The organism is Blastococcus brunescens, assembly GCF_035320885.1.
Taxonomy (GTDB): Bacteria; Actinomycetota; Actinomycetes; order Mycobacteriales; family Geodermatophilaceae; genus Blastococcus_B; species Blastococcus_B brunescens.
The window spans coordinates 3,929,964-4,145,663 of the sequence record NZ_CP141261.1 but is presented as its reverse complement, the minus strand read 5'-3'; the positions used below and the strand labels follow the sequence as shown (position 1 = coordinate 4,145,663).

The 215,700-nt window shown below is 73.3% G+C and carries 256 protein-coding genes, 5 tRNA genes, 39 pseudogenes and 1 riboswitch (2 of these 301 running past the window's edge); of the genes and pseudogenes, 168 read left to right on the top strand and 132 right to left on the bottom strand.

The window, feature by feature from the left end:
• From U6N30_RS27880 to U6N30_RS27870, 3 genes are all read left to right on the top strand, one after another.
• Window positions 1–295, top strand: partial view of a hypothetical protein gene (locus tag U6N30_RS27880; protein WP_324274825.1) — the 3' portion only. Its footprint begins 11 nt before the window's first position; 295 of the gene's 306 nt are visible here — the last part of the coding sequence; its start codon lies off the left edge, out of view; it ends in the stop codon at window positions 293–295.
• Window positions 296–716: 421 nt separating this feature from the next.
• Window positions 717–1,589: a C40 family peptidase gene (locus tag U6N30_RS27875; RefSeq protein ID WP_324274824.1), complete on the top strand. Its 873-nt coding sequence runs from the start codon at window positions 717–719 to the stop codon at window positions 1,587–1,589.
• Window positions 1,590–1,699: 110 nt separating this feature from the next.
• Window positions 1,700–3,103: an APC family permease gene (locus U6N30_RS27870; protein ID WP_324278503.1), complete on the top strand. Its 1,404-nt coding sequence runs from the start codon at window positions 1,700–1,702 to the stop codon at window positions 3,101–3,103.
• On the opposite strand, the gene U6N30_RS27865 is transcribed toward U6N30_RS27870, so the two are convergent.
• Window positions 3,094–3,672, bottom strand: a complete 579-nt coding sequence (locus U6N30_RS27865) for a YdeI/OmpD-associated family protein (protein WP_324274823.1) — start codon at window positions 3,670–3,672, stop codon at window positions 3,094–3,096. The genes U6N30_RS27870 and U6N30_RS27865 overlap by 10 nt on opposite strands.
• 98 nt (window positions 3,673–3,770) lie before the next feature.
• On the opposite strand from U6N30_RS27865, the gene U6N30_RS27860 reads away from it, so the two are divergent.
• The 7 genes from U6N30_RS27860 to U6N30_RS27830 all read left to right on the top strand — a co-directional run bounded on the left by U6N30_RS27860 (window position 3,771) and on the right by U6N30_RS27830 (window position 8,132).
• On the top strand, window positions 3,771–4,301 hold the full coding sequence (locus tag U6N30_RS27860; RefSeq protein ID WP_324274822.1) for a histidine phosphatase family protein: 531 nt from the start codon (window positions 3,771–3,773) through the stop codon (window positions 4,299–4,301).
• Complete coding sequence (locus U6N30_RS27855) at window positions 4,298–4,507, top strand: hypothetical protein (protein ID WP_324274821.1); 210 nt, start codon at window positions 4,298–4,300, stop codon at window positions 4,505–4,507. The genes U6N30_RS27860 and U6N30_RS27855 overlap by 4 nt, the downstream gene beginning before the upstream one ends.
• The gene (locus U6N30_RS27850; protein ID WP_324274820.1) at window positions 4,491–5,591 is read left to right on the top strand and encodes an NAD(P)H-hydrate dehydratase; all 1,101 of its coding nucleotides are present in this window, start codon (window positions 4,491–4,493) and stop codon (window positions 5,589–5,591) included. The genes U6N30_RS27855 and U6N30_RS27850 overlap by 17 nt, the downstream gene beginning before the upstream one ends.
• Complete coding sequence (gene gdhA, locus U6N30_RS27845; protein WP_324278502.1) at window positions 5,474–6,790, top strand: NADP-specific glutamate dehydrogenase; 1,317 nt, start codon at window positions 5,474–5,476, stop codon at window positions 6,788–6,790. The genes U6N30_RS27850 and gdhA overlap by 118 nt, the downstream gene beginning before the upstream one ends.
• An 86-nt stretch (window positions 6,791–6,876) precedes the next feature.
• The gene (locus U6N30_RS27840; protein ID WP_324274819.1) at window positions 6,877–7,281 is read left to right on the top strand and encodes a hypothetical protein; all 405 of its coding nucleotides are present in this window, start codon (window positions 6,877–6,879) and stop codon (window positions 7,279–7,281) included.
• The gene (locus tag U6N30_RS27835; protein WP_324274818.1) at window positions 7,282–7,479 is read left to right on the top strand and encodes a helix-turn-helix transcriptional regulator; all 198 of its coding nucleotides are present in this window, start codon (window positions 7,282–7,284) and stop codon (window positions 7,477–7,479) included. It abuts the gene before it with no gap.
• A 53-nt stretch (window positions 7,480–7,532) separates the two neighbouring features.
• Window positions 7,533–8,132, top strand: a complete 600-nt coding sequence (locus U6N30_RS27830) for a gamma carbonic anhydrase family protein (protein WP_324274817.1) — start codon at window positions 7,533–7,535, stop codon at window positions 8,130–8,132.
• Between the two features lie 59 nt (window positions 8,133–8,191).
• Here U6N30_RS27830 and U6N30_RS27825 read toward each other — a convergent pair whose 3' ends face one another.
• From U6N30_RS27825 to U6N30_RS27795, 7 genes and pseudogenes are all read right to left on the bottom strand, one after another.
• Window positions 8,192–8,998: an aminotransferase class V-fold PLP-dependent enzyme gene (locus U6N30_RS27825; RefSeq protein WP_324274816.1), complete on the bottom strand. Its 807-nt coding sequence runs from the start codon at window positions 8,996–8,998 to the stop codon at window positions 8,192–8,194.
• A gap of 74 nt (window positions 8,999–9,072) precedes the next feature.
• Window positions 9,073–9,393 (bottom strand): annotated as a pseudogene (locus tag U6N30_RS27820) (aminotransferase class V-fold PLP-dependent enzyme); the annotation flags it as partial.
• 84 nt (window positions 9,394–9,477) lie between these two features.
• Entirely contained in the window at window positions 9,478–9,894 is a 417-nt protein-coding gene (locus U6N30_RS27815; RefSeq protein WP_324274815.1) for a homoserine O-acetyltransferase family protein, read from the bottom strand.
• Window positions 9,870–10,457, bottom strand: a complete 588-nt coding sequence (locus U6N30_RS27810; RefSeq protein ID WP_324274814.1) for a homoserine O-acetyltransferase family protein — start codon at window positions 10,455–10,457, stop codon at window positions 9,870–9,872. Before U6N30_RS27810 ends, U6N30_RS27815 begins: the two co-directional genes overlap by 25 nt.
• A 92-nt stretch (window positions 10,458–10,549) precedes the next feature.
• A complete protein-coding gene (locus U6N30_RS27805; protein ID WP_324274813.1) occupies window positions 10,550–11,842 on the bottom strand; it encodes a bifunctional o-acetylhomoserine/o-acetylserine sulfhydrylase in 1,293 nt (430 codons plus the stop codon).
• 44 nt (window positions 11,843–11,886) lie between these two features.
• Window positions 11,887–12,001: riboswitch (SAM riboswitch) on the bottom strand.
• A 53-nt stretch (window positions 12,002–12,054) separates the two neighbouring features.
• Entirely contained in the window at window positions 12,055–13,113 is a 1,059-nt protein-coding gene (locus U6N30_RS27800) for a threonine aldolase family protein (RefSeq protein WP_324274812.1), read from the bottom strand.
• A gap of 156 nt (window positions 13,114–13,269) precedes the next feature.
• A complete protein-coding gene (locus U6N30_RS27795) occupies window positions 13,270–13,479 on the bottom strand; it encodes a hypothetical protein (protein WP_324274811.1) in 210 nt (69 codons plus the stop codon).
• Here U6N30_RS27795 and U6N30_RS34740 point away from each other — a divergent pair.
• Together U6N30_RS34740 and U6N30_RS27780 are read left to right on the top strand one after the other, a co-directional pair.
• Window positions 13,433–13,857: pseudogene (locus U6N30_RS34740) on the top strand (alcohol dehydrogenase catalytic domain-containing protein); the annotation flags it as partial. The gene U6N30_RS27795 and the pseudogene U6N30_RS34740 sit on opposite strands and share 47 nt — an antisense overlap.
• Before the next feature lie 164 nt (window positions 13,858–14,021).
• Window positions 14,022–14,540, top strand: coding sequence for a zinc-binding dehydrogenase (locus U6N30_RS27780; protein WP_324274810.1), 519 nt, complete (start codon window positions 14,022–14,024; stop codon window positions 14,538–14,540).
• Between the two features lie 4 nt (window positions 14,541–14,544).
• Here the strand turns inward: U6N30_RS27780 and U6N30_RS27775 are convergent, their stop codons facing one another.
• The 3 genes from U6N30_RS27775 to U6N30_RS27765 all read right to left on the bottom strand — a co-directional run bounded on the left by U6N30_RS27775 (window position 14,545) and on the right by U6N30_RS27765 (window position 16,402).
• A complete protein-coding gene (locus tag U6N30_RS27775) occupies window positions 14,545–15,036 on the bottom strand; it encodes an Rv3103c transmembrane domain-containing protein (protein ID WP_324274809.1) in 492 nt (163 codons plus the stop codon).
• Between the two features lie 153 nt (window positions 15,037–15,189).
• Window positions 15,190–16,077 carry a mechanosensitive ion channel family protein gene (locus U6N30_RS27770; RefSeq protein WP_324274808.1) on the bottom strand — a complete coding sequence of 296 codons (888 nt, stop codon included), beginning with the start codon at window positions 16,075–16,077 and terminating at the stop codon, window positions 15,190–15,192.
• A 67-nt stretch (window positions 16,078–16,144) separates the two neighbouring features.
• Window positions 16,145–16,402: a thioesterase family protein gene (locus U6N30_RS27765; protein ID WP_324274807.1), complete on the bottom strand. Its 258-nt coding sequence runs from the start codon at window positions 16,400–16,402 to the stop codon at window positions 16,145–16,147.
• Between the two features lie 113 nt (window positions 16,403–16,515).
• Here U6N30_RS27765 and U6N30_RS27760 point away from each other — a divergent pair, with 113 nt between their 5' ends.
• Window positions 16,516–16,761, top strand: a complete 246-nt coding sequence (locus U6N30_RS27760) for a hypothetical protein (RefSeq protein WP_324274806.1) — start codon at window positions 16,516–16,518, stop codon at window positions 16,759–16,761.
• On the opposite strand, the pseudogene U6N30_RS27755 reads toward U6N30_RS27760, so the two are convergent.
• A pseudogene (locus U6N30_RS27755) lies at window positions 16,677–16,934 on the bottom strand (acyl-CoA thioesterase domain-containing protein); the annotation flags it as partial. The gene U6N30_RS27760 and the pseudogene U6N30_RS27755 sit on opposite strands and share 85 nt — an antisense overlap.
• 577 nt (window positions 16,935–17,511) lie before the next feature.
• On the opposite strand from U6N30_RS27755, the gene U6N30_RS27750 reads away from it, so the two are divergent.
• The 4 genes and pseudogenes from U6N30_RS27750 (at window position 17,512) to U6N30_RS27735 (ending at window position 20,950) form a co-directional block, all read left to right on the top strand.
• The gene (locus U6N30_RS27750) at window positions 17,512–17,937 is read left to right on the top strand and encodes an STAS domain-containing protein (protein WP_324274805.1); all 426 of its coding nucleotides are present in this window, start codon (window positions 17,512–17,514) and stop codon (window positions 17,935–17,937) included.
• Window positions 17,938–18,078: 141 nt separating this feature from the next.
• A pseudogene (locus tag U6N30_RS27745) lies at window positions 18,079–19,650 on the top strand (BCCT family transporter); the annotation flags it as partial.
• A 149-nt stretch (window positions 19,651–19,799) separates the two neighbouring features.
• A complete protein-coding gene (locus tag U6N30_RS27740) occupies window positions 19,800–19,949 on the top strand; it encodes a hypothetical protein (protein ID WP_324274804.1) in 150 nt (49 codons plus the stop codon).
• Window positions 19,950–19,984: 35 nt separating this feature from the next.
• Window positions 19,985–20,950: an EamA family transporter gene (locus tag U6N30_RS27735; protein ID WP_324274803.1), complete on the top strand. Its 966-nt coding sequence runs from the start codon at window positions 19,985–19,987 to the stop codon at window positions 20,948–20,950.
• A 19-nt stretch (window positions 20,951–20,969) separates the two neighbouring features.
• Here U6N30_RS27735 and U6N30_RS27730 read toward each other — a convergent pair whose 3' ends face one another.
• The 3 genes and pseudogenes from U6N30_RS27730 to U6N30_RS27720 all read right to left on the bottom strand — a co-directional run.
• On the bottom strand, window positions 20,970–22,013 hold the full coding sequence (locus U6N30_RS27730; protein WP_324274802.1) for an ABC transporter substrate-binding protein: 1,044 nt from the start codon (window positions 22,011–22,013) through the stop codon (window positions 20,970–20,972).
• Between the two features lie 62 nt (window positions 22,014–22,075).
• Window positions 22,076–22,408 (bottom strand): ABC transporter ATP-binding protein, encoded by a 333-nt coding sequence (locus tag U6N30_RS27725; protein WP_324278622.1) that lies wholly within the window; start codon window positions 22,406–22,408, stop codon window positions 22,076–22,078.
• 256 nt (window positions 22,409–22,664) lie between these two features.
• Window positions 22,665–22,760: pseudogene (locus U6N30_RS27720) on the bottom strand (ATP-binding cassette domain-containing protein); the annotation flags it as partial.
• A gap of 51 nt (window positions 22,761–22,811) precedes the next feature.
• Here U6N30_RS27720 and U6N30_RS27715 point away from each other — a divergent pair.
• Window positions 22,812–22,955, top strand: coding sequence for a hypothetical protein (locus U6N30_RS27715; RefSeq protein ID WP_324278621.1), 144 nt, complete (start codon window positions 22,812–22,814; stop codon window positions 22,953–22,955).
• Here U6N30_RS27715 and U6N30_RS27710 read toward each other — a convergent pair.
• Together U6N30_RS27710 and U6N30_RS27705 are read right to left on the bottom strand one after the other, a co-directional pair.
• A pseudogene (locus U6N30_RS27710) lies at window positions 22,948–23,845 on the bottom strand (FecCD family ABC transporter permease). The gene U6N30_RS27715 and the pseudogene U6N30_RS27710 sit on opposite strands and share 8 nt — an antisense overlap.
• 182 nt (window positions 23,846–24,027) lie before the next feature.
• Window positions 24,028–25,092 (bottom strand): FecCD family ABC transporter permease, encoded by a 1,065-nt coding sequence (locus U6N30_RS27705; RefSeq protein WP_324274801.1) that lies wholly within the window; start codon window positions 25,090–25,092, stop codon window positions 24,028–24,030.
• A 262-nt stretch (window positions 25,093–25,354) separates the two neighbouring features.
• Here U6N30_RS27705 and U6N30_RS27700 point away from each other — a divergent pair, with 262 nt between their 5' ends.
• Window positions 25,355–25,759 (top strand): PAS domain-containing protein, encoded by a 405-nt coding sequence (locus tag U6N30_RS27700; protein WP_324274800.1) that lies wholly within the window; start codon window positions 25,355–25,357, stop codon window positions 25,757–25,759.
• A complete protein-coding gene (locus U6N30_RS27695) occupies window positions 25,675–26,178 on the top strand; it encodes a GGDEF domain-containing protein (protein WP_324274799.1) in 504 nt (167 codons plus the stop codon). Before U6N30_RS27700 ends, U6N30_RS27695 begins: the two co-directional genes overlap by 85 nt.
• Window positions 26,179–26,282: 104 nt before the next feature.
• On the opposite strand, the gene U6N30_RS27690 is transcribed toward U6N30_RS27695, so the two are convergent.
• A complete protein-coding gene (locus U6N30_RS27690) occupies window positions 26,283–26,498 on the bottom strand; it encodes a mycothiol-dependent nitroreductase Rv2466c family protein (protein ID WP_422677990.1) in 216 nt (71 codons plus the stop codon).
• On the bottom strand, window positions 26,426–26,998 hold the full coding sequence (locus tag U6N30_RS27685; RefSeq protein WP_324274797.1) for a mycothiol-dependent nitroreductase Rv2466c family protein: 573 nt from the start codon (window positions 26,996–26,998) through the stop codon (window positions 26,426–26,428). The genes U6N30_RS27690 and U6N30_RS27685 overlap by 73 nt, the downstream gene beginning before the upstream one ends.
• Window positions 26,999–27,049: 51 nt before the next feature.
• Here U6N30_RS27685 and U6N30_RS27680 point away from each other — a divergent pair, with 51 nt between their 5' ends.
• Window positions 27,050–27,202: a hypothetical protein gene (locus U6N30_RS27680; RefSeq protein ID WP_324274796.1), complete on the top strand. Its 153-nt coding sequence runs from the start codon at window positions 27,050–27,052 to the stop codon at window positions 27,200–27,202.
• Between the two features lie 156 nt (window positions 27,203–27,358).
• On the opposite strand, the gene U6N30_RS27675 is transcribed toward U6N30_RS27680, so the two are convergent.
• A complete protein-coding gene (locus U6N30_RS27675; protein WP_324274795.1) occupies window positions 27,359–27,946 on the bottom strand; it encodes a glutathione peroxidase in 588 nt (195 codons plus the stop codon).
• Window positions 27,943–28,316: pseudogene (locus U6N30_RS27670) on the bottom strand (DUF2237 family protein). The gene U6N30_RS27675 and the pseudogene U6N30_RS27670 overlap by 4 nt, the downstream one beginning before the upstream one ends.
• A gap of 95 nt (window positions 28,317–28,411) precedes the next feature.
• On the opposite strand from U6N30_RS27670, the gene U6N30_RS27665 reads away from it, so the two are divergent.
• The 4 genes and pseudogenes from U6N30_RS27665 (at window position 28,412) to U6N30_RS27650 (ending at window position 31,809) form a co-directional block, all read left to right on the top strand.
• Window positions 28,412–29,293 carry an AMP-binding protein gene (locus U6N30_RS27665; protein WP_324274794.1) on the top strand — a complete coding sequence of 294 codons (882 nt, stop codon included), beginning with the start codon at window positions 28,412–28,414 and terminating at the stop codon, window positions 29,291–29,293.
• Window positions 29,209–30,138 carry an AMP-binding protein gene (locus tag U6N30_RS27660; RefSeq protein WP_422678154.1) on the top strand — a complete coding sequence of 310 codons (930 nt, stop codon included), beginning with the start codon at window positions 29,209–29,211 and terminating at the stop codon, window positions 30,136–30,138. The genes U6N30_RS27665 and U6N30_RS27660 overlap by 85 nt, the downstream gene beginning before the upstream one ends.
• 88 nt (window positions 30,139–30,226) lie before the next feature.
• The gene (locus U6N30_RS27655; protein WP_324274792.1) at window positions 30,227–30,391 is read left to right on the top strand and encodes a hypothetical protein; all 165 of its coding nucleotides are present in this window, start codon (window positions 30,227–30,229) and stop codon (window positions 30,389–30,391) included.
• Between the two features lie 258 nt (window positions 30,392–30,649).
• Window positions 30,650–31,809 (top strand): annotated as a pseudogene (locus tag U6N30_RS27650) (acyl-CoA dehydrogenase family protein).
• A gap of 212 nt (window positions 31,810–32,021) precedes the next feature.
• Here U6N30_RS27650 and U6N30_RS27645 read toward each other — a convergent pair.
• From U6N30_RS27645 to U6N30_RS27625, 5 genes and pseudogenes are all read right to left on the bottom strand, one after another.
• On the bottom strand, window positions 32,022–32,585 hold the full coding sequence (locus U6N30_RS27645; protein ID WP_324278501.1) for an MFS transporter: 564 nt from the start codon (window positions 32,583–32,585) through the stop codon (window positions 32,022–32,024).
• Complete coding sequence (locus tag U6N30_RS27640) at window positions 32,582–33,265, bottom strand: MFS transporter (protein WP_324274791.1); 684 nt, start codon at window positions 33,263–33,265, stop codon at window positions 32,582–32,584. Before U6N30_RS27640 ends, U6N30_RS27645 begins: the two co-directional genes overlap by 4 nt.
• Before the next feature lie 125 nt (window positions 33,266–33,390).
• A complete protein-coding gene (locus U6N30_RS27635) occupies window positions 33,391–33,675 on the bottom strand; it encodes an alpha-glucosidase C-terminal domain-containing protein (RefSeq protein WP_324274790.1) in 285 nt (94 codons plus the stop codon).
• A gap of 3 nt (window positions 33,676–33,678) precedes the next feature.
• Window positions 33,679–35,099: pseudogene (locus U6N30_RS27630) on the bottom strand (alpha-glucosidase); the annotation flags it as partial.
• The gene (locus U6N30_RS27625; RefSeq protein ID WP_324274788.1) at window positions 35,099–35,245 is read right to left on the bottom strand and encodes a VOC family protein; all 147 of its coding nucleotides are present in this window, start codon (window positions 35,243–35,245) and stop codon (window positions 35,099–35,101) included. The gene U6N30_RS27625 and the pseudogene U6N30_RS27630, both read right to left, overlap by 1 nt.
• A gap of 370 nt (window positions 35,246–35,615) precedes the next feature.
• On the opposite strand from U6N30_RS27625, the gene U6N30_RS27620 reads away from it, so the two are divergent.
• Both U6N30_RS27620 and U6N30_RS27615 read left to right on the top strand, forming a co-directional pair.
• Entirely contained in the window at window positions 35,616–35,993 is a 378-nt protein-coding gene (locus U6N30_RS27620) for an FKBP-type peptidyl-prolyl cis-trans isomerase (protein ID WP_324274787.1), read from the top strand.
• A 38-nt stretch (window positions 35,994–36,031) separates the two neighbouring features.
• The gene (locus U6N30_RS27615; RefSeq protein ID WP_324274786.1) at window positions 36,032–36,724 is read left to right on the top strand and encodes a DsbA family oxidoreductase; all 693 of its coding nucleotides are present in this window, start codon (window positions 36,032–36,034) and stop codon (window positions 36,722–36,724) included.
• 212 nt (window positions 36,725–36,936) lie between these two features.
• Here U6N30_RS27615 and U6N30_RS27610 read toward each other — a convergent pair whose 3' ends face one another.
• Genes U6N30_RS27610 through U6N30_RS27600 form a run of 3 tightly spaced genes read right to left on the bottom strand, consistent with a single transcriptional unit; the run spans window position 36,937 to window position 38,345 of the window.
• Window positions 36,937–37,809, bottom strand: coding sequence for a nitronate monooxygenase (locus U6N30_RS27610; protein WP_324274785.1), 873 nt, complete (start codon window positions 37,807–37,809; stop codon window positions 36,937–36,939).
• Between the two features lie 14 nt (window positions 37,810–37,823).
• Window positions 37,824–38,066 (bottom strand): acyl carrier protein, encoded by a 243-nt coding sequence (locus tag U6N30_RS27605; RefSeq protein ID WP_324274784.1) that lies wholly within the window; start codon window positions 38,064–38,066, stop codon window positions 37,824–37,826.
• Window positions 38,067–38,105: 39 nt separating this feature from the next.
• Window positions 38,106–38,345, bottom strand: coding sequence for a hypothetical protein (locus tag U6N30_RS27600; RefSeq protein WP_324274783.1), 240 nt, complete (start codon window positions 38,343–38,345; stop codon window positions 38,106–38,108).
• Window positions 38,346–38,402: 57 nt separating this feature from the next.
• Between U6N30_RS27600 and U6N30_RS27595 the strand changes: the two genes are divergently transcribed.
• The 3 genes from U6N30_RS27595 to U6N30_RS27585 are packed head-to-tail and all read left to right on the top strand — an operon-like array spanning window position 38,403 to window position 39,276.
• Complete coding sequence (locus U6N30_RS27595; RefSeq protein ID WP_324278620.1) at window positions 38,403–38,540, top strand: hypothetical protein; 138 nt, start codon at window positions 38,403–38,405, stop codon at window positions 38,538–38,540.
• A complete protein-coding gene (locus U6N30_RS27590; protein WP_324278500.1) occupies window positions 38,489–38,749 on the top strand; it encodes an ArsR/SmtB family transcription factor in 261 nt (86 codons plus the stop codon). The genes U6N30_RS27595 and U6N30_RS27590 overlap by 52 nt, the downstream gene beginning before the upstream one ends.
• Entirely contained in the window at window positions 38,746–39,276 is a 531-nt protein-coding gene (locus tag U6N30_RS27585) for an SRPBCC family protein (RefSeq protein WP_324274782.1), read from the top strand. Before U6N30_RS27590 ends, U6N30_RS27585 begins: the two co-directional genes overlap by 4 nt.
• A gap of 537 nt (window positions 39,277–39,813) precedes the next feature.
• On the opposite strand, the gene U6N30_RS27580 is transcribed toward U6N30_RS27585, so the two are convergent.
• Entirely contained in the window at window positions 39,814–40,917 is a 1,104-nt protein-coding gene (locus U6N30_RS27580; RefSeq protein ID WP_324274781.1) for an oxidoreductase, read from the bottom strand.
• A 225-nt stretch (window positions 40,918–41,142) separates the two neighbouring features.
• On the opposite strand from U6N30_RS27580, the pseudogene U6N30_RS27575 reads away from it, so the two are divergent.
• From U6N30_RS27575 to U6N30_RS27530, 10 genes and pseudogenes are all read left to right on the top strand, one after another.
• Window positions 41,143–42,956, top strand: a pseudogene (locus U6N30_RS27575) (phosphoenolpyruvate carboxykinase (GTP)).
• A gap of 316 nt (window positions 42,957–43,272) precedes the next feature.
• Window positions 43,273–43,866, top strand: coding sequence for an MFS transporter (locus tag U6N30_RS27570; protein ID WP_324274780.1), 594 nt, complete (start codon window positions 43,273–43,275; stop codon window positions 43,864–43,866).
• 52 nt (window positions 43,867–43,918) lie between these two features.
• Window positions 43,919–44,485, top strand: a complete 567-nt coding sequence (locus tag U6N30_RS27565) for an MFS transporter (RefSeq protein WP_324274779.1) — start codon at window positions 43,919–43,921, stop codon at window positions 44,483–44,485.
• 315 nt (window positions 44,486–44,800) lie between these two features.
• Entirely contained in the window at window positions 44,801–45,148 is a 348-nt protein-coding gene (locus U6N30_RS27560) for an acVLRF1 family peptidyl-tRNA hydrolase (RefSeq protein ID WP_324274778.1), read from the top strand.
• Window positions 45,149–45,327: 179 nt separating this feature from the next.
• Window positions 45,328–45,633 carry a hypothetical protein gene (locus U6N30_RS27555; RefSeq protein WP_324274777.1) on the top strand — a complete coding sequence of 102 codons (306 nt, stop codon included), beginning with the start codon at window positions 45,328–45,330 and terminating at the stop codon, window positions 45,631–45,633.
• A 762-nt stretch (window positions 45,634–46,395) separates the two neighbouring features.
• Window positions 46,396–46,668 carry a hypothetical protein gene (locus U6N30_RS27550; protein WP_324274776.1) on the top strand — a complete coding sequence of 91 codons (273 nt, stop codon included), beginning with the start codon at window positions 46,396–46,398 and terminating at the stop codon, window positions 46,666–46,668.
• Window positions 46,614–46,928, top strand: a complete 315-nt coding sequence (locus tag U6N30_RS27545; protein WP_324274775.1) for a hypothetical protein — start codon at window positions 46,614–46,616, stop codon at window positions 46,926–46,928. The genes U6N30_RS27550 and U6N30_RS27545 overlap by 55 nt, the downstream gene beginning before the upstream one ends.
• A gap of 249 nt (window positions 46,929–47,177) precedes the next feature.
• Window positions 47,178–47,954: an ATP-binding domain-containing protein gene (locus U6N30_RS27540; protein WP_324274774.1), complete on the top strand. Its 777-nt coding sequence runs from the start codon at window positions 47,178–47,180 to the stop codon at window positions 47,952–47,954.
• Between the two features lie 118 nt (window positions 47,955–48,072).
• Window positions 48,073–49,029: a transglycosylase domain-containing protein gene (locus tag U6N30_RS27535; RefSeq protein ID WP_324274773.1), complete on the top strand. Its 957-nt coding sequence runs from the start codon at window positions 48,073–48,075 to the stop codon at window positions 49,027–49,029.
• A complete protein-coding gene (locus tag U6N30_RS27530) occupies window positions 48,966–50,459 on the top strand; it encodes a penicillin-binding transpeptidase domain-containing protein (RefSeq protein ID WP_324274772.1) in 1,494 nt (497 codons plus the stop codon). Before U6N30_RS27535 ends, U6N30_RS27530 begins: the two co-directional genes overlap by 64 nt.
• Here U6N30_RS27530 and U6N30_RS27525 read toward each other — a convergent pair.
• From U6N30_RS27525 to U6N30_RS27500, 6 genes are read right to left on the bottom strand one after another with little or no spacing between them, the layout of a single operon-like run.
• Entirely contained in the window at window positions 50,445–51,236 is a 792-nt protein-coding gene (locus U6N30_RS27525; RefSeq protein WP_324274771.1) for a YhjD/YihY/BrkB family envelope integrity protein, read from the bottom strand. The genes U6N30_RS27530 and U6N30_RS27525 overlap by 15 nt on opposite strands.
• Before the next feature lie 50 nt (window positions 51,237–51,286).
• Complete coding sequence (locus U6N30_RS27520; RefSeq protein ID WP_324274770.1) at window positions 51,287–51,481, bottom strand: hypothetical protein; 195 nt, start codon at window positions 51,479–51,481, stop codon at window positions 51,287–51,289.
• A 60-nt stretch (window positions 51,482–51,541) separates the two neighbouring features.
• Window positions 51,542–52,318: an FAD-dependent oxidoreductase gene (locus U6N30_RS27515; protein ID WP_324274769.1), complete on the bottom strand. Its 777-nt coding sequence runs from the start codon at window positions 52,316–52,318 to the stop codon at window positions 51,542–51,544.
• Window positions 52,300–52,443 (bottom strand): hypothetical protein, encoded by a 144-nt coding sequence (locus U6N30_RS27510; protein WP_324274768.1) that lies wholly within the window; start codon window positions 52,441–52,443, stop codon window positions 52,300–52,302. The genes U6N30_RS27515 and U6N30_RS27510 overlap by 19 nt, the downstream gene beginning before the upstream one ends.
• A 47-nt stretch (window positions 52,444–52,490) precedes the next feature.
• A complete protein-coding gene (locus U6N30_RS27505) occupies window positions 52,491–52,712 on the bottom strand; it encodes a hypothetical protein (protein ID WP_324274767.1) in 222 nt (73 codons plus the stop codon).
• Window positions 52,709–52,939, bottom strand: a complete 231-nt coding sequence (locus U6N30_RS27500; RefSeq protein ID WP_324274766.1) for an NAD(P)-binding protein — start codon at window positions 52,937–52,939, stop codon at window positions 52,709–52,711. Before U6N30_RS27500 ends, U6N30_RS27505 begins: the two co-directional genes overlap by 4 nt.
• On the opposite strand from U6N30_RS27500, the pseudogene U6N30_RS27495 reads away from it, so the two are divergent.
• A pseudogene (locus tag U6N30_RS27495) lies at window positions 52,938–54,417 on the top strand (C40 family peptidase). The gene U6N30_RS27500 and the pseudogene U6N30_RS27495 overlap by 2 nt on opposite strands.
• On the opposite strand, the gene U6N30_RS27490 reads toward U6N30_RS27495, so the two are convergent.
• Window positions 54,317–54,667 carry a hypothetical protein gene (locus U6N30_RS27490; RefSeq protein ID WP_324278619.1) on the bottom strand — a complete coding sequence of 117 codons (351 nt, stop codon included), beginning with the start codon at window positions 54,665–54,667 and terminating at the stop codon, window positions 54,317–54,319. The pseudogene U6N30_RS27495 and the gene U6N30_RS27490 sit on opposite strands and share 101 nt — an antisense overlap.
• 178 nt (window positions 54,668–54,845) lie before the next feature.
• On the opposite strand from U6N30_RS27490, the gene U6N30_RS27485 reads away from it, so the two are divergent.
• From U6N30_RS27485 to U6N30_RS34735, 4 genes and pseudogenes are all read left to right on the top strand, one after another.
• Window positions 54,846–55,277, top strand: a complete 432-nt coding sequence (locus U6N30_RS27485) for a hypothetical protein (RefSeq protein ID WP_324274765.1) — start codon at window positions 54,846–54,848, stop codon at window positions 55,275–55,277.
• Window positions 55,278–55,298: 21 nt separating this feature from the next.
• Window positions 55,299–55,622: a DUF3817 domain-containing protein gene (locus tag U6N30_RS27480; RefSeq protein WP_324274764.1), complete on the top strand. Its 324-nt coding sequence runs from the start codon at window positions 55,299–55,301 to the stop codon at window positions 55,620–55,622.
• A gap of 37 nt (window positions 55,623–55,659) precedes the next feature.
• Window positions 55,660–56,127, top strand: a complete 468-nt coding sequence (locus U6N30_RS27475) for a serine hydrolase domain-containing protein (protein ID WP_324274763.1) — start codon at window positions 55,660–55,662, stop codon at window positions 56,125–56,127.
• Window positions 56,128–56,140: 13 nt separating this feature from the next.
• Window positions 56,141–56,803: pseudogene (locus U6N30_RS34735) on the top strand (serine hydrolase domain-containing protein); the annotation flags it as partial.
• Window positions 56,804–57,039: 236 nt separating this feature from the next.
• Here U6N30_RS34735 and U6N30_RS34730 read toward each other — a convergent pair.
• Together U6N30_RS34730 and U6N30_RS27465 are read right to left on the bottom strand one after the other, a co-directional pair.
• Entirely contained in the window at window positions 57,040–57,345 is a 306-nt protein-coding gene (locus tag U6N30_RS34730; RefSeq protein ID WP_422677989.1) for a pyridoxamine 5'-phosphate oxidase family protein, read from the bottom strand.
• Between the two features lie 156 nt (window positions 57,346–57,501).
• Window positions 57,502–57,816 carry a hypothetical protein gene (locus tag U6N30_RS27465; RefSeq protein ID WP_324274761.1) on the bottom strand — a complete coding sequence of 105 codons (315 nt, stop codon included), beginning with the start codon at window positions 57,814–57,816 and terminating at the stop codon, window positions 57,502–57,504.
• A gap of 358 nt (window positions 57,817–58,174) precedes the next feature.
• Here U6N30_RS27465 and U6N30_RS27460 point away from each other — a divergent pair, with 358 nt between their 5' ends.
• Entirely contained in the window at window positions 58,175–58,510 is a 336-nt protein-coding gene (locus U6N30_RS27460; RefSeq protein ID WP_324274760.1) for a hypothetical protein, read from the top strand.
• Between the two features lie 13 nt (window positions 58,511–58,523).
• Here U6N30_RS27460 and U6N30_RS27455 read toward each other — a convergent pair whose 3' ends face one another.
• The gene (locus tag U6N30_RS27455; RefSeq protein ID WP_324278618.1) at window positions 58,524–58,823 is read right to left on the bottom strand and encodes a hypothetical protein; all 300 of its coding nucleotides are present in this window, start codon (window positions 58,821–58,823) and stop codon (window positions 58,524–58,526) included.
• On the opposite strand from U6N30_RS27455, the pseudogene U6N30_RS27450 reads away from it, so the two are divergent.
• A pseudogene (locus U6N30_RS27450) lies at window positions 58,748–59,089 on the top strand (DUF3253 domain-containing protein); the annotation flags it as partial. The gene U6N30_RS27455 and the pseudogene U6N30_RS27450 overlap by 76 nt on opposite strands.
• On the opposite strand, the gene U6N30_RS27445 reads toward U6N30_RS27450, so the two are convergent.
• Window positions 59,028–59,576 carry an Lrp/AsnC family transcriptional regulator gene (locus tag U6N30_RS27445; protein ID WP_324278499.1) on the bottom strand — a complete coding sequence of 183 codons (549 nt, stop codon included), beginning with the start codon at window positions 59,574–59,576 and terminating at the stop codon, window positions 59,028–59,030. The pseudogene U6N30_RS27450 and the gene U6N30_RS27445 sit on opposite strands and share 62 nt — an antisense overlap.
• Before the next feature lie 362 nt (window positions 59,577–59,938).
• Here U6N30_RS27445 and U6N30_RS27440 point away from each other — a divergent pair.
• The 6 genes and pseudogenes from U6N30_RS27440 to U6N30_RS27410 all read left to right on the top strand — a co-directional run.
• A pseudogene (locus tag U6N30_RS27440) lies at window positions 59,939–60,976 on the top strand (thiamine pyrophosphate-dependent dehydrogenase E1 component subunit alpha); the annotation flags it as partial.
• Window positions 60,977–61,076: 100 nt separating this feature from the next.
• Entirely contained in the window at window positions 61,077–62,057 is a 981-nt protein-coding gene (locus U6N30_RS27435; protein ID WP_324274759.1) for an alpha-ketoacid dehydrogenase subunit beta, read from the top strand.
• 2 nt (window positions 62,058–62,059) lie between these two features.
• Entirely contained in the window at window positions 62,060–62,983 is a 924-nt protein-coding gene (locus U6N30_RS27430; protein ID WP_324278498.1) for a biotin/lipoyl-containing protein, read from the top strand.
• Window positions 62,926–63,972 (top strand): 2-oxo acid dehydrogenase subunit E2, encoded by a 1,047-nt coding sequence (locus U6N30_RS34725; protein WP_422678152.1) that lies wholly within the window; start codon window positions 62,926–62,928, stop codon window positions 63,970–63,972. Before U6N30_RS27430 ends, U6N30_RS34725 begins: the two co-directional genes overlap by 58 nt.
• Window positions 63,969–65,135 (top strand): AGE family epimerase/isomerase, encoded by a 1,167-nt coding sequence (locus tag U6N30_RS27415; protein WP_324274758.1) that lies wholly within the window; start codon window positions 63,969–63,971, stop codon window positions 65,133–65,135. The genes U6N30_RS34725 and U6N30_RS27415 overlap by 4 nt, the downstream gene beginning before the upstream one ends.
• 78 nt (window positions 65,136–65,213) lie before the next feature.
• Window positions 65,214–65,675 carry an SRPBCC family protein gene (locus U6N30_RS27410; RefSeq protein ID WP_324274757.1) on the top strand — a complete coding sequence of 154 codons (462 nt, stop codon included), beginning with the start codon at window positions 65,214–65,216 and terminating at the stop codon, window positions 65,673–65,675.
• Between the two features lie 143 nt (window positions 65,676–65,818).
• On the opposite strand, the gene U6N30_RS27405 is transcribed toward U6N30_RS27410, so the two are convergent.
• The 8 genes and pseudogenes from U6N30_RS27405 to U6N30_RS27375 form a co-directional block, all read right to left on the bottom strand.
• On the bottom strand, window positions 65,819–66,079 hold the full coding sequence (locus U6N30_RS27405; RefSeq protein ID WP_324274756.1) for an HPr family phosphocarrier protein: 261 nt from the start codon (window positions 66,077–66,079) through the stop codon (window positions 65,819–65,821).
• A 62-nt stretch (window positions 66,080–66,141) separates the two neighbouring features.
• Complete coding sequence (locus U6N30_RS27400) at window positions 66,142–66,417, bottom strand: hypothetical protein (protein ID WP_324274755.1); 276 nt, start codon at window positions 66,415–66,417, stop codon at window positions 66,142–66,144.
• A complete protein-coding gene (locus U6N30_RS27395) occupies window positions 66,414–67,655 on the bottom strand; it encodes a PTS fructose transporter subunit IIC (protein ID WP_324274754.1) in 1,242 nt (413 codons plus the stop codon). The genes U6N30_RS27400 and U6N30_RS27395 overlap by 4 nt, the downstream gene beginning before the upstream one ends.
• Before the next feature lie 209 nt (window positions 67,656–67,864).
• Window positions 67,865–68,242, bottom strand: a pseudogene (locus U6N30_RS27390) (PTS sugar transporter subunit IIA); the annotation flags it as partial.
• Between the two features lie 19 nt (window positions 68,243–68,261).
• Entirely contained in the window at window positions 68,262–68,564 is a 303-nt protein-coding gene (locus U6N30_RS34720) for a PfkB family carbohydrate kinase (protein WP_422677988.1), read from the bottom strand.
• The gene (locus U6N30_RS34715; RefSeq protein WP_422677987.1) at window positions 68,542–69,285 is read right to left on the bottom strand and encodes a 1-phosphofructokinase family hexose kinase; all 744 of its coding nucleotides are present in this window, start codon (window positions 69,283–69,285) and stop codon (window positions 68,542–68,544) included. Before U6N30_RS34715 ends, U6N30_RS34720 begins: the two co-directional genes overlap by 23 nt.
• 40 nt (window positions 69,286–69,325) lie before the next feature.
• Window positions 69,326–69,667: a sugar phosphate isomerase family gene (locus tag U6N30_RS27380; protein ID WP_324278496.1), complete on the bottom strand. Its 342-nt coding sequence runs from the start codon at window positions 69,665–69,667 to the stop codon at window positions 69,326–69,328.
• A gap of 192 nt (window positions 69,668–69,859) precedes the next feature.
• The gene (locus tag U6N30_RS27375) at window positions 69,860–70,048 is read right to left on the bottom strand and encodes a DeoR family transcriptional regulator (protein ID WP_324274753.1); all 189 of its coding nucleotides are present in this window, start codon (window positions 70,046–70,048) and stop codon (window positions 69,860–69,862) included.
• Between the two features lie 167 nt (window positions 70,049–70,215).
• Here U6N30_RS27375 and U6N30_RS27370 point away from each other — a divergent pair, with 167 nt between their 5' ends.
• Together U6N30_RS27370 and U6N30_RS27365 are read left to right on the top strand one after the other, a co-directional pair.
• Window positions 70,216–71,934 (top strand): putative PEP-binding protein, encoded by a 1,719-nt coding sequence (locus U6N30_RS27370; protein WP_324274752.1) that lies wholly within the window; start codon window positions 70,216–70,218, stop codon window positions 71,932–71,934.
• Window positions 71,935–72,044: 110 nt separating this feature from the next.
• Complete coding sequence (locus tag U6N30_RS27365) at window positions 72,045–72,176, top strand: hypothetical protein (RefSeq protein WP_324274751.1); 132 nt, start codon at window positions 72,045–72,047, stop codon at window positions 72,174–72,176.
• A 133-nt stretch (window positions 72,177–72,309) separates the two neighbouring features.
• On the opposite strand, the gene U6N30_RS27360 is transcribed toward U6N30_RS27365, so the two are convergent.
• Entirely contained in the window at window positions 72,310–72,795 is a 486-nt protein-coding gene (locus U6N30_RS27360; protein ID WP_324274750.1) for a DUF4396 domain-containing protein, read from the bottom strand.
• Window positions 72,796–73,076: 281 nt separating this feature from the next.
• Between U6N30_RS27360 and U6N30_RS27355 the strand changes: the two genes are divergently transcribed.
• Window positions 73,077–73,304 (top strand): hypothetical protein, encoded by a 228-nt coding sequence (locus tag U6N30_RS27355; protein WP_324274749.1) that lies wholly within the window; start codon window positions 73,077–73,079, stop codon window positions 73,302–73,304.
• On the opposite strand, the gene U6N30_RS27350 is transcribed toward U6N30_RS27355, so the two are convergent.
• A complete protein-coding gene (locus U6N30_RS27350; protein WP_324274748.1) occupies window positions 73,285–73,479 on the bottom strand; it encodes a hypothetical protein in 195 nt (64 codons plus the stop codon). The two genes, U6N30_RS27355 and U6N30_RS27350, sit on opposite strands and share 20 nt — an antisense overlap.
• Window positions 73,480–73,626: 147 nt before the next feature.
• On the opposite strand from U6N30_RS27350, the gene U6N30_RS27345 reads away from it, so the two are divergent.
• Window positions 73,627–75,141, top strand: coding sequence for a sensor domain-containing diguanylate cyclase (locus U6N30_RS27345; protein WP_324274747.1), 1,515 nt, complete (start codon window positions 73,627–73,629; stop codon window positions 75,139–75,141).
• A 9-nt stretch (window positions 75,142–75,150) separates the two neighbouring features.
• On the opposite strand, the gene U6N30_RS27340 is transcribed toward U6N30_RS27345, so the two are convergent.
• Window positions 75,151–75,600 carry a tyrosine-protein phosphatase gene (locus U6N30_RS27340; RefSeq protein ID WP_324274746.1) on the bottom strand — a complete coding sequence of 150 codons (450 nt, stop codon included), beginning with the start codon at window positions 75,598–75,600 and terminating at the stop codon, window positions 75,151–75,153.
• Window positions 75,601–75,823: 223 nt separating this feature from the next.
• Window positions 75,824–76,078 (bottom strand): annotated as a pseudogene (locus tag U6N30_RS27335) (tyrosine-protein phosphatase); the annotation flags it as partial.
• Window positions 76,079–76,152: 74 nt separating this feature from the next.
• On the opposite strand from U6N30_RS27335, the pseudogene U6N30_RS27330 reads away from it, so the two are divergent.
• The 9 genes and pseudogenes from U6N30_RS27330 to U6N30_RS27290 all read left to right on the top strand — a co-directional run.
• Window positions 76,153–77,369 (top strand): annotated as a pseudogene (locus U6N30_RS27330) (substrate-binding domain-containing protein).
• 73 nt (window positions 77,370–77,442) lie between these two features.
• Window positions 77,443–77,640, top strand: a pseudogene (locus U6N30_RS34710) (ATP-binding cassette domain-containing protein); the annotation flags it as partial.
• A 26-nt stretch (window positions 77,641–77,666) separates the two neighbouring features.
• Window positions 77,667–77,948, top strand: a pseudogene (locus U6N30_RS27320) (ATP-binding cassette domain-containing protein); the annotation flags it as partial.
• Between the two features lie 6 nt (window positions 77,949–77,954).
• Window positions 77,955–78,185, top strand: coding sequence for an ABC transporter ATP-binding protein C-terminal domain-containing protein (locus U6N30_RS27315; RefSeq protein ID WP_324278495.1), 231 nt, complete (start codon window positions 77,955–77,957; stop codon window positions 78,183–78,185).
• A 20-nt stretch (window positions 78,186–78,205) separates the two neighbouring features.
• Window positions 78,206–78,664: an ATP-binding cassette domain-containing protein gene (locus tag U6N30_RS27310; RefSeq protein WP_324274743.1), complete on the top strand. Its 459-nt coding sequence runs from the start codon at window positions 78,206–78,208 to the stop codon at window positions 78,662–78,664.
• Window positions 78,616–78,996 carry an ATP-binding cassette domain-containing protein gene (locus U6N30_RS27305; RefSeq protein WP_324274742.1) on the top strand — a complete coding sequence of 127 codons (381 nt, stop codon included), beginning with the start codon at window positions 78,616–78,618 and terminating at the stop codon, window positions 78,994–78,996. Before U6N30_RS27310 ends, U6N30_RS27305 begins: the two co-directional genes overlap by 49 nt.
• Window positions 78,993–79,874, top strand: a complete 882-nt coding sequence (locus U6N30_RS27300; protein ID WP_324274741.1) for a branched-chain amino acid ABC transporter permease — start codon at window positions 78,993–78,995, stop codon at window positions 79,872–79,874. Before U6N30_RS27305 ends, U6N30_RS27300 begins: the two co-directional genes overlap by 4 nt.
• An 11-nt stretch (window positions 79,875–79,885) precedes the next feature.
• Entirely contained in the window at window positions 79,886–80,218 is a 333-nt protein-coding gene (locus U6N30_RS27295) for an ABC transporter permease subunit (RefSeq protein ID WP_324274740.1), read from the top strand.
• Between the two features lie 157 nt (window positions 80,219–80,375).
• A pseudogene (locus U6N30_RS27290) lies at window positions 80,376–80,723 on the top strand (branched-chain amino acid ABC transporter permease); the annotation flags it as partial.
• A gap of 387 nt (window positions 80,724–81,110) precedes the next feature.
• On the opposite strand, the gene U6N30_RS27285 reads toward U6N30_RS27290, so the two are convergent.
• From U6N30_RS27285 to U6N30_RS27265, 5 genes and pseudogenes are all read right to left on the bottom strand, one after another.
• Window positions 81,111–81,977, bottom strand: a complete 867-nt coding sequence (locus tag U6N30_RS27285) for a 3-methyladenine DNA glycosylase (protein WP_324274738.1) — start codon at window positions 81,975–81,977, stop codon at window positions 81,111–81,113.
• Between the two features lie 69 nt (window positions 81,978–82,046).
• Window positions 82,047–82,727 carry a PucR family transcriptional regulator gene (locus tag U6N30_RS27280; RefSeq protein WP_324278494.1) on the bottom strand — a complete coding sequence of 227 codons (681 nt, stop codon included), beginning with the start codon at window positions 82,725–82,727 and terminating at the stop codon, window positions 82,047–82,049.
• A 334-nt stretch (window positions 82,728–83,061) separates the two neighbouring features.
• A pseudogene (locus tag U6N30_RS27275) lies at window positions 83,062–83,511 on the bottom strand (GAF domain-containing protein); the annotation flags it as partial.
• Window positions 83,400–83,993, bottom strand: a complete 594-nt coding sequence (locus U6N30_RS27270) for a hypothetical protein (protein ID WP_324274737.1) — start codon at window positions 83,991–83,993, stop codon at window positions 83,400–83,402. The pseudogene U6N30_RS27275 and the gene U6N30_RS27270, both read right to left, overlap by 112 nt.
• A 26-nt stretch (window positions 83,994–84,019) precedes the next feature.
• Complete coding sequence (locus tag U6N30_RS27265) at window positions 84,020–84,775, bottom strand: 3-hydroxybutyrate dehydrogenase (protein ID WP_324274736.1); 756 nt, start codon at window positions 84,773–84,775, stop codon at window positions 84,020–84,022.
• Here U6N30_RS27265 and U6N30_RS34705 point away from each other — a divergent pair.
• Window positions 84,696–85,801 (top strand): annotated as a pseudogene (locus U6N30_RS34705) (SDR family NAD(P)-dependent oxidoreductase). The gene U6N30_RS27265 and the pseudogene U6N30_RS34705 overlap by 80 nt on opposite strands.
• 80 nt (window positions 85,802–85,881) lie before the next feature.
• Here U6N30_RS34705 and U6N30_RS27250 read toward each other — a convergent pair.
• The 11 genes from U6N30_RS27250 to U6N30_RS27200 form a co-directional block, all read right to left on the bottom strand.
• A complete protein-coding gene (locus U6N30_RS27250; RefSeq protein WP_324274733.1) occupies window positions 85,882–86,052 on the bottom strand; it encodes a hypothetical protein in 171 nt (56 codons plus the stop codon).
• A 40-nt stretch (window positions 86,053–86,092) separates the two neighbouring features.
• Complete coding sequence (locus U6N30_RS27245) at window positions 86,093–86,308, bottom strand: hypothetical protein (RefSeq protein WP_324274732.1); 216 nt, start codon at window positions 86,306–86,308, stop codon at window positions 86,093–86,095.
• 110 nt (window positions 86,309–86,418) lie between these two features.
• Complete coding sequence (locus U6N30_RS27240) at window positions 86,419–86,736, bottom strand: acyl-CoA dehydrogenase C-terminal domain-containing protein (RefSeq protein ID WP_324274731.1); 318 nt, start codon at window positions 86,734–86,736, stop codon at window positions 86,419–86,421.
• Complete coding sequence (locus tag U6N30_RS27235; protein ID WP_324274730.1) at window positions 86,709–88,262, bottom strand: acyl-CoA dehydrogenase family protein; 1,554 nt, start codon at window positions 88,260–88,262, stop codon at window positions 86,709–86,711. The genes U6N30_RS27240 and U6N30_RS27235 overlap by 28 nt, the downstream gene beginning before the upstream one ends.
• 214 nt (window positions 88,263–88,476) lie before the next feature.
• Window positions 88,477–88,797, bottom strand: coding sequence for a LapA family protein (locus U6N30_RS27230; protein ID WP_324274729.1), 321 nt, complete (start codon window positions 88,795–88,797; stop codon window positions 88,477–88,479).
• Window positions 88,798–88,866: 69 nt separating this feature from the next.
• The gene (locus tag U6N30_RS27225; RefSeq protein WP_324274728.1) at window positions 88,867–89,037 is read right to left on the bottom strand and encodes a hypothetical protein; all 171 of its coding nucleotides are present in this window, start codon (window positions 89,035–89,037) and stop codon (window positions 88,867–88,869) included.
• 139 nt (window positions 89,038–89,176) lie between these two features.
• The gene (locus U6N30_RS27220; RefSeq protein WP_324274727.1) at window positions 89,177–89,602 is read right to left on the bottom strand and encodes a hypothetical protein; all 426 of its coding nucleotides are present in this window, start codon (window positions 89,600–89,602) and stop codon (window positions 89,177–89,179) included.
• A gap of 4 nt (window positions 89,603–89,606) precedes the next feature.
• A complete protein-coding gene (locus tag U6N30_RS27215) occupies window positions 89,607–90,296 on the bottom strand; it encodes a TetR/AcrR family transcriptional regulator (protein WP_324274726.1) in 690 nt (229 codons plus the stop codon).
• Window positions 90,297–90,515: 219 nt separating this feature from the next.
• Complete coding sequence (locus U6N30_RS27210; RefSeq protein WP_324274725.1) at window positions 90,516–90,728, bottom strand: hypothetical protein; 213 nt, start codon at window positions 90,726–90,728, stop codon at window positions 90,516–90,518.
• A gap of 36 nt (window positions 90,729–90,764) precedes the next feature.
• Entirely contained in the window at window positions 90,765–91,298 is a 534-nt protein-coding gene (locus tag U6N30_RS27205) for an LLM class flavin-dependent oxidoreductase (protein ID WP_324278493.1), read from the bottom strand.
• Window positions 91,274–91,780 carry an LLM class flavin-dependent oxidoreductase gene (locus U6N30_RS27200; protein WP_324274724.1) on the bottom strand — a complete coding sequence of 169 codons (507 nt, stop codon included), beginning with the start codon at window positions 91,778–91,780 and terminating at the stop codon, window positions 91,274–91,276. The genes U6N30_RS27205 and U6N30_RS27200 overlap by 25 nt, the downstream gene beginning before the upstream one ends.
• Window positions 91,781–91,847: 67 nt before the next feature.
• Between U6N30_RS27200 and U6N30_RS27195 the strand changes: the two genes are divergently transcribed.
• The 13 genes and pseudogenes from U6N30_RS27195 (at window position 91,848) to U6N30_RS27135 (ending at window position 101,641) form a co-directional block, all read left to right on the top strand.
• Entirely contained in the window at window positions 91,848–92,552 is a 705-nt protein-coding gene (locus U6N30_RS27195; RefSeq protein ID WP_324274723.1) for a TetR/AcrR family transcriptional regulator, read from the top strand.
• A 74-nt stretch (window positions 92,553–92,626) separates the two neighbouring features.
• Entirely contained in the window at window positions 92,627–93,424 is a 798-nt protein-coding gene (locus tag U6N30_RS27190) for a TIGR03084 family metal-binding protein (RefSeq protein ID WP_324274722.1), read from the top strand.
• 65 nt (window positions 93,425–93,489) lie between these two features.
• Window positions 93,490–94,625: pseudogene (locus tag U6N30_RS27185) on the top strand (acyclic terpene utilization AtuA family protein); the annotation flags it as partial.
• A 30-nt stretch (window positions 94,626–94,655) separates the two neighbouring features.
• On the top strand, window positions 94,656–95,219 hold the full coding sequence (locus U6N30_RS34700; RefSeq protein WP_422678151.1) for an AtuA-related protein: 564 nt from the start codon (window positions 94,656–94,658) through the stop codon (window positions 95,217–95,219).
• A gap of 59 nt (window positions 95,220–95,278) precedes the next feature.
• Window positions 95,279–96,547: pseudogene (locus U6N30_RS27175) on the top strand (acyl-CoA carboxylase subunit beta); the annotation flags it as partial.
• Between the two features lie 289 nt (window positions 96,548–96,836).
• A pseudogene (locus U6N30_RS27170) lies at window positions 96,837–97,706 on the top strand (ATP-binding protein); the annotation flags it as partial.
• 62 nt (window positions 97,707–97,768) lie between these two features.
• The gene (locus U6N30_RS27165; RefSeq protein WP_324274720.1) at window positions 97,769–98,584 is read left to right on the top strand and encodes a biotin carboxylase domain-containing protein; all 816 of its coding nucleotides are present in this window, start codon (window positions 97,769–97,771) and stop codon (window positions 98,582–98,584) included.
• An 8-nt stretch (window positions 98,585–98,592) separates the two neighbouring features.
• On the top strand, window positions 98,593–98,775 hold the full coding sequence (locus tag U6N30_RS27160) for an acyl-CoA carboxylase biotin carboxyl carrier protein subunit (protein WP_324274719.1): 183 nt from the start codon (window positions 98,593–98,595) through the stop codon (window positions 98,773–98,775).
• Window positions 98,776–98,865: 90 nt separating this feature from the next.
• Window positions 98,866–99,666 carry an acyl-CoA dehydrogenase family protein gene (locus U6N30_RS27155; protein WP_324274718.1) on the top strand — a complete coding sequence of 267 codons (801 nt, stop codon included), beginning with the start codon at window positions 98,866–98,868 and terminating at the stop codon, window positions 99,664–99,666.
• Complete coding sequence (locus U6N30_RS27150; RefSeq protein ID WP_324274717.1) at window positions 99,638–100,027, top strand: acyl-CoA dehydrogenase family protein; 390 nt, start codon at window positions 99,638–99,640, stop codon at window positions 100,025–100,027. The genes U6N30_RS27155 and U6N30_RS27150 overlap by 29 nt, the downstream gene beginning before the upstream one ends.
• Window positions 100,028–100,065: 38 nt before the next feature.
• Entirely contained in the window at window positions 100,066–100,359 is a 294-nt protein-coding gene (locus tag U6N30_RS27145; protein ID WP_324274716.1) for an AMP-binding protein, read from the top strand.
• Window positions 100,308–101,155 (top strand): annotated as a pseudogene (locus U6N30_RS27140) (AMP-binding protein); the annotation flags it as partial. The gene U6N30_RS27145 and the pseudogene U6N30_RS27140, both read left to right, overlap by 52 nt.
• A gap of 45 nt (window positions 101,156–101,200) precedes the next feature.
• Entirely contained in the window at window positions 101,201–101,641 is a 441-nt protein-coding gene (locus U6N30_RS27135; RefSeq protein WP_422678150.1) for an AMP-binding enzyme, read from the top strand.
• A 277-nt stretch (window positions 101,642–101,918) separates the two neighbouring features.
• Here U6N30_RS27135 and U6N30_RS27130 read toward each other — a convergent pair whose 3' ends face one another.
• From U6N30_RS27130 to U6N30_RS27120, 3 genes are read right to left on the bottom strand one after another with little or no spacing between them, the layout of a single operon-like run.
• The gene (locus U6N30_RS27130) at window positions 101,919–102,134 is read right to left on the bottom strand and encodes a PfkB family carbohydrate kinase (RefSeq protein WP_324274713.1); all 216 of its coding nucleotides are present in this window, start codon (window positions 102,132–102,134) and stop codon (window positions 101,919–101,921) included.
• Window positions 102,131–102,841, bottom strand: coding sequence for a ribokinase (locus U6N30_RS27125; RefSeq protein ID WP_324274712.1), 711 nt, complete (start codon window positions 102,839–102,841; stop codon window positions 102,131–102,133). The genes U6N30_RS27130 and U6N30_RS27125 overlap by 4 nt, the downstream gene beginning before the upstream one ends.
• A gap of 49 nt (window positions 102,842–102,890) precedes the next feature.
• Window positions 102,891–103,373: a DUF6328 family protein gene (locus tag U6N30_RS27120; RefSeq protein ID WP_324274711.1), complete on the bottom strand. Its 483-nt coding sequence runs from the start codon at window positions 103,371–103,373 to the stop codon at window positions 102,891–102,893.
• 48 nt (window positions 103,374–103,421) lie between these two features.
• Here U6N30_RS27120 and U6N30_RS27115 point away from each other — a divergent pair, with 48 nt between their 5' ends.
• From U6N30_RS27115 to U6N30_RS27100, 4 genes are all read left to right on the top strand, one after another.
• On the top strand, window positions 103,422–103,766 hold the full coding sequence (locus U6N30_RS27115) for a DUF3140 domain-containing protein (protein WP_324274710.1): 345 nt from the start codon (window positions 103,422–103,424) through the stop codon (window positions 103,764–103,766).
• 145 nt (window positions 103,767–103,911) lie between these two features.
• Window positions 103,912–104,508, top strand: coding sequence for a class I SAM-dependent methyltransferase (locus tag U6N30_RS27110; RefSeq protein WP_324274709.1), 597 nt, complete (start codon window positions 103,912–103,914; stop codon window positions 104,506–104,508).
• Window positions 104,509–104,601: 93 nt separating this feature from the next.
• A complete protein-coding gene (locus U6N30_RS27105) occupies window positions 104,602–105,564 on the top strand; it encodes a type III polyketide synthase (protein WP_324274708.1) in 963 nt (320 codons plus the stop codon).
• A 223-nt stretch (window positions 105,565–105,787) separates the two neighbouring features.
• Window positions 105,788–106,303, top strand: coding sequence for a response regulator transcription factor (locus tag U6N30_RS27100; RefSeq protein ID WP_324274707.1), 516 nt, complete (start codon window positions 105,788–105,790; stop codon window positions 106,301–106,303).
• Between the two features lie 30 nt (window positions 106,304–106,333).
• On the opposite strand, the gene U6N30_RS27095 is transcribed toward U6N30_RS27100, so the two are convergent.
• The 4 genes and pseudogenes from U6N30_RS27095 to U6N30_RS34695 all read right to left on the bottom strand — a co-directional run.
• A complete protein-coding gene (locus U6N30_RS27095; protein ID WP_324274706.1) occupies window positions 106,334–107,632 on the bottom strand; it encodes a GAF domain-containing sensor histidine kinase in 1,299 nt (432 codons plus the stop codon).
• Complete coding sequence (locus U6N30_RS27090; RefSeq protein WP_324274705.1) at window positions 107,569–108,018, bottom strand: hypothetical protein; 450 nt, start codon at window positions 108,016–108,018, stop codon at window positions 107,569–107,571. The genes U6N30_RS27095 and U6N30_RS27090 overlap by 64 nt, the downstream gene beginning before the upstream one ends.
• A gap of 84 nt (window positions 108,019–108,102) precedes the next feature.
• Window positions 108,103–108,342: a hypothetical protein gene (locus U6N30_RS27085; protein ID WP_324274704.1), complete on the bottom strand. Its 240-nt coding sequence runs from the start codon at window positions 108,340–108,342 to the stop codon at window positions 108,103–108,105.
• Window positions 108,343–108,371: 29 nt separating this feature from the next.
• Window positions 108,372–108,635, bottom strand: a pseudogene (locus U6N30_RS34695) (universal stress protein); the annotation flags it as partial.
• A gap of 257 nt (window positions 108,636–108,892) precedes the next feature.
• Between U6N30_RS34695 and U6N30_RS34690 the strand changes: the two are divergent.
• Both U6N30_RS34690 and U6N30_RS27070 read left to right on the top strand, forming a co-directional pair.
• Window positions 108,893–109,966 (top strand): annotated as a pseudogene (locus tag U6N30_RS34690) (diguanylate cyclase domain-containing protein); the annotation flags it as partial.
• A 101-nt stretch (window positions 109,967–110,067) separates the two neighbouring features.
• Window positions 110,068–110,936, top strand: a pseudogene (locus tag U6N30_RS27070) (putative bifunctional diguanylate cyclase/phosphodiesterase).
• A 185-nt stretch (window positions 110,937–111,121) separates the two neighbouring features.
• Here the strand turns inward: U6N30_RS27070 and U6N30_RS27065 are convergent.
• A tRNA-Gly gene (locus tag U6N30_RS27065) sits at window positions 111,122–111,195 on the bottom strand.
• A 187-nt stretch (window positions 111,196–111,382) separates the two neighbouring features.
• On the opposite strand from U6N30_RS27065, the gene U6N30_RS27060 reads away from it, so the two are divergent.
• Both U6N30_RS27060 and U6N30_RS27055 read left to right on the top strand, forming a co-directional pair.
• Window positions 111,383–111,535, top strand: a complete 153-nt coding sequence (locus tag U6N30_RS27060; protein ID WP_324274701.1) for a hypothetical protein — start codon at window positions 111,383–111,385, stop codon at window positions 111,533–111,535.
• Window positions 111,536–111,555: 20 nt separating this feature from the next.
• Complete coding sequence (locus U6N30_RS27055; protein WP_324274700.1) at window positions 111,556–112,521, top strand: PASTA domain-containing protein; 966 nt, start codon at window positions 111,556–111,558, stop codon at window positions 112,519–112,521.
• A gap of 777 nt (window positions 112,522–113,298) precedes the next feature.
• Here U6N30_RS27055 and U6N30_RS34685 read toward each other — a convergent pair.
• From U6N30_RS34685 to U6N30_RS27045, 3 genes and pseudogenes are all read right to left on the bottom strand, one after another.
• A complete protein-coding gene (locus tag U6N30_RS34685; protein WP_422678149.1) occupies window positions 113,299–113,706 on the bottom strand; it encodes an IPT/TIG domain-containing protein in 408 nt (135 codons plus the stop codon).
• Between the two features lie 964 nt (window positions 113,707–114,670).
• Window positions 114,671–115,498 (bottom strand): annotated as a pseudogene (locus U6N30_RS34680) (S8 family serine peptidase); the annotation flags it as partial.
• The gene (locus U6N30_RS27045) at window positions 115,495–115,920 is read right to left on the bottom strand and encodes a hypothetical protein (protein ID WP_324274698.1); all 426 of its coding nucleotides are present in this window, start codon (window positions 115,918–115,920) and stop codon (window positions 115,495–115,497) included. The gene U6N30_RS27045 and the pseudogene U6N30_RS34680, both read right to left, overlap by 4 nt.
• A 170-nt stretch (window positions 115,921–116,090) precedes the next feature.
• Between U6N30_RS27045 and dcd the strand changes: the two genes are divergently transcribed.
• Window positions 116,091–116,678 (top strand): dCTP deaminase, encoded by a 588-nt coding sequence (gene dcd, locus U6N30_RS27040; protein ID WP_324274697.1) that lies wholly within the window; start codon window positions 116,091–116,093, stop codon window positions 116,676–116,678.
• Here the strand turns inward: dcd and U6N30_RS27035 are convergent.
• From U6N30_RS27035 to U6N30_RS27015, 5 genes are all read right to left on the bottom strand, one after another.
• A complete protein-coding gene (locus U6N30_RS27035) occupies window positions 116,647–117,507 on the bottom strand; it encodes an MFS transporter (protein WP_324278490.1) in 861 nt (286 codons plus the stop codon). The two genes, dcd and U6N30_RS27035, sit on opposite strands and share 32 nt — an antisense overlap.
• Window positions 117,396–117,902, bottom strand: a complete 507-nt coding sequence (locus tag U6N30_RS27030) for an MFS transporter (RefSeq protein ID WP_324274696.1) — start codon at window positions 117,900–117,902, stop codon at window positions 117,396–117,398. The genes U6N30_RS27035 and U6N30_RS27030 overlap by 112 nt, the downstream gene beginning before the upstream one ends.
• A 219-nt stretch (window positions 117,903–118,121) precedes the next feature.
• Window positions 118,122–118,265: a hypothetical protein gene (locus U6N30_RS27025; RefSeq protein WP_324274695.1), complete on the bottom strand. Its 144-nt coding sequence runs from the start codon at window positions 118,263–118,265 to the stop codon at window positions 118,122–118,124.
• Window positions 118,229–119,065, bottom strand: coding sequence for a (Fe-S)-binding protein (locus U6N30_RS27020; protein WP_324274694.1), 837 nt, complete (start codon window positions 119,063–119,065; stop codon window positions 118,229–118,231). The genes U6N30_RS27025 and U6N30_RS27020 overlap by 37 nt, the downstream gene beginning before the upstream one ends.
• Before the next feature lie 64 nt (window positions 119,066–119,129).
• A complete protein-coding gene (locus U6N30_RS27015) occupies window positions 119,130–120,413 on the bottom strand; it encodes a (Fe-S)-binding protein (protein WP_324274693.1) in 1,284 nt (427 codons plus the stop codon).
• A gap of 333 nt (window positions 120,414–120,746) precedes the next feature.
• On the opposite strand from U6N30_RS27015, the gene U6N30_RS27010 reads away from it, so the two are divergent.
• The 3 genes from U6N30_RS27010 to U6N30_RS27000 are packed head-to-tail and all read left to right on the top strand — an operon-like array spanning window position 120,747 to window position 122,109.
• Entirely contained in the window at window positions 120,747–121,079 is a 333-nt protein-coding gene (locus U6N30_RS27010) for a PadR family transcriptional regulator (protein ID WP_324274692.1), read from the top strand.
• Window positions 121,076–121,798, top strand: coding sequence for an HAAS signaling domain-containing protein (locus U6N30_RS27005; protein ID WP_324274691.1), 723 nt, complete (start codon window positions 121,076–121,078; stop codon window positions 121,796–121,798). Before U6N30_RS27010 ends, U6N30_RS27005 begins: the two co-directional genes overlap by 4 nt.
• A complete protein-coding gene (locus U6N30_RS27000) occupies window positions 121,795–122,109 on the top strand; it encodes a hypothetical protein (RefSeq protein WP_324274690.1) in 315 nt (104 codons plus the stop codon). The genes U6N30_RS27005 and U6N30_RS27000 overlap by 4 nt, the downstream gene beginning before the upstream one ends.
• A 67-nt stretch (window positions 122,110–122,176) precedes the next feature.
• On the opposite strand, the gene U6N30_RS26995 is transcribed toward U6N30_RS27000, so the two are convergent.
• Together U6N30_RS26995 and U6N30_RS26990 are read right to left on the bottom strand one after the other, a co-directional pair.
• A complete protein-coding gene (locus tag U6N30_RS26995) occupies window positions 122,177–123,022 on the bottom strand; it encodes a hypothetical protein (RefSeq protein ID WP_324274689.1) in 846 nt (281 codons plus the stop codon).
• Window positions 122,983–123,168, bottom strand: coding sequence for a type IV toxin-antitoxin system AbiEi family antitoxin domain-containing protein (locus U6N30_RS26990; protein ID WP_324274688.1), 186 nt, complete (start codon window positions 123,166–123,168; stop codon window positions 122,983–122,985). The genes U6N30_RS26995 and U6N30_RS26990 overlap by 40 nt, the downstream gene beginning before the upstream one ends.
• A gap of 294 nt (window positions 123,169–123,462) precedes the next feature.
• On the opposite strand from U6N30_RS26990, the gene dnaK reads away from it, so the two are divergent.
• The 9 genes from dnaK to U6N30_RS26950 all read left to right on the top strand — a co-directional run bounded on the left by dnaK (window position 123,463) and on the right by U6N30_RS26950 (window position 130,594).
• Window positions 123,463–125,517: a molecular chaperone DnaK gene (dnaK, locus tag U6N30_RS26985; RefSeq protein ID WP_479690562.1), complete on the top strand. Its 2,055-nt coding sequence runs from the start codon at window positions 123,463–123,465 to the stop codon at window positions 125,515–125,517.
• Window positions 125,432–126,196 carry a nucleotide exchange factor GrpE gene (gene grpE / locus U6N30_RS26980; protein WP_324274687.1) on the top strand — a complete coding sequence of 255 codons (765 nt, stop codon included), beginning with the start codon at window positions 125,432–125,434 and terminating at the stop codon, window positions 126,194–126,196. Before dnaK ends, grpE begins: the two co-directional genes overlap by 86 nt.
• A complete protein-coding gene (locus U6N30_RS26975; protein WP_324274686.1) occupies window positions 126,193–126,705 on the top strand; it encodes a DnaJ domain-containing protein in 513 nt (170 codons plus the stop codon). The genes grpE and U6N30_RS26975 overlap by 4 nt, the downstream gene beginning before the upstream one ends.
• Before the next feature lie 189 nt (window positions 126,706–126,894).
• On the top strand, window positions 126,895–127,401 hold the full coding sequence (locus U6N30_RS26970; RefSeq protein ID WP_324274685.1) for a DnaJ C-terminal domain-containing protein: 507 nt from the start codon (window positions 126,895–126,897) through the stop codon (window positions 127,399–127,401).
• Window positions 127,398–127,622, top strand: a complete 225-nt coding sequence (locus U6N30_RS35855) for a MerR family DNA-binding transcriptional regulator (RefSeq protein WP_479690561.1) — start codon at window positions 127,398–127,400, stop codon at window positions 127,620–127,622. The genes U6N30_RS26970 and U6N30_RS35855 overlap by 4 nt, the downstream gene beginning before the upstream one ends.
• Window positions 127,574–127,834 (top strand): MerR family transcriptional regulator, encoded by a 261-nt coding sequence (locus U6N30_RS26965; RefSeq protein WP_479690560.1) that lies wholly within the window; start codon window positions 127,574–127,576, stop codon window positions 127,832–127,834. Before U6N30_RS35855 ends, U6N30_RS26965 begins: the two co-directional genes overlap by 49 nt.
• 199 nt (window positions 127,835–128,033) lie before the next feature.
• The gene (locus U6N30_RS26960; RefSeq protein ID WP_324278489.1) at window positions 128,034–128,333 is read left to right on the top strand and encodes a MarR family winged helix-turn-helix transcriptional regulator; all 300 of its coding nucleotides are present in this window, start codon (window positions 128,034–128,036) and stop codon (window positions 128,331–128,333) included.
• 121 nt (window positions 128,334–128,454) lie between these two features.
• Complete coding sequence (locus U6N30_RS26955) at window positions 128,455–128,937, top strand: MarR family winged helix-turn-helix transcriptional regulator (RefSeq protein WP_324274684.1); 483 nt, start codon at window positions 128,455–128,457, stop codon at window positions 128,935–128,937.
• Between the two features lie 43 nt (window positions 128,938–128,980).
• Window positions 128,981–130,594 (top strand): DHA2 family efflux MFS transporter permease subunit, encoded by a 1,614-nt coding sequence (locus U6N30_RS26950; protein WP_324274683.1) that lies wholly within the window; start codon window positions 128,981–128,983, stop codon window positions 130,592–130,594.
• Between the two features lie 75 nt (window positions 130,595–130,669).
• Here the strand turns inward: U6N30_RS26950 and U6N30_RS26945 are convergent, their stop codons facing one another.
• On the bottom strand, window positions 130,670–131,110 hold the full coding sequence (locus U6N30_RS26945) for an OsmC family protein (RefSeq protein WP_324274682.1): 441 nt from the start codon (window positions 131,108–131,110) through the stop codon (window positions 130,670–130,672).
• A gap of 96 nt (window positions 131,111–131,206) precedes the next feature.
• The gene (locus tag U6N30_RS26940; RefSeq protein ID WP_324274681.1) at window positions 131,207–131,638 is read right to left on the bottom strand and encodes a MarR family winged helix-turn-helix transcriptional regulator; all 432 of its coding nucleotides are present in this window, start codon (window positions 131,636–131,638) and stop codon (window positions 131,207–131,209) included.
• A gap of 227 nt (window positions 131,639–131,865) precedes the next feature.
• On the opposite strand from U6N30_RS26940, the gene clpB reads away from it, so the two are divergent.
• From clpB to pyrE, 5 genes are all read left to right on the top strand, one after another.
• Window positions 131,866–134,457 (top strand): ATP-dependent chaperone ClpB, encoded by a 2,592-nt coding sequence (gene clpB / locus U6N30_RS26935; RefSeq protein WP_324274680.1) that lies wholly within the window; start codon window positions 131,866–131,868, stop codon window positions 134,455–134,457.
• 175 nt (window positions 134,458–134,632) lie between these two features.
• Window positions 134,633–135,067 (top strand): hypothetical protein, encoded by a 435-nt coding sequence (locus U6N30_RS26930; RefSeq protein ID WP_324274679.1) that lies wholly within the window; start codon window positions 134,633–134,635, stop codon window positions 135,065–135,067.
• Window positions 135,068–135,444: 377 nt separating this feature from the next.
• A complete protein-coding gene (locus tag U6N30_RS26925) occupies window positions 135,445–135,891 on the top strand; it encodes a hypothetical protein (RefSeq protein WP_324274678.1) in 447 nt (148 codons plus the stop codon).
• A gap of 197 nt (window positions 135,892–136,088) precedes the next feature.
• The gene (locus tag U6N30_RS26920) at window positions 136,089–138,548 is read left to right on the top strand and encodes a molybdopterin-dependent oxidoreductase (protein ID WP_324274677.1); all 2,460 of its coding nucleotides are present in this window, start codon (window positions 136,089–136,091) and stop codon (window positions 138,546–138,548) included.
• A 208-nt stretch (window positions 138,549–138,756) separates the two neighbouring features.
• Window positions 138,757–139,248, top strand: coding sequence for an orotate phosphoribosyltransferase (gene pyrE, locus U6N30_RS26915; protein ID WP_324274676.1), 492 nt, complete (start codon window positions 138,757–138,759; stop codon window positions 139,246–139,248).
• 46 nt (window positions 139,249–139,294) lie between these two features.
• Here pyrE and U6N30_RS26910 read toward each other — a convergent pair whose 3' ends face one another.
• On the bottom strand, window positions 139,295–140,347 hold the full coding sequence (locus U6N30_RS26910; RefSeq protein WP_324274675.1) for an IS110 family RNA-guided transposase: 1,053 nt from the start codon (window positions 140,345–140,347) through the stop codon (window positions 139,295–139,297).
• Window positions 140,348–140,780: 433 nt separating this feature from the next.
• On the opposite strand from U6N30_RS26910, the pseudogene U6N30_RS34675 reads away from it, so the two are divergent.
• The 9 genes and pseudogenes from U6N30_RS34675 (at window position 140,781) to U6N30_RS26860 (ending at window position 145,973) form a co-directional block, all read left to right on the top strand.
• Window positions 140,781–141,403: pseudogene (locus tag U6N30_RS34675) on the top strand (FAD-binding oxidoreductase).
• On the top strand, window positions 141,388–142,128 hold the full coding sequence (locus U6N30_RS26895; RefSeq protein WP_324278487.1) for an FAD-linked oxidase C-terminal domain-containing protein: 741 nt from the start codon (window positions 141,388–141,390) through the stop codon (window positions 142,126–142,128). Before U6N30_RS34675 ends, U6N30_RS26895 begins: the two are co-directional and overlap by 16 nt.
• A 12-nt stretch (window positions 142,129–142,140) precedes the next feature.
• Window positions 142,141–142,365 carry an FAD-dependent oxidoreductase gene (locus U6N30_RS26890; protein WP_324274673.1) on the top strand — a complete coding sequence of 75 codons (225 nt, stop codon included), beginning with the start codon at window positions 142,141–142,143 and terminating at the stop codon, window positions 142,363–142,365.
• A complete protein-coding gene (locus U6N30_RS26885) occupies window positions 142,362–143,486 on the top strand; it encodes an FAD-dependent oxidoreductase (protein ID WP_324274672.1) in 1,125 nt (374 codons plus the stop codon). Before U6N30_RS26890 ends, U6N30_RS26885 begins: the two co-directional genes overlap by 4 nt.
• 45 nt (window positions 143,487–143,531) lie before the next feature.
• Window positions 143,532–143,912 (top strand): pentapeptide repeat-containing protein, encoded by a 381-nt coding sequence (locus U6N30_RS26880; protein WP_324274671.1) that lies wholly within the window; start codon window positions 143,532–143,534, stop codon window positions 143,910–143,912.
• Window positions 143,909–144,160, top strand: coding sequence for a pentapeptide repeat-containing protein (locus tag U6N30_RS26875; RefSeq protein WP_324274670.1), 252 nt, complete (start codon window positions 143,909–143,911; stop codon window positions 144,158–144,160). Before U6N30_RS26880 ends, U6N30_RS26875 begins: the two co-directional genes overlap by 4 nt.
• 70 nt (window positions 144,161–144,230) lie before the next feature.
• Window positions 144,231–145,262, top strand: a complete 1,032-nt coding sequence (gene fbaA / locus U6N30_RS26870) for a class II fructose-bisphosphate aldolase (RefSeq protein WP_324274669.1) — start codon at window positions 144,231–144,233, stop codon at window positions 145,260–145,262.
• 2 nt (window positions 145,263–145,264) lie between these two features.
• Window positions 145,265–145,732 (top strand): DUF3151 domain-containing protein, encoded by a 468-nt coding sequence (locus tag U6N30_RS26865; RefSeq protein WP_324274668.1) that lies wholly within the window; start codon window positions 145,265–145,267, stop codon window positions 145,730–145,732.
• 97 nt (window positions 145,733–145,829) lie between these two features.
• Window positions 145,830–145,973: a GPGG-motif small membrane protein gene (locus tag U6N30_RS26860; RefSeq protein ID WP_324274667.1), complete on the top strand. Its 144-nt coding sequence runs from the start codon at window positions 145,830–145,832 to the stop codon at window positions 145,971–145,973.
• Window positions 145,974–146,006: 33 nt separating this feature from the next.
• Here U6N30_RS26860 and U6N30_RS26855 read toward each other — a convergent pair whose 3' ends face one another.
• The 5 genes and pseudogenes from U6N30_RS26855 to U6N30_RS26835 form a co-directional block, all read right to left on the bottom strand.
• Window positions 146,007–146,522: a sugar ABC transporter ATP-binding protein gene (locus U6N30_RS26855; RefSeq protein ID WP_324278486.1), complete on the bottom strand. Its 516-nt coding sequence runs from the start codon at window positions 146,520–146,522 to the stop codon at window positions 146,007–146,009.
• Window positions 146,523–146,676: 154 nt separating this feature from the next.
• Window positions 146,677–146,727 (bottom strand): annotated as a pseudogene (locus tag U6N30_RS26850) (hypothetical protein); the annotation flags it as partial.
• A 98-nt stretch (window positions 146,728–146,825) separates the two neighbouring features.
• Entirely contained in the window at window positions 146,826–147,407 is a 582-nt protein-coding gene (locus tag U6N30_RS26845; RefSeq protein ID WP_324274666.1) for an ABC transporter permease, read from the bottom strand.
• Complete coding sequence (locus tag U6N30_RS26840; RefSeq protein WP_324274665.1) at window positions 147,404–147,889, bottom strand: ABC transporter permease subunit; 486 nt, start codon at window positions 147,887–147,889, stop codon at window positions 147,404–147,406. Before U6N30_RS26840 ends, U6N30_RS26845 begins: the two co-directional genes overlap by 4 nt.
• A gap of 175 nt (window positions 147,890–148,064) precedes the next feature.
• Window positions 148,065–148,544, bottom strand: coding sequence for a hypothetical protein (locus tag U6N30_RS26835; protein WP_324274664.1), 480 nt, complete (start codon window positions 148,542–148,544; stop codon window positions 148,065–148,067).
• Between the two features lie 224 nt (window positions 148,545–148,768).
• On the opposite strand from U6N30_RS26835, the gene U6N30_RS26830 reads away from it, so the two are divergent.
• Window positions 148,769–150,058, top strand: a complete 1,290-nt coding sequence (locus U6N30_RS26830; protein WP_324274663.1) for an adenylosuccinate synthase — start codon at window positions 148,769–148,771, stop codon at window positions 150,056–150,058.
• On the opposite strand, the gene U6N30_RS26825 is transcribed toward U6N30_RS26830, so the two are convergent.
• On the bottom strand, window positions 150,039–151,178 hold the full coding sequence (locus tag U6N30_RS26825) for a glycerophosphodiester phosphodiesterase family protein (RefSeq protein WP_324274662.1): 1,140 nt from the start codon (window positions 151,176–151,178) through the stop codon (window positions 150,039–150,041). The genes U6N30_RS26830 and U6N30_RS26825 overlap by 20 nt on opposite strands.
• A gap of 293 nt (window positions 151,179–151,471) precedes the next feature.
• On the opposite strand from U6N30_RS26825, the gene purD reads away from it, so the two are divergent.
• The gene (gene purD / locus U6N30_RS26820) at window positions 151,472–153,595 is read left to right on the top strand and encodes a phosphoribosylamine--glycine ligase (protein ID WP_324274661.1); all 2,124 of its coding nucleotides are present in this window, start codon (window positions 151,472–151,474) and stop codon (window positions 153,593–153,595) included.
• On the opposite strand, the gene U6N30_RS26815 is transcribed toward purD, so the two are convergent.
• Window positions 153,502–155,154 carry an AI-2E family transporter gene (locus tag U6N30_RS26815; protein ID WP_324274660.1) on the bottom strand — a complete coding sequence of 551 codons (1,653 nt, stop codon included), beginning with the start codon at window positions 155,152–155,154 and terminating at the stop codon, window positions 153,502–153,504. The genes purD and U6N30_RS26815 overlap by 94 nt on opposite strands.
• A 117-nt stretch (window positions 155,155–155,271) precedes the next feature.
• On the opposite strand from U6N30_RS26815, the gene purB reads away from it, so the two are divergent.
• From purB to U6N30_RS26775, 8 genes and pseudogenes are all read left to right on the top strand, one after another.
• Complete coding sequence (gene purB, locus U6N30_RS26810; protein WP_324274659.1) at window positions 155,272–156,579, top strand: adenylosuccinate lyase; 1,308 nt, start codon at window positions 155,272–155,274, stop codon at window positions 156,577–156,579.
• Window positions 156,576–157,436: a phosphoribosylaminoimidazolesuccinocarboxamide synthase gene (locus U6N30_RS26805; protein WP_324274658.1), complete on the top strand. Its 861-nt coding sequence runs from the start codon at window positions 156,576–156,578 to the stop codon at window positions 157,434–157,436. Before purB ends, U6N30_RS26805 begins: the two co-directional genes overlap by 4 nt.
• Before the next feature lie 691 nt (window positions 157,437–158,127).
• Complete coding sequence (locus U6N30_RS26800; protein ID WP_324274657.1) at window positions 158,128–158,427, top strand: endonuclease domain-containing protein; 300 nt, start codon at window positions 158,128–158,130, stop codon at window positions 158,425–158,427.
• A gap of 137 nt (window positions 158,428–158,564) precedes the next feature.
• Window positions 158,565–158,804 carry a phosphoribosylformylglycinamidine synthase subunit PurS gene (purS, locus tag U6N30_RS26795; protein WP_179708536.1) on the top strand — a complete coding sequence of 80 codons (240 nt, stop codon included), beginning with the start codon at window positions 158,565–158,567 and terminating at the stop codon, window positions 158,802–158,804.
• Between the two features lie 11 nt (window positions 158,805–158,815).
• The gene (gene purQ, locus U6N30_RS26790) at window positions 158,816–159,487 is read left to right on the top strand and encodes a phosphoribosylformylglycinamidine synthase subunit PurQ (protein ID WP_324274656.1); all 672 of its coding nucleotides are present in this window, start codon (window positions 158,816–158,818) and stop codon (window positions 159,485–159,487) included.
• On the top strand, window positions 159,484–160,479 hold the full coding sequence (locus tag U6N30_RS26785) for an AIR synthase related protein (protein WP_324274655.1): 996 nt from the start codon (window positions 159,484–159,486) through the stop codon (window positions 160,477–160,479). The genes purQ and U6N30_RS26785 overlap by 4 nt, the downstream gene beginning before the upstream one ends.
• A 17-nt stretch (window positions 160,480–160,496) precedes the next feature.
• Window positions 160,497–161,828, top strand: a complete 1,332-nt coding sequence (locus U6N30_RS26780; RefSeq protein WP_324274654.1) for an AIR synthase-related protein — start codon at window positions 160,497–160,499, stop codon at window positions 161,826–161,828.
• Window positions 161,828–162,184: pseudogene (locus U6N30_RS26775) on the top strand (sterol carrier family protein); the annotation flags it as partial. The gene U6N30_RS26780 and the pseudogene U6N30_RS26775, both read left to right, overlap by 1 nt.
• Window positions 162,185–162,260: 76 nt before the next feature.
• Here U6N30_RS26775 and U6N30_RS34670 read toward each other — a convergent pair.
• Both U6N30_RS34670 and U6N30_RS26770 read right to left on the bottom strand, forming a co-directional pair.
• Window positions 162,261–162,326, bottom strand: a complete 66-nt coding sequence (locus U6N30_RS34670; RefSeq protein WP_422678148.1) for an MFS transporter small subunit — start codon at window positions 162,324–162,326, stop codon at window positions 162,261–162,263.
• 76 nt (window positions 162,327–162,402) lie between these two features.
• Window positions 162,403–163,818: an OFA family MFS transporter gene (locus U6N30_RS26770; RefSeq protein WP_324274652.1), complete on the bottom strand. Its 1,416-nt coding sequence runs from the start codon at window positions 163,816–163,818 to the stop codon at window positions 162,403–162,405.
• 203 nt (window positions 163,819–164,021) lie between these two features.
• On the opposite strand from U6N30_RS26770, the gene U6N30_RS34665 reads away from it, so the two are divergent.
• The 3 genes from U6N30_RS34665 to U6N30_RS26760 all read left to right on the top strand — a co-directional run bounded on the left by U6N30_RS34665 (window position 164,022) and on the right by U6N30_RS26760 (window position 165,881).
• A complete protein-coding gene (locus U6N30_RS34665; RefSeq protein WP_422677985.1) occupies window positions 164,022–164,249 on the top strand; it encodes an alcohol dehydrogenase catalytic domain-containing protein in 228 nt (75 codons plus the stop codon).
• Window positions 164,225–165,109, top strand: coding sequence for an S-(hydroxymethyl)mycothiol dehydrogenase (locus U6N30_RS26765; protein WP_422677984.1), 885 nt, complete (start codon window positions 164,225–164,227; stop codon window positions 165,107–165,109). The genes U6N30_RS34665 and U6N30_RS26765 overlap by 25 nt, the downstream gene beginning before the upstream one ends.
• Before the next feature lie 157 nt (window positions 165,110–165,266).
• On the top strand, window positions 165,267–165,881 hold the full coding sequence (locus tag U6N30_RS26760) for an MBL fold metallo-hydrolase (protein ID WP_324274651.1): 615 nt from the start codon (window positions 165,267–165,269) through the stop codon (window positions 165,879–165,881).
• 30 nt (window positions 165,882–165,911) lie between these two features.
• Here the strand turns inward: U6N30_RS26760 and U6N30_RS26755 are convergent, their stop codons facing one another.
• Complete coding sequence (locus tag U6N30_RS26755) at window positions 165,912–166,124, bottom strand: hypothetical protein (protein ID WP_324274650.1); 213 nt, start codon at window positions 166,122–166,124, stop codon at window positions 165,912–165,914.
• A gap of 207 nt (window positions 166,125–166,331) precedes the next feature.
• Here U6N30_RS26755 and U6N30_RS26750 point away from each other — a divergent pair.
• The 4 genes and pseudogenes from U6N30_RS26750 to U6N30_RS26735 all read left to right on the top strand — a co-directional run.
• Window positions 166,332–166,940 (top strand): annotated as a pseudogene (locus U6N30_RS26750) (amidophosphoribosyltransferase); the annotation flags it as partial.
• Window positions 166,941–167,164: 224 nt separating this feature from the next.
• Window positions 167,165–167,917: an amidophosphoribosyltransferase gene (locus U6N30_RS26745; RefSeq protein ID WP_324274649.1), complete on the top strand. Its 753-nt coding sequence runs from the start codon at window positions 167,165–167,167 to the stop codon at window positions 167,915–167,917.
• Complete coding sequence (purM, locus tag U6N30_RS26740; protein ID WP_324274648.1) at window positions 167,914–168,534, top strand: phosphoribosylformylglycinamidine cyclo-ligase; 621 nt, start codon at window positions 167,914–167,916, stop codon at window positions 168,532–168,534. The genes U6N30_RS26745 and purM overlap by 4 nt, the downstream gene beginning before the upstream one ends.
• A 106-nt stretch (window positions 168,535–168,640) precedes the next feature.
• Window positions 168,641–168,985, top strand: a complete 345-nt coding sequence (locus tag U6N30_RS26735; protein ID WP_324274647.1) for an AIR synthase-related protein — start codon at window positions 168,641–168,643, stop codon at window positions 168,983–168,985.
• Between the two features lie 100 nt (window positions 168,986–169,085).
• On the opposite strand, the gene U6N30_RS26730 is transcribed toward U6N30_RS26735, so the two are convergent.
• The 3 genes from U6N30_RS26730 to U6N30_RS26720 form a co-directional block, all read right to left on the bottom strand.
• The gene (locus U6N30_RS26730) at window positions 169,086–169,310 is read right to left on the bottom strand and encodes a DUF3073 domain-containing protein (RefSeq protein WP_324274646.1); all 225 of its coding nucleotides are present in this window, start codon (window positions 169,308–169,310) and stop codon (window positions 169,086–169,088) included.
• A 95-nt stretch (window positions 169,311–169,405) separates the two neighbouring features.
• A complete protein-coding gene (locus tag U6N30_RS26725) occupies window positions 169,406–169,975 on the bottom strand; it encodes a Rossmann-fold NAD(P)-binding domain-containing protein (protein ID WP_324274645.1) in 570 nt (189 codons plus the stop codon).
• Window positions 169,976–169,980: 5 nt separating this feature from the next.
• The gene (locus U6N30_RS26720; RefSeq protein ID WP_324274644.1) at window positions 169,981–170,625 is read right to left on the bottom strand and encodes a Glu/Leu/Phe/Val dehydrogenase dimerization domain-containing protein; all 645 of its coding nucleotides are present in this window, start codon (window positions 170,623–170,625) and stop codon (window positions 169,981–169,983) included.
• 143 nt (window positions 170,626–170,768) lie between these two features.
• On the opposite strand from U6N30_RS26720, the gene U6N30_RS26715 reads away from it, so the two are divergent.
• From U6N30_RS26715 to U6N30_RS26685, 7 genes are all read left to right on the top strand, one after another.
• Window positions 170,769–171,746 carry a sugar ABC transporter substrate-binding protein gene (locus tag U6N30_RS26715; RefSeq protein ID WP_324274643.1) on the top strand — a complete coding sequence of 326 codons (978 nt, stop codon included), beginning with the start codon at window positions 170,769–170,771 and terminating at the stop codon, window positions 171,744–171,746.
• Window positions 171,747–171,825: 79 nt separating this feature from the next.
• On the top strand, window positions 171,826–172,815 hold the full coding sequence (locus tag U6N30_RS26710) for an ABC transporter permease (RefSeq protein ID WP_324274642.1): 990 nt from the start codon (window positions 171,826–171,828) through the stop codon (window positions 172,813–172,815).
• Window positions 172,812–173,297: an ATP-binding cassette domain-containing protein gene (locus U6N30_RS26705; RefSeq protein ID WP_324274641.1), complete on the top strand. Its 486-nt coding sequence runs from the start codon at window positions 172,812–172,814 to the stop codon at window positions 173,295–173,297. Before U6N30_RS26710 ends, U6N30_RS26705 begins: the two co-directional genes overlap by 4 nt.
• A complete protein-coding gene (locus tag U6N30_RS26700) occupies window positions 173,275–173,448 on the top strand; it encodes an ATP-binding cassette domain-containing protein (protein ID WP_324274640.1) in 174 nt (57 codons plus the stop codon). The genes U6N30_RS26705 and U6N30_RS26700 overlap by 23 nt, the downstream gene beginning before the upstream one ends.
• Complete coding sequence (locus U6N30_RS26695) at window positions 173,442–173,627, top strand: hypothetical protein (protein ID WP_324274639.1); 186 nt, start codon at window positions 173,442–173,444, stop codon at window positions 173,625–173,627. Before U6N30_RS26700 ends, U6N30_RS26695 begins: the two co-directional genes overlap by 7 nt.
• A 152-nt stretch (window positions 173,628–173,779) precedes the next feature.
• On the top strand, window positions 173,780–174,799 hold the full coding sequence (locus U6N30_RS26690; protein WP_324274638.1) for a coiled-coil domain-containing protein: 1,020 nt from the start codon (window positions 173,780–173,782) through the stop codon (window positions 174,797–174,799).
• Between the two features lie 4 nt (window positions 174,800–174,803).
• The gene (locus U6N30_RS26685; protein WP_324278485.1) at window positions 174,804–175,175 is read left to right on the top strand and encodes a M23 family metallopeptidase; all 372 of its coding nucleotides are present in this window, start codon (window positions 174,804–174,806) and stop codon (window positions 175,173–175,175) included.
• 47 nt (window positions 175,176–175,222) lie between these two features.
• On the opposite strand, the gene U6N30_RS26680 is transcribed toward U6N30_RS26685, so the two are convergent.
• Complete coding sequence (locus tag U6N30_RS26680) at window positions 175,223–175,375, bottom strand: hypothetical protein (protein WP_324274637.1); 153 nt, start codon at window positions 175,373–175,375, stop codon at window positions 175,223–175,225.
• A gap of 84 nt (window positions 175,376–175,459) precedes the next feature.
• Between U6N30_RS26680 and U6N30_RS26675 the strand changes: the two genes are divergently transcribed.
• The 6 genes and pseudogenes from U6N30_RS26675 (at window position 175,460) to U6N30_RS26650 (ending at window position 179,481) form a co-directional block, all read left to right on the top strand.
• On the top strand, window positions 175,460–175,744 hold the full coding sequence (locus U6N30_RS26675) for a hypothetical protein (RefSeq protein WP_324274636.1): 285 nt from the start codon (window positions 175,460–175,462) through the stop codon (window positions 175,742–175,744).
• 126 nt (window positions 175,745–175,870) lie between these two features.
• Window positions 175,871–176,155: pseudogene (locus tag U6N30_RS26670) on the top strand (MBL fold metallo-hydrolase); the annotation flags it as partial.
• 235 nt (window positions 176,156–176,390) lie between these two features.
• On the top strand, window positions 176,391–176,684 hold the full coding sequence (locus U6N30_RS26665; RefSeq protein WP_324278484.1) for a hypothetical protein: 294 nt from the start codon (window positions 176,391–176,393) through the stop codon (window positions 176,682–176,684).
• Window positions 176,681–178,012 carry a class I adenylate-forming enzyme family protein gene (locus tag U6N30_RS26660; RefSeq protein ID WP_324278483.1) on the top strand — a complete coding sequence of 444 codons (1,332 nt, stop codon included), beginning with the start codon at window positions 176,681–176,683 and terminating at the stop codon, window positions 178,010–178,012. Before U6N30_RS26665 ends, U6N30_RS26660 begins: the two co-directional genes overlap by 4 nt.
• A pseudogene (locus tag U6N30_RS26655) lies at window positions 178,005–178,103 on the top strand (NAD(P)-binding protein); the annotation flags it as partial. The gene U6N30_RS26660 and the pseudogene U6N30_RS26655, both read left to right, overlap by 8 nt.
• 244 nt (window positions 178,104–178,347) lie before the next feature.
• A complete protein-coding gene (locus U6N30_RS26650) occupies window positions 178,348–179,481 on the top strand; it encodes a GMC family oxidoreductase (RefSeq protein ID WP_324278482.1) in 1,134 nt (377 codons plus the stop codon).
• A gap of 353 nt (window positions 179,482–179,834) precedes the next feature.
• Here U6N30_RS26650 and U6N30_RS26645 read toward each other — a convergent pair.
• The 3 genes and pseudogenes from U6N30_RS26645 to U6N30_RS26635 all read right to left on the bottom strand — a co-directional run.
• A pseudogene (locus tag U6N30_RS26645) lies at window positions 179,835–180,623 on the bottom strand (penicillin-binding transpeptidase domain-containing protein); the annotation flags it as partial.
• Between the two features lie 179 nt (window positions 180,624–180,802).
• Window positions 180,803–181,666, bottom strand: coding sequence for a transglycosylase domain-containing protein (locus U6N30_RS26640; protein WP_324274635.1), 864 nt, complete (start codon window positions 181,664–181,666; stop codon window positions 180,803–180,805).
• A gap of 209 nt (window positions 181,667–181,875) precedes the next feature.
• Window positions 181,876–182,088, bottom strand: coding sequence for a hypothetical protein (locus tag U6N30_RS26635; RefSeq protein WP_324274634.1), 213 nt, complete (start codon window positions 182,086–182,088; stop codon window positions 181,876–181,878).
• 394 nt (window positions 182,089–182,482) lie between these two features.
• Here U6N30_RS26635 and U6N30_RS26630 point away from each other — a divergent pair, with 394 nt between their 5' ends.
• A complete protein-coding gene (locus tag U6N30_RS26630) occupies window positions 182,483–183,016 on the top strand; it encodes a phosphodiesterase (protein ID WP_324274633.1) in 534 nt (177 codons plus the stop codon).
• On the opposite strand, the gene U6N30_RS26625 is transcribed toward U6N30_RS26630, so the two are convergent.
• The 3 genes from U6N30_RS26625 to U6N30_RS26615 are packed head-to-tail and all read right to left on the bottom strand — an operon-like array spanning window position 183,013 to window position 185,593.
• Window positions 183,013–183,618, bottom strand: a complete 606-nt coding sequence (locus tag U6N30_RS26625; protein ID WP_324274632.1) for a hypothetical protein — start codon at window positions 183,616–183,618, stop codon at window positions 183,013–183,015. The genes U6N30_RS26630 and U6N30_RS26625 overlap by 4 nt on opposite strands.
• Window positions 183,603–184,787, bottom strand: a complete 1,185-nt coding sequence (locus tag U6N30_RS26620) for an ATP-binding protein (RefSeq protein ID WP_324274631.1) — start codon at window positions 184,785–184,787, stop codon at window positions 183,603–183,605. Before U6N30_RS26620 ends, U6N30_RS26625 begins: the two co-directional genes overlap by 16 nt.
• Entirely contained in the window at window positions 184,703–185,593 is an 891-nt protein-coding gene (locus U6N30_RS26615; RefSeq protein WP_324274630.1) for a DUF4062 domain-containing protein, read from the bottom strand. Before U6N30_RS26615 ends, U6N30_RS26620 begins: the two co-directional genes overlap by 85 nt.
• Before the next feature lie 295 nt (window positions 185,594–185,888).
• Between U6N30_RS26615 and U6N30_RS26610 the strand changes: the two genes are divergently transcribed.
• From U6N30_RS26610 to U6N30_RS26595, 4 genes are all read left to right on the top strand, one after another.
• Window positions 185,889–186,620: a hypothetical protein gene (locus U6N30_RS26610; RefSeq protein ID WP_324274629.1), complete on the top strand. Its 732-nt coding sequence runs from the start codon at window positions 185,889–185,891 to the stop codon at window positions 186,618–186,620.
• 152 nt (window positions 186,621–186,772) lie between these two features.
• Window positions 186,773–188,314 carry an NAD(P)/FAD-dependent oxidoreductase gene (locus U6N30_RS26605; RefSeq protein WP_324274628.1) on the top strand — a complete coding sequence of 514 codons (1,542 nt, stop codon included), beginning with the start codon at window positions 186,773–186,775 and terminating at the stop codon, window positions 188,312–188,314.
• A gap of 223 nt (window positions 188,315–188,537) precedes the next feature.
• Window positions 188,538–188,879, top strand: a complete 342-nt coding sequence (locus tag U6N30_RS26600) for a hypothetical protein (RefSeq protein ID WP_324274627.1) — start codon at window positions 188,538–188,540, stop codon at window positions 188,877–188,879.
• On the top strand, window positions 188,825–189,583 hold the full coding sequence (locus U6N30_RS26595) for a hypothetical protein (RefSeq protein ID WP_324274626.1): 759 nt from the start codon (window positions 188,825–188,827) through the stop codon (window positions 189,581–189,583). The genes U6N30_RS26600 and U6N30_RS26595 overlap by 55 nt, the downstream gene beginning before the upstream one ends.
• 50 nt (window positions 189,584–189,633) lie before the next feature.
• Here the strand turns inward: U6N30_RS26595 and U6N30_RS26590 are convergent.
• The 3 genes from U6N30_RS26590 to U6N30_RS26580 all read right to left on the bottom strand — a co-directional run bounded on the left by U6N30_RS26590 (window position 189,634) and on the right by U6N30_RS26580 (window position 189,929).
• Window positions 189,634–189,707: transfer RNA gene (locus U6N30_RS26590), tRNA-Phe, on the bottom strand.
• Window positions 189,708–189,728: 21 nt separating this feature from the next.
• Window positions 189,729–189,802, bottom strand: a tRNA-Asp gene (locus U6N30_RS26585).
• A gap of 55 nt (window positions 189,803–189,857) precedes the next feature.
• Window positions 189,858–189,929 (bottom strand) — tRNA-Glu (locus U6N30_RS26580).
• An 85-nt stretch (window positions 189,930–190,014) separates the two neighbouring features.
• Here U6N30_RS26580 and U6N30_RS26575 point away from each other — a divergent pair.
• Window positions 190,015–190,656: an AMIN-like domain-containing (lipo)protein gene (locus U6N30_RS26575; protein WP_324274625.1), complete on the top strand. Its 642-nt coding sequence runs from the start codon at window positions 190,015–190,017 to the stop codon at window positions 190,654–190,656.
• 10 nt (window positions 190,657–190,666) lie between these two features.
• Here U6N30_RS26575 and U6N30_RS26570 read toward each other — a convergent pair whose 3' ends face one another.
• The 3 genes from U6N30_RS26570 to U6N30_RS26560 all read right to left on the bottom strand — a co-directional run bounded on the left by U6N30_RS26570 (window position 190,667) and on the right by U6N30_RS26560 (window position 193,115).
• On the bottom strand, window positions 190,667–192,358 hold the full coding sequence (locus U6N30_RS26570) for a metallophosphoesterase family protein (RefSeq protein ID WP_324274624.1): 1,692 nt from the start codon (window positions 192,356–192,358) through the stop codon (window positions 190,667–190,669).
• A 230-nt stretch (window positions 192,359–192,588) separates the two neighbouring features.
• Window positions 192,589–192,870, bottom strand: a complete 282-nt coding sequence (locus U6N30_RS26565) for a GtrA domain-containing protein (RefSeq protein WP_324274623.1) — start codon at window positions 192,868–192,870, stop codon at window positions 192,589–192,591.
• Window positions 192,828–193,115, bottom strand: a complete 288-nt coding sequence (locus U6N30_RS26560) for a hypothetical protein (RefSeq protein WP_324274622.1) — start codon at window positions 193,113–193,115, stop codon at window positions 192,828–192,830. The genes U6N30_RS26565 and U6N30_RS26560 overlap by 43 nt, the downstream gene beginning before the upstream one ends.
• Before the next feature lie 174 nt (window positions 193,116–193,289).
• Between U6N30_RS26560 and U6N30_RS26555 the strand changes: the two are divergent.
• The 4 genes and pseudogenes from U6N30_RS26555 to U6N30_RS26540 all read left to right on the top strand — a co-directional run.
• Window positions 193,290–193,718: pseudogene (locus U6N30_RS26555) on the top strand (DUF2231 domain-containing protein); the annotation flags it as partial.
• Window positions 193,618–194,169 carry a Rieske (2Fe-2S) protein gene (locus U6N30_RS26550; RefSeq protein WP_324278481.1) on the top strand — a complete coding sequence of 184 codons (552 nt, stop codon included), beginning with the start codon at window positions 193,618–193,620 and terminating at the stop codon, window positions 194,167–194,169. The pseudogene U6N30_RS26555 and the gene U6N30_RS26550, both read left to right, overlap by 101 nt.
• Window positions 194,170–194,412: 243 nt before the next feature.
• A complete protein-coding gene (locus U6N30_RS26545; protein ID WP_324274621.1) occupies window positions 194,413–194,634 on the top strand; it encodes a hypothetical protein in 222 nt (73 codons plus the stop codon).
• Window positions 194,598–194,933, top strand: a complete 336-nt coding sequence (locus tag U6N30_RS26540; protein WP_324274620.1) for a hypothetical protein — start codon at window positions 194,598–194,600, stop codon at window positions 194,931–194,933. Before U6N30_RS26545 ends, U6N30_RS26540 begins: the two co-directional genes overlap by 37 nt.
• Window positions 194,934–195,432: 499 nt before the next feature.
• On the opposite strand, the gene U6N30_RS26535 is transcribed toward U6N30_RS26540, so the two are convergent.
• Window positions 195,433–196,314 (bottom strand): LysR family transcriptional regulator ArgP, encoded by an 882-nt coding sequence (locus U6N30_RS26535; RefSeq protein ID WP_324274619.1) that lies wholly within the window; start codon window positions 196,312–196,314, stop codon window positions 195,433–195,435.
• Between the two features lie 72 nt (window positions 196,315–196,386).
• On the opposite strand from U6N30_RS26535, the gene U6N30_RS26530 reads away from it, so the two are divergent.
• Both U6N30_RS26530 and U6N30_RS26525 read left to right on the top strand, forming a co-directional pair.
• On the top strand, window positions 196,387–197,019 hold the full coding sequence (locus tag U6N30_RS26530; RefSeq protein ID WP_324274618.1) for a LysE/ArgO family amino acid transporter: 633 nt from the start codon (window positions 196,387–196,389) through the stop codon (window positions 197,017–197,019).
• 50 nt (window positions 197,020–197,069) lie between these two features.
• Window positions 197,070–197,142: transfer RNA gene (locus U6N30_RS26525), tRNA-Lys, on the top strand.
• Between the two features lie 44 nt (window positions 197,143–197,186).
• Here U6N30_RS26525 and U6N30_RS26520 read toward each other — a convergent pair.
• A complete protein-coding gene (locus U6N30_RS26520; protein ID WP_324274617.1) occupies window positions 197,187–198,440 on the bottom strand; it encodes a hypothetical protein in 1,254 nt (417 codons plus the stop codon).
• A gap of 501 nt (window positions 198,441–198,941) precedes the next feature.
• Here U6N30_RS26520 and U6N30_RS26515 point away from each other — a divergent pair.
• From U6N30_RS26515 to U6N30_RS26505, 3 genes are read left to right on the top strand one after another with little or no spacing between them, the layout of a single operon-like run.
• Entirely contained in the window at window positions 198,942–199,853 is a 912-nt protein-coding gene (locus U6N30_RS26515; protein ID WP_324274616.1) for a helicase domain-containing protein, read from the top strand.
• A complete protein-coding gene (locus U6N30_RS26510; RefSeq protein ID WP_324274615.1) occupies window positions 199,841–200,413 on the top strand; it encodes a helicase domain-containing protein in 573 nt (190 codons plus the stop codon). Before U6N30_RS26515 ends, U6N30_RS26510 begins: the two co-directional genes overlap by 13 nt.
• Window positions 200,389–201,120 (top strand): helicase domain-containing protein, encoded by a 732-nt coding sequence (locus U6N30_RS26505; protein ID WP_324274614.1) that lies wholly within the window; start codon window positions 200,389–200,391, stop codon window positions 201,118–201,120. The genes U6N30_RS26510 and U6N30_RS26505 overlap by 25 nt, the downstream gene beginning before the upstream one ends.
• A gap of 18 nt (window positions 201,121–201,138) precedes the next feature.
• Here the strand turns inward: U6N30_RS26505 and U6N30_RS26500 are convergent, their stop codons facing one another.
• From U6N30_RS26500 to U6N30_RS26475, 6 genes are all read right to left on the bottom strand, one after another.
• On the bottom strand, window positions 201,139–202,284 hold the full coding sequence (locus tag U6N30_RS26500) for an ATP-binding cassette domain-containing protein (RefSeq protein WP_324278480.1): 1,146 nt from the start codon (window positions 202,282–202,284) through the stop codon (window positions 201,139–201,141).
• Between the two features lie 86 nt (window positions 202,285–202,370).
• On the bottom strand, window positions 202,371–203,063 hold the full coding sequence (locus tag U6N30_RS26495) for a hypothetical protein (protein ID WP_324274613.1): 693 nt from the start codon (window positions 203,061–203,063) through the stop codon (window positions 202,371–202,373).
• The gene (locus U6N30_RS26490; RefSeq protein ID WP_324274612.1) at window positions 203,060–203,530 is read right to left on the bottom strand and encodes a P-loop NTPase family protein; all 471 of its coding nucleotides are present in this window, start codon (window positions 203,528–203,530) and stop codon (window positions 203,060–203,062) included. Before U6N30_RS26490 ends, U6N30_RS26495 begins: the two co-directional genes overlap by 4 nt.
• A 37-nt stretch (window positions 203,531–203,567) precedes the next feature.
• Window positions 203,568–203,795: a hypothetical protein gene (locus U6N30_RS26485; protein ID WP_324274611.1), complete on the bottom strand. Its 228-nt coding sequence runs from the start codon at window positions 203,793–203,795 to the stop codon at window positions 203,568–203,570.
• Between the two features lie 3 nt (window positions 203,796–203,798).
• Complete coding sequence (locus U6N30_RS26480; RefSeq protein WP_324274610.1) at window positions 203,799–204,209, bottom strand: VOC family protein; 411 nt, start codon at window positions 204,207–204,209, stop codon at window positions 203,799–203,801.
• A gap of 75 nt (window positions 204,210–204,284) precedes the next feature.
• The gene (locus U6N30_RS26475; RefSeq protein ID WP_324274609.1) at window positions 204,285–204,680 is read right to left on the bottom strand and encodes a helix-turn-helix transcriptional regulator; all 396 of its coding nucleotides are present in this window, start codon (window positions 204,678–204,680) and stop codon (window positions 204,285–204,287) included.
• Between the two features lie 120 nt (window positions 204,681–204,800).
• Here U6N30_RS26475 and U6N30_RS26470 point away from each other — a divergent pair, with 120 nt between their 5' ends.
• From U6N30_RS26470 to U6N30_RS26450, 5 genes are all read left to right on the top strand, one after another.
• Window positions 204,801–205,295 carry a DUF2975 domain-containing protein gene (locus U6N30_RS26470; protein ID WP_324274608.1) on the top strand — a complete coding sequence of 165 codons (495 nt, stop codon included), beginning with the start codon at window positions 204,801–204,803 and terminating at the stop codon, window positions 205,293–205,295.
• Window positions 205,295–205,522, top strand: coding sequence for a helix-turn-helix domain-containing protein (locus U6N30_RS26465; protein ID WP_324274607.1), 228 nt, complete (start codon window positions 205,295–205,297; stop codon window positions 205,520–205,522). The genes U6N30_RS26470 and U6N30_RS26465 overlap by 1 nt, the downstream gene beginning before the upstream one ends.
• Window positions 205,519–205,779 (top strand): FAD-dependent oxidoreductase, encoded by a 261-nt coding sequence (locus tag U6N30_RS26460; protein WP_324274606.1) that lies wholly within the window; start codon window positions 205,519–205,521, stop codon window positions 205,777–205,779. The genes U6N30_RS26465 and U6N30_RS26460 overlap by 4 nt, the downstream gene beginning before the upstream one ends.
• A complete protein-coding gene (locus U6N30_RS26455) occupies window positions 205,776–206,696 on the top strand; it encodes an NAD(P)/FAD-dependent oxidoreductase (RefSeq protein ID WP_324274605.1) in 921 nt (306 codons plus the stop codon). The genes U6N30_RS26460 and U6N30_RS26455 overlap by 4 nt, the downstream gene beginning before the upstream one ends.
• 346 nt (window positions 206,697–207,042) lie before the next feature.
• Window positions 207,043–207,606, top strand: a complete 564-nt coding sequence (locus U6N30_RS26450) for a hypothetical protein (protein WP_324274604.1) — start codon at window positions 207,043–207,045, stop codon at window positions 207,604–207,606.
• A 6-nt stretch (window positions 207,607–207,612) separates the two neighbouring features.
• Here the strand turns inward: U6N30_RS26450 and U6N30_RS26445 are convergent, their stop codons facing one another.
• A complete protein-coding gene (locus U6N30_RS26445) occupies window positions 207,613–207,747 on the bottom strand; it encodes a hypothetical protein (RefSeq protein ID WP_324274603.1) in 135 nt (44 codons plus the stop codon).
• A gap of 162 nt (window positions 207,748–207,909) precedes the next feature.
• Between U6N30_RS26445 and U6N30_RS26440 the strand changes: the two genes are divergently transcribed.
• The 3 genes and pseudogenes from U6N30_RS26440 to U6N30_RS26425 all read left to right on the top strand — a co-directional run bounded on the left by U6N30_RS26440 (window position 207,910) and on the right by U6N30_RS26425 (window position 210,252).
• The gene (locus tag U6N30_RS26440) at window positions 207,910–208,233 is read left to right on the top strand and encodes a hypothetical protein (RefSeq protein WP_324274602.1); all 324 of its coding nucleotides are present in this window, start codon (window positions 207,910–207,912) and stop codon (window positions 208,231–208,233) included.
• Between the two features lie 120 nt (window positions 208,234–208,353).
• Window positions 208,354–209,720 (top strand): annotated as a pseudogene (locus U6N30_RS34660) (BCCT family transporter).
• 133 nt (window positions 209,721–209,853) lie between these two features.
• Window positions 209,854–210,252, top strand: coding sequence for a hypothetical protein (locus tag U6N30_RS26425; RefSeq protein ID WP_324274600.1), 399 nt, complete (start codon window positions 209,854–209,856; stop codon window positions 210,250–210,252).
• 7 nt (window positions 210,253–210,259) lie between these two features.
• Here the strand turns inward: U6N30_RS26425 and phaZ are convergent, their stop codons facing one another.
• From phaZ to U6N30_RS26390, 7 genes are all read right to left on the bottom strand, one after another.
• Window positions 210,260–211,021 (bottom strand): poly(3-hydroxyalkanoate) depolymerase, encoded by a 762-nt coding sequence (gene phaZ, locus U6N30_RS26420; RefSeq protein WP_324274599.1) that lies wholly within the window; start codon window positions 211,019–211,021, stop codon window positions 210,260–210,262.
• Window positions 210,970–211,551 (bottom strand): hypothetical protein, encoded by a 582-nt coding sequence (locus U6N30_RS26415; RefSeq protein WP_324274598.1) that lies wholly within the window; start codon window positions 211,549–211,551, stop codon window positions 210,970–210,972. Before U6N30_RS26415 ends, phaZ begins: the two co-directional genes overlap by 52 nt.
• On the bottom strand, window positions 211,548–212,651 hold the full coding sequence (locus U6N30_RS26410; RefSeq protein WP_324274597.1) for a PHA/PHB synthase family protein: 1,104 nt from the start codon (window positions 212,649–212,651) through the stop codon (window positions 211,548–211,550). Before U6N30_RS26410 ends, U6N30_RS26415 begins: the two co-directional genes overlap by 4 nt.
• Window positions 212,648–212,851 carry a hypothetical protein gene (locus tag U6N30_RS26405; protein WP_324274596.1) on the bottom strand — a complete coding sequence of 68 codons (204 nt, stop codon included), beginning with the start codon at window positions 212,849–212,851 and terminating at the stop codon, window positions 212,648–212,650. Before U6N30_RS26405 ends, U6N30_RS26410 begins: the two co-directional genes overlap by 4 nt.
• A gap of 135 nt (window positions 212,852–212,986) precedes the next feature.
• On the bottom strand, window positions 212,987–214,090 hold the full coding sequence (locus U6N30_RS26400; protein ID WP_324274595.1) for a lysylphosphatidylglycerol synthase transmembrane domain-containing protein: 1,104 nt from the start codon (window positions 214,088–214,090) through the stop codon (window positions 212,987–212,989).
• Window positions 214,087–215,694 carry a BUD32 family EKC/KEOPS complex subunit gene (locus U6N30_RS26395; protein ID WP_324274594.1) on the bottom strand — a complete coding sequence of 536 codons (1,608 nt, stop codon included), beginning with the start codon at window positions 215,692–215,694 and terminating at the stop codon, window positions 214,087–214,089. The genes U6N30_RS26400 and U6N30_RS26395 overlap by 4 nt, the downstream gene beginning before the upstream one ends.
• Window positions 215,661–215,700: the 3' portion of a phosphatase PAP2 family protein gene (locus U6N30_RS26390; RefSeq protein WP_324274593.1), read on the bottom strand. 398 nt of this gene lie beyond the right edge of the window; only the last 40 of its 438 coding nucleotides appear in the window; its start codon lies off the right edge, out of view; the stop codon is at window positions 215,661–215,663. Before U6N30_RS26390 ends, U6N30_RS26395 begins: the two co-directional genes overlap by 34 nt.

The window sequence follows — 215,700 nt, the reverse complement described above, 5'->3', positions numbered from 1 at the left end:
TCGCAAGCCGTCCGTCTTCCAGGTGGGCAAGGTCCGGGACGACGGCCGCACGGTCGTCATCTCCGGCTGGGGTCTGGGCCTGTGCGCCGCAGGCTGCGCCTGCCACCGCCACCCCGTCGCCGGGCACCTCGCCATCGAGGAGGACCAGGCCGGCGGGAAGCTGGGTCTGGCCAGCTACGCCGAGGACGAGTGCGAGTGCTGCGAGGCGTGGACCGCCGAGGAGCTCGGCGCGATCCTCCGCGACCTCGATACCGTCGCCGGCCTGCAGGCGGCCCAGGAGCCTCTCGCCGGCTGAGGAACAACTTCTGCCCGCCGGCGTCGGCGGGCGACGATGTGCGCCCAGGGCACATTCCCACCACGGGAATGCGCCCTGGGCGCACATCCATGTGGGGACCTGCCGATCGGATGTCGCGGGTGGTCCGCGTGTGGCGGCCGTGACGGGCGTGGCGCGACCACGACATGTGACCAGCGCGCCTCCCACTACTTGTCGACACCGAGTCCTTAACGTCCGTCTCGACGCGCATGGAAAGCGGCCCCTTCCCCGGGCCCGGCGCAAACCGACGGAGGCCGACGGTGCAGTCCACCCGCACGACGACCCGGCGCCGCTCACGCGCCGTTCTCGCTCTGGGGACCGCACTCGTCGCCGCGGCCACGGGGTCCTCGCACCGGCGCCGGCGGCTGCCGACCCGACGACGGCCGCCCAGGCGCAGACCCTGATGCGGGAGACCGCTCAGCAGCTCACCGTGATCGACGAGCAGCTGCACGAGGCCGAGCTGATCGTGGCCACCCAGCAGCAGGCCGCCGACGCCGCTGCCGCACAGGCCGCCGCTGCCCAGCAGGCGCTGGACGTCTTCGCGCCGCAGATCCGGGCGATCGCGCAGAGCGGGTTCACCGGGAAGACCCAGTCGCGGGTGGCGGCGTTCCTCACCAGCGCCTCCGCCGAGGAGCTCGTCCAGCAGATGACGACGCTGGACATGATCGCCGCGCACACCAACACCGTCGTCACCGAGGCGTCGCTCGCGCAGAAGGCCGCGCTCGACGCGCAGGCCGCCGCCGACCAGGCCGCTGCCACCGCCCGGGCCGGGCTCGAGCAGCTGGCGGCCCAGAAGGCCGAGGCCGAGCAGAAGGCCGCTGCCTACCGGGCCGACTTCGACCGCCTGTCGGCCGCCGAGCAGGCCGCGCTCGCCACCGCGGTGGCCGGCCGCTCCCTGGGGGTCCCGCGGGACCTGCCGATGCCCCCGGGCGCCGCCGGTGAGGCCATCCGCGTCGCCCTCGCCCAGGTGGGCGACCGCTACGTGAGCGGCGCCACCGGCCCCGACGCGTTCGACTGCTCCGGGCTCACGACCTACGCCTACGCGGCGGCCGGTGTCTCGCTGCCCCGCTCCAGCCGGGCGCAGTCGCAGATCGGCACCAAGGTGTCCCGAGCGGAGCTGCAGCCCGGCGACCTGGTCTTCTACTACACGCCGATCAGCCACGTGGCCCTGTACATCGGCAACGGCATGATCGTGCACGCCCGCACCCATGGTGTGCCGCTCTCGGTCACCAGCGTCGACCAGCGCGACTTCCGCTTCGGCGTCCGCCTGGGTTGACGCTCGGGGCCGCCGTCCGCGGCCTGGCACGATCCGGACGTGACCGTCCGACCTGGTGCTCCCCGGAGCCGACGCTCCGCCCTGACGCCGTCGGGTTCCTCGACGGGTTGGTGATCGGGCTCGCGGCCACCTCGCCGGCGTACTCGCTGGCCGCCGTCCTCGGCCCCGTCGTCGCCCTCGTCGGCGTGCACGCCCCCGGCGTGCTGCTGGCGTCGTTCGTGCCCATGCTGCTCATCGCCGGTGCCTTCGCGGCCCTCAACCGCGTCGACCCCGACTGCGGGACGACGTTCTCGTGGGTCACCCGTGCGCTGGGCCCCGGGACCGGCTGGATCGGCGGCTGGGCGATCACGATGACCGGCGTCCTCGTGCTGGGCTCGCTGTCGGAGGTGGGTGTCCGCTTCACGCTGCTGGCCGTAGGTCTGGACGGCTGGACGGAGTCGGTCCCCGTGGTCATGGGGCTCACCGTCGCCCTGATCGTGCTCATGGCGTGGATCTGCGTGCGGGGCACCGAGGTGTCGGCGCGCCTGCAGAACGGCCTCATCCTCGCCCAGACGGCGGCCCTCGCGGTGTTCGCCGTCGTCGCGCTGGCCCGTGGCCTCGGCGGCGACAGCCCCTTCGGTGCGCTCACCCCGGCCTGGTCGTGGCTGGACCCCTTCGGCGCCGGCGGAGCGGCCCTGACCAGCGGCCTGCTGCTCGGGGTATTCGCCTACTGGGGCTGGGAGTCGGCGGTGAACCTCACCGAGGAGACGACGAACCCGCGGACGGCGCCCGGGCGCGCGGCCGTGCTGAGCACGGTGGTCCTCCTGCTCACCTACCTCGGCGTGGCCGTCGCGGTGGTCTCCTTCGCCGGCACCGGCTTCCTGGCCGCCAACGCCGACGAGGAGGAGGCGGTCTTCGCGCTGCTGTCGACGGAGACCCTCGGCGGCTGGGACTGGGTGGTGCTGCTCGCCGTCGCCACCTCGGCCATCGCCTCGACGCAGACGACGATCATCCCGGCGTCGCGCACCGGCCTGTCGATGGCCCGGCGGGGTGCCCTGCCCCGGCGGTTCGCCTCGATCTCGCCCATCCATCGCACGCCCGACGTCTCCACGTGGTGGGTCGCGGCGGTGGGGGTCGGCTGGTACGTCGTCGTGGGCCTGATCAGCGAGAACGCCCTCTACGACTCGATCACCGGGCTGTCGCTGCTCATCGCGCTGTACTACGCGCTCACCGGCCTGGCCTGCGCCGTGTACTTCCGCCGCAGGTTGCTGGGCAGCGTCCGGGACCTGCTCCTGCTCGGGGTCGGACCGATCGTCGGCGCGGCGCTGCTCACCTGGCTGCTCGTGCTGTCGGTGCGCGACCTGGCCGACGCCGGCAACTCCTACACCGGCCAGGCGTGGCTGGGCGTCGGGCCGCCGCTGGTGATCGGCGTCGGGGTCATGGCCGCCGGCCTCGGCCTCATGCTGTGGTGGCGCCGGCGGGACACCGCCTTCTGGGCGGAGCGACCCTCGGTCGCGCCCCGACCTCAGTGGTAGGTGCGGCCTTCGCGCAGCATGTCGACGGCGGTGGCGATCCGCTTCGCGCGCGTGGCAGGGGTGGCTGCCGTGTGGACGCGGTGGAGGACGGCGTAGCGGTTCTGGCCGTCGAGCGCGTCGAACGCGGCGCGGGCCGCCGGCTCGGCGTCCAGCGCCGCCGCCAGGTCGTCGGGCACGGTGATGGTGGCCGGGCCGGCGTAGGCGCGCTCCCACCGGCCGTCGGCCTTCGCCGCCTCGACCACGGCCAGGCCGGCCGGACGCATCCGCCCCTCCACGATCAGGCGCTCCACGGTCGCCACGTTCTTCAGCGACCAGACGCTCTTCGGCCGCCGGGGCGTGATCCGCTGGATGTAGAACCGGTCGTCGAGCCGGTTGGCGCGGCCGTCGATCCAGCCGAAGCACAGCAGCACCTCGACCATCTGCTCCCAGTTCACCGAGGGCACGCCCGAGCCCTTCTTCGCGATCTTCACGTAGAGGCCGGGTGCGGTCGTGTGCTCGGCCTCGAGCCACGCCTCGAGGGCGGTCTGGTCGGGGAACGCGAGCACCGGGAGGTCGGTCGGCAGCGTCACGGGCTCATCCTGCCGTGGGGTACCGACGGTTTCGGGGCCCGCCGGCCCGGCTACCGGCGTCCCGGGAGCCGCAGGGCGCGGCGCGGACGGGGGTGGCGGTGAGCGACGCGGGACCGGGCCCGTCGGTGCTGTGGCTCGTGCGGCACGGCGAGAGCATGGGCAACCTGGCCGACGCGCAGGCGCAGGAGGCGGGGGCCGGCCGGCTGGAGCTCGACGTCCGCGACCCCGACGTCGAGCTGTCCGACACCGGCCGGGCGCAGGCCGGGGCCCTCGGGACGTGGCTGGCCGCGCTGCCGGAGGACGAGCGCCCGACGGCGGTGCTCAGCTCCCCGTTCGCCCGGGCGCTGACCACCGCGCAGCTGGCCACGGCCGATCTCGGCATCCGGGTCCGCACCGACGAGCGGCTGCGCGAGCGCGACTTCGGCATGTTCGACCGGATGACCGGCGCCGGCATCCGCGAGCAGTTCCCGGACGAGGCGGCGCGTCGGGACATGCTCGGCAAGTTCTACTACCGGCCGCCCGGCGGCGAGGCTGGGCGGACGTCGCGCTGCGCATCCGCAGCCTGCTGGCCACCGAGGGTCTGCGGCACGACTGCGAGCGCCTGGTCGTCGTCGCCCACCAGGCGGTGATCATGGTGTTCCGCTACGTGCTGGAGGAGCTGACCGAGCAGGAGCTGCTCGCCGTCGACAAGGAGGAGCAGGTCGCCAACGCGTCGCTGACCCGGTACGAGCGAGACGGGTCGGGCAGCTTCCGGCTCGTCGCCTTCAACGAGGTGGACCACCTGGTCGCCGAGTCCGAGGCCGTCACCGAGGAGCCCGATGCCGCACCGCAGTGAGCCGACGCTGGTCACCCCGGCGGTGCTGCGGGACTGGCCGCTCCCCGAGCCGGCCGGCGGCAAGAACGCCCGCGGCTCGATCCTGGTGATCGGCGGCAGCACCGAGACGCTCGGGGCCGTGCTGCTCGCCGCCGAGGGTGCGATGCGCGCCGGCGCCGGGAAGCTGCAGGTGGCCACGGTGGCCTCTCTGGCGCCGTTCGCCGCGCAGGCCCTGCCGGAGGCGCTGGTCCGGGCCCTGCCCGAGACCGACGACGGTGCGGTCAGCGCCGCGGCCGCCGACACCGTCCGCGACCTGGCCGAGAGCGCCGCCGCGGTCCTGGTCGGCCCGGGCATGGCCGACAAGGAGGCCACCCAGGCGTTCGGCGAGCGGCTGCTGCCCCACCTGTCCGGACCGCTCGTCCTCGACGCCCTCGGACTGGCCTGCATCACCGCCGACGACTCCTGCCTGCACCACCTGGACGGCCGGGTCGTGCTCACGCCGAACCCGACCGAGCTCGGCTACGCCCTGCACGCCTCCGACGAGGAGGTCGACGGGGACCCGGGCGGGTGCGCCCTGGCGCTCGCCGAGCGTTCGCGCGCGGTCGTCGGCCTGGGCGGGGCCACATCGTGGGTGGCCGCACCCGACGGGCGCCTCTGGCAGGACGAGAGCGGCAACGCCGGTCTCGGGGTCTCCGGCTCGGGCGACGTGCGCGCCGGCATCACCGCCGGGCTGCTCGCCCGGGGCGCCGACCCGGCCCAGGCCGCGATGTGGGCGGCCTACCTGCACGGGCGCGCGGGGAGCGGCTGGCGTCGGCCGTCGGCCCGCAGGGCTTCCTCGCCCGGGAGCTGCCCGGGCAGGTACCGGGGGCCCTGGCGGAGGTCGTGCCCTGAGCCGTCGAGCGTCGCGCGTACGTTGACGTCCCACCGACGATCAGTAGGACGGGAGGAACGCGGATGCATGTCGACGTCCCTGCGAAGGTGGAGGAGATCTACGCGGAGGTGCTGCGGCGCAACCCCGGTGAGCGAGAGTTCCACCAGGCCGTCCACGAGGTGCTCGAGTCCCTCGCCGTCGTCCTGGGCCGGCACAGCGAGTACGCCGAGATGAAGACGATCGAACGCATCTGCGAGCCCGAGCGGCAGATCATCTTCCGGGTGCCGTGGCAGGACGACTCCGGCGAGGTGCAGATCAACCGCGGCTTCCGGGTGGAGTTCAACTCCGCGCTCGGCCCCTACAAGGGCGGCCTGCGGTTCCACCCCTCGGTGAACCTGGGCATCGTCAAGTTCCTCGGCTTCGAGCAGATCTTCAAGAACGCGCTCACCGGGATGCCGATCGGCGGTGGCAAGGGCGGCTCGGACTTCGATCCCAAGGGCCGGTCGGACGCCGAGGTCATGCGCTTCTGCCAGTCGTTCATGACCGAGCTCTACCGGCACATCGGCGAGTACACCGACGTCCCCGCCGGTGACATCGGCGTGGGTGCCCGCGAGATCGGCTACCTCTTCGGCCAGTACAAGCGGATCACCAACCGGTACGAGTCAGGCGTGCTGACCGGCAAGGGCCTGGGCTGGGGCGGGGCCCTCGTGCGCACCGAGGCCACCGGTTACGGCGCCGCGTTCTTCGCCGAGGCGATGATGGAGGCGCGCGGGGAGTCCTTCGACGGCACCCGGGTCGTCATCAGCGGCTCGGGCAACGTCGCCGTCCACGGCATCGAGAAGGTGCACCAGCTCGGCGGCACCGCGGTGGCCTGCTCGGACTCCTCCGGCTACGTGGTCGACGAGAAGGGCATCGACCTCGAGGTGCTCAAGCAGGTCAAGGAGGTCGAGCGGGGCCGGATCGCCGACTACGCCGACCGCGTCGGCTCCGCGTCCTTCGTCGCCGGCGGCAGCATCTGGGACGTGCCGTGCGACGTCGCGATGCCCAGCGCGACGCAGAACGAGCTGGACGGCGAGGCCGCGCAGGTGCTGGCCCGCAACGGCTGCCGCTACGTGGTGGAGGGCGCGAACATGCCCGCGACTCCCGAGGCCGTCGACGCCTTCCGTGCCGCGGGGATCGTCTTCGCGCCCGGCAAGGCGGCCAACGCCGGCGGCGTGGCCACCTCCGCACTCGAGATGCAGCAGAACGCTTCCCGGGACCGGTGGACGTTCGAGCACAGCGAGGCCAAGCTGGCCGAGATCATGCGCGGCATCCACGCGCGGTGCCACGAGACCGCCGAGGAGTACGGGTCCCCCGGCGACCTGGTCTTGGGCGCCAACGTGGCCGGCTTCCTCGAGGTCGCTGAAGCGGTGCACGCGCACGGACTCATCTGAGGCGCCATTGTCAAGGGTGCTTGACATCGCGCGTTCCGGAGTGGTGAGGTGCCGGTGTCAAGCTTCCTTGTCACCTAGGAGTCCTCGTGGTGCTTCGTCACCTGGCGGCGGCCTCGACCGCGCTGGTGCTCGCGGCCGCCATCGGCGTCCTGGCGGGCACCTTCGGCGACGACCAGTTCTGGCTGCGCGCGGTGGTGTTCGGCGGCTGCACGCTCGCGCCCGCCTACGGGCTGGGGTGGCTGGTCTTCCTCTCCGGGCACACGGGCCCCGACCCGGTCGCCCGCCCGGAGGAGACCGTCGAGCACGACTGGTTCCAGCGCAGTGCTGCCGGCGCCTTCCTCGACCTGGTCGTCGTCGCGGGCCTGGGCGCGACCGCACTCGCGGTCACCGGTCTGCGCATCGATGCGCTCGACGTCCTGACGGCTCTGATCGTGCTCGCCTTCGCCGACGTCGCCGCGCGCTTCACGGTGCTGCGCCGACGAGACGCCTGAGTGCGCAACGACCTGGCTGCGCGGCGGCAGGGGCGGGGCTGGTCACAGGGCCGGTTGGCCGACGAACTGGGCGTTTCCCGGCAGACCGTCATCTCGCTCGAGAAGGGCCGGTTCGATCCCAGCCTCCCGCTGGCGTTCCGGATCGCCGCCTTGTTCGACTGCCGGATCGAGGACGTGTTCACACCGGACGGGATCTGACCGCTCTCCGAGCCGCTGCGTGCGGTAAGCAGGACCTGTCACGAGATCGGCTCGTGGACCAGCAGGAGGACGGCGTGGCCGACAACTACATCGCGGAACTGCCCTTCGGCGCCCCGAAGATCGACGACGACGCCTTCGTGGCGCCGACCGCGGTCGTCGTGGGTGCCGTGACCCTCGGGCCCCGCGCCAGCATCTGGTATGGCGCCGTCGCCCGCGCCGACCACGAGACCATCGAGATCGGCGAGGGTTCCAACGTGCAGGACGGCTGCACGCTGCACTCCGACCCCGGGTTCCCGCTCGTGGTCGGGCGGAACGTGACCGTCGGCCACAACGTGGTCCTGCACGGCGCCCGGATCGACGACGAGGTGCTCGTGGGCATGGGCAGCGTCGTCATGAACGGTGCGCACATCGGCTCGGGCTCGATCGTGGCCGCCGGTGCCGTCGTCACCCAGGGCAAGCAGTTCCCGCCCTGGTCGGTGATCGCCGGCGTACCGGCGAAGGTGGTGCGCGAGGCCAACGACGACGACCTGCTGCACATCCGCGGCAACGCGGCGGCCTACTACGAGCGGCTGCCCGAGGCGCGCAAGGTGCGCCCGGTCGTCCGGCGCCCCCTGCCGCCGGCCGGCATGGTGCCCGGCGACGCGCTCGCCTGAGCGGACCGCCTGCCTCCACCGCTCGCTCGCGGCGCCGCCCTGCAGGGCGGCCGCTGGCGTCAGGTCGCCAACCACTCCCGCAGGCCGGTGACGAGCCGGTCGACGTCGTCGGCGTCGGTGTAGGGCGCAAGCCCGACCCGCAGGCCGCCGGTGTCGCCGAGGTCGAGCCAGCGGCTGGCCTCGATCGCGTAGAAGGAGCCGGCCGGGGCGTTGACGCCGCGCCCGGCCAGGAAGCGGTAGGCGTCGGCGGCGTCCCGTCCGTCGAAGGTGAGCAGCAGCGTGGGGGTCCGGTGCGCGGCCCGGGACCACAGGCGGACGCCGGGCAGCGCCGCCAGCTCGGCCTCGAGGTGCTCCCGCAGCCCGTCCTCGTACTCCTCGAGGGCGGTCATGGCCGCCACCAGCCGCTCGCGCCGCGTCCCGCCCGTGGGTGAGAGGTCCGCCAGGAAGTCGATCGCCGCCGTCGTCCCGGCCATGAGCTCGTAGGGCAGGGTGCCCAGCTCGAAGCGCTCGGGGACGTCGTCGGACGAGGGCAGGAGCTTGCCCGGGCGCAGCGTCTCCAGCAGGGCCGGGGCGGCGGCGAGGACCCCGCAGTGCGGGCCGAGGAACTTGTAGGGCGAGCAGGTGTAGAGGTCCGCACCGAGGGCGCCGACGTCCACCGGCGCGTGCGCGGTCAGGTGGACGCCGTCGACGGCGAGCAGCGCGCCGGCGGCGTGCACCCGCTCGGCGATCCCGGCCACCGGTGGGCGGGTGCCGATGAGGTTCGACGCCCCGGTGACGGCGACCAGCGCGGTGCGGTCGGTGAGCACCTCGGCGACGTCGTCGATGGTGAGCTCGCCGGTCGCCGGGTCGAACGGCGCCCAGCGCACCGTCGCCCCGGCCCCTCGGCCGCGATCACCCAGGGCCGCACGTTGGCGTCGTGGTCGAGCCGGGAGACGACGACCTCGTCGCCGGGTCCCCAGCCCGCGGCCAGCGCCCGGGCCGCGGCGAAGGTGAGCTCCGTGGCGCTGCGGCCGAACACGATGCCCCGCGGATCGGCGCCGAGGAGATCGGCCAGCGCGGCGCGGGCGCCCACGACGATCTCGTCGGCGTTCCGCTCCGCCGCGGTGACCTGGCCGCGGTTGGCGATCGGCGAGGTGAGGGTGTCGGCGACCGCGCGGGCGACCGGCTCGGGGACCTGCGTCCCGCCGGGACCGTCGAAGTGGGCGGTGCCGGCCCTCAGCGCGGGGAACTGCGCGCGTACCGCGGCGACGTCGTAGGTCATGCGCCCGACGCTATCGAGTGCGCCGAGTGCGACGAACTCGTGGCCATCAGCCGCTGAGCACCACGAGTTCGTCGCACTCGTCGGTCATCCGGCGAGCAAGTCGCGGAGGAGCTTGCCGACGGCGGCGGTCTCGATGAGGAACCCGTCGTGCCCGTACGGCGAGGAGATCACCTGCAGCGGGACGCCGAGACCGTCGGCCACCTGCTGCTGCAGCCCGATCGGATAGAGCCGGTCGCTGTCCACGCCCGCGACCACCGAGCGCGCGGTCACCCGGGACAGGGCCGCCGCCACGCCGCCCCGCCCCCGGCCGACGTCCCAGCTGTTCATCGCCTCGGTGAGCAGCACGTAGCTCCCGGCGTCGAAACGGCGGCTCAGCTTGTCCGCGTGGTGGTCCAGGTACGAGGCGACGGCAAACCGGCCGTCCGCCTGCACCGCCGTGCCGAAGCGCTCCTCCAGCTCGAGGGCGCTGCGGTAGGTCAGGTGGGCGATGCGACGGGCCACCCCAGACCGTCGACCGGCGGATCGGCGTGGTCGTAGTCGCCGCCGGCCCAGCGCGGATCGGCGCGGACGGCGGCCTGCTGGGTGGTCTGGGTGCCGATCTGGTCGGCGGTGGCCACCGCGCCCGACGCCAGGAAGAACAGCGTGGCCACCCGGTCGGGCATCGCCACCGCCCACTCCAGGGCCCGCATGCCGCCCATCGAGCCGCCGACCACGCAGCCCCAGCGGTCGACGCCGAGCGCGTCGGCCAGGGCCGCCTCCACCCGCACCTGGTCGCCGACGGTCACCTCGGGGAAGCGGGAGCCCCAGCGCACGCCGTCGGGGTCGAGGGACGACGGTCCCGTCGTCCCCTGGCAGCCGCCCAGCACGTTGGCGCAGACGACGAAGTGCCGGTCGGTGTCCAGCGGTGCACCGGGCCCGATCAGCCCCTGCCACCAGCCGGGGGTGGGGTGCCCCGGGGCGGTCATCCCGACGACGTGGCTGTCACCGGTCAGCGCGTGCTCGACGAGCACGGCGTTCGAGCCGTCCGGCGCGAGCGTCCCCCACGTCTCGTAGGCGACGCGCACCGCGGGAGCTCGCCGCCGCGCTCGGGAGCGAACGCGGGCAGGTCGAGGAAGACCCGGTCGCCGACCGGATCCCCTCGACCCACCCGCCCACGTCAGGCGGTCTTCGCGGCGCGGAAACCGGCCTCGAGGTCGGCGAGGATGTCCTCGATGCCCTCCAGGCCGACGGCCAGGCGCACGAGGCCCGGCGTCACGCCGGTGGTCAGCTGCTCCTCGGCGGTCAGCTGGGAGTGCGTCGTCGAGGCCGGGTGGATGACCAGGCTGCGGACGTCGCCGATGTTGGCCACGTGGCTGTGCAGCTCCAGCGCCTCGACGAACCTCTGCCCGGCGTCGCGACCGCCGTGCAGCTCGAACGTCAGCACGGCACCGGCGCCCTTCGGGGCGTACCTCTGCTGGGCCGCGTGCCACGGCGAGCTCGGCAGACCGGGGTAGTTCACCCGGTCCACCTCGTCGTGGGCCTCCAGGAACTCGGCCACCGTCAGCGTGTTCTGGATGTGCCGCTCCATGCGCAGCGACAGCGTCTCGATGCCCTGGACGACGAGGAACGCGTTGAACGGCGAGATGGCCGGGCCGAGGTCGCGCAGCAGCTGCACCCGGGCCTTGAGCGCGTAGGCCGGCGCGCCGAGATCGGCGTAGACCACCCCGTTGTAGGTCGGGTCGGGCGTGGTGAAGCCGGGGAACCTGCCACCGGTCCAGTCGAACGACCCGCCGTCCACGATCAGGCCGGCGATCGCCGTGCCGTGCCCGCCGAGGTACTTGGTTGCCGAGTGGACGACGACGTCGGCGCCGGACTCGAAGGGCCGGATGAGGAACGGCGTGGCGATCGTGTTGTCCACGATCAGTGGGACGCCGTTGCGGTGCGCGACCGCGGCGACCTTCTCGATGTCGAGGATGTCGCCCTTCGGGTTGCCGATGGTCTCGCCGAAGAAGGCCTTGGTGTTGTCCCGCACCAGCGACTGCCAGTTGTCCGGGTCGTCCGGGTTCTCCACGAAGGAGACCGTGACGCCGAGCTTGGGCAGCGAGTGGTGCAGCAGGTTGTACGTGCCGCCGTACAGCGAGGCCGAGGCGACGACGTGGTCACCGGCCTCGGCGATGTTGAGGATCGCCAGCGTGGTCGCGGACTGCCCGCTCGCCACGGCCAGCGCGGCGACACCACCCTCGAGGGAGGCCACGCGCTGCTCCAGCGCGTCCTGCGTCGGGTTCATGATCCGCGTGTAGATGTTGCCCATCTCGGCCAGCGCGAAGAGGTCTGCGGCGTGCTGGCTGTCGCGGAACTGGTAGGCCGTGGTCGCGTAGATCGGCAGCGCGCGGGCGCCGGTCGTGGGGTCGGGGCTCGTGCCGGCGTGGATCTGCCGGGTCTCGAAGCTCCAGCTCTGCGGGTCGGTCATGCGCCGTCTCCTGTCGCTCGCGGGAGATCCCGCGGCGCGCAGGAGCTCCGTCCTTGCCGGGCGACGGTCGTCGTCCGGCCGGCTCTTCCCTGGAGCACCTCAGACGGAGTTGAGGTTGCCGGGCAGCCAGCCAGGTGCTTGTCGCTGCCTCTCGTGAGCCGTCTGCGATGGTAGGCCGCCGCGGCCCTGACCTGCACGCGGGCCCCCGCCGGTCAGCCGGCGAGCGTCGCGATCGCGTTCCGGATCTCCGGCACGGTCAGCGCCATGGTGGCGTCGCCGACCGCGAGCTCGACCCGCCGCACGGCCGGGTCGCCCGTCGTCATCGACCGCTCCCAGGTCCACAGCCCGTCCTGGGCGAGTGCGTGGGCGGCCGCCCGGAAGTCGTCGGCACCGGTGCGCAGCAGCAGGTGCAGCATCGGCGTCTGCGGCGGGTCGGGGACGACGGTGACCCCGGGTAGGTCCCGGACCGCCGTGGCGATCTCGCGGGCCCGCTCCAGGTAGCCAGGCATCAGTGGCAGCCGCCGGCGCAGGCAGCTCAGCGCCGACGCCGCGCCGGGCCACAGGCCGAACAGCGTGCCGCCCATCCGCTGCCGCCACTCCCGGACCTCGCCGACGACGTCGGCCGGGCCGGCCAGGCAGCACCCGGGAAGGGCGCCCAGGCCCTTGTAGAAGCTGACGTAGGTGGTGTCGAACAGCGCCGCGACCTCGGCCGGGGCGCGGCCGTACCCCACGGCCGCCTCCCACAGGCGCGCGCCGTCCAGGTGCGCGGCGGCGCCGCGGTCCCGCGCCCAGGCGACCTGGGCGACCAGGTCGTCCCAGGGCGGCAGCTGCCCGCCGAGGTCGCGCTGGGGCAGCTCGACCACCAGCGCCGCCGGGAACTCGGCGACGGCGTCCAGGTCGGCGCGCAGCAGCAGCCGGTGCTGGTCGCCCACCGGGCGGCCGACCACACCGTGCAGCCGTTCCAGCGCCTGGCCCTCGTGCCGGGTGAGGTGGCTCTGGGGGTGGAGGACGACGGTGCGCCGGCCCCGGCGGTCGGCGTGCACGCGGAGGGCCGACTGCTGCGCCATGACCCCGCTGGGCAGGTGGACCGCCGCCGGTTGCCCGAGCAGCGCCGCCACCTCCGCCTCGAGCTCGGCCACGACCCCGCCGTCGCCGTAGCGGTCGGTCACGGTGTCGGGCGGGATGGTCGCGAGCAGCTCGGCCGCGCTCTGCGGGCCGTGCCAGGTGAGGGCGCGGTCGCAGGCCCGGCGGAGGGCGTCGAGGTCGTCCACGTGGTCAGTCCGATGTCTCACGTGAAACAACCGGCCCAGCCGGTGGCATCGCGAACCAGAGCGCCTGGGCCCGGGCGCACACCTCGCCGTCGGGGCCGATCAGCGCCGACGCCGCCGTGGTCCGGCGCCCCTCCCGGCCGATGACCCAGGAGAGGATCACATGGTCGGTGTCCAGCCGGACGGGGAGTCCTGTCGGACGGTGATCGTCCCGAGCAGGTGCGGCGAGGGGTCCAGCGGGATCGGGCGACGCAGCCGCACGCTCACCGCAGGGGAGTCGACCAGGGGCGCCAGCCGGCCGGCCAGGTAGCCGCCGTTGGCGGTGCCCGGCGGGCCGCAGAAGCGCCCGGCGACGGCGAGGGTCTCCATCGGGCCGATCGTAGGCACCGGGCAGGCTGGGCCCGTGCGCGCGCTGCTCTTCGAGTCCTTCGGTGGTCCGCTGTCGGTGCGGGAGGTGCCGGCGCCGGCACCCGCTCCCCACGGTGTGGTCGTCCGGGTGGCCGCCAGCGGCATCTGCCGCAGCGACTGGCACGCCTGGCAGGGCCACGACGCCGGCGTCGTCCTGCCGCACGTACCCGGGCACGAGCTCGCCGGCACCGTCGAGGCGGTCGGCGAGGGGTCCGCCGGTGGCGGGTCGGCGACCGGGTCACCGTGCCCTTCGTCAACGCCTGCGGCCGCTGCGCCCAGTGCGCGGCCGGCGACCAGCAGGTGTGCGCCCGGCAGACGCAGCCCGGCTTCACCCACTGGGGCTCGCTGGCCGAGTTCGTCGCCCTGGACGCCGCCGACGTCAACCTGGTCGCCGTCCCCGACGACCTCGACCTGACCACCGCGGCAGCCCTGGGGTGCCGCTACGCCACCTCCTTCCGCGCAGTCGTGCAGGTCGGGAAGGTGCGAGCGGGGAGTGGGTCGCGGTGCACGGCTGCGGCGGCGTCGGGCTCTCGGCCGTGCAGATCGCGGTCGCCGTCGGTGCGCGCGTCGTCGCGATCGACACCTCCTCCGGCGCGCTCGGCCTCGCCCTGGAGCTGGGCGCCGAGCACGCGGTCGACGGCGCCACCGACGTCCCGGCGGCGGTCGCCGGGCTGACCGGCGGCGGCGCCCACCTGTCCCTCGATGCGCTCGGTGCCCCGCTCACCTGCGCGAACTCGATCCGCAGCCTGCGCCCACGCGGCCGGCACGTGCAGGTGGGCCTGCTGCCGCCGGAGTCAGGGCGGGCCGAGGTGCCGATGGAGCGGGTCATCGCCCTGGAGCTGCAGGTGCTGGGCAGCCATGGCATGGCCGCCCACGCCTATCCGGAGCTCCTGGAGCTCATCGCGGTGGGTCGGCTCGACCCGGGGCGGCTGGTCACCCGCGAGCTGACGCTCGGCGAGGCCGGCGCGGCCATCGGGGAGGTCGGCCGCTCCCCGGGCATCGCCGTCGTCACCTCGTTCTGAGCGGTCAGCCGGGCGCGGTGCCCGTCCCCGTCCCTGTGCCCGTCCCGGTCCCCGTCTCCTCGTCGGGCTCCGAGGTCGCCGGGGTGTCCGGCTCCGACGTCTCCTCCGGCGTCGTCCCTCCGGGAGTGCCGGTGGGGGTGCGTGTGGGGGCGGTCGTCGAGCCCGTCGTGGGCGCGGTACGCGTGGTCGGTGCCGGCTCGGTGGTCTCCGGGGCCGTCGTCTCCGGGACGTCGGTGGTCTCCGCGGGCTGCTCCGTGCTGCTCCCGGGCGTCGTCGTCCGGCCCGGCGCATCGGGGCGGATGTTGAGGTACAGCGTCCCGATGGCCAGGAACAGCAGGCTCAGGACGACGGTCGACGTGCGGGCGCGACCGAGGTGCGCGGGGATCCCCGACCGGTACCACGGCGAGCCGGGCCGGTCGGTGGTCGTGTCCGCGCTGACCTCGGGCTGCTGCACCGTCGGCTGCTCGGCCGTGGGCTGCCGGTCGGGATCGGTCACCTGTCCTCCTCGCTGGCGCTCGTCGGCCACGTGCCCAGAGGTGCTCTGCTTCTCGGCGACCTCGCGAGCTCGGTCACTGGTCGTCCTCCTCGCTGGCGCTCGTCGGCCACGTGCCCAGAGGTGCTCTGCTTCTCGGCGACCTCGCGAGCTCGGTCACTGGTCGTCCTCCTGCGCGCGGTCGCCGTCGGCCGCGAGGGTGGGCGCCGTCGACACCTTCATGCCCTGCTGGCGGAAGGCCTGCACGACGCGCGCGCGCAGGTCACGCCCGACCTCGAACTGCTTGCCGGGCAGCGTGCGCGCCACCATCCGGACGTTCACCTGCTCCAGGTCGAGGCTCTCCACGCCCATCACGCTGGGCGGGTCGAGCAGCAGTGGCCGCAGCCCCGGGTCGCGGAACGCCTCGCGGCCCACCTCGCGCAGCACCTCGTTGGCCCGGTTGACGTCGACGCTGGTCGGGATGGGGACGTCGACGACCGCGCGTGCCCAGTCGCGGGACAGGTTGATGACCTTGACGATCTGCCCGTTGGGCACGGTGACCACCTCGCCGTCGGCGGAGCGCACCCGGGTGATCCGCAGCGTCACGTCCTCCACGGTGCCCGTGGCGGGATCCATCCCACCCAGGACCTGGATGGCGACGACGTCTCCGAAGCCGTACTGCCGCTCGGTGATGATGAAGAACCCGGCCAGCACGTCACCGACGATCCGCTGCGCGCCGAACCCGAGCCCGACGCCCAGCACGGTGGCGGGCGCCACCAGGCCGGTGATGGGCACGCCGAGCCGGTCGAGCACGAAGAACACCGCGATCGAGTAGATGAGGACGACGGCGGCCCAGGTGAGCACCTGGGTGAGCGAGTGCCGGTGCTTGGCGGCCTCGGTCCGGACCAGCGCGTCGCCGCCGGTGTACCGGGCGTCGATCCGGTCGGTGATCCGGCTCCCGGCCCACGACACGAGCCGGGCCAGGAGCACCGAGCCGAGGATGATGAGCACGACCTCGAGACCGCGGCCGGACAGCCAGTCCCGCAGCTCGATCAGTGCATCCATGCCGCTCCCGTCGGTCGATCCGTCGTCGTTCCCACTGTGGTCGGTCGGTCAGCTCCCCGCCACACCGTCAGCGCGGCTCCACGAACAGTGACTGCGCGGACCGGCCGATGGCCCCGTCGGCGTCGAAGAGGACCGCGGTGCACTGTGCCGCGCCGCTTCCGCCCAGGGTCGTGACGGCGTCCATGCCGAGCCACTCGCCTCGAGGGGCCCGGTGCAGGGAGACCAGCAGGTCGACGTTGGCGAAGGTGGCGGTGGTCCAGTCCAGGACCGCGGAGATCCCGCTCGCCGCGTCGGTCATCACCAGCAGGTGCTGCAGCGGCGTCATCGGTTCCCCGGCGACCAGGTCGCAGCGGGGGCGGTCCACGCCGAGGCCGGGCCGGGGAGTTGAAGCTGCCGGTGGGGAAGCGCCACTCGAGCGCGCGGTGGTAGGCGACGTCGGTGGTGAAGAAGGCCGCCTGCTCGCTGCGGCTCTCCTCCGGCCCGGCCGCGGCCGGGTGCGGCGCCTGCGTCGTGGGGGCGGCGCCGTCGGACCGGCTCCGCATGCGCCAGGCCGACAACCGCATCAGCGGTCGCTCGTCGCCGGCGGTCAGCACCGTCTCGACCAGCTCGATCCGGCGTCCGGGGCGGAGGACCGACGACCGCAGCCGCACCGGCCCGACCGGCACCGGCGCGAAGATGTCGTAGGCCATCCGGACGGTCTGGCCGCCCTCGATGGCGCTCGCCCGCTCGGCCTCCCGCAGCAGCAGCGCCGCCGGCGGGCCGGCGTGCTGCAGCCCGGTGTCCCACGGGCCGATGGTCAGCGCGGTGGCCAGGTAGCCGTCGTCCGTGGGCTCGTAGAGGGCAGCGGGCAGCTCCATGCCCAGCAGTCTGGCCTGCCCTCGGGCATCGCTCCGCCGGGCCGTCCAGGCCGCGGCGGCCGTCCACGCGGCGCAGACCGCGGTGGCCCCCACCACGGCCGCCGGAGGTCCTCCGGCGTCGCGAGCAGCAGCACCGACCGCGACCACCAGGGCCGCACCGGCCAGGTGGACCGACCGCAGCAGCGTGCCCGCACGGTCCGGGCCCAGGGACGACGACGAAGACGGCGAGCGCCGCTCCGAGGAGGGCGAGGCAGAGGAGGGCCAGCAGGCCCGACGTCACCCCGTACCGCGCGGGCAGCGCGACCGTGCCGAGCCCTCCGGCCACGGAGCCGGCCGGCCCGTCCGATTCGGATGCGCTCACCCCGGCCAGGGAACCGGAGCCCCTGGCGATCTGCTCGACGGCGACCCTTCGACGTCGTCCGGAGGCGGAGCGTCACGGCGCCGCCGCGTGCCCGGCTCGCCGCCCGACCGATCTGCGCGGCGGGCCAGGACCGTCAGGAGCCCTGCGTACGGTGCGGACGTCGACGGCGGTGCCGTCGGTGGGGCTGGGGGAGCAGGGCATGGTTCGGGCGCACGAGTGGGACGTCTCGCGACGGTTGGCGAGGGCGCCCGGGGACGGCGCCCGTGGTGGGTCACCCATCCGGCACCGGCTCCGGCCCCGCTCCGCCTGGAGTGGGAGTCGACCGGCGCCCGCGCCGTCCTGGCGGTGAGCGGAGATCTCGACGCCGTCCCCACGGAGGAGGTCCTCGTCGCGCGACGGGCGCTCACCGGATGTTCCGTGCTCCAGGTCGACCTGGCCGGCGTCCCGTCGATCGGCTCGGGCGGGCTCTCGGTCCTGCTGGGGGTGCGCCGCTGGTGCCTGCAGCGCGGGATCGAGCTGCGCATCCAGGGCGCGCAGCCCTCGGTCTGGCGGGTGTTCCAGCTCACCGGGCTCGACCTGGTGTTCGCCCCGGAGGTCGAGCCGACGCTGCCTCCGGCCGTGCAGGAGCTCACATTGTTCTGAAACCCTCTTCCGGGTGGCTGCGGGTTTCGGCGGTCGCGGAGGGGTCACGGTGATTCGCGCCCGGGGGCGACGTGGAGCAGGGTGGTGTCTGCCGCCCGCACTCCGTGGGCCCCTGCACCTGCTCGTCGACCGTGAACGGAGATGCGTCGCCCGCCGACGCCACAGGACTGTGACGACTACACCGACCGACCCAGCCGCCCCCACGGGCGACCCTGCCCTCTCCCGCCGACGCCGGCGGTCGCATCCGGCCCTCGCCGAACCCCCGCGTCCGCCGCCGACGACGAGCGCGGTCTGGACACCGTCGTCTTCGGGGTATCGGGGGTGCTCGCGCTGACCTTCGTCGGGTGGGGCTTCTTCTCGCCCGCCGGCCTGGGCGACGCCAGCAGCTCCGCACTCACCTGGATCGAGCGGAACCTGGGCTGGTTCTTCGTGCTGCTGGCGTCCGCCGTCGTCGTCTACATCCTGTGGTTGGCGGCCAGCAAGTACGGACGGATCCCGCTGGGCCGCGACGGCGAGCCGCCGGAGTTCCGCACGATCAGCTGGGTCGCGATGATGTTCAGCGCCGGGATGGGCATCGGCCTGATGTTCTTCGGGGTCGCCGAGCCGCTGGCGCACTACGTGTCACCGCCGCCGGGGACGGTGGCCGGGGAGACCGACGAGGCCGTCACCACGGCGATGGCCACCACGCTGTTCCACTGGACCCTGCACCCGTGGGCGCTCTACGCCCTGGTCGGCCTCGCGGTCGCCTACGGCACCTACCGCCGGGGCCGTTCCCAGCTGCTGTCCTCGGCGTTCACGCCGCTGCTCGGGCGGAAGGCGACCGACGGGCCGGCCGGCAAGGTCATCGACGTCCTCGCCATCTTCGCCACGCTGTTCGGCACCGCGGCCTCGCTCGGCCTCGGTGCGCTGCAGATCGGCAGCGGGCTGGAGATCATCGGCTGGGTGGGTGAGGCAGGCAACGCCGTCGTGGTCGCCGTACTCGCCGTGCTGACCGCGGCGTTCGTGGCCTCGGCCTTCTCCGGGATCGCCCGGGGCATCCAGTGGCTGTCCAACATCAACGTGGTGCTCGCGTTCGTCCTGGCGTTCTTCGTCTTCCTCGTCGGCCCGACCGTGCTGATCCTCAACCTGGTACCCACTGCGCTGGGCGCCTACTTCGGCGACCTGGCCGACATGGCGGCCCGCACCGAGGCCGTCGGCGGCGACGCGATGGCCACCTGGTTGTCGGGGTGGACGGTCTTCTACTGGGCGTGGTGGATCTCCTGGACGCCGTTCGTCGGTGTGTTCATCGCCCGGATCAGCCGCGGCCGCACGATCCGCGAGTTCGTGACCGGCGTGCTGCTCGTCCCGAGCGTGGTCACGCTGTTCTGGTTCGCCGTCTTCGGCGGCTCCGCGCTGTCGGCGCAGCAGGACGGGACCGACCTGGCCGGGGCCGCCAGCGAGGAGGCCCAGCTGTTCGGGCTGCTCGAGACGCTGCCCTGGACCGGTGTCATGACGGTCATCGTGATGCTGCTCGTGGCCATCTTCTTCGTGACCGGGGCGGACTCCGCCTCGATCGTCATGGCGTCGCTGTCCGAACGGGGCAACCGGGAGCCGTCGTCGAAGATCGTCATCTTCTGGGGCGTGCTGACCGGTGGGGTCGCGGCGGTGATGTTGCTCTCCGGGGGCGACGTCGGCCTGCAGGGCCTGCGGAACCTCACGATCATCGGCGCTCTGCCGTTCGCGATCGTGATCGCCGGTCTGGCGGTGTCACTCACCAAGGACATCCGGCACGACCCGATCATGCTCCGCCGCACGGCCGCGCTGGACGCCGTCCGGCAGGCCGTCGTGGACGGGATCAGCCGGCACGGGGACGACTTTTCCTCGTGGTGGAGCCGACCAACGGCTCGGCCGCGTCCCCCGGGGAGGCCGCGCGCCCGGGGACCGCCGACGGCACGGCGGGTGCCGAGGACGTCGGCTCGCCGATCCCGTCGCGCGGCGTGGACCCGGCGGCCGACGAGCGACCGCCCCGGTAGGTGTCTAGGGGCGCGACGGGGACTACATTCCCGTCGTGCCCCGCACCGCCCGCCCCGCCCTCGGCTACGGCCTCACGCTCGCCGCAGCCGGGTTCTTCGCCGTCAACGGCACCGTCTCGGCGCTCGCGCTGGAGGCCGGCATCTCGGCTCCGCGGCTGACCGCGCTGCGCTGCACCGGGGCCGCCGTGGGCCTGCTCGCCGTCCTGCTGGTCATCTCTCCTGGGCGGCTGCGGGTGGGACGCCGGGAGATCCCGCTGCTGGCCGTGCTCGGCGTCATCGGGATCGCCATGACGCAGTACCTGTTCTACGTGGCGATCGGCCGCCTGCCGGTGGGCATCGCGCTGGTGTTCGAGTTCACCGGGACGGTGCTCATCGCGCTCTACGTCTGGCTGGTCCGGCGGGAGAAGGTGCGCAGCCGCGTGTGGCTGGCGCTGCTGCTGTCGCTCTCCGGGCTCGCGCTGGTGACCGAGATCTGGACCGGCGGCGGCTCGCTGGACGCGGTGGGCGTCGCGGCCGGGCTCGGGGCCGCCGTGGCGCTGGCGACCTACTACCTGATCGGGGAGCGCGGCACGGTCACCCGCGACCCGGTGACCCTGACCTGCTGGGCGTTCGTCGCCGCCGCGGTCTTCTGGGCGGTGGCCGCGCCGTGGTGGCAGTTCGACGCCGGGGTGCTCGGCCGCACCGTGCCGGTCTCGATCGGCTCGCTGGAGCTGCCGTTGTGGGTGCTGGTCGCCTGGATCGCCGTGATGGGCGCGATCGTGCCGTTCTGGCTGTCGATCGCCGCGCTGCGCCACCTGCCGCCCACGGCGGCCGGGCTGGTGGCCACCGCCGAGCCGGTGCTCGCCTCGGTCGTCGCGTGGCTGTGGGTGGAGCAGGTGCTCTCCGGCTGGCAGATCATCGGCGGTGCCGTCGTCCTCACCGGCATCCTGCTCGCGCAGACCGCCCGCACCGCTCCCGCGCCGGCGCCGATGGGCGAGACCCCCGCCGCCCTGTCGAGCTAGCGGGGGCCTCGCGCGGCGGCTATCCGGTGACCCTCTGCGCCTCCGACAGGTAGCCGGACAGCTCCTCCATGTAGGCCGCCTGTGCGACGTAGTCGGGCCCGATGTACTTCCACGGGTAGAGCTGCGCCGCCTCGATGGCCGGCAGCAGCGCCGCGGTGGGCTGTGCGGCGATCTCCTCGGGCGTCATGCTGAACCGCAGGGAGTAGAGCAGCACGTCGCTGGGGTGGTTCGGCACCTCTTCCCAGCCCACCGAGTTCCAGAAGTAGCCGTCGCCGCCCGGGTCGACGAAGTTCACGCCGAGTTCCTGGTAGAGCGCCAGCTGCGGGTCGTCGGAGGCCTTGGCCATCCACCACCCGTCGGCCTCGGTCGCGAACACCGGCAGCACGCTGACGCCGGACGACGCGGTCTCGGTGAGCTCCTCCGACGCGGTCTCGAAGTCCGCGCGCGCATCGGCGACCGTCCCGCTCCCGGTGTCGACGCCGAGCGCATCTGCGAGCTCGACCACCCGCTCGATCACGTCGGCGGCGGAGCCGCGGTAGGCGATGGTGATGATCGGCGCGATCTCGGCGACCTGCTCCTGCTGCGCCTGGTCGGTGAAGCCGTAGCCGGCGGTGTCCGCAGGGATCTCGCCGGAGGAGTCGACCGGGTAGATCGTGGTGACGATGACGTCGGGGTCGGCGGCAGCGAGCGCCTCGAGGTCGATCTCGCCGTAGGAGGAGCCGACGATCGCGACGTCGGACAGGTCCCGGCCCTCGAACGCGACGTCGTCCTCGGCGGAGGTCTGGCCGAACGTGGCGACCGGCTCGAGGCCGTAGTTCCAGAGCGAGGCGGCCAGGTCGTTGAGGCCGGCGATCCGGGTCGGTGCCTCGGGAAGTTCCACGGTGGTGCCCAGGTCGTCGGTGAAAGACCATCCGCCCTCGGCGGGCTCGGAGCCGGTGGTGTCGGTGCTCTCCTCGCCGCAGGCGCTGACGGCGACCGTCATGCCCAGGGCGAGGAGGCCGCCGAGGAGGCGGCGAGACGTGCGGCGCAACGGAACTCCCTCGGGAAGGGGATGCATGATCATCCCGGCCGTGAGAAAGGTTAGCCTGCCCTAAGTCCAGCGTTGTCGCCGGGTCGGCCCATCGGTCAGCGCAGCCGGCGGACCGGGACGACCATCGGCGTCCCGGTGACCGGGTCGGGGAGAACCCGCGCCTCGAGGTCGAACACGCTGGCGAGCAGCTGCTCGGTGAGCACCTCGGCGGGCGTCCCCTCCGCCACCAGGACGCCGTCCTTCATGGCGACCAGCCGCTTCGCGTAGCGGGCGGCCAGGTTCAGGTCGTGCAGCACGACGGCGACGGTGCGACCGCGCTCGGCGTGCAGCCGTCCCACGAGCTCGAGGACGTCGATCTGGTGGGAGAGGTCGAGGTAGGTCGTCGGCTCGTCGAGCAGCAGCAGGTCGGTGCCCTGGGCCAGGGCCATCGAGATCCACGCGCGCTGGCGCTGGCCCCGGACAGCTCGTCGACCGGCCGTTCGGCGAGGTCGGCCATGTCGGTCCAGGTGAGCGACTCCGCGACCACGGCCTCGTCGTCCCGGGACCACTGGCGCAGCCAGGTCTGGTGCGGATGGCGGCCGCGCGCCACCAGGTCGGCGACGGTGAGCCCTCGGGGGCGATGGGCGATTGCGGGAGCAGGCCGAGCACCTTCGCGACCTCCCGGGTCGGCGTCCTCGCGATCGCCTGGCCGTCGAGCACGACCTGGCCGCCGGCCGGCCGCAGGAGCCGGCCCAGCGCCCGGAGCAGCGTGGACTTCCCGCAGCCGTTCGGCCCGACGATCGCGGTGAACGAGCCCTCGGTGAGCTGCAGGTCCAGGTCGCGGACGACGACGTGGTCGTCGTAGGCGAGGGTGACGCGGTCGGCGGCGAGACGGACCCGTCCCTCCGGGGAGCCCGCCGGCGCCGGTTCCCCGTGCGCGACGTGGTTCCCGGTGAGCACGTGGTCGAGGGTCACAGCGGTGTCGTCCTCACGTGAACTGCCGCCTTCCGCGGACGAGGAGCCAGAGCAGGTACGGGGCGCCGAGGACGGCGGTGAGGATGCCGACAGGCAGCGCCTCGGGCAGCACGGTGCGCGTCACCAGGTCCGCGCCGACCACCAGGACGGCGCCGAGCAGGCCCGAGGCCAGCAGTGGCGGCCGCGACCCGCCGGCCAGGCGGACGGCGATCTGCGGGACCACCAGCGCGACGAAGGTGATCGGCCCCGCGGCCGACACGGCGAAGGCGACGCAGCCGATGGCGATGAGCACGACGGCCGCCTGGGCCGTCTGCAGCCGCACGCCGAGCCCGCGAGCGGTGTCGTCGCCGAACTGGAGGACGCCGAGGGCGCGGCTTGCGGCCAGCGCCAGGGGAGGAGCACGACCAGCGCCACCGCGAGCGGCAGGGCGGCGTCCCAGGTGCGGCCGTTGAGCGAGCCGGTGATCCAGACGTAGGCCGCCGCGGCGTCGTAGATCTCGGCGTTGGTGAGCAGCCAGTCGACGAGAGCGGTGCTCACCGACCAGAGCGCGATGCCGATGAGCACCAGCCGGTAGCCGTCGATGCCGGCCCGCCAGGTGAGCAGGAACAGCAGGAACCCGACCGACAGGGCGCCGAGCAGCGCGGCCAGGGGGATGCCGAGATCGGTCAGCGCGCCACCGAAGGCCCCGGCGGAGCTGAGCACGATGGCGCTGACCGCGCCGACGGACGCCCCCATGGTGATGCCCAGGGTGTCGGGGAGGCGAGCGGATTGCGGGCGAAGGTCTGGAACAGCGCGCCGGCGACCCCGAGGGCCAGGCCGACCAGCACGCCCACCGCGATCCGGGGCGCCCGCAGCTCCAGGATGATGAAGTCCTGCGGGCCCGCACCCAGCCCGACCAGGGTGCGGAGCACGTCCGGCACGCTGATCGGGAAGTCGCCGCGGCCCAGGCTGACCGCCGACAGCACCACGAGGACGACGAACGCCGCCAGCGGCACGACCAGCTGCCGCCAGCGCACGATCCCCGAGGCGCCGCCGATCCGGACGACGGTGCCCGTCCTGGGCGCGGGAACCGGCGGGTCGATCGCGGGGGCGCTCACAGCCCGACCGTCTTCCGCCGGCGCACGAGGGCGATGAAGAACGGGGCGCCGATCAGCGCCAGCACGATCCCGACCTGCAGCTCGCCGGGGCGGGCGACGACGCGGCCGATCACGTCCGCGGCCAACAGCAGGACGGCGCCGGCCAGGGCCGAACAGGGAACCAGCCAGCGGTGATCGGGGCCGGTGACCGCACGGACGGCGTGCGGCACGACGAGCCCGACGAAGGCGATCGGGCCGCAGGCGGCGGTCGCCGCGCCCGCCAGCAGGGTGATCGAGGCCAGCCCCACCGCACGGGCGAGCCAGATGCGCTGCCCCAGCCCGCGGGCGACGTCCTCGCCGAGGCCGAGCAGGTTGAGCGCGGGCGCGTTGACCACGGCGAGGAGCAGGCCGAGCACGATGAACGGGGCGACCTGCCACGCCACGTCGGCGTCCCGCCCGGCCAGCGCGCCCACCACCCAGAAGCGGAAGGAGTCCAGCGTCTGCTGGTCGCTGACCAGCACCGCGCGGACCAGGCCGTACATCAGCGCCGACAGCGCGGCGCCGGCCAGCGCCAGGGTGATCGGGGTGGCACCGCCGCGGCCGGCCGAGCCGATCGCGTAGACGAGCACCGTGCCGGTCAGCGCCCCGAGGAAGGCGAACCAGACGTAGCCCGAGGGCGTGCTGATGCCGAGCACCGCGATGGAGAGGACGACGGCGAGGCTCGCACCGGCCGTCACCCCGAGCAGGCCCGGGTCGCCGAGCGGGTTGCGGGTGTGGCCCTGCATGAGCGCGCCGGCCACGCCCAGCGCCATGCCGACCAGCAGGCCGAGGACGGTGCGCGGCACCCGCAGCTGCCGGACGATCACCGCTTCCTCACTGGTGAGGCCGCCGTCGAACAGCGCCCGCCAGACCTCGCCCAGCCCGATGGCGCGGGTGCCGACCGCCACGCTGACCAGGCACGCGGCGACGGTCAGGGCGAGGAGGAGGAGCAGGCCGAGCCAGCGGCGTGACCGCCCGTTCCGTCGCGTGCCGGTGGAGCCCGACGCGGTGCCCCGTACGGGGGCAGCGGTCGCGGCGGTCACGTGCGGCTCCCGGGGACGGCGGGCGAGAAAGGAAGGCTTACCTTACCTGCCGGCCGGAACCGGGCGGGTGGCCGAGCCGTTGCCCGGGGACGCGACGCGCAGGCTCCGCCGGACTGACCCCGTGGGGGAGGTGGATCTGCCGGGCGATCAGGTGCGTACGGGGTCGAACCGATGGGAACGGTGTCCAGACACGCCCCCGGAACATCCGGCCGGTGTCCGCCGAGGTCCTGTCCGACAGGCCGCGCAGTGCAGGGAGGCAGGGGTGTCCGCTCAGCCCGGGTCCGACCTGTTCTCCGCGCAGCGGCTGTCGCACGCCCTCGTCGACGCGACCGATTCCCTGATCTGCGTGGTGGACGGCGACGGCCGCATCCTGCTCGCCAACGCCGCGCTGGAGCGCTTCACCGGACGGGCGGCCGCCGACCTGGTCGACCGGTTCCTGTGGGACGTGGTGGTCATCCCGGAGGAGGTGCACCACGCCCGCGCCGCGGTCGCCGACGCGATGGCCGGCGGGGACCTGATCCCCGGGAGGTCGACTGGCTGGCCGCTGGCGGTGCCCGGCGGCGCGTGGCGCTGCACAAGAGCGTGCTCGCCGACGAGACGGGTCGGCGCTACGCAGTCGCCTTCGTCGGGTCCGACGTCACCGAGCGGCGCCGGCGCGAGGAGCTGAGCCACCTGCAGGCCAGCACGGACCCGCTGACCGGCGTGGCCAACCGGCGCGTGGTGTTCGAGGTCCTGCAGGAGCACCTGGCCGCGGCGAGGGGTCGTGGGTGCGGCCTGCTCTTCTGCGACGTCGACCGGTTCAAGCAGGTCAACGACGAGCACGGGCACGCCGCGGGTGACCAGCTGCTGGTGGCGCTGGCCGGGCGGCTCGGGGAACTGGCCGGACCCGGCGACGTGGTGGCCAGGCTCGGCGGCGACGAGTTCGTGCTGCTCAGCCCCGGGTCGGATCAGGATTCGCTGACCTCCCTGGCCGAGCGTCTGGATGCGTGCATGCGCGCGCCGGTGCAGACGTCCGCCGGTGCGTTGGCCCTCCGGGTCAGCGTCGGCAGTGCCCTCGGCCGGCCGGGGAGGACCCCGACGACGTGATGGCGCGCGCCGACCGGGCCATGTACGGCTCGAAGACCGTCCGGCGCCGCAACCGGCCCCGGTCGTCGCACGGGTCGGTCCGCGTCCCCAGCTGATCGCCGGCGTCAGCGCTTCTGCCGTCGGCTCCCGCCGTGCCAGTCCTCCGCGAGGCCGGCCTCTCCCGGGCGGACCCCGAGCGCCGGCAGCTGCGGGCGCTCGCGCAGGCTCCGCTTCAGCTCGGCGAACCCGGGGAAACCGGCCAGGGCGATCACGTGTTCCCAGAGCTCCACGGCCTCGTCGTCGTCGGGCAGCCGGCTGATGACCGGCCCGAAGAAGGCCACCCCTCCGGTGGCCGGAAGTGCAGGATCGGCGTCCCGACGTCCTTGCCGGTCAGCGCGAGCGCCTCGTCGGTCTCTGCCCGCAGCTCCGCGTCCAGCGTCTCGTCGTCGAGCGCCTCGACGAGGCCTGCCGGCAGACCGACCTCGGCCAGCGCGGGTGCCAGGAAGTCCCGGGTGCTCCGGTCGCCGGCACCCGGTGCTGCGTCGACCTCGAAGATCCGCCGGCCGAGCGCCTCGTACAGCGGCCCCACCGCGCCGTGGCCGTGCTCGGCGCGTACCCGCGCGGCCACCCGCAGCAGCCGGAGCCCGTCGGTGTGGCCGGCCTCGTACTCGGGTGGGAAGTGGGCGTCGTAGTCGATGTGCGCGTTGAGCAGGCGCAGCGAGATGAACCGCCACTCGACGGCGTACTCGCGCCGCGCCGCGACCGTGCGGACCCACTTGCTGGTCATCCACGCGAACGGGCACACCGGGTCGAAGTAGAAGTTCAGATCGGCATCGGTCACCGACCGAACGTAATACCCCGGCGGAGGAGCGGCAGTGCCGATGAGGACGAGGTGGTGCGCGCGGTGCGGGGTCCGTTGCTGGTGATCTTCTGGCTGGTCGTCCTGGCGGGCGCGGTGCTGTGGCAGTGGGCGCCCGCGCTCGGGGATGGTCGCTCGGAGGCCTGCCTCGCACGTCCCGCCCCGCGGGTGTCGGGATCGATCTGAGCTGGCACGTCGAGCCCGAGCAGTCGTGGTGGCCGCTGGGCGTGACCTGCCGGTGGACGAACGCCGCGACCGGGGAGGGGCCGATCGTGGACGGCCCGGGCGGTGGCCCGACGGTGGTCGCCGGAGTTGCGCTGGCCGGGCTCGGCGGCGTCGTCCTCAGCTGGGCAGGACCGACTCGATCGCGGCGCGGACCTCGGGGGCGTCCGGCTGGGTCCGCGGACGGAAGCGGCCCACCACCTCGCCCTGGCCACTGATGATCCACTTCTCGAAGTTCCAGGAGACGTCGCCGTCCGTGCCGTCGACGTCCGGGACCGACGTGAGCTGCTGGAAGAGCGGGTGGGCGCCGGGTCCGTTGACCTCGACCTTCTCCGTCATCGGGAACGTGACGCCGTACGTGGCGGAGCAGAACTCGGCGATCTCCTCGGCGGTGCCCGGCTCCTGGCCCATGAACTGGTTGCACGGCACCCCGACGACGGTGAAGCCGCGGGCGGCGTACTCCTCGTGCAGGGCCTCCAGACCGGCGTACTGCGGCGTGAGGCCGCACCGGCTGGCCACGTTGACCACCAGGGCAGGCCCGCCGCCGGTCAGCTCGCGCAAGGTCGTCGGCTCGCCCTGGAGCGTGGTCACCGGCAGGTCGAGGAGCGACTGGTGGCCCCCGTGCAGGGCCCGCCGCGAGCTTGCGAGGGGTGGGGGCAGGGGGTCCTTCTCCATGACTGCCGTCAGCGTCGTCCGCCGGGCGTTCATTCCAGGCCGCTGATGTCGTCGGGGACGTCGACGGCGTGCTGGCGCAGCGCCTCCATCGGCACGATCTCCAGCGCCCGGGCGTGGGTGGCGGCCAGGACGACGCCGGCAGCCGCGCCCGCCTGGTAGGCCTGCAGCCACCGGACGGCCACGACGCACCACCGGTCGCCGGGCTTCAGGCCCGGGAACCCGTACTCGGGCCGGGGGTGGACAGGTCGTTGCCGAGCTCGCGCTGCATCCGGAGGAAGCCGGCGGAGACGACGGCGCAGACGGTGTGCGAGCCGAGGTCCTCCGGCCCGGTGCTGCAGCAGCCGTCCCGGTAGAAGCCGGTCAGCGGCTCCGTGCCGCACGGCTCCAGCGGTCCACCCAGCACGTTGCGCTCGTCGGGCTCCACGGTCCTCCTCGGCGGTCGTCGGTGCGCAGTGCGAGTACATGGTGGGCGCGCGGTCAGGATGGCATGGTCGGGACGTGGCCGACGTCCCCGCGGAACTCTGGAAGCCGACGCCCGAGAGCATGCGGGCGACCCGCATGGCCGCCTTCGCCCGCTGGGTGGAGGAACGGCGGGGGCTCTCGTTCGGCGACCCGACCGACTACGACGCCCTCTGGCGCTGGTCGGTCGAGCACCTCGACCAGTTCTGGGGCGACCTCGCCGAGTGGACCGGCGTACTGCCCGGCGTCCCCGACGACCGGGTGCTGACCGACCGGAGCATGCCCGGGGCGGTCTGGTTCCCCGGGACGACGGTCAACTACGCCGAGCAGGCGCTGCGGCACCCGGCCGACGACGCGCCCGCGCTCATCGCGGTCGCGGAGGACGCCGAGCCGGTCGAGATCCCGTGGGCGTCGCTGCGCGCCCAGGTCGGGGCGTTCGCGGCCACGCTGCGGCGGCTCGGGGTGCAGCGGGGCGACCGCGTCGTCGGGTACCTGCCGAACGTGCCCGAGGCGGTGGTCGCCTTCCTCGGGGCGGCGTCGGTCGGTGCGGTGTGGTCCTCCTGCGCGCCCGACTTCGGCACCCGCGCCGTCCTCGACCGGTTCGCCCAGATCGAGCCGGTCGTCCTCGTCGCCGTCGACGGCTATCGGTGGGGCGGCAAGGCCCACGACCGTCGGGACGTCGTCGCCGAGCTGCGGGCCGGGTTGCCCACCGTGCGCACGACCGTCGCCGTCCCGCGGCTGCTCCCGGACGAGGTGCCCGACGCCGCGCTCCCGTGGGCCGACGCCGTGGCGGATGCGCAGGAGCCGGTGTTCGAGCCGCTGCCCTTCGACGCCCCCTGTGGATCCTCTACTCGTCCGGGACGACGGGGCTGCCCAAGGGCATCGTGCACGGGCACGGCGGCGTGGTGCTGGAGCAGCTGAAGTCCAGCCGGCTGCACTCCGGCGTCGGCCCCGGGGACCGCTTCTACTGGTACACCTCCACCGCCTGGATGATGTGGAACGTCGTGGTGTCGGCACTGCTGTCCGGCGCCACCGCGGTGCTGCACGACGGCGCGCCGGCCTACCCGACGGTCGACGCCCAGTTCGCGCTCGCCGCCCGGCTGGGCGTCACCCACCTCGGCACCAGCCCCGGGTACCTGGCCGCCTGCCAGAAGGCCGGCGTCCGGCCCCGGGACGACCACGACCTCTCCGCGCTCCGGGTGCTCGGGTGCACCGGCTCGCCGCTGCCCGCCGCCTCCTACCTCTGGGTCTACGACGCGGTCGGGAGCGACCTGCAGCTGACCTCCGCGTCGGGCGGGACGGACGTCGCCACCGGGTTCATCGGCAGCTCACCGCTGCTGCCGGTCACCGCCGGGGAGCTGCAGCGGCCGATGCTCGGCGTCGCCGTGGCCTCCTGGGACGAGGAGGGGCGACCGGTGACCGGGGAACTCGGCGAGCTGGTGGTGACCGAGCCGATGCCCTCGATGCCCCTGCACTTCTGGAACGACCCCGACGGCGCGCGCTTCCGCGCCGCCTACTTCGAGCCGTGGCCCGGCGTGTGGCGGCACGGCGACTGGCTGGAGATCACCGAGCGCGGCACCTGCGTCATCACCGGCCGCTCGGACTCGACGCTCAACCGCGGCGGGGTCCGGATGGGGACGGCCGACATCTACGCGGCCGTGGAGTCGGTCCCCGCCGTCGCAGACTGCGTCGTCCTGGGCGTGGAGCTGCGCGACGGCGGCTACTGGATGCCGCTGTTCGTGCAGCTCGTGCCGGGGAGGAGCTGACCGACGAGCTCGAGGCGGAACTGAAGGCCGCGATCCGGCAGCAGGCGTCACCGCGGCACGTGCCCGACGAGATCATCGCCGTCCCGGGGTGCCGCACACCCGCACCGGCAAGCGGCTGGAGGTCCCGCTGAAGAAGCTGTTCCAGGGTGTCGACCCGGCCAAGGCGGTCAATCCCGGCGCCGTCGACGACGCCTCTTTGGTCGACCACTACGTCCAGCTGGCGCAGCAGCGCGGCTCCGGCCGCACCGGCTGACGTGGGGCCGCGGCACGACGCGGCTGCAGGTCGGGTGACCCGGCTCGACGGTGAGCCCGCTCACCTCACGGGTGACGACGGCGTGCGGCGGGCACCCCAGCCGCCAAGGTGCACGTGATGATCGCCTGACCGAGGAGGCCGACAGTGACGTCGACCGATAGCGCCACCGAGACCTGGCAGCCCGAGCCGCCGGTGCTGCTGCCGCCGTGGCACACCCCGGAGCGGGAGGAGCTGCAGCTGCAGGCCCGTCGGTTCGCCATGGACGAGGTGCTGCCGGTCGCGAACGAGCTCGACCCGCAGAAGGGCGAGATCCCGGCGTCCCTGCTGACCCGGCTCGCCGAGCTGGGCTACTTCGGCATCACCGTGCCGGCGGAGCAGGGCGGGCTGGGCCTGGGCGTCTTCGAGTACTGCATGGTCAGCGAGGAGCTGGCCCGGGCGTGGATGTCGACGGCCAGCATCCTGGCCCGCTCACAGGGCCTGGGGACGGCGGTGCGCGACGCCGACCGCCGGCACGAGCTGCAGGAGCGCAGCGCCCGCGGCGACTGGATCGGCGCCATCGCGCTGTCGGAGCCCGACGCGGGCTCCGACCTGGCGGGCGTGCAGACCCGCGCGGTGCTGGACGGCGACGAGTGGGTGGTCACCGGGCGCAAGCGCTGGTGCGGCAACGCGAAGGCTGCGGACTTCATCCAGGTGCTCGTCCGCGAGCGCGACCCGGAGGAGGGCGAGTCGCGCTCGGCCGGCCTGCTCAACCTGCTGCTGGAGAAGAAGCGCGGTGAGTTCCCCGAGGGCCTGTCGGGCTCCCCGATCGACAAGATCGGCTACCACGGCTTCCTGACCTGGGACCTCGCCTTCGACGGCGTCCGCATCCCGGAGGACAACGTCATCGACGAGGCCCGCGCCGCCCGCGAGGAGAGCGAGGAGGAGGGCCTCGACACAGCCGCCGCGCAGCAGGCCGGGTTCGCCGAGGCGCAGAAGTTCCTCAACACCGCGCGCGTGCACACTGCCGCCCGCGCCGTCGGACTGGCCCGCGCCGCGCTGGAGGACTCGATCCTCTACCTGCAGGAGCGCGAGCAGTTCGGCCACCCGATCGGCGACTTCCAGGCGCTGCGGTTCGCCGTCGCCGAGATGGCCGCGCAGATCGAGCAGTCCCGCGCCTTCTACCGGCAGGTCGCCCACCTTCTCGACCTCGGCCTCCCGTGCACAAGGAGGCGTCGATGGTGAAGCTCGAGGCCACCGAGATGTCGATCCGGGTGACCAACCAGGCCATGCAGCTGCACGGCGGCAACGGCTACACCACCGAGCGGCAGGTCGAGCGTCACTGGCGCGACGCGCGGCTGACCACGATCTTCGAGGGCACCAGCGAGATCCAGAAGCGGATCATCAGCGACCGCCTGCTCCCGCGGAGCCCGCTCAGCTGAGCGACCGTGCGCTGGTCGGGGTCCTGGACCCGTCGAGGCCCCGATCAGCGCACAGTCCGGCGTCACGCGGAGAGGCGGGTGGGCATCAGCATGCGGCACCGTCGTAGAACCGGAGGGCGCTCACCGTGAGCCCGGACTCCCGGGCCGTCTCACCGATACCCCGCACGCCTTCCTCCACCCGGCCGACCGTCGGGCCTCGACCAGGTCGAGGGTCAAGCATTCGCCGCGAGCGCCTCCTCGTCGGCGTGGGCGATGTGCGCGAGCTCCCGCCAGATGAGCGCCAGGATGACGGCCGAGCCGACGAAGGCGAACCAGAACGGGCCGGTGATCCCCCAGATCCGGGCGATGACGCCGCCCAGCGCCTGGCCCGCCACGATCCCGCCGAAGACGCCGATCGAGTACAGGCTGCCGACCCGCCCCTGCAGCTGGGCGGGCACCGCCCGCATCCGCACCGTGCGGGACGTCGTCCCCCAGACGAACGCGTGGGCACCGAAGACGAACATGATCGTCATCGCCACCCAGGGCGTCGTGGTGAGGGCGAGACCGAGGTGGGTGAGGGTCTCGATGACCAGCCCGACCCGCATGATCGCCGCCAGGCTGGCGCGCCGCTCCAGCCAGTCGTAGCCGGCTGTGCCGGCGATCCCGCCGAGCGCACCCACGGTGGTGAGCAGCCCGAACCCGATCGGGCCGAGGCCGAGGTGGTCGGTCGCGTACAGGACCAGGACCGACCAGGCCGCCCCGTAGGTGACGTTGAAGGTCACGATGGTCAGCGTCAGCGTCCGGACGGCGGGGTTGCCCCACGTCCACCGGAAGCCCTCGGCGATGTCGCGGCCGACGTGGCGCGGCCCTCGGGCGCGGGCAGCGGGGGCACGACCATCCGCGAGATCAAAAGCGCCGCGAGCAGCACGCACAGGGTCTGGACGACGAACGGCCAGGCCATGCCCAGCGCGAACAGCGCGGCGCCGACCGCCGGGCCGACGAGCTGGTTCATCGTGATGCCGGCGGTCATCATCCGGGCGTTGCCGATGCCGAGGTCCGCCCGTGGCACGACCATCGGCAACAGCGTCGCGCTCGTGGTGTCGGCGAAGACCTCGGCGGTCCCCAGCAGGAACATCGCGGCCAGGACGACGGGGATGTTCACCGCACCGGTGACCAGTGCGGCGACCAGCACCACGAGCACGAACGCGCGAACCAGGTCGACCACGACCACCACGAGGCGGCGGTCGACCCGGTCGGCGAGGACGCCGGCGTGCAGGCCGAACAGCAGCCACGGCAGCCGCTGGAGCAGGCCGGCGAGCGCGACGAGGAGCGGGTCCGAGGTCTGCGACGCGACCAGCAGCGGCCCGGCGGCCAGCGCGATGCCGTCGCCCAGGTTCCCGGCCCACGCCGAGCCGACCAGCCAGCGGAACGGCGTCCCCATGCGGGCCGGGAGCACTGCGTCGACGATCCGGCCCACGAGGAGGAGAGCTTAGGCGGCGCCGGGCCGCAAGGCCGACACCATTACCGGTCCGGCGCCCGGCGCCCGGACCTCGTCGCTGCCTGGCCGGGACGCACTCGCGGTCCAGCGCCCGCCGGCGCAGATCAGGACACGCTGAGCACGCGGGCTTCCCACGGGCGCAGGAGCTCGGGGTCCTCGTCGGCCAGGTTGCCGAGCAGCAGCCGCCCGTTCGCCGCCTCCGGCAGCAGCTCGACCAGCGGGTACGGCGTCGCGCTCACGTTGCAGACGACCAGCAGGACCTCGCCGTCGAGGGTGCGGGTGAACGCGTAGACGTCGTCGTGCTCGGGCAGCAGCATCGCGAAGTCCCCGAGCGCGACGACCGGGTTCTCGTGCCGTAGCGCGATCAGCCGGCGGTAGTGGGCGAGCACCGACGTCGGGTCGTCGCGCTGGGCCTCGGCGTTCCAGCGGTCGTGGTCGGGGTTGGCCGGCAGCCAGGGCGTCCCGCTGGTGAACCCGGCGTGCGGCGACGCGTCCCACTGCACGGGGTGCGTGCGTTGTCCCGGCTCATCCGCCGCATCGCCGCCAGCACCTGCGCCGGGTCCTCGCCGGCCACCATCGCCGTCCCGAAGTGGTTGACCGATTCCACGTCGCGGAAGTCGTCGACGCCGGCGAACGGGTAGTTCGCCATCCCGAGCTCCTGGCCCTGGTAGACGTACGGCGTCCCGCGGTGCAGGTGCAGCAGCGTGGCCAGGCAGGTGGCGGAGTCACGCCGGTACCGGGGCGAGTCGTCGCCGAAACGGGAGACGGCCCGCGGCTGGTCGTGGTTGTCCCAGTAGAGGGAGTTCCAGCCGACCTCGGCGAGCCCGGCCTGCCACCGGCCGAACGAGGCCTTGAGGTCGCGCATGAGCAGCGGGACGGGCCGCCACTTGCTGCCCTCGTGGTCGAGGTTCACGTGCTCGAACTGGAAGACCATGTCCACCTCGGCGCGTGCCGGATCGGTGAACAGGCGAGCCTGCTCGACCGTCACCCCCGGCATCTCCCCGACCGTCAGGAACGCCCCGTCCCGCCCGGCGAAGACCTCGCGGTGCATCTCCTGCAGGAACTCGTGGATGCGCGGGCCGCAGATGAACGACGCCGAGCCGTCGCCCAGCGACGTCCCGGGGATCGGCGGGCCGTCGTGCAGGTGGCCGTCCTCGGCGGCGTCCTTGCTGATCATGTTGATGACGTCCATGCGGAAGCCGTCGACCCCGCGGTCGAGCCACCACCGCATCATCGCGTGCACGGCCTGCCGGACCTCGGGGTTCTCCCAGTTGAGGTCGGGCTGCTTCCGGTCGAACAGGTGCAGGTAGTACTCGCCGCTGGCCTCGTCGAAGGTCCAGGTGGGCCCGGAGAAGGCCGCCTGCCAGTTCGTCGGCTCCGCGCCCGGGTCGCCGCCGGCGAAGCCGCCCCGCGGCGGACGCCACCAGTACCAGTCGCGCTTCGGGGAGTCCGGCGACGAACGTGACTCGACGAACCAGTCGTGCTCGTCGCTGGTGTGGTTGACGACCAGGTCCATCAGCAGCTTCATGCCGCGCGCGTGCAGGGCGGCGATCAGCTCGTCCAGCTGCCCGAGCGTGCCGAACAGCGGGTCGATGGCTTGGTAGTCGCTGATGTCGTAGCCGTTGTCGGCCTGCGGGGAGGCGTAGATGGGCGAGAGCCACAGGACGTCGACGCCGAGGTCGGCCAGGTGATCGATCCGCCGGAGGACCCCGCCGAGGTCACCGATCCCGTCACCGTCGGAGTCCTGGAACGAGCGGGGGTACACCTGGTAGACGACGGCGCTGGTCCACCACGGAGCGTGCTCGGGCGTCATCAGCCGGGGAACGTGTGGTGGACGGCCTCGACGTTGTTGCCGTCGCGGTCGCGCACGAACACCGCGTAGTAGCCGGGGTGGTACTCCGGCCAGACCCGCGGCTCGTGCAGGACCTCGGTCCCGGCGTCCTTCGCCGCCCCGAACACGGTGTCGACCGCGTCGCGGGACGGTGCGGTGATCGCCAGGTGGACGGGGCGGACGCCGGTGTCGACGGCGTGTCCGAGCCACAGCCGGGGAAGTTGTCGGGCCCGCAGAGGCCGACGACCGCGCCGCCGCCCGGACCGTCGTAGCGCATGAGCTCACGGACCCCGCACGAGGCGAACACCCGCGTGTAGAAGTCCGCCGCGGAGCCGACGTCCGTGCACTGCAGTGCCAGGTGATCGAGCATGCCCAGGACGCTATCGCCGGGGAGGTGCACCGGGCATCCGGGCGAGGATCGACTCGCACGGGTCCGGCCGCCCGCTGCTTGGATGGGGGCCGGTGCCGGGACAGTCTCGGCGCAGGAGGGAGCACCCCGTGGCTGAGTTGACCCGACCGGACGTCGAGCCGCCGACCGGGCCGGCCCCGGCGGACCTCGTGATCGAGGACATCACCGTCGGCGACGGACCCGAGGCGACCGCCGGCAGCCTGGTGAGTGCGCACTACGTGGGCGTCACGCACGACGGCGGCGAGCAGTTCGACGCCTCCTGGGACCGGGGCGACCCGCTGGAGTTCCGGCTGGGCGTCGGCATGGTCATCCAGGGCTGGGACGAAGGCATCGCCGGCATGAAGGTCGGCGGCCGCCGCCGGCTGACCATCCCCGCGCACAAGGCCTACGGCGATCGCGGCGCGGGCGGCGTCATCAAGCCCGGCGCCACCCTCGTCTTCGTCGTCGACCTGATGGGCGTGCGCTGACCCGGAATCGTTGAACGGACAACGACGTTGGGCCCGGCATGCAGGTAGAGGTCTGGTCCGACGTCGTGTGTCCCTGGTGCTACATCGGCAAGCGCCGCCTGGAGAGCGCCCTCGAGCAGTTCCCGCACCGGGACCAGGTCGAGGTCGTGTGGCGGTCCTTCCAGCTCGACCCCTCGGTTCCCGAGGGCGAGACGCACCCGACGCTGCCGGCCCTGGCCGCCAAGTACGGCACCGATGTCGAGTCGATGCGCGCGAACATGGCCCGCGTCGAGCAGGTCGCCGCCGACGAGGGCCTGGAGTACCACCTGGCCGACGCCGTCAGCGGCAACACCCTGCCGGCGCACGAGCTGCTGCACCTGGCGGCCGAGCACGGCAAGCGCAACGCGCTCAAGGAGCGCCTGCTGCACGCCTACTTCGTCGAGGGCCGGCCGGTCTTCGACGTCGACTCGCTGGTCCCGTTCGCGGTCGAGGTCGGGCTGGACGAGACCGAGGTCCGCGCGGCGCTGACCGACCGCCGCTACCTGGCGGCGGTGCGACAGGACGGCGCGACGGCCCAGGCGCTCGGCGCGACCGGCGTCCCCTTCTTCGTCGTCGACCGGAAGTTCGGTGCCGCCGGCGCGCAGCCCGCCGAGCTGCTCCTGCAGATCCTGGAGCGGGCCTGGGCCGAGGCCAACCCGCTGGTCACGGTGCCGCCCGCCGACGGGTGCACGGACGACAGCTGCGCGGTCTGAAGGACCCCTGGAAGGACCCCGTCCTCCTCACCTCTCGCACGCTCACGGCGAGCCTCTGGACGTGGCCACCTGCCCTCGCAGGCTCGGGGCGGTGCCCTGGACGATGCCGACCAGGCGGAGGATTCAGTCCAACAGCTTCGGGACCCGCCGCAGGAGCCGCTCGGCGTCGGCGTCCAGGTCGCGGACGACATCGGTCGCCGACCGCTCGGCGGTCACGAGCGCGACCGATTCCCCGGCGTAGAGCGGCGCCTGCTCCAGGTCGTCGCTCCGCCGGGCCTCGACGACGCGTCGCGAGGCCTCGGCGTCCTGCCGGAGCTCCTCCTCGCGGCCGTGCCACGTACGGCTGAACTCGTTGGCCAGCGCACGGCCGGGCCAGCGCTCGGGCCAGGCGAGGCCCTGGGCGACGTCGAACGCCCGGGTGAGGACGGTGTCCTCGCCGTGGGCAGCGCGCACCCGCGCCCGGGCGGCAGGGGAGTTGAGCCCTCGGGGCACGACAGCAGCGGAGTGCCGATCCAGACGCCGGCCGCCCCGGCGACCAGGGCGGCGGCCATCCCGCGCCCGGTGGCGATGCCGCCGGCCGCGACGACCGGCCGGTCGGTGAGCGTCAGGACCTCCTGCAGCAGCGGGAGGGTCGCGCGCTGCCCGGTGTGCCCACCAGCCTCCGAGCCCTGGGCCACGAGCACGTCGACGCCGGCGTCCACGGCGCGGTGCACGTCGTCGGCAGTGTTCACCTGGGCCGCCACCGCGATCCCGGCGTCGTGCAGCGGCCCCACGTAGGGGCCGGGATCGCCGAACGACACCGAGACGAGGCCGGGCTGGGCGGCGACCGTCGCCTCGAGCAGGTCCGGCCGGTCGTCCAGGACCCAGGCCATGAGCCCGACGCCGAACGGCAGCAGGTCGGCGGCCGGGATCGCGCACTGCTCGGTCACGAACGCCGCGGGGTGCGAGCCGCTCACGCCGATCATCCCGAGACCGCCGGCGCGTGAGACGGCAGCGGCCAGCGCGCCGCCGGAGACGCCGGCCATCGGCGCACCGATGACCGGCGTCGTCAGGTCGAACCAGCGGGTCAGCGGGGTCCTGATCACCGACCCATCCTGCTCTACTGCGCGGCCGGGCCGCCCTGCTCGGTCCCCTGCAGCCGGCCCAGGAACTCGTGACAGCGCTTCGCCCGTGCGGAGTCCTGCTCCATCACCTCCCGGAAGAAGCTCGCGACGTCGTCCAGGCCGGCGTTCTCGGCGTCGCGGACGTACTGGCCGTAGTCGTGCCCGGCCTTCAGCGAGTGGTACTGGACGGAGATGAGGTCGTAGTAGACGTCCTCGAAGCCGGTCTCGCCCGTGGCCATCGGTCCTCCTCGTTCCGAAGCGGTGTGGACCTCGCCGCCCTACCCGCGACGGACCGATCCGTCACATGATTCAGGGCTCGGAGAGCGCGCCCCGGTGACGTCGCCGCCGCCGGCCTCGTCGGGGAGGTTCTGGCTGGTCGCGAGCTCGTCCTCACCCGCGGCCTCGGGATCGTCCGCGGCGGAGGCGAGGTCGTCGCCCTGGCCGTGCGCGCCGGGGTCGGCCTGCAGGGTGCGCGGGTCGTTGAGTGGATCGGGGACGTCGGGATCGGTGACGGTCATGGCCGTCGCATGCCCCGGGCGTCCACGCGCGGAAACCTCTGGCGCAACGCGTAACTGATGTGTTACGCATGCCCCGTGGAGGCGCTCGCGGCACTGGCCGACCCGGTCCGGCGCGAGCTCGTGGGCCTGCTCGCGCAGGGGAGCTGGCCGCCGGAGAGCTCGCCGACCGGTTCCCCGTCAGCCGCCCGGCGGTGAGCCGGCATCTGCGGGTGCTCCGCGAGGCGGGGCTGGTGACCGCGCGTGCCGAGGGCAAACGGCGGCTGTACGCGCTCGACCTGCGACCCCTGCGCGAGATCGACGAGTGGCTGGAGCCCTACCGCGACCTGTGGGCCCGGCGGCTGGACGCACTGGACACCGAGATCGCCCGCGGACGGCGGGCACGACGGACAGGAGACGGCGCATGACCACCCCGGAGACGAGCACGGATCCCGACACCCGGCGCGGTGTGGTGACCCGACGGGAGGACGGACGGCAGCGGCTGGAGTTCCGGCGGTCCTGGCCGGATCCGATCGAGGACGTGTGGGCGGCCCTGACCGAGCCGGACCGCCTGGTCCGCTGGATCGGGGTGTACGACGGCGCCCGGGGCCCCGGGGGCACCGGGACCTTCGTCATGACGCACGAGGAGGGTGAGCACGTCGGCGAGCCGATGACGATCCTCGAGTGCGACCCGCCGCGGCGGCTGGTCGTGGAGTGGACGCAGCAGGAGACCGAGGACTGGCGGGTAGATCTCGACCTGTGGAGCGAGGGCGGGCGCACCCATCTGAGCTTCGTCCAGGTCTTCCCCGCCGATGCCGACGTCGCCGACTTCGCGATGGGCTGGCACTGGTACCTGGCCAAGTTCGGCGCGGAGCTGGGCGACGCGCCTCCGCCGGACCACTGGGACGCCTTCTACGCCGAGGTCGGGCCGTCCTACGGGCGCACGCCGTCCTGACCGGACGTCAGGGCCGGCTGAGCAGCGCCATCGCCACCGTGCCGCCGAAGCCGGCCGCCACGATCGGCGTCTCCACCGGGTCGAAGCCGGCGGGGTCAGCCGGAGCCGGCAGAGGCGCTCGGAGAGATAGCCGGCGATCATCCCGGTCCCGAGCAGCCGGAGCACCTGCCGTGCCCGGTCGTCCGCCGGGTCGCGCAGCAGGCGCGCGATGCCCCAGGCCTGGGAGGCGAGCATGTACGAGGGCGCGCTGATCGCCGACCCGAACCACCACGAGTCGCGGCCGACGTGCTGGGGGCTGCCGGTCATGAAAGGGATGTCGTAGTGGTGTCGCCGGCGGAGGGCGACCACCTGGCCGGCCAGGCCGGCGGCGAGCTGGATCGAGGCGGCGCGGACGAGCGCCCGACGGTTCGGCGTCACGGCAGCGAAGGCTAGTTCCTCAGGCCCCCGTTCAGGGTCCCGCCCTGAGCTTGCGAAGGGTGGGGGAACGGGGGTCCTTCGTCTGGACCGGGTCCGGACCGTTCCACGGACCGAGGCTGCTCAGCAGCCGCTCGCGCGAGGCGAGCCGGGGACCGGCCTGCACCGGGAAGACGTCGTGGTTCCCGGTGAGCTCGAGCGCCGCCCGCGCGGCGAAGTTCGGGTCGTCCTGCGCCTCGCGCGCGACGGCCACCAGGTCGGCGAGACCCTGCTCGACGACCGCCTCGGCCTGCCGGGCGTCGACGATGAGCCCCACGGCCATGGTGGCGATGTCCGCCTCCGCGCGGATCCGGGCCGCGTGCGGGACCTGGTAGCCGTAGCCGATGGGATGGTGCCATCCGCCGCCGAGACCGCCGCCGGAGGTGTCGACGACGTCCACCCCCGCGCCTTGAGCTCGCGGGCGAAGGCGACGGTGTCCTCCAGCGTCACGCCGTCGCGGGACCCGTCGACCGACGAGACGCGCACGAAGAGCGGCCGGTCGTCCGGCCAGGCCGCGCGCACCGCCTCGACCACCTCCAGCGGGAACCGCATGCGACCGTCGCGCGACCCGCCGTAGGCGTCCGCGCGGCGGTTGGTCAGCGGGGAGAGGAACTGGTTGAGCAGGTAGCCGTGGGCGGCGTGCACCTCGACGACGTCGAAGCCCGCGTCCAGCGAGCGCCGGGCGGCGGCCACGAAGGCGTTCCGCACGTCGCCCAGCTCCTCGACGGTCAGCGCGTGCGGGATCGGCCAGCCGGGCCCGACCGGGACCGCGCTGGCCGAGACGGTGGGCCACGGCTCCTCGCCGGGCTGCGCGTTCTCCGGCGTCACCGGGCCCTCGCCGTCCCAGGGGCGCTTGCTGGAGGCCTTCGCGCCGGCGTGCGCCAGCTGGATGCCCGCCTTCGACCCGTGGGCGTGCAGGAAGTCGACCACCCGGGCCATGCCGGGGACGTGCTCGTCGGACCACAGCCCGGTGTCGCCGTGGCTGATCCGGCCCTCCGGGGTGACCCCGGTGGCCTCGACGACGACGAGCCCGAAGCCGCCGAGCGCGAAGCGGCCCAGGTGGGCGAGGTGGTAGTCGCCGACGAAGCCGTCGGTCACGGAGTACTGGCACATCGGGGCGACGACGAGCCGGTTGGGCAGCGTGACGCCGCGGAGAGCGAGGGGCGAGAGGAGGGCTGGGGTGCTCACGGCCGGGGCCAACGCGTCCATGTCCCCGGCTCTTCCGCGGGGCCACCAGGGTCTTCCGACCTGAATACCAGACGTCCTAGACGTAACATCTCTCACGATTACAGACGTCTAGAACGTCGGTAACCTGACCCGACCCGGATTCGTTGCAGCCGTGCAGCGGCCGGGTCGCACTCGCACCATCGCCGGTGCAGTACTCCGCCCCGGCTCCCCAGAGGATGGAGACGCATGACTTCCGTGGCCACCCCCGGTCTCGACAACGCCCCCACGACCCATGCCCGCCTCCTGGCCTGGGTGCGGGAGATGGCCGAGCTGACGACGCCGGACGAGGTGGTCTGGGTGGACGGCAGCGACGAGGAGTGGGAGCGGCTCACCGGGAAGCTGGTCGACGCCGGGACGTTCCGTCGCCTGGCCGCCAAGCCGAACTCCTTCTGGTGCGCGTCGGACCCCAGCGACGTGGCCCGGGTCGAGGACCGCACCTACATCTGCTCGGTCGACGAGGCCGACGCCGGTCCCACCAACAACTGGATGGACCCGGCCGAGATGAAATCGGTCATGACCGAGCTGTACCGCGGGTGCATGCGCGGCCGCACCATGTACGTCATCCCGTTCTGCATGGGCCCGGTCGAGGCCGAGAACCCGATGTTCGGCGTCGAGCTCACCGATTCCGAGTACGTCGTCGTCTCCATGCGCGTGATGGCGCGCATCGGGAGCCACATCCTCGACGCCATGGGCGAGGACCGGCCCTTCGTGCCGGCCATGCACTCCCTCGGCGCCCCGCTCGACGAGGGCCAGCAGGACGTTCCCTGGCCCTGCAGCGACACCAAGTACATCGTGCACTTCCCCGAGGAGCGGGCCATCTGGTCCTACGGGTCTGGCTACGGCGGCAACGCCCTGCTCGGCAAGAAGTGCTACTCGCTGCGCATCGCCTCGGTGATGGCGCGCGACGAGGGCTGGCTCGCCGAGCACATGCTGATCCTCAAGCTGACCAGCCCGCAGCAGAAGACGTACTACGTCGCCGCGGCGTTCCCCTCGGCCTGCGGCAAGACGAACCTGGCGATGCTGGAGCCCACCATCCCGGGCTGGAAGGTCGAGACCCTGGGCGACGACATCGCCTGGATGCGCTTCGGTGAGGACGGCCGGCTCTACGCCCTCAACCCCGAGTTCGGCCTGTTCGGCGTCGCGCCCGGCACCGGCTGGGACACCAACCCGAACGCCATGCGCACGATCGAGAAGGGCAACTCGGTCTTCACCAACGTGGCCCTCACCGACGACGGCGACATCTGGTGGGAGGGCATGACCGACGAGCCGCCGGCCCACCTCACCGACTGGAAGGGCCGGGACTGGACGCCGGAGAGCGACGAGCCCTCCAGCCACCCGAACAGCCGCTTCTGCACCCCGATCACGCAGTGCCCGATCCTGGCGCCGGAGTACGACGACCCGAAGGGCGTGCCGATCTCGGCGATCCTCTTCGGCGGCCGCCGCAAGACCACGATCCCGCTGGTCAGCGAGGCCCGGGACTGGAACCACGGCGTGTTCATGGGCGCGACGCTCTCCTCGGAGACCACCGCCGCCGCGACCGGAGCGGTCGGCGTCGTCCGGCGCGACCCGTTCGCGATGCTGCCGTTCATCGGCTACAACGCCGGCGACTACTTCTCCCACTGGGTCGACACCGGCAAGCAGCACGACTCGACCAAGCTGCCCCGGATCTTCTACGTGAACTGGTTCCGTCGCGACGAGGACGGCGGCTTCCTGTGGCCGGGCTTCGGCGAGAACAGCCGCGTGCTCAAGTGGGTCGTCGAGCGGCTCGAGGGGACGGCGGCCGCCGTCGAGACCCCCGTCGGCCACGTGCCCACCGTCGACTCCTCGACGTCTCCGGTCTCGACATGACGCCGGAGCAGGTCGAGGCGGCCCTCGCGGTCAAGCCCGAGGAGTGGCGCGAGGAGATCCCGCAGATCACCGAGTGGTTCGAGAAGTTCGGCGACAAGCTGCCCAGCACCATGTGGGACGAGCTGGAGATCCTCACGAGCCGCCTGGCGTGAGCCGGTAGACGGGGCCCGGACCGCAGCGTCGCGGTCCGGGCCCTTCGCCGTCCCGCCCCGTCCCTGGCCCTGGCCCTGGCCCCCAGGATGATCAGGTGACCTGATCGTTCTGTGTCCTCCCTCAGCACCGGTGCTGAGGGAGGACCCCAGATGCTCAGGACACCTGATCGACATGGGAGGGGGCCCGGTGGCTTCGGGGCGGGACGGCGAGGTGTCGGTTAGCGTGGCGGCACCGCACTGACGGCCGGCTCCAGGGCCCCACCGCGAGCTCGCGAGGGGTGGGTGGGCGGCGGTCCTTACTGGAGGCTCCCCGCTCGTGGCGAATCCCTACCTGCAGGTGCTCCGGACGGCGCACGCCCTGCCGATGGTGCTCGCCGCGTTCATCGGGCGGCTTCCGCTGTCGATGGTCGGTCTGGGCAGCGTCCTGCTCATCGCCGACGAGACCGGCTCGTACGGCCTGGGTGGCGCGGTGGCCGCGACCGGCGCGGTCACCACGGCCGTCGCCGGCCCGCTGCTGGGGCGCTGGGCCGACGACCACGGCCAGCGCACGGTCCTCCTGCCCGTGCTGGCCGTCTTCATCGTGGCCGGCTGCGGCTTCCTCACCGCGGTGAAGGGCGACTGGCCGGTCTGGACGGTCTTCGCCACCGCCGGGCTCGCGGGAGCGTGCATCCCGCCCGTGTCCTCGATGATCCGGGTGCGCTGGACCCACCTGCTGCGCGGCAGCCACCGGCTCCCGACGGCGCTGGCGATGGAGTCCGTCGTCGACGAGTTCGTCTTCATCGTCGGTCCGGTGCTCGTCACGTTCCTGTCGACGACCGGCCACGCGACCAGCGGCGTCGTCACCGCGTTCACCCTGGCCGCCATCGGCAGCCTGCTGTTCGCCGCCCAGCGCCGGACCGAGCCCCCGTGACTCCGCACGAGCACCGCAACGGCCCTCCGCGATCCGCACGCGCGGGCTGCGGGTGCTGTTCGTGGTCGGTGCCGCCGTGGGTGCCGTCCTCGGCGCGCTGGAGATCGCGCTGGTCGCCTTCGCCGACCAGGAGGGCGCCAAGTCCCTGTCCGGTGTTCTCATCGCCGGCCTCGCGGTCGGGTCGATGGCCAGCGGCATCGGCTGGGGCACCGTGCACTGGCGGATGCCGCTGCGGCTCCGGCTGGTGGGGGCGTCCGCGCTCCTGACCGTCTGCAGCCTCCCGCTGCTCGTGGTCACCGACGTGTGGGTGATGGTGCCGTTCGTCGTCCTCGCAGGGGTCGCGATCTCGCCGTCGCTGATCAGCTCGTTCACCCTCGCCGAGCTGCTCGTCCCGCGGGCGGCGGTGACGGAGGCCTTCACCTGGATCGGGACCGCCCTCGGTCTGGGCGTGGCCGTCGGCGCCTCGGTCTCCGGCAAGCTCGTGGACGTCTACGGGGCGAACACCGCGTTCTCCGTCGCGACGGTCGCCGCCGCGGTCGCCACGGTCGTGGTCGCGATGTTCCAGAAGCTGCTGCACGTCCCGGCGGAGCACGCCTCGATTCCCGCCCTCGTCCGCTGACCCGAGCCCGGCCCGCCGCCGGCGGGGGCCGCATCCTCGGGATCGCGCCGGTTCGCCTCGGCCGCTGGCTGGACGGCGTCGCCGACCGGCACGGCAGCTTCTCCGACGTCGTCCTCGAGGGGCGGCCCTGCAGATCACCTGCGCCGACACCACCACCGTCGTCCTGCGGGCCCCGTTCCCCTGGGAGCCGGGGCCGGCGCTGCTCAGCGCGTTCACGGCCGCGGCCCGGCAGCCGCACCGCGCGGCCGTGCTGCTGGTGCGCCGTGGCCGCTGGGCCGTGGGGTCTTCGACGGAGCCGACCTGGTCGTCTCCAAGGTGGACGCCCGCCAGGTCCAGGGCCGGACGGCGGCCGGGGGCTGGTCCCAGCAGCGGTTCGCCCGCCGGCGCGGCCACCAGACCGACGCCGTCGTCGCGCATGCGGTCGAGACGGCGGTCCGCGTCCTGCTGCCCCACGCGGCGTCCGTCGAGGCGCTGTTCACCGGCGGCGACAAGGGGCTCGTCGACGACGTGCTCGCCGATCAGCGGCTGCGTCCTCTGGCCGCGCTCCGGCGCGAACCGGCCCTCGACGTCGGGGAGCCGACGAAGGCCGTACTGCTCGAGACCCCCGCGCAGTTCCGCGCCGTCCAGGTGCACATCATCGAGCCGGACGTGCGCACCACCTGACCGCGGTCAACCCGCCGCCGGGACCGGCCGGGAGATCGACTCCGGGAACAGCGGGAACCGGCTCGTGACGCCCAGCCGCGCCAGGTCGGCCTGATCGGGGGCGGACGCGGCGGAGGGGCGATGCCCACGCCGACCCCGTCCCCCTCGTTCCTGGGGAACGTCACGGTGACGACGCCGGGGTGCTCCTCCAGCAACCGCTGCGCCTCGGCCCGGAGGTCCCCGGGGCGGAAGCTGGTCGGTTCCACGCGGATGTCGAAGGGGGCGCCGGCGAACTCGTCGACGACCGCCAGGACGTCGGCCGGCGGCGTCCCGAACCAGCGGACGACGACCACGGCGCGGTCCCGGGCATCGAGTCCGCCGAAGTCCGGCGACTCCCCGGCGAGGGCGTGCAGTCGTTCGTTGAGCGCGCCCAGCTCGTACGGGGCCGGCTCGACGCCGAGTTCCTCCGGCGCGAGCGCGCCGTCGGGCAGCAGGCCGTCCGGTAGCGGGCCCGGCGCGGGCGGCATCGGCTGCAGCGACACCGAGGGGGCGCGTCCGGCGGCGCCGCGGAGGACCGCTCCGCGCAGCCGGTCACGACGAGGACGACGCCGGCCAGCGGGAGCAGCACCAGGCGCCTCCGGGTCACCCGCACAGGCTGCTGCCTGCGTCGCGTGCTGCCAAGGGTCGAGACCGAACCGATACCGGCGGGTGCCGGAGGAGTTCGGCGGGTGCGTGGGCGGAGCCCGTGACTGCGGCCGAGCAGGGGCGTAGCGTCCTCCGACCGTGTCTCCTCCCGCTGACCCCGAGACCGTCGACCCTGTGCTGACCGCCGAGCGCGCCCACCTCGCGCGCGCCGCCGCGTGCCTCACGCAGATGCGCACCGCCGCCTCCGCCGTCGTCGATGCCGGGGTCGACGCCTGGGCGTCGGAGCGGCTCGGCGCGGCCCGGGCGGAGCGGCTGGCCGCGCTGGCCGCGGACCCCGGCGTCCCGCCCTTCTTCGGCCGGACCGACCGCACCGGGGAGACGTTCCACATCGGCCGTCGGCACGTCCGGGACGCCACCGGCGATCCCGTCGTCATCGACTGGCGGGCACCGATGAGCCGGCCGTTCTACCAGGCCACCGCCGCCGATCCCCAGGGCGTGACCCGGCGCCGCCGGTACGGCTTCTCGGGCGGCGAGCTCACCGGCTACGAGGACGAGGTCCTGGTCGCGGGGAGGAAGGCGGAACGTTCCTCCGGGAGGAGATCGAACGGCCCCGCAGCGGGCCGATGCGCGACATCGTCGCCACCATCCAGCCCGACCAGGACGACGTCGTGCGCGCGCCGCTCGCCGACTCCATCTGCGTCCAGGGGCGCCGGGCACGGGCAAGACGGCGGTCGGCCTGCACCGCGCCGCCTACCTGCTCTACACGCACGGTGGCCAGCTGGCCCGGACCGGCGTTCTCGTCGTCGGACCGAACCGGGCGTTCCTGCGCTACATCGAGCAGGTGCTCCCCACCCTGGGCGAGGTCGACGTCGACCAGACGACGGTCGCCGATCTGACCGCCCGCGTCCCGGTGCGCGCCGACGACCTGCCCGGGGCCGCCGTCCTCAAGGGCGACGCCCGGATGGCGGCCGTGCTCCGCCGGGCGCTGTGGGGGAGATCCGCAAGCCCGCCGACTCGATCCAGGTGCCGCTGTCCGGGCGCAGGTACCGCGTGCCGGTCGAGCGCCTCAAGCGTTACGTGGACGACCTCCGCCGACGGGCCCGCACCGACGACGACCAGCAGCTCCTGCACTACGCGGCCGGCCGGGAGCGGCTGATGACGCTGCTCGCGGAGGACGCCCGGCGCCAGAAGGAGGAGGCCGGCGGCAGCCTGACCGACGCCGAGACCCGCCGCGCCGCGCGCAGCGCCGAGGTGCGCGCATTCTGCGACCAGGTGTGGCCCGCCCGCGATGCGGTCGGGGTGCTCTGCGAACTCTGGAGCGACGCCGACCGGCTGGCCCGTGCGGCCAGGGGCGTCCTGGACGACGACGAGCAGGCCCTGCTGCACTGGCCGGTTCCCCCGGTCGGTGCGCACGGCCCCGTGGACCGCCGCCGACGCCGTCCTGGCCGACGAACTGGCCGGCCTGCTCGAACGCACGTCCGGGTACGGCCACGTGGTCGTGGACGAGGCGCAGGACCTCTCGCCCATGCAGTGCCGTGCCGTCGCCCGCAGGCTGGCCGCGGGCTCCCTCACGGTGCTGGGCGACCTCGCGCAGGCCACCAGCCCCTGGTCGCCGTCGGACTGGCGGGAGACGCTGACCGGTCTGGGTCGCCCGGACGCCGTCGTCCGGCCGCTGACCCGTGGCTACCGGGTGCCCGGGGAGGTCCTGGACTTCGCCAACCGGCTGCTGCCGCTCATCGCGCCCGATCTGCCGGCCGCGACGGCTCTCCGCGCCGAGCCGGGGTCGCTGCGGGTCCGCTCCGTGGCTGCCCTCGCCGGGGCCCTCGTCGAGGTCGTCGACGAGCTGAGCGCCGTTCCGGGGTCGATCGGGATCGTCTGCCCGGACGCCGACGTCGCCGACCTCGCCGCCGTCCTCGAGGCGGCGGGCGTGCCCTCCGCGGTGCTGACCGACGACGGGGCAGAGGCCGCGCGGATCGCGGTCGTCCCCGCCGCGCTGGCCAAGGGGCTGGAGTTCGACGCGGTCGTGGTGGTGGACCCGGCGGCGATCGCGGCCGCCGAGCCGCGCGGGCTGCACCGGCTCTACGTCGTCCTCACCCGGGCGGTCAGCACCCTCGTCGTCCTGCACCGCGGAGACCTTCCGGCGCCCCTCGGGGCGCCACCTGCGGACCACCCGCCGCGCTGACCTCGGGCTTCCCATCTGCCCATCGCGTTGCGTCACGGCCCAGCTACGCACGGCGCGGAGTGTTGTGGGACGCACCGTTCTCTGTTGGGGTGGGCCAGCATCGACAGGGAGGAGGGCCATGAAGCAGGGCGCCGGCACGGTGCGCACCCTGGGCGTCCTGGCCCTCAGCATCGTCCTCGCCGGGACCCTGCTCGCCGGGCTCCTGCTGCCCTGGGTGGGCGGTCCGGCGATCGCTGCCCAGGAGTCGACCAGCCTGCTGGGCGACCCGCCGGAGGAGCTGACCGATCTGCCGCCGCCGGGGAACACGGTGGTGCTGGCCGCCGACGGCGAGCTGATCACGTCGTTCTACCGCGAGAACCGGGCTCCGGTCCCCTCCGACCAGATCGCCGAGGTGATGCGGCAGGCGATCGTCGCGATCGAGGACGCCCGTTTCTACGAGCACGGCGGCGTCGACGTCCAGGGCACCCTGCGCGCGCTGGTGAAGAACATCGCGGCCGGTGAGGTCATGGAGGGCGGCTCGACGCTCACCCAGCAGTTGGTCAAGCAGACGCTGCTCCAGTCGACCGACGACCCGGCCGCGCGGGAGGCGGCGATCGAGGAGAGCGTGGGCCGCAAGCTCCGCGAGGCGCGACTGGCCCTCGACCTCGAGGACCGGTACAGCAAGGACGAGCTGCTCACCCGCTACCTCAACATCGTCTACTTCGGGCAGAACGCCTACGGGGTGCAGCCGGCCGCCCGGGCGTACTTCGGCGTGGACGCGTCGGCGCTGACCCTGCCCCAGGCGGCGCTCCTGGCCGGACTGGTGCAGAGCCCGTCCGACGACGACCCGCTGATCAACCCCGAGGGCGCCACGATCCGCCGCAACCAGGTGCTGCGTCGGATGGCCGACCAGGGCTACATCACCCCGGCCCAGGAGGCGGAAGCCGCCCTCTCGCCCCTCGGGTTGGCGCCCGGCCCCGCCCGCGCCGCGGCTGCGTGGAGGCCAGCGTCGGACCCTACGTCTGCGACTTCGTGCAGCAGTACCTGGTCCAGACCCTCGGGATCAGCCAGCACGAGCTGGAGACCGGAGGGCTGACGATCCGGACGACGCTGGAGCCCGAGCTGCAGCGCGCCGGTGACGCGGCCGTGCTGAACACCCTGCCGCTGGACGATCCCCGGGTGGCCACGTTCAACGCGGTGCAGCCCGGCACCGGTCACCTGCTCGCGCTGAGCATGAACCGGACCTTCGGCTACGACGTCGACGACCCGACCCAGGAGTCCTACAACCTCAACGTGGCGCCGAGCCGGGGCGCCGGGTCCACGTACAAGGTGTTCGTGGCCGCCGCCGCGCTGGCCCGCGGGTTCTCCGACTCCTTCACGCTCACCGCGCCGAGCCCCTACCGGTCCCGGGTCTACAAGGAGGCCGGCGGCCCCTACGAGGTCGAGAACGCCGGCCGGTACCGCGCCACGCTCGACCTGACGACCGCCCTGTACCAGTCGTCGAACACCTACTTCGTGGCGCTCGAGGACGCCCTCGGGAGCGTCGAGGAGCCGGTGCGGATGGCCGAGCGGATGGGGCTGTACCAGTTCGGGCAGGCCGACCTCGCCCAGGAGGTCATCGACGAGAACCGGGGTCGTTCACCCTGGGTCCCGACGAGACGAGCCCCTCGGGCTGGCCAGCGCGTACTCGACGCTGGCCGCGAACGGCACGCAGTGCGACGTCCTGCCGGTGACCGAGATCCTGGACCGCGACGGGAAGCCGCTCGTCGGCGACGACGGCCGGCCGGTGCTGACGGCCGACAACTGCACCCCGAGGCCATCCCGCCCGGCGTCGCGACCACGCTCAACCAGATGCTGCGCAAGGACGTCGAGCCGGGCAACCCGGGGCAGACGGCGCCGGCCGCCTACGTCCGCGGCCACCAGATCGCCGGCAAGACCGGGACGGCGCAGGGCAACGTGTCGGTGAGCTTCGTGGGCTACACCCCGGAGATCGCCGCGAGCGTCATGGTCTTCGACCCCAAGCGGAACCGGGACGTCGGGGGTTCGGCGGCGGCAAGGGCGCGACCATCTGGCGGGACGCGATGGCGCCGATCCTGCAGGCGCGGGGCAGCAGCGACTTCCCGCCGGCGGACCCGAAGGTGGTCAACGGCAACACCAAGCCGGTGCCCGGCTGCCGTTCGGCGGCAGACTGCGTCCGCGTGCTGGCGGCGGCCGGCTTCCAGAGCACGACGGTGCGGGTCGACAGCGACGAGCCGGCCGGCACGTTCCTCGGCACCAGCCCGGCCCGAGGGGGCGCGCCGTGCCAGGAGAGGTGGTCACGATCCGGGTCAGCAACGGAGCGGACTACGTCGAGCCGGCCCCGGAACCGGCACCGGAACCGGAACCGGAGGTCCCGGCACCTCCGGTTCCCCGGACCTGCCGGAGCCGCCACCGCCGGAGCCCCCACCGGCCGAGCCGCCGGTCGGCCCGGCGACCCCGCCCTGGGCCGAGGACCTGCCCGACTGGGTGCCGCTACCGCGCGACTGACCTGCGCGCGAGCAGCTCGTCCAGTGACTGCGTCGCCAGCCAGCCGCCGATCACCACCAGGTGCAGCAGGAACAGCCACAGCCCGAGCGCGACTACCCCGCCGACGACGTCGAGGCCGCCGAAGGGCGCGCCCAGGTCCAGCGGCAGGGCGAGGAAGAGCACGAAGCCCTGCAGGAACCCGGAGACGCAGGCCGCGGTGAACAGGGCCCCGGCCGCGAGCGCCGACCAGCGCACCCGCCCGCCGGCGACGACGCGGAAACCCCAGGCCAGAGGCACGGTGAGGGCGCCGAGGACACCGTAGAAACCGACGGCGATCCGGCCGAGCGTGGGCCCCACGCCACCGCTCTCTGCCAGGTCGGCCATGACCGGCACGGTCAGCAGCAGCGGGTAGAGCAGCAGCGGGGTCACGAGGACCACCGGCACCGCTGCCAGCCGGCCCTTCCAGCCGGTGAGGCCCTCGCGGACGCCGCCGAACCGCAGCAGGGCGCGGCGCAGGCCCTCGCCGTAGAAGGACATGGGGAGCAGCGCCAGCACCCCGCTCAGCAGGGACAGCTCGACCCCGGCGGAGACCAGCCGCTGGACGGCGTCCGGTGCGCCCAGATCGCCCGGCAGCAGCTCGGCCAGCCGCCCACCGAGCTCCGTCACCCGCTCCGGCGTCGTCAGCCAGGCCGTGAGCGCGAAGGCGAGGACCAGGACCGGGACGACGGCGATGCCCGCGTAGAAGGTGAGGCCGGCGGCGATCAGGGCGAGGTCCCGGCCCTCCAGCCGCCGCCGCACGCCGGCCAGGAGTTCGGCGGCGGCCCGGCGCGATCCGGCACGCCGCGCGCTCAGCGCAGGTCCAGCAGGTGCCTGGCCGCGGCGTATCCGCCCAGCCCGCTGACCGCCCCGCCGCGGACGGTCCCACCCGAGGACGCCGCGACGATCCTCGGGTGCCCGGTCGCGACGCCCCAGGTGCCGACCTCGTCCGCGGTCGCGGCGACCGGCCAGGAGAGGTCGCCGTGGAAGATGTGCCCGCCGGGCATCGCGAGGACTCCTCCACGTCGAGGGGTGAGGCCGCCTGCAGGCACAGCTCATCTGCGGCGTCACGGGCGAGGCAGTCCAGCAGCGGCTCCTCGAGGTGCGCGTCGAGCTGGGCCACCACGCGGCGCACCGCCTCCCGGCGCGTGCCCACGGGGTCGGCACGGAAGAGCTCGGCCGGCGTGTGCAGGCCGAACAGCGTCAGCGTGTGGATCCCGGTGGCCCGCTCGACCGGCCCGAGGACGGACGGGTCGCTCAGCGAGTGGCAGTAGACCTCGAACGGGATGACGTCGGGGAGCCCGCCGGCCGCGGCCTGCGCGTAGGCGGCGTCGATCTGGCCGGCCCCTCGTCGACGTGGAAGGTGCCGGCGAACGCGGCCGCCGGATCCGTGCCCGACCGCAGCCGGGGAGGCGCGCCAGCACCATGTTGACCTTCAGCTGGGAGCCGGAGGGGCGGGGGCCCGGGTCGCTGCCGATGAGCTCGGCGAGGACGCTCGGCGCGGCCCCGCAGACCACGTGGCCCGCGTCCACGGCCCGCGTCCCGCCGTCGCCGTCGGTCCAGTGCACGGTCACCCCGGCGGCGGTCGCGTCCACCGCGGTGACGGTGGCGCGGGGAACGATCTCCGCCCCGCCCCGGCGGGCGGCGGCCGCCATGGCGCCGCTGACCGCGCCCATGCCGCCCACCGGCACCCGCCAGCGGCCCGTGCCGTTGCCGACCAGGTGGTACAGGAAGCAGCGGCCGGCCGGTCCGTCGGCGTCGTGCACGTCGGCGAACGTCCCGATCAGCCCGTCGGTCAGCGCGATCCCCCGCACGACGTCGTCGGTCAGGTGGTCGGCGACCACGTCGGCGAGGGCCGTTCCCGGAGGTGGTGCCACAGTTCCGGGTCGCGGAGCCGTGCGGCCAGCTCGTCGGAGGAGAGGAGCGGCTCGGTGAGCGTGGGCGCCAGGTCTTCGGCCAGCGTCGCCAACCGGCCGTAGAACCGTTGCCAGCCGGCGAACTCGGCGTCGGACCCGGTCAGCTGACGGAACGAGGTCGCGGTGGCCGGCCCTCGTCGCGCTCGACCAGCAGGCCCGTGGAGCCACCGTCCCGCCGCGCCGTGGTGTAGGAGGCGACCGCCCGGTCGGCCAGGCGGACGTCGAGGCCGAGGTCGTCGACGATCCGGTCGGGCAGCAGGCTGACCAGGTAGGAGTACGCGGACAGCCGGACGTCGACGCCGTCGAAGACCTGCCGGCTCACCGCCGCGCCGCCGACCTGGGGAGGCGTTCCAGCACCAGGACCGACCGCCCGGCCCGTGCGAGATAGGCCGCGGCCACGAGGCCGTTGTGCCCCCACCGACCACCACGACGTCGTACCGGCTGCGCGTCACCGACGGACGGTACCGAGCCGCCGCTCGCCTCGTCGTGGCACGGTCGCCCGGAGGACCCGGCGAGGAGCAGTGCCACCAGGGGCCGCTCCAGATCCATGGGCCGGGTATCGGCCGCTCGGCACGTTCCGGAACCGATCCGTACGGACCGAGTCCGGCCGGGAAACCGGCACGCGCCCGTGGCCCGCGGGACAGGTGCGGCGCCTGGTGCGGAAACCGGTGGATCGCCATGCCCGGTGAAGCGGAACGGCAAACAAAAAACATCTTTGTCATTGTCACGAGCCGGTCACGGCCGTTACGTTCTGTGTGTCCACCGGGGCGGGCAGTCACTGAACGCGCCACGACCGGACGCCGTCGCGACGGGCCCGCCACAGGGTCCGGACCGGTCAGACGACCCGGCGGGCAGCCACCGAGAACCGACGAAACGGAGAGCGCCGCATCATGGCGTCCCCCTCGGCCGTGCGAACCGCACGGCACCCCGCCGCTCCGCACCGGCCCGCCGTGCCCCCGTCCGCACGGGCGCTCTCGCCCTCCTCGCCGTCGTCGGCTCGCTCCTCGTGACCGTGCCGGCGCAGGCCGCGCCGACCACTTCCGCCCAGGCCGCGCAGCTCGTCGCCGCGCGTGGGCACGAACTCGAGGTCATCACCGAGCAGTTCAACGACGCGCGGGTGGCGCTCGAGACGCAGCAGGAGACCGCCAAGGCTGCCGCTGCCGCGATGGAGCAGGCCACGGCCGAGCTCGCGGTCGCCCAGCAGTCGGTCCGAGGCCTGGCCCGCACGGCCTACACCGGCGAGGGGCTGGGATCGGTCCAGGCACTGCTGACCAGTGAGTCCGCGGACGCCTTCGTCGACCGCATGACCACGCTCCAGTTGGTCGCCGGGCACCAGGGCGAGATCCTCCAGCGCGCCGCCGCGGCGAACGTCGCCGCCGCCCAGGCGCAGGCCACCGCCCTGGAGGCCGCGACCCAGGCCCAGGCGCAATACGACGCGGTGGCCGCGCAGCAGGCCGCGCTCCAGGCGGAGGTCGACAGCTACCAGGCCGCGTTCTCCCAGCTCAGCGCACAGGAGCAGCAGGCCGCCATCGCCTCCCACGGCGACGACCGGGCCAGCCGCTCCGAGGACCGGGTGGCCCCGGCGCCGAGCGCTCCTGTCGTGGCCAACAGCAACGCCGCGCAGATCGCCATCGACACCGCCATGGCCCAGCGTGGCAAGCCCTACGTCTGGGCGGCGGGTGGCCCGAACTCCTACGACTGCTCGGGACTGACCGCCTACGCCTTCCGGGCCGCGGGCATCAGCCTCCCCACTCCAGCCGCGCGCAGTCGCGGATGGGGCAGGCGGTCCCCGCGACCAGCTCCAGCCCGGCGACCTGGTCTTCTTCTACAACCCGGTCAGCCACGTGGGCATCTACATCGGCAACGGGCAGATGGTGCACGCGCCGACCTCCGGCGACGTGGTCAAGGTCGCCCCCTCATGGGCGGCTACAGCGGCGCCCGGCGCATCGCCGCCTGATCCACCCGCTGGAGCAGCCCCCACACGAAGAGCGCCCGCGCCCCCGGCACGTGGATCTCCCAGCAGGTGACGACGCCCGGATCGACGCTCACCGCGCCCGGGAGCCCGACGACGTCGTCCAGCACGTGCTTCCAGACGAGGAGTGCGCCCTCCGCCGCGGGAGGGACGGGGTCCTTCGGCTGATAGCGGGTGTGCCCGGCGTGCGCCTCGGCGCGGCTGGCGCCCAGCCGGGGCAGCGCGGCGGCCACCAGATCGGGCCGGACGTCGGCCATCCTGCGCAGCAGGACCAGGCAGAACTCCCGCCGCGCCAGTCCCCGCACGGTCCCGACCCTGTCACCATGCCCGCCCCTGCGAGGATCGTGGGGTGCTGATCAGCCCGGCCACCGCCGCAGGCATCGCGGACGGTTCGGTCACGCTGGCCTTCCGGCGGTGGGACCGGCCGCGCATGCGGCCCGGGAGCACCCAGCGCACGGGTGCGGGGTGATCCGGATCGACACCGTGGAAGAGATCGATCCCGGCACCCTGGACGAGGACGACGCCCGGCGGGCCGGCATCCGGTCGCTGGCGGAGCTCCAGAGGCTGGTCGACCGCCGGGACGGCGCGCACGTCTACCGGATGACGGTGTCCCTCGCGGGAGCCGATCCGAGGGTGGCTCTGCGTGCGCAGTCCGAGCTGTCCGCGGAGGACCGGCGGGCGGTCGACGAACGGCTGGACCGCTGGGACGCCGCACGGAGCGCGCCCTGGACGAGGCAGGTGCTGCGCCTCATCGCCGAGCACCCGGGTGTCCGGGCACCAGATCTCGCGGCGTCTCTCGGGCGCGAGACGCTGCCGTTCAAGCGCGACGTCCGGAAGCTGAAGGAGCTGGGGCTCACCGTCAGCCTTCCCGTGGGGTACGAGATCTCACACCGTGGGCGCGCGTACCTGGGGTGAGACCTCGGGGAGGATCGGAGCGTGAACCCGAGCACCGTCGCCACCGCGTTCCGCGTCGTCGCCGTCGCCGAGGCCCTCTCCTGGATCGGTCTGCTCATCGGCATGTTCGTGAAGTACGTGCCCGAGACCACCGAGCTGGGCGTGCAGATCTTCGGCCCGATCCACGGCGCGATCTTCGTGGCCTACGTCGTCGTCGCGCTGGTGGCAGCCCGGGTCCTCCGCTGGTCGGCCGGGACGACGCTGCTGGCGCTGGTCGCCTCGATCCCGCCGCTGATGACGATCTGGTTCGAGCGCCGGGCCTCCCGGTCCGGGCAGCTGACCCCGGTCGAGGCCGCCGCCGCCTGACCTGCGCTCAGCCGCCGGGGGTCGCTACGGTCCCGTCATGCCCGAGCCAGTCCTCCCGGCCACCGCCCGCGTCCTGCTGGCACGCACCGCCCGAGCGCAGCGGGAGGGCCGGGCGCCGAGCCTGGTCGCCGGCGTCGTCCGGGACGGCGGGCTGGCGTGGTCGGCCGGCCGCGGCGACGTGCCCGAGCCGCACACCGACGTCCAGTACCGCCTCGGCTCGATCAGCAAGACCGTCACCGCCGTCGTGGTGATGCGGCTGCGCGACGAGGGACGGCTCGGCCTCGACGACCCCTCGACCGGCACCTCCCGGGCACGCCGTTCGGCGACCGCACCGTCGGCCAGCTCCTCTCGCACCTCGCCGGGGCGTCGGCCGAGAGCCCGGGGGCTGGTGGGAGCGCACGCCGGGCGGCGCGCTGGCCGACCTCGGCCTGGGTGCGACCGACGTCGTCCTCGGCGCCGCGCGCCGCTTCCACTACTCCAACGTCGGGTACGGCGTCCTCGGTGAGCTGGTCGCCCGGATGCGAGGGGCGTCGTGGGAGGACGCCGTCACCGCCGAGGTCCTGGCCCCGCTCGGCATGGTCCGCACCACGCCCCGGCCGGCCGCGCCCGCTGCCGAAGGCACCGCCGTGCACCCGTGGGCCGACGTCGTCCTTCCCGAACCGGAGCATCACGCGGGCGTCATGGCCGCCGCCGGCCAGCTGTGGGCAACTCTCGACGACCTGGCCCGGTTCGCCGCCTTCCTCGTCGGCGACACCGGCGACGTCCTGGACTCCGCCACGCTCGAGGAGATGACCGAGCCGGCCGGTGTGGACTCCTCGGCGACGGGGTGGTCGGCCTACGGGCTGGGACTGCAGGTGCTGCGGATCGACGGCCGCACCCTCGTCGGCCATGGCGGGTCCATGCCGGGCTTCCTCGCCGGGGTCTTCGTCGACCGCGAGGAGCGGACCGGCGGGGTGTCGCTCGCCAACACGACCGCCGGGCTCGACGCGGTGGTCTTCGGACTGCTGGCGGACCTGCGGACGGCGGAGCCGCGGATCGTCGAGCCCTGGCGGCCGTCGCCGTCTCCGGTGTCGCTCGACCTGCTCGGCGTCTGGTTCTGGGGTCCCGCTCCGTACGTGCTGCGGGCGTGTGGCGGCGGGACGCTGCACCTGGGGCCGCTGCCCGGCCGCACCGGCCGGGCCAGCCGGTTCGCCGCCCGGGACGGCGGCACCTGGATCGGCCTGGACGGCTACTTCGCCGGGAGACCCTGCGCATCGCCCCCGACCACCTGGACCTGGGCACCTTCGTCTTCACCCGCACGCCCTACGACCCGGAGGCGCCGGTGCCCGGCGGGGTGGACGAGCGCGGCTGGCGGTAGGCGCGGGCGCTGCTCAGGCCGGCGGGTGGAGGCCGGCGGCGTACGAGGGGCCGGGTCCTCCTACTGCTCGATCTCGACCACCATCGCCAGCACCGGTCGGTGTCCCTCCACGACCATCCGGTCGAGCAGCCCGGTGGCGGTGGTCAGCCGGGCCCGCCCGTTGATCCGCAGCGTGCCGGTCCGCCCGGGCAACAGGACGATCAGCCCCACGTGCGAATCGGCCAGGACGTTGCGGTAGCCGTCGGCCCGCCGGTTGCCGGCCCGTTCGGGGACGGCGATCGTGCGGTCGTCGAGGCCGAGCGTGAACCCGGGGGAATCGCCCTTCGGGGAGACGTCGCAGCTGCCGTCGGCCGCGCCGGTCGACACCAGGCAGAACGGCGAGGCGGCCAGCCGGTCCCGGTCGAACTCGTGCAGGGGCGTCCCGTTCCTTGGTCAGCGCCGCCCGTGCGGGCTCACCGAGCAGCTCCCGGAGCTCGGCCTCCGTCGTGATCTCGTCCCCGGCGCGCAGTCTGCGTCTCCCCGTCAGGGGCGGTCGAAGGCGTCCATCGTGGTCTTCACGACGACGCCGTACGCCAGGTGCGGAACCAGGTCGCTGATCCAGTCGGTGGCCGACCAGGTGCGCGGGTCCGTGACGCCCAGGACGGTCATGGGACCGTTCGCGGCGACCAGCACGCCCAGGGTCGTCAACGCCGTGCCCACCGGCTTGGAGGAGCGGTACCCGGAGGCCCGGGCGAGGCCGCCGAGCACGCCGACGCCCACCCCGGCGACCAGGCCCAGCAGCGGGCCCAGGCCCTGGGTGCGGTTCTCCCGCGTCTCGCCGTCCCCGGGGATCTGCACGTGGGCGGTCCGCGCCAGCCGTTCGACGGTGTCCTCGGGCGTGGAGCTCGTCCCACGCCCCGGACGGCCATGTCGAGGTAGGTGACGGCGTTGAGCGCGGTGCTGCCCGCGGCGCCGGCCGCCGCCCCGCGCAGGAGCCAGCCCGCCGTGCTGATGCCCCGCTTGCCCTTGCCGATCGTCCCGATCGGGGTCCGCTTCGCCATGGGTCGTGGCCTACCCGAGGCGGCCTCCGGCACACCGCTTCACGCCGGCTCGCCCCCGGAGGGCGGCCGGCCGCCGGGTCACGACGTGGACCTGCGCCTCGACCGGTCGTCGAGCGCGGCAGCGATCGCCGACAGCACCGCGAGCCGTGCGGCGCGTGCCGCATCGCCGGTCACGGGCGGCGACGTCGGACGGCCCGGCGCGCCAGCAGGCCGGCGGCGCCCAGGAGCAAGACGGCGCCGAGGACGGCGAAGAGCGGCCCCGGGGAGCCGTCACCGGCTGGGCGTCCATGTCGTCCTGCTGGATGGCCGGAGTCGTGGTGGCGCCTGCCGCCGACGGCGGGCTCGGCGTCGACAGCCCGCGGAGTTCGGTCTCGAGTACGGGCGTGAGCGGCACGCTGCCGTCGCAGAGGAGCGAGGCGTACTGGTCGTCGGCCAGCGTGGCGAACCGCGTCCCGCCGAGGTCGGTGGATCGCGTGGCGAAGACGACGTAGGGCCCGTCGCCGGTCAGCTCGAGTCCGCAGGTGGCCCCGGACGCAGGGAGAGCACCTCCTGCGACGTCTGTGCGGTGCCCTTGAACACCGTGTCGACGGCGAACACGTGCAGCGCCGGGTCGGCGCTGCTGACGACCGTGCCCACGGGCTCCTCCCGGGAGACCAGGTGGGCGGTGAAGACGGCGTCGGCCCGCTCGAAGTACTGCTGCGTCGTCTGCGGAACGCAGCTGCAGGCCGATGCCGGAGCCGCGACGACCGAGCCGAGGGCCACGAACAGGCAGCTCAGCAGCAGGGTCGCAGCGGTCCGGCGCACGGTGCCGATCATCCTCCGAACCGGTGCCGGAGCCCAGGGCGCGCTGGCGCGGCCCGCTCGCGAGGCACAGGCTGAGGTGCGTGGACGACGTCGACGCCCGGCTGCAGAGCGCGATCACGGAGCTGCTCGACCAGCGCTGCCCCGAGGCGTCGATCTGCCCCTCCGAGGCGGCCCGCGCGGTCGACCCGGAGGCCTGGCGCGACCTCATGCCCGCCGCCCGCGCGGCAGCCGGCCGGCTGGCGGGGGCCGGCACGGTCGAGGTGACCCAGGGCGGGGCGGTCGTCGACGTGAGCACGGCGCGCGGCCCCGTCCGGGTGCGCCGCCCGCGCTGACGACGGCGCCCCGGGGTGGGCCATGCGAACTCGTGGTGATCAGCTGCTGATGGCCACGAGCTCGCAGGACTCGATCGCCGAGGTCAGTCGCCGGCGGCCCCGCCGGCCGCCCGCTCCAGCAGCGGGCTGACGCGGTGCTCGACGAAGCGGCGCAGGGCCAGGGCGGTGTCGGTGCGCTGCACCCCGGGATGGCCAGCACCTGCTCGGTGATCCGCCAGAGGTCATCGGCGTCCCGGGCCACCACCTCCACCAGCAGGTCGGCCACGCCCGACAGGCCGGTGACCTCGACGACCTCGGGGATGTGTTCGAGCGCCGCGCTGACGTCGGCGAGACTGCGCTGCACCACCTGCACGGTGACGTAGGCGCTGAGCCGGTAGCCGAGGGCCTCCGGCCGCACCCGTCGGTCCAGCGGGGCGAGCATGCCGTTGCTCTCCAGGCGCGCCAGCCGGGCCTGCACGGTGTTGCGGGCCAGCCCCAGCCGCTGGGACAGAGCCATCACGCTCGCGCGGGGTCCTCGCCCAGCGCCAGCAGCAACCGGGCGTCGGTGGCGTCCACATCGGCCATGCTGCTCAGTCTGACATGCATGGACGTCCTCATACTGCGAGTTGTGCGCAACCAGAATGGGGGACCTTGCGCAGATCGTTCCCGGGGTGGTCTTGTCCTCGCACCGGGGGACGTGCCACCATGTGTGAGTGGCGCCACACCCCGGCGCCCCCGACACGTCCACCGACCGCAGTCCGCCGGAGACCCCGGTAGCCGCGGGAGACGGCGAGGAGTAGTCCCGTGACAGCGTTGCGCCAGGCCACCGAGGTGGTCGATCCCGTCCCCGGGGCGTCGGCACCCCATCTCCCGCAGCAGCCGGACCTGATCCAGCTGCTCACCCCCGAGGGCGAGCGGGTCCAGCACCCCGACTACTCCCTCGACATCTCCGACGAGGAGCTGCGCGGCCTCTACCGCGACCTCGCCCTGGTCCGCCGCTGGGACGTCGAGGCGACGGCGCTGCAGCGCCAGGGCGAGCTCGGTATCTGGGCCTCGCTGCTCGGGCAGGAGGCCGCCCAGGTCGGTGCCGGCCGCGCGCTCCGGGACGGCGACATGGCCTTCCCGACCTACCGCGAGCACGGTGTCGCCTGGACGCGGGACGTGGACCCGTTGCACGTGATGAGCCTGTTCCGCGGCGTCGACAACGGCGGCTGGAACCCCGTCGAGCGCGGCTTCAACCTGTACACGATCGTCATCGGCGCGCAGTGCCTGCACGCGACCGGATACGCCATGGGTGTGCAGCGCGACGGTGCCGAGAGCGCGGTCCTGGCCTTCCTCGGCGACGGCGCGACCAGCCAGGGCGAGGTCAACGAGGCGATGATCTTCGCCGCGAGCTTCTCCGCCCCGGTCGTCTTCTTCTGCCAGAACAACCAGTACGCGATCAGCGTGCCGCTCGAGCGCCAGACGCGGATCCCGCTCTACCAGCGCGCGGCCGGCTTCGGCTTCCCCGGCGTGCGCGTCGACGGCAACGACGTCCTCGCCGTCCTCGCCGTCACCCGGGCCGCCCTGCAGGCCGCCCGCGAGGGGCAGGGCCCGACCTTCATCGAGGCGTTCACCTACCGGATGGGCGCGCACACGACCTCCGACGACCCGAGCCGCTACCGGCTGGCCAGCGAGCTCGAGGAGTGGAAGCTGCGCGACCCGATCGCCCGGCTCAAGGCCCACCTCTCGCGCAGCGGTATCGCCGACGCGGACTACTTCGCCGCCGTCGACGCCGAGGGCGACGAGCTGGCGGCGCGCATCCGCAGCGGGACGAACGACATGCCCGACCCGGCGCCGAGCTCCATGTTCGAGCACGTCTACGCCGAGCAGACCCCGCCGCTGGCGGCCCAGCAGGCCGAGTTCGAGGCGTACCACGCGAGCTTCGAGGGGGCGAGCACTGATGGCCGGTCAGACCCTCACCATCGGCAAGGCCCTCAACCTGGGTCTGCGCCGGGCCATGGAGGACGACGCCAAGGTCGTCCTCATGGGCGAGGACATCGGCAAGCTCGGCGGGGTCTTCCGGATCACCGACGGCCTGCAGAAGGACTTCGGCGAGGACCGCGTCGTCGACACCCCGCTGGCCGAGGCCGGCATCCTCGGCACCGCCGTCGGCCTGGCCATGCGCGGCTACCGGCCGGTCTGCGAGATCCAGTTCGACGGGTTCGTCTTCCCCGCCTACAACCAGATCGTCACCCAGGTCGCCAAGATCCACGCCCGCTCCAAGGGCACGCTGGCGATGCCCATCGTGATCCGGATCCCGATGGGCGGCGGCATCGGCGCGGTCGAGCACCACAGCGAGAGCCCCGAGGCCTACTTCGCGCACACGCCCGGGCTCAAGGTCGTGGCCGTGAGCAACCCGGTCGACGCGTACTGGGGCATCCAGCAGGCCATCGCCCATCCCGACCCGATCGTCTTCCTCGAGCCCAAGCGGCGGTACTGGGAGAAGGCCGAGGTCGATCCCGACGCGACGCCGGAGCCGCTGTTCGGCTCCCGGGTCGTCCGTGGCGGGGACGACGTCACCGTCCTGGCGTACGGCCCGATGGTGAAGACCGCGCTCCAGGCGGCGCAGGCCGCCGAGGAGGAGGGGCGCTCGCTGGAGGTCGTCGACCTGCGGACGGTCTCGCCGCTGGACCTGGAACCGGTGTTCGAGTCGGTCCGGCGCACCGGCCGCTGCGTCGTCGTGCACGAGGCGGCCGTGACCCTCGGCCTCGGAGCGGAGATCGCCGCGCGCGTCACCGAGACCTGCTTCCACTCGCTGGAGGCGCCGGTGCTGCGGGTCGGCGGCTACGACACCCCGTACCCGCCGTCGAAGCTCGAGGAGGAGTACCTGCCCGACCTGGACCGGGTGCTCGACGCCGTCGACCGTTCCATGGGGTTCTGAGCATGGCGACCAGACAGTTCAAGCTGCCCGACGTCGGCGAGGGGCTCACCGAGGGCGAGATCCTGCAGTGGCTCGTCGCCGTCGGCGACTCGGTCAGCGTCAACCAGCCGCTGTGCGAGGTGGAGACTGCCAAGGCCGCCGTGGAGCTGCCCTCGCCCTTCGCCGGAACGGTCACCGAGCTCTTGTTCGAGGCCGGCACGATGGTCGACGTCGGGACGCCCATCATCACGATCGACACCGGCGGTGACGGCGGTGACGGCGGTGACGGCGGGGCCGGGGATGCCGCGCCCGCGCCCGCTCCGGCCGGGGACGCCGAACCGGCCGCCGGGCTGATCGGTGGCTCGGCGCCGGGCGGACGCACGGCGGTGCTGGTCGGCTACGGGCCCCGCACCACCGAGGCCCGTCGTCGCCCGCGCCGTACCGACGCTCCTGCTGCCGACCCCGGTGCCACGGACGCCCCGCTTCCCGGCGGCGACTACGGCTCGGGCGGGAGCTCCCATCCGCCACTGCTCGCCACCGCTCCGGACGCCGCGTCCAAGCCGGTCCGCCACGGTGGGCTGGAGGTCGGCCGGCAGGCGGAGGCGCACGCGTTGCGCGGCGAGGCCGCCGCCTCCGGCGGTGCCGCTCCCGGTCGCGGCCGGCAGCGACCACTGGCGAAGCCTCCGGTGCGCAAGTACGCGAAGGACCTCGGCGTCGACCTGACCACCGTCACCGGTACGGGGAGGGCGGCGTCATCACCCGCGCGGACGTCGACGCCGCAGCCGCCGTCTCACCGCTCGCAGACATGGCCGTCTCCGCCGACGGTCGGGGTCGGGGTGGGGAGCAGCGCATCCCGATCAAGGGCGTCCGCAAGCACACGGCGGCGGCCATGGTGGCCAGTGCGTTCACCGCACCGCACGTCACGGAGTTCCTCACCGTCGACGTGACGCGGACGATGAAGCTGCGCGACCGGCTCGCCCGGCGGCCGGAGCTGGCCGGCGTCAAGGTCAGCCCGCTGCTGTTCGTGGCCAAGGCGCTGCTGCTCGCCGTCCGCCGGCACCCGATGGTGAACAGCTCCTGGGACGAGGCGGCGCAGGAGATCGTGGTCAAGGACTACGTGAACCTGGGTATCGCGGCGGCCACCCCGCGCGGTCTCGTCGTCCCGAACGTCAAGGACGCCGACCGGCTCACCCTGCCGGAGCTGGCGCAGGCGCTGGCCGACCTGACCGCCACGGCCCGCGAGGGCCGGACCGCACCGGCGGACATGAGCGGCGGCACGATCACGATCACCAACGTGGGCGTCTTCGGCGTCGACACCGGGACGCCGATCCTCAACCCGGGGAATCGGCGATCCTCGCCTTCGGTGCGGTGCGGCCCATGCCGTGGGTGCACAAGGGAAGATCGTGCCCCGCCAGGTCACGCAGCTCGCGCTCTCCTTCGACCACCGGATCGTCGACGGCGAGCTGGGGTCGCGCTTCCTGGCCGACATCGGTGCGCTGCTGCACGATCCGGGGGCGGCGCTGGCGTTCTGAGCCGTGCTCCTCTGCACGGCCCGGCGGAAGGGGTGCCCATGGACCGGCGTCCGACGTCCCTCGTCCTGCTCCTGCTGTTCGTGCTGTGCAGTGGCATCGCGATCGTGGTGAGCGGCAGCCGGCCCGGGCTCGAGCAGGGGATCGCACCGGCGCTGGCCCAGTTCGTCGGCTACGGGTTCGCGCTGGTGGCGGGGTTGCTCCTCGTCTCCTCGGCGGACGAGAGGAGCGGCCGCCGGGTCGGCGGCGTGGTGCTCGGGGCGCTCGCCGTCCTGGTCCTGCTCGACCTCCTCGCCGCCGACGGGCCGAACATCGGGGCAGGGTTCGTGCAGCTGGTCGGCCTGGTGGTGATGATGGTCGCGACCATCCGGCTCGCCCTCGCGGTCGCCGCGGAGCGCAGCCGGTGACCGATCTGGACGGCGTGCTGGCCTTCGCGGCCCGGTCACGGCTGGCCGGGGGCGGCTTCGGCTACCTCGGCGCTGACGGGCGGGTGCTGCCCGGCCGGCCGGTCGAGACCTGGATCGTCTCGCGGATGACGCACGTCTTCGGGCTGGCCTCGCTGCTGGGCCGGCCGGCGGCCGACGAGCTGGCCGCGCACGGTGTCGCGGCGCTCACCGACGGGCCGCTGCACGACCGCCAGCACGGCGGCTGGCGGTCGAGCACCGGGGACGACGCCAAGACCGCCTACGTCCACGCGTTCGTCGTCCTGGCCGCCGCGACCGCGACGTCGGCCGGCGTCCCGGGCGGCCGGGCGCTGCTCGAGGACGCCCTCGACGTCTGGCAGACCCGCTTCTGGGGCGACGACGAGGGTCTGGCCGTCGAGGAGTGGGACGCCGCGTGGCGGCGGCTGGACGGCTACCGCGGCGTGAACGCCAACATGCACGGGGTCGAGGCGGTGCTCGCTGCCGCCGACGCGCTCGACGACCCCGGAACGGCCGAGCGGCTGCGCGGCCAGGCGCTCCGGGCGACCGAGCGGGTCGTCCACGGCTGGGCCCGGGAGCGGGACTGGCGGCTGCCCGAGCACTTCACGGACCGGTGGGAGCCGCTGCCGGAGTACAACCGGGAACTGCCGGCCGATCCGTTCCGCCCCTACGGCATCACCGTCGGGCACCAGTTCGAGTGGGCCCGCCTCGCCCTGCACCTGCGGTCCGTGACGCCCGATGCCCCATCGTGGCTGCTCGACGACGCCCTCGCCCTGTTCGATGCCGCGGCGACCCGGGGCTGGGCGGCCGACGGCGAGGACGGTTTCCCGTACACGCTCGACTGGTCCGACCGCCCCGTCGTCGGCGCACGCATGCACTGGGTGCTGTGCGAGGCCGTGGCGGCGGCCTCCGTGCTGGTGCGGGTGACCGGCGAGCCGCGCTTCCAGGAGCTGGCCCGCCGGTGGCGGGAGCACGGCGAGCGCCGCTTCGCGGACCCGGCCACGGGCAGCTGGCACCACGAGCTGACCCCGTCCGGCCAGGTCGCCTCGGGCACCTGGGCGGGCCAGCCGGACGCGTACCACCTGGCCCAGATGCTGCTGCTGGACGGCCGCCCGGTGCGCGGCAGCGTGGCGGCCGCCCTGTCCTGACCTGCTCGTTCAGGTGTCGGGCAGCGCCCAACGGGGTAGGCGGTGCGCGATCGAGTTCGCGACACAGAGGAGCAGACCGTGGCCAGCGTGCAGGAGTCCGTCGACGTCGACGTACCCATCCGGGTCGCCTACGACCAGTGGACGCAGTTCGAGTCGTTCCCCCAGTTCATGGGTGGGGTGGAGCGGATCACCCAGCTCGACGACACCCACACCCACTGGGTCACCAGCATCGACGGCGTGAAGCGTGAGTTCGACGCCGAGATCACCGAGCAGCACCCCGAGGAGCGCGTCGCCTGGACCAGCACCAGCGGCGAGGCGAAGCACGCCGGGGTGGTCACCTTCCACCGGCTGGACGACGCCAAGACCCGCGTGATGATCCAGATCGACTGGGAGCCCGAGGGCCTGGTCGAGAAGGCCGGCGCGGCGCTCGGCTTCGATGACCGGCAGATCAAGGCCGATGCGAAGAAGTTCAAGGAGTTCATCGAGAGCCAGGGGACCGAGACCGGCGCCTGGCGCGGGGACGTCGAGCGCCCCAGCTGAACACCTACGCCCCAGTTGATCATCGGCTGCGTGGCCGCGACACGGTAGAGCACGCCGACGCGGCGGACACGTGGACGATGATCAACACTGCAGCGGTGCCGGACGAACGGCGCCCGTCCCGCACGAGGGGACGGGCGCCGTCGTCATTCCGCGTCGAGGTCCTGGGCGACCAGGCCGGCGATCCGGTCCACCGCGGCCTGGTCCTCGCTGGTCACCACGACGTCCATGCCCTGCTTCGCGCCGAGCGTCATGATCATCAGCGGGGAGCCGGCGTCGACCGGCGCGCCTCCGACCGTGGCCAGGGTGACTGGGACGCCGGCCTTGCCGACCGCCTCGGCGATCAGTGCTGCGGGGCGGGCGTGCAGGCCCACCCGGGACCCGACGGATACGGTCTGACTGGGCATGGTTCCTCTTCTCGCTGCTGGGACGGGGGACGGGTCGGAGATGATGAGCGGGAGAGCGCCGCTCACGCGCGGGCCGGCACGTGGCCGGGGGTGTGGGCGTGCTCGAGGTCGACGGCGTCCTCGGGGGCGTCGTCGGCGTCGCTGCGGCCGATGCTCTTGGCGATGGTGACCGCGAGGCCGCCCACGACGGCGCCGATGGCGATCGCCAGCAGCCACAGCAGGACGTTGCTGATCGCGAAGAACACGAACACCCCGCCGTGCGGAGCCCGCGCCTCGATGTCGAGGACGGCCACGATCGCACCGGTGGTTGCGCCGCCGAGCATCATCGACGGGATCACGCGGACCGGGTCGGCGGCGGCGAAGGGGATGGCTCCCTCGGAGATGAACGAGAGGCCGAGCAGCCAGGCCGCCTTGCCGTTCTCCGCTCCGCGGGCGTGTAGAGCCTCGACCGGACCGCGGTGCTGAGCGCCATGGCCAGCGGCGGCACCATCCCGGCGGCCATCACGGTCGCCATGATCACGAAGGAGCCACTGGTCTCCGAGGCCAGCCCTGCGGTGGCGAAGAGGTAGGCCGCCTTGTTGACCGGTCCACCCAGGTCGAAGCACATCATCAGGCCGAGGATGATCCCGAGCAGGATGGCGGAGGACCCGCTGAGGCCGTTGAGCCAGTCGCCCAGGCCCTCGAGCGCTGCGGCCAGCGGGCGGCCGAGCAGCATCACCATGATCCCGCTGGAGACCAGCGTGGCCAGCAGCGGGATGATCACCACCGGCTGCAGCCCGCGGACGCCGGCCGGGAGCCGCCAGCGGCTGATCCACAGGGCGACCAGGCCGGCGAGGATGCCACCCACGAGGCCGCCGAGGAAGCCGGCCCCCACGGTCAGCGACACCGCGCCGACGACGAAGCCGGGCGCGATCCCCGGGCGGTCGGCGATGGCGTAGGCGATGTACCCGGCGAGGGCGGGGACCAGGAAGCCGAACGCCGCCTGCCCGAGGACCGTGCAGACCGCACCCAGGTAGCCGAGGATCCCGAAGCGGAGCTCCTCGGTGCTCTCGCCCACCGGGAGGTCGAACAGCGAGTTGTTCAACACCCAGCTCAGCGCGTAGCTCTGCCCCTCGACGTCCGGGTTGCCGGTGACGATCTGATAGCCGCCGAGCGCGAAGCCCAGGGCGATGAGCAGTCCGCCGGCCGCGACGAACGGGATCATGTAGCTGACACCGGTGAGCAGCCAGCGACGGATCTCGGTGGCGGTGCCCGGCCGTCCCGCGGCGCCGGACGACGCGGCGGCGGTGGCCGCGGTACCGGGCACCCGCCGGGCGTCGGGGTCATCGGCGGCGGCCAGGGCCTCGCGGATCATGACGTCGGGCTCGTTGATCGCCCGCTTCGTGCCGCTCTGGACCAGGGGCTTGCCGGCGAACCGGCTCTGGTCCCGCACGCCCACGTCGACGGCGAAGATCGCGGCGTCGGCGGCCCGGATGACCGCCGGGTCGAGCGGGGTGGACCCCGAGGAACCCTGCGTCTCGACGTGGACGTCCACCCCGGCGGCCTTGCCCGCGGCGGCCAGCTTGTCGGCGGCCATGTACGTGTGCGCGATGCCCGTCGGGCAGGCGCTGACGACCACGATGCTCTTCCGGGCGGCCGGCTCCGCGGCCGCCGCCGGGGCCGGCGCAGCAGCGGGAGCCGCGGCGGTCGCCCCGGCAGGTGCGGCCGCGGGTGCGGGGAGACGACCTCCTCGACCAGCGCGACGATCTCCTCGTCCGAGGCCGCCGACCGCAACGAGGCCACGAACTCCGGCCTCACCAGCGCCCGGGCCAGCGCGGTCAGCAGGGTGAGGTGGTCGGCGTCGCCGTGGGCGGGGGCGGCGATGAGGAAGGCGAGGTCCGCCGGGCCGTCCGGAGCCCCGAAGTCGACCGCCGGTTCCAGGCGGGCGAAGGCGAGCGACGCCTCGGTGACGGCCTCCGAGCGGCAGTGCGGGATGGCGATGCCGCCGGGCAGGCCGGTCGCCGCCTGCGCCTCGCGGGCCAGGACGTCGGCCTGCAGCGCGTCGGCGTCGATGGCCCGGCCGGCGGCGGCGACGAGTTCGGCCAGCCGGCGGACGACCGCGGCCTTGTCGGCCCCGAGGTCGGCGTCGAGCGCGACCAGGTCCGGAGTGATCAGTGCGGGCATGGGTCCTCTCCCGGAGGAGTCAGAGGGCGTCCCGGCCGGCGGCCGGGACGGGGGTGGTGGGAACGGAGCTGCCGGGGAGCCCGGCGATGACCCGGACGGCGGGACCGTCCACCTGGGCCGGGGTGGGGACGGCGGATCCGGGCAGCGACGCGCTCGCCGCTCCGTAGGCGACCGCGGTGCGCAGCCGTTCGGCGGGCGCCGCGTCCGCGAGCGAGGCGAGGACGTACCCGGCGAGGCTGCAGTCCCCGGCGCCGACCGTGCTGCGGACGGCGACCTCCGGCGGCCGGGCCGACCAGAGCTCACCGGCGACCGTGGAGAGCACCGCGCCGTCGCCCCCAGCGTGAGGAGCACCTCCGGGATCCCGCGGTCGTGCAGGGACCGCACCGCCGCGAGCAACGCGTCCGGGTCCCGCAGCAGGTCGTCCTCGGACACCCCGGCCAGCTGGGCCAGCTCCTCGGCGTTGGGCTTGAGCAGGTCGGGTGCCGCGTCGGGCCCCGCGGCCAGCAGCGCGAGCAACGGCGCCTCGCTGGTGTCGACGGCGATGCGTGCCCCGGTGTCGCGCAGCGAGCGGACCAGGCCGGCGTACCAGTCGGCCGGGGTCGACGGGGGAGGGAGCCGGAGAGCACCACCCACTGCGCAGTGGCCGCGTGCCCGTGCAGCACGCCGGTCAGCGCCGTCCGGGTCGCGTCGGTCAGCGGGGCGCCGGGCTCGTTGAGCTTCGTGGTGGTGCCGGCGGGATCGACCAGCGTGTAGTTCGTGCGCACCGGTGCCTGGACCGGCACGGTGGCCAGCTCGAGGCCGAGTCCGCGCAGCGCCGTGACGATCGGGTCCGATGCCGCCGCCGGGAGGATCGACACCACGTCGCCGCCGGCGGCAGCGACCGCCCGGGCCACGTTGACGCCCTTGCCGCCGGGCTCGGTGCTGCTGCCGGCCAGCCGCACGATGCCGCCCTCGGTGAGCGACGCCGGCAGGTCCAGCGTGCGGTCAAGGCTCGGGTTCGCGGTGAGGGTCACCACCCGCCCGGCCTTCCGCGGCGCGGTCATGCGATCACGACCTCGACGCCGGCCTTCTCCAGCTCGGCGATCACCTCGGGATCGGCTCCTCGTCGGTGACCAGGACGTCGACGTCCTCGATCGCGGCGAAGCGGACCAGGTGCTCGCGGCCCAGCTTGCTGCTGTCGGCCAGGACCACCACGCGCTGCCCGGCGCGCACCATCGCCCGCTTGACCGATGCCTCGGCGTCGTCGGGTGTGGTGAAGCCGTGGTCGGGGGCGATCCCGTTGGCGCCCAGGAAGGCGACGTCGACGCGGAGCTCGGCCAGGGCCCGGACCGTCGCCTCACCGACTGCGCACTGGGTGACGCCCCGGACCCGCCCGCCGAGCACGTGCAGCAGCACGCCGCCGGTGACCGAGAGCCGGGAGGCGATCGGTACCGAGGAGGTGACGGCGAGCAGCCGGCGGTCGGGGGAGGAGCTCGGCGAGGGCGGCCGTCGTCGTGCCGCCGTCCAGGACGATGCTTCCCTCCGCGCCGGGCAGCAGGCCCAGCGCCGCCGCGGCGATCGCCCGCTTCTGCTCGCTGTGCGAGCGGTACCGCTCGCCGAGCCCGGGCTCGACGAGGGTCAGCGCCCCGCGGGCACGGCCCCGCCGTGCACCCGGCGCAGCATCCCGGCCCGCTCGAGGACGGCGAGGTCGCGGCGGACGGTCTCGGTCGTGACGCCGAACTCCTCCGCCAGGGCCGTGACGGCGAGCCGGCCGCGATCGGCCACCAGCGCTGCGATCGCCTGCTGGCGTTCCTCGGGGTAGAGCACGACTGTCCTCCGACCGGTCCGCTGGAGTGTCCGAATATGTTGCTTTGACGTTGTGCTTGTGTTGTTTTACGTCTGTTCCGTTGACAAGTCAACAGCAGTTCGTGACTCTGGTCACCGCGAGCCCCGGCGGCTCCGCTTCTCCGCCCCACTCCGCAGCGAGGTCCCTCATGTCGAGCACCGTCTCCCCGCCCGCGCCTGTCGAGCCCGCCGTCCTCACCGGCACGCCCGTGGTCCCGGGAGCCGCCGTCGGACCGGTGGTGCGGCCCTCCGGCACGATCCGCCTGCCGGCCGACGACGGCGTCGAGGTCCCCGAGGCCGACCGGGACGTGGAGGCGGCGAGGTACGGCGCGGCCGCCGAGGTGGTGGCCGGGCGACTGTCCGCCCGCGCCGCGGCAGCGACGGGCGTGAGTGCCGAAGTGCTCAGCACCACCGCCGGGATCGCGGTGGACCGGGCGCTGCGCACCGCGGCCGAGCAGCGGATCGCGGCGGGTGCGCCGGCGGCGGTCGCGGCGATGGCGGCCGCGCAGCAGTTCATGGACATGTTCGCGGCGCTCGGCGGCCTCATGGCCGAGCGGGTGCCGGACGTGCGCGACGTCCGCGACCGGATCGTCGCGGAGCTCACGGGCCAGGGAGAACCGGGCATCCCCGCGCCCGACGTGCCCTCGGTCCTGCTCGCCGACGACCTCGCGCCGGCCGACACGGCCGGGCTGGACCCCACCCGGATCCTCGGCCTGGCCACCCGGCTGGGCGGGACGACGAGCCACACCGCGATCATCGCCCGCCAGCTCGGCCTGCCCTGCGTCGTCGGCGTCGGCGGCCTCGACGGCGTCCCCGCCGGGGCCAGGGTGCTGATCGACGGCGAGCAGGGGACGGTGACCGTGGAGCCGGACCCCGAGGAGGCGCGGGCGCGGGTCGACGCCGCGCGGCTGGCCGCCCGTGCGCTGGCCGGCTACCGCGGCCCCGGCCGCACCCGGGACGGGCACGTCGTCCAGGTGCTCGCGAACGTCCAGGACGGGGCCGGCGCCCGCGCGGCCGTCGACGCCCACGCGGAGGGTGTCGGGCTCTTCCGTACCGAGCTCGCCTTCCTGGGGCGGGCCGAGGAGCCGTCGGTCGAGGAGCAGGCGACCGGCTACGCCGATGTCCTGGCGGCGTTCCCGGGCCGGAAGGTCGTCGTCCGGACGCTGGACGCCGGGTCGGACAAGCCGCTGGCCTTCGCCACGCCGCCGGACGAGGCGAACCCGGCGCTCGGGGTCCGTGGCCTGCGGGTGGCCCGCCGGGACCCGGGGCTGCTCGAGCGCCAGCTCGACGCCGTCGCGGAGGCGGCCGAGCGGACGGCGTCCACGCCGTGGGTGATGGCACCGATGGTGGCCACCGTTCCGGAGGCCGCCGGCTTCGCGGCCGCCGTGCGCGCCCGCGGACTGGTGCCCGGTGTGATGATCGAGGTGCCCTCGGCTGCGCTGCACGCCGAGCGGCTGCTGGCGCACGTGGACTTCTTGTCGATCGGCACCAACGACCTGTCGCAGTACGCGCTCGCCGCCGACCGGCTCTCCGCCGAGCTCGCCGAGCTCACCGACCCGTGGCAGCCGGCACTCCTCGAACTCGTCGCACTGACCGCTGCCGCCGGCCGCCGTGCCGGGAAGCCGGTGGGCGTGTGCGGAGAGGCGGCCGCGGATCCGCTGCTGGGCTGCGTCCTCGTCGGGCTGGGCATCAGCTCGCTGTCCTGTGCCACGTCCGCCGTGGCGGGGTCGGCGCCCGGCTGTCGACCGTGGACCTCTCCTCGTGCGAGCGCGCGGCGGAGGCGGCGCTGGCCACCGATGACCCGCAGGCGGCCCGTGCGGCTGCCCGGGGAGCGCTTTCCAGGTGACGACTCTCACCCCAAATGGTGAGAGAACTTCGGCCAGGCTTCAGTTCTACCTCTGATTCGTCGGAATACAGTGATGTCAGCCTGCATTGCTAAGGGTGTAGGCGATCCACTCCGATGAAAGAGGCACCAGAGATGAGCAGCGTGACGACCCGGTGGCAGCAGCGTCGGCAGGCCGCGCGCACCCGCCGGGCACTGAGCCAGGCGCTGGCCCGCACGAGCAGCCCGGCGATGCGCGACGAGCTCCTCACCCTCGCCAACCGCTGACCCGACGGCGGCTCCGGCCGCCTCCCGTGGCGCGGCCGTGCGGCCCGGTCCGGCGCGACCCCGACCTCCCTCGGAGGCCGGGGTCGTCTGCTGTCCGGGCCCGGTGACCGGCGATCGCCGGCCGGACGACTCATCAGTGCAGGGCGTGGACGACCGCGTGCCCCTTCCCGCGGCTCATCAGTGCCCGGTTGATGGGGAGCGTGACGACGAACGCCACGGCGAGCGCTCCCGCCAGTGATGCCCAGAAGACGACGCCGCCGATGCCGGCCTCCATCGCTCCGGGGACGGTCAGCATCACCGCGTTGTCGACGAGCTCCATGACGGCGATCGATACGGTGTCGGCGGCCAGGGCGACCCGCACGGCGGCGCGGAACGGCAGCCCGGCCCGCAGGACACCCCGCATGGTCAGGGCGTAGCCGAACAGGAACGCCAGGGCCACCGCGAGAGCCACCGTGGCCGCGTCGTGCCACCCGAGCGAGGTGCCGATGATCATGCCGAGCACCTCGCCGATCGCGCAGCCCGTGAGGCAGTGAAAGGTGGCCTGTCGGGCGGCCGCCCAGGAAACCCGTCGCAGTGTGCTGTCATGCTGGTGCGGTGCGTGTGCGGATCCGGTCTGCATGGGGATCTCCTCGGACTGGTCTTACCCCCGGGGGTATGTGGCCTCCGGTGTACTCCGCTGCGCCCGGCGATGCAAGGGCCCGGAACGTCGGAGGCGTGCCGGAGCCTCCCCGTGCGCCGCGACGCCGCCGTCCCCCAAGGGGTCATCGTGCTCAGGTTCTGCCCCGCTCCTGCCGTACCTCCATGCGTGCATCTCGCAGGGACGGCGACCAGCGCCGGCGCGCCCGCCGCACGGCGGAGCGCCCCGGCGCCATCGGCGACCCAACCGGTCGGGGACTCGCGATGACCGCGCCGGTCGCCGAGCCGCGCGAGACCTCGGGCGCGACCACCGGTGGCCTGCTGCGCTACATCCGCACCACCGCCGGTCCAGCCGCCGTCGACGAGCTGCTGGAACGCTCCGGCGTCCCGTACACGGCCGAACAGCTCGAGGACCAGTCGCTCTGGTGGAGCTACGAGACGCGCATCCGGCTGTTCGCGGCCGCCACGGACGTCATCGGTGACCCCACCTGATGTTCAAGGTGGGCGCGGCCGCGCTGCACAGCGGCCTGGCCAACTCGATGGTCATCCTGCTGCGCGCGATGGGCACCCCGCGCCAGGTCTTCCGGCAGCTGCCGCGCGCCGTCGCGAAGTTCAGCACCACGTCGACCATGGAGATCCTCGAGGCGACGGGGACGGCCGCGAGCATCCGCTACACCCTGCACGAGGGCTACGAGCACTCCCGGCTGGACTGCATCTATGCCCAGGGACTGATCAGCACCGTGCCGACCATCTTCGGTCTGCCTGCGGCTCGCATCGAGCACGGCGAGTGCGAGTCCGAGGATATCCGGCATGCGTGTACGAGTTCAGCTGGGACCGGCGCATCCGCCGGCCGCGCCGGCGCGAGAGCGAGCGGTCGGCCGACCTGGAACTGCGGGCCCTCCGGGGCCAGCTGGCCAGCCTGCAATCGGCCGGCACCGACCTCGTCGCCAGCGATGACGTGGACAGTGCGCTGCACCGGATCGTCACCCGCGCCGCCGAGGCCGTGCTCGCCCCGGCGTACCTCCTGGCGGTCACCGCGCCGGGCAGGGAAGAGCCGCTGGTGCACAGCGCCGGCGTGCCCGAGGCCGAGGTGCGGGGCCTGGCAGCGAACCTTCTGGCCGGCGGTGACCTCGGCCAGGGCGCCGTCGTCGTCGACGTGGCCTCGGCGCGTCGCTCGCACGGTCGGCTGGCTGCCCTCTACGGCACCAACTACGGCGCCATGGGCGACGAGGCCTCCATGCTCGCCGCCTACGCCGGCCACGCGGCGGCGGCCCTCGACCTGATCATCGCGCTGGAGGAGGCGCGTCTGGAGGCCACCCGGGCCGGAGCCCTGCTGGAGCTGGCGCACGAACTCGCCGCCGCCACCGACGCCGCGGCGGTGACCGACGTCGTCGCCGCGGCGCTACCGCGCATCGTCGGCTGCACCCGCTCGAGCATCCTGCTGTGGGACCCGGGCGCCGGCGTGCTCCGCGCGTCGGCCTCGTTCGGCATGACCGACGAGCAGAGTGCTCTGCTGCACGGCGCCGAACTTCGCCCCGAGGACACCCCCGAGCTGGTCGGCATCCTGACCGACCGGACGCCGCTCATCATCGACGACTCGACCAGCAGCCCGGCCCTCCGGTCGCTGCTGAAGGCCATCAGCAGCACCGACGTCGTCGCCGTCCCGCTGCTCGCCGGCAGCACGTTCCTCGGGGTGGCGACCGCCGGCTGGCAGGCCGGCGAGGCGCCGCCGTCCCTCGACGGCGATGTGCTGGTGCGCCTGCGCGGTGTCGGCGACCAGGCGTCGACCGCGCTGCAGAAGGCACGGCTGCTCGAGACGGTGAGCCACCAGGCCACGCACGACGCCCTCACCGGCCTGCCGAACCGGGTGCTGTTCCTCGACCGGCTGGCGACCGAGCTGCCCGGTGCCCGGCACGGAGCGCAGCTCGGCGTCCTCTTCTGCGACCTGGACCGCTTCAAGGAGGTCAACGACTCGCTGGGGCACGCGGCCGGCGACGAGCTGCTCCGTCAGGTCTCCGCACGGCTGCGCTCGGCGGTGCGCCCCGTCGACACCGTCGGCCGGCTCAGCGGGGACGAGTTCGCGATCATCCTGCCCGGTCTCGCGCACCCCGAGGACGCCCACGGGCTCGCTGCGCGGGTGTCGGCGTGCTTCGCCGAGCCGTTCCGTCTCGAGGGCGTCGACGTCACGGTGGGCACCAGCGTGGGCGTGGCGGTGCACGGCGACGGCCGGGAGCGCACGGCCGAGCAGCTGCTGCGCGAGGCGGACGCCGCGATGTACCTGCAGAAGCAGCGCAGCTCGCCCGGCGCACGCACCTCCCGCCCCGGATAGGGGCGGCCCTCAGGTTCGCAGGCGGGCGCGCAGCGCGGCCTGCTCGTCGGCGCCGAAACCGTGCGCGTCCAGCCAGCCGAGCGGGCCGCCGTGCCGCTCGTCGAGCAGCGTCAGCACCCGGTCCATCGTCTCCGCCCGAGGCGTGTGGACGGCGACGTCCCGGCGCTCCATGTCCTCGGCGTAGGTCGGTGACGCGGCGAGCTTGGCCACCAGGGCGTCGATGATCTCGGCGGTCATGGCGTAGTCGGCCACGATCTCCTCGTGCGGCACGCCCGCGACCGCCAGGGCCAACGCGCAGACGACACCGGTGCGGTCCTTGCCCGCGGCGCAGTGCACGACCGAGGCGCCGGACGCCGTGCTGATCGCGCGCAGTGCACCGACCACGTTGTCCGCCCGGTGCGAGAGGTAGCCCAGGTAGGAGCGCACGGCCGGGGACTCGCCCTCGTCGTGCTCGGCCACCTGCCGGGGAGCAGCGACTCCATCCAGCCGGCCGGCAGGTCGAGCTCGGCGGGATCCTCCTCGACCGCGAAGACGTCGGTGTGGTGCCCGCGCTCGGGCAGCAGGCTGAAGTGCCGGTGCCCCACCTGCGGGACGTCGCGCAGCGGACCACGCCCTCGAGCAGGATCTCCGCCGTCGTGCGCAGGTCGATCACCTGGCGAAGACCGATCCCGTCGACCAGGCGCCGGATGTCGTCCGGGCTGAGGGTCTGCAGGTTGTCGCTGCGCAGGATCCGGCCCGGCAGCGTGCGGCCGCCGTCCGTCGTGGGCAGCCCGCCCAGGTCGCGGGTGTTGGTGGTGCCGTCGAGCCGCACCCAGCGGCCGGTGCGGATGGAGGTCACCCGACGACGGTACGGCGTGGCTCGGCGGAGGAGTCGACGACGGTGCGAGATGGTGGTGGACGCCACTGGAACGCCGCAGGGTGTGGGGCAACCCCACATGGGCGCCTGATCCGCGTCTCCATACGCTGTGGTCCAGCCCACTTGTGCACCCGCGCACACCGGAGGAGACCGCCATGTCCCGCACCCGTTCCAGGTCCGTCACGCTCGCCGTGGCGACAACCGGCGTCCTCGCTCTGAGCGCAGCCTGTGGCAGCCCGGGCGCCCCCGCCGGGAACGGCGGCGGGAGCGGCGGAGGCGACGAGGGGGCGCCGGTGCAGGTCGGCCTGGTCACGTCCATCTCCGGGCCGCTGGCCGCCTACGGCGAGCAGTACCTCCAGGGCTTCGAGGCCTGCCTGGACTACGCGACCGACGGGTCCGGGGAAGTCGGCGGGCGGCCCATCGAGATCATCGAGCGCGACGACGCAGGAGACCCGGCCAAGGCCGTCGCCGAGGTCACCGACCTGATCGGCCAGGGCGTTCAGATCATCGCCGGCTCGGCATCGTCCGGCGTCGCCACCCAGGTGGCGCCGCTGGCCGAGCAGAACGACATCCTCTTCATCTCCGGACCGGCCGCCACCGACGCCCTGACCGGCATCAACGGCAACACCTTCAGGTCCGGCCGGCAGACCTACCAGGACGTCCGGACGGCACAGTCGTTCATCGGCGAGGCCACGGGCAAGACCGTGCTCGTCTTCGCGCAGGACAGTGCCTTCGGCCAGGCCAACGTCGCGGCGGTGACCGCGGTGCTCGGCGACGAGGCCGGGGCCACGGTGACCCCGCTGCTGGTGCCGGCCGGCGCGACCGACCTCACGCCGTTCGCCGCCCAGGCGCGCGATGCCGGGGCCGACCTGACCTTCGTGGCCTGGGCTGGCGAGACCGCCCCCGCCATGTGGCAGGCCATGGGACAGCAGGGTGTCTTCGACGCGACCAGCGTCGTCACCGGACTGGACCTGCGGGCCTCCTACCCGACCTACGGCGAGCAGGCCGCCCAGCTCAACTTCCTCTCGCACTTCTTCGCCGAGGCGGTCGACAACGAGGTCAGCCAGGCGATGGCCGAGCGCGTCGAGGAGGCGGGGGCGTCGTCGACATCTTCACCCCCGATGGCTGCAACGCCGCCCAGATGATCGTGCGCGCCGTCGAGGAGGGCGGGGACGACGTCGCCGGGATGATCAGCGCGCTCGAGGGATGGACGTTCGACGGCGCCAAGGGCGAGATCACCATCCGCGAGGAGGACCACGCCATGCTGCAGCCGATGTTCCAGGCCACCCTCGAGCAGCAGGGCGAGGAGTTCGTCCCGGTCCTGGTCGACACGCTCGACCCGGAGGAGACCGCTCCGCCGGTCGCCTCCTGAGCAGGGACGAGGACTCGCACGTGGCCACCAGGACCACCCGGCACCGGCCGCCCGCCCCGCTGCGGGCGCGCCGGTGCTGCGGGTCGAGAAGCTGACCTGCGCGATCGGTGGGGCGGTCATCGTCGACGACGTCGGCTTCGACGTCGCCCCCGGTGAGTTCGTCGCCGTCATCGGGCCCAACGGCGCAGGGAAGACGTCGCTGTTCAACCTGCTGTCCGGGCTGCTGCCGGTGACCAGCGGCACCGTCACGCTGGCCGGTACCGACATCACCCGGGAGAGCCCTCGGCACGGGCCCGCCGGGGCCTCGGCCGGACCTTCCAGGCGTCGTCGGTGTTCGTGGGGCTCACCGTCCGGGAGAACGTCCGGCTGGCCGCCCAGGCCAAGCTGGGCGGCAGCATGCGGCCCTGGCAGCGGGTCCGGCCCGGCGACGCCGCGCACGAGGTGGCCGGGCGCTCCCTGGAGCGGGTGGGCCTGGCCGCCCGCGGTGAGGACCTCGCCGGTGCGCTCTCGCACGGCGACAAGCGCAAGCTCGAGCTGGCCATCCTGCTGGCCACCGATCCCGCCGTCGTCCTGCTGGACGAGCCGATGGCCGGCGTCAGCATCGAGGACGTCGCCGGGCTGACGGAGGTCATCGCCTCGGTGCACCGCGAGGAGGGCAAGACGGTGCTGATGGTGGAGCACCACATGGACGTGCTGCTCGGCCTCGCCGACCGCGTCGCCGTCATGCACCACGGCAAGCTCCTGGCGCTCGACACCCCGGCGAAGGTGACCAGCGACCCCGCCGTGCAGCAGGCCTACCTGGGGGAGCAGCTGTGACGGAGACCCCGCTCCTGCGGATGAGCGACGTGCACGTGCGGCTGTCGGGCAGCCACATCCTCCAGGGCGTGGACCTCAGCGTCCGGCGCGGCGGTGTGACGGCGCTCCTGGGCCGCAACGGCGCGGGCAAGACCACGACGGTCAAGGCGATCCTGGGCCTCGTCCCCGCAACCGGCGTCGTCGAGTTCACCGGCGACGACGGCCGGACCGAGCGGCTCTCGGGCCGGCGGACCCACGAGATCGTGCGCCGCGGGATCGGCTACGCGCCGGAGGACCGGGAGGTCTTCGCCGGCCTGACCGTCGCCGAGAACCTGACCCTCGCCGAGCGCCGCGACGCAGCCCACCACCAGGAGCGGGTCTTCGAGCTGTTCCCCGAGCTGAAGCAGCGGAGCAAGCAGCTCGCCGGGACCCTTCGGGCGGCCAGCAGCAGATGGTCGCGATCGCGCGACTGCTGCTCAACGACAACCAGCTGCTGCTGATCGACGAGCCGACCAAGGGCCTGGCGCCGCTGCTCGTGGCCGAGGTGGCCGACGTGCTGGCCCGCGCGGCCGAGGAGGTGACGATCCTGCTCGTCGAGCAGAACCTGACCGTCGTCCAGCGGATGGCGCACGACGCGGTCGTCGTCGACCAGGGCCGGGTGGCGTGGACCGGGTCCGCGGCCGGGCTGCTGGCCGACGCCGATCGCACCCGCGAGCTGCTCGGCGTCGCCTCGAGCGGAGGTGCGCACGCAGTGGGCGAGCGTGCGAGCCCACCGGAGACGGAGCGACCTGTCGGCATGCGGGCGACGAGCGCCAGCGAGGAGCAGGTATGACGACCGTCGTGCTCCTGACCGTCACCGGGCTGGGTCTGGCGGCCCTGTACTTCCTCGTCGCGTCGGGCCTCTCGCTGATCTTCGGCCTCATGGGCGTGCTGAACTTCGCCCACGGCGCCTTCCTCACCATCGGGGCCTACGGCACCTGGTGGGCGGCCGAGAACCTGCCGGGGGCGGGTTCGACCGGATGGGGCTTCGTCCTGGCCGTCGTCTTCGGCGTCGCCGTCGGCGCGCTGGTGGCGGCCCTGATCGAGCTGTCGCTCATCCGTCCGCTCTACGAGCGGCACATCGAGCAGGTGCTGGTCACCGTGGGCCTCAGCCTGGCACTGGTCGCGCTGGTGCGGGCCATCTGGGGGCCGACCCCGGCCGTTCCCGCGGCCGGAGTGGGCCCAGCGGACGACGTCGGTCCTGGGCGCCAACGTGCCCAACGACCGCTTCCTGCTGATCGCCGCCGCGGTCGTGGTGCTGGTCGCCGTGCTGGCCTTCCTGAGGTTCACCCGCGTCGGCCTCATCATCCGTGCCGGCGTCGAGAACCGATCGATGGTGACCGCGCTGGGGATCGACGTCCGGAAGGCCTTCACGCTGGTGTTCGCGATCGGTGGGGCGTTCGCCGCGCTGGCCGGGGCGCTGGGGGCATCTACCTCGGGTCGATCTCGCCCGGGCAGGGCACGTCGCTGCTGATCTTCGCCTTCATCGTGGTCGTGATCGGCGGGATGAGCTCGATCACCGGCACGGCAGCGGCTGCGGTGCTGGTCGGGCTGGTGCAGCAGTTCGCGAACTACTACGCCGCGAGCGGGGTGGGTGACCTGTCGGTGGTGCTGCTGCTGGCGGTGGTCCTGCTGGCCCGTCCCAGCGGTCTGACGGCGAGGTTGGCGTGAGAGGCAGCGGCATGAACCGGATGGGTGTGCGGTGGCTGACGCCGCTGGTCGTGCTGGTGGTCCTGGCGCTGTTGCCCTACTCCACGCTGCGGATCCCGGGTCTCTTCGACGGGGTCCTCAACAGCCCGGGCACGCTGCAGTTGCTGGCGCTGTGCCTGGTCTTCGGCGGGGTCGCGCTCTCCTTCGACCTGCTGTTCGGCTTCACCGGGCTGCTCTCGTTCGGACACGCGCTGTACTTCGCCGCCGGGACCTACGTCGCCAACCTGGCCCTGACCGAACTCGGCTGGGGCCTGGGGGCGGCGATCGCCCTCACCACCGTGGTGGGCGTCCTCCTCCCCTGCTGATCGGCGGCGTCGCCCTGCGGGTGTCCGGCATCGCCTTCTCGATGGTCACGCTGGCCACCGCTCAGGTCGGGTCGATCATCGTGCTGCAGGACCCGGGCGGTCTGACCGGCGGCGAGGAGGGCCTGGCGGTCGACCGTGACCCCTCCCCGACGCACTCATCGGGGTCTTCAACACGGTCAACAAGTACTGGCTGGCGCTGGCCTACCTCGTCCTCGTCTACCTGGTCGTCGCCTGGGTCACCAGCTCGCGGGCCGGGCGCGTCTGGCAGGCGATCCGCGAGAACGAGCGCCGGGTCGAGGTGCTCGGTCTGCGGCCCTACCGCTTCAAGCTGCTGGTCTTCGTGCTGGCGGGTCTCCTGGCCACGCTGGGCGGCATCGTCCACCTGCTGCTGCTCGGTGGCTCCACGCCACGGGTGACGACCGCCGACTTCACCATCGGCCTGCTGGTCATGGTGGTGCTCGGCGGCGCGGGCAGCCGGTGGGGCGCGGTGCTGGGCGGCGTGCTCTACACCTACCTGGACAGCCGGCTGACCGACCTCGCGAGCTCGCCCGCCGTGCAGGACCTGCCGGCCTGGCTGCGGATCCCGCTGTCGGAGCCGCTGTTCCTGCTGGGCACGCTGTTCGTGCTCGTCGTCCTCTTCGTGCCCGGCGGCATCGCGGGACTCGTGGCCCAGCTGCGGGAGCGCCGAGCGGGCCGGCGCCCGAGAGGGGACGACGGCCCGCAGCCGGGACGGGTGGTGGAGCAGCTGCGCGACCAGGTCACCGCGGGCACCGGCGGGGCGGGCCTCGAGACGGCGTCTGAGCTCCTGCCTGACGCACTCGACCTCGCGGTATCGCCGTCGTCCTCACCGTGTACCACGAGGACCGGCACCACACCGCGAGGTCGACCCGTCTCAGCGGAGCAGTGCGTCGCAGACGTCGAGGAGGCGCTGCCGGAGGACGGCGCCCCGCTCGGCGAACCCGCGCTGCGCGGCGACGTACTCGGCCTTTCCCTCGGGGGTCTCGATGGCGACCGGTGCGTACCCGTGCGCGGCGAGGTCGTACGGCGAGGCCTGCATGTCCAGCTCCCGGATCTCGACGGCCAACTCGAAGCAGTCGGCGACCAGCTCTCCCGGGGTCGCCGGGCTCAGCTTGTAGGCCCACTTGTAGAGGTCCATGCCGGCGTGCAGGCAGCCCGGCTGCTCGAGCTCCGGCTGGCTCTCGCGGGTGGGCTGCAGGAGGTTGCGGCCGACCGCCGGTGGCGTGAAGAAGCGGAACGCGTCGAAGTGCGTGCACCGGATCGGGTGCGCCTCCACGACCTCGTCCGTCCCGGCCTGCCCGAGCCGAAGAGGGACCGCGTGCCGGGTGCCGGTGTCCCGGTAGACCATCGCCCACTCGTGCAGGCCGAAGCAGCGGGTGGACGCCGGGCGGGACGCCGTGGCGGCCAGCAGCCGACGCACGAAGCGGACGGTGTCGCCGCGGTCGGCGGCGAAGGTCGCTACCTCGAGGCGCACGGTCGCGCCGTCCGCCGCGTACCAGCGCCAGTCGGCGTGCGGTGCCGGCGCGGCCAGTGCGACGCCCGGTCCGGGGTGCCAGCGGCGCAGCCGCCCCGGCGTCTCGGAGTAGTACGTGAACAGGAAGTCGAGTACCGGGTGCGCCTCACCCCGGCGGCGGCGTTCGAGGTGCGGCGCCGTCCACCGGTCGATCCTCGCCGCGTGCGCGGCCGTGCGAGCCGTCCACTCCTCCCGCGTCAGCACGGTCGGGGTCAGGACGGATCGCACCGGCCCAGGGTAGGAGGCCCGCTCCAGGGCACCGTCCGGAGCGTGCGGAGGGGTGGGAGGCGACCTTCTTCAGACCGCTGACGTGCCGGTGAGCCGGTGCAGCCGGAGCGCGAGCTGCACCTCGAGGGCGCGCTCCGGCGAGGACCATTCCTTGCCCAGGAGCCGGCTCACGCGGTCGAGGCGCTGGGTGACGGTGTTGACGTGCAGCCGCAGGGTCTCGGCAGCCCGCGCGGGAGAGCTCCCCGCGTCGAAGAACGCCTGCAGCGTGCCCGCGAGATCGGTGCCTCGCTTGGCGTCGTACTCGAGCACCGGCGCGAGGGTCGCCTGCACGAACCCGCGGACGTCACGGCCGTCGCCGACCAGCAGGCCGAAGAAGCCCAGTTCCTCCGCGCTCGCCGCCTCACCGGATCGGCCGAGGGCGACGAGCGTCGCGACACAGCGTGCGGCCTCCGCGTGCGCCGGCGCCACGGCCGATGGACCGCGGGCCGGTCCGGCGCCACCGACGGTCACGGTCCCGGCCCCGGCGCTGCCCAGCTCCCGGCGGACGGCCGATGCCGCGGTCCCCGCGTCCACGTCGGGCAGGCAGAGGACGACGGCGCCGTCGTGCGTTCCGGCCAGCCCGCCCTTCGTCGCCGCCAGGTGCGTGGCCGCAGCCAGCGCCCGCGCCCGGCATCGCTCCTCGACGCGGGCCACGACGACGGTGTGCGGCCGGTCCAGGTCCGCCCCCAGCCGACGGGCGCGTTCCCGCACCCCGTCGGGGTCGCGCACGGTGGCCCCGAGCAGCTCCTCCAGGAGTTCCCGCGTACGCGGTTCTCGGCCTCGCCGGCCGTCCGGCGGATGAGCAGGAGCAGGGCGGTCACGAGGGCCGCGCGCTCGAGGATGCGCTGGTCGGCCTCCGACAGCTCGTCGGCACGGTGCAGCACGAGCCCACCGAGCAGCTCGCTGTCCACCGTCACCGCCGCGGTCCACCAGCTTCCGTCGCGCACGGTGCGGCCGGTGGAGCGGGCGAGGGTGAGGGCCCCGGCGGGGTCCGGCGGCAGCTCGGCGTCGGCCTCGTCGTCGGAGCTCCGGTCCTCCGCGGGAGTCACCCGCCCCCTTCGTCGAGGACGGTGATGGTGCCGCCCAGCGCCTCGGTCACGGCGGCCGCGACGTCCTCGACGCCCCCGCCCCGCAGGACGACGTCGATGAACCGGTCGTGGGCGCCGGCCGCCCGCTCGACCGACGCGGTGTAGGCGCGCAGCTCCCGGCTGGCCGAGGACAGCTCGTCCAGCGCGGCCCGCGTCTCCTCGAGCAACCGGGCGTTGTCGAGGGCGATGGCCGCGTGTGCCGCGAGCGATCCCAGCAGCGACACCTCCGAGCGGTCGAACGTGCGCTCGGCCCGGTCCGCGGCGAACAGCACCCCGATGACCTGGGAGCCGCGGATCAGCGGTACCCCGAGGATCGCGACGAGCCCTCGTCGTGGACGCCGTCGTTGATCTCGTCGGTGTGCCGGAAGCGGGCGTCGGTGAAATAGCTCGCCGTCGCGTACGGCGCCGCCGTCTGGGCCACCAGGCCGCCGAGTCCGGCACCCATCGGCAGGCGCAGCGCCTGGAAGCGGGCGGAGACGGAGCCGTCGGTCACCCGCATGTAGGTGTCGCCGGCTGCGAGGTCGTTCAGCGTCAGGTACGAGACGTCCGTGCCCAGCAGCTGGCGGGCCCGCCGCACGATCGCCGTGAGGACGGAGTCCACGCCGCGCAGTGCGGCGAGGTCGCTGGCGGTGTCGAAGAGGGCCGACAGCTCCGACTCACGACGACGGCGCGCGGCGAAGGCCTCGCGCACCTCCAGCGCCAGCAGCTTCACGCGTTCGAGCTCGGCGAGCTCGTCGCCGTCGGCACCGGCAGCGCGCGCCCGGACCACCGGCCGCTCGTACTCGATCGCCGCCGCGTCCTCCAGCAGCAGCTCGAAGTACTCGGCGGCCCGCGCCGCCGCCGGGCGTGGTCCGTCGCCGGGAGCGGGAACGGCGGGGGACCGGGTCACGACCGGCATTCTCGCCGGTCGCGCACTCAATGGGCGCTCCACCCGCCGTCCATCACCAGAGAGGTGCCGGTCACCGAGGCCGCGGACGGCGAGCACAGCCAGGCCACCGCGTCGGCCACCTCGGCCGGTTCGATCAGCCGCTTCACCGCTGCGGGGGCCAGCATGATCTGTTCCACGACCTGGTCCTCCGACAGCCCGTGCGCCTTGGCCTGGTCGGCGATCTGCCCCTCCACCAGCGGCGTCCGCACGTAGGCCGGGTTCACGCAGTTCGAGGTGACGCCCCTCCCGGCGCCCTCCAGTGCGATCACCTTCGACAGGCCCTCCAGTCCGTGCTTGGCCGCGACGTAGGCGGACTTGTACGGAGACGCGCGGAGACCGTGGACCGAGCTGATGTTCACCACGCGTCCCCAACCCCGCGCGTACATGTGCGGCAGGGCCCCGCGGGCCAGCCGGAACGGGGCCTCGAGCATCAGTCGCAGGATGGCGGAGAACCGGTCGACGGGGAACTCGTGCACCGGGGCCACGTGCTGGAGACCGGCGTTGTTCACCAGGATGTCCACCGCGAGGTCGAGGGCGTCGGCAGCCTCGAGGTCGGAGAGGTCCACGGCAACGGCCGTGCCACCGACCTGGGCGGCCACCGTCTTCGCCGCCTCCGCGTCGCGGTCGGCGACGACCACGTCGGCCCCGTCCCCGGCGAGACGGATGGCACAGGCGCGTCCGATGCCCGACGCCCCGCCCGTGACGAGTGCGCGACGTCCGAGCAGGGGACCGTTGACCGCCATGGTGGGGACGCTAGGCCGCCACTGCGCCGCACCACACGGCGCATGCGCACACAGCTGGCGTGGATGTGATGGTGTGCGAGCACACGGTCGAGCCCCGACGGGTGCCCGCAGGAGGGGTGGGCGCCCGCGGGGGACATGGCGGCCTCCCACATGGGGCCGTCCCGCTCGCGTCGTCGCCGGGAAGCCGGGGCTCCTGCTGGGAGACTCGGCCGACCGGCGACGACGACCTGCGGAGGCTCCGACGATGCGTGTGACCGATCCCGACCGGCGCAACCTGCTCGAGGGCAAGGTGGCGCTGATCACCGGCGGCGGCGGCAGCCTCGGCCGGGCGGCGGCGCGGCTCTTCCTGAAGGAGGGCGCCCGCGTCGTGCTCTCCGACCGCGATGCCGACGCCCTGAAGGTGGCCACGGGCGCGCTCGACGACGTGAACGTGTCCACCGTCGTCGGCGACGCCACCAGCGAGGACGACGTCGCTGCGGGCGTCGACGCGGTGGTCGAGCGGCACGGACGGCTCGACGTCGTCGTCGCCAACGCCGGCACGCCCGCGACCGCCGCACCGATCACCGAGTTCGCCGTCGAGGAGTTCGACCGGACCTTCGCCGTCCACGTGCGCGGGGTCTTCCTCGCCTGCAAGCACGCCCTGCGGGCCATGGAGGACGGCGGCAGCATCGTGATCGTCAGTAGCGTCGCCGGGCTGCGGGCCGACCCGGGGTCAGCGCCTACGTGTCGGCCAAGCACGCGCAGGTGGGTCTGATGCGCTCGGTGGCCAAGGAGGCCGCGGCCCGCCGGATCCGGGTGAACACCATCCATCCCGGGCCGGTCGCCAACGACTTCCAGGCCGGGATCGAGGCGCGGCTGACGCCGGTGCTGGGCCAGGACGCCACCCGGTTCTTCGACGAGCGGATCCCGCTGGGCCGGCATGCCCGCCCGGAGGAGATCGCGACGTCGGTGCTCTACCTGGCCTCGCACCAGAGCAGCTTCACCACCGGCAGCACCCTCGTCGTCGACGGCGGGATGAGTACGTAGGTCCGCACGACGTGGTGGGACGGCCCTCCTGCAGGCGCCCGTCGCGAGCGTGCGAGCGGCGGGGGCAGGAGAGTCCTTTCTCAGTCGGGCGTGTTGCCCGGCCGGACGATGCCGTCGTCCTGCTGGGCGTCGTCGTCGGTCGTGAGGGTTGCCTCCGACTCGGGACCCTCCTGCTGCGCGCCGCCGGGGCCGACGTCGCCGTCGGTGGTCTCGGGCGATTCGCCGTAGCCGGTCGGATCTGACTCGCTCATGGGGCTCCTCGGGGTCGCTGATCGGCTGACGTCGGGCGTCTCATGCCCCGCCCGGCGGGTCCGCACGCTCGGCGCGTGCGACGTCGCTGTCGGCCTTCGCGGGCAGGTCGTCATCCTGGGCGGTGTCCCGCTCGATCGCCTCCTCCGCGGTGAGCGGCACGTCGGCGAACGAATCGTCGGTGGAGCTGTTGTCTCCGGTGCCAGAGGCGGTCGGGATGTCCTGCTGGATCCGGTCACTGCCGGCCGGGTCGGTCATGGCTGGTCCTCCTGTCAGGCGGGTGCCCCTCCCGTGCCCCGCTCGACGATTCCGCGAACGCGAACCGGCCGCCTCCCTCGTGGGAGACGGCCGGTTCATGTGCGCGCGGCTCAGAAGGCGGCTTCGTCGATCTCCATCAGCGCGTTGTCGGTGTTCTCGACGATGGTCCGCTCCGAGGTCAGGCGCGGCAGCACCTGGGTGCAGAAGAAGCGGGTCGCGGCGAGCTTGCCCTCGTAGAAGTGCCGGTCCGCACTCCCGACCTCACCGGCCAGGGCCGCGAGCGCGACCTCGGACTGGCGGACCAGCAGCCAGCCCGTGATGAGGTCACCCGCGGCCAGCAGCAGCCGGGAGGTGCTCTGCGCGACCTTGTACAGCGAGGTCATGTCCTCCTGGGCCGCGGTCAGGTGGCCGAACATCGCGGTGAGCATGCCCTGGACGTCCGACAGTGCGGTGCCCAGCAGCCCCGCTCCTCCTTGAGCCGCCCGTTGCCGACCTCGCCGTCGACCGTGGCCTGGATCTGCTCGGCCAGCCAGGTCAGCGCGACCCCGCCGTCCTTGACGATCTTCCGGAAGAAGAAGTCCTGCCCCTGGATCGCCGTGGTGCCCTCGTAGAGGGTGTCGATCTTGGAGTCGCGGATGTACTGCTCGATCGGGTAGTCCTGCAGGAAGCCCGAGCCGCCCAGGGTCTGCAGCGACTCGGCGGTCAGCAGCTGGGTGGCCCGCTCCGAGCCGAAGCCCTTCACGATGGGCAGCAGCAGGTCGTTGATCCGCCCGGCCAGCTTCGCGCGCTCGCCGTCGCCCTCACCCGCGGCCTCGGCCTCGGTGATCTGGTCGCGGAAGCTCGCCGCGTACAGGTACAGCGCGCGCATGCCCTCGGCGTAGGACTTCTGCAGCATCAGCGAGCGGCGCACGTCCGGGTGATGGGTGATGGTCACGCGCGGGGCGTCCTTCGACGTCGCGGTGAGGTCGGCGCCCTGGACGCGGGTCTTCGCGTAGTCCAGGGCCACCTGGTAGCCGGCGGACAGCGTGGCGATGGCCTTGGCGCCCACGAACATGCGGGCGTGCTCGATGACCTTGAACATCTGCGCGATGCCGTCGTGCACCTCGCCGACGAGCCAGCCCTGGGCGGGCACCGGACCGTCGCCGAACGTGACCTCGCAGGTCGTGGAGACCTTGAGGCCCATCTTCTTCTCGACGTTGGTCACGTAGGCGCCGTTGCGCTCGCCCAGCGCGCCGGTCTCGAGGTCGACGTGGAACTTGGGGACGACGAACAGCGACAGCCCCTTGGTGCCGGCCTTCGCACCTTCGGGGCGGGCCAGGACCAGGTGGATGATGTTGTCGCTGAGGTCGTGCTCGGCGGAGGTGATGAACCGCTTCACGCCGGTGATGTGCCAGGAGCCGTCGGCCTGCTGCACCGCCTTGGTGGTGCCGGCGCCGACGTCGGAGCCCGCGTCGGGCTCGGTGAGGACCATCGTCGCGCCCCACTGGTGCTCGAGCATGAGCTCGGCCAGGCGCTTCTGATCCGGTGTCCCCAGCTCGTCCAGGATCGCCGCGAACGCCGCACCCGAGCCGTACATGAAGACGGCGGGGTTGGCGCCCAGGATCATCTCGAAGGCGGCCCAGGTGAGCACGTGAGGGGCGCCGAACCCGCCGAGGTGCTCGGGCAGGTCGAGGCGGTACCACTCGCCGTCCTCGACGGCCTTGACCGACTTCTTGAACGACTCCGGCAGCGACACGGAATGGGTTGCCGGGTCGAACACCGGCGGGTTGCGGTCGGCGTCGACGAAGGAGGCGGCGACCGGGCCCTCGGCCAGCTTGCGGACCTCGGCCAGGACACCCCGCGCGGTCCCGGCGTCCATCTGCTCGAACGGCCCGGTGCCGAACCGGTCCTTGGTGTCAAGGAACTCGAAGAGGTTGAACTCGAGGTCCCGGAGGTTGGCGGTGTAATGCGTCATCGAGCTGGCTCCCGTGCTCCGTGCGGTGGCTGGCGAAGACCTACTCGCCAGTAACAAACGGTATTACCCACCGGTAGCAACGGCAAGACCCAGGCCCGACAACATGCCGGGAGTGTCGATCTCCCTCCTGCGGGTCAGCGCTTCCTGCGCCGACCCCGGACGGTCATCACCGCGTCCAGCAGCCCGACGATCGCCCCGCCCAGGACGGCCGCGATCAGCAGGGCCACGACGAGGGAGCCCGCACGTCGGCAAAGACCAGGCTGATCTCGACGGTCTGGGTGTTGAAGACGACGAACAGCACCAGGATGACGGTCACGAAGATCAGCAGGGCCAGCGCCAGGGTGCGCCCGATGGCCCGGCCGGCGTGCCGGGCCGGGCGGTCGCCGCCGGAGGTGCCTGCGGGGCCGGAGGCGGGGGCCGGGCCGTCGGGCCCCGTGCCGCTCATCGGCGGAGGGGTCGGGCGCTCGCCGAGGGGCGCTCTGGTCGTCGGGTCGGATCCGGGGGTGGCGGCGGGGCGCGGCTCGGGGGTGCTCACGGGTCGAGTCTCCTGCTCAGAGCCCCTCCGCGCAGCCCGTCCCGTCGTCCCGTCGGCGTCGATCCGGTCTCAGTTCGCGTCCGGCTCGGTCTCCGCGGGCGGGTAGCTCGGGCCGGCGATCCCACCGGCCGGTCCCGGCTCGCCGCCCTGGGAGTCCGGGTCCGCCGGCGGCGCCGTGTCGCTGCCGAGCGGCTGAGCCTCCCGGTCCGGGGCGGCGGTGTTCTCGTCCGGCATGCTCATCGTCACAGTGTCGCCCGCCGTGCCACCCGCCGCTCAGGCGGCACCCGATGATCAGGTTCCCTGATCAATCCGGGTCCTTCCGCACCGTCGACTGCGAGGGAGGACCCCTGACGGTCAGGGACCCTGATCATCGGCTCGCTCAGTCGGCGAGGGCGGGGCCGGCCTCGTGGCGGGGGTGGCCGCCGGTCCGCTCGCGCTGCTTCATCCGGGCTTCGTACACGTGGCGGTCGCCGCCGGCCAGCTCGTTCCTGGCGCGCTCGTCGAGCGCCCGGAACGCCGTCCAGTAGTTGGCGTCGTAGTCCTCGACGATCTGGAAGGTCCACCGGTCCGCGACGACGTTGCGACCGACCAGGTCCCGGTCGAGGTCGTCGGCGAGGGTGGTCTGCCCGGCCTCCCGCAGCAGTGCGACGGCGTCCTGGAGCAGCAGGTCCGCCTTGCCGGTCAGCTGGTGGAAGCCGTACAGGAGGCCCCGGGCCTGGTCGACCGTCTCGAGCGCCTCGGAGAGCTTGCCGAGGCCCTCGACGGTGGTGTCGTCGAGGTCGGGCCGGGTGCGGTCGTTCGTCACCCGCTCATCGTGCGGGGCGGCGCCGAGGACCGCTCGTCAGTGGACGGTCAGAGCTGGCTCTGCGCGATGCCGATGAGGCGTTCGGCCAGCTGGCGGCCGTGGGAGGCGGGGCCGTCGGGCCCGAGCAGCCCCCGGAGAGGTACATGCCGTCGATGATCAGGTGCAGCTGCGCGGCGAGGGCTTCGCCGTTGCCCGGCGCCACCTGATCCGCGAGCCGCTCGAGGCGGCTGTACAGCTCGAACTTGTAATCGGCGGCGGCGCTGCGGGCAGGGTGCTGCGGATCGTCGTACTCACTGCTCACGTTGTTGAACGGGCAGCCGCGGAAGCCGGTGCGGGTGACGTCGCGCTCCACCGCGTCCACGACCGAGAGGAGGGCCGCCCGCGGGTCGCCCTCCAGGCGGACCAGCTCGGCATCGATGAAGGCCAGGACGGTGGCGGCCTTCCGGGAGAGGTACGCCCCGACCAGGTCGTCCTTGCTCTTGAAGAGCCGGTAGACCGTCATCTTGCCCAGGCCGGTCTCGCGGACGAGCTCGTCCATGCCGACGCTGCGGGAGCTGCGGCCGGCGAACAGCCGTTCGGCGGTGTCCAGGACGATCGCCTGACGCTCGGCCCGGCTCCGGCGGACGGGAGCGCAGGCGAGGGCGTCCGTGGCCAGGTAGGCGTCGTCGGCGGCGAGGAGCGGGGCGGCGGTCACCCGGCGATGGTGCACCAGATCCGTGACGGAGCAGTTCACGGCACGCCGACGGAAGTAGCTCTGGGTGACCAGTGGCTTGCGAGATGCCCGGGGCGCCGGGGAGTCCTGGGGCCGATGTGGCGACGCAGCGTCACGGTCGCGGCAGGACGGCGCTGGAGCGGCCACCCGTCAGGGGCCCGCGCCGAGCACGCGAGGCGTGCGGGGAAGGGTGGTCCCTCGTCAGTTCCGGCGGATGCGGCGAGGGTTGGCCAGCATGCGGGCGACGCTCACGGCCGCCGGCTCCGGGGTGTGCGATTCCTCGGTCTGGGCCTCGGTGGGGTCGTCGGACACTCGTACCTCGCGCTGTGTGGCCTCCATGTGCCCCAGCGTGCCCTCCGCGCGCGGCCGGGGAAACGCCCCGAAGGCGTGATCTCCCCGCACGGGCTGAGACATCGATCACCTCCGCGCAGGTCGGAGGCGTGCGGGCCGTCAGCGGAAGGCCGCCACCAGCGGATCCCAGAGAGCCAGCGGCGCGGGATAAGAGGCGTACACGCTGAAGCGGTCGACCACCCCGTCGAACCGCCGGCGGACGGCGGCCGGCACCTCGTCCGGTTCTGCGACCACGGCGAAGGTCGCCAGGACGTCGTCGTCGACGAGGTCGCGCATCGCCGTCCACTTGTCCTCGCGGCGGGTCACCGACAGGGCGTGCAGCTCGTCGGCGAGGGCGTCCCAGCCGTGCAGCTCGAGCACCGGACGGTAGGCCGGCGTGCTCCCGTAGAACGCGATCGTGGCCTTCACCGCGGCCGCGGCGTCGGCGCGCTCCTGGTCGGTCCGGCCCGAGACGACCAGGCCGGGGAGGGTCACGGTGACCTGGTCCCGGGTCCGGCCGGCCGCCGCCAGACCTTCCGCGAGTGCCGGCAGCGTGCGCTCGCGCAGGTACCGCTCGGTGGTGAAGCCGTGCACCAGGAGCCCGTCGGCGACCTCGCCGACGAGCTTCGTCATCGCCGGTCCCACTGCGGCCAGGTAGACGGGGGCGGTCCCCAGGCGTGCGGGTCGGGCGCGAACATCGGCGTCATGAGCGTGTGCCGGTAGTGCTGGCCCTGGAAGCGCAGCGGCGTCCCGTCCTGCCAGGCCGACCAGATCGCCCGCAGGGCAGCGACGTACTCCCGCATCCGCGCGACCGGAGGGCTCCACGGCATGGAGAACCGCCGCTCCACGTGCGCCTTGATCTGGGTGCCGAGCCCGAGGACGAACCGGCCGCGGGTGTAGCGCTGCAGGTCGTAGGCCGTCGTCGCCAGCGTCATCGGTGAGCGGGCGAAGGCGACGGCGATCGCGGTGCCCACCTGGATGCGCTCGGTGGCCTGCCCGGCCGACAGCAGGGGAAGGAACGGGTCGTGGTCGACCTCGGAGGCCCACACCCCGGCGTAGCCCCGTGCCTCCAGGTCGCGGGCGGTGGCCGGGATGTCGTCGATCCCGGTGGAGAGCAGCGCGGCGTCGAGGAGCACGGCCGGCAGCCTGCCGTACCGGGGTGGACGCTGGCCAGAGGGAGCCGACCGTCCGTACGGTCACGACGTGGTCGCCACTCCGTTCGCGTCCGGTGGATCCGAGGGACCGCGCCGGGACAGCCGGCGTGCCGACATCCTCGACGCCTTCACCCGGGCCGTCGCCGAGCGCGGCTACGACGGGACCAACTTCGGCGACCTGGCGCTGGAGCTCGGGATCAGCAAGGGCACGATCGTGCACCACTTCGGCACCAAGGACCGGATGCTGCGCGAGCTGCACGAGAGCTACATGCGCCGCCGGCTGGCCGAGGTCCGGGTCGTGTGGGAGCGGCTGACCGGTCCGGCGGAGCGGCTGGCCGCGTTCGTGCACCTCGGCGTCCGGTACCAGGTCGTGGACCGGGCGGCGACCGTCGCCTTCCAACGCGAAGTGCTGCGCTTCGCGGCCGAGCCGGGGATGGAGACCTCGCAGTCCCTGCGTGGCGAGTACCGCGAGCTGGTCGAGCAGGTGCTGTCCGAGGGCACCGCGGCGGGGAGTTCCGGCCGGGTGACGACCGGCTGCGCACCCTGCAGCTGTTCGGCTCGGTGCACTGGATGTGGACCTGGTTCGACCCCGAAGGTCCCGCGGCGCGGCGGAGGTGGCGGCGTCCTTCGTCGACACGTTCCTGGCGGGCGTGCTGACCGACCCGACGGCCGTGGCGCTTCTCGCGGACCCGGGCGGGGAGGTCGCCCGGGTGGTGGCGGACGCGGTGGCCGCTGGGCGGACCACGGGCCTTGACGGCGACGCAGGTCACGCAGGAGGCTGACCGTACGGGCGGTCAGTGCCGACTGCGGTGATCGGAGGAGGTGGCGGTGCCCGACCGTTCGCAGCTCCTGGCCGACCTGCTCGCCGACCTCGCCGCCGAGGGTGCGGCCCTCGACGCCGTCGTCACCGACCTCGAGGACACGGCCTGGCTGGGGCCGACGCCGGCCGACGGCTGGACCGTCGCCCACCAGATCGCCCACCTGGCCTGGACCGACGAGCAGGCGCTGCTGGCGGCGACCGAGCCCGAGGCCTTCACCGCGGCCCTGGCGGGGGCGCGGGTGACGACCCTGGTGGACGACGCCGCCGCGGCCGGCGCGGCTCAGGAACCCGAGCGCCTGCTGGCCCGCTGGCGGGCGGGCCGGGCGGAACTCGCCCGACGGCTCGCCGGGCTGCCGGACGGAGCGAAGCTGCCGTGGTTCGGCCCGCCGATGAGCGCGGCCTCGATGGCCACCGCCCGGTTGATGGAGACGTGGGCGCACGGTCTCGACGTCACCGACGGCCTGCGCCGGCCGCCTGCGGCGACCGTCCGCTTGCGGCAGGTCGCGCACCTCGGCGTGCGCACCCGCGACTTCGCGTTCGGCCAGCACGGTCTGCCGGCGCCGGACGAGCCGTTCCACGTGGAACTGACCGCGTCCGACGGGTCGACGTGGGCATGGGGTCCCGAGGACGCCGCGCAGCGGGTGACCGGACCGGCCCTGGACTTCTGCCTCCTCGTGACCCGGCGTCGCCACCGTGCCGACCTCGCGCTGCAGGCCACCGGCCCCGACGCCGACCGCTGGCTCGACCTGGCGCAGGCCTTCGCGGGTCCGCCGGGGAGCGGCCGCGCCGCGGGGTCGCGCGCGTGATCGGGCCGCTGCGCATCGGCAACGCGTCGGGCTTCTACGGGGACCGGCGGGCCGCGGTCCGGGAGATGCTCGAGGGCGGGCCGCTCGACGTCCTCACCGGTGACTACCTGGCCGAGCTGACCATGCTCATCCTGGGCCGGGACCGGATGAAGGACTCCTCCCTGGGCTACGCGCGCTCCTTCCTCGCGCAGATGGAGGAGTGCCTGGGCCTGGCCGCCGACCGCGGCGTGCGGATCGTCGTCAACGCCGGCGGCCTGAACCCGGCCGGCCTGGCCGCTGCCCTGCGCGAGCTCGCCGCGCGGCTGGGGCTCCCCACCGCCGTGGCCTCCGTGGAAGGGGACGACCTGCTGCCCCGCGCCGGCGAGCTCGGGCTCGGCGCGCCGCTCACCGCGAACGCCTACCTCGGTGCCTTCGGCATCGCCGAGTGCCTGCGGGCCGGAGCGGACGTCGTCGTCACCGGGCGGGTCACCGACGCCTCGCTCGTCGTCGGTCCCGGGATCGCCCACTTCGGCTGGGGCCGCGCCGACCTGGACGCCCTGGCGGGGGCCGTGGTGGCCGGGCACGTGCTCGAGTGCGGGACGCAGGCCACCGGCGGCAACCTCTCGTCCTTCGACGAACACCCGCTCGAGCAGCTGCTGCACCCCGGCTTCCCGCTGGCCGAGCTGCACGGCGACGGCTCCAGCGTGATCACCAAGCACCCGGGCACCGGCGGCGTGGTCGACCGGGACACCGTCACCGCCCAGCTGCTCTACGAGATCGCCGGTCCGCGGTACGCCGGCCCCGACGTGGTGGCCCGGTTCGACACCATCGAGCTGACCGACGAGGGCCCCGACCGCGTGCGGATCTCGGGTGTGCAGGGGAACCGCCGCCGCCGACGACCAAGGTCTGCCTGAACGCGCTCGGCGGACACCGCAACGAGGTCACCTTCGTGCTGACCGGCGACCGGATCGACGCGAAGGCCGGGTACGCCCGGGCCCAGTTCGAGTCGGCGCTACCCGTCCGGCCGACGGAGCTGGTGTGGTCACGTCTCGGGGTGCCCGATCCCGACGCGGACAGCGAGTCGGGCGCCAGCGTGCTGCTCCGCTGCCAGGCCTTCGACCCCTCGGCCGACGTCGTGGGCCGGGCGTTCAGCGGCGCCGCGGTGGAGATGGCGCTGGCGAGCTATCCCGGCTTCCACCTCACCGCGCCGCCCGGCAAGGGATCGCGGTACGGCGTCTACACCGCGGCCCACGTGCCGCAGGAGGCGGTGCCGCACGTCGCCGTCCTGCCCGACGGCAGCCGCGTCGACGTGGGCCCACCGGTGACCACCCGCCCGCTCGAGGAGTTGCCCTCCGGACAGTCGTGCTCTGCCCCACCGGTGGGGCAGAGCACAACTGTCCCGGGACCTGTCCGGCGGGCGCCGCTCGGGGCGGTGGCGCGGGCGCGCAGCGGGGACAAGGGCGGGACGGCGAACGTCGGGCTCTGGGCCCGCACCGACGAGGCGGCCGCCTGGCTCGCCGCCGTCCTGACGCCCGAGACGGTGCGGGAGCTGCTGCCCGAGGCCGCCGAGCTGCCGGTGACGGTGCACGTCCTGCCGAACCTGCGCGCGGTCAACGTCGTCGTCGACGGACTGCTCGGGCGCGGTGTCGCGGCCAGCGCCCGCTTCGACCCCCAGGGCAAGGCGGTCGGTGAATGGATCCGCGGCCGCACCCTCGACGTCCCGGAGGAACTCGTGCCGACCGAGCTCGCGAGGTCGGACGTGGGCGCAGCACCGTCGGGCACCAAGGCGACGAGCGCCGGCGAGGAGGCGCTGTGACCGTGTTCCGGTCGGCGCTGGACACGACGTCGGCGGAGTTCTCGGCCAACCGCGAGGCCATGCTCGACGCCCTCGCGGCGCTGGACACCGAGCACGCCAACGCCCTGGCCGGCGGTGGGGACAAGGCCGTCGCCCGGCACCGGAAGCGGGGCAAGCTGCTCCCGCGGGAACGGATCGAGCTGCTGGTGGACCCCGGCAGCCCGTTCCTGGAGCTCTCCCCGCTGGCGGCCTGGGGCAGCGACTTCGCCGTCGGGGCCAGCGTCGTGACCGGCGTCGGGGTGGTCGAGGACGTCGAGTGCGTGCTCATCGCCAACGACCCGACGGTCCGCGGCGGGGCGAGCAACCCGTGGACGCTGAAGAAGACGCTGCGCGCGCTGCAGATCGCCCGGGAGAACCGCCTGCCGGTGATCCAGCTGGTCGAGTCCGGCGGCGCCGACCTGCCCACGCAGAAGGAGATATTCATCCCGGGCGGCCAGCTCTTCCGCGACCTCACCCGGCTCTCGGCCGCCGGCATCCCGACGATCGCGCTGGTGTTCGGCAACTCCACCGCCGGCGGGGCCTACGTGCCCGGCATGAGCGACCACGTGGTCATGGTCGACGGCGGCGCGAAGGTCTTCCTGGGCGGTCCGCCGCTGGTCCGGATGGCCACCGGCGAGATCGCCGACGAGGAGGAGCTCGGCGGCGCCGCGATGCACGGCCGGACGAGCGGGCTGGCCGACCACGTCGCGGCCGACGAGCGGGACGCGCTGCGCGTCGGCCGCCGGATCGTCGCCCGGCTGAACTGGCGCAAGCGCGGGCCGGGTCCGGGGACGTCGATCGCGCCGCGTTCCGACGAGGAGGAGCTGCTGGGCCTCGTCGGTACCGACCTGTCCCGGCCGTTCGACCCGCGCGAGGTGCTCGCCCGCGTCGTCGACGACTCCGACATCGACGAGGTCAAGCCCCGCTACGGGCCGAGCCTGGTCACCGCCTGGGCGCGCATCCACGGGCGCCCGGTCGGCGTCCTGGCCAACGCCCAGGGCGTGCTGTTCAGCCAGGAGGCGCAGAAGGCGGCGCAGTTCATCCAGCTGGCCAACCAGACCGACACCCCGCTGGTCTTCCTGCACAACACCACCGGCTACATGGTGGGCCGGGAGTACGAGCAGGCCGGGATCATCAAGCACGGCGCCATGATGATCAACGCCGTCTCCAACAGCCGGGTGCCGCACCTGTCGGTGCTGCTCGGCGCCTCGTACGGGGCCGGGCACTACGGCATGTGCGGACGTGCGTACGACCCACGGTTCCTGTTCGCCTGGCCGTCGGCCAAGTCGGCCGTCATGGGCCCGGCGCAGCTGGCCGGCGTGCTGTCGATCGTCGCCCGCGCCGCGGCGGAGGCCCGAGGGACGCCGTTCGACGAGGAGGGGACGCCGCCATGCGTGCGGCGGTCGAGGCGCAGATCGAGGCCGAGTCGCTGCCGCAGTTCCTCTCCGGCCGGGTCTACGACGACGGGATCATCGACCCCCGCGACACCCGGACCGTGCTCGGCCTCTGCCTCTCGGCGATCAGCAGCCGCGAGATCGAGGGCGTCGGCGCCGGTAGAGGGGACGCCGGCTACGGCGTCTTCCGGATGTGACCGAGCAGATGATCACCCGAGTCCTCGTGGCCAACCGCGGCGAGATCGCCCGCCGGGTCTTCCGCACCTGCCGCGACCTCGGCATCGGCACCGTGGCGGTCTACTCCGACGCGGACGCCGACAGCCCGCACCGCGCCGAGGCCGACCGCGCCGTGCGGCTGCCCGGCTCGGCGCCGGCCGAGACCTACCTGAGGGTCGACCTGCTCCTGGACGCCGCCCGCGCCGCCGGCGCCGACGCAGTCCATCCCGGTTACGGCTTCCTGTCGGAGAACGCGGAGTTCGCGCAGGCGGTGCTCGACGCGGGGCTCACCTGGATCGGGCCACCGCCGGCGGCGATCGCGGCGATGGGCTCGAAGGTCGAGGCCAAGGAGCTCATGGCCGGCGCCGGCGTCCCGGTGCTGCCGGAGCTCGACCCGGCGGCCGTCACGGAGGCCGACCTGCCCGTGCTGATCAAGGCCTCCGCGGGTGGCGGCGGCCGGGGCATGCGCGTCGTGCGGCGGCTGGCGGACCTGCCCGGCGAGATCGCCACCGCCCGGGCGGAGGCGGCGTCGGCCTTCGGCGACCCGACGGTCTTCTGCGAGCCCTACGTCGCGGCGGGCCGGCACCTGGAGGTGCAGGTGCTCGCCGACGCTCACGGCACCGTCTGGTCGCTGGGCGAGCGGGAGTGCTCGCTGCAGCGCCGGCACCAGAAGGTGGTCGAGGAGACGCCGTCCCCGATGGTGGACGACGCCCTGCGCGCCGAGCTGTCGGAAGCGGCCGTGGCGGCCGCGAAGGCCATCGACTACGTCGGGGCGGGGACGGTCGAGTTCCTGGCGCGGCCTGACGGGACGTTCTGGTTCCTCGAGACCAACACCCGCCTGCAGGTCGAGCACCCGGTCACCGAGTGCGTGACGGGCCTCGACCTCGTCGCCGAGCAGCTGCGGATCGCGGCGGGGAGCGGTTGCCGGCCGACCCGCCCGGGGCGCGGGGCGCCGCCATCGAGGTGCGGCTGTACGCCGAGGACCCGGCGGCGGACTGGCGCCCGAACGGCGGCACTGTCCGCCGGTTCGCCGTCCCCGGTGTGCGGGCCGTGTTCGACCGTCCCGACCGGCCGGGTATCCGGCTGGACGCCGGCGTCGTCGACGGCACGGTGGTGGGCACCGCCTACGACCCGATGCTGGCCAAGGTCATCGCCTGGGCGCCCACCCGGGCCGAGGCGGCCGCGCGCCTGGCCGCCGCGCTCGCCGGCGCGCAGGTGCACGGCCTGACGACCAACCGCGACCTGCTGGTCCGCGCGCTGCGGCACCCCGACTTCCTGGCCGGCCGCACCGACACCGGGTTCTTCGACCGGATCGGTCTCGACGTCCTCGCCGCTCCCCTCGCGGGCCCCCACGAGGTCGAGCTCGCCGCTCTGGCCGGCGCCCTGGCCGTCGAGGCCGCGGGCCGCCGGGGCGCCCGCGTGCTGGGCGAGCTGCCCAGCGGGTGGCGGAACGTCCCGTCCCAGCTCCAGCGCACGGCGTTCGAGTACGCGGGGAGACGGTCGAGGTCGGCCACCGGCACACGCGGAATGGGCTGCTGGTCGAGGGCCGGGACGACGTCGTCCTCGTCTCGGCGGATCACGAGCGAGTGGTCCTCGAGGTGTCCGGCGTCGAGCACCGGCTGGCTGTCTCCCTCGACGAGGACGCCGTGGACGTCGACGGTGACGGCTGGTCCGTCGCGCTGCGCGTGCTGCCCCGCTTCCCGGACGCCGCGACGACGGTCGCGGAGGGCTCGCTGATCGCGCCGATGCCCGGCACGGTCACCGCCGTGGACGTCGCGGTCGGCGACGCCGTCGCGGCCGGGCAGCGCCTGCTGGTGCTCGAGGCGATGAAGATGCAGCACCCCGTTGTCGCCGGGACCGCCGGCGTGGTGCGCTCCTGGACGTCGTCCCGGGGGCCCAGGTGGACGCCGGCACGGTGCTGGCCGTGATCGAAGGAGAAACGTGACCGAGCTTGCGAGGGCACGCGGAGACACAGCAGTCGGGCTCACGTCTCCGACGAGCGCCAGCGAGGAGGGGCAGTGAGCCTGGACTTCGACGAGGGCGACGAGCTGCGGGCCCTGCGGGCGGCGGTGGCCGACCTCGGCTCCCGCTACGGCCAGTCCTACTTCCTGGAGCAGGCCCGCTCCGGCGGCAGCACCGACGCGCTGTGGCGAGAGGCCGGCAAGGCGGGCTTCCTGGGCGTGAACCTGCCCGAGGAGTACGGCGGGGGCGGCGGCGGGATGGTCGAGCTCGCCCTGGTGTGCGAGGAACTGGGCGCCGCCGGCTGCGGGCTGCTGATGATGGTCGTGTCGCCGGCCATCTGCGGCTCGGTCATCGCCCGGTTCGGCACCGAGGAGCAGAAGCAGCGCTGGCTCCCGGGCCTGGCCGACGGGTCGTCGATCATGGCGTTCGCCATCACCGAGCCCGACGCCGGCTCCAACTCCCACGAGATCACCACCACGGCCCGCCGGGACGGCGACGCGTGGGTGCTCTCCGGGCGCAAGACCTGGATCAGCGGCGTCGACCTCGCCGACGCCGTCCTCGTCGTGGGGAAACTCGCCGACGGTCCGAAGGGGACGCTCCGGCCGGCGCTCTTCGTCGTCCCCACCGACTCCCGGGCTTCTCCGCCCAGCCGATCCCGATGGAGATCGTCAGCCCGGAGCGGCAGTTCCAGGTCTTCCTGGACGACGTCCGGCTGCCGGCCGATGCGCTGGTCGGCTCGCCGGAGTCCGGTATCGCGCAGCTGTTCGCCGGGCTCAACCCCGAGCGGGTCATGGCCGCGGCGTTCTCCTCGGCGTCGCCCGGCTGGCCATGCGCAAGGCCACCGACTACGCCCGTGAGCGCCGGGTGTGGGGCACCCCGATCGGCGCCCACCAGGGTCTGGCCCATCCGCTGGCGGCCTGCCAGATCGAGATCGAGCTCGCCCGGCTGATGACCCAGAAGGCCGCCTGGCTGATCGACCGGGGTCGCGACGCGGAGGCGGGCCTGGCGGCCAACAGTGCGAAGTACGCGGCTGCGGAGGCCGCCGCGCATGCCGTCGACCAGGCGGTGCAGACCCACGGCGGCGCCGGGCTGTCCCAGGAGTACGGCGTCGGCGCCCTGCTCGTGGCGTCGCGGCTCAGCCGGATCGCCCCCGTCAGCCGCGAGATGATCCTGAGCTTCGTGGCGCAGCACGACCTGAAGTTGCCCCGCTCCTACTGATCCCGCTCCTTCTGACAATGACGTCCGGAAAGGTTCCCGTGCCCGAGCCGCGCATCCACACCAGCGAGTACCCGCCCGTCGACACCCCTGCGACGCCCATCTGGTCGACGGTGCTCGCCGGCGCCGCCGAGCGCGGTGACCATCCGGCGCTGATCGACGGCATCAGCGGCCAGACGATCACCTATGCCCAGCTCGCGCACATGGTCGAGCGGATGGCCGCCGGCTTCGCCGAGAACGGCGTGCAGCCGGGGACGTCGTCGCGCTGCACAGCCCGAACACGGTGCTGTACCCGGTGGTCTTCTACGCGGCCAGCCGGGCCGGGGCCACGGTGACGACGCTGAGCGCGCTGACCACCGCGAAGGACATGGCCAACCAGCTCGACGACAGCAGGGCGACGATCGTGATCACCGTCGGCCCGCTGCTGCCGGTCGCCGTCGAGGCCGCCGGCGACCGGCCGGTCTGGACCTGCGACCAGGTCGAGGGGCACCGCAGCGTGCAGGAGCTGCTGGCGAGCACCGGCCCGGTGCCGGAGGTCCCGGTGGACGCCGCCGAGGACATCGCCGTGCTGCCCTACTCGAGCGGCACCACCAGCCTGCCCAAGGGCGTGATGCTCACCCACGCGAGCATCGGTGTGAACCTGGCCCAGATCGACGCGCTGCACACGATGGGGACCGACGACCGCATCGTCGCCGTCCTGCCGTTCTTCCACATCTACGGCATGACCGTGCTGATGAACGTGGCGCTGCGCAAGGGCGCCACCGTCGTCGTGCTGCCGCGCTTCGACCTGGCGCAGTTCATCGACGTCCTCGAGCAGCACCGGATCACCCGGGCCTACGTCGCCCCGCCCGTCGTCCTGGCGATGGCCAAGCACCCGGCGTTCGAGGGCCGCGACTTCTCCTCACTGACCTTCATCCTGTCCGCCGCCGCGCCGCTGGACGCCGAGCTCGGTGCGATCGCCGCTCGCCGGATGGGGGCCGAGCTCGGCCAGGCGTACGGAATGACGGAGCTGTCCCCGGGCACCCACCTGGTCCCCGACGGCACGGCGCACGAGGCGCCGCCCGGGACCATCGGCAAGCTCTTCCCTCCACCGAGGCCCGCCTGGTGTCGGTCGAGACCGGCGAGGACGTCGGAGCCGGTGAGCCCGGCGAGATCTGGATCCGCGGCCCGCAGCGCATGAAGGGCTACTTCGGCCGCCAGGAGGAGACCGACACCCTCATCGACGCCGACGGCTGGCTGCACACCGGCGACATCGGCACCGTCGACGAGAACGGCTGGTGGCACGTCGTCGACCGGGTCAAGGAGCTGATCAAGTACAAGGGCTACCAGGTGGCGCCCGCGGAGCTGGAGGCGCTGCTGCTGGCCTCGCCGGACGTGGCCGACGCCGCGGTCATCGGCGTCTACGACGAGCGGGGCGACGAGGTGCCGAAGGCGTTCGTCGTCCGGGCGCCGGGCAGCACCGCCACCGAGGACGACGTCATGGCCTTCGTCGCCGAGCGCAGCGCGCCCTACAAGCGGGTCCGGCAGGTGGAGTTCATCGAGGCGGTGCCCAAGTCCGCCAGCGGCAAGATCCTGCGCCGCGAGCTGCGGGTGAAGGAGAAGGCGGCGCAGGCATAGGAACCTTTACCTGCGTTTCTCAGCCCAGGACGCATGTATAGGTTCCTTTGCCTGCGTCAGGTGTCGGGGGTGTCCGCGCCCTCGCCCTGACCGGCGTCCTTGCCCTCGGCCGGCTCCTCGGGGTGGGGGTGCGGCCGCCGGTCTCGTCCTCGCCTGGCCGGTCGCCCTCGGCGTTCTCGGACGTGTGCGGTGTGCGACCGGGCTCGGTCATGGCGGGTCCTCCTCGATCCGTCGACTGACCGGCCTGTGCCCGCACCGTCGCGCCGGAAACCCCTGCTCAGCCCACCGGCTCGGCGGCCGGCAGCCGCCGAAGCAGCGCCTCGACCGCCGCGGCGTCCGGCAGCGCGCCACGGGCGCCGGGACCGGTCGTCGACAGGGCGGCGGCGGTCACCGCGAACCGCGCCGCCACCGCCAGATCCGCCCCGATGGCCAGCGCCTGCGCGAGTGCGCCGCAGAAGCAGTCACCCGCGCCCGTGGTGTCGACGGCGGTCACGGCCGGCGGCGCCTGCAGCAGCACCTCCCCTGGGGCGGGACGACCAGGGCGCCGCGGGCCCCGAGGGTGACGACCACCGCGCAGGGGGCGATCGAGCGAGCGAGGCGGGCGAGCTCGGCCGCTGGGCGCTCGGCCACCTCGACCCCGGCCAGGTCGGCCAGCTCGTGCTCGTTGGGCACGAGGACGTCGATGCGGTCGGTGAGCGTCGCCGGCAGGGGCCGCGGGGGAGCGGGGGTCAGGACGACGGTGCCGGTGGCCACCCGCGCGGCGGCGGTCACCGTCTCCAGCGGGACCTCCAGCTGCAGCAGCACCACGGCGGCCCGCCGGACGGACTCGACGTCGGCGTCCCCCGGCGTGAGCTCGGCGTTGGCCCCCGGCACGACGACGATCAGGTTCTCGCCGGTGCCGTCCTCCACCGGGATCGTGGCCGAGCCGGTGGGCGCCCCGGGCGTCCGGTGCACGAGGCCGACGTCCACCCCGGCGCCGGCCAGCGCGGCCAGCTGCCGGTCGCCCGCCGGGTCCTCGCCGACCCGGCCGACCATGTGCACGCCCCGTCCCAGCACCCCGGCGGCGGCGGCCTGGTTGGCGCCCTTGCCGCCCGGTGCGAGGACGGCGGAGCGGCCGATCACGGTCTCACCCCGGCCCGGCAGCCGGCCGACGGCGACGAGCACGTCCTCGTTCAGGCTGCCGACGACGGTGACGGACACGGGCGTACCTCCGAGGCGGGCGCTGGGCCCCCAGCAGTACCAGACCGGATCACCGCTGACGAAGCGGACCGGCGTACCAGGTCGCGACAGCGAGCAGCGCGACGACGCCGCTGCCGGCGATCGCCGGCCACCGCCCGAGGGCGACGTCGAGGACCAGGAGCAGGGCGCTGGTGATGCCGACCAGCAGCAGGCCGAGCCCGGCCAGCAACGACCGGTTGGCGAAGGTCACCAGCTCCTCCCGGCGCCCACGCCGGAACAGCAGGCGGTGGAACGACACGGGTGCCATGAGGACGACCGTCGCCGACGCGATGCTCAGCAGCGTGACCGTGTAGACGGTGGTCGCGAACCCGCCGCGGGAATCGAGGTCGGCGGTGAAGGCCAGGGTGAGCAGGAAACCGAAGAGGACCTGCACACCGGTCAGCACCACGCGCAGTTCCTGCAGCACGTCGCCGAGGTTGCGGTCGAGCACCTCCTGCGGGGTCTCACCTCGCGTGCGGGCGGTGTGCTCCACCCCTGGCCGTTTGTCGGTCACCCGCCTGCGGTACCGCGCCGGGCACGACCCGACACCCGGAGGACACCGATGGCTGACGAGGACCCGGATGCCGTGCGCCGCGACTTCGGCGAGGCGGTCAACATGACCGCCAAAGAACTGGAGGACTGGCTGGGCACCGACGAGTCGCAGGAGGTCGGCCAGAAGAGCGGCGGGTCCGGCGAGTCCACGGGGCACGAGTCGGGACGCCGGATCGTCGCCCTGCTGCGCACCACGAAGGGCGACCTGACCGACGACGACCTGGCGCACATGCGGAAGGTGACCGGTTACGTGCGGCGCCACCTGGCCCAGCGGCCGGCGAAGGAGGACGTCGAGACCTCGCGCTGGCGGTACTCCCTGATGAACTGGGGCCACGATCCGCAGAAGTCGAGCTGAGGGAGCACCCCATCCGCCGCAACGATCCCGCGCAGTACGACGAGCTGGCCGACGAGTGGTGGCGGCACGACGGGGAGTTCGCGGCCCTGCACTGGCTGGCCGCCTCGCGCGCCGAGCACGTCCTCCGGCGGCGCACCCCGGGGCGGTGCTGGTCGATCTCGCGTGCGGCGGCGGGCTGATGGGCCCGCACGTGGCGCGGCTCGGGTACCGGCACGTCGGCGTGGACATCGGCGTCCGCGGACTGGAGCTGGCCCGGGCGCACGGGGTGGCCCCGGTGCGGGGATCGGTCCTGGCCGTCCCGCTGGCCGACGGCTGTGCCGACGTCGTCCTGGCCGGGGAGATCCTCGAGCACGTCGAGGACGACGTCGGGGTCCTGGCCGAGTGCGCCCGGCTGCTGAAGCCGGGGGCGCCCTGGTGCTCGACGCCCTCGCGGCCGGCCGGCTGTCGACGCTGGTCAACGTGCACCTGCTCGAGCGGCTGCCCGGGGGCCGCCGCGCGGACTGCACGACCCCGCCCTCTTCGTCGACCGGGAGCGCCTGCTCGCCGCGGCCGACCGGCTGGGCCTCGACCTGCGGCTGGTCGGGCTGCGGCCGTCGATCCGGGAGGCGATCGCGTGGAAGCTCGGCCGCCGCCCCATGGTCCGGATGAAGCCGATCCGCTCCACCGCCGTGGTGTTCGCGGGGTACGGGCGCAAGCGCTGAAGCGGCGGACGCATTGCGTGCCACGTACCTTCGGGGCATGACGCCGAGCCCGAGCGCCGTGGAGAGCCCGTGAGCAGCGCGGTCGTGACCGGGATCGGCTCCGCCCTCCCGGCGACGTTCGACCAGGACGCCGTGTGGGAGGGTACTTCGCCCGCCACTACGAGGGCGTGCGCGCGGCGCACCGCATCTTCCAGAGTGCCGGGGTGCGACGCCGGCACGCGGTGGCCAGCCCGATGGACGAGGACCTCAGCCAGTGGGGGACCGGCGCCCGCATGGAGCGCTACGTCCAGGAGGCGCTCCCGCTGGGCAAGCAGGCCGTGGCCGGTGCGCTCGACGCGGCCGGTCTCGCGCCGGGCGACGTGGGCCTGTTCGCCGTGGCGACCTGCACCGGGTACGCCACCCCCGGCTTGGACATCCGGCTGGCCAGCGACCTCGGCATGCCGTTGGGGCTGCAGCGGCTGCTGGTCGGACACATGGGCTGCTACGCCGCCATCCCGGGCCTGGCCGCGGTCAGCGACTTCGTCGTCGCCCGGTCCCGGCCGGCCGTGCTGCTCTGCTGCGAGCTGACCAGCCTGCACGTCCAGCCGGCGCAGCGCGACCTCGAGCAGGTGGTCGCGCACGCCCTGTTCTCCGACGCCGCGGCTGCTGTCGTCCTCGAGCCGGGGCGGGGGCAGGGCCGGCGGGTGGCCGGCATGGTGGCCAGGACCGACGCGTCGACCGCCGACCACATGACCTGGGACGTCACCGACCTCGGTTTCCGCATGGGCCTGTCCCCGCGGGTGCCCGACGTGCTGTCCCGGCACGTCGGTGGCGTGGTGGAGGAGCTGCTGAGCGGCGCCGGCCTGCGCATCGAGGACGTCGCCGGCTGGGCCGTGCATCCCGGCGGTCCCCGCATCCTCGACGTCGTCCGCGACGAGCTGGGCCTGGTCGAGGAGCAGATGGCGACCTCGCGCCGGGTGCTCGCCGAGCACGGCAACTGCTCGTCGGCCACGGTGCTGCTGGTCCTGGAGGAGATGGCCGACGTCGACGGCCCGGTCGTGGTGATGGCCTTCGGCCCCGGTCTGACGCTCTACGCGGCGCTGCTCCTGCCCGCCTGACCCTCCCGCCGCGCCGTCGGACGGCCTACGCTCCGTGATGGGAGTCACGGGGCGTGAGGAGGTGGCCGCCGGTGCCGTCCCCAGTCATGCCGGTCCGGGTCTTCCTCGTCGACGACCACGAGGTCGTCCGGCGGGGCGTGGCGGAGGTGCTGGAGGACGATCCCGGGATCACGGTGACGGGGAGGCCGGTTCGGTCGCCGAGGCACTGGCGCGGATCCCGGCCGTGCGCCCGGACATCGTGCTCGTCGACATGCGCCTGCCCGACGGGAATGGCGCCGAGTTGTGCCGTGGCCTGCGCGACCGGATGCCGGAGGTGCGCTGCCTGGTGCTGACCAGCTTCGCCGAGCAGGAGGCGCTCGACGCCGCTGTCCGGGCCGGCGCTTCCGGCTTCCTGCTCAAGCAGGTACGCGGACCGGCCCTGATCTCGGCCGTGCGCACCGTGGCCGGCGGCGGAACGCTGTTCGACCAGGTGCCGGCGCCGGTGTCCCGGTCGCCCGGATCCGCGGCGGTGCGCGGTGACCGCCTGGCGCTCCTGACCGATCAGGAACGCAGCGTGCTGGGGCTGATCGGCGAGGGCCTCACCAACCGTCAGATCGGTGCCCGCATGGGGCTGGCCGAGAAGACGGTGAAGAACTACACCAGCCATCTGCTCGCCAAGCTCGGCCTTGAGCGGCGCACCCAGGCGGCCATCCTGGCGACCGAGCTGCGTGATCGAGGTGCGGGCGACCGCGGCGGCTGATATGACCGGAGGCAGGCGGGCACAGGAGGGTCAGGCAGGGACCGGCGCCGTCCAGCGGATCTCGGTGCCGGAGGGCGACGACGTGCAGGCCATCGCCCCACCGCGCCGCTCGGCGCGGTCGGCGAGGTTGGCCAGCCCGCTGCGCACCGTCACCGGTGGCAGTCCGCGCCCGTCGTCGGTCACCACCACGCACGCGGTGTCGCGGACCTCCACGCTGACCGTGACGCGCCGCGCCCGGGCGTGCCGGACCACGTTGGTCACCAGCTCCCGGACCACGGCGACCAGGTCGGTGACGAGAGCGGGTGGGAGTTCGTCGTGGTCGCACCGGATGCGCAGGTCCGGGCGCAGCTCGTGCCCGTCGGTGACCGAGCGCAGGATCTCGGCCAGCCGACTCTGGAAGGCGGCCGTCGACGCGTCCCGGGGCTCGTGCAGCTCGAAGATCGAGGAGCGGATCCGGGCGATGGTCCCGTGCAGGTCCTCCACCCGCTCCGACAGCGCCGCCGCGACGTCGCCGCGGTCGCTCTCCAGCGAGCGGCCGAGCCGGTCCAGCGCGAGTGCGGTGGCGAATATCCGCTGGACGACGTGGTCGTGCAGGTCCCGGGCGATGCGTTCCCGGTCGGCCTGCACCTGCAGCCGGCGGGCGCGCTGCTGGGAGCGGGCCAGCTCCAGCACCACGGAGGCCTGCGCCGCGAAAGACTCGAGCAGGTCGAGCTCCTCCGGGCAGAACGGCGCGCGCCCGGCCGCGCGCAGGGCCACCAGCAGGCCGCCGGCGGTGCCGGTGCCCAGCGGCGCCACCAGTGCGGGGCCGTACCCCTCGGTGAGCTCGACGACGACGGCCGCCCGGGTGCCCACCAACGGCATCGTGCTGATGTCCTCGATCAGCCGGCCGCCTCCTGTTTCGTGGATCGTCCCGAGGTCGGTGCCGGTCAGCGGGACGCGGACGCCCTCGACGTCGTCGGCGGCGTGGCCGGCCGCGGCCAGGATGGTCAGGCTCTCCGGCTGGTCCGGGCTCACGGCCAGGACGCCGGCGACGTCGGCGTCGGTCAGCACCGACACCCGGGTGGACACCGCCCGGAGCACGTCCTCGGGATCGGCTCCCGACAGCAGCGCCGTCGCCATCTCCGTGGCCGCCTGGTCCCACCGTCGGCGGGTTTCGGCCTGCTCGGCCAGCCGGGCGTTCTCGATCGCCAGGCCCGCGACCCCGGCCAGCGCCTGCACGACCTCGGCATCGGCCGGGGTGAACGGCTCGCCGGTGCGCTTCTCGGTCAGGTAGAGGTTTCCGAAGACCGCCTCCCGGACGCGGACCGGCACGCCCAGGAACGAGCGCATCGGCGGGTGGCCGGAGGAAAACCCAGCGAGGCGGGGTGCCGGCCGAGGTCGTCGAGCCGCAGCGTCGTCGGTTCGGCGACGAGGAGACCGAGGATGCCCCGGCCCTCCGGGAGCCGGCCGATGCGGTCGCGGTCGTCGGCGTCCATGCCCACGACGACGAAGCGGTCGAGCCTGAGCCCGTCGGGGGTGAGGACCCCCAGCGCCCCGTAGGTGGCGTCGACGTGCCGGACAGCGGCCTGCACGATGTCGCGCAGCGTGGCCTCGAGCTGGCTGCCCGAGGCGACGGCGCGCAGGGCGGCGGCGAGGGCCGGGACCCCGCGCACGTCGCCTGGCGGCGCTTTCGCGGCGCCGTCCGGAGGGAGGTCCGGGGCGTCGGGCGGGGGCACGGCCCGACGGTAGGAGCCCCAGCCGGAGGCGGGAAGCGGTTCGGGAGCGGCCGGTTCGCCCCGCGACGGCGCGGGGAGCGGTGCTCAGGCGCCACGGGCGAGCCGGCGGGTCACGGGACGGGGGACGGCCTGGCGCAGCAGCGTCTTGCCACGGGCGCCGACCACCACCAGGTCGGCTCCCCGGGTGGCAGCGGTGAGGGCCTCGAAGACGCACCGCTCGAGCACGGCGGTCCGGCTGCGCCCCTGCACCCCGGTCTCCGCGATCGCCCGGAGGACGTGGGCATCCAACCGGTCGTGCGCGGCGACCCGGGTGCGCAGGTGCACCCGCCCGGACCCCCGAGAGGGTCGCCCTCGGGATCGTCGAGGACGTGCACCGCCACGACGGTCGCCTCCCGGCGGGCGGCCTCGCGCAGCGCCCAGACCAGGGCCCGGTGCGCCGTCGACGACCCGTCCACCTCGACGATCAGCCACGGGTTCGGCCGGCGAGGCAGCAGCGGAGGTAGGCGCAACGGCTCGACGCCGGCCCCGAGCTGCTCGCCCGTCCGCGCCGGCGGGATCGCGGGCAGCGGCACCGCGTCCGCCGGCTCGGGCTCTCCCGGGGAACGGATCTCGCTCATGGCGGCATCGTGGTGGGGCGGCCGGTGGACTCCCAGGGACCAAGGGCCCGGCGGCACCCGGAACGAGGCGTACCGACGTCGTTCCGTTGCTCGCCTTGTGCGTGTCCGCACGCTGCGTGACGGAGTGGGGACGCTGCCGGAGTGCGGGCGGCGCACGTGGTGGCGCCGCCGAAACCGCGGGGACGGCGACATCACCCCGGAGAGGGGAGTGAGCATGCCGACTCAAGGAACGTCGTGCGCGACCCGATCGATCAGGCATGACCCTTCTCCGGCGGCTGCGCAGCACGAGCCTCCTGACCCGCTTCGGCGTGGTCAGCCTGCTGCTCACGGTCGCCGTCGGGGCGGTGCTCTCCGCCGTGCTGAGCACCGCCATCGAGGACCGCGCCCGCCAGCAGGCGGAGGACGCCGCCCTCATGGCGGTGCGCCTGGGCCTCCAGCCGCAGTTCACCCCGGCCGACCTCGAGGCCGGCTTCGACGCCGCCCGCCTGGCCGACGTGGAGGACGTCGTGGACGAGGCCGCCGAGGAGTTCGGGACGGCGGGGCTCGCGCTCGCCGCGTTCGACCCGGTCGAGCTGAAGATCTTCAACCGCGACCGCACGATCGTCTACCACTCCGAGAACCCCGAGCTGGTCGGCGAATCGTCCGGTTCCGGCGAGCTGGGTGCCGCGCTCGACGGCTACGTCGTCTCCGGCTTCGCGCACTCGGCCGACGACAGCGCCACCAGCGAGAACGGCGCCCACCAGCTGCTCGAGGTCTACGTGCCCCTGCAGTACGACGGGACGGACCGGCCGGACGGCGTCATCGAGCTCTACCTCCCGTACGCGCCGGTCGCCGCCGCGGCCGCCGAGGACGTCCGCACCATGACGATCGCGCTGGCCGCCAGCCTGACCGTCTTCTACCTCGTCGTCTTCCGCCTCATCGCGGCGGCGTCGAAAAAGCTCCGCCGCCAGACCGAGGCCCTGCAGACCTCGGCCGAGCGGGACCGCCACCAGGCCACGCACGACGCCCTGACCGGTCTGCCCAACTGGGAGCTGCTGCGCGACCGCCTCGACCAGGGACTCGCCGCCGCCAGCCGGGCGGACGGCGAGGTCGCCCTGCTGCTGATCGACCTGGACCGCTTCAAGGAGATCAACGACACCCTGGGCCACACCTACGGCGACAAGCTGCTCCGCCAGGTGGGCCCGCGACTGAAGTCGGTGCTGCGGGAGGGCGACACCGTCGCCCGGCTCGGCGGGGACGAGTTCGCCGTCCTGCTGCCGCTCGTCGACGGTGTCGCGGAGGCCGAGCACGTGGCCGAGCGGCTGCGCGAGGCCCTGCACCAGCCCTTCGACGTCGACGGCGTGGCCCTCGACGTGGAGGCCAGCGTGGGCATCGTCGTCTCCCGTGGCACGGCACCGACACCGAGGTGCTCCTGCGCAACGCCGACATCGCGATGTACGTGGCCAAGGAGCTCAAGGCCGGCGCGGTGGTCTTCCAGCCCGACGAGCACATCACCGCACCGGCGCGGCTCAGCGTGCTCGGTGACCTCCGCCGTGCCCTGGACATCACCGGCGAGCTGTTCCTCAACTACCAGCCCAAGTACACCCTCGACGGCGAGCGCATCGAGGGCCTGGAGGCGCTGCTGCGCTGGCAGCACCCCGTCCAGGGCCTCATCCCCCGGGCGACTTCATCCCGGCCGCCGAGGGCACCGGCATCATCCTGCGGCTGACCGAGCACGTCCTGGAGCTGGCGCTGCGCCAGATGCGGCTCTGGTCCGACGCCGGCCACGCCGTCCCGGTGGCGGTCAACCTGTCCACCCGCTGCCTGCTCGACGCCGGCCTGCCCGACCTGGTCGGGCGACTGCTCACCGAGCACGGCGTGCCGGCCGCGCTGCTGCGGCTCGAGGTGACCGAGAGCGCGGTCATGGGCGACGCCACGCGCTGCACGGACGTCCTGAAGCGCTTGCACGACCTGGGTGTGAAGCTCTCGATCGACGACTTCGGCACCGGCTACACGTCGATGGCCCACCTGCGCAGGCTGCCCGTCGACGAGCTGAAGATCGACCGCTCGTTCGTGCTCGGCATGACCACCGCATCGCACGACGCCGTCCTGGTGCGCACCGCCATCGACCTGGGCCACAACCTGGGGCTCACCGTCGTCGCGGAGGGCGTCGAAGGGGCCGAGCACGTGGCGGCGCTGCGTGCGCTGGGCTGCGACATCGCGCAGGGCTACCACTACGCCCGGCCGATGGGCGGCGAGCAGATGAGCGAGCTGCTGGACCGCGTCGGCACCATCCACGACGGGTCCGTCCCCGTCGTCTGACCGCCGTCCCATGGTGATCAGGTTCCCTGATCACCATGGGTCCTCCCGCACCGTCGACCGTGGGGAGGACCCGGAACCGTGGGGAGGACCCGGAACCGTGGGGAGGACGCCCGGACGGCGGCGGCGCAGCCGGGCCGGGACGACGAAGCGCGAGGGCCCCGGTCAGCGACCGGGGCCCTCGCGCGTGGAGCGGGTGACGAGAATCGAACTCGCACTGTCAGCTTGGGAAGCTGATGTTCTACCATTGAACTACACCCGCATTGACGCTCTGACCTGCGCTTATGCCGTCGCAGCTCTCGGTCAGCGGCCGAACGAGCAATCTCGAAGAGAGTACACGGAGCGTACGTGGGGTTGCAGCCGGCTCCGGGTCCGGGCTCCATCTCGCGCGCTCACGTATCGGTCGCCCGAAGGAGAGAGCCGTACGCGGCGAGCAGTAGCTGGCGGCGTTGCAGTTGCGCAGCACGTCCCGCGCCCGATCGGCGCTGCTGAACGTCACGATGGCGATTCACAGCACCGACATGCCTTGGGCCGACGGCAGCACCATCTGGGATTTTCGCCGTGTCGCCACCGGACCGCTGTTCCGGCGAAGATTGCTGTGACGACGCACTAGGCTGAACGGGTGCCGAGAGAGTCCGTTAGGGATGTAACGCCGATGCGCATTCGCTACTGCCACCGGCTGCGCACGTGTGGCGCAGTCCGGCGCGGGTCAACAATACTCGCACTCGGCTCGGTCCTCTTCGCGGTGACTGCGTGTGGCTCGACGGCTGCGATGCCGGACGTGGTCGGAATGCGGCTCGATGTCGCGCACAACGAGCTCGAAGAACTCGGCATCGAAAACTTCGAAGACATCGACGTGATCGGTGAGGAGGATTCGATCTGGCGTGACGCCAACTGGGTCGTCGTTGAGCAAGATCCGCCAGCCGGGACCCGTGACGTAGACACCGATACCACAATCAAGCTCTCGGTCGGGAATGAAGACGACGAGGAGGTGTTGACCCGAATCCCGGCGGACTCGCCTTTCGCACTCGAGCAGTCGGAAGCAGAGCGAGAGGCGGCGGAGAGCGCGGCTCAGGAGGCAGAGAATCGTGAAGCGCAGGCCGCGAGGGAGGAGGAGGAGGAAGCGGCCGCGGACGCCGAGCAGCGGGCCAACGATGCGCGTTCGTACGCGACGGATATCGACGAGGCGTTCGCCGAGCCGGTCCAGGGCGTGATGAGCTTGTACGTGGAGAACGCGGAGGCGGTCCACGCTGCCGGTGGTGACTCAGTGGTCGCGGCGCGAAACGCTATTTCTGCTCGGGAATTCTTCGACACGGCCCTATCGGGACTCAACACTCGCGATGTGTCCCCGCCGGCCTCGCTGGACGGCGCGGAACGACTCGGCGACGTGGTCGACCGGATGCGGAATGCGCTTGCCGGCATGGTTGTGGCAAGTGAGGCGCTGATCGACGCAGTCGATACGGGAGCCCCATCTGCATTCGCGCGTGAACTGTCGGCGCGCGCGGACGCAATCGAAGAGTGGAATCAGGCGATGCGTGACATCTATGGGGCTGCGGGAATGGAGCCGCGGCTTGTTCAAGCCGGGTAGCCGGTCACATGTCCCGGCACCGAGCCGGCGGGTAGCGCTATATGCGGCCGCTCTCAGTTCCGACAGCTTCCTCAGTGTGCTGCGCTAACGCGGCGGCGGAGAGTGGGCGGTGTGCAGTACGGGGACTACCTGCAGGGAGATCGCCAGGGCCGCCGATGTCACACGGACGGCAAGGTTGTCTCCCTGGCGGGTGGCTACTTCGGCCTGCAGTGCACACGAAGGCGCGGTACGAGCTCCTCGACGTCGCTGCGGTTCGCGCCACGGCTCCGGCGGAGGCCCATGTGTCAGTTCTCCTCGCTGGTGATGACCGCGCAGATGAGCTCGTCGTAGGAGCCGCCCCGCTCTGCCACTGCGTCGGCCACGGCGCTCGTGGCGTGCGGCTGCCCGATGACGTCGGCCGTCTCGTAGCCGCTGACCCGGAGGAAGACCTCGATGACGTAGGTGATGATCCCGGGCGGGTCGGTCTTCGAGACGATCAGCGCGTCGGCGGCGAAGGTCCGCTCGACGCCCGTCGGCCGAACGGCGCGAGGGCCCCGCGTGCCGCCCGCGGCGCCGGCTGGGTGTCCGGCTCGTCGACCTCCTGCGATGGTGGTCCTGCGGAGGAGTGATCGGCAGCTGCCCGGCCGGTCGAGATGTGGCGGGACGCACTGCGCCCCGTCCGCATGGGGAAGTCGGACGGGGCGCAGCAGTCAGGGCTGGATCAGATCGCGACCCCGGAGCAGGACGACGAGCAGTCCAGCGACCAGATCGAGCCGAGCCGGCCGAACTTCGCCGAGCTCACCAGCCGCTCACCGCCGGGGCCGGTGCGGACGACCGGCGCGGTGCCGGGCGTCGAGCCGCTGTCACCGGGGTCGGATCCGCCGGGAGCGGGGTCCCCGGCGCCGTGCTCCCGGGCGGGGTGGCGCCGGTGCCGTCGTCCGGGGAACCGGCGGTCCCGTCGTCCGGCGTGGTGCCCACGCCGGACGCGTAGGTGAGCGCGTTGCTGAGCACGGTGGACCGGCCGTCCGGTGCGAAGACCGACACGTCGTAGACGCCGGCCACCCGCGCGGGAACGCGGAAGGTCAGCCGGGTGGTCGTCGCCCGGACCACCGTGGCGGTGGCCGTCGAGCCGATGCGCACGGTCGGGTCCGCGGGCAGGGCCAGGCCGTCGATGGTGACGACGGTGCCGCCCTCGACGTCGACCACGTTCGGGCTGAGCGAGGTGATCCGGAAGGCGCCGTACTCGGGGTAGGGCGTGCTGCCGGGCACCGGCGTGCCGGGCGTCGAACCGTCCGGAGGAGTCGTGCCGGGGTCGTGCCCGGGGTGGTGTCCGGCGCGGTGGTGTCCGGCGCGGTGGTGTCCGGGGTGGTCGTGCCCGGCGTCGTCCCCGGCGTGGAGCCGGAGCCGGGCGACGTGCCACCGCCGGGTGCGGTGCCGACGGGGGCAGCGACGGCGTGCCCGAGTCGGGCTCCGTGGTGTCCGGGTCGCCGCTGTCCGGGGTGGTCCCGGGCGTGCTGCCGGGGGTGCTCCCCGGCGAGCTGCCGGAGCCGTCCGGCGTGGTGCCGGGGCCGGGGAGGGCGGGGTGCTGCCCCGCCCGGGACGGTCGGGGTCGTGCTGCCGCCGGGCGGCGTGGTCCCGCCGGGCGAGGTGCCCGGGCCGTCGCCGTCGCCCTCCGGCGTCGTGCCGCCGGACCCACCCGGGGTGCTCGGCGCCGGCACGGCCGTGCCCACGAGCAGCGGGGCGGCGTACGCGCGGCCCACCGGGCTGCCGTCCCGGAGCGTCTGGACCGTGAGGACGTAGCGGCCGTCGCCGAGTTCCATGCTGGGCGCGAGACCCACGCCGTCCAGACCCGGCATGGTGCCCAGGGGAAGACGGCGTCACCGGCGTCGTCGGTGGCGACGCTGGCCCCGCCGAGGGTCACGCTCTTGCCCGACAGCGCCCAGATCGTGCCGCCGTCCTCCATGCCGAGGCCGAGGACGACCGAGTAGTGGCCGGCCGTCGTCGGGCCGGTGACGCCGATGGCCGGGGAGACGACGCCGGCCGGGGAGGTCATCGAGGTGAAGGCGTAGGTCGCCGACTCCGTGGGCGTGCCGGTGAGCCGGCTCATCGTCAGCCGGCCGCCGGTCACCGACTTGCCGCTGAAGGCGGGCAGCGGGTCCACGTCGTCGAGCAGTGCCTGCTTCACCTCCGCGTACCCGGCAGCGGGCATCTGGGCGCGGTACAGCGCGTAGGCGGCGGCGACCTGGGGCCCCGCGATGGACGTGCCGCTGACCAGCCGCACGCCGCCGTCGTTCCACGTGGTGAGCACCAGGTGCCCTGGCGCGAACAGGTCGACGTTGGTGGCGCCGTACGCCGAACTCGGCGACACGGTGTCACCGGCCGTGGAGTTCCCGACCGTGATGACGTTGGGGTCGGGCAGGCTGGCCGGGTACATGATGTCGGTGTCGCGGTTCATCGCGTCGTTGCCGGCGGCGGCCACGACGACGACGTCGTGGGCGGCGGCGTAGGCGACCGCGTCCTTCAGCGCCTGCAGGGGCGCACCGGTGAACGTCCCGCCCCACGAGGCGGTGATGACGTCGGCGCCGTGGTCGACGGCGTACCGGATGGCCCTGGCCCCGAGGTTCACGTCGACGGTGTCGCCGCCGCCGATGACCAGCGGCATCATCGTCACCTCCGGCGCGACGCCGGCGGTCCCGACGCCGTTGCCGGCGCGGCCGCCGATGACGCCGGCGACGCTCGCCCCGTGCGTGCCCAGGCTGCCGTTGTCGACGTCCGCGCTGTTGGTGTAGAAGTTCCAGCCGTGGCAGTCCCCGGCGAGCCCGTTGCCGTCGGTGTCGGTGCTGCCGCAGCTCTCGTCCGGGTTGGTCCACAGGGAGGCGGCCAGCTCCGGGTGGTCGGAGTCGAATCCGCTGTCGACGACGGCGACGATGCGCCCCGCGCCGGTGCCGGTCGCCCAGCCGTCGGTCGCATCGACGTCGGCGTCGACGACGGGGGTCACGGGCTGCTGGTAGGAGTTGGTGCCGGTGTTCTCGAGGTTCCAGCCGTACTGCGGGAAGTACGGGTCGCTGACGGTGCCGAGGACCGGTACTGACGGCGAGAGCTCGACCGCGGCGACCCCGGGACCGCTCCCAGCCGCTCCGGTGTCACCCCGTCGGTCGCGACCAGGGCGCGCCCGTCGCCGAGCGACTGGGCGGTGGCCACGCCGGGGACGGCCTCCAGCGCCGCGAGCAGGTCGTCGCCCAGCGCGCCGGGCGCAGCCGTGAGGGCGTAGCGCGTCAGGCCGTCGCCCGGACCGAAGTCGGTGGCGATGGCGATGGGCGGCAGTGCCGGGGCCGCCAGCGCCGTGATGGCCGCGGCACCCGCGTACCCCGCCACGGCAGCAGTGACCAGGGCCATCGCCTGGACCCTCGTGCTCGTCATCCCGGACCTCCGGTGACCGCCCACCGGACCGTCCGGAGGTGTCCGGCCCCGGGGACGGGGGCGGACGCGCGTCTTCCTCCACGACGTCGACCTGTCCGGCGGGCCGGTTGAGGGACGTCGGGACGGGTTCGCCCGGAGGGGTGAGCCGGCCGGTCCCTAGACTCCGCGCCATGCTGCTGAGCGACCGCGACATCACCGCCGCGATCGCCGAGGGCCGCCTCGGCATCGAGCCCTACGACGCGGCGCTGGTGCAGCCCTCCAGCATCGACGTCCGGCTGGACCGGTTCTTCCGGGTCTTCAACAACTCCCGGTACACCCACATCGACCCGGCGATCCAGCAGGACGACCTCACGACGGCGGTGGAGCCCGAGGGTGACGAGCCGTTCGTGCTGCACCCGGGCGAGTTCGTGCTCGGCTCGACGCTCGAGGTGGTCTCGATCCCCGACGACCTCGCAGCGAGACTCGAAGGAAAATCGAGTCTAGGGCGTCTCGGATTGCTCACCCACTCGACGGCCGGCTTCGTCGACCCGGGATTCTCGGGGCACATCACGCTGGAGCTCTCCAACGTGGCGAACCTGCCGATCACGCTCTGGCCGGGGATGAAGATCGGCCAGCTGTGCCTGTTCCGGCTGACCAGCGCGTCGGAGCACCCCTACGGCTCGGCGGTCTACGGCTCCCGGTACCAGGATCAGCGGGGTCCGACGCCGTCCCGGTCCTACCGGAACTTCACGCGGGCGGAGACCCGCCGGTCCGGCTGACGTGCGCACTGGCCGGCACCTCGACGCCGGCCGTCTCGAGCACCTCGGAGCAGCGGCCCGACGGTGACCAGCCGGGGACGGACCGCTCCACCTCGTCGTCGACGAAGACCTGCCGGGTGGCGATCCAGCCCGCGACGGCGAGCACCGCGACGCCGGTGAGCACGATGACGAACATGCCGTCGTAGCTGCCGGTGGCGCCTCGCAGGACGCCCACGAGCAGCGGCCCGGTGCCGGCGAGCACGTAGCCCCAGCTCTGGCTCACGGTGGAGAGCGCCGCCACCGTCTCGGGCGTCCGGGCTCGCAGGCCGATCAGGGTGAGCACCATCGAGAACGTGCCCATGCCGACGGCGATCAGGATCATCCACAGCCACGGGGCGGCGGTCGGCGCCGTCCAGAGCCCCGTCCAGCCGGCCACGTAGGCGGCGATGAACACCACGAGCAGCGGGCGCTGCAGCCGCGGCCGGACGGTGAGCGAGGGGATGACGGCACTCAGCGGCAGGCCGACGACGGAGTTCAGGCCCAGTAGGATCCCCGCGGTCGCCGCGCTCAGCCCGGAGTCGCGCAGGTACTGGGCCGACCAGCCGATGACGACGTAGGCCTGCAGCGACTGGACGCCGAAGAAGGTGGTGATCGCCATCGCCGTCGGGCTGTGCACCAGGGAGCGCATCCGGACGGCCGTGTGGCCCTGCCGGGAGACGTCGGGGGCAGCCGGGACGGTCAGCCACACGCCGGCCGCGACCAGCGCCGGCGCCGCCCAGACGACGAGCCCCCAGCGCCACCCCTCGCTGCCGGCCGCGTCGGCGATCGGCTGCGAGGCAACGGCGGCCAGGGTCGCGCCCAGGCCCATCGCGGTGCTGTAGGCGCCGATGAGGGGCCGGTCCGGCCCGGGAAGTGCCGCTTCACCAGGCCGGGGAGCATGACGTTGCCCAGCGCACCGCCGGCCATGGCCAGCGCGGTCCCGGCGAGGAACACGGGGAAGGCGTCGGCGGAGCTGCGCACCCCGAGCCCGACGGTCATGGCGAGCAGCGCGCCGGCGAGCACGTGCGAGTCGCGGTAGCGCGCCGACAGGGCGGGACCGGTGAACCCGATCAGCGCGAAGCACAGCACCGGCATGGTGGTGATGACCCCGGCCAGGCTGCTGGAGATGCCCAGGCCGCGCTCGATCTCCTCCAGCACGGGGCCGACGCTCGTGACCGCCGTCCGGAGGTTGAGCGCCGTCAGCACGATGGCGACGGCGATCAGCGCGGGGCCGCGGCGGGAGCTCGTCGCGGCCGGGGAGCGGTCCCGGTCACCGGAGGATCGTCCTCCATCGCCGCCGTCCGTCGTCCCCCGGGTCGTGAGCCGACGTAACGATCTTCCCGGCCTGGGACGACGACGGCGCGTGCCCCCACGAGGGGCACGCGCCGTCACCCGTCTCCTCGCAGGCGGGCGAGGAGACCCTTCTCAGCTGTGCTCGGTCGCCGCCGACCCTTCGCCGACCGGGTCGGCGCCGGGCGAGGTGCCGACGTCGGGGCCGGACTCCGCACCCTGGGCGCCGACCCCGACCGGCGTCATCGAGCGCAGCAGGATCTGGCTGACGTCGAGCACCTCGACGTGCTCCCCGCCTCGCCGTTCTGCTTCTTGCTGGTGAGCGCGTCGCTCAGCATCGTGATGCAGAACGGGCAGGCCGTGGAGATGACGTCGGGATCGAGCTCGAGGGCCTCCTCGGTGCGCTCCATGTTGATGCGCTTGCCGATCTTCTCCTCCATCCACATGCGCGCACCGCCGGCGCCGCAGCAGAAGCCGCGGTCCTTGCAGCGGTGCATCTCCTGGGTGGAGAGGCCCTGGACGGACTCGAGGATCTCCCGCGGCGGCGTGTAGACCTTGTTGTGCCGGCCGAGGAAGCACGGGTCGTGGTAGGTCACCTTGCGGTCGATCGGCGTGACCGGGGTGAGCCGGCCCTCCTCGATCAGCTGGCCGAGCAGCTGGGTGTGGTGCACGACCTCGTACTCGCCGCCGAGCTGCGGGTACTCCCGGCCGAGGGAGTTGAAGCAGTGCGGGCAGGTGGCCACGATCTTGCGCATCCCCGGCACGCGGCCCTCGAAGACACCGTCGAGCACCTCGATGTTCTGCTGCGCCTGCATCTGGAAGACGAACTCGTTGCCGAGGCGGCGGGCCGGGTCGCCCGAGCAGCTCTCGCCGTCCCCGAGGACGGCGAACTCGACGCCCGCGATGTTGAGCAGCTCGGCGACGGCCTTCGTGACCTTCTTGGCCCGGTCGTCGACGGCGCCGGCGCAGCCGACCCAGAACAGGTACTCGATGTCGTAGTCGAGGGGCCGTCGGCCACCTTCACCTCGAAGTCGAGCTCCTTGATCCAGTCGTTGCGTGCGCTGGGCTGCATGCCCCACGGGTTCCCGCGGTTCTCGATGTTGCGCAGCATGACGCCGGCCTCGGACGGGAAGTTCGACTCGATCAGCACCTGGTAGCGGCGCATGTCCATGATGTGGTCGACGTGCTCGATGTCGACCGGGCACTGCTCCACGCAGGCGCCGCAGCTCGTGCAGCTCCACAGGACGTCGGGGTCGATGACCCCGCCCTCCTCGAGCGTGCCGACCAGCGGCCGGTGCGCCTGCGCGTCGTTGGTCCCCTCGATGCGGGCGTAGCCCGACGCCCAGGCCTGCTCGTCGGAGGGCTTGAGGACGTCGTAGTCCGGCGCCGTCTCGGCCGCCGTCTTCTCGCCGAGCAGGTAGGGGCCTTCGCGTAGAGGTGGTCGCGGAGGTCCATGATCACCATCTTGGGGCTGAGCGGCTTGCCCGTGTTCCAGGCCGGGCACTGGCTCTGGCACCGCCCGCACTCGGTGCAGGTGGTGAAGTCCAGCATCCCCTTCCAGGTGAAGTCCTCGATCTTCCCGCGGCCGAACACGTCGTCCTCGCCCGGATCCTCGAAGTCGATGGGCTTGCCGCCGCTGGTCATCGGCTGGAGCGGACCGAGGGCGACGGTGCCGTCGTCCTCGCGCTTGAAGTAGATGTTGAAGAAGGCGCTGAACCGGTGCCAGGCGACGCCCATGTTCAGGATCCGGCTGATGACGACCAGCCAGGTCAGGCTCACCACGATCTTCACGAACGCGACGACGGTCAGCAGGTCGGGGCTGTCGGGCAGGATCGCGGCGAGGGCGCCGGAGATCGGGTGCGACCAGGCCGGCGCGTCGGTGAGGTCGCTGGAGACCTTCAGCGCGCGGATCAGCAGGATCGCGACGCCGACGGTGAGGACGACGGCCTCGACGAAGTAGCCGCGGCCCTCGTTGGTACCGGCGAACCGGCTCTTCCGGCCCTGGCGGCGCGGGTGGTCCTTCTGGCGCCGGTAGATCAGGTAGAGGATCCCGAGGATCGTGCCGGTGCCGATGATGTCGGCGAACAGGTTCCACAGGGACCACTCACCGATGAGCGGCAGGTGGAAGGCCGGGTTCCAGACCTCGCCGAACGCCTCGACCAGGGTGAGGAACAGGCCGTAGAAGCCGACGAAGACGAACCAGTGGGCGGCGCCGATGGCCGACCACTTGAGCATCCGGGTGTGTCCGAGCGACTCGATCGCCAGCGTCTTCAGCCGGCTCTTCACCGGGCCGAAGCGGGTGCCGTCGGGCTGACCGGTGCGGATGATCCGCACCATCGCCCGGACGGCGCGGTAGGCCAGCACGGACGAGACGATCAGGAACAGGACGCTGATCGTGCCCAGGACGATCTGCAGAGGGCCCGTCATTCAATTCCTCCCGCGTACGCCTGACGGCGTCGGCCGACTCCCGCCCGCCGTGCGGGGACGAGGTCACTCCAGTGGTTCGCGAGCCGTCGTCCGCACCAGCCGGAGCCGGACTCGGATCGCATGCGGCACGGCTGTCCCGCAACGCTCCGCACCATAGCTGGCGCCCGCCGATGCTACTCGCCGGTAACCCTGGTGCCGCGCACAGAGAGCCACCGGCGCCGACGGGCGCACCGCCCAGCGGCTGCGACACGCCGGTCCTCGCCCGCCAGGACTACTGCGCATCGTGCACTACCGTCCGTACGGCTACAGCGGAACAGGAAGCGGGGTGCGGTCGTGGACGCCAGTCAGCTGCTCAAGGGCGTGCTGGACCTCGCCGTGCTCGCCGTCGTGCGCGATGCCGACGGCTACGGCTACGACGTGGTGCGCCGCCTGCGCGCCGCGGGCCTGGAGGAGGTGGGCGACGCGTCGGTCTACGGCACCCTGCGTCGCCTGTACCAGGCGGGTGCGCTGACGTCCTACGTCGTCCCGAGTGACGAGGGGCCGCACCGCAAGTACTACGCGATCAACGACAGGGGGCGCTCGGTGCTCGAGGACTCGACCAAGACGTGGAGGACGTTCGCCGACACCGTCGACGGCCTCCTGACCGGCCCGGAGGTGGCGGCATGACCGCTCCGGCCGAGGCGATCACCCGGCAGACGCAGGACTACCTGGCCGCCGTCGAGCACGAGCTGGCAGACCTGCCCACCGAGGACCGGAGCGCGCTGCTCGAGGATCTCGATCAGCACCTGGAGGCGCTGGCCGCCGAGGACGACGACCGGCCCGTCGTCGTCCGCCTCGGCCCGCCCGCTCAGTACGCAGCCGACCTGCGTTCCGCCGCAGGCCTGCCCCCGCGCGGGAGCGCCGTCCGGCCGCCGACCCCGGCACTGCGCGACCGGCTCGACGAGTTCCTCTCCTCGCCTGCCGGGCGCCGCATCACCACCGCCGCCCACGAGGTGTGGCGCCTGCTGCGCGAGCTGCGTCCGGCGTGGTGGGTCCTCCGCGGCTACCTGCTGGTGCTCGTGCCCTGCCTGCTGGTCACCGACGGCGTCCGCGACTTCCCGTGCCGGCGCCAATGGGCAGCGACGAGCTCGGCGTCGTCGCCGTCCTCGCCGCCGTCGCCGGGTCGGTGGCCCTGGGCCGGCGGAGCCTGCCGCGCCCGGCGAGCGTCCTGGTCGCCGCCTTCGGCGTCGTGCTGGTGCTCGCCTCCGCCGCCGTCGCGCAGGACGAGTTGCAACAGCAGGAAGCGGACTACTCCTACGCGTCCTACGCCGCGAACTCCGCGTTCGCCGCCGAGCAGGACGTCGCGAGTGGCAGGTACCCGCTGGTCTCGCGGTACGGCCCGGTGACCGACGTCCTCCCGTACGCCGCCGACGGGACGCCGCTGGACGGCGTGCTGCTCTACGACCAGGACGGCCGCCCGCTGAAGGTGGGCTTCCAGGAGTGGTGGGCAGACGGTTGCGCCCGGGTCCTCGAGCAGCCGCGCGCGGCCGACGGCGTCCCCGTGCCGAACTCCTACCCGCAGGTGTACGAGCCGTCGGGCTCGGGCGCCGACGGGGCGCTGGTGCCGGCCGGCACGTGCGACACCGATGACGCGCGCCCCGAGGTGCCGCTGCCGACCTTCCCGCCCGCCGACCCCACCGAGGCCCCCACCGACTGAGGTTCGCCGTGTGGCAGCGGGATTCGTGATCGACCGCGAGCCCCGCTGCCACGCCGCGAACCCGAGGTCATCCCGCCCGGAGGACGCCTCGGGTGCGAGGCGTCGCCGTGAACCGCCGGACGGCCGGGCCGGGGCGGGCGAGCAACGCGCGCACCCTCGTCTCCACCGCCGGCCAGCCCGGCCCCACATCCTCGTCGGCCAGCCGCACGAAGCGGATGTCGAGGGCGCGCATGTCGTCCTCCCGGCGCTTCTCCTCCCAGAGCACCTGACCGGGATCCCGTCCCCGCCACGGATCGGTGTACTTGATCCGTCCGTCGAACTCGATCGCGACGGCGGCGGCGTCGAACCAGGCGTCGGCGACTCCGAGGAGTCGTCCGCCGGAGCGGATCTCGACCTGCAGTTGCGGAGTCGGCAGCCGCGCCCCGAGAAGTCGCAGGCGGCCGCGGGTCTCCAGAGGTGACTCCGCCCGCCCGTCGGCGAGTCCCGCGGCGCGGGCGGCTCGTGGCGCTCCTGGCCAGGACCGTGCGGCCGCCACCGCCGCGGCGAGGTCTGCGGCATCCACCCGCTTCCGGAGCAGCGCTGCGTCCATGGCGACGACGGCGTCCTCCACGGGCCACTGCCGGGCGATGTCCACCAGGGTCCGGGCCGGCGTCGTGAGGCGAAGCGGACCGCGACGCTCGACGTCGCCCGGACCGAGCGGTGCGCGCCGCACGGTGAAGCCCTTGCCCTTCCGGTAGAGGGACGGGTGGGTGAGGAGCAGCGTGTCGGGAAGGAGTGCGCGGCGCGCGGGCAGGCCCCAGAGGCGGAGCGCCGTGGCGTGGCTGAGCGCAGCCTCGGGCCTGCCCAGGTCCAGCAGGACGGCAGCGCAGTCGATCATGAGCCGCCGATCTGACCGCGCGAGTTCCTCGGCCACCGCGTAGATCCCCGGCGGAGGCGAACCCACGTCCCCGATGAGCACAGGTGCCGGATCTCGCCGTGCTCGTACCCGGCGCGGCGGGCGTCGGCGGCGGTGAACAGGCCGAGCTGGCGTTCTGCGACGGCGCGCAGGAGCGGATGCACGGCGACAGTGTGGTGCGGCGGCGCCGTGGCGTGGGCCGGCCTGTGGACAGCGGGGGCGCGCACGCCTGGGGTGCGGGGTGTGGCGGTGGGGTTCGCTGCATACCGGGCACCTCCCTGCGACAAGGCGCACCTGAGGACCTACCGCGGCCCCGGGAACACTGGTGCGGGGCCTGCCGTTATCGTGGGCAGGAAAGTTGAGCGGACCACGCGCAAGTCGGTTCTGGCGCTGCGGTCCCTCGGCTCCTGAGCAGACCTGATCCACCCGCACACTCGAACGGAAGAGAGGCCATCCCCATGGCTCGAGCGGTCGGTATCGACCTCGGCACCACCAACTCCGTCGTCACCGTCCTGGAGGGCGGCGAGCCGACGGTCATCGCGAACTCCGAGGGCTCGCGCACCACCCCGTCGGTCGTCGCCTTCGCGAAGAACGGCGAGGTCCTCGTCGGCCAGTCCGCGAAGAACCAGGCGGTCACCAACGTCGACCGCACCATCCGCTCCGTCAAGCGGCACATGGGCACGAACTGGGGCACGGACGAGATCGACGGCAAGAAGTACACGCCGCAGGAGATCTCCGCCCGCATCCTGCAGAAGCTCAAGCGCGACGCCGAGACCTACCTGGGCGAGCCGGTGACCGACGCGGTCATCACCGTCCCGGCCTACTTCGAGGACGCGCAGCGCCAGGCCACCAAGGAGGCCGGTGAGATCGCGGGCCTCAACGTCCTGCGCATCGTCAACGAGCCGACCGCGGCCGCGCTGGCCTACGGGCTGGACAAGGGCGAGACCGAGCAGACGATCCTCGTCTTCGACCTCGGTGGCGGCACCTTCGACGTCTCCCTGCTCGAGATCGGGGACGGCGTCATCGAGGTGAAGGCCACCGCCGGTGACAACCACCTCGGTGGTGATGACTGGGACCAGAAGGTCATGGACCACCTGGTCAAGACGTTCAACGCCTCCAACGGCATCGACCTGTCCAAGGACAAGCTGGCCATGCAGCGCCTCCGCGAGGCCGCCGAGAAGGCCAAGATCGAGCTGTCGGGCGCGCAGTCGACCAACATCAACCTGCCCTACATCACCGCCGGCGCGGAGGGTCCGCTGCACCTCGACGTCACGATCACCCGCGCCGAGTTCCAGCGGATGACCCAGGACCTGCTCGACCGCACCAAGGCGCCGTTCAACCAGGCGGTCCGGGACGCAGGCATCTCCGTCGACCAGATCGACCACGTGGTCCTGGTGGGTGGCTCGACCCGCATGCCTGCCGTCTCCGACACCGTCCGCGAGCTGACCGGCGGCAAGGAGCCCAACAAGGGCGTCAACCCCGACGAGGTCGTCGCGATCGGTGCCGCGCTGCAGGCCGGTGTCCTCCGCGGCGAGGTCAAGGACGTCCTGCTCCTCGACGTCACCCCGCTGTCCCTGGGCATCGAGACCAAGGGCGGGATCATGACCAAGCTCATCGAGCGCAACACCACGATTCCGACCAAGCGCTCGGAGATCTTCACGACGGCCGACGACAACCAGCCGTCGGTGCAGATCCAGGTCTTCCAGGGCGAGCGCGAGATGGCGGCCTACAACAAGAAGCTCGGCATGTTCGAGCTGACCGGTCTGCCCCCGGCGCCGCGCGGCGTCCCGCAGATCGAGGTCGCCTTCGACATCGACGCCAACGGCATCGTGCACGTCCACGCCAAGGACCTCGGCACGGGCAAGGAGCAGTCGATGACCATCACCGGCGGCTCGGCGCTCCCGAAGGACGACATCGAGCGGATGATGAAGGACGCCGAGGCGCACGCCGACGAGGACAAGAAGCGCCGCGAGGAGGCCGAGACCCGCAACCTCGCCGAGTCGCTGCAGTACCAGACCGAGAAGTTCCTGGCCGAGAACGGCGACAAGATCCCGGCCGAGAAGAAGGACGAGCTCGGCGAGGCGCTGACCGACCTGCGCTCGGCTCTCGGTGGCTCCGACATCGAGGCCATCAAGACCGCGCAGGAGAAGGTCGCCCGGGTCTCCCAGGAGGTCGGTGGCGCGCTCTACGCCCAGAACGCCGAAGCCGCCGGGGCCGAGGGTGCGCCCGGGGCCGAGGGGAGGCCGGCGGGTCAACGTCCACGTCCGCTGACGACGACGTCGTTGACGCCGAGATCGTCGACGAGGACACCGACAAGCGCGCGTGACCACGCTGACCGACGCCTGCGGAGGTCAGCCATGACACAGCGGGACGAGGATGCGCCGCGGGTCGTGATCCGCGACAAGCGGCGCATCGATCCGACCACCGGTGCGATCCGGGTGCCGGTCGGCGACCAGCCGGCCGGCACCCGCCGCACCCCACCGCCGATGCAGCTGCCCGAGAGGAACAGATGAGCGAGCACGAGACGCCGGTCGCCGAGGAGCTGACGCCGAGCCAGCCTGCACCCCCGCCGACCCGCCGTCCGGCGACGGTGATCTGGAGAAGCAGCTGGTCGAGCGGACCGAGGACCTCCAGCGGGTCACCGCCGAATACGCCAACTACCGGCGGCGGGTCGACCGCGACCGGACGCTGGTCGTCGACCAGGCGGCCGAGCGGTTCGCGCTGCAGCTGTTCCCGATCGTCGACGACATCGAGCGGGCCCGTGACCACGGCGACCTCACCGGCGCGTTCAAGGTCGTGGCCGACCGCGTCCTGGGGCTCCTCGACGGGCTGGGCGTCGAGGCGTTCGGCACGGCCGGTGACCCGTTCGACCCCTCGCTGCACGAGGCGGTCCTGCACGACACGTCCCCGGAGGTCTCGGTCCCGACCGCCACCACGGTGCTGCGGCAGGGGTTCCGCCGGGGCGACCGCGTCCTGCGGACGGCGATGGTCGGCGTCAGCGAACCGGAGAACCCCGCCCCTCGGCGACCGCCGAGGAAGCGCCGGCCGGCGAGCAGCCCGGCGCCGCGGCGTCCGACTGATCCAGAGGAAGGGGGCGGGATGAACGCACCGAAGGTGTCCGGTTCCCCAACGCACCTCCGGTGTGTCATCGGAGCCTGCGGCGCTGCCCAGAGACGGGAGGTGTGTCGATGAGCACCCGGGACTTCATCGAGAAGGACTACTACGCCGCGCTGGGCGTCCCCAAGGACGCCGATGCGTCGGCGATCAAGAAGGCCTACCGCAAGCTGGCCACGGAGCTGCACCCGGACAAGAACCCGGGCAACGCCGAGGCCGAGGCGCGCTTCAAGGACGTCTCCGAGGCCTACGACGTGCTGTCGGATCCCAAGCGCCGGGCGGAATACGACGACGCCCGGCGGCTCTTCGGGGGCGGCGGGCGGCCGGGTGGCTTCCCCGGCGGTTTCCCGGGCGGGGGCGGTGGGGGTCAGCCGTTCGACATCGGCGACCTCTTCAACGCGACGGGGGTGCCGGCGCGGCCGGTGGCCGGGGTGCCGGAGGGCTCGGGGACCTCCTCGGCGGGCTGTTCGGCGGCGCGGCCGGAGGCGGGGCGCGGGCCCGCAGCCAGGCGGCGTCCGGTCCCGCCCGGGGCCAGGACGTCGAGACGGAGGCGACGCTCTCCTTCGACGAGGCCGCCCTGGGCGTGACGGTGCCGCTGCGCATGCAGAGCCCGGGCACCTGCCCGACCTGCAACGGCAGCGGCGCCAAGCCCGGGACGAGTCCGCACAACTGCCCGGTGTGCCAGGGCGCCGGGGTCACCAGCCGCAGCCAGGGGCCTTCGCGTTCTCCGAGCCGTGCCGCAACTGCCGCGGTACCGGCTCGGTCGTCGATGACCCGTGCCCGACCTGTGCCGGCAACGGCGTGACCACCCAGACCCGCACGATCACCGTCCGCATCCCGGCGGGGTCAAGGACGGCCAGCGCATCCGGCTGGCCGGCAAGGGGGCACCGGGACGGCGGGGCGGCCCGGCCGGCGACCTGTTCGTCGTCGTGCACGTCTCCGAGCACGAGTTGTTCGGGCGCAAGGGTGAGGACCTCACGCTCACCGTGCCGATCACCTTCGCCGAGGCGGCGCTCGGGACGACGCTGACCGTGCCGACGCTCGACGGGAACGTCTCGCTCAAGGTGCCGGCCGGGACGGCGAGCGGGCGCACGCTGCGCGTCCGGGGGCGGGGCGTGCACGGGAAGAGCCGGTCGGGCGACCTGCTGGTCACCCTCGAGGTGGCGGTGCCGTCCCGGCTGACGCCCGCGCAGCGCAAGGTCGTCGAGAGCCTCGCCGAGGAGATGGGGGAGGACCCGCGCCCCCAGATCACCGCGGCGGTCCAGGCGGGAGCTGAACGGTGAGCAGCCACTCCGACGGCGTCCGTGCCGTGGCCGAGGACGCCCCCGTGTTCGTGATCTCGGTCGCGGCGGAGCTCGCGGGCATGCACGCGCAGACGCTGCGCCAGTACGACCGGCTCGGGCTGGTCAGTCCCGGCCGGACCCCGGTGGTGGCCGCCGGTACAGCCCGCGGGACGTGGCGCTGCTCCGGGAGGTGCAGCGCCTCTCGCAGGAGGACGGCGTGAACCTCGCCGGGATCAAGCGGATCATCGACCTGGAGTCGCAGGTCGAGGCGCTGCAGGCCCGCGTCCGTGAACTGCTCGAGGCGCTCGACCTGTCCGATGCCCGGCGCATGGCCGCAGAGGCGGCCGTCCCCGCCGGGTACCGGCGCGATCTGGTGCCCCAGCGTCGGCAGAGTTCGGCGCTGGTCGTGTGGCGCCCGCGGGGTGACCGGTGAGCGACGCCGAGCCGAGCGGACCGCACCCCGTCAATCCGCATCAGGCCTTCGTCCGGTTGGAGCGCGAGATCGCCCTGCTGCTCCGCCGCTCGCGGGCCATCTCGGCCCGGCTCGCCGGTGAGCTGCACCCCGACCTCGACGGCGCCGCCTACGGGCTGCTCGCGCTGCTCCAGGACTCCGGCCCCTCCGGGCCAGCGAGCTGGTCACCCGCCTCGGGCTGGACAAGAGCACGGTCAGCCGGCAGGTGTCCAGCCTGGTCGACCTCGGCCTGGTGGACCGGACGGCGGACCCCGTGGACGGCCGGGCGCAGGTGCTCACGCCGTCCGCCGATGGCTCGGCGCGGCTCTCGCGGATCCGGGACGTGCGCCGGGCGCGATGGGAGTCCGACCTCGGGGACTGGCCGGCGGAGGACGTCGCCCGCCTCGCGGAACTGCTCGGTCGGCTGAACCGCATGGGCGAGGCCCGCGACGCCGGCGTCGACCCGCCGACTCCCGGCTGACCCCGCCGGCCCGCCCCGATGTGGGCGGCAGAGGACCTCTGACGTGCAGGTCGTTGCAGAAAGCAACCAAGCAGGTATATGGTTGCGGTCTGCACTTATCTGCACGACACCGAGGAATCCCATGCCCATCAGTCCCGCGACCCGGGATCGGCTGACGTCGAGCGTCGCCCAGCTCGTCCGTGCCGGGCGGCACGTCAGCACGCGGTCCGCCGCCCAGCTCTACGGCGAGCTGCCCTCCTTCGGCTGGGCGCTGCTCATCCCGCTGGAACAGGACGGCGGCCAGCGCTGCAGCGCCCTGGCAGACCGGGCCGGCATCGAGGCCTCCGTCGCCAGCCGGCAGATCGCCGTCCTGGAGCGGGCGGGGTACGTCGAACGCCGGCCCGACCCGGTGGACGGCCGGGCGAGCCTGCTCAGCCTCACCCCCGCAGGGGGCGACGCGATCGCCCACACCCGCGCCCTCCGTCAGGACTGGGCGAAGAGCGCCCTGGCCGGCTGGGACGAGGACGACGCCCAGACCCTCGGTGGCCTGCTCGACCGGCTCGTCGCCGACCTCGAGAGTGCCGGTACGCCGCGCAGCGCCGCCCGCATACCCCTGCCGCGATGACCGGTCGGCGCGCCCCTTCCCCCTCGGCAGCTCCAGGAGATCCGTGAGCAGCACCATCCAGCGCGCCGACGAGATCGCCACGCCCGAAGCCGACGTCGCCCCCGTCGAGCAACAGGGGCAGATGACGCACCGGGAGATCCTCTCGGCGCTGTCCGGGATGCTCCTGGCGATGTTCGTGGCGTTCCTGTCCTCGACCGTCGTCGCGAACGCCCTGCCGACGATCATCACCGACCTGCGCGGCTCGCAGAGCCAGTACACGTGGGTGGTCACCGCGACGCTCCTGGCCTCGACGGCGTCGACGCCGATCTGGGGCAAGCTCGCCGACCTGTTCAGCAAGAAGCTGCTCATCCAGCTCTCGATCGTCATCTTCGTCGTCGGCTCGATGCTGGCCGGGCTGTCGCAGTCGGTGGAGGCGCTCATCGCCTGGCGCGTCCTGCAGGGGCTGGGCCTCGGTGGCCTCCAGGCGCTGGTGCAGATCGCGATGGCGGCGATGATCAGCCCGCGCGAGCGGGGCCGGTACTCCGGCCTGCTCGGCAGCGTCATGGCCGTGGCGACGGTCGGCGGCCCGCTGCTCGGTGGCCTGCTGGTCGACACCAGCTGGCTCGGCTGGCGCTGGTGCTTCTACGTCGGCGTCCCCTTCGGGATCGTCGCCCTCGTGCTGCTGCAGCGCACCCTGCACCTGCCGGTCACGAAGCGGACGGTGCACATCGACTACGTGGGGGCGGCCTTCCTGGCCGCCGGCGTCTCGGCCCTGCTGATCTGGGTCACCCTCGCCGGGAACAGCTTCGCCTGGGCCTCCACAGAGACCGCGCTGTTCCTCGTCGGCGGGTTCGCCGCGGTCGCGGCGTTCATCGTCACCGAGCTGAAGGCCAAGGAGCCGATCGTCCCGCTGCGGCTCTTCCGCGACCGCACGACGACGCTGGCGATCATCGCCAGCATCGCGATCGGCGTGGCGATGTTCGGATCGTCGGTCTTCCTCGGCCAGTACCTGCAGATCTCCCGCGGCTACTCGCCCACGACGGCCGGCCTGCTGACCATCCCCATGGTGGCCGGGCTGCTGCTCTCGTCGACGGTGTCCGGGATCCTGATCACCAGGACCGGCCGATGGAAGCGCTTCCTGGTCGCGGGCTCCGTGCTCGTCGTCGTCGGCTTCGGCCTGCTGTCCTTCGTCGACCACGAGACGGACATGGTGCTGCTGAGCACCTTCCTGTTCGTCCTCGGCGTCGGCATCGGCATGACCATGCAGAACCTGGTGCTCGCCGTGCAGAACACGGTGGCGGCGACCGATCTCGGTGCGGCCAGCTCCGCGGTCGCCTTCTTCCGTAGCCTCGGCGGCACGATCGGCGTCTCGGTGCTGGGGGCGGTGCTCAGCACGCGGGTCGGCACGCTCATCACCGAAGGGCTGGCCGGCACTCCCGCGGCTGCCGGCTCCGGCGACATCGGGCTGGCCAGCCTCGCCGACGCCCCTCCGGCGATCCAGACCCTGATCCGCGTCTCCTACGGCGATGCGACCGGGCGGATCTTTCTCGTCTCCGCGGTCATCGCCGTCGTCGCGATGGGGGCGATCGTCCTGGTCCGGGAGATCGCGCTCAGCACGCGCAGCGGCGAGGAGCGGATGCGCGACGAGGCAGCGGAGCGAGTCGCCGACCGCGCCTGACTTCCCCAGGTATAGGAACCTTTACCCGCGTTCTGAGGCTCCGGATGAAGGTAAAGGTTCCTATACCTGCGTAGGTCAGCTCTCCAGTGCGGCGTCGAGGGTGATCTCGTCGACGCCGGCGAGCGCCTTGCTGACCGGGCAGCCGGCCTTGGCCGCCTGTGCGGCCTGCTCGAAACCCGCGGCGTCGAGGCCGTCGACCTCGCCGCGCACGGTGAGTGCGATCTTCGTGATGTGCGGCCCGCCGTCCTTCTGGCCGAGCGTCACGTCGGCGGTGATCTCGAGAGACTGCGGCGTGCCGCCCGCCTTGCCGATCTCGTTCGAGAGCGCCATGGCGAAGCAGGAGGAATGTGCGGCCGCGATCAGCTCCTCGGGGCTCGTCGTCCCGTCGGCCTCCTCGGCGGCCCGCTTGGGGAAGGACACCTCGTAGGTGCCGACCTTCGAGCTGGTGAGCTCGACCTGACCCGACCCCTCCTGCAGGGTGCCGTTCCAGGCGGTGCGTGCGGTGCGAGTGGGCATGGTCCTTCTTCCGTGCCGGGCGCCGCCCGCTCCTGGACGGCGCGTCGGCCTGCCCTTACCCGGTGACGTGCGGGTCTACCGCGTCCGGCAGGTGGCTCAGCAGACGGCTTCGCCGCGGTTGACGCGCTCGGTGAGCAGGCGCAGCCGCTGCATGAGCTCGTCGAACTCGCCGGTGTCGAAGCCGATGGCGCCGATCATCTCCTGCGAGATCGCGAACGCCTTGTCCTTGAGGGTGCGGCCCTCGTCGGTCAGGGCGATGGAGACCGAGCGCTCGTCCTCCACCCGGCGGTGGCGCGTGACCAGGCCCGCCGCGGTGAGCCGCTTCAGCAGGGGCGACAGGGTGCCGCTGTCCAACGCCAGGCGGGAACCCAACTGGCCCACGGTCTGGTGGTCGGACTCCCAGAGCAGCATCATGACCAGGTACTGCGGATAGGTCAGGCCCAGGGCGTCCAGCATCGGCCGGTAGCGCGCCGTCACCGCCCGGGAAGCGGCGTACAGCGCAAAGCACAACTGGTCGTCGAGCGCCACACTCGGTGCCGGCAGAGCGGTCATGAGCCGAGTCTAGGTCCCGGGATGCCGTATGCCACGGTCCCGCCGCGCTTCGTCGCCCCGCAGGGTGGGGACGAGCTCCGGCGGGACGAGGGAAGGTTGAGCGGAACAGACTCAACTTGCCGGTCGTTGCACTGGTCGGCCACCCGCCGCCGGAGCGCTCGGCGGCCGAACGCACCCAGACGAGAGGAAGCGCGTCCCCGACCATGGAGAGCAAGCTCACGACCCGGTCGCAGGAAGCCATCGCCGCGGCGCAACGACTCGCCGTCTCGCGCGGCCAGGCGGCGCTCGAGCCGCTCCACCTCCTCGCCGCGCTGCTGGAGCAGTCCGACGGCATCGCCGGTCCGCTCCTGACGGCCGTCGGCGCGGACCCCATCGACGTCCGGGCGAAGGCCGAGGCGGCCCTGCGCCGCATGCCCAGCGTCAGCGGCGCCACCGTGCCTGCCCCGTCGCCGTCCCGGGAGCTGCTCCGGGTCATCAACGACGCAGGCGAGCAGGCCAGTGCCCTCGGTGACGAGTACATCTCCACCGAGCACCTGCTGGTCGGCCTGGCCGGCTCCGCGGGTGATGCCGGCGACGTCCTGACCGGCTCCGGCGCGACGCGCGACACGCTGCTGGCGGCCTTCCGCACGGTCCGCGGCAACCGCAAGGTGACGACGCCGGACCCGGAGGGCACCTTCCAGGCGCTCGAGAAGTACGCCGTCGACCTCACCCAGCGGGCCCGTGACGGGAAGATCGACCCGGTCATCGGGCGGGACACCGAGATCCGCCGGGTCGTCCAGGTGCTCTCCCGGCGCACCAAGAACAACCCGGTGCTGATCGGCGAGCCCGGCGTCGGCAAGACCGCCATCGTCGAGGGCCTGGCCCAGCGGATGGTGGCCGGCGACGTCCCGGAGAGCCTGAAGGGCAAGCGCCTGATGGCGCTGGATCTCAGCTCGATGGTCGCTGGCGCGAAGTACCGCGGCGAGTTCGAGGAGCGGCTCAAGGCGGTGCTCCAGGAGATCACCGATGCGGAGGGGCAGATCGTCACGTTCATCGACGAGCTGCACACGATCGTCGGCGCCGGCGCGTCCGGGGACTCCGCCATGGACGCCGGCAACATGATCAAGCCGATGCTCGCCCGTGGTGAGCTGCGCATGGTCGGCGCGACGACCCTCGACGAGTTCCGCGAGCACATCGAGAAGGACCCGGCCCTGGAGCGCCGCTTCCAGCAGGTCTTCGTGGGCGAGCCGACCGTCGAGGACACCATCGGCATCCTCCGCGGGCTCAAGGAGCGCTACGAGGTGCACCACGGTGTCCGCATCACCGACACCGCCATCGTCGCGGCCGCCACGCTGTCGGACCGGTACGTCACGGCGCGATTCCTCCCCGACAAGGCGATCGACCTCGTCGACGAGGCCGCGAGCCGGCTCCGGATGGAGATCGACAGCCGCCCGGTCGAGGTCGACGAGGTCGAGCGGGCGGTCCGCCGCATGGAGATCGAGGAGATGGCGCTGTCCAAGGAGGACGACGCCTCCTCGATGGAGCGGCTGGCCGCCCTGCGGGAGGAGCTGGCCAACCGCCGGCAGGAGCTGGCCGAGCTCACGTTCCGCTGGCAGCAGGACAAGACGGCCATCGAGCGCATCCAGCGGATCAAGGAGGAGCTGGAGTCCGTCCGGCTGGAGGCCGAGCGCGCCGAGCGCGACGGCGACCTCTCCCGGGCCGCGGAGCTGCGCTACGGCCGGCTGCCCGAGCTGGAGCGGTCGCTCACCTCGGCCGAGGACTCCGTCGCGAGCGGGGACTCGATGCTCAAGGAGGAGGTGGGCCCCGACGACATCGCCGAGGTCGTCCAGGCCTGGACCGGCATCCCTGCGGGCCGGTTGCTCGAGGGCGAGACCGCGAAGCTGCTGCGGATGGAGGACGAGCTCGCCCGGCGGGTGGTCGGTCAGGCCGACGCCGTCCGCGCCGTCTCCGACGCGGTCCGCCGGGCGCGTTCCGGCGTCGCCGACCCGAACCGGCCGACCGGTTCGTTCCTCTTCCTCGGCCCGACCGGTGTCGGCAAGACCGAACTGGCGAAGGCGCTGGCCGAGTTCCTGTTCGACGACGAGCGGGCCATGGTCCGCATCGACATGAGCGAGTACTCCGAGAAGCACTCCGTCGCCCGGCTGGTCGGCGCCCCGCCCGGCTACGTCGGCTACGAGGCAGGGGGCCAGCTCACCGAGGCCGTCCGCAGGCGTCCGTACACCGTCGTGCTCTTCGACGAGGTGGAGAAGGCGCACCAGGACGTCTTCGACGTGCTGCTCCAGGTGCTCGACGACGGCCGGCTCACCGACGGTCAGGGCCGGACGGTCGACTTCCGCAACACCATCCTGATCCTGACGTCGAACCTCGGCTCGCAGCTCATCGCCGACCAGTCGGTGGTCGAGGAGCGGCGCCGGGACGCGGTGATGGACGTCGTCCGAACGCACTTCAAGCCGGAGTTCCTCAACCGGCTCGACGACATCGTCGTGTTCCGCACCCTCGGGAGCGACGAGCTGACCGGCATCGTCGACATCCAGGTCGGCGTGCTGGCGCGGCGGCTCGCCGCGCGCCGGCTCACCCTCCGGGTCAGCGACGCGGCGAAGGAGTGGCTGGCGCTCAACGGGTTCGACCCCGTCTACGGCGCGCGTCCGCTGCGGCGGCTGGTGCAGTCGGCGATCGGTGACCAGCTGGCCAGGGCATTGCTCTCCGGCGACATCCGGGACGGCGACGAGGTCGTCGTCGACTGGCCGGCGGACGTCGTCGACCGCGACGGCGGCCTGAGCGTCACCCGCGGCTGAGGCCTCGCCCAGAGGCTCGCCGCGAGCGTGCGAGCGGGAAAGGGGACGAGGTCCCTTCCGCTGTGGACAACGGCGAGGGGCCGGCCCGGCCGTCCTAGCGTCCGGGTGCGTCGCGCGACCGCGCGACGCACCGGATGAGGAGGACCGCACGGACGTACGGACACGGTGGGCGCGCATGGATGCCGAGCACTGGGTCCACGTGTGGGGCAGGGCAGCGACGGCGGTCCTGGGAACGGTGACCGTCGTGGCGACTCTTGCCGGGCTCGGCGCCGGGCTCCTCGGAGCAGTGATCGGTGCGGTGTTCTGGGGTTCGCTCACCGCCGTGGCAGGGTGGCTGACCTCGGCCTGGCGCGATGAGCGCCCGTGGGCATGGTGGGTCTGGACGTCCGGGACCGTGACGGTCGTGCTCACCGGTCTGTCGGCGGTGGTGGACGGCTCCTGGTTCGCCGTCCCCTGGGTGCTCGTCAGCGGCGTCCTGCTCCTCCTGCTGGTCCACCCCGACAGCAGGGCGCGGATCGGTGTGCCGGAGCCGCAGGGCACGGAGCCGTCCCGGGTGGCTTCCCCGGAGTGCGGCGGGGGCAGTACGACTGACCCGGCACGACCGTTCTGACACGTCCGGGCGACGACGCGCGGCGGGGCGCTGGTGGGGGCCCTCCGCGTCGACCATGATCGCCAGGAGTTCGACACGATCGGGAGGCGGAACATGACGTCAGGACAGGGCGGTCCCTACGGGGACGCCGGCCAGCAGGGACAGGGTGGACCGCCGCAGGGGTGGAACGCCCCGCCGTCGCAACCCCAGGGACAGCCGCCCTACGGGCAGGAGCCGCAGGGCCAGCCCCCGTACGGGCAGCAGCCGCAGGGCCAGCCCCGTACGGGCAGCAGCCGCAGGGCCAGCCCCCGTACGGGCAGCAGTACCCCGGCTACGCGCCGGCTCCGTCGGCCCCGACGGGGTACGGCGCCCCGACGCCGATGGAGCGGCCGACGACGGTGCGCGTCGGCATCGGAGCCCTCGTCGCCAGCCTGGTGCTCGGGCTGATCGCGTCGATCGCAACCTTCTCCGACGTCGACACCCTGATCAACGACGCGCTGCAGACCAACACCGATCCCGCCGTCACCGAGGACGTCATCCGCACCGGGATCATGATCGGCGCGGTGATCGCCCTGATCATCGTCGCCCTGCAGGTCCTGTTCCTCTGGTTCGCGTGGCAGGGCCGCAACTGGGCGCGGATCGTGATCTGGGTCCTGGGTGGCATCAGCGTGGTGTTCGGGCTGGTGGGCCTGGCCGCGGGCACTGGCCAGAGCACCGGCTTCCTGACCTCGCTGGGCTGGTTCCAGCTGATCCTGACGGCGGTCGGCATCGTGGCGCTGGCTCTCGCGCCGTCCAACGAGTGGTACCGCTACCGCGGCTGGCAGCGGGCGAACGGCCAGGGCTGAACCGTCCTCATCGGCGGCGCTGCACGACGGCGCCGCCGATGAGCCGCCTCAGGTCGACGCGCAGGGGACCGTGATCGGCCGGGGCGGCGCGGGGCTGTCAGGCGCGCCGCCGTAGCCACCGATGCCGCGGACCGGTTGTGCACCAGATATTTCAGTGAGATCGAATCCGGATCCGGGGTGCTGCCCGAAGACAGAGCGTGACCACGTCCACGCAGGCGCCCCACCGGGCCGAGCGGCACGAGCGCCCCCGCGGCCGTCGCGCCTTCGCCGCGCTGGCCGGACTGCTGTCCGCCGCGGTTGCGCTCGGCGTCGCGGAACTGGTCGCGGCACTCGTCGGCCCCGCGTCGTCGCCCGTGATCGCCGTCGGGGACGCGGCCATCACCCTGACCCCGGAGCCGGTCAAGGCCTTCGCCATCCGGACCTTCGGCGAGAACGACAAGATCGCCCTGGTCGTCGGAACGCTGGCGGTCATCGCCGTCTACGCGTTGTTGGTGGGTCTGGTCGGTCTGCGCAACCGCAGGATCGGCGTCCTGGGGATCGCCCTCTTCGGCGCCGTCGGTGTGCTCGCCGCGCTCACCCGGCCCGCGGGCGGACCGCTGGACGCGCTCCCGTCGCTCATCGGCGCCGGAGCCGGGATCCTGGCGCTCCTGGCACTCCTGGCCCCGCTGACCGCACCCGATCCCGCGGTGCCCGGCGGCCGGCCGACGCCGGCCCCCGAGGGGCACGCCGACGAGCGGGTCGTCGACCGGCTGCGCGAGATCCTCGGCTCCACCGACCGCAAGGGCAGCGGTCTGGACCGGCGGCGCTTCTTCCTGACCAGCGGCGTCGCCCTCGGCGCGGCAGCGATCACCGGCGGCGGCGGTCGGCTCCTCCAGCAGCGCTTCGACATCGCCGGCGACCGTGCCGCCCTGGCCCTGCCGGCACCCGACTCGCCGGCCGAGCCGCTGCCTCCCGGTGCCGACCTGTCCGACGAGATCGACGGGCTGACCCCGCTCTTCACCGACAACGCCGAGTTCTACCGGGTGGACACCGCGATCGCCGTCCCGCGCATCCGGCCGGCCGACTACCGGCTGGAGATGGCCGGGATGTTCGACTCGCCGCGCAGCTACACCCTCGCCGACCTGTTCGAGCGCGACGACCTGATCGAACGGGACATCACCCTGACCTGCGTCTCCAACGAGGTGGGCGGCGGCCTGGCCGGCACCGCACGCTGGATCGGCGTCCCGCTGGCCGCCCTGCTGCAGGAGAACGGCATCCGGACCGGCAGCGACCAGCTGCTGTGCCGCTCCGAGGACGGCATGACCATCGGCGCGCCGACCCGGAACGCCCTCGAGGTCGAGGACGCGATGCTGGCGTTCGGGATGAACGGCGAGCCGCTGCCCGTCGAGCACGGGTTCCCGGTGCGGATGCTGATCCCCGGCCTCTACGGCTACGTCTCGGCCTGCAAGTGGCTGGTCCGCATCGAGGCGACGACCTTCGACGCCGTCGACGCCTACTGGACCGAGCGCGACTGGGCGGCCGAGGGCCCGATCAAGATCGCCTCCCGGATCGACACGCCGGCGCCGCTGCGCGAGTTCCCGGCCGGCCGCCGTGCCATCGCCGGCATGGCCTGGGCCCAGACCCGGGGATCGCCCGCGTCGAGGTCCGTGTGGACGAGGAGGACTGGGTCGAGGCCGAGCTCTCCCCGCAGGTCGATGCCGACCTGTGGCGCCAGTGGGTGCTGCCCTACGACTTCGCCCCCGGTCGGCACTCGCTCACCGTGCGGGCCACGAGCGCCGGCGGCGAGCTGCAGACCGAGGAGCGCGCCGCGCCCTTCCCCGCGGGCTCCAGCGGCTGGCACTCCATCCAGGTGGTCGCCGGATGAGCGGCCACCCCACAGACTCGTCCCGGCAGCTGTCGGCGACGCGAATCCCGACCGCGACCGCGGCCGGTGCACCACCCGCCCGCGACAATGCGGTCGCACGGCCAGGACAAAGGAGCACCACCTCGTGAAGAACAACATGCTCACCCGCGGCGTCCTTCTCACCGCCGTCTCCACGCTCGCCATCACCCTGAGCGCCTGCGGCTCGGACGACGTGGCCGAGGACACCGGCGCGGCCGCCGACACGAGCAGCAGCATGGAGAGCGAGGCGACCGAGAGCAGCGCCATGCCCGTGTCCGACGAGCCGTTCGGCGAGGGCTGCGCCGCCGTTCCCGCCGAGGGCGAGGGCAGCTTCACCGGGATGACCGACGACCCGGTCGCCACCGCCGCCAGCAACAACCCGGCGCTGTCCACCCTGGTGCAGGCCGTCACGGCCGCCAACCTCGGCGACACGCTGAACACCACTGACGACATCACCGTGCTGGCCCCGGCCAACCCGGCGTTCGAGGCGGTTCCCGCGGACGCGCTGAACGGCCTGCTGGCCGACACGGCCGCGCTGACCACCGTGCTGACCCACCACGTCATCCCGGGTCGCCTGGCGCCGGACGAGCTGGCCGGCACGCACACCACGCTGAACAACGACGAGGTCACCATCGAGGGCTCCGGTGAGGACTTCACCATCGCCATGGACGGGACCGTCACGCAGATGGAGGCCTCGGTGATCTGCGGGAACGTGCAGACCGCCAACGCCACCGTCTACATCATCGACCAGGTGCTGGCCCCCGCCAGCATGTGAGCGAGGGCCCCTGGGGCCTGCGCAGGGCCGTCGTCCGACTCGGGTCGGACGGCGGCCCTGCGCCGTTTCCGGGGTCCGTGTCTAGGGTTCGGAGCCATGGATAAGGACCCCGTTCCCCCACCCCTGGTCCCTCGCGGCGGGCCCCTGGAACGGGGCCGCTGCGCACCCCGACCGTGACCGCCTGCTCGAACTGATCGTCGAGCTCGCCGTGGTGCACGGGAAGGTCACGCTCTCCTCGGGGCGGGAGGCCGACTGGTACATCGACATGCGCCGGCTCACGCTGCACCACGAGGGTGCCCCGCTCGTGGGCCGCGTGATGAGGCAGCTCACCGGCGACCTGCGCTACGACGTCGTCGGCGGCCTGACCCTCGGTGCCGATCCGGTGGCCACGGCGATGCTGCACGCGGCGGCCGGTGGCGAGGGCTTCCTGGATGCCTGCGTCGTCCGCAAGGCCGGCAAGGCGCACGGCCTGCAGCGCCGCATCGAGGGGCCCGACGTCGACGGCCGGGCCGTCCTCGTCGTCGAGGACGTCTCCACCACCGGCGGCAGCCCGCTCACCGCGGCCGAGGCCCTGCAGGAGGCCGGCGCGGAGGTCATCGGGGTGGCCGTGATCGTGAACCGCGGCGCGCGCGCAGCGGTCGAGGCGGCCGGCTTCGAGTACCGCGCGGCCTACGAGCTCTCCGACCTCGGCCTCGCCTGACTGTTGATCAGGGTCCCTGGTCATTAGGGGACGCTCCTATGACGTGTCAAGGCGTCGTGGGGACTGTTTCGAGGCGGCGGTAGAGCTCGCGGGCGATGTAGCGCTTGAGGATGCGTTTGATCTCTCGGTCGGTCTTGCCCTGGGCGCGGCGGCGGTCGGCGTAGGCGCGGGTGCGTGCGTCGCGTTGTAGCCGGACGAGGGCCACGGTGTGCAGGGCGCGGTTGAGCTGTCGGTCGCCTGCTCGGTTGAGTCGGTAGCGGACGGTCTTGCCCGAGGACGCCGGGATCGGTGCGGTGCCGGCGAGCATGGCGAAGGCGCCATCGTCGCGGCAGCGGCCGGGGTGGGACCAGGCGGTGAGCGCGGTGGCGGCGACGATCGGGCCGACTCCGGTCAGCTCGAGCAGATCGGGCCGCCAGGACCGCACGATGGCGCGGATCTGGGTCTCGTGCCCGCGGGCTTCTTTCTCCATGAACCGGATCCGGCGGGCCAGATCGCGCAGCACCGTCAACGCCGTGATCACCTCCAGCTCCCCGGTGGCCGCCGTCGGTCGCAGCCGGGCAGCGGTGGTGATCATGGTGCGGGTGGACTGTCCGCGGAACTTGCCCCGGACCACCTCGGGGGCGGTGGTGACCAGCGCGTGCAGCTGCCGCTGGGCGGCTGTGGCGGCCTCGATCGCGGCCCGGCGGGCGGTCAGTCGCATCTGCAGCGCCGCGCGCTGGCCACCGGTCTTGGGCTGGGCCAGGTGGGTGCGGGCCAGCGCATCCCGGGCGGCGCGTTCGGCGTCGATCGGATCAGACTTCGCTCCGGCCTTGCGCGCCGGGCGCTTGGGGCGGTCCAGTTCGATGACCAGTTCACCGAGCTCGGCCAGGTGCCGGGCCAGGCCGGCGCCGTAGCCGCCAGAGCCTTCCATCGCCCAGGCCCGCAGCCCGGAGTGCTCCTGCGCCACCGCGCTGAGCCGGGCATAACCGTCCGGGTCAGCCGGCACGGTGATCCGGGCCAGCACCCCGCCGGTGCCGGTGTCGATCACGGCAGCGGTGTGGGTGTCTTTGTGCGTGTCGACGCCGATGACGACCTCGACCAGTTCTGCCAGCATGGACATGCGTTCTTCTCCTTGACCGGGGGACGCGGCAGGTCCCGGTCCGGTGCGGAGATGGCAGGACTGTGATGAGACACGCCAGCAGCTACTGGCGGTCAAGCTCCTGATCAGGCCAACGTCTCCCGCCGGGCCGGTGCCGACAGCAGCAGGCGGACAGGTCCCATGCAAGGCACGAAGCCAGTCCTCCCTGGAGTCACACCCACTGCTGTCGGCCGTCAGCCCATCACCGATGTACCGACCCGGCCACACTCACAGTCCTTCCTGACGGTCGACCGCGAGGGAGGTCCCAGAACGGTCAGGGAACCTGATCATCGGCGGGGCTCGCTACGGTGTGACGGTGACCACTGCGTGGGTGACCGAGCTACGGGACGCGCTCGGCGCCGACAGCGTCCTCACCGATCCCGACGTCACGGCGTCCTACGCCCGCGACCAGGCGATGCTGGCCCCGGCCGGCACGCCCGCGGCCGTCGTCCTGCCCTGGAGCACCGACGACGTCGTCGACGTCATGCAGATCGCCTCCCGGTACGGAGTCCCCGTGGTCCCGCGCGGCGCCGGGTCCGGGCTGGCCGGCGCCAGCAACGCCGTCGACGGCGCGATCACGCTGGTCATGACCCGCATGGACGCCGTCCTGGAGGTGGCACCCGCCGACCGCCTGGCCGTCGTGCAGCCGGGCGTGGTGAACAAGTCGCTGCGCGACGCGGTCGCCGGTGCGGGGCTGTTCTACCCGCCGGACCCTCCAGCTACGACTGGTGCACCATCGGCGGCAACCTCTCCACGAACTCCGGTGGTCTGTGCTGCGTGAAGTACGGCGTCACCACCGACTACGTGCTGGGCCTGGAGGTCGTGCTCGTCGACGGGCGCGTGCTGCGCACGGGCCGGCGCACCGTCAAGGGGTCGCCGGGTACGACCTCGTCCGGCTGTTCGTCGGGTCCGAGGGCACGCTCGGCGTCATCACCGAGGCGACCCTCGCGCTGCGCCCGGCTCCGCAGCCGCCGGTCACCCTCGTCGCCACCTTCGCGTCGACCGCGCAGACCGGGCAGGTCGTGGAGCGGGTGGTGACCACCGGCCTGGTCCCGAGCCTGCTCGAGGTCATGGACAACACCTGCATCTGCGCCGTCGACGATCTGCTGAAGGCCGACCTCGACCGCGGCGCGCACGCCCTGCTGGTCGCCCAGTCCGACGCCGGCGGGGAGGCGGCCGTCCGGGAGATCGAGGCGCTGGCGCAGCTGTGCCGCGAGGCCGGCGCGGACCTCGTGCACAGCACCGACGACCCGGCCGAGGGTGACCTGCTGCTCCAGGCCCGCCGGATGGCGCTGCCCGCCCTGGAACAGCTGGGCAGCACGCTGATCGACGACGTCGCCGTCCCCCGGTCCCGGATCGCGGAGTTCCTGGACGGCTGCGACGCCATCGCCGCGGGCCGCGCGCTCACCATCGGCGTCGTGGGGCATGCCGGTGACGGCAACATGCACCCGACCATCTGCTTCGACCCGGCCGACGCCGACCAGCGGGAGCGGGCCTTCGCCGCGTTCGACGACATCCTGGAGCTCGGGCTGTCGCTCGGGGGCACGATCACCGGTGAGCACGGCGTGGGCGCCATCAAGGTCGACTGGCTGGAGCGCGAGATCGGCCCCGTCGCGCTCGACGTGCACCGCGCGATCAAGGACGCGCTGGACCCGGCGGGTCTGCTCAACCCGGGCAAGGTCTTCCGGCGCGCGGGCGTCCGCGACCTGGCGGCCGTGGGGACCTCGGCCTTCGTTGACCTGACGGCTGTCGGTCCGGGGTGACACCCTGTCGGCGTGGAACGCCTCGTGGTCATCGGGGGTGACGCCGCCGGTCTGTCGGCGGCCGCCCAGGCGCGCCGGCTGCGCGACGCCGGGGAGCTGGACATCGTCGTGCTGGAACAGGGACCGGAGATCTCCTACTCCGCCTGCGGGATCCCGTACTGGATCGGGGGCTCGTCGAGGACCGGGACCAGCTGCTGGCGCGCACCCCCGCCGACTTCGCCGCGCAGGACGTCGTGATCCGCACCGACACCCGCGCCGAGGGCATCGATCTCGGGGCGGGCGAGGTCGTCGCGGCCGGCGGGGAGCGGCTGGGCTACGACTCCCTCGTGGTGGCCACGGGCGGGAAGCCGCTCCGGCCCCCGGTCACCGGCCTGGACGCCGACGGTGTGCACGGCGTCCACCGGCTCGCCGACGGCGCCGACATCCGGGCCGCGATCGCCGCGGGGGCCAAGCGGGCCGTCGTCCTGGGTGGTGGCTACATCGGGCTGGAGATGGCCGAGGTGCTGCAGATCCGCGGCCTCGAGGTGACCGTCGTCCTCGCCGACCCGCTGCCCATGGGCCAGCTGGACGACGACATGGGGGAGCGGGTCTGCGCGGCGATGTGCGCCATGGGCATCGACGTCCAGCCGAACCAGCCGGTCCGCGAGATCGAGCTGGGGCCCGACGGCGCGGTCCGCGCCGTCCGCACGGACGAGGCTGCCTACGACGCCGATCTCGTCGTCCTCGGACTGGGCATGGGACCGGAGACGACGCTGGCCCGAGAGGCGGGGCTGGCGCTCGGGACGACGGGCGCGATCGACGTCGCGCACACCCAGCGCAGCCGCTCGCACCCCGAGGTGTTCGCCGCCGGCGACTGCGCGCAGACCTTCCACCGCATCACCGGGGAGGCCATCCACGTCGCGCTGGGCACCCACGCCAACAAGCAGGGGCGGGTGGCCGGGTCGGTGATCGGCGGGCGGGCGGCCCGCTTCGCCGGCGTGCTCGGGACGGCGATGACGAAGGTCGGGGACCTCGAGGTGGCGCGCACCGGGTTGTGCACCACCCAGGCCGAGGAGGCCGGCTACGACTACCGGACCGAGCTGATCGAGTCCTCCACCCGGGCCGGCTACTTCCCCGGGGCAGCGCCCATCCACGTCAAGATCCTCACGGAGCGGGGCTCGGGGCTGCTGATCGGTGCGCAGATCGTCGGCGGTCCGGGGAGCGGCAAGCGGATCGACGTCTTCGCCACGGCGATCTGGGCGGGGATGACGGCCGAGACGCTGGCCGGGTCGGATCTGTCCTACGCGCCGCCCTTCTCGCCGACGTACGACCCGGTGGTGGTGGCCGCGCGGGTGGCGAGTCGTATCGAGCAGGGCTGACGGGGAAGCGCGGTGTCGTCGGGGTCGGTGGGCGGGGGTGAGCTGGTGGCGGACCGCAAGCACGGCGTCGAGGCGCCACCGACCGAGAGCGAGATCCGGCAGGCCGACTGGTACGGCGAGGACCTCTCCCGGCAGGAGCACACGCGGGTCGCGTTCATCGGCGTCGACCTCACCGAGGCCACCGACGAGGGTGCGGTGTTCACCGAGTGCACCTTCCGCGACTGCCGGTTCAACCTCTCCCAGCACACCGAGGCGGCCTTCCTGAACTGCACCTTCACCGGGTGCTCGTTCTTCCAGGCCACCTTCACCGACTGCAAGCTCGTCGGCTCGATGTTCGACCGGTGCTCGTTCGACCTGCTGACGGTGACCGGCGGCGACTGGTCCTTCGTCGGGCTCCCGGGGCGGACCTCTCGCGGGCCACGGTGACCGGCACGCGGATGCGCGAGGTGGACCTGGTCGGGGCCCGCGCCTCCGGCGCGACGATGCGGCACCTGGACCTGTCCGGGGCCTGGTTCCACGAGACCGATCTCAGCGGCGCGGACCTGCGGGGCTCGGACCTGTCCGCGGTCGATCCGCGCACCGTGGAGCTGGCCGGCGCGCAGGTCGACGTCACCCAAGCGGTGGTCCTGGTGACCACGCTGGGGCTCCGCGTCCGCCCCGACGCCCCGGGGTGACCGCTCCGGCGCGATACTGACCCTGACGCAGAGAGCCGTGCACCAGCGACCGATCCGAGGAGTGCCCCGCATGCCCATCGCGACCCCCGAGGTCTACGCCGACATGATCCGCCGGGCCAAGGAGGGCGGGTTCGCCTACCCGGCGATCAACTGCACCTCCTCCGAGACGGTCAACGCGGCCCTCCGCGGGTTCGCCGACGCCGGCAGCGACGGCATCATCCAGTTCTCCACCGGGGGCGCGGAGTTCGGCTCCGGCACCCGGGTGAAGGACATGGTCACCGGCGCGGTGGCGCTGGCCGAGTTCGCGCACGTCGTCGCCGAGAAGTACCCGGTGAACGTCGCACTGCACACCGACCACTGCCCGAAGGACAAGCTGGACAGCTACGTCCGCCCGCTCATCGCGCTGTCGAAGGACCGGGTGGACGCCGGGCAGGAGCCGCTGTTCCAGTCGCACATGTGGGACGGCTCGGCGATCGACCTCGACGAGAACCTGCAGATCGCCGAGGAGCTGCTGGAGCAGGCGGCCGCGGCCACGATCGTGCTGGAGGTGGAGATCGGCGTCGTCGGTGGCGAGGAGGACGGCGTCGCCCACGACATCAACGAGAAGCTCTACACCGCCGAGGGCGACTTCGTGGCCACCGCGCGGGCGCTCGGCCTCGGCGAGCGGGGCGTCTACCTGCTGGCCGCCACGTTCGGCAACGTGCACGGGGTCTACAAGCCCGGCAACGTCAAGCTCCGTCCCGAGATCCTCAAGCAGGGTCAGGACGTCGTCGCCAAGGAGTTCGGCACCTCCGACGCCAAGCCGTTCAACCTCGTCTTCCACGGCGGCTCGGGCTCGGCGCAGTCGGAGATCCGCGAGGCGCTGTCCTACGGCGTCGTGAAGATGAACGTCGACACCGACACCCAGTACGCCTTCACCCGCCCGATCGCCGCGCACATGTTCGCCAACTACGACGGCGTCCTGAAGGTCGACGGCGAGGTCGGCAACAAGAAGGCGTACGACCCGCGCAGCTACCTGAAGGCCGCCGAGACCGGCATGGCCGCGCGCGTCGTCGAGGCGTGCGAGGACCTGCTGTCCGCCGGCCAGTCGACGGGCGGCTGACCATGTCGCACTCCCACCACAACCTGCTCGGCGAGCCGCCGGCCGCCCTGCTGCCGGCCACGCCGGAGGCCGACGCCGAGCTCGCCGAGGGCGCGACGGCGGCCGAGGTCGTCGCCCATCATCCGACCGTCAGCTCGCTGTGGGCCACCCTCGCCGAGGAGTCGCTCGGCCGCCCCGAGCGGACGCTCCCGGACACCATCGAGGCCTACGCCTACGCCCGGACCGGCTACCACCGCGGCCTGGACGCGCTCCGGCGCAACGGCTGGAAGGGCTTCGGCCCGGTCCCGTGGTCGCACGAGCCCAACCGCGGCTTCCTGCGCTGCGTCACCGTGCTCGCGAAGGCGGCCGAGGCGATCGGGGAGCACGACGAGCAGGAGCGCTGCACCCAGCTGCTGCGCGACTGCGATCCCAGTCTCGCCCCTGAGGCCTCACTTTCGGTAATCTGCGGTCCGCTCGCGTCGGCGCTCTGACCTGCACGTGCGCAGGTCAGGTTTGCAAGATCATCGTGACGGTCATCACTGTCGGTGCACGGCGCCGTCCCGGCGCCCGCACGAACGGAGACTGCGCATGGACACCCTGTTGTGGATCCTCGCCGTCGTACTGGTGATCGCCGGCATCGTCGCGATCGTCCGGAAGCAGCTGCTGTGGGGGATCGTGCTGATCGTCGTCGGCCTGCTGGTCGGGCCGGGCGGGGTCAGCATCCTGAGTTGACCGCGCCCCGGGCCCCTTCCCGGGGCCCGGGGCTCAGCGGTCCCCGAGTTCGGAGTGCAGTGCGGTGAGGGCCTCGGTGAGGGCGCTGAACTCCTCCCCACCCGCCATCAGCCGCATGAGGTCGGAGGCGTCGACGTCGTCCCGGGTCAGCAGGCCCGCGACCGAGCCGTGAGCCAGCAGCAGGAACCGGTCACCGACCAGGTGGGCGTAGCGCGGATTGTTCGTCACCAGCAGCACCGCGAGCCCCTGGGTGCGGGCGGACACGATCGCTTGCAGCAGCAGGGTCTGCTGGTTGACCGTCAGCGGCGCCGTGGGCTCGTCGACGATCAGGGCCCGGGCGCCGAAGTGCATGGCCCGCGCGATCGCCAGGCTCTGCCGCGCGCCAGCCCGCAGCGTGCTGGCCGGCTGGTCGGGGTCCAGGCGCGTCACGCCCACGCGCGCCATGGCCCGGATCGTCGTCTCCCGGGCCTGCTCGACGTCCAGCCGGCGCAGCGGCCACACCCCGCGGGTGGGTTCGGCGCCCAGGAAGAAGTTCCGCCAGATCGACAGCAGCGGGGCGACGGCGAGGTCCTGCCAGACCGTCGCGATCCCGGCGGCACGGGCCTGGCGGGGGAGCGGAAGCGCACCGGCTCGCCGCTGAGCAGCAGCTGCCCTCGTCGTGCGGCCGAAGGCCCGACAGCACCGACACCAGCGTGGACTTGCCCGAGCCGTTCTCCCCGAGGACGCAGGTGATCTCGCCGGCGGGCAGCGTCACGCTGACCCGTGACAGCGCGGCCACGCTGCCGAAGCGCACGCTCAGCCGCCGGAGCTCGAGCTCCGGCAGGTGCGGGGCGGGACGGGGCGCGGACGAGCTCACGAGCGGGGCACCGCCTTCAGCCGCCGGCGCACGACCCCGGTGGCCAGCAGCGCCACCAGCAGCAGGACGCCGAGGAGGGCGCGGAACCACAGCGGGTTCCACCCGGCCAGGACGATGCCCTCCCGCGAGACCGCGTAGAGCAGCGCGCCCACCGAGGCGCCGATGGCCGAGCCGTAGCCCCCGGTGAGCAGGCAGCCGCCGAGGACGGCCACGACGATGAAGTCGATCGCCGTGCTCAGCACTGGCGAACTCACCGCCACTCCGCCCAGCCGCACCAGGCCCAGGGTGCCGATGAGCCAGCCGGCCGAGGCGGTCAGGCAGAACAGGGTGAGCGTCGTCCGCTGGACGGGGACCCCGAGTTGGCGGGCCGCCGTGCGGGCTCCGCCGCTGGCGAAGACCGCGTTGCCGAACCGCGTTCGCCACAGCGCCCAGGTGGCCAGGGCGGTGACTCCGAGCCACCACAGCAACGAGACGCGGAAGCGCGCGTCACCGACCTGCAGCGTGGAGCCGAACACGGCGACTGCGGTGTCCCAGCCGGCGGACTCGTCCACGCCCGCGACCCGCCCCGACCCGGTCACGGCCAGCGCTCCCGCCTGCGAGACCCCTGCAGGACGAGGAAGGTCGCCAGGGTGACCAGGAAGCTCGGCAGGCCGGTGTTGACGACCAGGAACCCGTTGACCAGGCCGACGACGAGGGCGGCGGCCAGGGAGGCCAGCAGGGCCGGCCAGATGGCCCAGCCGGCCTGCTGGACCAGGAGCGCGGTGAGCAGCGGACTGGCGATGGCGAGGACACCCACCGAGAGGTCGAACTGCCCGGCGATGAGCAGGAGCCCGACGGCGACGCCGCCGATGCCCAGGAGCGCCGCCGTGTCCAGCACGCTGGCCAGCCCACCCGTCGTCGCCAGGGCGGGTGCCTGCAGGCCGAAGACCACCGTGACCACCGCGAGCGCGACCAGTGCCGGCAGGCTCGGCCGGGCCAGTGCCCGGCCCAGCAGCCGCTGGTCGCGCGAGGGGTCGGCCGGCGCTGCCTGCGACGGCAGCCGATCGGAGATCACCGGCACGCCTCACACCGGGGCGGGAGCCCGGACGGGGCGCAGGACGACGGCAGCGGGAACCTCCTCGGCGGGGTGATGCCCCCAGTGTCCCCTGCCCGTGCGGCCCCCGCAGGAACCCGCCCCGGCCCCGTCCTGGGTCCCGCCCTGAGCCTGGGAAGGGGTGGGCAGGACGGGGTCCTCTTCAGGGCTGCAGCCGCCAGCGGACGCGGTCGTCGGCGTACCAGGTCCAGCGGTGCACCGGCCGCGGGTAGGGGACGCCGTCCCGGACGATGCGGGCCGGGTCGGAGGCGATCTGCAGCGCCCGTCCGCTGGTCTGACGCGTGGGCCGCAGCGGCTGGAGCACGACCGTCACCCCGATGGTGTCCACGGCGCGCCAGTCGGGGCGGACGTCGATGCGGGTGATCTCGCCGTCGGCGACCTTGATGTCGTCGTGGTGGGCCTGCAGCCCGAGGCGCCGGCTCAGGGAACGGCGGCCGTCGCCGGCGGCCTCCACCCGGCCGTGGTGCAGCAGCACGCCGCCGTGGTCGTCGCGGACGAGGCAGAGGTCGCGCGGCTCGCCGGTGCCGACGCCGATGTCGCGGGCCAGGGCCACCGACGCCTTGTCCCCGGCCGGCTCCCACGCCACCGGGACCAGCGCCGTCCGCTCGGCCTTGAGGAGCACGGTGAGGACGGCGGCGAGACCGGGGACCGCCCTCGCACGCGCAGCGAATCCGCCTCCGCGGCGGCGGCGACGTCCTCCGGACGGGGGCCTGGCCGGGCTCCAGGCGGCGGAGGTCCAGCTGCACGGCAGGCATGCGGATACCCTGCCATCTGCCAGCCGGGAACCTCCGGTGCCGCAGCCCGTCCCGCCCCACCACCCCGACAACCAAGGAGAACCAGACCCCGATGCCGGCTGTCGTGCTGATCGGTGCCCAGTGGGGCGACGAGGGCAAGGGCAAGGCCACCGACCTCCTCGGTGGACGCGTCCCCTACGTCGTCCGCTACCAGGGCGGCAACAACGCGGGCCACACCGTGATCACTCCGGACGGCGAGAAGTACGCCCTCCACCTCATCCCGTCGGGGATCCTCACGCCCGGCTGCACCCCGGTCATCGGCAACGGCGTCGTCATCGACCCCGAGGTGCTGATCGGCGAGCTGGCCGGCCTCGAGGAGCGCGGCGTGGACACGTCGCGGCTGGTCATCTCCTCGGACGCGCACCTGATCATGCCGCACCACCGGGCCCTGGATAAGGTCACCGAGCGCTTCCTGGGCAAGCGCAAGATCGGCACCACCGGCCGGGGCATCGGCCCCGCCTACGGCGACAAGGTCGCCCGTGTCGGCATCCGCGTGCAGGACCTCCTGGACCTCTCGATCCTCCGGCAGAAGCTCGAGGGCACGCTCCAGGAGAAGAACCAGATCCTCGTCAAGGTCTACAACCGCAAGGCGATCGACGTCGACGAGGTCGTCGAGGAGTACACCCAGTACGCCGAGGCGCTCAAGCACCGCATCGTCGACACCCGGCTGCTGCTGGGCACGGCGCTGGACGCCGGTGAGTGGGTGCTGCTGGAGGGGTCGCAGGGCACGCTCCTGGACGTCGACCACGGCACCTATCCGTTCGTGACGTCCTCGAACCCGACGGCGGGCGGCGCAGCGGTGGGGGCGGGCGTGGGCCCCACCCGGATCCAGCGGGTCGTCGGGATCCTCAAGGCCTACACGACCCGGGTCGGCTCCGGCCCGTTCCCGACCGAGCTCCACGACCAGTGGGGCGAGTACCTGCGCAAGCAGGGCGGCGAGGTCGGCGTCACCACCGGTCGCGACCGCCGGTGCGGGTGGTTCGACGCCGTCGTCGCCCGGTACGCCAGCCGGGTCAACGGGATCACCGACTACTTCCTCACCAAGCTCGACGTGCTCTCCGGGCTGGACACGGTGCCGATCTGCGTCGCCTACGACATCGACGGCGTCCGGTACGACGAGATGCCGATGACGCAGACGGACTTCCACCACGCCACGCCGGTCTACGAGGAGATGCCGGGCTGGTTCGAGGACATCCGGCACTGCCGCACGTTCGACGAGCTGCCGGCGAACGCCCAGGCCTACGTCCGGCGGCTCGAGGAGCTCTCCGGCGCGCAGATCAGCGTCGTCGGCGTCGGCCCCGGCCGCGACGAGAACGTGGTGATCAGGGACTTGATCGGTTGAGGCTGCTAATTGCGGCTCTCCGGTGTTCCGTGAGTCCCTGACTGCCTTCCGTTCGTAGCGCGGCTCTGCGGCCTTCCTCGGGGACCCTTCGGGCCCCGCTCGTCAGGCCGCGGTGAGGGCCAGTTCGGCGACGGCGCGGGCGGCGTGCTCGGGGAGTCGGTGATGAGGCCGTCGACGCCGAGGGAGAGCAGCTGACGGGCGACGCCGATCGCATCGCCCAGTGCCTCGGGGATGGTGCCGATGCGGAGGTGCTCGGGCAGGAAGGCGTTCTCCGCCCGCAGGGTCCACGTGAAGACGGCCAGGCCGCGCGGCGCGCCTCGCTCACCAGCGACGAGGTCCCTCGCACCGGGTGGACGCTGCGCAGCACGCGCTCGACGCTCGGGGCGATGCCCTGGGCGTAGGTGGAGATCTCCCGGAGCCCGGCTCGGGTCACCATGCGGTCGCCCGCGGCGGCGTCGTTCACCAGTTGGACCATCTCCGGTCCCTGCTCACCCAGCCGTCCCCGCAGGTCGCGGAGCAGGCCGGCGTCGAAGGACTGCAGCAGCACCGGCCCCTGCTGATCGGTGGCCTCCAGCCGGCGGAGCTCGTCGGCGACGAGCTCCGCCATCGGCAGGCCCTGCTCGTCCGACCAGGCCGGGTGCTTCAGCTCGGCGAGCACCCGGATCCGGCGGTCGCTCGTCGAGCGGTCACGTGCCAGGTCGATGACCTCGGCGAGCGTCAGGATGCCGAAGTGGCCGTCGTACGCGGTGTTCAGCGGGCGGTACTCGGGCATCCGCTCGACGGCGCGCAGGGTGCGCAGCTCCGCGAGGGTGAAGTCCTCGGTGAACCAGCCGGTGCACTGGACGCCGTCGTGCTCCTTGGTGGTGTGGCGGTCGGCGAACTCGGGACGGCCCGCCACGTCGGTCGACCAGGACAGTTCGCTCTCGTGGCGGACGACGAGCGCGCCGTCGCGGCTGATCACCACGTCGGGCTCGATCAGCTCGGCGCCGAGCTCGATCGCCAGCTCGTAGCTGGCGACCGTGTGCTCGGGGCGGTAGGCGGGGGCACCGCGGTGCCCGATGACGACAGGACGGGGAAGGCGGGTCGCTGGTCGCGCTGCCAGCGACTCGGTCGCGCGCATGTCCGTCACGAAACCGTAATCGGATGGCTACGGGGTGAACTGAAGCGAACGAGTCGAGCACAATTCGAATGACGGAACGCTGACCAGGGCAGCACCATGCGCCCCGTGACAGATCTCTCATCGCTCGGCTGGGGCGGCAGTGACGGGCTGCAATCCGGCACCGTCCCCGGGCGGGTCGCGCGCATCGACCGAGGTCGGCTGACCGTTCTGACCGCCGAGGGGAGCGGCGCGTCGTCCCGGCGGCCGCTCTGCGCGCGGGCGACGGCACCGGTCCGGCGGTCGGCGACTGGGTCGTGCTGCGCGGTGAGCTCGCCGTCGACCTCCTCCCTCGGAAGAGTGCCTTCGTCCGCAGCGCGGCCGGCAGGACGTCGGCGGCCCAGGTCGTGGCGGCCAACCTCGACCTGGTCCTCGTGGTCGACGCGCTGGGCGACGGCGTGCGCTCGCGGCGCATCGAGCGCTATCTCGCCGTCGCCTGGAGCAGCGGCGCCACGCCGGTCGTCGTCCTCACCAAGGCCGACCTCTGCGCCGACGTCACCGCCTCGGTCGAGGCCGTCCGCGAGGACGCTCTCGGCATCGACGTGCTGCCCGTCAGCATGGTGACCGGCCAGGGCCTGGCCGACGTCCGCGCCCTGCTCACGCCCGGCCGGACGGCGGCCATGGTCGGGCCGTCCGGCGTCGGCAAGTCCAGCCTGGCCAACGCGCTGGCCGGGCGGACCGTCGCCGGCACGCACGAGATCCGGCTGGACGGCCGTGGCCGGCACACCACCACGGCTCGCGAGCTGCACCAGCTCCCCGGCGGCGGACTGCTCGTCGACACCCCCGGCATGCGCGAACTGGCGCTGCACGACGACGCCGACGGCGTCGAGTCCGCCTTCGCCGACGTCGCCGAGCTCGCCACCGGCTGCCGGTTCCGCGACTGCGGCCACCAGGGGAACCGGGGTGCGCGGTGGCGGCCGCGATCGACGACGGCCGGCTGGACCCCGCCCGGTTCGCCGGCTGGCGCAAGCTCCAGGCGGAGGCCCACCGGCAGCTGCTGCGTCTCGATGCGCGTGCCCGGGCCGAGGAGCGCGCCCGGCTGCGCACCCGGTTCAGGGCGCAGCGCGAGGTCGGCAACCGGCCGCGCGCGGGCCGCTGACCCCGCCTGGGTAGCGTCGCGAGCCGTGCGCGTACTGGTGATCGGCTCCGGTGCCCGGGAGCACGCCCTGTGCGTGGCTCTGTCCTCCGACCCCGTGGTGGAGGCACTCGCCTGCGCGCCCGGCAACGCAGGCACCCGCGCGCTCGCCGAGCCGCTGGTCGTCGACGTGGCGGACCCGGACGCGATCGCGGCGCTCGCCTCGGCGTGGTCGGCCGACCTCGTCGTCATCGGGCCCGAGGTGCCACTGGTCGCCGGTGCCGCCGACGCGGTCCGCGACGCGGGGATCGCCTGCTTCGGCCCGTCGGCGCAGGCCGCGCAGCTGGAGGGCAGCAAGTCCTTCGCCAAGCACGTCATGGACGCGGCCGGCGTCCCCACGGCGCGGGCGTGGCCCGTCGGAGGTCCGGCCGAGCTGGAGACGGTGCTCGACGAGGTGGGGGCGCCGTACGTCGTCAAGGACGACGGCCTGGCAGCCGGCAAGGGCGTGCTGGTCACCGACGACCGCGCCGCCGCTGCCGAGCACGGCCGGCGGGTCCTCGACGCCGGTGGAGCGGTCCTGGTCGAGGAGTACCTGGACGGCCCCGAGGTGTCGCTGTTCGCCGTCACCGACGGGACGACCGTGCTACCGCTGGTGCCCGCGCAGGACCACAAGCGCCGCGACGACGGCGACGCCGGCCCCAACACCGGCGGGATGGGCGCCTATGCCCCGCTGCCGTGGGCGCCGACCGGCCTGGTCGACGAGGTCCTGCGCACCGTGCTGCAGCCGACCGTGGACGAAATGGCCCGTCGGGGCGAGACCTTCAGCGGCCTGCTGTACGCGGGTCTGGCACTGACGTCGCAGGGTCTGCGGGTGGTGGAGTTCAACGCGCGGTTCGGTGATCCGGAGACCCAGGTCGTGCTGCCCCTGCTCGAGACGCCGCTGGCCGGCCTCCTGCACGCCGCCGCCACGGGCACGCTCGCCGACCACCCGCCGCTGCGCTGGCGGGACGGCGCGGCGGTGACCGTCGTCGTGGCCGCGGCGGGCTACCCGGAGGCGCCGCGGACGGGCGATCCCGTGACCGGCGCCGACGGCGACGGCGTGCTGCACGCGGGGACGGCGCTGTCAGCGGACGGTGCGGTGGTCTCCACCGGCGGCCGTGTCCTGTCCGTCGTCGGGCTCGGCCCCGACCTGGCCGCCGCGCGTCGGACGGCCTACGAACGGGTGGCCGGGGTGCGGTTGGCCGACGCGCACTGGCGCACCGACATCGCGCTGGCCGCCGTCGAGGGGCGGATCACCGTCGGCTGACAGCCGGGTGAGCATCGCAGGGAGCGCCAGCGACCGAGGAGCGGAGGCCGGCGCGGAAGCCGACCAGTGTGCGCCGCCCGGCCTGAGCCGTCGGTAGCGTCAGCCGGCGGTGACCGGGGGCGGGCCCGGTCCGGTCGCGGCTCGGGCGGCCGGGGGCCGTGGTGGCGGCGGCTGAGATAGGTGCCGGCGACGTTGGCGCAGGCCACGATCGGCACCGCGATGAGCGCGCCGAAGATGCCGGCGATGAGCAGCCCGGCACCGATCGCGAGGACGACGGCCAGCGGGTGCACCCGCACCGCGCGGCCCAGCAGCAGCGGCTGGAGCACGTGGCCCTCCAGCTGCATGACGCCCACGACGACGGCCAGCGTGATCAGCGCGGTGATCGGCCCGTTGGACACCAGGGCGACCAGCACGGCGATGGTGCCCGCGAGGAACCCGCCGATGATCGGGATGAAGGCCCCGAGGAAGACCAGCGCTGCCAGCGGGACCACCAGCGGGACGCCCAGGACGGCCAGCCCGATGCCGATGCCGACCGCGTCCACCATCGCCACGGCCGCCGTGGCCCGCACGTAGGAGATCAGGGTGCGCCACGAGCGTCGGGCCGCCTCGTCGACGTAGGCCCGCGACCCGGTCGGGAACAGGCCGACCAGCCACAGCCAGATGGTCCGGCCGTCCTTGAGGAAGAAGAAGAGCGTGAACAGCGCCAGCACGAGGCCGGTGAAGACCTCGCCGACCGTCGTCGCCGTGGTGAGGGCGCCGGTGGCGAGGGTCTCCTGGTTGTCGAGGAGTGTCTCCTGGAGCGTGGCGACGGCGTCCTCGAGCTGGCCCTGGGTGATGGGGAAGGTGCGGACGACGAAGTCCTGCACCTGGCCGATGCCTTCGCTGACCTGCCCGGCCAGGTTGTCGTAGTCGGCGATGAACCGCTCGACGACCAGGGTGATGATCCCGGAGACGACCGCGAGCCCGACGAGCAGCATCACCAGGGCCGCCAGCGAGGGTGGCCAGCCGCGGCGGACCAGGGATGCCGCGCCGGGCTGGAGCAGCGCGGCCAGCAGCAGGGCGACGATGACAGGCACCACGACGACGGCGATCGACGCCGCGGCGTACAGCAGTGCGTAGATGCCGCCCAGCACGACGATCAGCCGCCACGACCACGCCGCCGCGATGCGCAGCCCGTTCGGGACCTCGTTCTCGGCGGAGAGCCGGCTCCGCCCGGTGCGGCGCGGGTCGGCGGTCAGCAGCTGGCGGGGCTCGCCCGGCCGCTGCGGTCGCCCGCCCTCCGGCGGTCCGCTGACCCCGCCCGGGCCGACCGCGCCGTCGAGATCGGGGGCGCCGGGCTCGGGACTGCCCAGCGGTGGAGGGGTCGGGTCGTCGTCGTGAGGCGCGGTGTCGGTGGCGACGTGGCGGTCGCTCGTGGCGTCGTCGGGCATGGCGCCGTAGTGCAGGAGGACCGCGCGGTCGGCGTCGGGGATGTCGTCCCAGGCGTGCGGATCGTGCTCGCGTGCCGCGCGGATCCGGGCGCGGGCGCGGGCGGTGAGGTCGCGGGCGCGACGCCGCATCGCTCACCTCCAGGTAGGGGCCTGACGAACATCGAAGCCCCTCAGGGGGACCCCGCTAGCCCTGCGGGAGGATGACCCCGTGGCGCGACGAGCTGAGCAGAGCCAGGCGGTACCCGCATGATCGAGCGCTACACGCTCCCCGACATGGGCCGGGTCTGGAGCGATCAGCACAAGTACGCGCTGTGGTGCCGTGTGGAGACCCTGGTGCTGGAGGCGCACGCCGCCGCCGGGCGGGTGCCTGCCGACGTCGTCGAGCCGGTGCGCAACGCCCCGCCGCCGACGCCGGAACGGGTCGCGGAGATCGAGGAGACGACGCAGCACGACGTCATCGCCTTCCTCACCGCGTGGGCAGACAACACGACGCCGCGCTCGGCCGCCGCGTACGTGCACCACGGCATGACGTCGTCGGACCTGCTGGACACTGCGCTCGCGGTGCAGCTGACCGATGCCACCGACGTGCTGCTGGCCAAGGCCGACCGGCTGGTGGCGGCGCTGCGCGACCACGGCCTGGCGCACCGGTCGACGATCAAGGTGGGCCGGACGCACGGCGTGCACGCCGAGCCCGTCGTCTGGGGGCACCGCGTCGCTGACCTCGCGTTTGCCGCAGCCCGCTCCCGGGACCGGCTGCGGGCGGCGCGGGACGCCGTCGGCGTGGTGGCGATCTCCGGCGCCGTCGGCACGTACTCGCTGATCGACCCGTCGGTGGAGGGCGCCGTCGCGTCGGCGCTCGGGCTGCGGCCGGCGGACGCGTCCACGCAGGTGGTGCTGCGCGACGGGATCAGCGAGTGGGTCTCGGCGCTGGCGATCATCGCCACCGTCTGCGAGGCGATCGCGCTGGAGGTCCGGCACGGCCAGCGAACCGAGGTGCGCGAGCTGTCGGAGGCGTTCGGATCGGGCCAGAAGGGCTCGAGCGCGATGCCGCACAAGAAGAACCCGATCCGGTCCGAGCGCATCGCCGGGCTGGCGCGCGTCGTGCGCGCGGCGATCGTGCCGGTGATGGAGGGCATCCCGCTCTGGCACGAGCGGGACATCTCGCACTCCTCCACCGAGCGGGTCTTCCTGCCCGACGCCGCGATCACCACCGACTACCTGCTGAACCTGACGGCGGGCCTGGTGGAGAACCTGGTCGTGGACGCCGACCGGATGCGGACGAACCTGGAGTCGACCGGCGGGCTGATCTACACGTCGTCGGTGCTGCTGGAGCTGGTCGAGGGCGGGCTGTCCCGCGAGGACGCGTACGCCCTGGTGCAGACGGCGGCGATGGAGACGTGGAACTCCGGTGTCCCCTTCCGCGAGACCCTGCGGGCGCGGGCGGCCGCCTCGTCGGTGACGCTGGACGAGGCACGGCTGGACGAGATCTGCCGGCCCGAGCAGTACGTGGCCAACCTCGGCCCGCTGTTCGACCGGCTGGCCGCGCTGACATGACCGTGGATCTGCCCCTGGTCGCCCGCGGAAAGGTCCGCGAGATCTACGACGCCGCCCCCGACCGCCTGCTGCTCGTGGCCTCCGACCGGATCTCGGCGTACGACCACGTGCTGCCCACGCCGATCCCGGACAAGGGCGCCGTGCTGACCCGGCTGTCGGTGTGGTGGTTCGACCAGCTGGCTCCGGTGCTGTCGTCGTTCGGGGCCACGCACCACCTGCTCTCTGCGGTCGACGTCCCCGCCGAGGTGGCCGGTCGGGCGATGCTGGTGCGCCGGCTGGAGATGCTGCCGGTGGAGTGCGTGGCCCGTGGCTACCTGTCGGGCTCGGGGACGGTCGAGTACTCGCGCACCGGCTCCATCCGGGACGTCGCACTGCCGGCCGGCCTGGTCGAGGGGTCGCGGCTGCCGTCGCCGGTGTTCACGCCGTCGACCAAGGCGGAGATCGGCGAGCACGACGAGGCGATCGACTTCGCGGCCGTGGTCTCCGCCGTCGGTGCTGCGCGGGCCGAGGAGCTGCGCGAGCTGACCCTGGCGCTGTACCGGCGGGGCGCCGAGCTCGCCGAGGAAGCCGGGATCATCCTGGCCGACACGAAGTTCGAGTTCGGGCTCGCCGGCGACTCCCTGGTGCTCGGCGACGAGGTGCTCACCCCCGACTCGTCCCGATTCTGGCCGGCGTCCACCTGGTCGCCGGGCGCCGTCCAGCCCTCGTACGACAAGCAGTACGTGCGCGACTGGCTGACGTCGTCCGGCTGGGACCGCGTCTCCCCGCCGCCGGAGCTGCCCGAGGACGTCGTCGCCGCCACCCGCGAGCGCTACGTCACCGCCTACGAGCAGCTCACCGGCACGACGTTCACCTGACCCCCGACTGCGACGACGTGGTGGTCATCAGCGCTTGATCACCACCACTTCGTCGCACTCGGCGCGCTCTGTGGACAGCGGGACGGGTCGAGGCCGCCCACAGGCACGCTCCGCAGGTGCCGACCCCACCTGTCCCGTCCCGCGTCCACCGCCCGACCGATCGGCGGACCGCGAAGGCGGAGGGGATCACGGCGTGGCAGCTCCGGCACCGGGACATCGTTCGGACCTCCCGGGACACCTACCTCCCGGGCGCCGCGGCCCTCGATCTGCGGTCGCGGATCGACGCAGTCCTGCTCGGCGCCCCGCCCACCGCTGTGCTGAGCCACCTGACCGCTGCCGCGGTGTGGGAGTTCGAGCTACCGCTCGTGCCTGACGATGTGCGTGTGCATCTCACGGTCCCTCCCGGGTCGCGGGTGCGATCCCGCGCCGACCGGCGGGTCCACTGCTCTGTCGTGCCAGAAGCGGAGACACGCCGCCTCCGCGGGCTTTCCGTCACCTCTCCCAGCCGGACCTGGATCGACCTCGCCGCGGTCGTCCCCGCCGGTGCCCTGCTCGCGCTGACCGACCAGATGCTGGCGCGCCGCTTCCCGGCCGACGAGTTCCCGCGCATCCTGGCTCGCTCACGAGGCCGGCGGGGCGTCGGCCTGGCGCGCTCGGTCCTCGAGTGCGCCGACCCCTGGCCGGCTCGCCCATGGAATCGGTGCTCCGCTGGCTCATCCACGAAGCGGGATTGCCGCGTCCGGTGCTGCAGCACGTCATCCGGGACGGGCTCGGTCGCTTCCTCGCCCAAGTGGATCTCGCCTGGCCCGAACACCGCGTCGTCGTCGAGTTCGACGGGAACGTCCACCGCGATCGACGAGTCTTCGTCGAGGATCTCCGCCGGCAGAACGGCATCGTCCTGGCCGACTGGCGGGTGCTGCGGTTCTCGTCCGCGGACGTCCTGGGCCGGCCCGGGTCCGTGATCGGGACGCTCGGGCAGGCGCTCGGTTGAGCTCGCGCGGCGAGTGCGACGACGTGGTGGCAATCAGGGCCTGATCACCACCACGTCGTCGCAGTCGGCGGCACGGGGAGAGCAGGGTCACTGGCGGGCGGTCGGGACGCCGCACGCGGCCCGGTACCCTCGGCGGCGTGTCCAGGGTGGTCGTCGACGTGGTCCTCAAGCCGGAGATCTCCGACCCCCAGGGGCAGGCGGTGCTCGGAGCGCTGGGCCGGCTGGGCCACGACAGCATCACCAGCGTCCGCCAGGGCAAGCACTTCGTGCTCGAGGTCGACGGCACCCCGGACGAGGCCGAGCTGAAGCAGATCGCCGAGACCCTGCTGGCCAACCCCGTCATCGAGGACGTCGAGCTGCACCTCACCACCGACTAAAGAGAGCAATCGTGCGCATCGGTGTCATCACTTTCCCGGGTTCCCTGGACGACGTCGACGCCGCCCGCGCGGTGCGGCTGGCCGGCGGTGAGCCGGTGGCCCTGTGGCACGGCGACCACGACCTCAAGGACGTCGACGCCGTCGTCCTCCCCGGTGGCTTCTCCTACGGCGACTACCTGCGGGCCGGGGCCATCGCCGCCCGCGCGCCCCTGATGCAGGACGTCGTCGACCGCGCCAACCAGGGCCTGCCCGTGCTCGGCATCTGCAACGGCTTCCAGGTGCTGTGCGAGGCCGGCCTGCTACCGGGCGCGCTCACCCGCAACAGCCACCTGCACTTCCGCAACCGCGACCAGGTCCTGCAGGTCGAGCGGGCCGACACCTCCTGGACTCACGACTACGCGGTCGGCCAGCGCATCGTCATCCCGGTCAAGAACGGCGAGGGCCGCTATGTCGGCTCGGACGCCGATCTCGACCGGCTCGAGGGCGAGAACCGGGTGGTGTTCCGCTACGCCGACGGCAACCCGAACGGCTCCAGCCGCGACATCGCCGGCGTGACCAGCGAGAACGGCCGGATCGTCGGCCTCATGCCGCACCCCGAGCACGCGGTCGAGGACCTCACCGGTCCGAGCACCGACGGTCTCGGCTTCTTCACCAGCGTCCTGAAGGCGGTCGTGAACGCGTGACCAACAGCGCCACCGAAGGCCTCTCCGACCTCGACACCGGCCCGGGCCGGCTGGCCAACCGCCTCGACACCGTCGATCTGGCAGCGAGCACCCCGGACGACGAGCAGCCGTACTCGGAGCTCGGGCTCAAGGCCGACGAGTACGCCCGCATCAAGGACATCCTCGGGCGCCGCCCCACCACGGCCGAGCTGGCGATGTACAGCGTCATGTGGAGCGAGCACTGCTCCTACAAGAGCTCCAAGGTGCACCTGCGCCAGTTCGGCGACCTCCCGCCCAGCGATGCCCTCCTCGTCGGCATCGGCGAGAACGCGGGCGTGGTCGACGTCGGTGACGGCTACGCGGTCACCTTCAAGGTCGAGTCGCACAACCACCCGAGCTACGTCGAGCCCTACCAGGGCGCTGCGACGGGCGTGGGCGGCATCGTCCGCGACATCCTCACCATGGGCGCGCGGCCGGTCGCCGTCATGGACTCGCTCCGCTTCGGTCGCGCCGACGCCCCCGACACCGCCCGCGTGCTGCCCGGTGTCGTCGCCGGCGTGGGCGGCTACGGCAACTGCCTCGGGCTGCCCAACATCGGCGGCGAGCTGCTCTTCGACGACTGCTACGCCGGCAACCCGCTGGTCAACGCGCTGTGCGTCGGCGTCATGAGGCACGAGGACGTCCGGCTGGCCAAGGCCGAGGGCGTCGGCAACAAGGTGATCCTTTTCGGCGCCCGCACCGGTGGCGACGGGATCGGCGGGGTCTCCGTCCTGGCGTCGGAGACCTTCGACGCCGAGGGCCCGGCGAAGCGCCCGAGCGTCCAGGTCGGCGACCCGTTCACCGAGAAGCTGCTGATCGAGGCCTGCCTGGAGATCTTCGCCGCCGACCTGGTCACCGGCATCCAGGACCTCGGCGGTGCCGGGCTCTCCTGCGCGACGTCCGAGCTGGCCAGCGCCGGCACCGGCGGCATGCACGTCGACCTCGACACCGTCCGCTGCGCGACAGCACCCTGACGCCCGCCGAGATCCTGATGAGCGAGTCGCAGGAGCGCATGTGCGCGATCGTCGAGCCCTCGAAGGTCGCCGACTTCCTCGCCGTCTGCGAGAAGTGGGACGTGCTGGCCACCGTCATCGGGGAGGTCACCGACGGCGACCGGCTCACCGTCGACTGGCACGGCGAGCGCATCGTCGACGTCCCGCCGCGCACCGTCGCCCACGAGGGTCCCGTCTACGAGCGCCCGATGCGGCGTCCGGCCGATCTCGACGCACTCCAGGCCGACGACGCGGCGCGCCTGCCGCGGCCCACGACCGGCGCCGAGCTGCAGGCGCACTGGCTGGCCGTCGTCAGCAGCCCGGACGGCGCCGACAAGACCTGGGTCACCGAGCAGTACGACCGCTACGTCCGTGGCAACACCGTGCTGGCCCAGCCGGAGGACGCCGGCGTCGTCCGCATCGACGAGGAGTCCAACCGCGGCATCGCCCTCGCGCTCGACGGCAACGCCCGCTACGCCCGGCTGGACCCCTACGCCGGCGCGCAGCTGAACCTGGCCGAGGCCTACCGCAACGTCGCCGTCTCCGGCGCCAAGCCGCTCGCCGTCACCAACTGCCTGAACTTCGGCTCCCCGGAGGAGCCGGAGGTCATGTGGCAGTTCGCCGAGGCCGTGCGCGGGCTCGCCGACGGCTGCCGCGCGCTCGGCCTGCCGGTGACCGGCGGCAACGTCAGCCTCTACAACCAGACCGGCGAGGTGCCGATCAACCCGACGCCCGTGATCGGTGTGCTGGGCGTGCACGAGGACGTCCGCGCGCGGGTCCCGTCCGGCTGGCGGAACGCCGGCGAGACGGTCCTGCTGCTCGGCGAGACGAGGCCCGAGTTCGGCGGCTCCGCCTGGGCGAGCGTCGTGCACGGCCACCTGGGCGGGCGGCCGCCGGCACCCGACCTGACGGCCGAGCGTTCCCTGGCGGAGCTGCTCGGCGCCCTGGGCAAGCAGGGGCTGGTCAGCTCGGCGCACGACCTCTCCGACGGCGGCCTGGCGCAGGCGCTCGCCGAGTCCGCGCTGAGGTACGGCGTCGGCGCCCGGCTGCGCCTGACGGGCGACCCGTTCACGGCCCTGTTCAGCGAATCGACGGCGCGCGTCGTCGTCACCACCTCCGACCCGGGCGGCGTGAAGACGACGGCCCGGTGGGCCGGGGTGCCCGTGACGGAACTCGGGACCACCGGCGGGGACGTCCTGGCCCTCGACGGCGTGCTCGACCTGCCGCTCGCCGAGCTGCGTGCGGCCTGGACCGCCACGCTCCCGGCCCTGTTCGGATCTCCCGGGGTCGCCGTCGGCACGGTTCCGGCGGGCACCGTCCCGACCAGCTGATGGCCGGCACCGCCCCCATCCCGGCCGACGAGCTGCGCGCGGTTTTCGAGCCGGTTGGGACCTGGCTGGACGGCGAGGCCGAGCAGCCGCCGCGGGCGGTGGTCGGGGCTGCGGTGAAGACCAGCGCGCGCTGGCTGGCCCAGCAGGTGCCCGGCCGGTCGGTGGAGCTGCGGGTGCCGCCGCACGTCGCCGTCCAGTGCATCGAGGGGCCGCGGCACACGCGGGGCACACCGCCGAACGTCGTCGAGACCGATGCGGCGACCTGGCTGCGGCTGGCCAGCGGTCGCCTCGGCTGGGACGGCGCCGTCGCGGCCGGGAAGGTCACCGCCAGCGGCAACCGCGCCGACCTGTCGAGCCTGCTTCCCCTGCGGCCCTCAGACAGCACTGAGCCCCGCCCGCTGGCAGCGGACGGGGCCCAGTGGGAGTGCCGGCTCAGCCGAAGAGCGCGCCGGCCGCCTTCACGGTGTTGTACAGCCCGTAGGCCAAGGGGACGCCCACGAGGGCCCACGCGAACGCGATGAGGCCGGTGGGGGTGTGCGTGGTCGGCTGGTCGCCGGCCGTCGACTCGGGGAACTCATCGGACGGTGCTCCTCTCGGGGGCCGCGGCAGCGGTGGGGACGTCGGTGGGCTTGGGCTCGAAGTACTTCTCCGCCACCGGCTTGATCAGCAGGTTGGCGACGAAGCCGACGGCCAGCAGCCCGACCATGATGAACAGCGCCGGCCGGTAGTCACCGGCGACGAGCTGACCCGGTGTGCCCCGCGAGTCGAGAACACCGTTGACGATCAGCGGGCCGGCGATGCCGGCGGCTGCCCACGCGGTCAGCAGCCGGCCGTGGATGGCCCCGACCTGGTAGGTGCCGAAGAGGTCGCGCAGGTACGCCGGGACCGTCGCGAAGCCACCGCCGTAGAAGCTGATGATGATGGCGGCGGTGATCACGAAGATCCAGGTGGCCGAGCTGCCGAGGGTCGCCAGGATGACGTACAGGACGATGCCGACGCCCAGGTAGACCATGTAGATCGGCTTGCGCCCGATGTAGTCCGAGGTCGAGGACCACACGAACCGGCCGGCCATGTTGAACAGCGACAGCAGGCCGACGAACCCGGCGGCGGTGGCGGCGAGGACCGTCGAGGTCTCGCCGGTGCGGAAGAAGTCCTGGATCATCGGCGCGGCCTGCTCGAGGATGCCGATGCCGGCGGTCACGTTGCAGAACAGGACCGTCCACAGCAGCCAGAACTGCGGGGTCTTGATCGCGTTGTTGGCCGAGACGTTCTCCGTCGTCACCAGCGACTTGGCCTTGACCGTCGACGGGTCGAAGCCGTCGGGCCGCCAGTCGGCCGCCGGCACCCGCACGATGAACGCGCCGAACATCATGAAGACCAGGTAGACCAGGCCCAGGGTCAGGAACAGCAGGGCGACGGAGTTGCCGCTGGGCACGGTGCCGGCGGTGCCGTCGTAGCCGGGGTCGTAGAAGTTCATCAGCTGGCGGGACAGTGGCGAGGCGATCAGCGCACCGCCGCCGAAGCCCATGATCGCCATGCCGGTGGCCAGGCCCGGGCGGTCGGGGAACCACTTGATCAGCGTGGACACGGGCGAGATGTAGCCGATGCCCAGACCGATACCGCCGAGGAAGCCGTAGCCGAAGTACAGCAGCCACAGCTGCTCGGTGTAGATGCCGAGCGAGCCGACCAGGAAGCCGGAGACCCAGAACACGGCCGAGGTGAACATGGCGGCGCGGGGGCCGTTCTTGTCCACCCAGGTGCCGAAGACGGCGGCGGAGAGGCCGAGCATCACGATGGCGATCGAGAAGATGATGCCGATCGCGGTGAGGCTGGCGTCGAAGTGCTCGACGAGCGCCGTCTTGTAGACGCTGGTCGCGTAGGCCTGGCCGATGCACAGATGGACGGCGAGAGCCGCCGGCGGGATCAGCCAGCGGTTGAAGCCCGGCCGAGCGACGATGCGCTCTCGTGCCAGGAAGCTGGGTACTGCCACGGAACAACCTCCGAGGACGGGAACGGCGCGGCCGGTTGGACGCAACCTGGTCGCGCACTGTGACGTTTATCGCGACCGGTCGGACGGTACGACGCCGTCCGGGTACTCGCGCGTTCAACATGCCTTCGATACCGGTACGTGATCACCTGCATGCACACGGGACCCGCCCGGCCGGTCGATGTCTGCCGCCCTAGGCTCTCGCCATGGCTTATGAGGTGAAGGGTGTCGTGGCCCGCAGCAAGGGCGCTCCGGTGAGCATCGAGACCATTCTGGTGCCCGACCCGGGGCCGGGTGAGGCCGTCGTCGACGTGCAGGCGTGCGGGGTGTGCCACACCGACCTGCACTACCGCGAGGGCGGCATCAACGACGACTTCCCTTCCTGCTCGGCCACGAGGCGGCCGGGATCGTGTCCGCCGTCGGCGAGGGCGTGAGCAACGTGGCCGTCGGCGACTACGTGGTCCTCAACTGGCGGGCGGTGTGCGGTGAGTGCCGCGCCTGCCTCAAGGGCGAGCCGAAGTACTGCTTCAACACCCACAACGCCGCGCAGAAGATGACGCTGGCCGACGGCACCGAGCTCAGCCCGGCGCTGGGCATCGGCGCGTTCGCCGAGAAGACGCTGGTCCACTCCGGCCAGTGCACGAAGGTCGACCCGGCCGCACCGCCGACGGCGGCCGGTCTGCTGGGCTGCGGAGTGATGGCCGGTGTGGGCGCGGCGATCAACACCGGTGCGGTGCAGCGCGGGGAGACCGTCGCGGTCTTCGGCTGCGGCGGTGTCGGTGACGCCGCGATCGCCGGCGCGAAGCTGGCCGGCGCGAGCACGATCATCGCCGTCGACATCTCCGACCAGAAGCTGGAGTGGGCGAAGAACATGGGCGCCACGCACACGGTCAACTCGAAGGAGACCGACGCGGTCGAGGCGATCAAGGCGCTCACCGGCGGTTTCGGGGTCGACGTCGCCATCGACGCCGTCGGGCACCCGAAGGTCTTCGAGCAGGCGTTCTACGCGCGCGATCTGGCCGGCCGGGTGGTGATGGTCGGCGTCCCGACGCCGGACATGGAGATCACGCTGCCCGCCATCGAGATCTTCGGCCGCGGCGGGTCCATCAAGTCCTCCTGGTACGGAGACTGCCTGCCCAGCCGTGACTTCCCGATGCTCGTCGACCTGTACCTGCAGGGCCGCTTCGACCTCGACGCCTTCGTCTCCGAGACGATCGGGCTGGACGACGTCGAGGAGGCCTTCGAGAAGATGCACCGCGGCGAGGTCCTGCGGTCCGTGGTGGTCCTGAAGTGAGCGGCGCGAGAACGACGGGCGAGCGAGCATCGCAGGGAGATGCCGGGAGTCGACAGGGAGTGAGCATCACAGCGAGCGCCAGCGAGCGAGGAGCGGAGCGACCGCGGAGGCGACTGATGTCGTGGACCGAGGAGTGGAACGAGTCCGGAGTCGAGCAATGAGCGCACGCGTGGACAAGGTCGTGGTCAGCGGGGTCTTCTCCCTCGACGGGCAGGACTTCGACGTCGACAACAACGTCTGGCTCGTCGGGGACGACGACGAGGTGCTCGTCATCGACGCCCCGCACGACGCCGCGCCGATCGTCGAGGCGATCGGCGGCCGGAAGGTCACCGCGATCGTGCTCACCCACGGGCACAACGACCACATCACGGCCGCGCCCGCCCTCCGGGAGGCCACCGGCGCGCCGATCTGGTTCAACGACCAGGACCGCATGCTCTGGGACATGACCCACCCGGATGTCGCCCCGGACCGGGACCTTGCCCCCGGCACCCGGTTCACGGTCGCCGGGACGACGCTCACCGCGCTGCACACCCCGGGTCACTCGCCGGGCAGCACCTGTCTGCACGCCCCGGACCTGACGACGGTCTTCACCGGCGACACGCTGTTCTGCGGCGGGCCGGGAGCGACGGGGCGGTCGTTCAGCGATCACCCGACGATCGTGCGGTCGATCCGGGCCCAGCTCCTGAGCCTGCACGGCGACACGGTGGTGCGGACCGGGCACGGTGACGACACGACGATCGGCGTCGAACTGGGCAACGTCCCGGCGTCGTAGCGGCCGGCGCGGACATCGGCGCCGGGCCGGTCAGTGCCCGTTCGTCTCGTCCGACTCCGGCGACCGGTCCTGCGGCTCCGCGCCGGTGCGCTCGAGACGCTGGCGCAGGGCCGCGACGTTCAGCGCGATGTCCTCGAGCGCTTCGACGGCACGCGTCGCGAGCGCGAAGGTCAGGTTCTCCCGCCGCTCCTCGGGGCTGGGCTCGGGGGACGCCGCGCGGCATGGCGCGTCGCGTCCGCCCACGGCTCGTCGTCACGACGCGGCTCGTCGAAGAACTGGCGCAACATCCGCTGTGCCATCTCGAGGAATTCCCGCGGGTCGGGCCCGTTGGCTGCCATTCCGTGCCAACGCCTCACCACCGGTCGGAGTTCCGGGGCGGCCGGACGCGCCGGTGACCGGCAACACTCCGCCGCGGTGGGACCGGTGGCGTCGCGCCGGTAGTCTCGTGGGGTGCCTCGCGGTGATGGACGGCTGACGCACGACCTCGACCCCCAGAATCCCGGTCCCCAGGACGCCTGTGGCGTCTTCGGTGTCTGGGCGCCGGGTGAGGAGGTCGCGAAGCTGACCTATTTCGGTCTGTACGCCCTCCAGCACCGCGGTCAGGAGGCGGCGGGCATCGCGGTGTCCGACGGCGCCTCCGTGGTGGTCTACAAGGATCTCGGCCTGGTGAGCCAGGTGTTCGACGAACCGACCCTGGGCAGCCTGCGCGGACACATCGCCGTCGGCCACACCCGCTACTCCACGACCGGCGCCTCGACGTGGGAGAACGCCCAGCCGACGTTCCGGACCACCTCGGCGGGGACCGGCCTGGCGCTGTGCCACAACGGGAACCTGGTCAACACCGCGGAGCTGGCCAGCAAGGCCGCCGACGCCGGTGTGCCCGGCGCCTTCGTCGCGACGAACGACTCCGACCTGGTGACCGCGCTGATCGCGGCCCGTCCCGACATCTCGGTCGAGGCAGCGGCCATGGAGGTGCTGCCGCAGCTGCGCGGCGCCTTCAGCTTCGTGTTCATGGACGAGGACACCCTCTACGCCGCCCGCGATCCGCAGGGCGTGCGCCCGCTGGTGCTGGGCCGGCTGGAGCGCGGCTGGGTGGTGGCCAGCGAGACGGCGGCGCTGGACATCGTCGGCGCCTCCGTCGTCCGCGAGGTGGAGCCGGGCGAGCTGATCGCCATCGACGAGAACGGGCTGCGCAGCCAGCACTTCGCGGTCGCCGAGCCCAAGGGCTGCGTCTTCGAGTACGTCTACCTCGCCCGCCCCGACACCACGATCTCCGGCCGGGCGTGCACGCCGCCCGCGTCGAGATCGGCCGGCGGCTGGCCAAGGAGCACCCGGTCGAGGCCGACCTGGTCATCCCGGTCCCCGAATCCGGCACCCCGGCCGCGGTCGGGTACGCCGAGGCATCCGGCATCCCCTACGGCCTGGGCCTGGTCAAGAACTCCTACGTGGGGCGCACGTTCATCCAGCCCAGTCAGACGATCCGGCAGCTGGGCATCCGGCTGAAGCTCAACCCGCTGCGCGACGTCATCCGGGGCAAGCGCCTCGTCGTCGTCGACGACTCGATCGTGCGCGGCAACACCCAGCGCGCCCTGATCCGGATGCTGCGCGAGGCCGGCGCCGTGGAGGTGCACGTCCGGATCGCCTCGCCGCCGGTGAAGTGGCCCTGCTTCTACGGCATCGACTTCGCCAGCCGGGCCGAACTGGTGGCCAACGGCCTGGAGGTCGACGGCGTGCGGGCCTCGATCAACGCCGACTCCCTCGGCTACGTCTCCGAGCAGGGGCTCATCGCGGCGACGGAGCAGCCTGCGAACCGGCTGTGCACCGCCTGCTTCACCGGCGAGTACCCGATCCCGCTCGGAGAGTCCGAGATCTTCGGCAAGCACGTGCTTGAGGGCATCGGGCGCACGCCGCTGCCGATGGCCATGTCCACGTCGATGCCGCGCGACGACCAGCGCTCCGTGAGCGGCTGGACCGGCCAGCAGGCCGGTAGCGCCAGCGTCCCCGGTGGGGCCGAGGACGCGCTCCGGCGTCCATGAACGACGTCGCCCCGGCGGGAAGCCGCGAGTTCACGTACGCCGCCTCCGGCGTCGACATCGACGCCGGCGAACGCGCGGTCACCCTGATGAAGGCGGCGGTCGAGCGGACCAACCGTCCCGAGGTGGTCGGTGGGCTGGGCGGGTTCGCCGGGCTGTTCGCGCTGGACACGGCCAAGTACCGGAAGCCGCTGCTGGCCTCGTCGACCGATGGCGTCGGCACCAAGATCGCCCTGGCCCGGCAGCTGGACCGGCACGACACCGTCGGCATCGACCTGGTCGCCATGGTCGTCGACGACCTGGTCGCCTGCGGTGCCGAGCCGCTGTTCCTCCAGGACTACGTCGCCTGCGGCAAGGTCGTCCCCGAGCGGATCGCCGCGATCGTCACCGGCATCGCCGCGGGCTGCACCCAGGCCGGTGCGGCACTGGTCGGCGGGGAGACCGCCGAGCACGGCGACCTCATGGACGCCGACGAGTACGACCTGGCGGCCACGGCCGTGGGCGTGGTCGAGGCCGACGCCGTCCTGGGCCCGGAGCGGGTGCGCGAGGGCGACGCGGTGATCGCGATGGCGTCGTCCGGCTTCCACTCCAACGGCTACTCCTGGTGCGCCGGGTGGTGAGCGCCGCGGGACTGGACCTGCACGCCGTCCCGGCCGGCCTGGACCGGCCGCTGGGGAGGAGCTCCTCGAGCCCACCCGCATCTATGCCCGCGACTGTCTCGCGCTGGTGACGGAACTCGGCGTGGAGGGCGTGCACGCCTTCGCGCACATCACCGGCGGCGGGCTGGCCGGCAACACCGCGCGGGTCGTCCCCGACGGACTGGAGGCGGTGCTCGATCGCGCCACCTGGGCCCTGCCTGCCGCGGTCCGGCTCATGGAGGAGCACGGCGTCCCGCGGGAGGAGTCCGAGCGCGCCTTCAACTGCGGGGTCGGCATGATCGCCGCGGTCGCCCCGGAGGTCGCCGACGCGGCTGTCGCGCAGCTGGCCGCCGCCGGCGTCCCGGCGTGGGTCGCCGGAGAGATCCGGGCCGGCGCCGGCACGAGCGCACGCCTGGAGGGCACCTACCGCTGAGGCCGGCAGGCCCAGCTACGGCCGCTGGCCGCGCAGGCGAGGACGCCGCAGTTCCTGGCGGACCTGCGGCGTCCTCGATCAGGCGCTGGGTGTCAGCGGATCAACGCGGGCTGGCGGCCCAGTCGTCGTCCGCGTCACCGTCCGACCAGCGGTCGGCGTACTCGTCCTCCTCGTCGTCGTCGTCGGTCGCCCGGGCAGGGGCGGTGTATGACGACGGGCCACCGGTGAGTTCCTTCTGCAGGGCAGAAAGGTCGGTGTTGGGTGAGCTGTACTTGAGCTCACGGGCCACGCGTGTCTGCTTGGCCTTCGCTCGGCCGCGCCCCATCGGCTCGACCCCTCGCTACGGAGTGCGGGAGTCCAGCCCCGGGCTGGAACGGCCCGCGTGGCGACCCCGACTGAGTGACAATGTCGTGGCCAACCTTACGACACGGATCGGCGGGGAGCACACGTCCCTCCCTCCGACGGGCATGGCGTCGCCCCCGAGGGCGACGCCGGGCTCCTCCCGCCGGGTGAGCGGCCGTTGCGCGTCCATCGGGAACGCCGTGGAATCGCCCGGCCGCTGTCGACCGGCCGGACGTCAGCGCGGGAGACGGATGGTGGCCAGCCGGCCCACCGAGCTGATGCGCTCCTCCGCGAGCCGGTCGGCCGCGAGGGCGGGGAGACGCCCTCCTCGTCGGCCGCGGCGAACACCCGCAGCGCGACGCCGAAGATGCCCTCCGCCTTCGCCTTCGCCCGGTCGAAGGAGAAGCCGTGCCGCTCGTCCTCGACCTGGATGACCCCGCCGGCGTTCACCAGGTAGTCGGGTGCGTAGAGGATCCCCCGAGCGCGCAGCTGCTCGGCGGCCTCGGCCGTGGCCAGCTGGTTGTTCGCCCCGCCGCAGACGATGCGGGAGGGCAGCGCCGCCACCGTGTCGGCGTCCAGGGCGCCGCCGAGGGCGTTGGGCGAGTAGACGTCGTGCGGCGTGCGCACCAGCGTCGCGGTGTCGGCCACCGCCCTCACCTGCGGGTGGCGCCCTGCACCCGCTCGACGGCGGCCGGGTCGACGTCGGTGACCACGACGTCCGCGCCGTCGTCGACCAGGTGGCCGATCAGGTGCGAGCCGACCTTGCCGGCTCCGGCCACGGCCACGGTGCGGCCGGCCAGCGACCGCGAGCCCCAGCAGTGCTGGGCCGCCGCCTGCATGCCGAGGAAGACGCCGTACGCGGTCAGCACCGAGGAGTCGCCGCAGCCGCCGTAGGCCTCCGACCGGCCGTGGGCGAACCGGGTCTCCCGCGCCACGACGTCGAGGTCGGCGTTGTACGTCCCGACGTCGCACGCCGTGAGGTACCGCCCGCCCAGCGCCTCGACGAACCGGCCGTACGCGCGCAGCAGGGCCTCGGTCTTGTCGGTGGCCGGATCCCCGATGATCACGGCCTTGCCGCCGCCGAGGTCGAGCCCGGCCAGGCTGTTCTTGTACGACATGGCGGCCGACAGGCGCAGCGCGTCGGCGACCGCGGCCTCCTCGCTCGCGTAGGGGTAGAAGCGGGTGCCGCCCAGCGCGGGGCCCAGTGCCGTGGAGTGGACGGCGATGACCGCCCTCAGCCCCGACTCGGCGTCGCTGCAGAAGACGACCTGTTCGTGACCCGAGCTCAGAATCTCCACGCCAGGAGGGTAGATCGCACCGGACCCGTCGCCCGTCCGGAGCATCGTGCGCGGGTCCATCGGCGTGCCCCGGCCGCTGCGAGGCATGATTCCCCGGAAACCGGCGGGGGCGAGGGAGCTCCCGCGAGCACAGGAGGACTCCCATGGCCCGACCCCGCCGTCTGCTGTCGATCGTGGTGGCCGCGCCGCTGCTCCTCGCCGCGTGCACCACCGACGGCGGCGAGTCGGGCGGGAACGACGCCGGCAGCACCGGCGCGGCCGGCGACCTGGCCTTCTCCGTCATCACCCACGGTTCGGCCGGCGACGCGTTCTGGGACGTCGTGCAGAACGGCGCCGAGGCGGCGGGGGAGGACCTCGGGGTGTCGGTGGACTACCAGAGCGACGGCGACCCGCAGCGCCAGGCGCAGCTCATCGACGCGGCGGTCAACCAGGGGGTGGACGGCATCGTGGTCTCGATGGCCAACCCCGACGCCCTCCAGGACTCGGTCGAGGCGGCGGTGGACGCGGGGATCCCCGTCGTCACCATCAACTCCGGGGGTGAGCGCTCGGTCGAGTTCGGCGCCATCGGGCACGTCGGCCAGGACGAGGGGATCGCCGGTCAGGGCGCCGGCCGCGAGCTCGCCGACGCGGGTGCCTCCACCGTGCTCTGCGTCGTCCACGAGGCCGGCAACATCGGGCTGGAGCAGCGCTGCTCGGGTGCGTCGGAGGGCCTGGGCAGCCCGGTGACGTCCCTGCAGGTCGACATCAACGACCTGCAGGGCGCCCAGTCGACGATCACCTCGCAGCTGCAGAGCGACCCGGGGATCGACGCGGTGCTGACCCTGAACTCCGCCGTCGCCGCGGTGGCCGTCGAAGCGGCCGCCGACGCCGGCTCCGAGGCGCAGGTGGCCACCTTCGACCTGAACGCCGACGTCATCAGCGGCATCCAGGAGGGCGACATCGCGTTCGCGGTCGACCAGCAGCAGTACGAGCAGGGCTACCTGCCGATCGTGATGCTGAAGCTCTACGCGGAGAACCTCAACACCGTCGGCGGCGGGCAGCCGGTCCTCACCGGCCCGGGGATCGTCGACGAGAGCAACGTCGACGAGATCGCCGACCTGGCCTCGGCCGGCACGCGCTGAGCACGCGCGAGAAGGCGGCCGGGGCGCCGCCGACCCCGGCCGGGGGCGGGCCGACGAGCGGCTGACCGCGGCCGGCCCGTTGCGCCGGCTGCTGGTCAAGCCGGAGCTCGGTGCGCTCATCGGGGCGGTGGCCGTCTTCACCTTCTTCGCCGTCCAGTCGGAGGTGTTCCGCTCGGCGCGGGGCGTGGCGAACTGGCTGGACCCGGCCTCGACGCTGGGCATCATGGCGGTCGCCGTGGCGCTGCTGATGATCGGCGGCCACTTCGACCTCTCCGCCGGTGTCATGGTCGGGACGACGGCGCTGACGGTGGGCATCGTGGCCGTCGAGTTCCGGCAGAACCTGTGGGTCGCGATCGCCGTCGCCCTGGTCGTGGCCCTCGCGATCGGCTTCTTCAACGGCTGGCTGGTCACCCGCACCCGGCTGCCCAGCTTCATCATCACGCTGGGCACCTTCCTCATGCTCCAGGGCCTGAACCTGGGCCTGACCAAGTTGTTCACCAGCACCGTCACCGTGGGTGGGATCGACGACGTGCCCGGGTACGCCGCGGCGGAGTGGGTGTTCGGCTCGCGGCTGAGCATCGCCGGCACCGAGTTCCGGGTGGCGATCCTCTGGTGGATGCTGTTCACGGCGCTGGCCACCTGGGTGCTGCTGCGCACCCGCTTCGGCAACTGGGTGTTCGCCACCGGCGGGGACGAGGTGGCCGCGCGCAACGTGGGCGTCCCCGCCCGCCGCACCACGATCACGCTGTTCATGACGACGGCGGCCGCCGCCTGGTTCGTCGGCGTGACGCTGGCGGTCCGGCTGACCTCGGTGCAGGCCAACACGGGTATCGGGCAGGAGCTGATCTACATCGTGGCCGCGGTCATCGGCGGCTGCCTGCTCACCGGCGGCTTCGGCTCGGCCGTCGGGGCATCGCTCGGGGCGCTGATCTTCGGCATGACCCAGCTGGGCATCCCCTACCTGCGCTGGGACGCCGACTGGTTCTACTTCTTCCTCGGCGCGATGCTGCTGCTCGCCGTGCTGACCAACCGGCTGGTCCGCCGCTACGCCGAGGCGGCGAGACGATGAGCGAGGCGCTGGGCGGGGCGGTGGCCGTACCCGGAGCCCCGCCGCTGCTGGAGCTGCGCGACGTCGGCAAGGACTACGGCTCGGTGATCGCGCTCGACGGGATCACCACCACCGTGCGCGCCGGCGAGGTCACCTGCGTGCTGGGCGACAACGGCGCGGGGAAGTCGACGTTGATCAAGATCCTTTCCGGGGTGCACCGCCCGGACCGGGGCGAGGTGCTGCTCGACGGGCAACCGGTGTCGTTCGGGGCGCCGCGGGATGCGCTGGACGCCGGGATCGCGACCGTCTACCAGGACCTCGCGATGATCCCGCTGATGGCGATCTGGCGGAACTTCTTCCTCGGTGCCGAGCCGACCCGGGGTGGGGCCCGTTCCGGCGCTTCGACGCGGCCGCGGCGCGGAGACCACCCGCCGCGCGCTGGCCGAGATGGGCATCGACCTGCGCGACCCCGACCAGCCCGTGGGCACCCTGTCCGGCGGTGAGCGCCAGTCCGTCGCGATCGCCCGGGCGGTGCACTTCGGTGCGCGGGTGCTGATCCTGGACGAGCCGACGTCCGCGCTCGGGGTCAAGCAGGCCGGGGTGGTCCTGCGGTACGTGGCCCAGGCGCGCGACCGGGGGTGGGGGTCGTGCTGATCACGCACAACCCGCACCACGCCTATCCGGTGGGCGACCGCTTCCTGCTGCTCAACCGGGGGCGCAGCCTCGGGTCGTTCGCCAAGGGGGACGTGGACCGGGACGAGCTGACCCGCCTCATGGCCGGCGGCGCAGAGCTCGATCAGCTGGCACACGAGCTGGAGCGCCCGACCTCCTGACCGCAATGTCGACATACCGACAGTCGCGGGACGGTCACTGATCGTTCTGGCCACGGTGCGTCATCTGTTCCGCGTGTTGCCTTTGTGACTCATGGTGATGCTGCGACTCTCGCTGGGCACTGACGCCCACCCTCTTCCCCAGGGAGCGAGCCATGTTCCAGCGCCGACCGTCGCGAGCGGCGACGCCGACGGGTCCCGGTCGCCCGGCTGCCCGCCGGGCGGTCGTGGGCCGCAGGGCACATCCCGTACGGACCGTCCTCACGGCCGTCGTCACCGGCGCCGTGCTGCTGGGAACCGCCGGGCCCGCCTCTGCCGTGCCCGCGCCGCCGCCGAACCCGAGCGACGGCCAGCTGGGCGCTGCGCGGGCGGAGCAGGACGCCGCTGCGGCCGAGGTGGGCCGGATCGCCGCGCTCGTCGCCGGCGCGGAAGCCGAGCTGGAGAAGGTCGGCGTGCTGGCAGAGGCCGCCGGGACGGCCTACATGCTGGCCGAGGACGCGCTGCTGCAGGCCCAGGAGATCGCCGCCCGCACCGCGGCGGAACTGCAGGCCGCGGCCGACGCCGTCGCCGCGTCCCAGGCCCGCATCGCACTCTTCTCCCGGGACAGCTACATGAAGGGCTCGCAGCTGTCCACGACGGCGGCCCTCCTGGACTCGGCCGGCCCCGGTGAGCTGATCCAGAACGCCGCGATGCTCGACTACGTGGCCGACAACCAGGTCGATGTGCTCACCGAGCTCGAGGTGGCGAAGGTCGCCCAGGCCAACGCCGACTCCACCGCCCGTGCCGCCCGCGACGAGATGGCCGCCGCGGAGGAGGCCGCCGAGGCGGCCAAGGTCGCGGCCGACCGCCAGCTGGCCGCCCAGCAGGGGCCTACGAGCAGGTGGCCGCGCAGAAGACGCAGTACGAGGGGCAGCTCCAGGCGGCGCAGATCCGTCTGCTGGAGCTGCAGGGCGCCCGCGACGCCTACCAGCAGTGGGTCGCCCAGAAGCAGGCCGAGGAGGCGGCAGCCGCCCGCGCCGCGCAGGAAGCCGCAGCGCGCGCGGCCGCGGCGGCGGCCGCCGCCGCCGCGAACAGCGGCGGCGGTGGCGGCGGCGGTGGCGGCGGCGGTGCCGGCGGCGGTGGTGGCGGCGGTGGTGGTGGCGGGTCCTACGTCGCGCCGACCTCGGGCCGGGTGAGCAGCTGCTACGGCGCACGCTGGGGGTCACCCACTACGGCGTCGATGTCGCCGCCCCGATCGGCACGGCCGTCCGTGCCGCGGCCTCCGGGGTGGTCAAGCGGGCAGGCGCGGCCACCGGCTTCGGCCAGGCCGTCTACATCCTCGGGGACGACGGCTACGTGACCGTCTACGGGCACGTGAACCGGTACTTCGTCTCCTACGGGGAGCGGGTATCGGCCGGTGAGGTGATCGCCGAGGTGGGCAACCGCGGTCAGTCGACCGGCCCGCACCTGCACTTCGAGGTGCACCGCAACGGGCAGATGTACAGCCAGCAGATCAACCCGGTGCCCTGGCTGAACGCACGAGGCGTCTACCTCGGCGGCTGCGGCGGCTGAACCCGGGCACCGAGCGGTCCCCTGCCGCTGGGCAGGGGGACCATTGCTCAGCTGGTGGGGGCGGCGGGCTCCGTCGAGTCGACCCCGAGGCCGCACTCGGTGGCGAGGTAGTTCTGGACGTTGGTCGCCGACGTCGTCAGCTGCCCGATGATCTCGGTGCTCCGCTGCTGGAGCTCGGCTGCGCTGGCGGGGTCGGTCACGTCGACCGAGGCGAAGGCCTGCGCGAACTGCTCGATGCCGTCGGCCAGGGCCGCCCAGTCGCTCTCGAGCTCGCTGGGGGCTCGATGCCGCGGACGTCGTCGGCGGCCTGCTGCAGGGCCGTGGCCAGGGCAGCGGGATCGTCGCCGCCCCCGGTGAACGCCGGCTCGACCTGCTCGAAGGCGGCCTGGGCCTCGGTGCAGAACTCGGAGTTCTCGGGCTCGGCGCTGGTGGTCGTCTCGGCGGCACTGGAGCTGCTGCTGCTGCTAGCGCTCGTCTCCGGGGACGCCGAGTCCTCGTCGTCGGAGCCTCCGCAGGCGGTGAGCAGGACGACGGCGGCGGCGAGGAGAGGCCGCCGCGGCAGACGGTGAAGGATCGACGCATGGCCGCGAGGTTAGTCGCCGGATGCGCACCTGTGCAGCCATCCCGATAGCGTGCCCGACGTGGACGCCCCGGCTGACCCGCGCGCCTCGTGGACCCTGCCCGCCCCGGGAGAGATGGCCCGGTCGGCGGACCTGGAGCCACTGGTGTCCCGCGTCCTGGCACCCAACCCGTCGGGCATGACGCTCGACGGCACCAACACCTACGTCGTCGGTGAGCCCGGGAGCGGCCAGGCGGTGCTCGTCGACCCCGGGCCCGACGACGTGGTGCACCTCGCGGCGGTCGAGGCCGTGCTGGCCGCGAGGGACGCGCGCTGCGTCGCCGTCCTGGTCACCCACCACCACGGGGACCACGCGGAGGCCGCCCTCCCGTGGGGCGGGCACTTCGGTGCCCCGGTCGCCGCGGCCGGTCCCGAGGTGGCCGGGGCCGGCGGACGGGTGCTCGAGCACGGGGAGCGCCTGAGCCTGGCCGGCACGACGATCGGTGTCGTCGCCACCCCGGGCACACCCGCGACCACCTGGCCTTCCGGCTGGAGTCCGGCGCCGTGCTCGTCGGCGACCACGTCCTGGGCCGTGGCACGTCGGTCGTCACGCACCCGGAGGGGACGTCGTCGCGTACCTGGAGTCGCTGCGCCGGGTGCACGACCTCGGTCCGAACGCCCTGTACTGCGGGCACGGACCGGAGCTCACCGAGGACCCGGGGGCGGTGCTCGAGTACTACCTGGCCCACCGGGCGTTCCGGGAGCACCAGCTGCTCGCCGTCCTCGGACGGGGGCCGGCCGGCGTCGACGCGCTGGTCGCCGAGATCTACGCCGAGGTGCCGCGCGCCGTCTGGCCGGCCGCGGCGCAGTCCACGCGGGCGACCCTGGACAAGCTCCTCGCGGAGGGACGGGTGGAGGAGACCGGGGACGACACGGTCCGCCTGGCATGAGCGACGTGCCCGTCCTCTCGGCCGCCGACAGCGAGCGGGACCAGCGTCGCGCGGCGGCCGCGCTGGCCGCCGCCGGGGTGCGGGCGGGTGACCGGCTCCTGGTGTCCGCGACCGCCTCGCCGGCGCTCCTCGCCGTCGTCCTCGGCGCGCTGCGCACCGGGATCGTGCCGGTGGTCCTCGATCCCGGCCTGCCACCGGCCGAACGGGCAGCCCTGGCAGAGGACGCCGACCCGGCGCTGGACGCCGGGACCGACCCGGCCGGTCTGCTGACCGGGACGGCCGAGGCCGAGCTCGCCGACGTTCCCCTCGCGCGCCCCATGCACTACACGTCCGGGACGACGGGACGGCGCAAGGGCGTCTGGTCCGGCGTCCTGGCGGAGGACTCCGCCCGGGCACTGGCGGCGGAGGAGATCGAGCTGTGGGGCTTCGCGCCCGGCGATCGGCACCTGGTGCTCTCCCCGCTGCACCACAGCGCGCCCCTGCGCTTCGCGATCCACACCCTGCAGGCCGGCGGAGCGGTGCTGCTGCCCGGCCCGTTCGACGTCGGCCGGGCGGTGGAGGCGATCGCCACACTGCGCCCGACGACGACGTTCTGCGTGCCGACCCACCTCCAGCGCCTGCTCGGGCACGTGGACGACTGGTCGTCGTTCCGCCGCCTCGTGCACGCCGGCGCCCCCTGCCCGGAACCGCTCAAGCGGGCGGTGCTCGACGAAGCCCCAGAGGGCAGCGTCTGGGAGTTCTACGGCTCCACCGAGGCCCAGTTCACCGTGTGCTCACCCGACGACTGGCGGGCGCATCCGGGCAGCGTGGGGCGCGCCCGGCCCGGACGCCGGCTGGAGACCGACGAGCGCGGCCAGCTGTGGTGCGCCGTCCCGCCGTGGGCCCGGTTCGAGTACTGGCGGGCGCCGGAGAAGACCGCGGCCGCCTGGCGGGGTGACCTGGTCACCGTCGGCGACCTCGGCCGCGTGGACGACGACGGCGTGGTCTGGCTGGTCGGCCGCCGCGAGGACCTGGTCATCTCCGGCGGGGTCAACGTGTACCCGGCGGAGGTCGAGGCCGTGCTCGACGCGCACCCGGACGTCGTGGAGAGCGCGGTCTTCGGCGTGCCCGACGAGGAGTGGGGCCAGCGGGTCGTGGCGGCCTACGTCGGGACCGCCGATCCGGGTGAGCTCGGCTCGTGGGCCCGCGAGCGGCTGGGGGCGGCGAAGCGGCCGAAGGCGCTGCACCGGCTGGACGACCTCCCGCGCACCTCCACCGGCAAGGTCCGCCGGCTCGACCTGCCCGGCGTGCTGGGGTCGGCGGGCGTTCCGGGCGGGGCCGATGGCTGAGTCGTGGGACGTCGTCGTCGTCGGCGCCGGGACCTCCGGCTGCGCGGTGGCGGCCCGGCTGTCCGACGCCGGCCGACGGGTCCTCCTGCTCGAGGCGGGTGCCGACCACCGGCACCCGGAGGACTTCCCGGCCGAGCTCCGGGACCCCGCCATGATGCGCGCCTCCGTGCCGGGTCATCCGGCGAACTGGGACCTCGAGGCGGAGCTGGTCCCCGGCCGGCACACCCGGGTTCCGCGGGGCCGCGTGAGCGGGGCTCGAGCGCCCTCTACGCCGGCTCGTTCATCCGCGGCACGCGGGCGGACTTCGACGGCTGGGCCGCGGCGGGGAACGACCAGTGGTCCTACGACGCCGTCCTCCCCGCGTTCTGCCGGCTCGAGGCCGACGCCGACTTCGGGAACCGGCCGGGGCACGGGGCCGACGGGCCGGTGCCCGTCGTCCGGCCCCGCGCCGGACACCCCTGGCCGACGCGTTCGCCGCGGCCGCCGACGAGCTCGGCCACCCGGCGGAGCCGGACAAGAACGCCGACGGCCCGCCGGGCTACGGGCCGGTGCCGCTCACCGTCTCCGAGGGCGTGCGGATCAACACCGCGATGGCCTATCTCTCGCCCCGCCGCGGCCGTCCGGGCCTGTCCGTGCGGGGTGGGGTGCGCGTGCTCCGGGTGGTCGTCGACGGCGGCCGCGCGGTGGGCGTGGAGACGACGGACGGGATCGTGCGGGCCGCGGAGGTCGTGCTCTCGGCCGGCGCCGTCTGCACTCCGCACCTGCTGCTGCTCTCGGGCATCGGCCCCGCCGACGAGCTGCGATCGGTGGGGCAGACCGTCGTGGCCGACCTGCCGGGGGTCGGGGCGGGCGCCACCGACCACCCGGTGGTCTACGTGGGCTTCCGGCCGGTCCGCCCGGTGCCGCTCGAACCGGGCCGGCCACCGCTGCACGGGGTCCTGCACGCGACGTCCGCAGGGGCCGCCCGCCCCGGCGACCTGGAGCTCCTGCCCTGGCTCGCCCCGTTCAGCGCGATCACCGGAGCGGCCCCGGCCGGTGACGATCCGGCGATCGGGGTCGCGCTCCAGTGCGCGGAGAGCCGCGGCCGGCTCTCGCTCGCCTCCGGCGACCCGCGTGAGCAGCCACGCCTGGAGTACCGGTACCTGACCGAGGAGAGCGACCGCCGGAGGATGCGGGACGGCGTCCGGCTGGCGGTCGCCCTCCTGCGGGCCGGGGCGCTCGCTCCCCTCGTGGTGCCCGGTGGCCCGCCGCCCGCCGTGCTGGATCGGGACGCGGAGCTGGACCGCTGGGTGCGGACGCACCTGACCACCGCCGTGCACCTGGCGGGCACCGCCCGCATGGGGCCCGAGGACGACCCGGGGGCGGTGGTCGACCAGTGGCTCCGGGTCCGGGGCGTGGCCGGCCTGCGGGTCGCCGATGCCTCGGTGATGCCGGAGGTGACCTCCAGGGGCCGGCCGCGACCGCCGTGATGCTGGGGGAGCGGGCAGCGGAGCTGATGACCGCCGGCTGACGGCGGATCAGCCGAACGGGAAGTCCGGGTCGTCGAAGGGATCCGGCTCGGCGGGCAGCTGCTCGGGGCCCGGGACGTCCGGGGCAGCGTCCGGCGGCGGGGGCGCCGGCGGCGCGGGCTCGCTGGGGGCGGCGGAGCGGGCTCGCGCGGGGGCGGTGGAGCGGGCCGCGGCGGCGGGGGCGGCGTGGGGTCCTCGAGCGGGATGCCCGGGGGCGGGAAGGGTACGGGCGCCTGGGCCGACAGGATCGGCAGCATGGCGGCGCGCCAGATCGGCGCGGCGAGCCTGCCGCCGTACCCGCCGAGGTCCTCGTTCCGCTTCGGGTTCAGGACCATGACGCTCGCCGCGTACTGCGGGGTGTAGCCGACGAAGGCCACCGAGTAGCGGTTCTGGCTGGTGCCGGTCTTCCCGGCGATCGGGTGGCCCGGGATCGCGGCCCGGGTGCCCGTGCCGATCGGCAGGGCGGTGTCGCCGACCAGGATCTGGTTGAGCGTGGTCGCGACGTCGGGTCGCACCGCCTCTGGCGTGCAGGTGCTGCCGACGGGCAGCGGTGCGCCGTCCGGGCCGGTCAGCGGTGCGCCGGAGCGGTCCAGGATCTCGGTCACCGGCGTGGGGGTGCAGTGGGTCCCGGAGGCGGCGAGAGTGGCGTAGGCGTTGGCGAGGGCGAGCGGGCTGGTCGCCTCCGCCCCGAGGGTGAAGGAGCCGCGGTTCTCCCCGATGACCTGGTCGGCGACGGGGTCGAGGGAGAACAGTCCCATCCGCTGCGCCGTCCGGACCGGGCCCTCGACGCTGCCGAGCTGGTCCTCGAGGGCGACGAAGTAGGTGTTCGACGACCGGATCAGCGCCTCGGTCATGTCGAGCCTCGGCGGATAGCGCCCGGCGTTGTGCACGACGTAGGGGTCCCGGCCGTTCTTGTACACCCGGGACACGTAGGGGTCGCTGGTGGTGATCGTGTGCCACGGCGGGATCCCGCGCTCGAGCGCGGCGGCGGCGACGAAGACCTTGTAGGTGGACCCGGCGCCCTGGCTGGCGACCAGGTTGAGGTTGACCGACTCCTGCGTCGGATCGGCCGCGTCGTAGCCGAACCGCCGGTTGACGCTCATGGCCAGGACCTTCCCGGTCCCCGGCTCCACGGCCGTGAACATCCCGGCCAGCGGGTCCTCCAGGGCCAGGCTCGCCGTGACGGCCTGGTCGGCGGCCAGCTGCAGATCCGGTCGCAGGGTGGTCCGGATGATGAGGCCGCCCTCCTCCAGCTGCGTCTGGGTGAGCCCGAGCGTCCCGGTCAGGTGCCGCTGCAGGTAGTCGCAGAAGAACGCCCCCACCACCGCGTCGACGCAGCCGTTGCGTGGCGGGTCCGTGGGGGCGACCTGGACGGGCTGGCCGAGATGGGCGCCCAGCTCCTCGTCGGTGATGTGCCCGAGCGTGTGCATGCGCTGCAGGACCTGGTCCCGCCGGATCCGCGCCCCTCCGGGTTGGCCACGGGGTCGTCGTTGGCCGGTGTCTGCACCAGGCCCGCGAGCATCGCGGCCTGCGGCAGCGTGAGGTCGGCGGCACTGACGCCGAAGTACCGCTGGGCCGCGGCCTGGACGCCGTAGGCGCCCCGGCCGAAGTACACGATGTTGAGGTAGCGGGTGAGGATCTCCGTCTTCGAGTACCGGCGCTCCAGGGCGAGAGCCAGCCGGGCCTCGCGGAGCTTGCGGCCGATGCTCTCCTCGGTGGCGGCCAGCCGTTCCTCCGCCGTTCCGGCCGTCTGCAGCAGGGTCTGCTTGACCAGCTGCTGGGTGATCGTCGAGCCGCCCTCCATGACGCTGCCGGCCATCAGGTTGCGCATCAGGGCCCGGGTGGTGCCCTCGACGTCCAGCCCGCGGTGCTCGTAGAAGCGCGAGTCCTCGATGTCGACCAGGGCCCGCTTCATCACCTCGGCGATGGCCTCGGCGGGGACCGGGGTCCGGTTGTGCCGGTAGAAGTGCGTGATCGGGGAGCCGTCGGCGGCGAAGACCGTCGACATGCCCGCCGGCGTGCTCTCGCCGAGCTCGAGGGGCAACGGCGCGAGCAGGTCGGCGTTGGACCGGACGACGAGACCGGGACCCAGGAACCAGGGGAGCAGGAGCGCGGCCACCAGTGCTCCTGCGAGAGGGACGGCCACGAACAGCAGCAGTCTGGCGGCACGCAGCCGGGGTCGGTCCGGTCCGCCCGCCATCGACCACCTCGTCCGTCCTGACGCCGCCTGAGGTCAGGGTGCTGGCGTCATCCTGCGCTCAGCAGACGTTCCGGAACAGCGGTTCCTGAATGCGTGACCGAGGCGTTACCGAATCGTCCCGGCGGCGCGTGCGCGCAGCCGCCGGGACGTCGGGGTCAGCGGATCGCGGGGATCTCGTTCGTGGTGGTGGCCGAGAGGGGCGACCAGGCGTCGGGGTGCGGGCGTCCGGCGTCCACGACCCAGGAGGAGGTCCGCGCGGGCGTGCCGGCGGCGCGGGTCTGCGGCCGGCCGCTGAGGCTCACGATCAGGGCGAGGAGGACCAGGAGTCCGACCAGGACACCGCCGATGACCAGGAGCGTGGAGAGCATGGGCACAACGTATTGCGGGGGACCGATCCGTGTCAGCGACCCGCTCCGGCAGATGTCACCGAAGATCGGCGGTGGCTTGCGCACCATTAGCCGCTTGACGGCGGGGGCGCAGGGCGCCGGCTCGGCATGACCCGCCACCGGGCCTGCTGCTCGCGCCGCTGCCCCCGGCCGACGGGGGCGGGGTCGCAGCCGTGTCTCGCCGGCGCATCCCGGGGTAGGAGCGCCTCGTGGGGACCGGAGGACGACGGGCAACAGCGGTGGCGCGGGGAGCCGGTGTCCTGGTGGCGGTGCCGCTGGGGGCGATCGCCCGCTGGCGCGGCGGCAAGCCGATGCACCCGCGGGGCGCGGTGTTCGACGCGGTCCTGGAACGGCGCGGGAGCTCCGTCGAGTGGGGGTGCCCTGGCTGGACGAGCCGGGGACCGACCGCGGGGTGGCTCGGCTCTCGCGCGGAGCGGGCCTCCCCGCCCGGCTGCCGGACCTGCTCGGCCTCGCCGTCCGGGTGCCCGGGGACGGGAGCCCTGTCGATCTGCTGCTGAGCACCACCGGCGAGGGGCGGGTGACCCGGTTCGTCCCCGTCCTGCGGCGCGACGCCGCGGCCGTCCACTCCTCGATCATGGGCTACCGCTCCGACGCCGGGACCGTGCGACTGGCCGCCTTCCCCGAGGTCGCCCACCTGCCCTCCGAGCCACGTCCGCTCGCCCGGGAGGTGGCCGCGCACGACGGGCTGTGCTTCACCCTCGCGGCCGCGCACGGCCTCGGCGAGTGGCAGCCGTTCGCCCGACTCGCGCTGACGGCGCCGTCGTCCCCGCTGGATCCCGACGTCCGGTTCGACGCCGTCCACAATCCGCCACCGGGCCTGGTGGCCGACGGCCCCATGGCCCGGTTCCGGGCGCCGGCCTACGCCCGGGCGCGCGCGGCGAGCCGCTAGGCGGCGCTGACGGCCAGACCGGAGTCGAGCAGCTTCCAGGGATCGGCCGCGGCCCCTTCCGCGCGGGCGGCCCGCTCCGCGGCATCCCCGAGCGCGTCCCGGATGCCGTCGGCGAGCTGGTCGACGAGCGGGCGGAGCATGGGCCACACGGCGATCCCGAGCGCGACGCGCAGGGCGTCGGCCGCGCCGCGGAGCCGGGCCGCGATCCCAGCGTCGCCCTCGAGCAGCGCGAGGCCGGCCAGCCCGTCGAGGCAGTAGGCCAGGCCCTCCCGGTCCTGCGCTGCGCGGTGCAGCGCCGCCGCCTCGGCCAGCCGTGCACGTGCCCCGGCCGCGTCCCCGGCCATCAGCGCGTCGAGTCCCAACTGGTCGAGGAGCGTCGCCACGAGGTGCTCGTCGCCGAGCTGCCGGGCGAGCCCCAGCGCCTCCTCGTGCGCGCGGACGGCTCCGGCCACGTCGCCGGACAGCAGCGCGGCGTCGCCGTGCGGCACGAGGGCGAAGGCCACCGACCAGGTGTCGCCGCTGCGCCGCAGCGCCGCGACCGCCTCCTCGTACATTGCCGGCAGACCGGGATCGGCGGCAGGGCGCGTCATGGCCAGCGCCACGAGGCCGAGGCCGAGCAGCCGGGGTCGTCGTGCCGACGGGCGTCCTCCACCACGGTGGCCAGCAGGGGCGCCGCCTCCCGCACCCGCCCCAGGGCGATCCGCATGGTGCCGCAGGCCCACCGGAGAAGGGCGGCGGAGTCGGGGGACAGGTCGGCCGCGGACGGCAGCCGGGCGGTCTGCTCGGCGACCTCGGCCATCGGCACCAGCAGACCGCGAGCCCACCACCAGCGCGCCAGCGGCGCGGTGAGGGCCACGGCCAGCCCGGCCCGATCGGTGGCCACCGCCCAGCGGACCGCGTCCTGCAGGTCGGCCGTCTCGGCGTCGAGCCGGGCGAGCCAGAGCCGGCGGTCGGGCCCGGAGAGTCCCTCGCCCGCGGCCGCGCTGACCGTCGCGAGATGCCGGGCCCACCGCTCGCGGGTGGCCGTCTCCTCACCGCGCTCCCGAAGTCGCTCGGCGGCGAAGGCCCGGACCACCTCCAGCATCCGGAACCGCGGCTCCTCCTCCCCGGTGTCGGTCGGCGCGACCAGGCTGTGCCCGACGAGGGTGGACAGGACCTCCGGGACGTCCAGGTCCCCGTCGACGGCCCCGACCGCCTCGGCGGTGTCGATGGTGGCGCCCGCGGAGCACACCGACAGCCGGGCCAGCAGCGCCCGTGCGTCGTCGTCGAGCAGGTCGTGGCTCCACGCCACCGTGGCCCGCAGCGTGCGCTGCCGGTCGGGCACGTCGACCTCCGCCGCCCGCAGGTCCAGAGTGCGGTCCAGCCGCCGCAGCAGGCGGGCCGGTGGCATGGTGCGCACCCGGGCGGCCACGAGCTCGATGGCCAGCGGCAGCCCTCCAGACGACGGACCAGGTCCACGACGGCGCCCGCGGTGCGCCGATCGAGGGCGAACGCCGGGTCGGCCTGCCGCGCGCGCTCCGCGAAGAGCTCGACGGCCGGGGCCCGGAGCGCCTCCGCGTGCACGTCCCCACCGCCGTCCGGGGGACGGCGAGCGGGCCGAGCGGGACGTCGTGCTCCCCCGCAGCCGCAGCAGGCTCCGGCTGGTCACGAGCAGCTGCGTCCGCGGGCAGCGGGCCAGGAGCACGCTCAGCTCGCCCGCGCTCGCCAGCACCCGCTCCAGGTTGTCGAGCAGCAGCAGCACCCGGCGTCCGGCCAGGCGGTCGGCGACCACCTCCAGGATCGGCCGGCGACCCTCCGCCTCGACACCGAGCGCGGCCGCGATCGCCCCGGGACGTCCGCGGGATCGCCGACGGCCTCGAGGTCGACCAACCAGACGGCGTCCCGCTCGGGGGCCAGCTCCTGCGCGGCGGCGGTCGCGAGGCGGGACTTGCCGATGCCCCCGGGCCGCTCACGGTCACCAGCCGTACCGCGGGATCCCGGAGCAGCCCGGTGACGAGCGCCCGCTCCGCCTGCCGGTCCACCAGGGCGGTCGCCGGGGTGGGCAGCCATCCGGCAGCGAGCCCCGGCAGGGAGGTGTCCGGGGGCGGCGAACCGCTCGGTGAGCAGGACCGCCAGATCGTCGGCCACCCGCTCGGCCAGGTCGTCGGCGTCCTCGTACGGGGTGGTCGAGGCGCCACTGTCGGCTTGCATCCGGGTGATCAGCGCGTCGAGGCGGGGCTCGCGGCCGGGTGCGCCGCGGCGGACGTAGAGCAGCCGCGGCCGGCCGGCGGAGAGGTCGTACTCGTCCTCCAGCCCCGAGATGCCCATGTCCGGTGCGATCCAGCCGTACCGTTCCCCGTAGATGCCCACGAAGACGTCGCTCTGGTCGAGGTAGGCCCGGTACAGCGGGCGGGGTGGATGGGCCCGGGCACCGAGGTCGAACATGACCGGCGTCAGATGCAGCCGGGTGACGGCCGCCCGGACGGCGGCCCGCTCCGGGGCGAGCTCCTCGAGGGTGGAGGAGACGAACACCCGCAGCCGGCGGTCAGGGGTCGCGATCGTCCCGGGGACGTCGGGCTCGCGGAGATCGCCGGCCACGAGGCCTCCCGTCCACCGGATCGCCAGGAGGCGAGTGTAGGGACACCACCGGGGGCGGCAAAGGCGGTGACAGCCGGCGTGCGCGGTGGTTCGATCGTCCCGCCCGACCACCGCGCACGGGGGCTCGATACGGGAGGTTTCCCGTGGACCCTGCGCCCGCCACCGTCGACGTCCGGCGTGGACACCGCCCGGTGCACGCCGGGATGCGCACTCTGCTGGGTGCATTCGCCGTGCTGACCGCACTCGCGACCGGCGCGTTGTTCGTGCTCGCCGAGAACACCTCCGAGACGTTCGCGTGGACGATCCAGCCCCGCTCACCGCGGCGTTCATCGGCGCGGGGTACGCGGCCGGCTTCGTGCTGGTCGTGCTGTCGCTGCGGGACCCGGTGTGGGCGCACAGCCGCGTCCCGGTGCTGACGATCTTCGCGTTCGTCGTCCTCACGCTCGTGGCGACGCTCATGCACGTCGACCGCATGCACTTCGACGACGACTTCGGCAGCCTGGACCTCCTCGCCAGGGGCGCGGCGTGGTTCTGGCTGGCCGTGTACGTCGTCGTGCCGGTGGCGATGGCGGTCCTGCTCGTCCACCAGGAGCGGATGCCCGGCGATGACCCGCCGCCGCGGCACCCGGTCCCGGTGGCGCTACGCCTCGCGCTCGCCGTGGAGTCGGCCGTGTTGCTGGTCGTGGGCGCGCTCATCTACGTCCGACCGACGACGGCGGAGTCGGTGTGGCCGTGGCAGATGCCACCGTTCACCGCCCGCGTCGTGGCCGCATGGCTGGTGGCGTTCGGCCTGGCGACCGCGCTGGCGGCGGTGGCCGGGGATCTGCGGCGGCTGCGCACCGCGGCGATCGCCTACGCCGTCTTCGGGCTGCTCGTGCTCGTCGCAGTGGCGCGCTTCCCGGACATCCTCGACCGGGACCGCCCGGCCGCCTGGATCTTCGTCGCGATGGCAGTGGGCGTCGTCGGAACCGGCGCGGCCGGCTGGCGCATCGCGCCGGCGGGTGCCGCGCGGCCCGGACGGGACTGAGGACAGGGCATGGCCGAGGCGCTGCGGGCGGTCCTCGTCGTCGTCACCCGGGACGACCAGGCGCGCGACACGGTGACGGGGAGCTCGACCGCCGGTACGGCCGGGACTACGGGATCATCGCGTGCGCCGACCCGGCGGATGCGGGCGAGCGGTTGCGCTCGCTCGAGCTGCCCGTGGCGGCGCTGTTCGGCGGGATGGGCGGATCGGACCCGGACGGGCTGGCCACGCTGCGCGGCCTGCACCGGGAGCATCCCGGCTCGATGGCGGTCGCCGTCGTCCGGTGGGGCGACTTCGCGACCGCCCAGCCGATCTTCGAAGCGGTCACCCTCGGCCAGCTCGACCGGTGGCTGTACGTGCCCGAGGTGGTCGGTGACGAGGAGTTCCACCGGGCGGTCACCGAGGTGCTCGACGAGTGGTCGGCCCGGCAGGGAGGCGGCTTCGAGGCGGTGCGGATGATCGGGGACCGCTGGTCCGAGCGGGCCCAGCACCTCCGGGACACCTTCACTCGCAACCGGATCCCGCTGGGCTTCTACGACTGCGATTCCGCCGACGGACGGTCGATGCTGGCCGGGATGCACCTGGAGGAGCCCCGGCTGCCCGTCGTCCAGCTGCGGTTCCGCCCGGAGCGTCCGGTGCTGGAGGACCCCAGCGACCTCGACATCGCGGACGCCTTCGGTCTGCTGACCCCGCTGGACCCCGATGCAGTGTTCGACCTGGTCGTCGTGGGATCGGGACCGGCCGGGCTGGGCGCCAGCGTCTACGCGGCGTCGGAAGGTCTGCGCACCCTGGTGCTGGAGCCCGAGGCGATCGGTGGACAGGCGGGGACCAGCTCGCTGATCCGCAACTACCCCGGGTTCCCGACGGGGATCAGCGGCAACCGGCTCGCTTTCAGCGCCTACCTCCAGGCGTGGGCCTTCGGCAGCACCTTCCACTTCATGCGCTCGGCGCAGGGCGTGGTGGCCGACGACGGGATGCTCCGGCTGAACCTCAGCGACGGTGCCGCGGTCGTCAGCCGGACGGTCGTCGTGGCCACCGGTGCGGCGTGGCGGCGGATCGGGGTCCCGGAGCTGGAGGCGCTCGCCGGGCGCGGGGTGTTCTACGGTGCCGCCGTCAGCGAGGCACCGGCGATGCGCGGCCGGCACGTCTTCGTCGTCGGCGGCGGCAACTCGGCCGGCCAGGCGGCGGTGCACCTGTCCCGGTACGCGGACCGGGTCACGGTGCTGATCCGGCGGAGCTCGCTGACCGACACGATGTCGGACTACCTGATCCGTGAGCTGGACGCGCTGCCGAACGTGGAGGTCCGGCCACGGGTGCAGGTCGTGGGCGGCGCGGGCGGCGACTTCCTGGAGACGCTCACCATCCGCCACCTGGACACCGGCGCCGAGACGGTCGAGGCCGGCGTGCTGTTCGTGCTGATCGGGAGCGAACCGCGGACCGACTGGCTGGGCGGCGCCCTGGCGCGTGACCGCTGGGGCTTCCTGCTGACGGGCGCGCAGCTGCTGACCGAGGAGCCGCCGGCCCCTGGACGCTGGACCGGCCCCCGCGCTGCTGGAGACGAGCCTGCCGGGGGTGTTCGCCGCGGGCGATGTGCGGGCCGGGTCGGTCAAGCGCGTTGCCTCCGCCGTGGGGAGGGAGCGCTGGCGGTCACGCTGGTGCACGCACACCTCGCCGAGCTCGCCGGCGCCGCGCGCTGACGGTGAGGCCGCGGTCACCCGATGGAGGTGTTCGCGGATTGGCCGGCATGGGCGGTGGGTAGGGCGGATCCGACCGGCTCGAACCCCTGGCCGGGCGCTGAGACCGTCGAGCAGCACGCCGTGCTGTCGCAGTGCTCGACCCAGACGAGGAGCCGGACGACGCCTGTGATGCCCGCAGACCCCCTGAAGCCAGGGGTCGCTCCGTCGGGGCGACCCCGTCCGCGTGGCCGTGGTCCCGTTCAGCGATGCGTACGTCGACGCCGTCCTGCCGCCGGAGGTCGTCCGGGTCGGGCCCTCCGACGAATTCAGCCCGTGGCTGGACCACGCCCATCTCGTCGCCCACGCCGCGGAGATCGACGTCCTGCACCTGCACACGGGGCAGGCGCACGTCGCCGCCTCGGCGGTCCAGTGCTGGGCGGAGACCGTCCGCCGGCTGGGGATCCCGCTGGTCGTCACGGTGCACGGCGTGGGCGCGCAGGTGGTCGAGGGAGCTGCCCCGGGGACCCGGCCGTGGACGCACATCTCGAGGCCGTGCTGTCGACCGCCGAGGTGGTGTTCACGCTGACCCGCGGGGCGGCGGACGAGATCGCCGACCGGTACGGCCGCACGGCCATCGTCGTGGCGCATCCGGCGGTCGCGGTGCCGGATCCGGAGCTGGGTGCCGAGCGCGGGCTAGTGGGTCTGCGCCTGTCGCGGGTCTCGGCCGCGGTGCCCGACCCCGGCACCCTGGTACGCGCCGCGCTGTCGGGCGCCGTCTCGGGCGGCGGGCGGCTCCGGGTGCTGCTCGACGCCGCCGACGAGCCGTGGGCCGGGAGCGAGGTGCGCAAGCTGGCGGCCCGCGGGGAGCTGGAGCTCGTGGTCCACCCGAGCGAGGAATGGGCGGCGCAGCTCCAGCAGCTGCACGTCGCGGTCCTGCCCGAGACGTGCGGCTCCCACTCGCGGGACCTGGAGGTCTGCCGTGACGTCGGCACCCGCGTCGTCGCGCCCGGGTGCGGATGGTTCGCCGACCAGTGGTCCGACGTGGTGTCCTACGCCAACCACGAGGAGGGCCGGCTGGACCCGGTCTCGCTCGCCGCCGCCATCGGCGCGGCGCTCGCCCGACCGATGCCGCGACCGGCCGACCGGACGTGGCGCGAGGAACAGCGGATCGCCGTGCAGCAGGTGCACGCCGACGTCTACGCGCAGGTGGCGGCCGACCGCAGCTGGCAGAAGGACCCCGTCCTCCCCACCCTTCGCAAGCTCAGGGCGGGGCCCGGGACGGGGCCTTAACGCAGAAACCCCGCCCGGCACGGCCGGAGCGGGGAACCTGGGGATTCGGGTGGGCAGGGGCGGGGTCGAACCGCCGACCTCTCACTTTTCAGGCGAGCGCTCGTACCAACTGAGCTACCTGCCCCTCCCGGTGTCTCCACCGGAGCGACCCTGACGGGACTCGAACCCGCGACCTCCGCCGTGACAGGGCGGCGCGCTAACCAACTGCGCTACAGGGCCTTGCTCATCGCAGTCCTACCGGCTGACCACGGTCGTGCTCTCGTGCTGTCGTGCGTGCCCCAACGGGGTTCGAACCCGTGCTACCGCCTTGAAAGGGCGGCGTCCTGGACCACTAGACGATGGGGGCTCGTAGTTCGCCGGGGGCGGAAGAAACAATACATGGCCCCGTGGCGCAGCCCCGGGCGGGGGCCCGAGGCTGCGAAACTTCGCCGGTGAGCATCCCGTCCCGTCCTGTCGCCGCCGTCCTCTCCCTGCTGCTGGCCGGGCCGATCCTCCTGGCCGGCTGCGCCGAGCAGGGCACGTCGGAGGCGGGCTCGACGTCGGCCGCGACCGGGACGTCCACCGAGGACGTCGCCTCGGAGACGACCGCCCCGTCCGAGCCCGAGGACGACGGGGCCGACGCCCCCGAGTTCCCGGCCGGCACCGAGGGTGACGCGCAGGCGGCGTCCGCCGACGCCTCGGTGACCGTCAGCGACATCCGGATCGGGGCGCACGACGGCTTCGACCGCGTCGTCCTCGAGGTCGGCGGGACCGGCGTCCCCGGATGGGACGTCCGGTACGTCGACGCCGCGTCCTCCCAGGGCAGCGGGAACCCGGTGGACGTCGCCGGCACCGCCGTCCTGCAGGTGACCCTGACCGGTGCCGGCTACCCCTACGACACCGGGGTCGAGGAGTACGAAGGCGGCCCGTTGACCAGCGCCGACACCACGGTCATCGGCGAGGTCGTCTGGGACGCCACCTACGAGGGCACCTCGGTGGCCTTCATCGGGACGACCGGGGAGCACCCGTTCCGGGTCCACGCGCTCGAGGGCCCGAAGCGCGTCGTGATCGACGTCGCCCACACCGCCGGCTGACCCGACGGGTTCAGCCCAGCGACGCGGTGAGCTCCACGGAGTCGCCGGTCACGCTGGAGCACTCGAGCTCCAGCGGTCCTGCGACGACCGACTCCCCTCGCCGCACGAGACGTTGGTCCCGCCGACGCTCAGCGAGGCGCGCCCGTCCTGGACGCCGCCGAACGTGAGGGTGGTGTTGAAGATCTCGGCCTCCGCGCCGTCCCCGGTGAGGGTGACCGAGCACGAACTGGTCGAGCAGCTGACCCCGTTCGCGGTGAAGGAGCAGGCGGAGAGCGGCAGCAGGAGGGCGCCGGCGAGGAGTGGGCCGGCGATGCGCGCGGCCGTCGACGTCGAGAACATGCCCCGAGCGTAGGTGCGTGCTGTCACTCCGCCGGGGAGGTGGGCGCTCCGTCCTGGGGTGCGGTGCCCGCCACGGCCGGGGGATCCGCCGCCGGGGGATCGGCTGCCGGGGTCTCGCCGTCCTCGGGGAGGAGTCGTCCGCGGGCGCGGCGTCGCCGGGCTCCGCCGCCAGCGTGCGGCGCTGGATGGTCACCTCGGTCTCACCCAGTCCGCCGAGCGTGATCTCGTCGTAGGCCTGCAGGCGACCGGTCTCGGCATCCAGGTAGAGCACCGTGCAGGTCAGCGGCTCCGGGTACTCGCCCTGCAGGGCGCGGAGGCCGGCGCCCCGGTGGAGCCCTGGACCATCAGCAGCGTCCCTCGTCGAGCTCGGACACCTTCCGGTCGTGGGTGTGCCCGGCGAGGACCAGGTCGACGAGGCCGTCCAGGGGGCCGCCTGCTTCGGGTCGTGGACCATCGTGATCGCCGGCGGCTCCGGAAGACCCTCGACAAAGTCGGCCAGTTCGGCGCCGGAGTCCTCGAGGACGTCGTCCCCGGCGTCGTCGTCCCCGGTGCTCTTGTCCGGCGTGAAGCGGGGGTCCGGAACTCCGGCGATCTCGATCCCGGCGACGGTCACGGCCGACACGTCGAGGACGGTCACGTTCGGCTGGGCGGCCATCAGCCCTGCGGTCACCGCCGAGTCGTGGTTGCCGCGGATGAAGACGTACGGGACGTCGAGCCGCCCGACGGAGGTGATCAGCCGGTTCTCCGGCCCGCTGCCCCAGTCGGTGATGTCGCCGGTGTCGAGGACGCCGTCGACCGCGAACTGGTCGACCACCTGCCGCACCAGGTCGAAGCCCGACGGGTTCAGGTGCAGGTCGGACACGTGCAGCAGGACGACGGTCTCGCCGTCGCCGGTCGGGGCGGGCAGCGAGGACAACGTGGCGTAGAGGCTGCCGACGTTGCCGACGATGTCCTCCAGGGAGGCGCGGTAGGCGTCGAAGCGGGTGACGATGTCCTCGGCGCTGCCGATGAGGCTGGTGGCGTTGGCCAGGAGACCGCTGTAGGTCGGCTGGGCGAGCGCCTCGGGACGCCAGGTGGCCGCACCCAGCCCACCGGTCCCGAGCAGCAGGACGGTCGTGATGCCGGCGGCGATCAGCGGTTCCTTGCGGCGGCGCGTGATGACCAGGCTGGTCAGCGCCGCCCCGACCACGGCGAGTCCCGCCGTCGTCCACACGAGCCGGACGACGGCCGACTGCAGATCGCTGCTCACCTGGTTGACCACGCCGGCCAGCCGGACGGGGTCGTTCGCCAACGCCTGTGCGCGGTCCTGGTCGACCCGTTGCAGGGCGACGTCCAGCCGCAGCGGCCCGTCGTAGACGTCCACGCTGATCGAGCCCAGCGGGGGACGGCGACCACGGCGTTGCCGCCGGCCGGACGGAAGGCCAGCGATGCGTCAAAGGGGCCGATGGGCGCGGAGATCCGACCGAAGAGCAGCACCGCGACGAGGGCGCCGGCGAGGGCGATGGTCACCCGGAGGGCCCAGCGGCCGGCGATCCGAGCCGGCCCGACCCAGGGGAGGGACCTGGGTTCGTCGGCTCGATCACCGCGCACACGTTACTGAGCGGCGGCCGTCTCCGTGGGCCGGAAGATCCAGCGGAGGGCGATGAACCGCATCAGGCCGATGAGGCCGGTGACCGCGGCGACGAGTGCGATCTGCAGGACGGGTTGCGCCTGGCCGACGGTCGCGTCGAGCCAGCCGAGCGCGACGCTGGTGGTCAGCAGGCCGAACAGCGACACGCCGCCGGCCTCGATCTGGGCGGCCAGCCAGCCGACCCGCTCCTCGGCACGGAAGGTCAGCCGACGGTGCAGCTCGTTGGCGAGGACCGACGAGGCCACGGTCGCGACGACGTGCGCCGGCAGGTAGCCGAATCCCCGAGGCCGAGGAAGAGCGCGGCGTAGAGGGCGGTCGACGATCCGCCGACCAGCACGAATCGCAGGAACTGGCCCAGCGTGTCGTCCCGGCCGAGCCGCTCGCCGGCGACGTGCGTCATGTCTCCCACCGGGTGCAGCGGGCCGTGCGAGGGGTCACCGACGAGCTCGGTGGCCTCTGGCCGGCGGCGCAGCAGGGCGGGGCAGGTCACGACGGTCCTCTCGGAAGGTGCGGTGCGGGGTCAAGGCTCCTCTCCCCGCCAACCCTTGTCACGTGAAAACATGCCCGGTCACCCTGACGATTTCCTGTCTGTTCGGTCACGATCGGCTGGTCTCTCCAGCTCCCCGAGCGCGTCACCCGCCGATCGAGGGGGTAGGGGGCGGCCATGAGCCTGATGGGGATCCTCGACCGGGTGGCCGACGTCGATGCCTTCGACAAGGTCATCGAGCCCGCGCGGCGGGCGGTGAACGCGGCGCTGCGCCCGCAGGCGCTGAAGGACCTGCTGCACGGGACGTGGCTCGGCCACTCGCTGCACCCGGTCCTGGTCCAGGTCCCGGTGGGGGCCTGGGTCTCGGCCGGCGTGCTCGACGCCGTCCCGGCGCTGCGGCCGGCGGCGACGGTGCTGATCGGCACGGGCGTGGCCGCAGCGGTGCCCGCCTCGTTGTCCGGGGCGGCCGACTGGTCGGAGCAGGACACCGGGGTGCGACGCCTGGGTGCGCTGCACGCGGTGGCGAACAGCGCGGCCCTGGGGCTCTACGTCGGGTCCCTCGTCGCCCGCGGCAAGGGCCGCGGCACGCTGGGGCGGGTGCTCGCCTACGCCGGCCTCGGGATCGCCGGGGGCTCAGCGGCGGTCGGTGGGCACATGTCCTACGCGCAGGCCTCGGGCGCCTCGCACTCCGCGACGGCCGCCCGGGCGCTCACCACCGACTGGATCGACCTCGGCCCCTCGACGACCTGCCCGAGGGCCGCCCGACGCTGCGGACGGGCAAGGGGAGCAGCGTCGCCGTCCCGCTGGCCGCCGTCCGTCGCGGGGGAAGGTCGACGTCTTCATCGGCGCCTGCTCGCACCTGTCCGGCCCGCTGCACGAAGGCACCGTCGAGGAGGTGCGCGGGCGGGAGTGCCTCGTGTGCCCGTGGCACGGCTCCGCGTTCGACCTGGACAGCGGCTCGCCGCGCCGCGGTCCAGCGGCCAACCCGCAGGAGAAGCTCGAGGTGCGGATGGAGGCCGGGCGGGTCATGGCCCGGCTGCCGGCACGCAACCGGTAGCCGCCCGCACGTCCTACGCTCCGCCTCGTGAGGCGGACGGCGGTCGCACTGCTCCTGGCGGTCACCGCCGGGTGCGGGACGACGGCCGATCGGGCCGGGCCCGCGCCGGCGGAGGAGGCGGCCGCGCCGTCGGTCGAGCCCGTGCCGGGGCTCCGCGCCGAGGCCGTGCGGCTCCGCACCGACGAGGCGGTCGGCGGCCGGTTCCAGGTGCGCGTCACGAATACGGGTGATGAGGCGCTCACGGTGACCGCCGTGGCGCTGGACTCACCGGGGTTCACCGCGGTGCCGCCGACGACGGTGACGGCGGAGTTCCCGCCGGGCCGGGTGATCGACCTGCCCACCCCGTACGGCACGCCGGTCTGCGACGCCCGGCCCCAGCCCGCGGCGGCCCGGCTGACCGTCGTCCGCGCGGGAGGGGTGCGGAGTCGGTGCGCGCCCCGCTGGCTGCCGACGCACTGCAGCTGATCCACGACGACGAGTGCGCCGTCCACGCTGTTGCAGAGGTGCTCGACATCGCCGTCACCGGGATCGCCGACGACGGCGACGCACTCACCGGGACCCTGGTGCTGACCCGGCGCGAGGGAGACGACGCGGTGACGGCGTCGTCGCTGACCCGCAGCGTGCTGGTCGACGTCGTCGCGGAGGAGCTGCCGCTGGAGCTCGGGGCGGGGAGCAGAGCAGGCGGACGACGGTGTCGTTCAGCCCGGCCACCTGCGATCCGCACGTGCTGTCGGAGACGAAGAAGCCCTACGTGTTCCCGCTGACCGTGCAGGTCGGGGAGGGCGAGCCGGTCACCGTCGATCTGCCGCTGGACCAGGCGGCGCTCGACCGGCTCGCGGCGCTGGTGCAGCGGGTCTGCCTCGATGCGTGAGGTGGCCCGGCGGAGAAGAAGCCGGCCCGGCCGCCCCGGGGGAACGGGTCGGCCGGGCCGGGTCGCGCCCGCCGGGACGTTCGCCGGCGGAAGTTCCTCGGCCGGGTGGCAGGCGTCGTCGCTCGGCCACCCGACCGGAGCGGTGATGACCGTACGTAGTCGCCGGTCAGTGGCGGCATCCCCTGAACGGGTGCAATGCGCGCGAGCGCGGTGACGGAGCGCACACCGCGGCTGGTTCGAGGCAGCGCCGACTGGGCACCCCGGGGCGGTGTTCTTCCTCTTCTCCAACCGGCTGGGCTGCCTCGGGTCTCTCCTGCTGTCCGCCGTGCTGACCCTGCTACTCCTGTTCCTCTTCGACGTCCTCTGACCCGGTCCTCGGGCTCCCGGGCCGGTCAGGGGTCGAGCTCGCGGGCCGCTGCCGTGAGCACGGCCTCGCGGACGCGGTCGAGGGTCGCCGAGCGCAGCTTCCACTGCTGCCAGTGCAGGACGACGTCCACCGTGCCGGCCGGGTCCAGCTCGACGAGTGCGGCCGTCATCCCGCGGGCCTGGAGGTCGGGCACCATGCCCCAGCCCAGGCCGAGGGCGACCGCGGCGACGTAGTCCGCCGACGCCGGCACGTAGTGGACGGGCGGGTCGACGTCGCTTCCGGCCCGCGCGTGCAGGAAGCGGTGCTGCAGGTCGTCCTTGCGGTCGAAGACCACGACCGGGGCGCGGGCGAGTGCGTCGGGCGTGGGCCCGTCCGGGAACCAGCGCCGCGCGAAGGTGGGGACGGCCATCGGCCGGTAGCGCATGCCACCGAGCCGGGTGGAGGTGCAGCCGGGCACCGCGTCGGCCTCCGAGGTGACCGCCGCCATGACGGCGCCGGCGCGCAGCAGGGCGCTGGTGTGTTCCTGGTCCTCGCGGTGCAGGTCGAAGGACACGTCGCCGGCCAGCGGGGTCAGTGCCGGCAGCACCCAGGTGGCCATCGAGTCGGCGTTGACCGCGATGGGCAGGGTGGGCATGCGCTCGGTCGCGGTGTCCTCGCCGAGTTCGCGCGCGACGTCCGCGGTGAGGAGCTCCACCTGCCGGGCCAGGCGCAGCAAGACCTGGCCGGACTCGGTGGCCTGCACCGGCTTGCTCCGCACGAGGAGGATCCGGCCGGTCGCCACCTCGAGTGCCCGCAGCCGCTGGCTGATCGCCGACGGGGTGACGTGCAGGGCCCGGGCGGCGGCCTCCAGGGTGCCGGCGCGCACGGTGGCGTCGAGTGCGCGGAGCTGCGCCAGGTCCACGTCCATGAACAGTGAGACTAATGATGCGTCAGGATCATTAGCTGGACCATGGGGTTCTCGGTTCCTAACGTCGTCGAGGTGCTGACCTCCCCTGCGCTCCTCGCCGGCGTCGCCGGTCTCGCTCTCGGCCTGGGGCTGATCGTCGCCATCGGCGCGCAGAACGCATTCGTCCTCCGCCAGGGGCTCCGGCTCGAGCACGTGGCTGCGGTGGTGGCGGTGTGCGCGCTGTCCGACATCGTGCTGATCGCGGCGGGGGTGTTCGGAGCCGGTGCGGCCGTGTCGCGGGTGCCGTGGCTGATCACCGTCGTGTGCTTCGCCGGAGCGGCGTTCCTGCTCGGCTACGGCTTCCTGGCCGCGCGGCGGGCGCTGCGTCCCGGCGCGCTGCTACCGGACGCCGGAGGCGTACGGACCGGGCTGGCGGTCACCGTCGGCACCTGCCTGGCGCTGACCTGGCTGAACCCGCACGTCTACCTGGACACGGTGGTGCTGCTGGGTTCGATGGCTTCCACCTACGGCGAGCACAAGTGGCAGTTCGCGGCGGGTGCGGCGGTCGGCAGTGCGGTCTGGTTCACCGGCCTCGGCTACGGCGCCCGCCTGCTGCGGCCGGTGTTCGCCCGTCCGTCGGCCTGGCGAGTACTGGACGGCGGTATCGCCCTCGTCATGACCGCCCTGGCCATCTCCCTGGTCGTCCGCGGTGCCAGTGGCGCCTGAGCCCGGCGGTGGGCGGCGGCAGTACCCTCACGCCGGGCGCGACGCCCGCCGGGCCTCTAGCTCAATTGGCAGAGCAGCGGACTTTTAATCCGCGGGTTGAGGGTTCGATCCCCTCGGGGCCCACTCGCTACGACCCCTGAGGTTCTGTCAGTGCGCAGCGACAATTGTCAGCGCAGCACGGGTGGCGTGCTCAATCCCATGCGGCGCTGCACAGCGGTCATGAGTCCCGCGAAGTCGTCCCGCGCAGCCTGGGCATGATCGGTGCTGCGCAGGCTCTTGCCCGTTCGCTCGATGCGGGCGGTGACCTTGTTCCTGCTGCGCCGCACGAGCAGCCGCTCCTTCTCGACAGCCGCAAACCAGGAGACCTCTAGCGTGGGTAGGTCCGCTGCGGCCCACCAGTCCTGCCAGTCCGTGTTGTTGAGCTGCTGGAACAAGGCGTGGAGTGTCTTCCAGTACTCGTGGGGGACGTAGTCCGTGGGCCCGCCACCGATAGCGCGGATCTCGCGAGTCGCTGCATCAGGGAGCAGGAGCGCCACAGCAGGGAGCGGCTCGCCTGCTTTCGACGGACGGCGGTCCCCTCGGGCAACGTTCTCAGTCTGCGGGGCCGGAGCTCCGGACCGGCGCTGTGGTGGGCTTGGTACCTCTGGGGTCTGAACCCATCGGAGCTGAAGGCCTCCGGCTGACGGCTGATCGACGTCGACTGCGAAGACGCCGGTGTCGTAGCCGAGGAAGTCGATGGACGGCACGACGTGCAGGCGGTCGGCGCCGGTCCAGCGCAGCGTCTTGGCAGCGCGCTGGTAGCTCTCCATCGTCGTCCAGGCGATCTGCACCGAGGATGTGCCGCTCACGGAGCCGTCCGGCGTGGACACCTCCACGATGAGCCGTCCGAAACCGTCCGCCGTGGAGCGGAAGGAGCACCGGGCGCGCCAGCGTCGTCCGGGCGAAGACTTCCAGTCGCTGGTCCAGGTGAAGACGGAGCCAGCCTCCAGGACCGCCGTCCGCGCGTGCTCGAACGCGGCCATTTCCAGTCCTCGGCACTGCGCCATGCCCCGGGTGGCCGCGTGCACCGCGTCCAGGACGATCCGGCGCTGCTCGTCGAGCTCCAGGGAAGCGAAGCCCGCGCCGACATGGACGGCAGCCTGCTCGAAGCCCTCGGACACCCGATCGGTGAAGCTTGGAGAGAGCACGACTGTCTGACGCGCGTCGGACCCAGCAGGAACCAGGCGTGCCTTCGTGTCGATGAAGATGCGCAGCGAGGAGACGGTGTGCTGGGGGCCGGCGACGGCCAGGGCGGAGCTGTAGGCGTCACAGATGCCCCGGGAGACCTTCGCGAAGGCATCGCCGTCCGGGTCGTCCTCGACCCACGCGGCGCCCCACCATCCGGACATGGGGTGGACCTCGACGATGCGGAACCGCGGCACTGACGCCTCCTCGGCACACGAGCGCTCAGAGCAGTCTGCCGACCAGGAGAGGCCAGACGCGTGAACGCCCCGCACAGGGCACTCGAAGGGGCGACGACCGTGCCGCGGGGCGCGTCCACTGGTGGGCCACGTGTCTCCGTCTGCCCGTTGCGACGACCGCTGAGTCCGGCCTGCCATCGCAGTCCCACCTGCGTGGGCGAGGCAGAGACGGGTCGGGGGCTACGGACAGCGGCGTCCCTGCGCCATGACGGGTGGGTGGGTGATGGGCATGGCCGTCCCCAAGAAGCTCTCCCGCGCCTACGACGTCGCCCATCCGGTCGGCCCGGGCTGACGGAGGGGAGTGGCGGGACGGCCGGCGGCTCGAGGAGCCGTTCCTCTTCCCACTTGAACGTATAGCGCACCCCGGGGCTTGCGGCAAGACCCCGGTGGGGCTCCACACTCGTCCACCGAGGCCTGGACCTGCGCGTTCACGCTCACGCCCCTTGGATCGGAGCCCATCCCGTGCACCCTCTCTCGACCAGCGCGTTCGCCCTTCCCGAGCATCTCGCCGCCAAGGCCGACCCGGCCCTGATCGCCGCCGACGAGCAGCACTTCGCCGCCATCGCCGACAGCCTGGAAGAGACGATCACCGAGCTGTCCGGCCGCCTCGACGCCGAGCGCAGGTCGCCCGGCGGCATCGGCCAGGAGGCGCTGGACCGCGACCTCGAGATCCACCGCCTCGCCGCCCGCCTGCGCGCGCTGCGCCGCTTCAGCCTGGACCTCTGCCTCGGGCGGATCGTCGCCGCCGACGACCCCGAGCCGGTGTACGTCGGGCGGCTCGGCCTCACCGACAGCACGGGCCGGCGGCTGCTGCTCGACTGGCGCTCGCCCGCGGCGGAGCCCTTCTTCGGCGCGACCCACGCCCACCCGATGGGCCTGGCCAGCCGCCGCCGGTACCGCTGGACCCGCGGCCGGATCACCGATTACTGGGACGAGGTCTTCGCCCGTGATGCCTCAGGAAGGCTTGCCGGGCTCGAGGGGCACGCTGCCCTCGACGACCAGTCCGCCTTCATCGCGAGCCTCGGCAGCAACCGGTCGGCCCGCATGCGTGACGTGCTCGGCACCATCCAGGCCGACCAGGACGCCATCATCCGCGCGGGCTCCTCGGGCGCGCTCGTCGTCGACGGCGGCCCGGGCACCGGGAAGACCGTGGTGGCGCTGCACCGCACCGCCTACCTGCTCTACGCCGACCCGCACCTCGGTCACCGCCGGGGCGGCGTGCTGTTCGTCGGCCCGCACCAGCCCTACCTGGCCTACGTCTCCGACGTCCTCCCCAGCCTCGGCGAGGAGGGCGTGCTGACGGCCACCCTGCGGGACCTCGTCCCCGAGGGGGCGCCGCGGCGGTCGAGCCCGATCCGGCCGTGGCCCGGTTGAAGGCGTCCATGGACGTGGGGACGACGGTCGAGAACGCCATCCGGTTCTACGAGGAGCCGCCGCGGAAGGGGCTGACGGTCGAGACCGAGGCGGGAGACCTCCGGCTGAGCCCCGACGACTGGGCGGAGGCTTTCGAGGCGCCGGACCCCGGCACGCCGCACAACGAGGCGCGCGACCAGGTCTGGGAACACCTGCTCGCGATCCTGTGGGACGCCTACGACGGCGACGAGTCACCGGACCTGCTGCGGACGTCGCTGCTGCGCAACCGGGAGCTGGTCGCGGCGTTCAACCGCGCCTGGCCCCTGCTCGACGCACCCGACCTCGTCGGAGACCTGTGGTCGGTCCCTGCCTACCTGCGCCGGTGCGCCCCTGGGCTCGGCCCGGACGACGTCCGGAGGCTGCAGCGCACCGACCCCCGGGCCTGGACGGTGCCGGACCTGCCGTTCCTCGACGCGGCACGGCAGCGCCTGGGCGATCCCGAGGTGTCCCGGCGCCGTCGCCGGCAAAGGCCGTCGTCGCCGCGGAGCGCGAGCGCATGGACCGGGTGGTCGACGAGCTGATCGCGGCCGACGACTCCGAGCTGCTGCTGATGACGACCCTGCGCCACGGCGATCTCCGGGACGCCCTGGTCGACCAGGCGGCGCTCCCGGCAGTCGACCCCGACCTGCTGGCCGGCCCGTTCGCGCACGTCGTCGTGGACGAGGCCCAGGAGCTGACCGACGCGGAGTGGCAGATGCTGCTGCGGCGCTGCCCGTCCGGGAGCCTCACCGTCGTCGGGGACCGCGCCCAGGCCCGGCACGGGTTTCCCGAGTCGTGGCACGAGCGGCTGGAGCGGGTCGGGATCGGCCGGATCCGCCTGGCCGGCCTGAGCATCAACTACCGGACGCCGGCCGAGGTCATGGCCGAGGCGGAACCGGTCATCCGGGCGGTGCTGCCGGACGCCAACGTGCCGACGTCGATCCGCAGCAGCGGCGTCCCCGTCGTCCACGGCCGGGTCCCGGAGCTCGGTGCGATCCTGGACAGCTGGCTGGCCGAGCACGCCGAGGGGATCGCCTGCGTCATCGGCACTGGGCACATCGGATCTGGCACGTTCCGGGCGACCTCTCGCATCCGGTCCCTCACCCCTGAGCTGGCGAAGGGGCTGGAGTTCGACCTGGTCGTGCTCGTCGACCCGGAGACCTTCGGCGCCGGCATCGAGGGCGCCGTCGACCGCTACGTCGCGATGACCCGGGCGACCCAGCAGCTCGTCGTCCTCACGAGTCCGTGAGGACGACGAGTTGCTTGGTCAGGCGCCGACGTAGGCCGCGAGGTGCTCGCCGGTGAGCGTGGAGCGGGCGGCGACCAGGTCGGCGGGTGTGCCCTCGAAGACGATCCGCCCGCCGTCGTGGCCGGCGCCCGGGCCGAGGTCGATGATCCAGTCGGCGTGCGCCATCACCGCCTGGTGGTGCTCGATGACGAGGACCGACCTGCCCCTGTCGACCAGCCGGTCGAGCAGGCCGAGCAGGTTCTCGATGTCGGCCAGGTGCAGGCCCGTGGTCGGCTCGTCGAGGACGTAGACCTCGCCCTTGTCCGCCATCTGGGTGGCCAGCTTCAGCCGTTGCCGCTCGCCACCGGACAGCGTGGTGAGCGGCTGGCCCAGGGTGAGGTAGCCGAGCCCGACGTCGGACAGCCGCTCCAGGATCGTGTGGGCGGCCGGCGTCCTCGCGTCACCGTCGCCGAAGAACGCCTCGGCCTCGTCCACCGGCATCGCGAGCACCTCGGCGATGTTCCGGCCGCCGAGCGTGTACTCCAGCACCGACGCCTGGAACCGTTTCCCCTCGCACTCCTCGCAGGGGGACTCGACGGTCGCCATGACACCCAGCTCGGTGTAGATGACGCCGGCGCCGTTGCAGGTGGGGCAGGCGCCCTCCGAGTTGGAGCTGAACAGCGCCGGCTTCACGCCGTTGGCCTTGGCGAACGCCTTCCGGATGGGCTCGAGGAGACCCGTGTAGGTGGCCGGGTTGCTCCGCCGCGAGCCGCGGATCGCACCCTGGTCGACCACCACCACGCCGTCCCGCTTGGCGACCGAGCCCTGGATGAGGGAGCTCTTGCCCGAGCCGGCCACGCCGGTCAGCACCACCAGCAGCCCGAGCGGGATGTCGACGTCGACGTCCCGGAGGTTGTGCGTGTCCGCGCCGCGCACCTCCAGCGCCCCCGAGGAGGTGCGCACCGAGGGCTTCAGCGACACGCGGTGGTCCAGGTGTCGGCCGGTCAGCGTGCCGCTGGACCGCAGCCCGTCGACGGTGCCCTCGTACACGACCTCGCCACCGCCGGTGCCGGCGCCGGGCCCGAGGTCGACGACGTGGTCGCCGATCGCGATCGTCTCCGGCTTGTGCTCGACGACGAGCACGGTGTTGCCCTTGTCCCGCAGCTGCAGGAGCAGGTCGTTCATCCGCTCGATGTCGTGGGGGTGCAGACCGATGGTCGGCTCGTCGAAGACATAGGTGACGTCGGTGAGCGCCGACCCCAGGTGGCGGATCATCTTGGTGCGCTGCGCCTCGCCGCCGGACAGGGTGCCGGCCGGCCGGTCGAGCGAGAGGTAGCCCAGCCCGATCTCGGTGAACGAGTCCAGGACGTGCCGCAGTCCGGCGAGCAGCGGGGCCACCGACGGCTCGTCCAGCTCCCGGATCCAGTCGGCGAGGTCGCTGATCTGCATCGCGCAGAGGTCGGCGATGTTCTTGCCGCCGATCTTCGAGGACCTCGCCTCCGGGCTGAGCCGGGTGCCGTCGCACTCGGGGCAGGGCTGGAAGGTGATCGCACGCTCGACGAAGGCGCGGATGTGCGGCTGCATCGCGTCGACGTCCTTGGAGAGCATCGACTTCTGGATCTTCGGGATGACCCCTCGTACGTGAGGTTGATGCCCTCCACCTTGATCTTGGTCGGCTCCTTGTACAGGAGGTCGTGCATCTCCTTCTTGGTGAACTTCGCGATCGGCTTGTCCATGTCGAAGCCGGCGCCGCTGAAGATCCGGCCGTACCAGCCGTCCATGCTGTAGCCGGGGATCGTCAGCGCGCCCTCGGCCAGCGACTTGTCCTCGTCGTACAGCGCCGTGAGGTCGAAGTCGGAGACCGACCCCATGCCCTCGCAGCGGGGGCACATGCCGCCCATGTAGACGACGTCGCGCACCACGTTCTTCTCGATCCGGCCGCCGGCCTTCTCCGTGCTCATCACCCCGCTCGCCTTGCGCGTCGGGACGTTGAACGAGAACGCCGTGGGGGACCGATGTGCGGCCTGCCCAGCCGGCTGAAGAGGATCCGGAGCATCGCGTTGGCGTCGGTCGCGGTGCCGACGGTCGAGCGGGGATTGGCCCCCATCCGCTCCTGGTCCACGAGGATCGCCGTCGTCAGGCCCTCGAGGAGGTCGACCTCCGGCCGCGTCAGCGTCGGCATGAAGCCCTGCACGAACGCGCTGTAGGTCTCGTTGATCAGCCGCTGCGACTCCGCGGCGATCGTGTCGAAGACCAGCGAGCTCTTGCCCGAGCCGGAGACCCCGGTGAACACGGTCAGCCGGCGCTTCGGGATCTCGAGGCTCACGTCCTTCAGGTTGTTCACGCGGGCGCCCTGCACCCGGATCAGATCGTGGCTGTCGGCGACGTGCTGACCGGCCGAACCGGCGTCGGGCTTCGTGGCCGTGCTCATCGGACCTCCGTCTGCGCAGGGGTGGCTCCGTCGCTGTCTACCGGATCCGGGAGCGGCCGGACCAGCCAGTGCCTTCTCCGCATGAGGTCGGGCTGCCCGCCGGCGTGGGCACCAGCAGCGCCGCACCGTCCCAGTCGAACGACAGCGGGACCAGGTACGGCACGCCCGCCGCCGACGCACTGGCCACCCAGACGTCGACGTCGTGGGTGAGCCGGTGCTCGGTGTCGGCGCGGCGCTGCTCGCGGGAGCGGGGCGAGGCAGCCACGGATCAGCGCGATTCCTGGATGCGGATCATGTTGCCCGCGGGGTCGCGGATGGCGCAGTCGCGCAGGCCGTAGGGCTGCTCGGTCGGCTCCTGGACGACCTCCGCGCCGCTGCCCTCCAGCTTCGCGAAGGTGCCGTCGAGGTCGGGCGTGGCCAGGTTGACGCCGAAGAAGCTGCCCTTGGCCATCAGCTCGAGGATGGTGCGCTTGTCGTCGTCGGTGAGGCCGGGGGTCGCGGTCGGGGGATGCAGGACGATGGCGGTGTCGGGCTGCCTGGAGGGGCCGACGGTGATCCAGCGCATCCCCTCGTAGCCGACGTCGAGGCGGACCTCGAAGCCGAGGACGTCGCGGTAGAAGGCCAGCGAGGCGTCCGGGTCGGTGTGCGGCAGGAAGCTCGAGTGGATGGTGATGTCCATGCCCGTCACGCTAGGGACGGCGCAGGGGCCGGTGCTTCTCCGTTCCTGATCGATCATGGAGCCTGACCGGTCTGGTCACCTGCTTGGCCACGCACGACGGCATCCCTCGGTCGCGCTCGCCTCCGTCCGCCGGTAGACGCTCGGCGGCATCCCGACCAGTTCGGTGAAGCGGGTGCTGAAGGTTCCCAGCGAGGAGCACCCCACCGCGAAGCACACCTCCGTGACGCTCAGGTCACCGCGCCGCAGCAGGGCCATCGCGCGCTCGATCCGCCGCGTCATCAGGTAGGCGTAGGGCGACTCGCCGAAGGCGGCCCGGAACTCGCGGCTGAGGTGACCGCTCGACATGTGCGCGCCACGGGCGAGGGCCTCCACGTCGAGGGGCTGCGCGTAGTCCCGGTCGATCCGGTCGCGCACGCGGCGCAGCCGCGCGAGGTCGCGCAGGTGCTGCTCGGTGGCCGGCGAGCTGCTCACCCGGCAGAGCCTGCCACGTCCCTCCACGGGGAGGGGAGCGTTTCCCCGGCCGAGCGAGATCTGCCGACGGACGGCGTGTATCGATTGACCTTCGATAGAGAAACCGCGAGAGTCGATCGCATGACGCATCTGCGCCACGTGGTGCTGCCGCTCCGGATCCTGCTCGTGATCGTGTTCGGGGGCCTCGTCGCCGCCCAGATCTGGGCGCTGCCCGGCCTCCTGCCCGACCTGGCGGAGCCGACGTTGGAGCGTTCGGTCATGCGGTGGACGATGCTCGCGGTCTCGGTGCTGGGCGTGGTGTGCGTCCAGGTCGTCGTCGTCTGCACCTGGAAGCTGCTCACGATGGTCACCGACGACCGGATCTTCAGCGCGAGCGCGCTGCGGTGGGTGAACGCCATCGTGTGGGCGGTCGCCGTCGGGTGGCTCATGCTCCTGGGCACGTTCGTCTGCAGCTACTACTTCATCGTCGACGAGGTCAGCGACGACCCGGTGCTGCCCGCGCTGCTGCTCCTGCTGCTGCTCATCGGAGCGGTGCTGGGCCTGCTCCTGGTGGTGATGCGGGCGCTGCTGCGGCAGGCGACCACTCTGCGGGCCGACATGGAAGCCGTCATCTGATGCCCATCGTCGTGCGCATCGACGTGGAGCTGGCCCGGCGCAAGATGAGCGTCGGCGAGTTCGCCGAGCGGATCGGGCTCACTCCCGCGAACGTCGCCGTGCTGAAGAACGGCCGGGCCAAGGCGGTCCGGTTCAGCACCCTCGAGGCGATGTGCCGGGTGCTGGAGTGCCAGCCGGGGGACCTCCTGGAGTGGGTGCCGGAGAACGACGTCGCGGCGAACCGATGACGGGGCCGCGGAGTGCCGAGATCGTCGACGTGCTGGTGGTGGGGGCCGGCCTCGCCGGGCTGCACACGGCCACGCTGCTGGCCGAGCGGGGCCACGACGTGCTCCTGGCCGAACGGCGGCCGGGCCTCGCCGGCGCCGTCCGCACCACCGGCATCTTCGTCCGGAAGACGCTGGACGACTTCCCGCTGCCGCCGGAGCACCTCGGACCGCCCATCCGCCGGGTGGTGCTCTACCCCCGAGTCTTCGGCGTCCGGTGACCCTCGACAGCGACCGTGACGAGTTCCGGGTCGGCGACATGGCGCCGCTCTACGAGGCGGCCGCCCGCGCCGCGCTCAGCGCCGGGGTGCGCCTGGAGCTGGGGACGCGCTACGTCGGCCGGCGGGGCGACGTCTACACGCTCGACGGGCCGCACGGACGTCGGCAGGTCCGCGCCCGGTACGTCGTCGGGGCCGACGGAGCCCGCTCCCGGGTCGCCCGCGACCTCGCGCTCGACCGCAACGACCACCTGCTGGTCGGCGCCGAGGAGGTCTTCACGGTGCCCGGCGCCTCGGAGCCACCCGCCTTCCACTGCGTGCTCGATCCGTCGCTCGCGCCCGGCTACCTCGCCTGGGTGGTCAACGACGGGCGGCACGCCCACGTCGGCGTCGCCGGCTACGCGCACCGCTTCCCGCACGGACTCCGGCGGGCGATGGAGCGTTTCGTCCGCACCGCCCCGGGGCTGGCCGGGGTCGAGCGTCCCGGCGACGTCGAGCGCCGGGGTGGCCCCATCCCGGTGGGTGGTCTGCTGCGCCGGATCAGCTGCCCGCGCGGGCTTCTCGTGGGGGACGCGGCGGGCGCCGTCTCCCCGCTCACCGCCGGCGGTCTCGACCCCTGCCTGCGGCTGTCCGACCACGCCGCCGACGTTCTCGACGAGGCCCTGCGGTCGGGGCAGGCGAGCGTGCTGGACCACTACGACGGGGCGGCCCTCCGTGCCTCGTTCCGGGGGCGGCTCGCGCTGCGGCAGGGACTGGCGCAGGTGCGCACCCCGATCGCTGCGACGGCGGCGTTCGCCCTGCTGCGCACGCCGGTCGGGCGGGCCGCGGCCCGCCGCGTCCTCTTCGGCGACCGCTCCTTCCCCACCCCCGCGGGCCCCGCGGCCGTGAGCCCGCTCCCCGCGCGCCCCGGCGCCCGGTGACCCCGCGACACGCTGCTGAGGCGGCGCCGGATCGGAGTCGTCGACCCGGACCTGGAGGGCGCCACGCTCGTCCGGTGCCCGCACTGTCGACATGTGGTCCGGTCGGGCGGCGGGTCGTCGTCCCCGATGGTGCGTTCGGCAACGATTCGGGAACGCGACGCCTCCGGCCGGTCGCGGCACGTCGCCCGGGAGCGCGTCGCGACCTACCTTCTGAGGACACCGCGCACACGGATGGGCGCGGTGGCCGGCGCACTTCCCCAGCGTCGGCCGCATTCCAGGAGTGGTTGTTGGTGAATGCTGCATCCAGCAGTGGAGTTGTCCTCGGCGGCACGGCGCGCCAGGGCTGGTGGCTGGTCGACGAGGAGGCCGGAGCCGGCCGGATCGTCGCCGGGCCGTTCGTCGATCGTGCCGACGCGGACTGGGCCGCCGGCGCCCACGACGGGAGCGCGACCGGCGGGGTCCGCCCCGTCTACGGCGTGCGCCGTCCGGACGGCGGGCTGGGGCGACGGCCCTCCCGCAGGACTGGGCGTGGCTGGCCCACCTCGGTGAGCAGCTCGACCGGCTGCCCGAGGACTGGGACGCTGGGTTCCCGGACGACGACCCGCTCGCGACCTTCGTCGTCGAGGTCACGGCGACGCTGGCGGAGGCCGGGCTGCAGCTGCACGACTCCACCGGAGCCGGCCGCGAGGTGGGCGGGGTCTGCCTGAGCCCGGAGCCGGGCCTCGGCGGCATCGTCGTCACCTGGCGCCAGCACGACCGGATGAGCGTGGAGCAGGTCCACGGCTCCGGCGCGGACGCCCCGGTGCAGCAGGTGATGAACCTCGCGCTGGCCGAGATCCTCCGCCGGCGTGGCTTCGCGGTCACCGACTTCGCCGGAGGCAGCGGCCACGTCGTACGCCCCGCTGCCTGACCCGGGTCAGGCTCCCCGGGCGCTCCCGACGGCCGGCGGGATCACCAGCGGACGACGGCCGCGCAGACGGGCCGGCAGCCGCGGGGCGGTGGCAGCCGGGCAGGCCGGGCGCGGGCGGTGGGGGCGGGGCAGGTCGATCACGGCGTCTCCTCGGGGTGCTCTGCGGTGGACCCGAGGATCGTCGCGGGGTCTGACATTTCCCTGGGTGGAAGCTGTGCGATCCCTCCGGGGTTGCCGGCGCCGATCACCCGGGTGGGGTGGTCCGGGTTCTCAACACCTGTATGGAGGTGCCGATACGAAAGCGTGCGCGCCGCCCACACGTTCGGGCTCACCGTCGTCGCCGAGGGCGTGGAGGAGCCGGCCCAGCTGGTCCGGCCCAAGGCGCAGGCGTGCGACCAGGCCCAGGGCTACCTGCTCTACCGGCCGATGCGGACAGAGGACGCCGGCGCCCTGCTGCGCCGCGCCGAGCGGCCGGCCAGGAGTGACGCCGGCGGCCGGCTGAGAGCGCGCCACCCGCTCCCGCGGCCACGAGCACCGACCGCCCGTTCGCGGGTGCGCGCTGCCCGTCGCCGCCGGATGTGCCACGATCCGGGCGGTGGACGGGATATCGAGGTCGTGGGCAGGTGAGCCGTGGTGAGCGGTCTGGAGACCGAGCCCGTCGACACCGGAGCCCGGGACGGGACCGGTCTGAAGCGCCCGGTCTTCTACGGTTCGGTCGCCGGCGTCCTCGCCGTCGCGCTCTGGGCGATGGTCAGCCCGACGTCGGCGGCGGACACGATCGGCTCGCTGGTGGGCTGGACGTCGGAGTGGTTCGGCTGGTTCTACATCGGCTTCGCCACCGCCGTGCTGGTCTTCGTGCTGATCATCGCGTTCTCCCGGTACGGGCGGGTGAAGCTGGGCCCCGAGCACTCCACGCCGCAGTTCAGCACCTTCGCCTGGGCGTCGATGCTCTTCGCCGCCGGGATCGGCACGGACCTGATGTTCTTCGCCGTCGCCGAGCCGGTGACCCAGTACCTGGCCCCACCGGTCGGGGAAGGGGAGACCGTCCAGGCCGCGCGTGAAGCGACGGTGTGGACGCTCTTCCACTACGGCGTCAACGGCTGGGGCATGTACGCGCTGATGGGGATGGCGCTGGCCTACTTCGCCTACCGCATGAACATGCCGCTGGCCATCCGCTCGGTGCTCTACCCGATCTTCGGCCGGCGCGTGCACGGCGCGCTCGGGGACGCCGTGGACATCGCGGCCGTCCTGGGCACGATCTTCGGCGTCGCCACGTCCCTGGGCATCGGGGTCGTGCAGCTGAACTACGGCCTGGACGTGCTCTTCGGCATCCCCGAGGGCCGCGCCGCGCAGATCGGGCTGATCGCGCTCGCCGTGGCGGTGGCGACGGTCTCCGCGGTCAGCGGCGTCGACCGGGGATCAAGCGGCTCTCGCAGCTGAACGTCCTCCTCGCCCTGGGACTGGCCGGGTTCGTCCTCGTCACCGGCAACACGGCCTTCCTGCTCAACGGGCTGGTGCAGAACGTCGGCGACTTCGTGAGCAGCTTCCCCGGTCGGACCCTGGACACCTTCGCCTACGACCGGCCGGACGAGTGGCTGAACGGCTGGACGCTGTTCTTCTGGGCGTGGTGGATCGCCTGGGCCTCCTTCGTCGGCCTCTTCCTCGCCCGCATCTCCCGGGGACGCACGATCCGTCAGTTCGTCGCCGGGACGCTCCTGCTCCCGTTCAGCTACATCCTCATGTGGGTGTCGATCTTCGGGAACAGCGCGATCGACCGGATCCGGCAGGGCGACGCCGCGTTCGGGGAGACGGCGATGAACACCCCGGAGCGCGGCTTCTACACGCTCCTCGCCGAGTACCCCGCGTTCCCGTTCATCGCGGCGATCGCGACCTTCGTCGGACTGCTCTTCTACGTGACGTCCGCCGACTCCGGCGCGCTGGTGATGGCCAACCTGTCCTCCCGGCTGCGGCGGCCGCAGGACGACGCCGCCGCCGGGGTCCGGATCGTCTGGGCGGTCGCCACGGGCGTCCTCACGGCGGCGATGCTCCTGGTGGGGGCGTGCCGGCGCTCCAGAGCGCGACGATCATCATGGGGCTGCCGTTCGGCTTCGTGATGGTGCTGGTGATGGTCGGGCTCTACCGGGCGCTGCGCAACGAGGCCGACCGGGCCTCGGTCCGGCACGGGGTCGGCCCTCCCGCCGGCCCGCCGCCCGGCGCCGGGACCGGCTGCGCCGACGCCGCAGGCCGGTGTCCAGCGGCCGGGAACGCGTCGACCAGTACCTCCACGACACCGCCCGGCCGGCGCTGGCGGAGGCTGCGGCGGAGCTGCGGGTGCGCGGCCTCGAGGCGGAGGCGCGCTGGGTCGGCGACGGCCCCGGCCGGAGCTACGTCGAGCTCACCGCGCACGCCGACGGCGAGGTGCCCTTCCGCTACCGCATCCAGTCACGGGAGATTCCCCGCCGGGGGACGGGGGCCCGCTCCTCGGCCGACGCCGACCACTCCCGGCTCGACGTCCACCTCGGGTCGGCCGGCCGCGGGGACGGCGACGTCAGCTACGACGTCATGAACTACACGCACGCGCAGCTGATCGACGATGCCCTGGACAAGTACGAGCGGCACGTCGAGGTTCGGAGCAGACTCGGCTGAGTCACCCTCAGCCGTCGAGGAACTCCTCGATCACCGGTGCCAGCTCGCGCGCCTCGGTGACGAGGGCGATGTGGCCGCCGTCGTACACGTGCAGCTGCGCGTCCGGGATGAGCCGGGCCATGATCCGGGCGTTCACCACCGGGATGATCGGGTCGTCGTTGCCCGCGACGATCAGCGTGGGCTGCCGGATGAGCCGCAGGAAGGGAAGGCTGCTCCAGCCGGTGCTGGCCGCCAGCTGGTAGTAGTAGCCGCGCCGCGGGCCCAGCCGGGACGCCGAGTGCAGCACCCGCGCAGCCCGGGCGGGGTCCTCGCGCATCGTCCCGCCGTAGATCTTCCCGGCGATGCTGCGCGCGTACTCGGGGTCCCGGTGGCGCCGCGGGGTGAGCATCTTCGCGAGCACCCGGGGATCGGCCGGCACCATCAGGGAACCCGTGCCGGTGGCCGCGAGGACCAGGCGGCGGACCCGCCTGCGGTGCTGGACGGCGAAGTGCTGCGCCAGCCCACCGCCCCACGACAGCCCCAGGACGTCGACCGGGTCGTCGAACCCCAGCCGGCCGAGCATTCCGGTGACCACCGGGCTGAACGTCGACAGGTTGTACGGGACCACCGGCCGGGGCGACCCGCCCACCCCCGGGACGTCGAACCGGACCACGCTGCGCCGTGGGCCGAGGGCGTCGACGAAGGGCTGGAGCACCTCCAGGCTCGCGCCGATCCCGTTCATGAGCAGCAGGGCCGGGACGCCGGCGTCCGTCCCGTGGCGCACCGACACCCGCAGCGTCCGGCCCCCACGGTGACCGTGCGGACGACGTCGGCGCGCCCCGGGGCCGGGGGCTCCGGACTACTTGTCGAAGACATAGGTGCCGGCGCTGCCGCGAGCTCCTCCAGCTTCTCCGCGGACGGCGGTGCCACCTCGTCCCCGGACCGCTCGCTCACCCAGGTCATGAAGTCCGGCCACCACGACCCCTGCACCGTCTCGGCCCGCTCGAGCCACTGCCCGGGGTCGGTCGGGGTGTCCTGGGCGACCTGGAAGGTGGACTTCGGGTTGCCCGGCGGGTTCACCAGCGAGGCGATGTGGCCGCTCGTGGACAGGATGAACCGGCTCTCCCCGCCGAGGAGCTGGGTGGACCGGTAGCAGGCCTGCCAGGGGCAGAGGTGGTCGGCGATCCCCGCGGTGACGTAGGAGTCGACGGTCACCGTGGAGAGGTCCACCGGCGTGCCCAGCATCGTCGCCCTGCCCGGCTCGGTGAGGGCGTTGCCGATGGCGATGTCGATGAAGTCGCGGTGCAGCGCGGCGCTCATCCGCGTGGTGTCGGCGTTCCAGAACAGGATGTCGAAGTTCGGCGGGGCTTGCCCTGCAGGTAGTTGTTGACCCAGTAGTTCCACACCAGGTCGTTGGGCCGCAGCCAGGCGAAGACCTCGGCGAGCTGCGCGCCGTCCAGGTAGCCCTTCCGGCGCGACTTCTCCGTCGCCGCCTTCACCGACTCCTCGTCCATGAGGGCCGAGACGGTGCCGGCGCGCGACCAGTCCAGGACGGTGACGGCGAGGCTGAGCCCGGCCACGCGGTCCTGCCGGCCGATGGCGGCGAGGTGGGCCAGCACCATCGTGGTGATGATCCCGCCGGAGCAGAAAGCCTGGAGGGCCACCTGCTCGCTGCCGGAGGCCCGCTCGACGGCGTCCATCGCGTCGATGATCGCCTGGCCGTAGGTGTCCAGGCCCCAATCGGCGTGCCGCTCGTCGGGGTTCCGCCAGGACATCATGAAGACCTGCTGGCCGCTGTTCACGTAGTGCTCGACGATGCTCCGGCCGGGGGCGAGGTCGGCGATGTAGAACTTGTTGATGGTCGGCGGGACCATCAGCAGCGGCACCGCGCGGACGGTCTCCGTCGTCGGGGCGTAGCGGATCAGCTCGAACACCGGCGTCCGGAAGACCACCGTGCCGGGGCTGTTGGCGAGGTCCTCCCCGACCGTGAACGCGTCAGGGTCGACCATCGACGGCACCCGGGGCGGGCTCGCCAGGTCACGGACGAACCGGCCGAGGCCCTGCACGGCGCTCTTCCCGCCCGTGTCGATCGCCGCCTTCAGCGACAGCGGGTTGACCACCGGGATGTTGCTCGGGGCCAGTGCGTCGACCAGGTTCGTCGCGGTGAACCGGATGCGTTCGTCGTCCTGCCAGTCCAGGTCGGCGGCCTCGATGAGCTCCCATGCGGTGCGGGCGGCGGCCAGGTGCGTCTGCATGGCCCGCCGCAGCAGCGGGTTGCCGGTCCAGGCGGGGTCGGCGAACCGCTTGTCCTTCTTCCCCGGGGCGAGCTCCGACCGGCCGAGCGTGATCCTCCCCAGCTCACCGGCCAGCTCCCCGCCGCGGCGCGCGACCGCGCCCGGCTGCCGGGCGAGCGAGCTCACGAACCGGACCGCCGTGCCGGCGGGGGAACGAGGCGGCGCAGCGGACCGCGCGCGGCATCGACCAACACCATGTCCAGGCCCATGACGGCCTCGGTGGCGTCCTCCGGCGGGTCGGCCGGCCGGCCGGACGCGGCCTTCGGGGGCGCTGCCTTCTCGGCTGCCTTCTCGGGTGGTGCCGGATCGGTCGCGGGCTGGGCCATCGACGGTTCTCCTTCGCGCGCTGCGCTGCGCCGGGCGCGCTCGGGAACGGCAGACGCGCCGTTCCCCCAGCGCAGGTGTGACGCCGTTCACTGAACCACAGCACCCGGAACCCGGCAGACCGGTGCGGCGGCTGCTCAGACCGTCTCCGGCACCAGCTCGGTGCGGGGCGCGCTGTTGGGCGCACGCCGCCACGACCGGTTCCGTCGCCAGAAGACGTACGTGCCCAGTCCGATCGGGATCGGCAGCACGAACGTCAACGCCCGGTAGATGAGGACCGCCGCCGCCACGGACGCCCGCGGCCCGCCGGCGGCCGCGAGCCCGGTGATCAGCGCCAGCTCGATGACCCCGAGCCCGCCGGGCGTGAACGGGACGGCGGTCAGCAGCCGGGCGAACGCGAAGACGGCGAGGACCTCGGCGAGGCTCACCTGGTCCGCGCCCACGCCCACGAACCGCAGCGCCAGCAGCAGGACCAGGAACAGGGAGAGGTGGCTGGCCAGTGTGGCGAGGGTGATCCAGTGCCACCGGGCGCGCAGCAGCAGGATCGTGCGCGCCCGGAACTTCGTCGTCGCCAGGTCCCAGCCGGCCACCGCTCCCCGGCCGAACGGGCGCCGGAGCGCCGTCGCGACGCGGGCCGCGCCCGTGCCGATCCGGGCGGCCGCCGCCTCGCTCCGCAGCAACATGCCGAGGGCGAGGACGGCTGTGCCCAGCGCCGCCACCCCCAGCAGCCCTGCGATCAGCCGTCCCGTGGTCGTCGTCCCGGAGAACGCGAGCAGGACCAGCGCGAGCACCGGGAGGGCCAGCTTGGCGAAGTTGTTCCACAGCCCCGAGACCAGCAGGGAGACCGAGGTCCGCGACCGGGAGAAGCCCCAGGAGGAGTTCATCGCGTAGGTGAGGCCGAGCGCGATCGCGGCGCCGCCGACGACTGTGTTGGAGACGGCGGTCGAGGACTCGGTGGAGACGGTGGCCTGTCGGAAGGTCAGCCCGGGCGTCGTCGTCATCATGAGGAACTGGTAGGTGGCGAGATTCCACACCGCCGCCACCACCAGGACGGCGACCTCGATCCAGGTCATCGCTCGGGCCGACGTCCAGACGTCGGACAGGCTGGTGAACTGCGGCAGGAACCAGGCGAAGACCGCCGCCACCAGCGCGAGCGAGAGCACCGGCCCCAGCCAGCGCCGCCAGCCGAGCCGGCCGGTGCGCGGTGCCTGCGGCCCGGTGCGGGACTGCACGGCGGTCATCGGCCGCCGTCCCCGGGCGGGTCCAGGTGCAGCCGGCCGCCGCTCTTCTCGTGCACCAGCGCCCGCAGCTCGTCGCGGGGGACGGCACCCAGCCCCTGGGTGGCGACCGCGAGCGGTTCGCCCCGGTTCTCGCCGGACAGCCGGAACACCACGGTGATGCAGCCGCCCTCGAACAGGTAGTACCGCCGCCCGACGTACAGGGGATGACCTGGTTGACCCGCTCCAGCCGGCGCATCTCCGGCCGGTCGCTCGGGATCTCCGTCGCCCCCGACGTGAAGCAGGACTCGGTGAGCCGGACCTCGATGGCGTGCACGCCGTCGCGGTCGGAGTCCAGCCAGAAGCGCGCCGAGCCGCGGTCGACGTCCATGTCGGAGAAGTGCCAGCCCAGGGGCATGACCTCCAGGCACGGCACCCAGGAGGCACTCGGCACCGCCTGGGCCATGAGCACCACGCCGTTGGACGGGGTGCCGTCGTCGCCCTCCGCGCAGGCGACGAGCCCGCTCAGCGCGCCGATCTGCACGCACCCGGTCAGCAGCACGACGGTGAGGGCGGTCAGCAGCACCGCGACCGCGCGGCGGGCGGGCCTCACAGCGGTGACCCGAGGAGCGTGACGGTGACCGCGGCGACGACGGCGGCACCGGCCAGGGTGACGAGGGTGAGCCCGGCCCGGCGCCAGGTCCAGCGCTGGATGCGCACGGGCGGCAGCCGGTAAGGGAGCAGGCGCAGGAAGTCCGCGTGCAGATCGCGCCCTGCTGGCGCAGCATCCGGCGCAGCTGCGTGGGCATCGTGAGGCCCCGGGTCGCGGCGAACGCCTCGGCGATCTCCTCGTCGGAGAACTGCAGCCGGGCGCGGCGGTAGACCCGCTCGGCGTCGGTGCGCAGGGCGAGGACCAGGAGCATGTTGGCGAGGTCGACCGCCTGGCGCCACGGGCTCGGTCGCACCTCGGCGAAGGCGGAGTCGATGAGGAACAGCGTGCCGTTGCGCACCAGCAGGTTGGCCGGCTTGATGTCGCGGTGCGCCATGCCGATGTCCCACATCCGGCGGACGATCGACAGGCCCTGGTCGATGACGGAGTCGTCGATCTCGGCCTCGCCGGCCTCCTTGGCGCCGGCGATGAACTCGGTGACCAGCAGGTACTCGCGCTCGGGGGTGATCTCCACGATGCCCAGCGGATGGGGGACCGGCAGCCCGGCGTCGGAGAACAGCCGGAGGATGTAGTCCTCGTACTGCACGAGCCGGCGCACCGTGTGGAACGGCTTCTCGTCCTCCAGCCGGCCGTAGAGCAGCGCCCGGCCGAGCTTGTACCAGCGGTCGGACCGCACGTGGGTGGCCGCGTACAGCTTGCCGAAGATGCAGCTCTCCTCGCCCTCGGCCGACGCGTCCGCCTTGACCGTGATCTTCAGCGGGGTGGAGCCGCCGGAACCGGCCAGGCCGAAGGGGGTGACGGCGGTGGCCAGCACGCCCAACTGGTCGTGGAGGGCGCGGATGATCGCCTGGCCGCGGTCACCGGAGACGTCGAGGTGGGCGGGCCGGGCGCGGGTGTACCGCACGGGGTAGACGGCGTTCGGCGTCATGAGCCGGAACGCGGCCAGCGGCGTGGCCACCCCAGC

Bases quoted from the DNA above. Each gene is read 5' to 3' on its own strand.
- U6N30_RS27875 (WP_324274824.1), top strand. From the start codon at position 717: ATGCGGGAGACCGCTCAGCAGCTCACCGTGATCGACGAGCAGCTGCAC.
- U6N30_RS27850 (WP_324274820.1), top strand. From the start codon at position 4,491: ATGCCGCACCGCAGTGAGCCGACGCTGGTCACCCCGGCGGTGCTGCGG.
- U6N30_RS27805 (WP_324274813.1), bottom strand. From the start codon at position 11,842: ATGACCGACCCGCAGAGCTGGAGCTTCGAGACCCGGCAGATCCACGCC.
- U6N30_RS27795 (WP_324274811.1), bottom strand. From the start codon at position 13,479: ATGGAGACCCTCGCCGTCGCCGGGCGCTTCTGCGGCCCGCCGGGCACC.
- U6N30_RS27770 (WP_324274808.1), bottom strand. From the start codon at position 16,077: ATGGATGCACTGATCGAGCTGCGGGACTGGCTGTCCGGCCGCGGTCTC.
- U6N30_RS27765 (WP_324274807.1), bottom strand. From the start codon at position 16,402: ATGACGCCGCTGCAGCACCTGCTGGTGATGACCGACGCGGCGAGCGGG.
- U6N30_RS27730 (WP_324274802.1), bottom strand. From the start codon at position 22,013: ATGATCATGCATCCCCTTCCCGAGGGAGTTCCGTTGCGCCGCACGTCT.
- U6N30_RS27725 (WP_324278622.1), bottom strand. From the start codon at position 22,408: ATGGCCCTGGCCCAGGGCACCGACCTGCTGCTGCTCGACGAGCCGACG.
- U6N30_RS27675 (WP_324274795.1), bottom strand. From the start codon at position 27,946: ATGAACGCCCGGCGGACGACGCTGACGGCAGTCATGGAGAAGGACCCC.
- U6N30_RS27615 (WP_324274786.1), top strand. From the start codon at position 36,032: ATGCAGGTAGAGGTCTGGTCCGACGTCGTGTGTCCCTGGTGCTACATC.
- U6N30_RS27605 (WP_324274784.1), bottom strand. From the start codon at position 38,066: ATGGCCACGGGCGAGACCGGCTTCGAGGACGTCTACTACGACCTCATC.
- U6N30_RS27600 (WP_324274783.1), bottom strand. From the start codon at position 38,345: ATGACCGTCACCGATCCCGACGTCCCCGATCCACTCAACGACCCGCGC.
- U6N30_RS27595 (WP_324278620.1), top strand. From the start codon at position 38,403: ATGTGTTACGCATGCCCCGTGGAGGCGCTCGCGGCACTGGCCGACCCG.
- U6N30_RS27585 (WP_324274782.1), top strand. From the start codon at position 38,746: ATGACCACCCCGGAGACGAGCACGGATCCCGACACCCGGCGCGGTGTG.
- U6N30_RS27550 (WP_324274776.1), top strand. From the start codon at position 46,396: ATGCGCGACATCGTCGCCACCATCCAGCCCGACCAGGACGACGTCGTG.
- U6N30_RS27535 (WP_324274773.1), top strand. From the start codon at position 48,073: ATGAAGCAGGGCGCCGGCACGGTGCGCACCCTGGGCGTCCTGGCCCTC.
- U6N30_RS27520 (WP_324274770.1), bottom strand. From the start codon at position 51,481: ATGCCCGGCGGGCACATCTTCCACGGCGACCTCTCCTGGCCGGTCGCC.
- U6N30_RS27500 (WP_324274766.1), bottom strand. From the start codon at position 52,939: ATGGATCTGGAGCGGCCCCTGGTGGCACTGCTCCTCGCCGGGTCCTCC.
- U6N30_RS27475 (WP_324274763.1), top strand. From the start codon at position 55,660: ATGCCCGAGCCAGTCCTCCCGGCCACCGCCCGCGTCCTGCTGGCACGC.
- U6N30_RS27445 (WP_324278499.1), bottom strand. From the start codon at position 59,576: ATGCTCGCCCCGCTGGACCGACGGGTGCGGCCGGAGGCCCTCGGCTAC.
- U6N30_RS27435 (WP_324274759.1), top strand. From the start codon at position 61,077: ATGGCCGGTCAGACCCTCACCATCGGCAAGGCCCTCAACCTGGGTCTG.
- U6N30_RS27430 (WP_324278498.1), top strand. From the start codon at position 62,060: ATGGCGACCAGACAGTTCAAGCTGCCCGACGTCGGCGAGGGGCTCACC.
- U6N30_RS34725 (WP_422678152.1), top strand. From the start codon at position 62,926: ATGGTGGCCAGTGCGTTCACCGCACCGCACGTCACGGAGTTCCTCACC.
- U6N30_RS27405 (WP_324274756.1), bottom strand. From the start codon at position 66,079: ATGCCCAGTCAGACCGTATCCGTCGGGTCCCGGGTGGGCCTGCACGCC.
- U6N30_RS27395 (WP_324274754.1), bottom strand. From the start codon at position 67,655: ATGGCCGCCGACAAGCTGGCCGCCGCGGGCAAGGCCGCCGGGGTGGAC.
- U6N30_RS34715 (WP_422677987.1), bottom strand. From the start codon at position 69,285: ATGACCGCGCCGCGGAAGGCCGGGCGGGTGGTGACCCTCACCGCGAAC.
- U6N30_RS27370 (WP_324274752.1), top strand. From the start codon at position 70,216: ATGTCGAGCACCGTCTCCCCGCCCGCGCCTGTCGAGCCCGCCGTCCTC.
- U6N30_RS27365 (WP_324274751.1), top strand. From the start codon at position 72,045: ATGAGCAGCGTGACGACCCGGTGGCAGCAGCGTCGGCAGGCCGCGCGC.
- U6N30_RS27360 (WP_324274750.1), bottom strand. From the start codon at position 72,795: ATGCAGACCGGATCCGCACACGCACCGCACCAGCATGACAGCACACTG.
- U6N30_RS27355 (WP_324274749.1), top strand. From the start codon at position 73,077: ATGACCGCGCCGGTCGCCGAGCCGCGCGAGACCTCGGGCGCGACCACC.
- U6N30_RS27350 (WP_324274748.1), bottom strand. From the start codon at position 73,479: ATGCTCGCGGCCGTCCCCGTCGCCTCGAGGATCTCCATGGTCGACGTG.
- U6N30_RS27315 (WP_324278495.1), top strand. From the start codon at position 77,955: ATGGCCGGCGTCAGCATCGAGGACGTCGCCGGGCTGACGGAGGTCATC.
- U6N30_RS27310 (WP_324274743.1), top strand. From the start codon at position 78,206: ATGAGCGACGTGCACGTGCGGCTGTCGGGCAGCCACATCCTCCAGGGC.
- U6N30_RS27305 (WP_324274742.1), top strand. From the start codon at position 78,616: ATGGTCGCGATCGCGCGACTGCTGCTCAACGACAACCAGCTGCTGCTG.
- U6N30_RS27300 (WP_324274741.1), top strand. From the start codon at position 78,993: ATGACGACCGTCGTGCTCCTGACCGTCACCGGGCTGGGTCTGGCGGCC.
- U6N30_RS27295 (WP_324274740.1), top strand. From the start codon at position 79,886: ATGAACCGGATGGGTGTGCGGTGGCTGACGCCGCTGGTCGTGCTGGTG.
- U6N30_RS27265 (WP_324274736.1), bottom strand. From the start codon at position 84,775: ATGGCGGTCAACGGTCCCCTGCTCGGACGTCGCGCACTCGTCACGGGC.
- U6N30_RS27250 (WP_324274733.1), bottom strand. From the start codon at position 86,052: ATGAGCGAGTCAGATCCGACCGGCTACGGCGAATCGCCCGAGACCACC.
- U6N30_RS27245 (WP_324274732.1), bottom strand. From the start codon at position 86,308: ATGACCGACCCGGCCGGCAGTGACCGGATCCAGCAGGACATCCCGACC.
- U6N30_RS27240 (WP_324274731.1), bottom strand. From the start codon at position 86,736: ATGCTCACCGCGATGTTCGGCCACCTGACCGCGGCCCAGGAGGACATG.
- U6N30_RS27235 (WP_324274730.1), bottom strand. From the start codon at position 88,262: ATGACGCATTACACCGCCAACCTCCGGGACCTCGAGTTCAACCTCTTC.
- U6N30_RS27225 (WP_324274728.1), bottom strand. From the start codon at position 89,037: ATGAGCATGCCGGACGAGAACACCGCCGCCCCGGACCGGGAGGCTCAG.
- U6N30_RS27210 (WP_324274725.1), bottom strand. From the start codon at position 90,728: ATGTCTCAGCCCGTGCGGGGAGATCACGCCTTCGGGGCGTTTCCCCGG.
- U6N30_RS27160 (WP_324274719.1), top strand. From the start codon at position 98,593: ATGCCCGGCACGGTCACCGCCGTGGACGTCGCGGTCGGCGACGCCGTC.
- U6N30_RS27150 (WP_324274717.1), top strand. From the start codon at position 99,638: ATGCGCAAGGCCACCGACTACGCCCGTGAGCGCCGGGTGTGGGGCACC.
- U6N30_RS27135 (WP_422678150.1), top strand. From the start codon at position 101,201: ATGAAGGGCTACTTCGGCCGCCAGGAGGAGACCGACACCCTCATCGAC.
- U6N30_RS27115 (WP_324274710.1), top strand. From the start codon at position 103,422: ATGGCTGACGAGGACCCGGATGCCGTGCGCCGCGACTTCGGCGAGGCG.
- U6N30_RS27095 (WP_324274706.1), bottom strand. From the start codon at position 107,632: ATGCGCTCGTTCCTGGGCGTGCCGGTCCGCGTCCGGGAGGCGGTCTTC.
- U6N30_RS27045 (WP_324274698.1), bottom strand. From the start codon at position 115,920: ATGACGAGCACGAGGGTCCAGGCGATGGCCCTGGTCACTGCTGCCGTG.
- dcd (WP_324274697.1), top strand. From the start codon at position 116,091: ATGCTGCTGAGCGACCGCGACATCACCGCCGCGATCGCCGAGGGCCGC.
- U6N30_RS27015 (WP_324274693.1), bottom strand. From the start codon at position 120,413: ATGACGGGCCCTCTGCAGATCGTCCTGGGCACGATCAGCGTCCTGTTC.
- U6N30_RS27005 (WP_324274691.1), top strand. From the start codon at position 121,076: ATGACCGCTCCGGCCGAGGCGATCACCCGGCAGACGCAGGACTACCTG.
- dnaK (WP_479690562.1), top strand. From the start codon at position 123,463: ATGGCTCGAGCGGTCGGTATCGACCTCGGCACCACCAACTCCGTCGTC.
- U6N30_RS26975 (WP_324274686.1), top strand. From the start codon at position 126,193: ATGAGCACCCGGGACTTCATCGAGAAGGACTACTACGCCGCGCTGGGC.
- U6N30_RS26955 (WP_324274684.1), top strand. From the start codon at position 128,455: ATGCCCATCAGTCCCGCGACCCGGGATCGGCTGACGTCGAGCGTCGCC.
- U6N30_RS26945 (WP_324274682.1), bottom strand. From the start codon at position 131,110: ATGCCCACTCGCACCGCACGCACCGCCTGGAACGGCACCCTGCAGGAG.
- clpB (WP_324274680.1), top strand. From the start codon at position 131,866: ATGGAGAGCAAGCTCACGACCCGGTCGCAGGAAGCCATCGCCGCGGCG.
- U6N30_RS26930 (WP_324274679.1), top strand. From the start codon at position 134,633: ATGGATGCCGAGCACTGGGTCCACGTGTGGGGCAGGGCAGCGACGGCG.
- U6N30_RS26910 (WP_324274675.1), bottom strand. From the start codon at position 140,347: ATGTCCATGCTGGCAGAACTGGTCGAGGTCGTCATCGGCGTCGACACG.
- fbaA (WP_324274669.1), top strand. From the start codon at position 144,231: ATGCCCATCGCGACCCCCGAGGTCTACGCCGACATGATCCGCCGGGCC.
- U6N30_RS26865 (WP_324274668.1), top strand. From the start codon at position 145,265: ATGTCGCACTCCCACCACAACCTGCTCGGCGAGCCGCCGGCCGCCCTG.
- U6N30_RS26860 (WP_324274667.1), top strand. From the start codon at position 145,830: ATGGACACCCTGTTGTGGATCCTCGCCGTCGTACTGGTGATCGCCGGC.
- U6N30_RS26830 (WP_324274663.1), top strand. From the start codon at position 148,769: ATGCCGGCTGTCGTGCTGATCGGTGCCCAGTGGGGCGACGAGGGCAAG.
- U6N30_RS26825 (WP_324274662.1), bottom strand. From the start codon at position 151,178: ATGCGCGCGACCGAGTCGCTGGCAGCGCGACCAGCGACCCGCCTTCCC.
- U6N30_RS26815 (WP_324274660.1), bottom strand. From the start codon at position 155,154: ATGCGGCGTCGCGCCCGCGACCTCACCGCCCGCGCCCGCGCCCGGATC.
- purB (WP_324274659.1), top strand. From the start codon at position 155,272: ATGATCGAGCGCTACACGCTCCCCGACATGGGCCGGGTCTGGAGCGAT.
- U6N30_RS26805 (WP_324274658.1), top strand. From the start codon at position 156,576: ATGACCGTGGATCTGCCCCTGGTCGCCCGCGGAAAGGTCCGCGAGATC.
- U6N30_RS26800 (WP_324274657.1), top strand. From the start codon at position 158,128: ATGGAATCGGTGCTCCGCTGGCTCATCCACGAAGCGGGATTGCCGCGT.
- U6N30_RS26780 (WP_324274654.1), top strand. From the start codon at position 160,497: ATGAGCGAGTCGCAGGAGCGCATGTGCGCGATCGTCGAGCCCTCGAAG.
- U6N30_RS34665 (WP_422677985.1), top strand. From the start codon at position 164,022: ATGGCTTATGAGGTGAAGGGTGTCGTGGCCCGCAGCAAGGGCGCTCCG.
- U6N30_RS26760 (WP_324274651.1), top strand. From the start codon at position 165,267: ATGAGCGCACGCGTGGACAAGGTCGTGGTCAGCGGGGTCTTCTCCCTC.
- purM (WP_324274648.1), top strand. From the start codon at position 167,914: ATGAACGACGTCGCCCCGGCGGGAAGCCGCGAGTTCACGTACGCCGCC.
- U6N30_RS26730 (WP_324274646.1), bottom strand. From the start codon at position 169,310: ATGGGGCGCGGCCGAGCGAAGGCCAAGCAGACACGCGTGGCCCGTGAG.
- U6N30_RS26715 (WP_324274643.1), top strand. From the start codon at position 170,769: ATGGCCCGACCCCGCCGTCTGCTGTCGATCGTGGTGGCCGCGCCGCTG.
- U6N30_RS26705 (WP_324274641.1), top strand. From the start codon at position 172,812: ATGAGCGAGGCGCTGGGCGGGGCGGTGGCCGTACCCGGAGCCCCGCCG.
- U6N30_RS26690 (WP_324274638.1), top strand. From the start codon at position 173,780: ATGTTCCAGCGCCGACCGTCGCGAGCGGCGACGCCGACGGGTCCCGGT.
- U6N30_RS26675 (WP_324274636.1), top strand. From the start codon at position 175,460: ATGCCGCGGACGTCGTCGGCGGCCTGCTGCAGGGCCGTGGCCAGGGCA.
- U6N30_RS26660 (WP_324278483.1), top strand. From the start codon at position 176,681: ATGAGCGACGTGCCCGTCCTCTCGGCCGCCGACAGCGAGCGGGACCAG.
- U6N30_RS26635 (WP_324274634.1), bottom strand. From the start codon at position 182,088: ATGCTCTCCACGCTCCTGGTCATCGGCGGTGTCCTGGTCGGACTCCTG.
- U6N30_RS26535 (WP_324274619.1), bottom strand. From the start codon at position 196,314: ATGGACGTGGACCTGGCGCAGCTCCGCGCACTCGACGCCACCGTGCGC.
- U6N30_RS26505 (WP_324274614.1), top strand. From the start codon at position 200,389: ATGGACCGGGTGGTCGACGAGCTGATCGCGGCCGACGACTCCGAGCTG.
- U6N30_RS26500 (WP_324278480.1), bottom strand. From the start codon at position 202,284: ATGAACGACCTGCTCCTGCAGCTGCGGGACAAGGGCAACACCGTGCTC.
- U6N30_RS26490 (WP_324274612.1), bottom strand. From the start codon at position 203,530: ATGAGCACGGCCACGAAGCCCGACGCCGGTTCGGCCGGTCAGCACGTC.
- U6N30_RS26480 (WP_324274610.1), bottom strand. From the start codon at position 204,209: ATGGACATCACCATCCACTCGAGCTTCCTGCCGCACACCGACCCGGAC.
- U6N30_RS26470 (WP_324274608.1), top strand. From the start codon at position 204,801: ATGACGCATCTGCGCCACGTGGTGCTGCCGCTCCGGATCCTGCTCGTG.
- U6N30_RS26465 (WP_324274607.1), top strand. From the start codon at position 205,295: ATGCCCATCGTCGTGCGCATCGACGTGGAGCTGGCCCGGCGCAAGATG.
- U6N30_RS26460 (WP_324274606.1), top strand. From the start codon at position 205,519: ATGACGGGGCCGCGGAGTGCCGAGATCGTCGACGTGCTGGTGGTGGGG.
- U6N30_RS26415 (WP_324274598.1), bottom strand. From the start codon at position 211,551: ATGAGCGCCGCGCTGCACCGCGACTTCATCGACATCGCCATCGGCAAC.
- U6N30_RS26405 (WP_324274596.1), bottom strand. From the start codon at position 212,851: ATGGCCCAGCCCGCGACCGATCCGGCACCACCCGAGAAGGCAGCCGAG.
- U6N30_RS26400 (WP_324274595.1), bottom strand. From the start codon at position 214,090: ATGACCGCCGTGCAGTCCCGCACCGGGCCGCAGGCACCGCGCACCGGC.